Raw genomic sequence first — 225154 nt, 5'->3', positions numbered from 1 at the left:
CGCGAATATGTCGAGCGGATCCGTCTCGACGAGGCCCGGCGTCAAATCGAGGACACTGACCTTCCCGCCCAGACTGTCGCAAAACGGTGCGGCTTCGGCTCCGTGCACAGCCTGCGGCGCGCCTTCGTCCGTCAGCTCGGTGTGACACCGCAATGGTATCGGGCGCAGTTTCAGAAGAGCGAAGCGGCGCGCGACGTCATTTAAACTTCCGGTTGCAATCTTTGGCCGGATTTAGTCCATCTTTGGCCGGGACTGCACACGCGGTACGGTGGCCGTCGCGCACCTTTAGTTGTTTAATCGCGACATTGCCCCGCCGCACGTCGCGGCGCCGAAAGGAGCGCATGCGAAATGCGCACCCGTGAAATTGTAAATCTATTTCCAGATATCGATTTTCACGCCGTACCGGCGGTTCTGGACCATCTCTCGGCCGGCGTGGCCCTGCTCGATCGCAGGCTCCACGTTCAATTTGCCAACAAGGCCTTCCGTGCCATGACGAATGACGGCGCGCTGGCGCTACGCGGCCGGACGCTGTCGAGCGCATGGCCGGCCTCGGCACGGCAATTCGACCGCATGACCCGCTCGGCGCTATCAGGCGCGCCCGGCGGCACCATGGCCATCCCCCATCCGGGCGACGGGCGCCTCATCACCATCCTGGTGACGCCGGCGCAGGGCCGCACCCTCGACAGCTTCGCGAAGCTCGGGGATCACGACAGCGCGGCGATCATCTTCATGCTCGATCCGGCCCGGCCGCCGGCGCTGCCGCCGCAATGGATCATGGACGCCTACAAGCTGACCAGGGCGGAGGCGCAGGTCGCGCTGCAGGCCTCGCTCGGCCATTCCGTGTCCACCATCGGGATCCGGCTCGAGATTTCGCGGAATACGGTCAAGACCCATCTGCGCCGCGTCTTCGCCAAGACCGGCGTCCGCGGCCAGGCGGAGCTGGTGGGCCTGCTCTCGGCGCTGCGGTCCGTGCGCGGGGACGATTGCGGGGCTTGAGGGTGGCATCGAGCTGATCGTCGCGGACGATTCGGCCGGGATCCCAGGAACCAACGCGCAGCCCCGCCATTTTCCATGGAGAGCATGGAGCAAAATCATGACCAGGCATCTGACGCGAGCCCATCTCGCGCGCGGTGTGGCCGGCGCGGTTTCCACGCTGGTCCTGTGCGCGACGGCAGCCTTCGCCATCGCGCACCATTTCGCGCTGTGAGGAAATTCGCATGACGTCCGACCCCGAGGAATCGGTGAGGCTGCAGGGCTTTGGCGAGATGACGTTGCGCACGGCGATCGCGACGGTGATGCTTGCACCGCGCGAACGCGCAGACGCCGCGATCTTCCGCGTCCGCGACGGCGTGCGCTTGGCCTCGAGCGAGATCGCCGAGCTCGCGTCAGAGTGGGGCATCACGCCGGCGGCCGAAATCAGGTCGCCGAAACTGGTCCCCGAGCCGCGCTGGCCGGACATCGTCCGAGGCATGGTGCGAGAGGCCCCGCTGCCGTCGCTGATGGTTGCGTTTTTGCTGGGCGTGCTGGTGACGCGCAGATGATGGCGCGCGCTCGCGAGGACACACTCGCGTGAATGGATCACGGTATGCCGCGAACTTGAAACAAACCCTTGTTTTGCTCGCGAAATCGGGATCCGCCCGCAAGGAACGCCTGAAGGCAGCAGGGAATTGGCCTGCTGTCGAAACCAGACACAGAGACAACCATGACACGTATGAAACTTGTGACCGCGGCCGCACTGATGGCCGCGATTTTGCCGCTCGCGGCAGCCAGCCCCAGCCTCGCCGCGGGACGCGGTCCGGGTGGGTGCACCCCACCGGGCGGAGACGCTGTCGGCGCCGCCGGTCCGGCCATGAACGGCGGCCAGTTGATGGCCGGCGTCGGTCAATGCCGTCCCATCGGTGGTTGGCATCAAGCCAACACCTACGGCAATTGGGGGCCCGGCTACGGATATGACGAGCCCCGCTGGGGCGCACCGGCACCGGCTTACGCACCCAATGCGTACTGAGGCCCAGTCCTGAAGATCACAACGGCGCGGTCGATCTCGGCCGCGCCGTTTGCGTTGGATGAACACCGATCAGAGTTAGGGATCCGGGCCCGGCGCGATCCGCGAGACGTCATTGACCGCGAGCGTTAGAAATCCGCGAGCCATGCCGCGGGCTCAGGCCGCCCTGCCCGACCAAATCGGCCGTGGACCCGCCCCGAAAATCGTTGCAAAAAGGCGCTCCCGAGGCGCTGGCGGCCGGTCCGCCAAGCCTCTGGAACAAGCCTCTGGAAAACGTCAACTTTTGGAATAATGGTCGGAGTGGCAGGATTCGAACCTGCGACCCCTCGTCCCGAACTTTGCGACGCTGTCCTAAATCATTTATCTATTTGAAGTCGACCTAACGAAAACACGCGAACAGACGCAGAAACTGCGGGGGTAGGAGTAGCTACCCGCTCGCTCGTATTGTGCGCGCTCTTGAACTTCCCCTCGATGAGGGGGCGGTCTGCGTCGGTCGGATGGGCTTTGATTGTGAAAAGGTCCGAATAGGCCTCGCGGACTGCTTGGCCCATTATCTTTCGCGACTGACTCTGATCTCGGTAAGCATGATAGCGTGCAGTAGGGGCTCCATCAGCTGACAAGAAGTCGAGCGACTTCAGCAACGGAATGACCGCGCGATGATTCGTGGATTGAAAGCCCAAGTCCTTGAGGTACTGAACCGTAAATTTATCGGGCGCTTGCCCGTCCGATAATCTCTTAAATAGGTCAGGCAATTGACCGTAGACTTGGACGTAGACATCAGGCAACGCCATGAAGCCCCCTTTCATGGACAACGAATGGTGGAGCACAACTTGCTCTACAACGGCATGGAGTCAATTTGGAAATCGGACGTGTCGCTGCTAAATGCGACACCAAAGAGGATGGCGCAGTATCGCTTAGCGTGCAGTGCGGTAGGCGTACCGTAGGAATACCGCGAAGCGCGAGCACAGCGCTCGGTCAAATTTCTAAGTCATTGAATGATAAGGAAATCTTGGTCGGAGTGGCAGGATTCGAACCTGCGACCCCTGCGTCCCGAACGCAGTGCTCTACCGGGCTGAGCCACACTCCGACAAGAGGCCGGCTTATAGCGTCGGGTTTGGCGCACCGCAAGCGGCCGAGATGAGGAATTTTATCCCTGTGAAAACAGGTCTTGAAACACAGGTTTTGCCGGCCGGCCAGGCCGGCGCGGAAGCTGCCGCCCGGATTTTGGCCGCCGGCGGGCTGGTCGCGTTCCCGACCGAGACGGTCTACGGGCTCGGCGCGGACGCGGCGAACGCCACCGCGATCGCCCATCTCTATGCCGCCAAGGGCCGGCCGGCCTTCAATCCGCTGATCGCCCATGTCGCCGACCTCGCGGCCGCGCGGCGGATCGGACGGTTCGATGTGCGCGCGCTGAGGCTTGCCGAGGCGTTCTGGCCGGGGCCGCTGACGCTGGTGGTGCCGAAGACGGAAAATTGCCCGGTGGCCGATCTTGCCACTGCGGGCCTCGACACCGTCGCGATCCGCATTCCCGCCCACCCGGTGGCCGAAGCCATTTTGCGCGCCTTTGGCGGGGCGGTGGTGGCGCCGTCGGCAAATATCTCCGGCCACGTCTCGCCAACCTTGGCGGCTCATGTCGAGAGCGATCTTGCGGGACGTATCGACCTGATCGTCGACGGCGGACCGGTCGCGGTCGGCGTCGAATCGACCATCGTTGGCTGCTTCGAGGCGCCGATGCTGCTGAGGCCGGGCGGACTGTCGCGCGAACGGATTGAGGCCGTGCTCGGCATGCCCTTAGGCCGGCCGCCGGTGGAGGCCGAGAGCGGCGACAGCCAGCCGCTGGCGCCAGGCATGATGGCCTCGCATTACGCGCCCCGCGCAACCGTCAGGCTGGGCGCGCAAGACGTGGCACCCGGCGAAGCGCTGCTGGCGTTCGGGCCTGATCGCGTGCCCGGCCAGGAGGCTGCCGCCGCTGTCATGAATTTGTCGCCCGCGGCTGATCTCGATGAAGCCGCCGCCAATCTGTTCGGCTATCTTCGCACTCTCGACGCGAAGAGCCCACGCGCGATCGCGGTGATGACGATCCCTGAGGATGGTTTGGGCGAAGCGATCAACGACCGGCTGCGCCGGGCCGCGGTTGCGCGATAAGAGTGGAAGTAGAGACGAGACAATGAACATCAATCAATCCGCCACCCCGCCGCTTGCGCCCGAGCTGATCGACCAATTCCGCAAGATCGTCGGCGAGAAGCACGCGATCACGGATGCAGCCGATATCCAGGCTTACGTCACCGAGGAGCGCAATCTGTTCCACGGCCGCTCGCCGCTGGTGCTGCGTCCGGGCTCGACGGCTGAGGTGTCCGCGATTTGCAAACTCGCTTCCGAACACAAGATCGCGCTGGTGCCGCAGGGCGGCAACACCGGCCTCGTCGGCGGACAGACGCCGCATAATGGCGAGGTGGTGGTGTCGCTGCGCCGGCTCGACAAGATCCGCGAGGTCGACACCGCCTCCAACACCATGACCTGCGAGGCCGGCGTGGTGCTTCAGATCGCGCAGCAGAAGGCATCCGACGTCGACCGGCTGTTTCCGCTGTCGCTCGGCGCGGAAGGAAGCTGCACCATCGGCGGCAATCTCTCGACCAACGCCGGCGGCACCGCCGCGCTTGCCTATGGCGTGGCGCGCGAGATGGCGCTGGGGCTGGAGGTCGTGCTCGCCGACGGGCGCGTGCTCAACGTGCTCTCGAAGCTGAAGAAGGACAACACCGGCTACAATCTGCACAACCTCTTCATCGGCGCGGAAGGCACGCTCGGCATCATCACCGCGGCGACATTAAAACTGTTTCCGAAGCCGCGGGCGGTCGAGACGGCCTATGTCGGGCTGAAATCGCCGGCGGCAGCGCTAAACCTGCTGACGATCGCACAGAGCGAAGCTGCGAACGCGCTGACGAGCTTTGAGCTGCTCTCTGAGATGGCGGTCGACTTTTCCGTCCGCCACGGCATCGACGTCCGCGATCCGCTTGCCGAGAAGCATCCCTGGTACGTGCTGATGGAATTGTCCTCTCCGAGCGACGACGCCCGCACGCCGCTGGAGACGATCCTGGCCCGCGCCATGGAGGAAGAAATCGTCGACGACGCCGTGATCGCGGCCAACCTTACCCAGCGCGGCAACTTCTGGAAGCTGCGCGAAGAAATGTCGTCGGCACAGAAGCCCGAGGGCGGCTCGATCAAGCACGACATCTCGGTGCCTGTTGCCACCGTGCCCGCCTTCATCGAGGAAGCCAACGCCGCCGTGGTGAAGCTGATCCCCGGCGCGCGGCCGGTGCCGTTCGGCCATCTCGGCGACGGCAATCTGCACTACAATGTCAGCCAACCGATCGGCGCCGACACCGCGGATTATCTGGCGCGCTGGCACGAGATGAACGCTGTTGTCTTCGAGATCGTGCTGCGCATGGGCGGCTCGATCTCGGCCGAGCACGGCATCGGCGTGCTCAAGCGCGACGAGCTGCCCGAGGTCAAGGACAAGACCGCGATCGAGCTGATGCGCGCGATCAAGGCGATACTCGATCCGCATGCCATCATGAATCCGGGGAAAGTACTGTGAGCGCTATTGCAATCGACGCGATCAGGGATGCCGATCTCGAGAACGTCGTTGCGCTGTGGCAGCGCTGCGGCCTGACGCGGCCGTGGAACGATCCGCATGCCGACATCGCATTGGCGCGGCGGCGCGACAATTCCACCATCCTGATCGGACGCGAGGCTGGCGCGATCGTCGCGACCGCCATGGTCGGCCATGACGGTCATCGTGGCTGGATCTACTACGTTGCGGTCGATCCCGATGGCCGCGAGCGCGGCTATGGCCGGGCGATCATGGCCGCCGCCGAAGACTGGTTGCGCGCCGCCGGCATAGCAAAGCTTCAGCTGCTGGTCCGGCGCGAGAATGCGCAGGCCAATGCGTTCTACCAGTCGCTCGGCTTCGAGGAATCGACCTCGGTGATGTTCCAGAAGTGGCTCGACGGCCGCGAACAGCCCCGTTAGCTCTCACCCGGAAGACAGCAATGACCATTTCCGACCGCGTCCGCATCAAGGATGTCCGCGTGCTCTCGGACGGCTGGACCACGCTGAAGACCACGGCGTTCGACTATCGCCGCGGCAATGGCGAATGGCAGACGCAAAAGCGCGAGACCTATGAGCGCGACAATGCCGCCGCCGTGCTGCCCTACAATCGCGCCCAGCGCAGCGTGATCCTGGTGCGCCAGTTCCGCCTGCCGGCCTTCATCCGCGGCTATGACGACCTGCTGATCGAGGCCGCCGCCGGCGTGCTGGACGACGCCGCGCCCGAGGTGCGCATCCGCGCCGAGGCCGAGGAGGAAACCGGCTATCGCCTGCACGACGTCCACAAGGTGTTCGAGGCCTTCATGAGCCCGGGCGCGGTGACTGAAAAAATACATTTCTTCGTCGCCGAATACGAGCCGGAGATGCGCGTCAGCGCCGGCGGCGGCCTGGAGCACGAAGGCGAGGACATCGAGGTGCTGGAGCTCGGCATCGACGAGGCTTTGGCGATGATCGCCGACGGCCGCATCATCGACGCAAAGGCGATCATGCTGCTGCAATACGCGGCGCTGCATATTTTCAAGTAGCCCCGCCGCGGCGGCAATTCTGACCTGCGCGGCCGTGGCGCCTGTTGAGCAAACCGCCGACTATCTCTAGTCTGCCTCTCAACAAGAACCAGGAGACGCGCCCATGTCCGCTCCGCGCGACGACGAATTCGGCTTTGCACCCGACTACGATGCCCCCGTCCCCTATATGCAGCGCACGCGGGATTATTACGCCGCGATCGGCTACACCACCGCGTATCGCTGGGCGCACTACACCGAGGCCCCGTTCCAGAAGCTGAAGAAGCCGCTGGCGCAATCTCGGGTGACGATCATTACCACGGCTGCGCCCTACGATCCGACCAAGGGCGATCAAGGGCCGGGCGCGGCGTATAATGGCAGCGCAAAGTTCTATCAGGTCTATGACGGCGACACGGCGAAGCAACACGATTTGCGCATCTCGCACATCGGCTACGACCGCAAGCACACCATCGCCACCGACAACGGCACCTGGTTTCCGCTGCCGCAGCTCTTGAAGGCGCGCGCGGCGGGCCGGATCGGCGAGGTGAGCCAGCGCTTCTTCGGCGCGCCGACCAACCGCAGCCATCGTGTCACGCTGGACACGGACGCGCCGGAGATTTTGGCGCGCTGCATTGCCGACAAGGTCGACGTCGCCGTGCTGGTGCCGAACTGCCCGGTCTGCCACCAGACCACCGCTTTGGTGGCGCGGCATCTCGAGGCCAACGGCATTCCGACCGTGATCATGGGGTGCGCCAAGGATATCATCGAGCACGCCGCCGTGCCGCGCTTTTTGTTCTCGGACTTCCCGCTCGGCAATTCCGCCGGCAAGCCACACGACGTTGGTTCGCAAGCACAGACGCTGGAGCTGGCGCTGAAACTGCTGGAGACCGCAAGCGGCCCGCAGACCACGATGCAGTCGCCGCTGCGCTGGAGCGAGGACGCCTGCTGGAAGCTCGACTACAACAACGTCGCACAAATGAGCCCCGAAGAGCTGGCACGCCGCCGCGCCGAATTCGACAAGCAAAAGGAGATCGCGCGCGGCAATCGGGCCGCCTGACGTCCTCCGATCAAATAAAACAAGGGAGAGAGACGTGACGCGACCGTTCGAGGGCGTGAAGATCCTGGACTTCACGCAAGTGCTGGCCGGTCCCTATGCGAGCTACCAGCTCGCGTTGCTGGGTGCCGACGTCATCAAGGTCGAGCGGCGCGAGGGCGAGGACATGCGCCGCACGCCGCTGTCCCGCGAATGGGCCGAACGCGGGCTGGCGCCCGCCTTCCAGGCCATCAACGGCAACAAGCGCAGCCTGACGCTGGATCTGCAAAAGCCGGATGCGATCGCGATCGTGAAGAAGCTCGCCGCGACCGTCGACGTCGTCATGGAAAACTTTCGCCCCGGCGTGATGGACAAGCTCGGCATCGGCTATGAGGCGCTCTCGGCGATCAATCCGAAGCTGATCTATTGCGCAGTGTCCGGTTTCGGCCAGACCGGCCCGGATCGGTTGCGGCCCGGGTATGACGGCAAGATGCAGGCGCTGTCGGGCATCATGGCGATCACGGGGCATCCGGAAACAGGGCCGACGCGCGCGGGCTTTGCGGTCTGCGACGTGCTCTCGGGCGCGACGGCTGCGTTCGGCGTGTCGAGCGCGCTCTACCAGCGCGACCGCACCGGCAAGGGCCAGCTCATCGACGTCTCCATGCTGGAGGCGACGATGGCGTTTCTGTCGGGACAAATCGCGGACTGGTCGGTCGCCGGCCATCGCCAGCAGCTCTCCGGCAATCAGGCGGTGAGCCGCCGGACCACCGCGAATTTGTTCAAATGCGGTGACGGCCACATCCTGCTCGCCGTCAACAACGAAAAACAATACCGCGCGCTGATGGCCGCGCTCGGCCGCGAGGACACGCTGTCCGATCCGCGCTTCGCCGACTGGTTTTCGCGTAACGAGAACGAGCCCGCGCTGCGTGCCATCATCGAGGAGGCGCTCGCCGCAAAGCCTGCGCGCGAATGGGAGACCTTACTGGAAGACGCCGGCGCGCCCTGCGCCAGCATCTGGAAGATCGAGGAGGTCATCGACCATCCGCAGATTGCCGCGCGAGGCGCCATTCAAGAACTGGACACGCCCTACGGCCGCCTGCGCTTTGCCGGCAGCGGATTCAAGCTCGCCCATGGCGGCGGCAAGCTCGATCGCATGGCGCCGGAATTGGGTGCGGATACAGATTCGGTGCTGGGCGAGCTGGGGTTCGATGCGGCGGAGATCGCGGCGTTAAGGGCAAGGGAGATTGTGTAAGCCGCCTCACACTCCGCTGCCGTAGGGTGGGCAAAGGCGCAACGCGCCGTGCCCACCACCTCTCTCGATCGCGAAAAATGCGTGGGCACGCTTCGCTTTGCCCACCCTACGGCACCGTCTTCAAAACAACGACCCCTGCCCGTCATCTGATGACGCAGCAGCAACCTTCCGCACCACCTTCTTTGGCTTCGCAGCCTCAGCCTCCATCTCCTCCGCGCTGATCGGCAAGAGCAGCTGATCGTCGTCATTGGCGACGCGGTTGACGCGGGTGGAGACCGGGTGCCAGACGAACTCACCGAGGCGCGGGGCCGTCATCAGCGGCAGGATCGAATCGACCTCGTCGCTGCGGCAATCGAGCCAGCGCTCGAAATCGCGCGGGCTGATGGTGACGGGCACACGGTCATGCAAGCTCGCGAGATCCTCGCCAGCCGCCGCGGTGACGATCGCTACCGTGTCGAGCTCCTCGCCGTTCGGCCCGATCCAGGTCTCGAACACTGCGGCGAAGCTGAGCGGCGCACCGTCGGCGTGATGGATGAAGAACGGCTGCTTGCGGCCGTCGATCGCCTTCCATTCGTAATAGCCGTCGGCGGGGATCAGCGCGCGCCGCCGGCGAATCGCTCGCTTGAACGCGGGCTTCTCCAGCACTGTCTCGGAGCGGGCGTTGATCAGGAGCGTAAAGCCTTTGGGGTCCTTGACCCAGCCAGGCAGCAGACCCCAGCGCATCAGACGAAAATGGCGCGCGCCATTCTCGACCAGCACCACCGGAATCGGTTGCGTCGGCGCGACATTGTACAGGGGCGGGAAATTCGGCTGCTCGATATAGCCGAACAGTTGCCGCAAAGCCTCGGGGGCCGAAGTTATGACGAAGCGTCCACACATCTCAGGGGTTCTATATAGGGTCCGTTCAGGTCCTTTTAACCCAGAACGCTAACACTGCGGCGGATGAGCTCAACGGCCTCCCAACCCGCGACGCGCGCACAGACGGGCCCCGAGGCCGCGGCCTGGGCCGAGCGGCTGCGCGTGGCCAATATCAATCCGCGGACCGGGCTTGCCACAGACTATCTCAACCATTTCAATGAAGCCGTGATGCTTCTGGAAATGGTCCCGGACATGCCGGAATGCGCCGAGGACTTTTTGACCTGGTCACCGCTGTCCTATGCCGAGCATTTTACCGCCTCGAATTTCAAGGCACGGGATCTGGCAATCGAAGCCTATGAAAAGGCCGAGCCGAACGTGCGAACCCAGTTCGACCACATCACCGACACCATGACCTCGATCCTGACCGCGGTCGGCTCGGCCATGCGGGAGGTCGAGAAGGACACGACCCGCGTCCGGCTCGCCGAGCAGGCCACCCTCTGGGTCAAGCCGCTGATCGCGGCCTGCGGCGGCATCATCAATGGCGGCGCGGAAGCCGACGTCGACACCATCATGGCGAATTGAGCGTGTCCGCCGTTGTCCAGCCCACCCGTCCCCAGATCGCGGTCAGCGCGGCCATCTTCCGCGACGGCAAGGTGCTGCTGACCCGCCGCGCCCGCTCGCCCGCCAAGGGGTTCTATTCGCTGCCCGGTGGCCGGGTCGAATTCGGCGAATCACTTCACCAGGCGCTGAGCCGCGAGGTTGACGAGGAGACCGGGCTGGAGATCGAGATCGTCAGCCTTGCCGGCTGGCGCGAGGTGCTGCCGGCCGCACCCGGTGCCGGCCATTATTTGATCATGTCCTTTGCCGCCCGCTGGGTGGCCAGGGAACCCGCCCTGAACGACGAGCTCGACGATTACCGCTGGATCGACCCGGACGCTCTGGGCAGCCTCGGCGACCTCAAGCTGACCGGGGGGCTGGAGGAGATCATCCAGTCCGCCCACCGGCTGATCGGCCCCTGAGCGCCCGCCTTGCGTCATCAGCCCTGAGGGGGCATACAGCCCGCCGATGTCGACGCGATTTCTGGCCATTTTTGTCCTGATTCTCGCCTGCGTTTCCGCGCCCGCCCGGGCCCAGGACGTGGCGGCGCCGTTCGACGCCGATTTGCAGCGGCTGGCCGAGGTCCTTGGCGGCCTGCACTATCTGCGCGGCATCTGCGGCACCAACGAGGGCGACAAATGGCGCAGCGAGATGCAGGCGCTGATCGATGCCGAAACCCCCGCCGGCGAGCGCCGCACCCGCATGATCGCGGCCTTCAACCGCGGCTATAACGGTTTTCAGCAGACCTACCGGAGCTGCACGCCGGCCGCGACGGTGGCAATCCGCCGTTACATCGAGGAAGGCTCGAAAATCTCGCGCGATCTCACGGCGCGCTACGCGAACTAGACATTCTCCGTCATTCCGGGGCGCGCGTAGCGCGAACCCGGAATCCATTGCGCGGCAGTCTCTGCGGCCCGATGGATTCCGGGCTCACGACTTCGTCGCGCCCCGGGATGACGGGCAACGGAACTCTCTCATCGACTTTGTTCACAGCCGTTAACCGTTCCTAAAGATGTGGCCTAGCGGTCGTTAATGCGCGTGCTACACCTCTTGGCACAGCGCATCGCCGGTGGATCGCGCCCCAGCCCTGATTGAGATTCATGAGCCAGCCGATTTCCTACGCCCCCGCCCGCGCGCCGCTGCCCGATCACGAGCAGAAACAAGCCGCACTGAGCTATCTCAACGAAGCCTGGGCCGAAGCGCGCCATGACGGCGTCGACGGCGATTGCCTGGCACAGGCGAGCCTGTTTGCGGCGCTCGCCGAGCTCGTCGGCACCTATGGCGAGGACGCGGTGGCGAAATTCGTCGAGGGTTTTCCTGCCCGCATCCGCAACGGCGAATTCTCGGTCTGCCTCGCAAGGCAGTAAGCCCTGTTCGAAAATGACTCCGCCTCACGGGCGGGGCCAGTCTACCGATGAATGACTTTGCGAACAGGCTTTGGCGAACAGGCTTTGGCGAACATTGTTCGCGAAGTCTGCTGCGTTTATCGCACGGAAGCCGCTGGCCGTAGACGAGCATTAATCTCGGAACAACCGGGAGGTGTTCCCGACACAGTCGGGAATGCGAGCTAATCCGTCTCGATCGGCAGCGCCGAGTCCCTCGCCCACTCGCCCATGGAAGCGTCGTAGAGCGTCAGCTTGTCGTAGCCGAGCTGCGTCAACAGAAACAGGTCGATCGTCGCCGAGATGCCGCCGCCGCAATACAGGATCACGTTCTTGTCGCGCGTGACGCCTTCGGCTGCGAATTTCGCTTCGGCATCCGCAAGCGAGGTCAGCGTCTTGTCGGCATTCACGAGCGTTGCAGCAGACACGTTGACGCTGCCGGGCACGCGACCGGGTCGGCCGTAGCGGCTTGGCTCAAGGCCTTTATGAAATTGCGGCCCGAGTGCGTTGACGGTGATGGTCGAGGGATCGCCGATACGTGCCTTGACGGTAGTCTTGTCGACGAAGAAGCCCGCGCGCGGTGTCGCCTTGAACGTCGTCGCCGGATAGCCCTTCGGCGCGCCGGTCTCGACGGGCCGCCCCTCTTGCTTCCATTTGTCGAGGCCGCCGTCGAGCACCTGCGCGTCGACGCCGAGCGAGCGCAGCATCCACCAGAACCGCGTCGACCACATCATGGTGCCGATGCTGTAGAGCACGATGGTCTTGCTCGCATCCGCACCGTGGCGGCCGAAGGCGGCCTCCAGCTGGGCCACGCCAGGCATCATGAAGAATTGCTGCGCGGACGTGTCGGAGAACGCGCCTTGCAGGTCGAGGAAATCGGCACCCGGGATGTGGCCGGCCGCGAACGTCCTGTCGCCGGGAACGGCGCGATACGGCACGTCGCTGCCGGGCGGCACCGGCTCGTTGTAGGTCGTGCAGTCGTAGAGGCGGAGGTTGGAGTCGCCGAGAATGCTAGCGAGTTGTGTGGTGGTGATGAGGGCGGCTGGCTGGGACATCGGACTGCACTCCCGTGCTTCCCCATTGTCGTCCTGGCGAAAGCCAGGACCCATTACCCCAGGGAGAAGTTTGGTGAAGATTAGCAGTTAATCCGTTCGCTGGTACTGCGACCGTCGATCACAGAGAGATTCCGCGGTATGGGTCCTGGCTTTCGCCAGGACGACACTGACTGTGCCGCACCGAAGTGCCGCACAACTCTACTGCTTCAACGTCTCCAGAAACCGCACCGGCTCGCCCTGCGACGGTGTCACCAGTTCACCCTGCCACATCACGCGGCGGCCGCGGATGAAGGTGCCGACGGGCCAGCCCGTGACGCGGACGCCATCGTACGGCGTCCAGCCGGCCTTTGATGCCACCCATTTGTTGGTGATGGTCTCGCTGCGCTTGAGATCAACCATCGTGAAGTCGGCATCGTAGCCGGCCGCGATACGGCCCTTGCAGGCCATGTTGTAGAGGCGCGCCGGGCCCGCGCTGGTGAGATCGACGAACCGTGCGAGCGACAGCCGGCCGGCGTTGACATGGTCGAGCATCAGCGGCACCAGCGTCTGCACGCCGGTCATGCCAGAGGGCGACGCCGGATAGGTCTTCTGCTTCTCTTCCAGCGTATGCGGTGCGTGGTCGGAGCCGAGCACGTCGATGATGCCCTGCTCGATGCCGCGCCAGATGCCGGCGCGGTGATCGGCGCCGCGCACAGGCGGGTTCATCTGCGCAAGCGTGCCGAGCCGCTCGTAGCATTCGGGTGCGACCAGCGTGAGATGATGCGGCGTAGCCTCGCAGGAGGCGACATCCTTGTGGTCGCGCAGGAATTCGATCTCTTCCTTGGTCGAGATATGCAGCACGTGAATGCGTTTTCCCGTCTCATGCGCGAGCTTGACCAGGCGCTGCGTCGCCATCAGCGCCGCGGTCTCGTCGCGCCAGACCGGATGCGAGCGCGGATCGCCCTCGATGCGGAGCGACTTGCGGTCGTTGAGACGATACTCGTCCTCGGCATGGAACGCCGCGCGGCGGCGGATCACCTGAAAGATGCGGCGCAGGCTCTCGTCGTCCTCCACCAGCAGCGCGCCGGTCGAGGAGCCGATGAACACTTTCACGCCGGCACAGCCGGGCGCGCGTTCGAGCACCGGCAGATCCTGCACGTTCTCGCGGGTGCCGCCGATGAAGAAGGCGAAATCGCAATGCATGCGGTGGTGCGCGCGCTTCACCTTGTCGGTGAAGGTGGCCTCCGTCACCGTGAGCGGCGAGGTGTTGGGCATCTCGAACACGGCAGTGACGCCGCCCATCACGGCGCTGCGCGAGCCGGTCTCGAGATCTTCCTTCTGCTCCAGCCCGGGCTCGCGGAAATGCACCTGCGTGTCCATCACGCCGGGCAGGATGTGCAGGCCCTTGCAGTCGATCACTTCGGCGGCGGAGCCTTGCGACAGCGGGCCGAGCTCAGCGATGCGACCGCCTGCGATGCCGATATCGCGAACAGCCTCGCCGTCCTGGTTGACGACGGTGCCACCCTTGAGGATCACATCGAAACGCTGGGTCATGGCTGGAGGCCCCTCTCATCCCCAAGCGCAGGGCTCGAGGTCTTGTCGTTTATGCCTTGCGGGCTTACGTTCCGGAGCACCATGTCGCAAGAGATTTTCGCATGAAATCAGCGTTTCTTCCGGACCGGGGCGTGATCAAGGTCGCGGGCGAGGATGCGCGCAACTTCCTCAATGGCCTCATCACCACCGATGTCGACAAGCTCAGGCCGGGCTTGGGGCGATTCGGCGCGCTGCTGACGCCGCAAGGCAAGATCATCGTGGATTTCCTGATCACGGAAGCCCCCGCCGGCCATGGCGGCGGGTTCCTGATCGACTGCCCGAAACCGCTGGCCGAGGGGCTCGCCACCAAGCTGAAGTTCTACAAGCTGCGCGCCAAGGTGACGGTGGACAACCTCGATCTCGGCGTGCTCGCGGCCTGGGACGGCGAGTTGGCGGCTCAGCCGGATCTCGCCTTTGCCGATCCACGCCATGAGCATCTCGGCACTCGCATCCTGATCCCCGAGAATCTCAAGCAAAAACTCTCCGACCTGATTGGCGCCGAGCTGGTCGATGCCGCCGACTACGAGGCGCATCGCATCGCGCTCGGCGTGCCGCGCGGCGGGCTCGATTTCATGTACAGCGATGCGTTCCCGCACGAGACCAATATGGACCGCCTCGCCGGTGTCGATTTCGACAAGGGCTGCTATGTCGGCCAGGAGGTCGTCTCGCGCATGCAGCATCGCGGCACGGCGCGCACCCGCAGCGTGAAGGTGCTGCTCGAGGACTCCTCGCCTGAGGCTGGTGTCAGTGTCATGGCCGGCGACAAGTCCGTCGGCACCATGGGCTCGTCGGCGCAAGGCAAGGGCATCGCGCTGGTGCGCATCGACCGCGTTGCGGACGCGCTCGATGCCGGCCAACCGCTCACCGCTGGCGGTCTCGCGCTGAAGCTGGCAGAACCCGACGTCGTCCGTATTCCCACCAAGCAGCCCATCGCATGAGCCGTGCTCCCCGCCTGCATCCCGACGGAAAGACCCGCTGCCCCTGGCCCGGCGAAGACCCGCTCTATGTGGCCTATCACGACACCGAATGGGGCGTGCCCGAGTATGACGATCGCGCACTTTATGAAAAGCTGATCCTCGACGGTTTTCAGGCCGGCCTGTCCTGGATCACGATTTTGCGCAAGCGCGACAATTTCCGCAAAGCCTTCGACGATTTCCAGCCGGAGAAGATCGCGCGCTACAACGACAAGAAGGTGCATGCGTTGATGAACGACGTCGGCATCGTGCGCAACCGCGCCAAGATCGACGGCACGATTCTGAGCGCGAAATCGTATCTCGATATCATGGAGAAGGGCCCGGGCTTCTCGAAGCTGTTGTGGGACTTCATGGGTGGACGGCCCAAGGTCAACAATTTCAAGACCACGGCGAGCGTGCCGGCCTCGACGCCGCTGTCGGTGCAGGTCTCCAAGGAGCTGTCCTCGCGCGGCTTCAAATTCGTCGGCCCGACCATCGTCTATGCCTTCATGCAGGCGACCGGCATGGTCAACGACCATCTCGTCGATTGCCATTGCCACACGAGCTGCAGCAAGATGCAGCGCAAGCCACGCCTCAAGGCCAAATGACGGCCGGGAAGACAGCGCGCGCAGCGGAGTCCCGCGCCTGGCAGCGCATGCTGTCGGGCCGGCGGCTCGATCTGCTCGATCCCTCCCCGCTCGATATCGAGATCGCCGACATCGCGCATGGGCTCGCGCGCGTCGCGCGCTGGAACGGGCAGACCGTTGGCGCGCATATCTTCTCGGTCGCCCAGCACACGCTGCTGGTGGAAACCGTGCTGCGGCACGAGATGCCGCGCGTCGATGAGCGCATGCGGCTTGCAGCCCTGCTGCACGATGCGCCCGAATACGTGATCGGCGACATGATCTCGCCGTTCAAGGCGGTGCTCGACGGCCATTACAAGGCCGTGGAGAAGCGCCTGCTCGGCGCCATCCATATCCGCTTCGGCCTGCCACCGGTGCTGCCCGACGAGACCACGCAGGCCATCAAGGCCGCCGATCGCGGCGCGGCCTATCTGGAGGCGACCGAGCTCGCCGGCTTCAGCGAGAGCGAGGCGAAGCGCCTGTTCGGGCGGGATCCCGGCCTCTCCGACAGCGTCCGGCGCGACTATCTGACGCCCTGGACGGCGGCGCGGGCGGAGAAGCAGTTTCTGGAGCGGTTTGGCGCCGTGTTTGCTTAGCACCTACGCAGGAGGTCTCGTAGGGTGGGCAAAGGCGCCCTTGCGCCGTGCCCACCATCTCTTCGCGTTTGCGACAAAAGTGGTGGGCACGCTCCGCTTTGCCCACCCTACGGCACCGTCTATAGTCGCCGCCAAAAAGGTCCGCCATGATCCACGTCTGTTCGCTCGCCGCCCTTCCCGAAACCGTCCGCCGCACCGGGGCCAGCCATGTGCTGACCGTGATGGCCAATGTCGAGCAGGTGGCGCGGCCGGTGTCGGTGCTCCCGGCCAATCATCTCAAGGTGTCGATGGACGACATCACCGAGGAGATGGATGGCTTTGTCGCGCCCTCCGAGGCACATATCGACCAGGTGCTGAATTTCGTGCGCGGCTGGGACCGCAACGCGCCGCTGGTGGTGCATTGCTATGCCGGCATCAGCCGCTCCACCGCGAGTGCGTTCGCCGCCGTCTGCGCGCTCAATCCGGATCGCGACGAGGTCGAGATCGCTAAGAAGATCCGTGCGGCCTCTCCGATCGCCTCGCCGAACCGGCGCATTGTCGGTCTCGCCGACCGTGCGCTCGGGCGCAACGGCCGCATGCTGCGCGCGCTCGACGAGATGGGTCCGGGCGAGTTGCTGATCGAGGGCCGCCCCTTCGTGATCGAGCTCGAATGAGGCGGGAGTCGAATAGCAGCCGCGACGGGACTGCACCCCCTCTCCCGCTTGCGGGAGAGGGTTGGGGAGAGGGTGTCTCCGCAACGGGACAGTCCCCTAGAGGAGAAAGCCCTCACCCGGCGCTACGCGCCGACCTCTCCCGCAGGCGGGAGAGGTTACAGCGAGCCCGCGGCGAGGCCGCCCCAATCAATCAGCATATTTTTCTCACAAGACCTGCGACTTCAGCCGCATGAGCGACAAGCTGCTGACGCCGATCGAGATCGGCCTGACCGCCGCGATCGTCGCGATCGAAGATCACGAACCGCTGGTTCTGACTGCGCGCGGCAGCGACGGCTTGACCGGACTGCCGTTCGGTCCGTTCGATGCGCCGAGCCATCGCACCTTCGAGATCGGCCTGCGCGCCTGGGTCGAGGAACAGGCGGGATTGCGGCTCGGCTATGTCGAGCAGCTCTACACGTTTGGCGACCGCGGCCGCCATGCGGAAGCCGGCGACACCGGCGCGCACATGGTGTCGATCGGCTATCTTGCGCTGACGCGCGCCGCCGAAGGCGCCGCGAACGCGGCGAGCTTCGAGCCCTGGTATCGCTTCTTCCCCTGGGAAGACCGGCGCGAGGCGCCGCCCGCGATCATCGCCCGTGACATCATCCCGGAGCTCAACAAGTGGGCCGAGGAAGAGCCGCCCGAGACGACGCGCGCATTGCCGCGAAAAGATCGCGTGCGGTTCTATTTCGGCCTCGAGGGTGCGGCCTGGGACGAGGAGCGCGTGCTCGACCGCTACGAGCTCCTGTACGAGGCCGGCCTCGTCGAGGAGGCGCGGCGCGACGGCCGGCCTGCGGCTTTGGCGCGCAGGACGCTTCCCGCGCTCGGCACCTCGATGCGGTTCGACCACCGCCGAATCCTCGCCACGGGAATCGCGCGGCTGCGCGCAAAGTTGAAGTATCGCCCTGTGGTATTTGAACTTTTGCCCGCCGAGTTCACACTCACTGAGTTGCAGTACACGGTGGAGGCAATCTCCGGCCGCCATCTGCACAAGCAGAATTTCCGCCGTCTGGTCGAAACCGAAGCCCTGGTCGAACCGACCGGCGTGATGTCGACACAGACCGGCGGGAGACCGGCGGCGCTTTATCGCTTCCGCCGCGACGTACTCCAGGAGCGGCCGGCGCCCGGCTTGCGCGTGCGCTCCCGGCGCTAGACCAAGATTTGTGATCGGCCCCTGCCCGCCGATTGCCTGGAGGCCTTCATGTTCGACGCCCCGTTCGACGACCTTGCGATTCTCATTGCGATCGTCGCCTTCCTGATCGCGATCAAGGCCACCAGCCAGGCGACCGAGCTGCGCCGGCGGCTGAACTCGCTCGAGGCGATGCTGTACGCGCAACGGCAGGTGCAACCGCCGCCGCTGATGCCCACGCCGGCGCCTGAAGCGCCCGCGACAATTGCCGCGGAGCCACCGCCGCTTGCGCCCGAAACCGAGCCGGCGCCGCCGCTGGTCGCCGAACAAGTTGCGCCACCTCCGCTCGAGCCGAGCACCGACAATGTCGCGCCGCCGCCCGTGCCCGCCGCAGAACCCGGCTTTGAAGAACGGCTCGGCACGCGCTGGGTGGTGTGGATCGGCGGGCTTGCGCTCGCGCTCGGCGGCTTCTTCATGGTGCGCTATTCGATCGAGGCCGGCCTGGTCGGCCCCGGCGTGCGCGTGTTCCTCGGCGGCCTGTTCGCGCTCGCATTGCTCGGCGCGGGCGAATGGACGCGACGCAAGGAGAGCATCTCGACGATCGCGGCGCTGCCGATCGCCAACATCCCCGCGATCCTCACCGCGGCCGGAACCGCGGTCGCCTTCGCAACCGTCTATGCGGCCTACGCGCTCTATGACTTCCTCGTACCCGCCACGGCCTTCGTGCTGCTCGGCATCGTTGCGATGGGCACGCTCGCAGCCGCGCTGCTGCACGGCCCGGCGCTCGCGGGCCTCGGCGTGGTCGGCGCCTTCGCAACACCGGTGCTCGTCTCCAGCGGCAAGCCGGACTATTGGGCGCTGTACATCTATCTCGCCATCGTCACCGCCGCGAGCTTTGGCCTCGCCCGTATCAGGCTGTGGCGCTGGCTGGCCGTGACGACGATCGTCTTCGCCGTGCTCTGGGTCTTCCCGGGACTCGATACCGGCGAATTGCAGGTCGCGGCGCACGCCTTCCATGTAATCGCCGGATTCGTGCTGGCTGCGCTACTCGTCGTGTGCGGCTTCATGTTCGGCCCGACCACCGAGGACGGACAGATCGAGCCGGTGTCGTCGAGCGCGCTGGGCGCCTATCTGTTCGGCGCGATGCTGATCGTGCTGTCGAGCGCGCATGCCGATCTCGCTCTGATCGCCTTCACGCTGCTCGTTGCCGCCACGCTGTTCGTCGCCTGGCGCGCGGAGGCTGCCGTCGGCGCGCTGGGCGCTGCGGCTGCGACCGTGTTCATCGTGTTCGCCGAATGGGCCGTGCGCGCCAATCCCGACATGCTGGTGCTGCCGGGCGGCCCCATGCCCGGCATCACGCCGACCGCCACCGACAGCGCGGTGACGCTGCATCTGGTGATGGCTGCGATCTTCGCCGCCGGCTTCGGCATTGCGGGCTTCCTCGCGCAAGGGCGCTCGAATTCGGCGATCATTCCCGTGGTGTGGTCGGCGGCAGGCGTCGCCACGCCGATCGCGATCCTGGTTGCGCTCTACGCCCGCATCGCCCATCTCGACCGCTCGATCCCGTTCGCGATCCTCGCGGTGCTGCTCGCCGCCGCCTTTGGGTTTGCGACGGAAACGCTGACCCGCCGCGAGACTCGGCCCGGCCTTGCTATCTCGACGGCGCTGTTTGCGACCGGCACGCTCGGCGCGCTGGCGCTGGCGCTGACCTTCGCGCTGGAGAAGGGCTGGCTCACCATCGCGCTGGCGCTGATGTCGCTCGGCACCGCCTGGATTGCGATGCAGCGGTCGATCCCGTTCCTGCGCTGGCTCGCCGCCATCTTCGCTGGCATCGTCACCGCGCGCGTCGGCTATGACCCGCGCATCGTCGGCGATGCCGTCGGCACCACGCCGATCTTCAACTGGCTGCTGTGGGGCTATGGCCTTCCGGCGGCCTCGTTCTGGGCGGCGACCACGTTCCTGCGCCGCAGGGGTGACGACGCGCCGCAGCGCATGGTGGAGGCGGCTGCGATCCTGTTCACCGCGCTGCTCGCCTTCATGCAGGTTCGCCATCTCGCAACCGGCGGCGACATGATCGCAGCGCCGTCACTGCTCGAAGCAGGCCTGCAGGTCTGCGTGTCGTTGGCCATGGCGATCGGGCTGGAGCGATTGCGGCTGCGCAGCCACAGCATCGTGCACAATGTCGGCGCGGTCGTGCTCACGGCGATCGCCGGCTTCATCAGCGTGTTCGGTTTGCTGTTCCTGGAGAACCCGCTGATCTGGCACATCGATGTTGGCGGCGCCGTGTTCAACCTGCTGCTGCTCTGCTACGCACTGCCCGCGGTGCTGATGCTGCTGCTCGCCTATGCGGTGGTCGGTGCGCGCGGCAAGGTCTATGCGAACACGATTGCGGGCGCGGCGCTCGTATTTGCGCTCGTATACCTGACGCTGGAGATCCGCCGCTTCTATCACGGCCCGTTCCTCACCAGCGGTGAGACCACGGGGGCCGAGCAATACACCTATTCGATCGGCTGGCTCGCTTTCGGCGTCGTGCTGCTTGGCATCGGCATAACAGTCAACTCCGAGCGGGCGCGGCTGGCGTCGGCCGCCGTCATCGCGCTGACGATCCTGAAGGCCTTCGTGATCGACATGTCGACACTGACGGGCGTCTACCGCGCGCTGTCGTTCATATGCCTCGGCATCGTGCTGGTCGCGATCGGTTGGCTCTACCAGCGCATCCTGTTCCGGCGGCAGGTCCCGCCGCCGGCTCCGCAGGCAGGGAGTTGAGGATCAGGCCGCGCGAACCGATTCCAGGAACTGCGCGACTTCGACCTTGAGGCGGGTGCTGTCGGTCGCCAGCGATTTCGCCGCCGACAGAACCTGCGTCGAGGCCGAGCCGGTCTCGATTGCACCGCGCTGCACGTCGGTGATGTTCATCGAGACTTCCTGCGTGCCGAGCGAGGCCTGCTGCACGTTGCGCGAGATTTCCTGCGTGGCCGCGCCTTGCTCCTCGACGGCGGCGGCGATCGCGGAGGACACTTCCGACAGCCGTTCGATGGTGCCGCCGATCTCCTGGATCGCACTGACCGATTCCTGCGTCGCCGCCTGGATGCCTGCGACCTGCGCGCCGATCTCGCCGGTCGCCTTCGCGGTCTGCTCCGCCAGCGCCTTGACCTCGGAGGCGACAACCGCAAAACCGCGGCCGGCTTCGCCGGCACGTGCCGCTTCGATGGTGGCGTTCAGCGCCAGCAGATTGGTCTGGCCCGCGATGGTGTTGATGAGCTCGACGACGTCGCCGATGCGGGAGGCGGCCTGCGACAGCTCGTTGACGCGCGCATTGGTGCGCGCGGCCTGATCGACGGCTTCCGCGGCCATGCGCGCCGAATCCTGCACGCGGCGGCTGATCTCGGTGACGGAGGACGACAGCTCTTCCGAGGCGGAGGCGACCGACTGGACGTTGGTCGACGCTTCCTCGGACGCCGCGGCGACGGCCGTTGCAAGCTCCTGGCCGCGCTGCGCGGTGTTGGTCAAGGTCGTTGCAGACGCCTCGAGCTCGGTCGAGGCCGAGGAGACGGTGCCGACGACTTCGCCGATCATGGCCTCGAACTTGCGGGTGATGGCATCGACGCGGCGGCCGCGTTCGATCTTGGCCTCGGCATCGCGCGCGGCCGCCTCGTCGGCGGCCTTCTTGGCGATCAGCGCTTCCTTGAAGATCTGGAGCGCATCCGCCATCGAGCCGATCTCAGTCTTCTCGCCACGGTGCGGTACATCGGCCGCGAGATCGCCCTCGCCGAGCGACTGCATCGGCTTGATGATCGAGGCAATGCCGCGCGACACGTCGCGCACGAGATAATAGGCCGCACCGATCGCGAGCGCGACCGAGGCGACGATGATACCGACCAGCACGCGGAAGATCATCGCGTAGCTGTCGGCCGCCTGCTTGGTCTCGGATTCGGCGCCGCGGTTGTTGAGCTCGATATCCTTCGTCAGCAGCGGATCGGAGGCTTGCGCCATCTTCGCGACCTTGGTCTGCAACAGCTCGTTGGCATCGGCCGGGAACTTGCCGAGGCTCTTGCGCGAGAGCGCCATGACGTCCTGCACACCGTTCAGATACTCGCCCCAAGCTGTCGTCCATTGCCCGTAGATGGAACGCTCCTCGGCGGACGTGATCAATGCCTCGTAGGTCTTGCGGGTTTGCTCGATGCGTTCGCGCAGCGAGGCGAGGCGCTTTTCGGCGGCTTCCTTGCCCTCGGCGGTGTCCTGCATCAGGTGCAGACGGAGCGCGACGCGCAGCTCGTTGACGTCGGCACGGATCGAGCCGAGCGCGCGGACGCTCGGCAGCCAGCTCTGCGCGATCTCGACGGTGTGGGAGTTGATGTTCTGCATGGTACCGATCGCCACGACGCCGACGCCGGCGAGCGAGAGCACGAGGACCGACAACACCGTCAGAAGCTTGAAGACGATCGACAATTTCGACATCACGACAAATCCCAATGATACCTAAAACGCACGCGTCTCCCGCGCCGCGCCCATCGCGACGGGCGGTGGGGCGGAAGTCATTCCAACAATGCTGGCTGGTTCTTATCCGGTAAGATTGCGCCCATAGTTGCAAACAGGCGTTAACAAGAACCTAGGGGAACTACCGATTTGCCGATTCCCGACACTTAACCTGTCTGCAACCATTTGTTGCGTCCGCACCGATATCCCGTCACGCCACACCAGCACACCGGTGCAATGCAGCATTGGTAGGCGGCAATCAGCGCCGTCAGGCCGCCCGCACCGAATCCAGGAAGCGCGCGACTTCGCTCTTGAGGCGGTTGCTCTCCTGCGAGAGCGACTGCGCCGCCGAATGCACCTGCGCCGACGCGGCCCCGGTCTCGCCCGCGCCGCGCTGGACCTCGCCGATATTGGCCGACACGTCCGAGGTGCCCTGCGCGGCATGCTGAATGTTGCGGGAGATCTCCTGCGTGGCGGCGCCTTGCTCTTCGACAGCCGCAGCAATGGTCGAGGAGATTTCCGACATCCGCGCGATGGTGTCGCCGATCTCCTTGATCGCGCTGACGGAGTCCTGCGTCGCGGTCTGGATCGCGCCGATGTGCTGGCCGATCTCGCCGGTGGCTTTGGCGGTCTGCTCGGCCAGCGCCTTCACCTCGCTCGCCACCACGGCAAACCCCCGACCCGCCTCACCTGCGCGCGCCGCCTCGATCGTGGCATTGAGCGCCAGCAGATTGGTCTGGCCGGCAATGGTGTTGATGAGATCGACCACGTCGCCAATGCGCCCCGCGGCCTTGGTCAATTCGCCGACGCGCGCATTGGTGCGCTGCGCCTGCTCGACAGCGACGTCGGCGACGCGCGCCGATTCTTGCACCTGACGGCTGATCTCGGAGATCGACGACGTCATCTCCTCACTCGCTGACGACACCGACTGCACATTGGCGGACGCTTCCTCCGCGGCCGATGCCACTCTCCTGGGCCTGCTTCGTCTTGTCGGACAGGGCGCCCATACCCCCTTGCCGACATCAGCCGTTCGACCTCGTCGAAATCGCGGTTGATCGGGCCGATCAGCTCGGAATGCGCCTTGGCATAGCTCTCGTTGCGGCGCTGCTGAAAATTCTTCTCGTTGCGGCGGGGGATCATGCCTGCGTCGCTTTTCCGCGAAAGTTAACCCAGCGCGGCATTCGACGCGGCACCGAAATATGCTCGCGCGCAAGCGCCGTGCATTCACGCGCGGCGGTTGCAGGCTTGAGTCTGTTGAGGGGATCGCGCCGTCAGGCCGCGCGAACCGTGCCGAGGAACTTGCCGACCTCGAGCTTGAGGCGGTTGCTGTCGCCGGATAGCGACTGTGCCGCCGACAGCACCTGCGAGGAGGCCGAGCCGGTCTCGCTCGCCCCGCGCTCCACCTCGGTGATGTTGGACGACACCTGCTGGGTGCCCTGCGAGGCCTGCGCGACGTTGCGGGAAATTTCCTGCGTCGCTGCGCCCTGCTCTTCCACCGCGGCCGCAATCGCCGAGGAGATCTCCGACAGCCGCTCGATGGTGTCGCTGATGTCCCTGATGGCGCCGACCGATTCCTGGGTGGCGGCCTGGATGCCGGAAATCTGCTGACCGATTTCGCCGGTCGCCTTCGCGGTCTGCTCGGCCAGGGCCTTCACCTCGGACGCGACCACGGCAAAACCGCGGCCAGCCTCGCCGGCGCGAGCTGCCTCGATCGTGGCATTGAGCGCCAGTAGATTGGTCTGGCCGGCGATGGTGTTGATCAGCTCGACGACATCGCCGATGCGCGTCGCTGCCTTCGACAGCTCGCCGACGCGATCGGTCGTGGTGCGGGCCTGGCCGACCGCCTCGCTTGCCACGCGCGCCGACTCCTGAACCTGGCGGCTGATCTCGGTGATTGAGGACGATAGTTCCTCGGTCGCGGACGCGACCGACTGCACGTTGGTGGACGCTTCCTCGGAGGCCGAGGCCACCACGGTCGCAAGCTGCTGCGCATGCTCGGCGGTGGAGGTCAGCGTCGTCGCGGAGGCCTCGAGCTCGGTCGACGCCGAGCTCACGGTCTCGATCACCTCGCCCACCGCGCTCTCGAACTGGTCGGCGAGCTGCAGCATGTCCTGACGACGCTGCGCTGCTGCGCGGCTCTCCGCCTCTTTCTGCTCGGCTTCCATGCGGATCTTGGCGAGGCCGTTCTCGCGGAACACTTCCGCGGTCCTGGCGACCTCTCCGACCTCGTCCTTGCGATCGAGGCCGGTGATCTTGACCTGGTAGCGGCCGCCCGCAAGTTCCTGCAGCACGCCGACGATCATGCGGATCGGCCTGGCGATGCCGTACTGACCGATGATGAAGCCCAACACGCCGCCGATGACAACGCCGAGGCCGGCGAGGATGACCAGGAAACGCGACGTCGATTCATACTGCTCGTGCGCCTCCTTGCTCTTCTCCTCGACGCGGGCGTTGAGGCGGTCAGCCAGTTCGCGCATCTTGCCCTGAAGGTTCTCTGCTGCCGTCCTGCTCTTCAAGGCGGCGTCGCGCAGCTTGTCGGCGCTCTCGCTCAGCTTCGATGCCTTCTCGGCTTCGACCGTCGCGAGCGTTGCATCCATCTGGCTCTTGTAGGCCGAGAAGGCGTCGCGGACGCCCGGGAGCAGCGCCTTGGCTCTTTCGTCCGGGGTCTGGCTGACCTCGTCGAAACGCTCCTGATATTGTTTGAGCTGGGCGTTGATCACCTCGCGCGCGGCGAGACGATTGTCGTCGCGGGGATCGAGCGCGCTACGGAATTCCGCGCGGTTCAGCGCGATGACGTTCTGATTGGCGCGGGCCGCGAGCAGAGACCGCCGTGCGGAGGTCGACATCACGTCGGCCTTTTCGCTGAGGTCGCTCAACGCAGAGATACCGATCCAGGCGATCGAAGCACCGATCCCACACAGCAGGACGACGATCCCGAGGATCTTGCTCAGGATACGGAAGCGACCGAGAAAATGCATGACTGAAACCCTTCTACGAAGCTGCAGTTCAAGCGGCTGAATTTCCATGAAGTTCGGCCAAAACCATTCCGGTTCCCTTAACCACGATCGCCGTAGAAACACGGAGCTTCGACCGGAATTTGCGCAGCAAGCATCCCGGAAGGTTGCGCCAAGCGCAAAGCTCTCGCCACGGTTTTGATCAGGCGGCAAGAACGCATCAGGCCGCGTGCAGCCAGCAATCAGCTCGCGAATTTGCAGGTGTCAGATTCGTTAGCACCTGCCCGCCTTCGTTAACGTCCGCCCTGCGGTTCGCAACACATGGCCTCGCCCACAAGGCTGATGCGGAACACCGGCTCCTTGTTCTCGTCGAGCAGCTCCATGCTCCACTTCGCGTTTGGCTTCAGATTGCGCACGATGCTGCCGAGCAGATTGGCGCAGACCTCGGTCATCTCTTTCCAGGCGGCGTCGCGATCCTCGAACTCGTACGGTTGATCGGCGGCGCCGGAATAGCGGCCGGTGCTGATGCGGAAGAAATACAGCGACATCTTTTTGAACCCTTGTTGAGGGCCGCCCCCCGGCCGTTACGCAAAGGCTGGGGCGCCAGTCGCTACCAAGGCATAAAAGCCGCGGGCCGTATGACTACGGCGCCGCGGTTTCGCGTGCGATGCATTCGTCAAAGGCGGGTAAATTGCGCGCGCAGTTTGCGCCAGATGTCACTCGGTCGAGCGGCGCAACTCGAGCGGACCTTCGTTCTTCGGCCCGGATCTGGGTTCGGACTTCACTTCCGACTTCACCGGCTCGATCCGGCCGCTCTCGACCCGCGGGGTCTCGACGCGCGCGGCGACCTCGGTGCTCGATGTGTTGACCGAACCGGTCTGCTCGGTGCTGCGCAGCGAGCGCGGCCGCGCAACGGCGCGCGCCATCAGCATCTGATTGCCGCCCTGGTGGTGGAAGTCGCAATAGGCAAAGCCCATGCCCGAGACCGAGCCGCGGAAGCTGCGCTCATCGGTCTTTTCGAGGTTGAAACAAGGCTCGAACGGAATGCCCTTGATCGAGGCGCAGACGTTCTGGCCGCGGATCTGGAGCGTGTTGCCGGGCAGGCGGAGATGTTTCACCGGGCCTGATCCCGAGAACTGCACCGCGCCGGCGGCGCCGAGATCGTCGAGGATGCGGCCTGCACCGCGGGTGCCGTCGAAACAGGTGAAGGCGAAGACCTTGCCGGCCACGAAGCGGCGCGCCTCGTCGGCATTCATACTCCCGGCAATGGCCGGCGCAAACGTCACGGCTGCCGTGACAGCCCCCAACACAATACGCGCAAGCATGCTCAACTCCGAACTAACCCCCGCAGCGGGCGATGCCTTATCTCTTTACCCGCTGCTTACCATACTAACCATGGCGACATTGAAGCAGCTTGGTTGGTAAAGTCTGAACGTCGTTAGACAATTTTTACCACGATGCGACCGCGGACCTGGCCGGCCAGGATTTTCGCGCCCCATTCCGGAACTTCGTCGAGCGGAATTTCCGTAGTAATTTCAGATAGTTTTGTCCGATCCAGATCGGACGCCAGCCGTTGCCAGGCGGCTTTTCGCGGCTCGATCGGACACATCACGGAATCGATGCCGAGAAGGCACACCCCGCGCAAAATGAAGGGTGCGACAGAAGACGGCAGGTCCATGCCGGCGGCCAGACCGCAGGCGGCGATGGCGCCGCCATACCTAGTCATCGACAGCAGATTCGCGAGCGTGGTCGAGCCGACGCTATCGACGCCGCCCGCCCAACGCTCCCTGGCCAGCGGCTTTGGCGGCGTGGACAACTCGCTGCGGTCGATCACCTCGGCAGCGCCGAGGCTCTTCAGGTAATCGGCCTCCGAGGCGCGGCCGGTCGAGGCGATGACTTGGTAGCCGAGCCAGGACAGCACCGCGGTCGCGACCGAGCCGACGCCGCCGGCAGCGCCCGTGACCACAACAGGGCCACTCTTCGGCGAGACGCCGTGCTTCTCCAGCGCCAGCACGGAGAGCATCGCGGTGAAGCCTGCGGTGCCGATCGCCATGGCATCGCGCGCCGACAGGCCCTGCGGCAGGGCGACCAGCCAGTCACCCTTCACCCGCGCCTTCTCGGCATAGGCGCCGAGATGGGTCTCGCCCATGCCCCAGCCGGTGCAGACGACCTTGTCGCCCGCTTTCCAGGCGGGATGCGATGAGGCTTCGACCGTGCCGGCGAAATCGATACCGGCGATCATCGGGAAACGGCGCACCACCGGCGCCTTGCCTGTCAGCGCGAGGCCGTCCTTATAGTTCAGCGTCGACCATTCCACGCGCACGGTGACGTCGCCGTCCATCAGCTCGGCTTCGTCGAACTGGGTGAGCGCGGCAGTGGTGCCCTTGTCGGCCTTGTCGATCCGGATCGCCTTGAAATTGGCCACAGCAAACTCCCTGACTTGTTTGACCGGGATGTTTAGCCGATCAGGCAGGCTGTGCAACCGCTCGTGCGACCGGCTTCTCCACGATCGGAAGATTGATCAGCGCCGAGAGCACGCCGAACAGGATCGAGAGCCACCAGATCGGCGTATAGGAACCGAACTTCTCGAACACGATGCCCCCTAGCCAGACGCCGAGGAAGCCACCGACCTGATGGCTGACGAAAGCGAAGCCATACAGCGTCGCCAGCCAGCGCGTGCCGAACATCAGCGCCACCAGCGCCGAAGTCGGCGGCACCGTCGACAGCCAGGTCAGGCCGGAGACCGCACCGAACGCGATCGCCGAGAACGGCGTGATCGGGAACGAGATGAAGGCGAGCGTTGCGAGCGCACGGGTGAAATAGATCGTCGAGAGGATGTAGCGCTTCGGCAGCGAATTCTGGAGATAGCCGACGCTCAACGAGCCCATGATGTTGAACAGGCCAATCGCCGCGATCACCCAGCCGCCGGTTTGCGTCGAGATGCCGCGGTCGACCAGGAACGCCGGCAGATGCACGGTGATGAAGGCGAGCTGGAAGCCGCAGGTGAAGAAGCCGAGCACCAGCAGCACGTAGGAGCGATGGCCGAAGGCCTCCGCAAGCGCCTTGGTGATGGTCTGCTCATCCGCAGGCGTCGCATTGGCCGTGCTTGCGACCGGCGGCGTCGAGATCGCCAGCGCCAGCGGGATGATCAGCAACATCAGGAAGCCGAACACGGTGAGCGCCTGCTGCCAGCCGAAATTGTCGATCAGCGCGACGCCGATCGGCGCGAACAGGAACTGGCCAAGCGAGCCCGCTGCAGTGCCGGCGCCGAGCGCAAGGCCGCGCTTCTCGGCCGGCAGGAGTTTCGTGAACGCCGACAGCACCAGGTTGAACGAGCAGCCCGCGAGACCGAAGCCGACCATGACGCCCGCGCCGATGTTGAGCGACATCGGCGTCGACGAATAGCGCATCAGCAGCAGGCCGCCGGCGTAGAGCAGCGCGCCGACGCACATCACGCGGAACAGGCCGAAGCGATCGGCAATCGCGCCGGCGAACGGCTGCCCCAATCCCCACAGCAAATTCTGAAAGGCGATGGCGAGACCGAACACGTCGCGGCCCCAGGCGAATTCGTGGCTCATCGGCTGCACGAAGAAGCCCAGCGCCGAGCGCGGACCGAAGCCCAGCATGCCGATCGCACAACCGCAGAGGATGATGACGGCCGGCGTGCGCCAGTTGGCGGAGCGTGAGGTCGAACCGAGCTCGCTTGCTTGTGTCGACATGGGTCCTCCTCCTCGGCCATTGGCGGATCTGCAAATCAGCAGCCGCTGTCCCGCCGTTTAATGCAAATGCATGAAAATCCCAAGCCAAAAGTGGTTGCGTTCCATGAGGGGCTGGTTCGGGAGCATTGCGTTTCATCGCAGCCTTGCCTGGCGCGACGCGACTGGACTTGACGAGAATGTGTGTGGCGAGACCTAGCGGCCCCAGGTTCAGCGTGTTATCTTTGATTTACTCAGATTGAGTATATGTAAGCCTCGGCGAAACCCACCGGCCTCTCGGCCGGATTTCTCAGGCTCCTTATATACTCATATTGAGCATATATAACCCGAATGGGAGGCTTCGATGCCGATCACTGGAATTTACGGCCCCGACGATTTTGCCAATCGGCCACAGGGCCAGACCGTCACCCCCGTCGCGCCGGCGCGAACCGGCCCCGCGTTGCCGATGCCCTCGCTGGAATGGACGCCGGAGGTCGAGCGGGCCACCGCGCCCCTCTATGAGCGTCTCAAGCATGTGATCCCGCCGATCGAATGGCCGCTGATGGCGCCGACGATTCACGCGATCAATGAACTGAAGCGCGCACGCAACGCGGTGATCCTCGCCCACAACTACCAGGCGCCGGAGATCTTTCATGGCGTCGCCGACATCGGCGGCGATTCGCTTCAGCTCGCCGTCGAGGCCACCAAGGTGAAGGCCGATGTCATCGTTCAGTGCGGCGTGCACTTCATGGCGGAGACGTCAAAGCTGCTCAATCCGGACAAGACGGTGCTGATCCCGGACTCGCGCGCCGGCTGTTCGCTGGCCGCCAGCATCGCCGGCGCCGACGTGCGGCTGCTCCGTGAAAAATTTCCCGGCGTGCCTGTCGTTGCTTACGTCAACACGTCGGCCGAGGTGAAAGCCGAGGTCGACATCTGCTGCACCTCGTCGAACGCGGTTCAGGTGGTCGAGAGCCTCAATGCGCCCACTGTGATCTTCCTGCCCGACCGTTATCTCGCGACCTATGTCGCCTCGAAGACCGACGTCAAAATCATCGCCTGGAAAGGCGCCTGCGAAGTGCACGAGCGCTTCACGGGCGACGAGCTGCGCGCCTTCCGCGACGCCGATCCCTCCGTGCAGATCATCGCACATCCCGAATGCCCGCCGGACGTGCTGGCGGAGGCAGATTTCACCGGTTCGACCGCGCACATGATCAATTGGGTGCGCGAGCGACGGCCGAAGCGGCTGGTGATGATCACGGAGTGCTCGATGGCCGACAATGTCCGCGCCGAGCTACCGGATGTGGAGATGCTGCGCCCCTGCAATCTCTGCCCGCACATGAAGCGCATCACACTGTCCAACATCCTGGAGAGCCTGCTGACGCTCGGCGAGGAAGTCACGATCGATCCGACGCTCGCGGCGCGCGCACGGCGCTCGGTCGAGCGGATGATCAATCTGAAGAACTAGCAGCGTAGGTCGCAACAAACACAACTGTCGTCCCGGCGAAGGCCGGGACCCATAACCACAGGAAGATGTTTGACGAAGAACGACGTTGAACAGCTTCGCGTAACTATAACTGCTGCGGAGTATGGGTCCCGGCCTTCGCCGGGACGACGGCGGTGTGAGAGGAAATAGCTATGACAACAAACAACATCCACAATCTCACCCGCTCCACTGACGATGTCGTCATCGTCGGCGGCGGTCTCGCCGGTCTGTTCTGCGCGCTCAAGCTCGCGCCGCGGCCGGTGACGCTGATCTCGGCGGCGCCGCTCGGACAGGGGGCGTCATCGGCGTGGGCGCAAGGCGGCATCGCAGCCGCCGTCGCCGAAGGTGACAGCCCCGAAGCGCATGCGGCGGATACCATTGCGGTCGGTGGCGGCATCGTCGATGAAGCGGTCGCGCTCGGCATCGCGCGCGAGGCTGGCCCGCGGATTCACGATCTGCTCGCCTACGGCGTGCCGTTCGATCGCGATCTCGAAGGCCGGCTTGCCGTGGGACGCGAAGCTGCGCATTCGGCGCGGCGAATCGTCCACGTCCGCGGCGACGGCGCGGGTGCTGCGATCATTGCGGCGCTGAGCGAAGCTGTGCGCCGCACGCCGTCGATCCGCCTGATCGAAGGCTTTGTCGCCGAAGCGCTGCTCACCGAGAACGGCGCCGTCACCGGCCTTCAGTTGCGCGAGGCTGGCAATTTCGCAGCAAGGCCCGTGATGATCGCCTCGCGCGCGATCGTGCTGGCGACCGGCGGTATCGGCCATCTCTATGCCGTCACCACCAATCCGGCCGAGGCCAACGGATCGGGCCTTGCGATTGCCGCGCGCGCCGGCGCGCTGATCGCCGATCCAGAGTTCGTGCAGTTCCACCCGACCGCGATCATGGTCGGCAGCGATCCCGCGCCGCTTGCGACGGAAGCACTGCGCGGCGAGGGCGCGACGCTGATCAACGGCCAGGGCGAACGCTTCATGCTTACACGCCATCCGCTCGCCGAGCTCGCGCCGCGCGACATCGTGGCCCGCGGCGTGTTCGGCGAGATCGCAGGCGGTCGCGGCGCCTTCCTCGATGCGCGCGAAGCACTGGGCGCGCGCTTCGCCGACAAATTTCCGACCGTGCATGCAAGCTGCATCGCCGCCGGCATCGATCCGGCGGTGCAAGCCATCCCGATCGCACCGGCCGTGCACTATCACATGGGCGGCATCGCAGTGGACGCACGCGGCCGCAGCTCGATCGACGGGCTGTGGGCCGGGGGTGAAGTGTCGTCCACCGGTGCGCATGGCGCCAACCGACTTGCCTCCAACTCGCTGCTCGAGGCCGTGGTCTATGCCGCACGCATCGCCGACGACATCGCCGGCCACGCGATCCCCTCACCTGCCCGCCTTCCCGAGGCGCTGGTGACGCCGCGCGGCGGTGCGCCGGATGCAGCCAGCGTGAAGCAGTTGCGCACGATGATGAGCACGCATGTCGGCGTGATCCGCGAGCGCGACGGACTTGCGGACGCCGTGCGCGACTTTGCTGGGCTCGAGCACGCGGCCACGAGCATCACTGTTCGTAACATGGCAACAGCGGCCCTGCTCGTTGCCGCCGCAGCCTGGAGCCGGCGCGAGAGCCGCGGCGCACATTTCCGCTCCGACCATGCCGCGGAGGTGCCCGCGCTGGCGCAGAGAACGATGACCACGCTCGCTGCGGCGCGCGAGGTCGCGGACGGCCTCGCCGCGCATTCATCGCCGCGCATCGCGCAATCCATGATCGCCTGACGGAGTTTTTTTTCATGATCACCCCGACCTCCCTGCTCTATCCCGACGCCTTTCTCTCTCCGCTCGCCATCGACGAGGCCGTGCATCGTGCGCTCGACGAGGACCTTGGCCGCGCCGGCGACGTCACCTCGCTCGCGACGATCCCGGAAGCGACCAAGGCGCAAGCCATCCTCGTCGCGCGGCAATCCGGCATCATCGCCGGTCTGCCGCTCGCGCTGGCGACGTTGCAAAAGCTGTCGCCCGATCTCGAGGTGCGCGCGCATGTCCGCGACGCCGCGCGCGTTGCCCGCGGGCAGCAGGTCCTGACAATTTCAGGGCCGGCGCGTGCCATTCTCACGGCGGAGCGGACCGCGCTGAACTTCGTCGGCCGGCTGTCCGGCGTCGCCACGCTCACAGCCGACTACGTCGCGCGCACCGAGGGCACCAAAATGCGCATCTGCTGCACGCGAAAGACCACGCCGGGATTGCGGGCGCTGGAGAAATACGCGGTACGTTGCGGCGGCGGCTTCAACCACCGTTTTGGCCTCGACGACGCCATCCTGATCAAGGACAATCACATCGCGGTCGCCGGCGGCATCCGTCCGGTGCTGGAGCGCGCCCGCGCTCATGCCGGCCATCTCGTCAAGATCGAGATCGAGGTGGATACGCTGGCGCAACTCCGCGACGTCCTCAACACCGGTCTTGCCGAAGCGGTGCTGCTCGACAACATGGACATCGCGACGCTGCGCGAGGCGGTGCGGATGAGCGAGGGCCGGGTCACGCTGGAGGCGTCGGGTGGCGTCACGCTGGACTCGATCGCGACAATCGCAGCAACCGGCGTCGACTACGCCTCATCCGGCGCGCTGACGCATTCGGCGCCGAACTTTGATTGCGCGCTGGATATTGAGATGTGAGCGGTTACCTTCGCTCGACAACGCCCATCTCGGCGGAGCTCTTGGCTTCCTGGGCGAGCTCCGCCGAGAGCGCCGCGGTCTGCGCCGGCGTGCCCCAGCTCGGTTCCTCGCTGCCGTCACCCCAGTTGCGCGGCCGGTAGAAGGTGTGCACGCCGAATTTGTACATCTTCTTCATCTCGGCGACCCAGGACGGACGCACCCAATAGGCGTGGTAGTGCGTCGACTTGCCGACTTCAGGCAGCCAGATCTGACCGTCGAGCATTGCCTTCGAAATCCTCTTGGCGCGCTCCCACATCTCCGGCTCGCGGATCACGTCGGGATTGTTGTCGCAGGCAAAGGTGAACTGGCAGGCGAAGTGGCGGTACTTGTTCTGATAGACCACGCCGCACACGGTGTCCGGATATTTGCCGGAGAACACGCGGTTCATCACGACTTGCGCGACCGCGATCTGGCCGCGTACGGCCTCGCCGCGGGATTCGAAATAGACGGCTTCAGCGAGGCACTTCTCGGACTTCGCGCGTGACTTGTCGTCGAGCGCCAGTCGCTCGGCCGGCGATTTGGCGCGCTGGTTGTCTGCGTTGACCTCGCCTTTCGGCGCGACGCTCTCGCCGCTCTCGCTGTCCTTCACGACGTCGTCCGACGGTGGCGACAGCGAGGCCAGCTTCATGTCGGGGTCGGGCACCACGATCAGCGGTTCGGCGCCGGGTTGCCAGCTCTCGATGCTCTCGACATTGCCGCCGAGCGAGGAACTGCCGAAGAACAGGTTCGAGGTCTTGACGCTGAAGGGATCGCGCGGCGGCGCGGCGATCGTCGCCTGCTTCAGCGCGGCAAGCGGCTGGGCCGCAAAGGACAGCGCGTTATCGCCGGCCTTCGGCGGATTGGCATATTGCGGCAGTGGCGGCGCGCGCATCGCCTCCTGAAGCTCGGGATCGAGTGCTGCCGCGGACTCCGGCGACATCGCTTGCGGCTGCGCGACAGGCAGCTCGACCGTCTTGGCGCCGAACACCGAGCTGTTGGATGTCGCCGGATCCTGCTGGGCGGGAGCGGCGGCAGGTGCAGCCGTCTCAGGTGCCGGCGTCACGGTGGCGAGACGGTCGCCCTTCAGCGCGCGATCAACCTTGGGGAAATCGGAGGCCTGGTAGCGCGTCGGCGCCTGGAACACCGGATTGCGCGTGACGGCGCCGGTGACGTCACGGCCATCGAGGCTCGCGAGGCGAACCATTGCACTCTGTGGAATCGACGTTCCGATCGGACGCGAAAAGCTGTAGGTGGCGAGCTGAATGGACGAGGCTGCGGAGAATACCTGCTTCTGCCAACGTTCGGCGACGCCGGGCTGACGCGCCAGCAACGAGCCTATGTCCTGATAGCCGGTCTCTCTCGGCATCAATGCGAAGATGCAGAGACCGATTCCGAAGGATGCGAACCGCGCACCCTTCGGATGGTTACGCAACACTGACATCGATACGCTCACGCTACGCATACACTAGAGAGATCGAGCCGCAGTACTTCCGTGCAATTCGATCTTTATCGTGAGTATCTAATTTAGGTTGCCGGGGCGTTAATCGGCGTTGCGCAGCCAACACACTCAAGCGATGTCAGGTGTTTTCACAGGGCGATTGCGCGCGTGGTAAATGCGGGCTGATGTGAAGCGGTAAACATCTGGTCAACGCGAATGGTGAAGGAACTCTTGCGCGTGCGTATCATTACGGGACGCGCGCGGTTCCATCCTCCGTCATTGCGAGCGCAGCGAAGCAATCCAGACTGCAGCCGCGGAAAGACTCTGGATTGCTTCGCTGCGCTCGCAATGACGGCGTGGAGAGAGCTGTTCGCAAAATGAAAGAGGCGGGGTTTGGCCCCGCCTCTCTCATGTCAATCCTGCACTTCGTCTTACGCCTGGCTCGCAACCACCTTGCCGAGCGCAGCCTGCGCTGCAGCAAGCCGCGCGATCGGCACGCGATACGGTGAGCAGGAAACGTAGTCGAGACCGATCGTGTGGCAGAACGCGACGGACGCCGGATCGCCGCCGTGCTCGCCGCAGATGCCCATCTTGAGCGAGGGGCGCGTCTTGCGGCCGCGCGCGACGCCGATCTTGACGAGTTCGCCGACGCCTTCCTGGTCGAGCGAGATGAAGGGATCGATCGAGAGGATGCCCTTCGCCACATAGGGACCGAGGAAGCTCGCGGCGTCGTCGCGGCTGATGCCGTAGGTGGTCTGCGTCAGGTCGTTGGTGCCGAAGGAGAAGAAATCGGCGCTCTCCGCGATCTCACCCGCAAGCAGGCAGGCGCGCGGCAGCTCGATCATAGTGCCAACCTGATAGGTGAGTTTTGTATTCGTGTCGCGCATCACCGCTTTCGCGGTCGCGTCGATGCGTGCCTTGACCAGATCGAGCTCCATCTTGGTCGCGATCAGCGGCACCATCACCTCGAGGCCGACGGCCTTGCCGGTACGCTTCTCGGCTTCGACTGCAGCTTCGAAGATCGCGCGTGCCTGCATCTCGGCGATTTCAGGATAGGCGATTGCGATGCGGCAGCCGCGGAAGCCGAGCATCGGATTGAACTCTGACAGCTCGCGTGCACGGTCGGCCAAACGCCGCGGGTCGGTGTTCATGGCGCGCGCCACTTCCTCGACCTCGGCATGGGTGTGCGGCAGGAACTCGTGCAGCGGCGGGTCGAGCAGACGGATCGTGACGGGCAGCCCCTTCATGATCTCGAACAGCTCGACGAAGTCGGCGCGCTGCATCGGCAACAGTTTTGCAAGCGCGGCACGGCGCGACTGCTCGTCCTCGGAGAGGATCATCTCGCGCACCGTACGGATGCGCGTCTCCTCGAAGAACATGTGCTCGGTGCGGCAGAGGCCGATGCCTTCAGCGCCGAACTTGATCGCGGTACGGGCGTCCTCCGGCGTATCGCCATTGACGCGGACGCCGATCTTGCGGACCTGGTCGGCCCATTTCATCAGCGTGCCGAACTCGCCGGAGAGCTCCGGCTCGATCATCGGCATGCGGCCGGCCAGCACCTGGCCGAGCGAGCCATCGATGGTGATGACGTCGCCGGCCTTGTAGGTGCGCGAACCGATGCTCATGGTGCCGCGGCCGTAATCGACGCGGATGGTACCGCAGCCGGAGACGCAGGGCTTGCCCATGCCGCGCGCGACCACGGCGGCGTGCGAGGTCATGCCCCCGCGGGTGGTCAGGATGCCTTCGGCGGCGTGCATGCCGTGGATGTCTTCGGGGCTGGTCTCGATGCGGACCAGAATGACCTTGCGTCCGTCGCCCTGGAGCTTGGCCGCTTCGTCCGAGGAGAACACGATCTCGCCGGAAGCCGCACCCGGCGACGCTGGCAAGCCGGTCGCGATCACGTCTCGCTTGGCGTTGGGATCGATGGTTGGATGCAGGAGCTGGTCGAGCGAGGCGGGATCGATCCGCATCACCGCTTCCTTCTTGGTGATCAGGCCCTCATTGGCGAGTTCGACCGCAATGCGCAGCGCCGCCTTGGCGGTGCGCTTGCCGCCACGGGTCTGCAGCATCCACAGCTTGCCCTGCTCGACCGTGAACTCCATGTCCTGCATGTCGCGGTAGTGCTTCTCGAGCTGCGTGTAGATTCGCGTCAGCTCCTTGAAGGCTTCCGGCATCGCCGCTTCCATCGACGCCTTGTCGGAGCCCGATTCCTTGCGCGCCTCTTCGGTGATGTCCTGCGGCGTGCGGATGCCCGCCACCACGTCCTCGCCCTGCGCGTTGATCAGGAACTCGCCGTAGAGCTTGCTCTCGCCGGTCGAGGGGTTGCGGGTGAACGCAACGCCGGTCGCCGAGGTCTCGCCCATGTTGCCGAACACCATGGCCTGCACGTTGACCGCGGTGCCCCAGGACTCAGGGATATCGTGCAGCCTGCGGTAGGTCACCGCGCGCGCGTTCATCCAGGATGAAAACACAGCACCAACCGCGCCCCAGAGCTGGTCATGCGGATCCTGCGGGAAATCCTTGCCGGTCTCGCGCGCGACCGCGTCCTTGTACTTGCCGACCAGATCGACCCAGTCCTCGGCGGTGAGGTCGGTGTCGAGCGTGTAGCCCTGGCTGTCCTTGAAGGTGTCGAGGATTTCCTCGAAGTGATGATGTTCGAAGCCGAGCACCACGTCGGAATACATGGTGATGAAGCGGCGATAGCTGTCATAGGCGAAACGACGATCGCCCGAGAGCTCCGACAGCGCTTCCACGGTCTCGTCGTTGAGGCCGAGATTGAGCACGGTGTCCATCATGCCCGGCATCGAGGCGCGCGCGCCGGAGCGCACGGAGACGAGCAGCGGGTTTTTGGCTTCGCCGAACACCTTGCCGGTCAACTTGCCGACATAGTCCAGCGCCTTCTCAACCTGCGACTGCAATTCCTTCGGATAGGATTTGTCGTGGGCGTAGAAATAGGTGCAGACCGAGGCCGGAATGGTGAAGCCCGGAGGCACCGGCAGACCGAGATTGGCCATCTCGGCGAGGTTGGCGCCCTTGCCGCCGAGCAGGTCGCGCATCTCCGAGCGGCCCTCGGCCTTGCCGTCGCCGAACGTGTAGACCCATTTGCCGGCCTTGATCGCGGCCGGGGCCGCCTTGGCAGGCGCAGCCTTCACAGCGACCTTGGCGGCAACCTTCGGCGCAACCGGCTTGGCCACAGCCTTTGCAGGTTTCGCCGCAGGCTTGGCCGCCGCCTTTGCGACCGGCTTCGGGGCGCTCTTCACGGCGCTCTTGGGAAGCGCCTTACGGGCCGCCGGCGCGGCTTTCGCCTTGGCGGAGGGCTTTGATTTCGCTGCAGTTTTATTAGGCTTCGAGGCGGCTTTGGCCATAACTTGCACACAACCTGCGAGAGGAATGGGAAATCGCGCGCCTTACACCACTTTGGGCAGGCCCGCGCAAGTCGAAGAGTTCCGGAAAATGAAGGCCTAGAGATGGAGCCACTTCAACAATCCGAGCCCAATCGCACCATTGATGATGAGAAAGATCGCAACGATCAGGTTGAGGAGGCGCGGCATGATCAGGATGAGCACTCCCGCGATCAGCGACAGGATCGGCGAGATGTGGGCGATGGTGAGATGCATGAAAAGTCTTCCTGTGGCCTGAGGCGAATCGCGGGCGGATCATAGCGGACCGGGTTCCGCGGGTAGAGACGCGCTGGGGCCGCATCGGGTTCCCCGCTTCGCGAAAACTGCCCGAAATTGCCCCGTATGCGGCAGGCCTTTTCCGGAACATCACGCGCGCCGCAGCATTGGCAACCGGTCGCGCCACTGGCGCCGGCTGAAATCAATTCGAAGGAGTTGCCCATGCGGAACAGGATTCTCGCCCTCGCAGCGCTTGGCGTCGCGCTCGGCTCGCCGATCGCGGTGCAGGCGCAAACCGGGATCACGGTGGGACGCGCGCCCGTCGTGGTCGACAGCGGCCCCACCATCGCGGTGGAACAGCGGCCGGCTTTCCGTGACTATGTCGTCGAACAACGTGTGCCCGCTTTCAGCATTCCCGATCGCGTGGTGGTCGGCGCCACCTTACCCGAGACCGGCGTCACCTATTATGACGTGCCGCAACGTTTCGGCGCGACGACTTATCGCTACACCGTCGTGAACGGCGAGACGGTGCTGGTCGAGCCGCGCTCGCGCCGCATCGTCGAGGTGATGGACTAGCGCTCAACTCGATGTCCGGCGCGTCACTTCAATCAGGCTGGCGCGCATTGCGTAGTCGGACATCAGGCCCCGCCCGGTCTTCCCCCCGCCGGGCGGGGCATTTTTATCCCGCCTCAATCCTGAATCTTCGAGAAATCCGCCACCGCACGCGTGGCGCTGCGGATTTCGTTGAGCAGCTTCAAGCGGTTCTCGCGCACCTTCGCATCGTCGTCGTTGACACGAACCTTGTCGAAGAACGCATCAACCGGCGGACGAAGCTTTGCCATCGCGGTCATCGCGGCGGCAAAATCTTCCTTGGCGACGGCAGCACTTGCTTCCGCCGTCACCTCGCCGATCGCCTTGGCCAACGCCTTCTCTTCGCCAAGGCTGTAGAGCGCAGCATCAGGCGCGCCGTCGAAACTGCGCTTGTCCTTCTTCTCCTCGATGCCAAGAATGTTGCTGGCGCGCTTGATGCCGGCGAGCAGGTTCTTACCGTCGTCGCTCTCGAGGAATTTGCCGAGCGCCTCGACGCGGCGGACAATCATCAGAAGATCGTCCTGACCGCCGAGCGCGAATACGGCATCCACGAGATCGTGACGCGCGCCCTGCTCGCGAAGCTGGACCTTCAGGCGGTCGGCGAAGAAGGCGAGCAGATCGCCAGCAAACCGATCTGATTGTCCAATAACGCCTGCTTCGTTCGCTGCGTAGCCTTGCCACGCGACGTCGATAGATTTCAAAAGTGGGAGCCTAATGCCATTAGACGCAAGGATACGAATAATACCGAGCGATGCACGCCTGAGCGCAAATGGATCCTTGCTTCCGGTAGGCTTCTCATCATGCCCCCAGAACCCGACAATCGTATCAATCTTGTCGGCCAGCGCGACAGCTACACTTACTGGATCGGTCGGCACGCGATCCGTTGGTCCTTGCGGCTTGTAATGCTCCTCACAAGCAGCCGCGACAGACGGACGTTCACCCTGCTCCAACGCGTAGTACCTACCCATGAGGCCTTGGAGTTCTGGAAATTCGCCGACCATTTCTGTGAGCAAATCTGCTTTGGCAATACGGGCCGCTTGCTCGACATCGTTGGCGTATTGCGCAGAGTTTCCTCCATATAATCCTTTTCCAACTTGCAACTGAGGCTCGATCAACCACTCCGCGAGCCAGGCGGCGAGACGCTGAAGGCGCTTGATGCGCGCAGCCTGGGTGCCGAGCTTCTCGTGGAACACGATCTGCTCGAACTTCGGCAGACGATCCTCAAGCTTGGTCTTGAGGTCCGCCTCGTAGAAGAACTTCGCATCCGACAGACGCGGACGAATCACGCGCTCGTTGCCGGCGACGATGACCTTGCCACCGTCGGTCGCCTCGATATTAGCGGTGAGGACGAATTTGTTGGTCAGCTTCCCGGTCTTGGGATCCTTGACCACAAAGCACTTCTGGTTGTTGCGGATAGTGGCGCGGATCACCTCGTCCGGGATCGCGAGATATTCTTCCTCGAACGATCCCATCATGACGACCGGCCATTCGACGAGGCCAGAGACCTCGTCGAGCAGCACCTGATCCTCGACCAGCTCAAAGCCTTGCGCAAACGTCAATTCCTTGGCGTCGGCAAAGATGATATCCTTGCGCGCCTGCGGATCGAGGATGACTTTTGCGGCCTTCAGCTTCGCTTCGTAGTCCTCGAAACGGCGCACATTGATCGCCGCCGGCGCCATGAAGCGATGGCCGTAGGTGGTCTGACCGGTCTCGATGCCGTCGACCGAGAATTTCACGACATCGGGCTCTTCCGTTTCGGGCCCGAAGGTCGCGGTGATCGCGTGCAGCGGACGCACCCAGCTCAGCGAGCCGGGCTTGCCGGAGCGCGCGCCCCAGCGCATCGATTTCGGCCAGGGGAAAGTGCGGATGATGACGGGCAGGATTTCCGCAAGCACGTCGATCGCGTCGCGCCCGGCCTTCTCGATCAATGCGATGTAGAAGTCGCCCTTGGGGTCGCGCTGGATCTTGGCCTCATCCAGCGACTTCAAGCCTGTCGCTTTCAAAAAGCCCTGCACGGCAGCGTCGGGCCCGCCAACTTTCGGTCCACGGCGTTCGGTCTTGAGATCAGGCTGACGCGCGGGGATGCCGTGCACGGTGAGCGCAAGGCGGCGCGGCGTCGCGAAGGCCTTTGCGCCCTCATAGACGAGACCCTCGGCGACGAGCTTCTCGGTGACAAGACGGCGCAGATCGTCGGCCGCCTTGGCCTGCATGCGCGCGGGGATTTCTTCCGAGAACAGTTCAAGCAAAAGATCGGGCATCAGGCCGCTCCGCCCGCTTCAGTATGGATCCAGGCCTCGCCGCAGGCTTTTGCCAATTCGCGCACGCGCAAAATGTAGCTCTGCCGCTCCGTTACCGAGATCACGCCGCGCGCGTCCAAGAGGTTGAAGACGTGACTGGCCTTGATGCACTGGTCATAGGCCGGCAGCGACATCAGATGCGCCTCGCGCTTGCCGGACTCCGAGTTTTTTTGCCAACCTGCGTCGAGATATTTCCGGCAGGCCGCTTCCGCCATCTTGAACTGCTCGAACAGCATCGCGGTGTCGGCGACTTCGAAATTGTGCTTTGAATATTCCCGCTCGGCCTGCAGGAAGACGTCGCCATAGGTGACCTTGGCATCGCCGTCGCGGCCGTTGAAGTTGAGATCGTAGACGCGGTCGACGCCCTGCACATACATCGCGAGACGCTCGAGCCCGTAGGTGAGCTCGCCCGCGACCGGTGCGCATTCGACGCCGGCGACCTGCTGGAAATAGGTGAACTGGCTCACTTCCATACCGTCGCACCAGCACTCCCACCCCAGGCCCCAGGCGCCCAGCGTCGGGCTCTCCCAATCGTCCTCGACGAAGCGGATGTCGTGCACGGCGGAATCGATGCCGATCGCGGCCAGCGACTTCAGGTACAGCTCCTGAAGGTTCGGCGGCGACGGCTTCATGATCACCTGGAACTGGTAGTAGTGCTGCATCCGGTTCGGATTCTCGCCGTAGCGGCCGTCCTTGGGCCGGCGCGAGGGCTGCACATAGGCCGCGTTCCACGGCTTTGGCCCGAGTGCGCGCAGCGTGGTCGCCGGATGGAAGGTCCCCGCACCCATCTCCATGTCGTAGGGCTGCAGGATCACGCAGCCCTGCTCGGCCCAGAACCGCTGGAGCGCGAGGATAAAGCCCTGGAACGAGCGTTCCGGGCGCATATGGGCGGGCAATGAGGCGTCCATCGTCAGATCAGGCTCTCGCGGGGGGTTTTGAATCGCGCGGGACCGTATCGACGGCGGGGGTGGGAATCAAGGTAAAGGGGCGGATTCGGGCTTAACGACTGCCCTAGGACGGTGCCGTAGGGTGGGCAAAGGCGCACTTGCGCCGTGCCCACCATCTTTCCCGGATTACGGCACGGTGGTGGGCACGCTTCGCTTTGCCCACCCTACGGCACCTCTCGTGTTGAGAGCGGTGAACCCGGCCTATACGCTCCGGTCACGGGGTCACGCTTCAACGTCTGGATATTCCCCATATGGGCGGCCTCGGCGACGCGCGAGAGGCGCATCTCCTCCAGCTCCTGGTTGATCCGGAGTGCGGTCTTGTAGGCCCAGCGGACCACGGCAAGCCCACCCAGCACGCCCGCAAATGCAACGAACGGCGGCATCGGTCGATCCTTGTTCAATGCTCAGCCCCCACGCGCATATTCGCGCACTCCGGGCCGCGCCGCAATTGGCTCGGCTCGGACCAAATGGCGCGGGAGGGGCTCCTCCTAGAACCCGAATTTCGCCCAAATCGCGCGCGTCTCGACCGCCGAGATCAGCTCGTCCGGCAACCCGACCATTGATTCCATGGCCGAAAGCTGCCCCGCGCCGGGCGATTTCCGCCCAAACAGACCGGACAGCAGCCCCGTCGGCTGCGCAATCACAGGGGTGAGAACCTTCTCGCCGTAGCGGGCACGAAGAGTTGAGCGGATATCGCCGATGCCGTCGGCCAGGCCCAGCGCGATCGAACTCTCGCCGGCCCAGTACTCGCCGGTGAACAGGGTGTCGTCCGCGCCCTTCAACCGCGCGCCGCGGCTCTCCTTCACCAGCGCGATGAAGATCTGGTGGATCTCGCGCTGAAGTGCCTTCAGCTTGGCGACGTCGTCGGGGTTTTCGGGCAGGAACGGATCGAGCATCGCCTTGTGGGCGCCGGCCGTGTAGAGCCGCCGCTCGATGCCGAGCCGCTTGATCGCCTCCTGGAAACCAAAGCTGCCGCCGACCACGCCGATCGAGCCGAGGATCGAGGACGGATCGCAGAAGATCTCGTCGCCGGCGCAGGCGATCATGTAGCCGCCGGAGGCCGCGACGTCCTCGACGAACACCAGCACCGGCAGCTTCTTCTCCGCCGCGAGCTGCTTGATGCGCAGATAGATCTGGCGCGACTGCACCGGCGAGCCGCCGGGCGAGTTGATCACCAGCGCCACCGCCTTGGCATTGCGGACCGAGAAGGCCCGCTCCAGCACCCGGGCGACGCCCGCCAGCGACATGCCAGGGCGCAGCGGCGTCACCGCGCCGATGACGCCGGACAGCCGCACCACCGGCACTACCGCCGTGCCGGGGCGGAAGCGCGCCGGCAGGTATTGCAGGAGCTTGTCGGCCAGGCCGGAGTTTTCGCGATCGTTCAATTGTTCGGCCATGCCGTTACCTCTGATTAACCAATTCTTATCACGCGACTGTCATTGAAGTTCGCTGGAACGTGTTTTGCAGATTCCTCGTTGGGAAGCTGCAATGAAGCAGCGGAGGAAATGCCATGAAGATCTATCTGCTGTTGCTGCTGATCGGTGCACTTTTCACGGCGCTTCGCTATACCTCCCCGCAGGAACAGCAATCGGAATCGCTTCCCCAGTAAGCCGTCACGGCTCCGCCAGCGGCAAGACCGCTCGCCCCTCCAGAATATTCCTCACCTCTTTTTTAGGCACGCGTGACTCGTCATTGAGCATGAGGCCCGGCAGCAATCGCAGCGGCGCGCGGCCACCCTTGACGGCGCGCACCAGCACGCGGATTGCAGGCCTTCCCGCTTCGCCATGAACCGGCAGGATCGAGACGCTGCCGAAGCCGCGTGACAGCGCTGCCAAAACGTCCGCGATACCATCCGCGCGCCAGATCAGGGTCAGCACGCCGTTCGATCGAAGGATGCGCCGTGCTGCATGCACCCACGCATTGAGCGTCTCCTCGGTCGCGACATGCGCGGTGTGACGGGCCTGGTCCGGCGAGCCACGGTGCCGCGTGGAATCGTTGAAGGGCGGGTTCATCAGCACGCAATCCGCACTGTCGGGCATGAGCCCATGTGCCGCAAAAGCCTGCGCATCCGCCGTGACGTCGAGCACAATCACCTCCGCGGCAATCGCATTCGCAGCCGCATTGGTGCGGGCGAGCCCGGCCAGTTCCGGATCGATCTCGACGAGGCAAAGATCGACCCCGGCCACGCGCCGCCCCAGTGCAAGCCCGGCCGTGCCGATTCCGGCGCCGAGATCGACCACACGGTCACCGGCGCGGGCCTCAGTCGCCGCCGCAAGCAAAATGGCATCGTGCCCGGCGCGGTGGCCGGATCGCTTCTGCCGCAGGAGCAGCTGTCCGCCGAGAAAGGCGTCCTCGGTGATATCTGTGACGACGTCAATCATCGCCGCGCAGTTCGTGGCTGAGCCCGGCATCGGTCAGGAGCTGCCGGGCTTCGATGGCGTCGTCCTCATGGACCAGGATCCGCCGCGGCAGGACGCCGAGCGAGCCCTCGATGATGCTCATGTTCTGGTCCAGCACCAGATGATGGATGTTGGCCCCGTCGAGCAGCGCGCCGATCGCCGACACCAGCACGATATCGTTGGTCCGAACCAGTTCACGCAAACGAGCCTCCTGCCCGAAAGGGGTGAGCGGCAAATGTCAATGGTTCCACAGGCCTTGCCGCATCCCCGTCCAGTTTCTATTGTCTTTCCATCAGAATAGCCCCTCCGGGGCAAATATTGGAGACCGGCGTGGCCGTCATCGTACCTTTCGAAACTCCCGGCGCGTCGATCGAAGAGCTGGTTGCCCTTGTCGCCCCCGACATGGAGCGCGTCAACACTACGATCCTGTCGCGGACCGGATCGGACGTAACCATGATCCCGGAAGTGGCCAACCATCTGATCTCCTCCGGCGGCAAGCGCCTGCGGCCGATGCTGACGCTCGCCATGGCCAATCTGGCCGGCTACACCGGCGACGGCCACATCAAGCTGGCTGCCTCCGTCGAGTTCATGCACACCGCGACGCTCCTGCATGACGACGTCGTCGACGAGAGCGAGATGCGCCGCGGCAAGCTGTCGGCGCGTATGCTCTGGGGCAATGAGGCCAGCGTGCTGGTCGGCGACTTCCTGCTCGGCCAGGCCTTCCGCATGATGGTCGAGGTCGGCTCGCTGCGCGCGCTGGATATCCTTTCCGCAGCAGCCGCCACCATCGCCGAGGGCGAGGTGATGCAGCTCGCCGCCGCCAAGAACACCGCGACCACCGAGGACGAATATCTTGCCGTGATCCGCGGCAAGACCGCCGAGCTGTTCGCCGCCGCCTGCGAGGTCGGCCCGGTGATCGCCAACCGCCCGAAGGCCGAGCAGACCGCCTGCCGCTCCGTCGGCATGAATCTCGGCATCGCCTTCCAGCTCGTCGACGACGTGCTCGACTATGGCGGCAAGAGTGCAAAACTCGGCAAGAACACCGGAGATGACTTTCGCGAGGGCAAGATCACACTGCCCGTCGTGCTCGCCTTCCGCCGCGGCAACGACACCGAGCGCGCCTTCTGGATCAAGGCGCTCGAGCGCGGCGAGATCGGCGACAGCGACCTCGATCACGCCCTCGGCCTGATGAACAAGCACCGCGCGCTCGAGGACACAATCAGCCGCGCCCACCACTACGGCGCCATGGCCGTCGACGCGCTGGCGCTGTTCCCGTCCTCGCCGATGAAGAGCGCACTGGAGCAGGTGGTGGCGTTCTGCCTGGCACGGTCGCATTAGGCTTTCGCGTTTAGGCGCGTTGCCTGCCACGCAATCGCTGTCGTCCCGGCGAACGCCGGGACCCATACCGCGTGACCTATCGGTCAGCGCGAGGTGCGCGTACCGCGCGAAGGCATCTTCACCACTAGTCTTCGCCAAACTACTCCCTGTGGTTATGGGTCCCGGCCTTCGCCGGGACGACGCCTGTGAGATAGCGTCACCACTGAATCAACACCGTCATTGCGAGCGCAGCGAAGCAATCCAGAATCCCTCCGCGGAAACAGTCTGGATTGCTTCGCTCCGCTCGCAATGACGGAGTGTGGCGCACGGCCTTCGTTCACCAACTCACATCTCAAATCGCCCCTGCCCACCCAGTTACTTGCATTTTGCAAGCCACTCCCCTACCTTCCCGCCATGCAGCCCAAATCCCCGTCCATCCTGGAATGCCCGGTCGGCCGCGCCGTGGAGACGGTCGGTGAGTGGTGGAGCATCCTGATCCTGCGGGATGCGTTTCAGGGCTCGACGCGGTTTGACGAGTTCGAGCGCAATCTCGGCATCGCGCCGAACATCCTGTCGCGGCGTCTCGCCCATCTCACCAAGACCGGCATGTTCGTCCGCCGCCGCTATCACGAGCGGCCGCCGCGTTACGAATACGTGCTGACGGACAAGGCGCGGGATTTCTTCCCCGTGATCGCGACGCTGCTCGCCTGGGGCAACAAGCATCTCGCGCCGAAGGGGGAATCCATCCTGCTGGCGAACCGCGACGATCGCCGGTCGCTCGATCCCGTCGTGGTCGATGCCGCCGACTTGCAGCCGATCACGCTCGCCAACGCGGTGGTGATCGCAGGCCCCGGCGCGAGCCGCCTGATGCGGCGGCGGCTCACTTCGCTCAAAGCCATGAACCCGGCGGTCGCGCCGGCTGGAGACTGACATGCGTCGTATCGTCGTGACGGGAATGGGCGCGGTGTCGCCGCTCGGCTGTGGTGTCGAATTGTCCTGGCGCCGGCTGCTCGCCGGACAGAGCGGATTGCGCCCGCTGCCTCAATGGTCGCAGGCACTCCCCGCACGCATTGCCGGTCTGGTGCCCGACAAGGCCGACGATGCCGACGGCGGTTTCGATCCGGCGGAGGCCGCCGCGCCAAAAGATCAACGCAAGATGGACCGCTTCATCCTGTTTGCGCTGCTCGCCACTGCAGAGGCCGTCGCGCAGGCCAAATGGACGCCGCAAGATCCTGCATCACTGGAGCGGACCGCGACCATCATCGGCTCCGGCGTCGGCGGTTTCCCGGCCATGGCAGAGGCCGTGCGCATCACCGAGCAGCGCGGCCCGCGCAGGCTGTCACCGTTCACGATCCCCTCGTTTCTCGCCAATCTCGCCGCCGGCCACGTCTCGATCAAATACGGCTACAAGGGCGCGCTGGGCACGCCAGTCACGGCATGTGCCGCCGGCGTACAGGCGATCGGCGATGCCACACGCATGATCCGCGCGGGCGAGGTCGATGTCGCGATCTGCGGCGGCGCCGAGGCCTGCATCGATATCGTCAGCCTCGGCGGCTTTGCAGCAGCGCGCGCGCTGTCGAGCGGATTCAACGACGAGCCCGCCCGCGCCTCGCGCCCGTTCGATCGCGACCGCGACGGTTTTGTCATGGGCGAAGGCGCCGGCATTCTGGTGATCGAGGAATTGGAGCATGCGCTCGCGCGCGGCGCCACGCCGATCGCCGAGATCGTTGGATATGGCACCACCGCGGATGCCTATCACATGACGTCGGGTCCGCCCGATGGCGACGGCGCCCGCCGCGCGATGGAGATCGCGCTGCGGCAGGCGAAGCTTGCGCCGGCGGATCTGCAGCACCTCAACGCACATGCGACATCGACGCCGGCCGGCGACGAGGGCGAGCTCGGCGCGATCGCTGCGCTGTTCGGCCGCAACAGCGCCATCGCGGTCAGCGCGACCAAATCGGCCACCGGCCATCTGCTCGGTGCCGCCGGCGGCCTGGAGGCGATTTTCACCGTGCTCGCCTTGCGCGACCAGATCGCGCCACCGACGCTCAATTTTGAGAACCCGGACGCAAACGCCGAGGGTATCGACATTGTCGCAGGCGGCGCGCGTCCGATGCCGATGCTCAACGCCATCTCCAACGGCTTTGGCTTCGGCGGGGTGAATGCCAGCGCGATCTTCCGCCGCATGGGCTAAACGACAGGCCTTGCAATCGCGGCGCGCTGCGCTACGAAAACAGGATGATTGATACGAATTTCTGGCTGTTCCTCGCCGCCGCCCTCCTCATTGCCGCCATTCCCGGCCCCGGCATCTTCTATGTCGCGGCGCGAACCTTGTCGGAAGGGCGCGGCAGCGGCTTTGCCTCGACCGCGGGCACGGCGCTGGGCGGATTGGTCCATGTCGTCGCAGGCAGTCTCGGCATTTCCGCGATCATCCTGGCGAGCGCCGAGCTGTTCGCCGTCGTGAAGTTCGTCGGCGCGCTGTATCTGGTCTGGCTCGGCATCAAGACCTTTCGCAGCGCCGGCCGGACGCTGTCGCTCGCGAGCGAGCCCATCGGGGACAAGCGCGCGTTCCGCGACGGGGTGCTGGTCGAGGCGTTGAACCCGAAGACCGCGGCGTTCTTCCTCGCCTTCATTCCGCAATTCCTCGATCCCGCGGGAGCGAGCCCCACGCTGCAATTCATTGTGCTCGGCGCCATCTCGGTGACGCTGAACACGCTCGCCGATGTCGTCGTGGTGCTGATGGCGTCCGCGACGCGCACGCAGTTGATCGGACGGCCGCGTCTGATGAAGCGGCTCACCCAAGGCTCCGGCGTCTTCATCGCTGGCCTCGGCCTCTCGCTCGCGCTGGCGCGACCGCCGGTGCAGGGCTAGCGGCAGCATCGAAGATTAGCGGATATGCTCGCTTCGTCTCCCATTGTACATTGAAAGACAATCCATGGAGCGAGTCCGATGATGACATCACGGGTAGAAACGCTAACTCCGCCGAACACGCCAAAACCAATCGGGCCCTATAACCACATTGCCAAGGTTGGCGAACACATCTGGATCGGCGGGACCGCCGGCGTCGATCCGGCGACAGGACAGCTGGCCGGTTCCGATGTCGCCTCCCAGACGCGGCAAATCTTCAAATCGTTTGAGGTGATGCTGGATGCGGTGGACTCCGATCTCAATCACGTTACCCACATCAACGTATTCCTCCAGCAGATGTCCGACTTCGAGGCGATGAACGCGGCCTATGTGGAAGCCATGGGAAATCATCGGCCCGCCCGCACGGTGTTTGCCGTGCAAGAGCTTCCAAAGCCAGGCGTCATGCTGACTATGAATCTGACGGCTGTGACACGAGCGGCTTTGTCGGCGAACCGATAGCTGCAAAAAGAAAGGGGCCGAAGCCCCTTTCCCGGATTTCACCACTGATGCCAGTGGTGCCAATGATGCCAGCCGTAGCCGCCGCCCCAATGACGGTGCCAGCCGTAACCACCCCAATAATGCGGGTGATAGTAGCCGCCGCCGTAATAATGGCGGTGCCAGCAATGGCCCCATTCGTTGCAGATATAGCCTGACGGAACGACGCCCGACGCACCGGGGACGTCGATCGGTTGGGCCGATGCCGCTCCGGTGGACAGAGCGACACCACCGAGAGCAGCGAGACCGACAAGCGCAGAAACGAGTTTCATGATTTTCACCTCCTAACGTTCATTGGAGGTGGCGAGCGACGAACGCGTTCGGTGTCTTACGAAGGTTTAACGCCGATGAACAAGCTGTCCAATCTGTCATGACTTGCCGATATGTAACGCGCGGAATTCGAACGTGGCATCGCCGAGAGCTCACCTATTGATGTTGCGATGGAGGGTTCGATGAAGATGATGTCCTGGTCGCGTTACCACCTCCTGCCAAATTCGTTGTCGCGCGCCGCTCGTCGCTGTGGCGCTGCGAAGCTGCTCAAGATCCGGCAACGCGAACGCCTGGCGCATCAGCCGACGCCCAAACCTGGCCCGGCGCCGAAGCCAGCATGACCGCCCGATTGCTTGTCGAATGACCGTCAGCAGGCTACTCCAGTCCTGCTGTCGTCTTGTCCGGCATTCCAGGGATCACTGTCCGATGCTCGCCCCGCAAAGTCGCTACTACGAATCCCACGGCCTGCGGCTGCATTATGCCGACTGGGGCAATGAGGACGCGCCGCCGCTCATCCTGGTTCATGGCGGCCGCGATCATTGCCGGAGCTGGGACGCCATCGCCCGCTCGCTGCAACCGCATTTTCACGTGATCGCGCCCGACCTGCGTGGCCACGGTGATTCCGACTGGACCAAGGGCGGCAGCTACGCGCTGACGGAATATGTCTACGATCTCGCCCGGCTCGTGCGCAGCATCGCAGCGCCTCAAGTGACGCTCATCGGCCATTCGATGGGCGGCATGGTGAGCCTGATCTTTTCAGGCTCATTCCCCGAGCAGGTCACGAAGCTCGTCGTGCTCGACGGCGTAACGATGTTGCCTGACACGCCGAAGCCTCCGACGCATGAGCGCATCGGCAGATGGGTCAGCCAGCTCGACAGGCTGCACGATCGAACGCCGCGCCGCTATGCGACCCTCGAGGATGCGGCCGCGCAGATGGCGCTTCACAACAAGCGCCTCGCCCGCGACCTCGCACTACACCTCGCCACGCACGGCGCGCGGCAGAACGCGGATGGCACCTATAGCTGGAAGTTCGATCCCTATCAGCGCGCCTCCGCACCGCACCGGCTCTGGCCGGACGACCACGTCGCGCTGTGGTCGCGCATCGCCTGCCCCACGTTGCTGCTCAATGCCGGCGAAAGCTTTCTCGCCGGCGCTCGGTCGGCGGGACTGGAGCGCTATTTCCAGCAGGCGCGGATCGCAACCATCGCCGGTGCCGGGCACTGGCTGCAGCATGACAAGCCGGCGGAGGTGCTGGGTGAGATCCGACGGTTTTTGGGGCTAGCCGAGCTATCGTAGGGTGGGCAAAGGCGCGACAGTGCCGTGCCCACCATGCATCCAGCTTGTACGATAGAAGTGGTGGGCACGCTGCGCTTTGCCCACCCTACGGCGTCGATTGCGCGGCTGAGCTTTATCCACGTCATTGCGAGTTGGGACCGTAGCGAAGCAATCCAGACTGCCAACGCGGAGGGATTCTGGATTGCTTCGCTGCGCTCGCAATGACGGATGGGGCTAGCTCAACGTTCCCGCATGCACCCACCAGCCGGGATGATCGCGCCGAATCGTCTCGGCAGCGGCATGCGCCTCCGCGGACGCGCCGTAGATCGCAAAGCAGGTCGCGCCCGAGCCGGACATGCGTGCCAACTTGACGCCGGCGGAGTCACGCAAGGCTTCCAGCACGTCACCGATGACAGGTTCGATGCGCAGCGCAGGGGCTTCGAGATCATTGGCGACGGTGTCGAGAACATCGACCCAATCGGCAATCGACCCGCCCTGCTCCGGCCAGGCCGGAGATTCGAGCACGTCAGTGGCGCCGACCAGAAGCTCGCCGTTGCGCAGGCCCAACTCCCTAAACACGTCCTTGGTCGCAACCGGCACGCGCGGATTGACCATCACGCAGGGCATGCTCGGCAGTGCCAGCGGCAGCAATTGCTCGCCGACGCCGGTCATGTCGCAGGCGCGCGAGAACAGGCACACCGGCACGTCGGCGCCGGTCGCGAGCGCGACCTCCTGGAGCCGGAGATCATCGAGTGACAGATTGTTGAGACGCGCAAGCAGGCGCAGCGCCGCCGCGGCATCGGCCGAACCGCCGCCGATACCGGCAGCGACCGGCAAGACCTTGTCGAGCGCGAAGGCGCCGAGCTTCAAATTCGGCACCGCGTCAGCCAACAATTTTGCGGCCTTGAACACGAGATTGTCTGAGGTCTCGCCGCAGGCCGCGGCAAGCGGCCCCGTGGTCGCAAGCCTGAGCTCGCCACCCGGTTCCAGCGTGAGCCGGTCGGCACAATCGGCAAACGCAACCACGCTTTCGAGATCATGATAGCCGTCGGCACGACGGCCGACCACGCGAAGGCTCAGATTGACCTTCGCGCGCCCTTCTTCAACCAACGCCGGCATCGGCGATACGCCCCCAGTTACTTGGATCAACCGCCCTTGCCGTCGTCCTTCTTCTTGTCCGCCTGCGCGGCCGAAGAGTTCGAATTGTCATCCGTCATGCCGTTGGCGATCTTGGCCTCGATCTTGGGCAGATCGTCCGGCTCGGGCTTGAGATCGCGGGCATGCGCCCACTGGAATTTTGCTTCCAGCGTGCGGCCGACGCGCCAATAGGCGTCACCGAGATGGTCGTTGATGGTGGGATCCTCGGGCTTCAGGTCGATCGCGCGCTCGAGGTTCTTCACCGCCTCTTCGTAATTGCCGATGCGGTAATAGGCCCAGCCGAGGGAATCGACGATGTAGCCGTCGTCGGGCCGCTGCTCGACGGCACGCTTGATCATCTTCATGCCTTCGTCGAGGTTCACGCCCTGGTCGATCCAGGAATAGCCGAGATAGTTGAGGACATGCGGCTGGTCGGGCTGCAGCTCGAGCGCCTTCTTCATGTCGGCCTCGGCCTTGCCCCACTCCTTGGTGCGCTCCTCGCAGATGCCGCGGTAGTAATACCAGACGCTGTTGGCCTTGTCGTTGCCGGCCGGCAGCACGTCGATGCCCCGCGAATAGGTCGCGCCGCAGTCGCCGAACTTCTTGCGGCCGCGCTCGAGATTGCCGAGCGCCATGATGGCTTCGAGATCCTTGGAGTCCTCGGCGGTCACGCCCTTGAGGATCTTGATCGCCTCGTCGGTGCGGTCGGCGGAATCCAGATCGATGGCGAGCTGGATCTGTGCGTTGCGCTTCAGCGGCGAGCTCGACGGGACGCGCTCATAGATCTTGATGGCCATCTGCGGCCGCTTCACCGATTCATAGAGGTCGGCCAGCGAGAGCAGGGCCAGCGGATGAGTGGGCTGGAGATAGAGCGCGAGCTGGAGATAGACCAGCGCCAGATCCTCGCCGCCGCGGCGGGTCAGCGTGGCGCCGATGCCGTAGAGCGCCTCGGCCGCACCGGCTTGCGCGGAATCGACCAGCGACGGCAGCTTCTTGCCGGCCTTGATCTCGCGCAGGCCTTCCACGATCAGCGGATGACGGGCGAGCTTCTTGTCGAAGGCTTCATAGACAGCGGTCGCCGAGGCGGCGTCCTTGTTGCGCGACAGCCAGCGCGCATAGGCCTCGCTGACGCGCAGCATGGAATCGTCGAGCTTGTAGGCGCGCTCGAAGCGGACGCCCGCGTCCTTCTCCTTGCCGGCGTTCTCGAGGATCATGCCGGCGTGCAGGTCCTTGAACAGCGGATACCATTCCGGGCCCGCCAGCTTGTCGATGGTCGCGACCGCGCCCTTGGCATCGCCCGCGCCATAGGCGGCCCAGCCGGACAGCAGCGTTGCGACCAGATCGGTGATCGGTCCGCGAATCGACTGGTTGATGTTGCTCTGCGCGCTCGGATATTTCTTCATCTTCAAGTCATGCACGCCGACCACGAGGCGCGCGACGCGATTGGTCTTGTCGATGGTGAGGATACGGTCGGCGAGCTTGACCGCTTCCTCGATGTCGCCATCGCCGACCGAGGCGATGAAGGCGCGGTCGAGCAGCTCGTTGTTCTTGGGGTCGCTCCGCAGCGCTGAGCGGTAGAAGGCGGCGGCCGAGGTCGCGTCGCGCTCGACGGCGGCGTGGCGGGCGGCGAGATAGCTGCCGGCGGTGGTGAGCGACTTCAGATCATTTCGGGTCGGAAACTGCGCCGCCGTGTCGGCCGGATGATCCGGCGTCTGCGCCAGCACGCCGCCGGGGACCGCCACGATCGCGGAGCCGGCAAGGGCGATGGCAGCAGCAGTCCAGCGGTTGAAACGATTTGAAAACATCAGGGCTCGCCTTGAGTTGGTAGTGCCTGGGTTTGAAGCAAAAGGCCGTCTCGCACGCGAACGCGGCCGGCGACATGGGACCCGGAACCGTCGGGTCGGACAATGCCGCTTTTGGCGCTTCACCGCAAGGATTCGGACCGCGCGATCCCCTCCGCGCGCCCCAAATCGACCAAGAGGGCCCCAAGACGCCGCTACTGTGGCCTTATCGTGGCCGCGGCCGGTGGCCGCAGCCCGATCCTCACGCGAACGTGCGCTACATCACCCTTCGGACCTATTTGGTCGCCTGGCGCACCCTTACATCGCCTCGTAGTTCGGACCGCCGCCGCCCTCCGGAGGAACCCAGGTGATGTTGCCGTTGGGGTCCTTCACGTCGCAGGTTTTGCAGTGGACGCAGTTCTGGGCATTGATCTGGTAGCGCGGGCTCGCGCCCTCCTCGACCCACTCATAGACGCCGGCCGGGCAATAGCGGTTCGAGGGGCCGGCGAAGACGTCATGCTCGGACATCTTCTGGAGGTTCATGTCGGCCACCCGGAGATGGATCGGCTGATCTTCCTCGTGATTGGTGTTGGACAGGAACACCGAGGACAGCTTGTCGAACGAGATCTTGCCGTCAGGCTTCGGATAGTTCTTCGGCGCGTGTTGCTTGGCCGGATCGAGCGTCGAGCGATCAGGCTTGGCATGCGACTGCGTGCCGAACAGCGAGGTGCCGAACAGCGTGTTGAACCACATGTCGAAGCCGCCGAGCGCCACGCCGAGCACGGTGCCGAACTTCGACCACAGCGGCTTGACGTTGCGGACCAGGAACAGATCCTTGCCGACCGGCGAGGACCGCCACGCGTTCTCGTAATCGACGATCTCGTCATTGGCGCGATCGGCCGCAAGCGCGGCCGCGACATTTTCAGCGGCGAGCATGCCGGTGCCCATCGCATTGTGCACGCCCTTGATGCGGGGCACGTTGACGAAGCCGGCCGCACAGCCCACCAGCGCGCCGCCGGGGAACGTCAGCTTCGGCACCGACTGGTAGCCGCCTTCGGTGATGGCACGCGCGCCATAGGCAAGGCGCTTGGCACCTTCGAAGGTGCCACGGATCGACGGGTGGGTCTTGAAACGCTGGAATTCGTCGAACGGCGACAGATACGGATCGTCGTAGTTCAGATGCACGACGAAACCGACGGCGACAAGATTGTCGTCGTAATGATAGAGGAACGAGCCACCGCCGGTCTTCAGGTCGAGCGGCCAGCCGAACGAATGCTGGATCATGCCCTTCTGGTGCTTGGCGGGATCGATCTGCCAGACTTCCTTGAGGCCGATGCCGAACTTCGCCGGCTCGCTCTTGGAATCGAGCGCGAACTTCGCGATCAGCTGCTTTGTCAGGCTGCCGCGCGCGCCTTCGGCGAACAGCGTGTACTTGCCGAGCAGCTCCATGCCGCGGGTGAAGGAGTCCTTCGGCTTGCCGTCTCGGCCGATGCCCATGTCGCCGGTGGCGATGCCCTTCACCGCGCCCTTTTCGTCATAGAGCACTTCGGCGGCGGCAAAGCCCGGATAGATCTCGACGCCGAGCGCCTCGGCCTTGCGCGCCAGCCAGCGGCAGACATTGCCGAGCGAGCCGATATAGCAGTGATGGTTGTCCATCAGCGGCGGCATCATGAAGCCCGGCAGCTTGATCGCGCCGCCGGCCGTCATCCAGTAGAAGCGGTCGTCCTTGACTTGCGTCTTCAGCGGGCAATCGGAGTCCTCGCGCCAGTCCGGGATCAGCTTGTCGAGCCCGGCCGGATCGATCACGGCGCCGGAGAGAATATGCGCACCGACCTCGGAGCCCTTCTCCACCACGACGACGTTGAGATCGGCATTGATCTGCTTCAGCCGGATCGCCGCGGCCAGGCCCGAGGGGCCGGCGCCGACGATGACGACGTCGAATTCCATCGATTCGCGCGGGGGAAGTTCTTCGGTGCTCATCTGATCTCAGCCCTTGAGACGGTTCCTTGTCATTTGCGCTCCCTTGTTTCCGATTTTTCCGGGTAGGACAACCACGGAAATGCGTTCCGCTGGGATGCAAGGCGCCTTAAGATGAACTAATAGTCTGACTTTCCAAATGATCCCCGAGCGCGCACCCACCGTCCGAGAGCTTCTCGCCTTCTATCTGGAGGCCGGAGTCGACTGCGCGCTCGCCGAGGAACCGGTCGACCGCCTGGCGGAATTAGACGCCCCGCCGCCGGCCCCGCGCGCGGCGCCGGTCGAAGCACCGCGGCCAGTCGCCGCGCCTGCGGCGATGCGCGGCGAGGTGGCACCGGCGCCCGACGTCGCCATCGCCTCGGCTCGCGAGGCCGCGCGCACCGCGCCGACGCTCGAGGCCTTGCGCGAGCTCATGCAAAACTTCGAGGGCTGCGCGCTAAAACACACTGCGACGCGGCTGGTGTTCGCCGACGGCAATCCGCAGGCGCGCATCATGTTCGTCGGCGAGGCGCCGGGCCGCGACGAGGATATCGAGGGACTGCCGTTTGTGGGACGCAGCGGCAAGCTGCTCGATTTGATGATAGGAGCAATAGGCCTCAACCGCACCACGGCCTATATCACCAACGTCATTCCCTGGCGGCCGCCCGGTAACCGCACGCCGACGCCGCAGGAGACGCAAATCTGCCTGCCCTTCATCCAGCGCCACATCGAGCTCGTGAACCCCGACGTGCTGGTGACGCTCGGCAATCCCTCGACGCAGACGCTGCTCTCGACGCGCGAAGGCATCATGCGGACGCGCGGACGCTGGTTCGACTACGACACCGGTCAACGCACCATCCGCGCGCTGGCGACCTTCCACCCGGCCTATCTCTTGCGCTCGCCGTCCTACAAGCGGCTGGCTTGGCAGGATTTGCGTGCGATCGCGAAGGTACTGGCGGGCTAGCGAGCTCTCGTAGGGTGGGCAAAGCGAAGCGTGCCCACCATCTTTATCTCGACAACGGATAGCTTTGACGGTGGGCACGGCGCTCCGCGCCTTTGCCCACCCTACGATTGCTGCGTTTGTCGCTACGTCCCCTTCGGCCGCACGATGGCCCAGCCGATGCGCAGGAGTTGCTGGCGTCCGGTCACCAGCCATTCGAAGGCGCGCGGCACTTCCGGCACGATGCCGGGAAAGCGCGCAAGGATTTCGGGCGGCGGGGTGCCGGCGGTATCTGAGGCGCGCCAGACCACGACACCGCCGGTCTCGCTGAATTTTGCCTGTGTCAGCCACGGCGTACGCGCCGGCGCAGCGTCGATAAACAGATGCGGCCGGTCGGAGTGCAGCGCAATCAGGCTCGCAAGCTCGGTTTCACCTGCGACCGCGCGCAGACGATGGTTGGTGCGGCGGGCAAAGCTGTCGTCAAAAAAGTCCGAGATCGCGCGCGCCGGCATCGATGTCGCGATCTCGCCGGTGCCGCTCCAGGGCAGGAACAACACAGCCAGCGCGACACCGGCGGCGGGCGCCACGACGGCCGCCAGCCACACCGTGCGCAGCATCCGGGCGCGGCGCATTGCGATGAGATCGCCGGCCACGACGACCATGGCGAGGCCCGACATGACCAGCACCACGCCGGCACCGCCGACGACGGCATCGAAACCGAACAGGCCGGAGATCAGGACCGCACCGAGCGCGGGCGCGAGCGCAAAGAAATAGACGAAGTTGCGCGCGAGCGGTTCGACTGGCGGCCGGTAGATGATCGGCGCCTCTTCGCTCTTGCCGGCGAACAGGGGCGTGTTGAGGAAGGTCAGCACCGGGACCGCCACCGCACCGAGGACGAGCCCGCCGAGCAGCCAGGCGGCGTGGAGCGCGCGGGCGCTGAGGTCGGCCATTTGCGGCGGGGCCGGCAGCACAAGGGTTTCGGCGCGCATCAGCCAGACGGCATAGGGCAGCGCCAGCACGGCGACGACGACGAGCGCGAAAAGCGGATCGAGCGCGCGCAGCGTCCGGCGGCCTCCGGCGGTCGAGAGCGCGAAGATGACAAGCAATGCGAGCAGGAAGATCGCGGCCGGCGTGGTCAGCAGCAGCAGGCCAGCCTCGATCGACCAGGCGAACCAGGCATTGCCGCGGCGCTGGCCGATGATCTGCCAGGAATGCAGCAGCAACAGTGTCCACAAAGGCCGCGCCAGCACCAGGGGGCCGAAGTCGAGCGCGGACGAGGAGAAGGCCAGCACTGTCATGGTCAGAAGCACGGCGAGCACCGCCTGCTGGGTGCCGACCACGGCACGGGCCAGGTGATAGAGCGTGATGAAGGTCGCGATCTCGCATATCTCGGCCAGGACATAGACGCCGAACATGTGGCCGACGGCGGCGCGATAGGCGATATCGGCGAGCCAGACCGACAGCGGCGGGCCAAGATCAGTGCCGACCTGGTACTCCCTGCCGAAGGCCAGCACGGTCGCAAGGCTGCCGGGCGGGCTGCGGTAGAACAGAAGCGCCACCAGCAGCCACATCGCGGCTTGCGCGAGCACGGCAATCCAGACGATCAGCCGCGGCCGGGCGCGAATGAGCTCGATGACCAGGGAGGTAAACCGCATGCAACGCCCGCAAGATGCAGCCAACCCGTCCAGCCGGCCCTATTCGATCACGTCCGTTTTGATAAAGGGCGCCACGCGTCGTGGCAACGACAGTCTACTCTAGAGACCCGCCGAAGCATCGATTTCAACTGTGGTCTCCACCTGCGCCTCGACCTCGGTGACCTCGAACAGGTCCCGCACCGGTTCGACGGTCCAGGGCATGTGCTTGACGCGGGCGGCGACGACGGGGGCAAAGAAGCTGCGGTGATGGACGGTGGGGCCGAGGCGATCGAGCGCGTCGAGATGCTCGGGCACGCCGTAGCCCTTGTGCTGCTCGAAACCGTAGCCGGGGCAATCCTGCGCCAGCGCGCACATCAGCCGGTCGCGCGTCACCTTTGCGACGATGGAAGCGGCCGCAATCGACAGCACGATGCCGTCGCCGCCGATCACGGCCTCGCAGTCGCAAGGCGTATCGAGCCGGTCGCGGCCGTCGACGAAAACGTGCTTCGGCAGCTCGGGCAACGCGACCACCGCGCGCTTCAGCGCCCACAGCGAGGCGCGCAGGATGTTGTCGCGGTCGATGCGGGAGCGTGAGGCAACGACGACCGAGACTTGCGCGGTGGCGCAGATCTTGTCGAACAGTTTTTCGCGCTCTTCCGCCGTCAGCCGCTTCGAATCGTCAATGCCGCGCGGAATGCGGTCGGGGTCGAGAATCACCGCGGCCGCCACAACCGGGCCGGCGAGCGGCCCGCGGCCGGCCTCGTCACAGCCTGCGATCGGCCAGACGCCGCGCTTGATCAGTGCTCGCTCGCGACGGAAGCTTGCCTTCGCGGGCGTCTCCTTAATTGGTGTCTTGGCGGACTTGTCCCGAATCATGGCCGGGATCGTGCGCAAGCCGACCCGCTCGCGCAACCGGGAACCCCACGCAATTCCCGTTATTCAGGTCGGCCGCCCTACTCCGCCAGATGCACCCGCTGGTCGTCGCCGACATTGATGCCGGGGGCGACGACGACCTCCCAGGGATGACCGTCGGGATCGGCAAAATAGCCGGAGTAGCCGCCGTAATCGGTTTCGTGCGCGGCCTTCAGCAGCGTTGCTCCCTTCCCGACGACAAACGCCAGCACCGCATCGACCTCCTCGCGCGTCGCGCAGTTCCAGGCGAGCGTGACGCCGCGGAAGGTCGCTGGCCTCGGCTGGTCCGCCAGCCTGGCGTCGGCTGCGAGCTGGTCCCAGGGAAACAGGCCGAGCACCGGGCCGCCGGTGTCGAAGAACGCAACGACCTCGCCCGTCGCCTTCAACCGGCGCGAAAAGCCGAGCGCGTCGTAGAAGGCGATGCTGGCGCGGATGTCGCTCACGCCAAGCGTGATCACCGTGAGCCGCGGCACCGGCGGCGTAAGTTCCTTACTCATCACACACCTCGTTCGCCCCGCGCCCTAGAACAGGCTGAGCTGCTCGCCGTTCTGTTTCGGCCGGGCAAAATGATCCGTGGTCAGCTTCGCGCGGCGCTTGTTGAGCCCGAGCCGGTCGCACGCGATCTCGAAGCGGCGGCCGATGGTCCAGGCCATCGGTCCCGTACCCTTCATGCGCTCGCCCCATTTCGCGTCGTAATCGCGGCCGCCGCGCATGTCGCGGATCAGCGTGAAGACGTGGCGATAGCGGTCCGGATAGTTCGCCATCAGCCATTCGCGGAAGAGATCGCGTACCTCGAGCGGCAGCCGCAGCAGCACGTAGGAGGCTTCCTTGACGCCGGCGTGGGCAGCCGCGTCCAGAATGCGCTCGATCTCGGAATCGTTCAGCGCAGGGATCACGGGCGCGACCATCACGGTGGTGGGAATGCCGGCATCCGAGAGCTGCTTCAGCGCCTCCAGCCGCTTCGGCGGCGTCGAGGCGCGCGGCTCCATGGTGCGCGCGAGTTTTGGGTCGAGCGACGTCACCGAGATCGCGACCTTAGCGAGGTTGCGCTTGGCCATGCGCGAAAGAATGTCGATATCGCGTGTGACCAGCGCGGACTTGGTGACGATGCCGACGGGATGGCCGGCGCGCTCCAGCACCTCCAGAATGCCGCGCATGATTTTGCGCTCGCGCTCGATCGGCTGATAGGGATCGGTATTGGTGCCGATCGCGATCATCCGCGGCTCGTAGCCTGCGGCCGCGAGCTCCTTCTCGAGCAGCGCCGGCGCCTCGGGCTTCACGAACAGCTTTGACTCGAAGTCGAGCCCTGGCGACAGGCCGAGATAGGCGTGCGTCGGCCGCGCGAAGCAGTAGACGCAGCCGTGCTCGCAACCACGATAGGGATTGATCGAGCGGTCGAAGCCGATGTCGGGGGAGTCGTTGCGGGTGATCACCTTGCGCGAGGTGTCCACGCCGACCGTCGTCTTGAACGGCGGCAGCTCCTCCAGGCTCTGCCAGCCATCATCGAAGGCGACGCGCGCCTCGGCCTCAAAGCGGCCGCCGGCGTTGGACTGTGCGCCACGCCCTCGCCGGCGCGCGCGGTCGATGACAACGCCAAGCTCTGGGAAATCAGAAGGCGCACCCGCCGGCTCGGAGGGCGCCGTGACCGGCGGGTGCTTGAGAGCAGAAGAAGAAGCTGGACTCATGAAGCCAAGATAGCACGTCATAAGAACAAATCAAGAACGCAAATGAAAAACGCGAAAACAACCCCATGCACAGTAGAGCTGCCCAAACTTCGCGCGCTGACCTTTGACCTCTCGCAACACCGCGTGACCTCGATTCCGTTTGATGCGGCTGAAGGATCGATCTCGCCGGAACTCGGTTGATGACGATCCCGGGGTGAAGGTCGGCATGAACATGACAAATCAACAACAATGGCGTGCGGCGAGCAGCGACCTCGATCTCCTCGATCGCTACTGGCGCGCCGCGAACTACCTCTCGGTCGGGCAGATTTATCTCCTCGACAATCCGTTGCTGCGCGAGCCGTTGCGGCCCGAACACATCAAGCCGCGTCTGCTCGGCCATTGGGGCACGACGCCGGGGCTGAACTTCATCTACGCCCACCTCAACCGCGTCATTCGCGCGCAGAACCTCGACATGATCTATGTCTGCGGTCCCGGCCATGGCGGCCCGGGCATGGTCGCCAACACCTATCTCGAGGGCAGCTACAGCGAGATCTATCCAGACATTCCGCGCGATGCGGACGGATTGCGAAAACTTTTCAGGCAGTTCTCCTTCCCCGGCGGCATCCCGAGCCATGCGGCGCCGGAAACGCCGGGCTCGATCCACGAAGGCGGCGAGCTCGGCTACGCGCTGGTGCACGCCTATGGCGCGGCATTCGACAATCCCGACCTGATCGTCGCCTGCGTCGTCGGCGATGGCGAGGCCGAGACCGGCCCGCTCGCGGCGTCCTGGCACTCCAACAAGTTCCTCAACCCCGCCCATGACGGCGCGGTGCTGCCGATCCTGCATCTCAACGGCTACAAGATCGCCAATCCGACCGTGCTCGGCCGGATGCCAGACAGCGAGATCCGCGATCTCTTCCGCGGATTCGGCCACGAGCCGCTGTTCGTCGAGGGCGACGATCCCAAATTGATGCACCGGGCGATGGCCGATGCGCTCGACGTCGCGCTCGCCAGCATTCGCTCGATTCAGCAGCACGCCCGCGACGGACGCAAGAGCGTCGAGCGGCCGCGCTGGCCGATGATCGTGCTGCGCAGCCCGAAGGGCTGGACCGGCCCGAAGGAGGTCGATGGCAAGAAGGTCGAAGGATTTTGGCGCGCGCATCAGGTTCCCGTCGCGAACTGCCGCGAGAACCCCGCGCATCTGAAGATTCTCGAAGACTGGATGCGCAGCTACGAGCCGGACAAACTGTTCGATAACAGCGGCGCGCTCATTGCAGAGCTTCAAGCACTGGCGCCCGACGGCCAGCGCCGTATGGGCGCCAATCCGCACGCCAATGGCGGCCTGCTGAAGAAGGAACTGAAGCTGCCGGACTTCCGCAGCTTCGCCGTCGACGTGCCACAGCCCGGCGGCGTGACGGGAGAAGCAACGCGCGAACTTGGTAAATTCCTGCGCGACGTCATCCGTCTCAACGCACAGGAGCGCAACTTCCGCCTCATGGGCCCGGACGAGACCGCGTCAAACCGGCTCGATGCCGTATTCGAGGCCACCGAACGGGTGTGGATGGAGCCGATCGAATCCTACGACGTGCATCTCGCGCAGGACGGCCGGGTGATGGAGGTGCTCAGCGAGCATCTCTGCCAGGGCTGGCTCGAGGGCTACCTGCTCACCGGACGGCACGGCTTCTTCTCTTGCTACGAGGCCTTCATCCACATCGTGGATTCCATGTTCAACCAGCACGCCAAATGGCTGAAGGTGACGCGGCATCTGCCGTGGCGACGACCGATCGCCTCGCTCAACTATCTCCTGACCTCGCATGTCTGGCGGCAGGACCATAACGGCTTCAGCCATCAGGACCCCGGCTTCGTCGACCTGGTCGCCAACAAGAAGGCCGACATCGTCCGCATCTATTTCCCGCCTGACGCCAACACGCTGCTGTGGATCGCCGATCACTGCCTACGCACCTACAATCGCATCAACGTCATCGTCGCGGGCAAACAGCCGGCGCCGCAATGGCTCTCGATGCAGGAGGCGGCGACGCATTGCGACGCCGGCATCGGCATCTGGACCTGGGCCGGCAACGACGAGGCCGACGGCGAGCCCGACGTCGTGATGGCCTGCGCCGGCGACGTGCCGACGCTGGAGACGCTCGCCGCGGTCGATCTGCTGCGCAAGGCGCTGCCGGATCTCAAAATCCGCGTCGTCAACGTCGTCGACCTCATGACGCTGCAGCCGAAGGAGCAGCATCCGCACGGCCTGAGCGATCGCGACTTCGACAGCCTGTTCACATCGGACAAGCCTGTCATCTTCGCCTATCACGGCTATCCTTATCTGATCCACCGGCTGACCTATAACCGCACCAACCATGCCGGCATGCATGTCCGCGGCTTTGCCGAGGAAGGCACCACGACCACGCCGTTCGACATGGTCGTGCTCAACGGGCTCGACCGCTATCACCTGGCGATCGAGGCCATCGAGCGTGTGCCGGGGCTCGCGACCAAGGCCGCACAGGTGAAGCAGCAATTCCGCGACGCGCTGATCGAGCATTCGCGTTACGTGCGCGAGCACGGCGAGGACATGCCTGTCATCCGCGACTGGGTCTGGCCGGGCAAGATGGGCTGACCGCATGACGGCCTCCGACGCAGTCCTCGTCCTCAACGCCGGCTCGTCGAGCATCAAGTTCGGCCTGTTCGAGATCTCGGCGGCCGAACCTGTCCTGCTCTGCAAAGGCCTGCTCGACGAGCACGAGGCGAAGCCGCGGCTGGTAGCAAAGAGTCCATCAGGCGAAACGTTATTTGAGAAGCAGAGAGAGGAGCCGGATGCGGCCGGCGGTCATCTGTTCGCCGACGTGCTCGCCTTCATCGAGGACCGCTTTGGCCATGGGCGCCTGCGCGCCGTGGGGCACCGGATCGTCCATGGCGGTCCGGATTATTCAGGCCCGGTTGAACTAAATGAAGAGGTCTACACGAAGCTCGAGGCGCTGACGCCGCTGGCGCCCTTGCATCAGCCGCGGTGCCTCGCACCGGTCCATACTGTAAGGACGATCAAGCCTGACCTGACCCAGATCGCTTGCTTCGACACCGCCTTCCACCACGGTATTGCCCCGCCCGCGAGCCGCTTCGCGATCCCGCGGCACTACGAAGCACGCGGCCTGCGACGCTACGGCTTTCACGGACTCTCGTTCGAATATGTCTCGGGTCGTCTCGCCCACATCGCACCGGAGCTTGCCGCCAAAAGAACCGTGATCGCCCATCTCGGCAATGGCGCCAGCCTGTGCGCGTTGCGTGACGGCCGCAGCGTCGACACCACGATGGGGCTGACGCCGCTCGACGGCCTGGTGATGGGCACGCGTTGCGGCGCCATCGATCCTGGCGTGCTGCTCTATCTGCTCCAGCACGAAAAGATATCGATCGAGGATTTGCAGCATCTGCTCTATCACGAGTCCGGGCTGCTCGGCGTCTCCGGCATTTCCGCGGACATGCGCACGCTGCTGGCGAGCAGCGAGGATTCGGCGCGGGAGGCGGTCGATCTCTTCACCTTTCGTGCCGCGCAGGAGATCGCGATGATGGCGAACACGCTGGGGGGACTGGATGCTCTCGTGTTCACCGGCGGCATTGGCGAGCATGCCAAGGAAATCCGCAGGAGCATCGGCGAGCGGCTTGCATGGCTCGGCGTGCGTATCGATGCCGCGGCAAATGACGCGGCGCGCGAGCGCATCAATGCAGACAACAGCGCTATCGATGTGCTTGTCATCCCGACTAACGAAGAACTGACGATCGCACGGCATTGCGTTGCGGTGCTGCAAGCCACGAGGACAGTATCGTAGGGTGGGCAAAGCGGAGCGTGCCCACCACCTTTTGTAATGCTGGACCAGTGGTGGGCACGGCGCAAGTGCGCCTTTGCCCACCCTACGATACCGGACTCGCGGAGGTACAGGGCGCGACAACGCGCAGCTCAGCGCTCAGTGAATCCCGGCAAAAATCTGGATGCAGCCGATCACGACCTCGATCACGATCAGCACCACCACCGCGATTTCGAGTCGCAGCGAGCGTTGCGTATCGATGATGTCGGTCAGCGCATCGGCCGTCTCCGCGACGACCGTGAGCTTGCGCTCGAGCGTGTCGAGACGTTCCTTCAGCTCGTACTCGTCTTCGAGACGCGCATAGAGCCGGTCGAGCTGCGGCTTTTCCCAGAGCGCGTCGGGCTTTTCGGCAACCGCGACGCGGCCGGCGACGCGCTGCTGGACCAGCAGCGCGTTGCCGATGAGCTGCAGGATGCCCTTGCGCCGCCGCGACGTCCGGCCCTTCTCGGCGAGCTCGCGCGCAAAGGGCTCGATGACGTCGAACACCGCAGCGACGCGCCGCTCGTCGCGCGCCAGCGACGTGCTCTTGGCGAGTGCGTCCGCGATCAGCAGCAGCCGCTCGTCGGAAAACTTGGAGAGGTTGATCGGCCCGCCCGGCTGGATCGCCTCGGCGTTTTCGTCGTGGCAAAGCTGCGCCTGCGCGGTCTCCTCCTCATGAGGGCTGAGCTCGCCAGTCACGCGAGACTTCAGACCGTCGAGCAACACCTTCTCCTCCGACGGCAGAAGGCCGATCAACACCACGACGCCGTAGCGGAAGATCACGGCAAGGCCGCCATGGACCCGGAAGGCAGCGGGTGTCGAGGAGACCGTCGGCCCGATCTCGAGCCCCGACGGATTGATGCGTTCGCCGAGCATCACCGCGCGGATCCGCAAGGTCGGCGCGGCCGCCGGCTTCGGCGCTGCAGGCGTCGCAGCAATGGGAAGTTGATCGGCGTTCATTGGACTTAATCTCGCTCCTGCGCCACGGCGGCTGCACGTTTTTCCCGTCCGCCCGGGGACGGCGCCGTCACCCCGACGATATCGGCAGAGAAACGGCCCGTTTGAAGCTCGCGAAACCGAAAATCGCCGAAACATTCGGCAATTTGACCACCCTGCGCGCGACATATTCGGCGGCGATGGGCTCACGGAGTTTACCATCGCACGCCAAGCGGCCTGCGAAAAGTTGCACTCGGCAGCGCAGCGTGTTTATGACAACATCATAACGAGTTACGCTTCTCCCGAATTGCGGACATCGAAGTCTCAATCATGCTGAGCGTCATCATTCCGACCGAAGGCGTCGAGCAGACCGCGGTCGCAACCCTGGCCGCGCTGGTCCCCGGTGCCGCGGCAGGCATCATCAAGGAAGTTCTGCTGGTCGACGGCACAAGCAACGGCGTCATCGAGCGCGTTGCCGACGTCGCCGGCTGCCGTTTCGTCGGCTGCGAGGGATCTTCGCAAGGTGCTGCGCTCGCCGCCGGCGCGCTCCAGGCGCGTTCGCCCTGGCTGATGTTCCTGCCTGCCGGCGCCGTGCTGGATACCGGCTGGATCGAGGAGACCACCCAGTTCATCCAGGCCGTCGCGGCCAGCGGCCGGGACCGTGCGGCGGTGTTCCGCTATGCCCGCTCGCCTTACGCCGATACCGGCTTCCGCGACGTCCTGTGGTCCGTGGCACGCAAGCTGGTCGGCCCCCTTGGTGATCAGGGGCTTTTGATCGCGCGGGATCATTACGACCGGATCGGCGGCTATCCGCCCCAGGCCCGCCGGTCCGAGGCGAGGCTGCTCAGGCGGCTCGGGCGCTCCTCCCGGACAATGTTGCGCAGCCGGATCGTCATGGTCGCGTGAGGGCACCAGATACTTGCCAAAGTCAAATAATTACTTGACAATGGCAATCATCGAGGTGTCCCATGCCATTCGACGGTACCGACGACCAGATCGCAGCGGTTCGCGCCTTCAACCGCTTCTATACCCGCAAGCTCGGCGTGCTCGACCAGCACCTGGGGAACAGCCCATTTTCGCTCAGCGAGGCTCGCGTGCTCTATGAGCTCGCGCATCGCGACGACCTTGCAGCAAAAGAGATCGGAAACGAGCTCGGTCTCGATCCAGGCTATCTCAGCCGCATCGTGCAAAGCTTTGACGAGAAGGGACTGATCACACGAAAGCCGCTGCCCGCGGATCGCAGGCAATACCAGCTCAGCCTCACCGCCAAGGGCCGGCAGACTTTCGCCAAGCTGAGCCTGAGCTCGCAAAACGAGGTCGCCGCCATGCTGGCTCAGCTTTCGGCCGGCGATGCAACGCGGCTGACGCAGGCCATGGCGACCATCGAGAACGTGCTGGAGCAACGCCAGAGCCAGCCCGCTTCCGTCGTGCTGCGCAGCCATCGCATCGGCGACATGGGCTGGGTCATCTCCCGGCAGGGCGCCGCCTATGCTGCGGACTACAACTGGGACATCAGCTACGAGGCGCTGGTCGCCGAGATCTGCGCACAGTTCATCAAGAATTACGACGCCGCGCGCGAGCACTGCTGGATCGCGGAAGTCGGTGGCGAGCCGGTCGGCTCGATCTTTCTGGTCAAGGCCACGGACGAGATCGCAAAACTCCGCCTGTTGCAGGTGGAGAAGAAAGCGCGCGGGCTCGGTGTCGGCCGCGCGCTGGTCGAGCAATGCATGCAAGGCGCGCGCGAGAGAGGCTATCGCCGCATGACGCTATGGACGCAGAGCATCCTGGTTGCCGCACGCGGCATCTACCAGAGCGCAGGATTCAAGTTGGTCGCCACCGAGCCGCATCGGAGCTTTGGGCAGGATCTGATTGGCGAGACCTGGGAGCGGGATCTTTAGCGATCTCACAGCGAGCGATATGCGCATGAATGTGCCCTCGCCCCTTGCGGGAGAGGGCATCTCCGCTGGACGACACGAACTCATTCGGGTGAGGGGTATCTCTCCACGAGCCAGGAATCGTAGGGTGGGCAAAGGCGCATGAGCGCCGTGCCCACGGACCCAGCATTGCGGATCGAGATCGTGGGCACGCTTCGCTTTGCCCACCCTACGATACCTTGTGCTTGGCTTGCGACTGATGCTCGCGCACCCGCGCGCTCACACCGTCGCGCCCTGCGCCTTCGGCCTGCGCAGATGCTCGTCCAGCCGCGGCATGATCTCGACGAAATTGCAGGGCCGCGTGCGGTAGTCGAGTTGCGCAGCAAGAATGCCGTCCCAGCCGTCGCGGCAGGCGCCGGGCGAACCGGGCAGGCAGAAGATATAGGTGGCACCCGTTACGCCCGCGGTGGCGCGGCTCTGGATCGTCGACGTTCCGATCTTGGCGTGGCTCAGCATGTGGAAGGCGATCGAGAAGCCGTCCATGCGCTTCTCGAACAACGGCTCGATCGCCTCCGGCGTGACGTCGCGCCCAGTAAAACCCGTGCCGCCGGTGGTGATGACGACGTCGACGCCGGCATCGGCCACCCAGCGGCGGATCACGGCGCGGATCGCCTCGACATCATCGGTGACGATCTCGCGCGCGGCGAGTTGATGGCCGGCTGCAGCGAGACGATCGACAAGCGTCTGGCCGGACTTGTCATCCGCGAGCGCACGCGTGTCGGAGACGGTGAGCACCGCGATGTTGAGCGGGATGAATTGTTTGGTTTCGTCGATGGAGGCCATTGCTCATTCCTCTCGTGTCCCGGACGCGGCGCAGCGCGCTAGCAGTGCACTGCAGAGCCGGGACCCATTGTGAGAAACGCAAGGACCGGCAAGATTGGCCCCGGACGCAGCGCACCGCTAAAGAAGCGCTGCGCTGCGTCCGGGGCACGAGACCTTCGCTACGGCCCGCCGCTGCCGAACGTGTTGCAGGCCTGCAGATTGCCCTGCTGATAGCCGGTCATGAACCACTGCTTGCGTTGCGCGGCCGAGCCGTGGGTGAAGGAATCGGGCACGACGCGCCCCGTAGCCTGGCGCTGCAGCGTATCGTCGCCGATCGCGCTCGCCGTGGTCAGAGCGGCATCGATGTCGCCGGCTTCGAGGAAGTTCGGACGCTTCTTCGCCTCGCGATTGACCCAGACGCCGGACAGACAATCGGCCTGGAGCTCGACCTTCACCTGCAGCGCATTGGCTTCGGCCTTGCTGCCGGCCTGCTGCTGCAATCGCGTCACCTTCGGAATGATGCCGAGCAGGTTCTGGATGTGATGGCCGGCCTCATGCGCGATGATATAGGCGGTGGTGAAATTGCACGCCGACTTTCCGGAGCAGCCGCGGAAGCGCGTCTCGACCTCGCGGAAGAAGCCGGTGTCGAGGAAGATGGTGCGGTCCGGCGGGCAGTAGAACGGACCCATCGCCGACTCGGCCCGGCCGCAGCGGCCGCCATTGGTGGCGTTGCGGAACAGCACGACCTTCGGGCCGGTGTAGGACTGGCCGCTGGCCTGGAAGATCTCGCTCCAGCGATCGTCGATCTCGCCGAGGATTCCGGAGATCATGCTGCCCATCTCGTCGGTCGGCGCGCCGCGCTTGGCCTGGGAAGACGGACGGTCGCTCTGGTAGCTCGGCGCCTGGCTGCCACCGGTGAGGATCTCGGCGCCGCCGATCAGGATGCGCGGATCGATGCCGAAGGCATAGCCGACCAGGCCGAGCACGATGATGGTTCCGATGCCGAGGCCGCCACCGCCCATCGGCAGACCGAACCCGCCACCGCCTCCACCGCCGCCGAACCCACCGCCACTGTCGTCGCGACGATCCTCGACGTCGTCGCTGCGGCGGAAATCATCGTAGCGCATGGCGGGCTTCCCTCAGGTCGGCGATTGCATGGCGTGGGCACGCGGAAACGCGAAACCCTCAACGCGCCACATACCTAAAATTTCCATTGCGTTAATCAATATCCCGCTCGGCAATTATTGCCTAGTGCGACGGCGTGCGACGCCAGCAATTTTTTCCGAGGGCCAAGCATTTTTTTCCGAGGGAAATTTGGAGTCTTTTGCAGCTCCAGCCACTCCCGCAACGCGAAGAAGCGCGAAACACACTGCAAAACACGGCAAATGCGCACGGCGACTCGCGCGCCACGCGCGATGGCCGGTCTGCTCACGAAAGCGGCGGGTTAAGTCGATTTTTACTTTGCCGCTTCATTGTAACGGTCAGTCGGTTGTTTGGTCCCGCGTCGCCGACAGCGTCGCCTGAGTCAGAGTTCTTGAGTCATGGTAGTGTCGCGTCGCGGGGCGTCTGCAAGGGCGCCCCGCACAAATTTTGAGTCCGCTTCGCACAGCATCATTCTCGGTGATTGCGTCGCCGAGATGTCGAAGCTTCAGGCAGGTAGCGTAGATCTGGTGTTCGCCGATCCGCCCTACAATCTGCAGCTCAAGGGCGATCTCAAGCGCCCCGACGAATCCCATGTCGATGCCGTCAACGACGACTGGGACAAGTTCGATTCATTCTCCGCCTATGACGATTTCACCCGCGCCTGGCTGCTGGCCGCGCGCCGCGCGATGAAGCCGTCGGCGACGATCTGGGTGATCGGCTCCTATCACAACATCTTCCGCGTCGGCGCGATCATGCAGGACCTCGGCTTCTGGCTCCTGAACGACATCGTCTGGCGCAAGACCAACCCGATGCCGAATTTCCGCGGCCGCCGCTTCACCAACGCGCACGAGACCATGATCTGGGCTGCGCGCGACGAGAAGGCCAAGGGCTACACCTTCAATTACGAAACACTGAAGGCGGCCAACGAGGACGTGCAGGCACGTTCCGACTGGCTGATCCCGCTCTGCACCGGCGAGGAACGCCTGAAGGGCGCCGACGGCAAGAAGGTGCATCCGACGCAGAAGCCGGAAGGGCTGCTCGCGCGCGTGCTGCTGTCGTCGTCGAAGCCCGGCGACCTCGTGATCGATCCCTTCAACGGCACCGGCACCACCGGCGCCGTCGCCAAGCGCCTCGGCCGCTCCTATATCGGCTTCGAGCGCGACAAGACCTACGCGAAGGCCGCTGCCGCGCGCATCGCCGCGGTCGAGCCGCTGCCGGAAGAGAGCCTCGCCCCGTTCATGACCGCGCGCGAAGCACCTCGCGTGGCGTTCTCCGAGCTGATCGAGCGCGGCATGATCATGCCCGGCGCAAAACTGTTCGACGCCAAGAAGAAGCTTGGCGCGCTGGTCCGTGCCGACGGCGCCATCATGTTCGGCGACAAGGTCGGCTCGATCCACCGCATGGGCGCGGTGGCGCAAGGCGCGGCAGCCTGCAACGGCTGGACCTTCTGGCACGTCGAGACCAAGAAGGGTCTCAAGCTGATCGACGAGCTCCGCGCCGAGATCCGCGCGGGCATGGCGGAATAGCCGAGCCCTGTGCTCTCGTAGGGTGGGCAAAGGCGCTCTTGCGCCGTGCCCACCATCTCCCTAATGGTTGACGGAATTCGTGGGCACGCTTCGCTTTGCCCACCCTACGGCACCTGTGCCGTGGCCACTACGGCAACCAGCGGGCCTTTGTTACGCCCGCCGATCTGCGTCATGCGCAGATACCGCACGGCAATCTCGCCGGTTGCTTCCCCCGACAAGGTTCAGGCAAGAGAAGGCCGCCGCGCGGCAATGATGCTGCGTCCGCTCTCGGCCACAAACGCTTGCACCAACATTTGGGAGACGCCCGATGCTCAAATTCTATTTCAACGGATCGCCGAACCCGACCAAGGTCGCACTGTTCCTCGAAGAGGCCGGCCTGCCTTTCGAGCCCGTGAAGATCGACACCCGCAAGGGCGAGCAATTCACGCCGGACTATCTGAAGATCAATCCGAACGCCAAGGTGCCCGCGATCGACGACAACGGCACGATCGTGTTCGACTCGAACGCGATCCTGCTCTATCTCGCCGAGAAGACCGGACAATTCCTGCCGGCGAACCGCGCCGAATTGCTGTCCTGGCTGATGTTCGTGGCAACCGGCGTCGGGCCGTATTCAGGTCAGGCCGTGCACTTCAAGCATTTTGCGCCAAAGGACCAGAACCACGACTACGCCCACAACCGCTACCAGTACGAGACCGACCGCCACTACAAGATTCTCGACGGTCACCTCAAGGGCCGCAGCTACATGATCGGAGACAGCTATTCGATCGTCGACATGGCGCTGTGGGGCTGGGCGCGGATGGTGCCGTTCAAGCTCGGCGACGACGCCTTCACGCGCTACCCGAACGTGAAGCGGCTGATCGACGAGATCTCGGCCAGGCCGGCGGCGGCGCGCGCGATCGCGCTGAAGGACAAGTTCACCTTCAAGGCCGAGATGGACGACGAGGCCCGCCGCAACATGTTCGGCCACATGACGACGAAAGTGGCCTGATCACCCCGCGACGCGATTGAAGGCCACGCGCACGCGCGTGGCCTTTTGCTTTTTAGGCAGCGTGGACCGAGCTCAGGAATTTTGCGACTTCCTGCTTCAGCCGGTTGCTGTCGGCCGACAGCGAGCGCGCTGCCGACAGCACCTGTGAGGAGGCCGAGCCGGTGTCCGAAGCGCCGCGCTGGACGTCGCCGATATTGGTCGAGACGCGCTGGGTGCCGTGCGCGGCCTGCTGGACGTTGCGGGAGATTTCCTGCGTGGCCGCGCCCTGCTCTTCCACGGCGGCGGCAACCGTCGAGGAGATTTCCGACAGCCGCTCGATAGTGCCGCTGATCTCCCGGATCGAACCGACCGACTCTTCCGTCGCGGCCTGGATGCCGGAGACCTGCTGGGCGATCTCACCCGTGGCTTTTGCGGTCTGCTCGGCCAGCGCCTTGACCTCGGACGCCACCACGGCAAAGCCGCGGCCGGCTTCGCCTGCGCGCGCTGCCTCGATGGTGGCGTTGAGCGCCAGCAGATTGGTCTGGCCGGCGATGGTGCTGATCAGCTCGACCACGTCGCCGATCCGGGCGGCCGCCTTGGAGAGCTCGCTGACGCGGGCGTTGGTCTTCGTCACCTGCCCCACGGCCTCGCCGGCAATGCGGGCGGATTCCTGCACCTGACGAGCGATCTCGGAGACCGAGGAAGATAGCTCTTCGGTGGCGGACGCCACAGCCTGCACGTTGGACGAAGCCTCCTGCGACGCGGAGGCGACTTCCGTCGACAGATCCTGCGCGCGCGTCGCCGTCGTGGTCAGCGTGCCGGCGGAGGCCTCGAGCTCGTTCGATGCCGACGAGACGGTGTCGACGATCTCGCCAACCGCCTGCTCGAACTGGTCGGCGAGCCGGACCATGTCCTTCTTGCGGTCCTCGGCCTGCCGCGCCTCGATCTCGGTCTGCTCGTGGCGCATCCGCTCGGTGTCGATCATGTTGTCCTTGAACACCTGGATCGCCTTGGCCATGTCGCCGATCTCGTCGGCCTTGCCGCGCGAGGGGATCTCGACCGCGAGATCGCCGCCGGCGAGCAGCCCCATCGCCCGCGTCATCGAGGTCAGCGGCCCGACGATGCTGCGGGCGATCAGGACAGCGACGATCAATCCGAACAGGGTGGCCACCCCACCCACGATCTCCTGCATCGACGTCGTGCCGTCGATCGTGGCTTCGGCCTGGCTGCGGGAATCCTTGTAGTCCTTCTTGAGTGCGGTCTCGGCGACCTTGAGCTTGGCGATGCTGTCGACGATGAGCGGCGCGAGGCTCTTGTGGTAGATCTCGTCGGCCTGGAGCATCGCGGCCGACGTGGTCTCGAATGCGGATTTGTAGATTCCGAGCGAGGACTTCACCGGCGCGAGCGTGGCGCGCAATTCCGTCGCCTGCGGGCTCTTTTCGAGCGCGGCAAGCCGCTGCGACGCCCTGTCCACATTGGTCCTGAAGTTGGCGGGACCCTTGGTGTCGCGCAACGCCAGGAAACGCCAGTTTGCGATCTGAACCAGCAGCAAGCGGGATTCGAGGTCTGCGACGAGCGACGCGGTGTCCTCGTCGACGGCTGCGCGCGCCACATCGCTCAGCTTGTTCATCTTGACGGTCAGCTCGTCGCCGCTCGGCAGCAGCGTCGCCTTGCCGGTCCGCGCCTCGTTGACGGCGTCGCCGAGATTGTCGCGCAGGCTCTTCATCTTCGCGATGTCGGCGATCAGATCGTTGTAGAGCTTGCGCCGCTCCTCGGAGAGCGTCCCCTTGGCACCGACCTGCAGCAGCTCGGTCGCCGTGGTCTCCCGTTCTGACGCCTCCCGCATCGCGGACTCGTTGGCGTCGTAGATGTAGCGCAGATTGGCCCGCTGGATCGCCTGGAGATGGGTCGAGATCTCCAGCACCCGCGCCGTGCTGTCCGAAAACGCCGAGGCCTTGGCGACCTGGTCCTGCACGGACCGCAAATTCCAGATGGCCACCACCGCCATCACGAGACCAACCACGACCAGCGCCATGAAGCCGGCATAGAGACGGCCCCGGATCCGCAAACGAAAGCTCGGCATTCCCACTGTCCACCCGGATGCATGTGAATTCAGGCGGACGCACAACTCCGGCAATCGTCACGGCCACCCCAGCAGCCGCGCGTCACCTCTTCGGCGACTCACGCTGCACCGCGATACAATGCGGGACACTTCTTAATTGAACCTTCCAAATTTTCGCGTGGGTCTAACGAGGCTCACACAAAATCTGCTGATTTTGTCGGCAGTTGCGCAAGGTTTTGGCGTAAGGCCCGCAGCTGCATGCAGATCGTTGCATGCAGCGCGTCGATGGACCTATCCGCGAGCTGCGCCACTGACCGTCTGCGGAAACGGACCCAGCGCCTTCTCGGTCAGGACCGAGTCGCAGTACTCCCGGATCTCCTTGATCTTGCCGTCCTCGAGCCGAAACACGAGGCAATAGTCATTGTCGTAGCGCACGCCCTCGGGCGTGATGTTGTCGCCCTTGGCCTCCACCACGACGATGTCGCCATCGGCAATGAAGCGCTCGGCGACCGTGCGCGTCCGCTCGCGCAGGCGGGTGCGCACATAGCCGTGCAGATCGTTGAGGATCGCCTCTTTCCCTGTGAAGGTGCGCGACCAGGAGTACTGGCCGGTGACGATCCATTTGGCGTCGTCGGCAAGGCTTGCGGCGAACAGCGCGCGGTCGCGCACCGCCGGATCGGGGTTGGCGGCGGCGGCGAAAATATCCTGCATCAGTTTCTTGTTGGCGCTCGCGCTCATGGCGGCATCTCCGTTTGGTGGCAACCAGGAGAACATCGCCGCCCGGCGGTAATTCTTCAAATCGATAGCGGATATGATATCTATTCACCTCATGAATTTGAATTCGCTCGATCTCAATCTATTGACCGCGCTCGATGCGCTGCTGCGCGAGGCCAATGTCAGCCGCGCGGCCATGCGGATCGGCCTGTCGCAGCCGGCCACCAGCCACGCGCTGCAACGCCTGCGCGACATCTTCGGCGACCCGCTGCTGGTGCGCACCGGCGCGCGGATGGAGCTGACGCCGCGGGCGCAGGCGTTGCGCGCGCCGCTGGCGCAGGCGCTCGACCAGGTGCGCGGGCTGTTCGTGCGGGACGAATTCGATGCCGCGCGCAGCGAGCGGCCGTTCCGCCTGATGATGCCGGATCTCGCGGTCGAGCTTCTGATGCCGCCGTTGATGGAGAAGGTGACGCGCCTTGCGCCCAACGTCCGCATCGACGTCGTGCCATGGCGGGGCCCGGCGATCTTCCACGCCGAGTTCGCCCGCACCATCGATCTCGTGATCTCGATCGGCAACGCCTTCAAGGGCTTTCACCGGCAATTGCTCTACACCGACAGCGATGCGCTGGCAGTGCGGCGCGGCCATCCCGCGGGCGTCAAGCTGAAGCGTCGCGAGGCGTTCCTCGCCGCACGCCATGTCGGCGTGATCATCCGCGGCAACAGCGAGGATCTGATCGACACCTGGCTGCGGACCAAGGGCATCGAACGGCACATCTCGCTGGTGGTGTCAGGCTATCTCGAAGCGCTGCACGTTGCCGCCCGCACCGACCTCGTCGCCTTCGTGCCGCGCCGGCTGATCGCGGCGTTGTCAAAACAGCTCGGGCTCGTCACGGTAACGCCGCCGCTCGATCCCGGGATCGACGAGCAGTTCATGTTCTATCCGACGCGGGCGCAGATGGACCCGGGCTCGATCTGGCTGCGGCGGCTGATGCTGGAGACGGGACGGGAGCTGGAAAAACACAAACGATGAGCATCCCAGCGGCGTCGCAAGGCGCTCGACTTGAAACAAGCCCTCAGGGCCTTTAATGAGCCAGCCACAGGAACCGAAGGGATCGACAGCATGCTGGACCCGCACCAACCACTTGGATGGTTGATCCGCCTTCCGTTCAAGCTGGTTTCGCCATCGTCCGTCATGCGGGTGCTCACCGGACCGAACCGAGGCCTGAAATGGGTCGTCGGGGCCGGCAACCAGAGTTGCTGGCTCGGAACATATGAAAGCGATCATGCCAAGGCGATCGCCGCCCGCGTGAAACCAGGCATGACGGCCTTCGATGTCGGCGCGCATGCCGGATACTACACCCTGATGCTTTCCAGGCTTGTCGGACCCCAAGGCCGTGTCCTTGCGTTCGAAGCAAACCCTGCCAACGCGGCAAGGCTTCGCAAGCATCTCGATCTCAACGACATCGGGAACGTCGAGGTGATCGAGGCGGCCGTCACTGACCGAGACGGCGAGACGTTTTTCCGTACCAACGATGATGTCGGCAAATACGGCTACATGGGGAAGATTTCAGAAACCGGAACGCCGGTCAGGACGGTCCGCCTCGACGACTTTCCGACCCCGGACCTGATCAAGATGGATATCGAGGGCGCCGAGACGCTGGCTCTCACGGGCGCGGCGCGGCTCTTGTCCGAGCACAAGAGCACAATCTTCCTCGCCCTGCACGACGGCGCCTTCGAACAGGCGCCGTCCATCTTGAAGCAGCATGGCTATCGGATCGAGCCGGTCGGAGAGCGTGAATTATGGGCCACTCCGACCTAGTTTCGTAAGGCCGGTCAGCCGGCCTGCGATACCCGAGATCTCACGCCTTCTGGGCGTCCATCACCTTGCGCACGGCCGGCCTATCCGACATGCGCTTGAAATGATCGGCGATCTTCGGCGTGGCGTTGATGTCGACGCTGTCACCTTCGAGCCAGTGCGAGAGCGTGTGGAGGTAGGGATCGCAGACCGTGAACTGATCGCCCATCACCCAGGGTCCCCTGAACATCTTCTGCTCGATCAAGGCGAAGCAGGCGCCCATGGTCTTCGGCACCATCGCCTTCATGTCGGCGAACGAGCTCTCCTGCGTCGCCCAGCGCGCGCCGCGCATCTTGTGGGCATGGTTGATGTGCGCGGTCGAGCAGAGATAGGAGTTGAACGACTGCACCTGGGCGAAGTCGAAGGGATCGTCGAGCGGCGCGAGCTTCGCCTTGGGAAAGGTCTGCGCGATATAGGCCAGCATCGCAGGCGTCTCGGTGAGGACGCCGCGATCGGTCACCAGCGCCGGCACGCGGCCCTTCGGATTGATCGCGAGGTAGTCCGGGCTGTTCTGCTGATTATCCTTGAAGCTCAGCCGTTCAGCCGTGTAGTCGGCGCCGGCCTCCTCCAGGGTCATATAGGTGGCGAGCGCGCAGGTGCCGGTGGCGTAGTAGAGCTTGAGCATGTCGGACCTCATGGGAAAATTGGAAATTAGCGGCTGCGGGCCGCCAGGTCCATAGCACAGCGTTCTCAGTGCTTTGCTCTTCGCAGTTGCCCACCGCCGCCCGCCTATGCCAAGACGCCCGCAACCGGAGGGGTTTGGTCATGACGGTACTCATCGCCGGCGGCGGCATCGGCGGGCTGACGCTTGCGCTCAGCCTGCACGGGATCGGCGTTCCCGTGAAAGTGTTCGAGAGCGTCGCGGAGCTGAAGCCGCTCGGCGTCGGCATCAACGTGCTGCCGCATGCGGTGCGCGAGCTGATCGAGCTCGGGCTGATGGACAAGCTCGACGCCAGCGGCGTGCGCACCCGCGAGCTCGCCTATTTCTCCAAGCACGGCAAGCCGATCTGGAGCGAGCCGCGCGGGCTGGAAGCCGGCTACAAATGGCCGCAGTTCTCGATCCATCGCGGCACGCTGCAGCAACTCCTGCTCGACACCGCAATCGAGCGGCTCGGCCGCGACAATATTTCGACCAGCCATCATCTGACCGGCTGGACCGAGACGCCGAACGGCATCCGCGCCGAGTTCATCGACAGGGCGACCGGCAAACCGGCCGGGACTTACGACGGCGCCATCATGGTCGCCGCCGACGGAATCCATTCCGCCGCGCGAGAAAGGCTCTATCCGCAAGAGGGCCCGCCGATCTGGAACGGCCGCATCCTCTGGCGCGGCGTGACGCCGTCAAAGGCCTTCCTCACCGGCCGCACCATGATCATGGCCGGCCACGAGATCTTGAAATTCGTCTGCTACCCGATCTCGAAAGAACCGGATGCCGCTGGCAACCATCTGATCAACTGGGTCGCCGAGCGCCACATGCCGCCGACCTATCAGTGGCGCCGCGAGGACTATAACCGCACCGCGCGGCGCGAGGAGTTTTTGCCCTGGTTCGAGAGCTGGCAGTTCGACTGGCTCGACGTGCCCGGCCTGATCAGGAACTGCCCGCACGCCTACGAATATCCGCTGGTCGATCGCGATCCGGTGTCGCAATGGACCTTCGGCAAGGTCACGCTGATGGGCGATGCCGCGCATCCGATGTACCCAATCGGCTCGAACGGCGCCTCGCAGGCGATCCTCGATGCCCGCACCATCACCCGCGAGATCTTGGCGCATGGTCCGACGACCGCCGCGCTGCTCGCCTATGAAGCCGAACGGCGGCCTGCGACCACCGACCTCGCGCTGCTCAACCGCAAGAACGGTCCGGAGCAGGTGATGCAGCTCGTCGAGGAACGCGCGCCGGATGGCTTCGAGGTCGTCACCGACGTGCTGTCGCAAGGGGAGCTGGAAGACATCGCCGCGAACTACAAACGCGTTGCGGGATTCCAGGTGGAGGCGCTGAACGCGAAGCCGCCGATTGTGAGTGGGGATGCGAAGCGGGTGGGCGTGAGCGCTCACAAGAAACGAGATGCGCGTTAATGCGCCCTCGCCCCTTGTGGGAGAGGGCAGCTCCGCTGGTAGACACGAACTCGCTTGGGTGAGGGGTATGTCTCCGCGAGTCAACTGGCTCTGAATTCGCGGAGAGATACCCCTCATCCGGCGCTACGCGCCACCTTCTCCCGCAAGGGAGAAGGGAAGTGGAGTGCGCGGCTCGGCTATTTGCCCACCACTCTGGCCGCCTCCAGCAGCCGCTCGCTCGCGCTTGCCGTCGCCAGCACCGTGCCATCTTCCGCCATCAGCTTGGCCTCGACGAACGCAATGGTCTTGCCGAGCTGCGTCACCTTTGCCTCGCCAATGATCGGGCCGGGCTTTGCAGGCGCCAGAAAATTCACGGTCATGCTGATGGTCGTGGTGTAGAGCCGGCCCTCGCTCATCACCAGCACGGCAGGGCCCATCGTGTCGTCCAGCATGGCGGAGAGCAGGCCGCCCTGGATGAAGCCGGCGGGATTGCAGAACTCAGGCTTGCCCTCGAAGCCGAGCTTTATCCAGCCGTCCTCGGGACGGGCATCGAGCAGCCGCCATCCCAACAGCTCGGCGCAGGGCGGTCTCTTGAAGTCGTCGAGCGCGGTCTTGACCATTGGCAGCCTCCGTATCGCGCGCTGATAGCGTAGCGCTGCTGCCAGCATATTGTCAGGACGATCGGCCCGATGAAAGGTCCAGCGCGTGCGCGATCACCTTGCGCATGACGTTGGGCAGCGCCTCTTCGGCCAGGGTCGCGATCGGAACCCAGCGCATGCCCTCGGGCGCGCGCGTGCGAGCCTCGGCCTTCGCGGTGTAGACCACGAGTTCCAGCGGGAAATGCGTGAAGACGTGGGTGACCACGCCGAGCTGGCGCTGCCATCGCGACAGCCCTTTTAGCTCCGGCGCCTGCTGCTTTGCCGTCGCGTCCTCTTGCCCGGCGCGCCAGTCGGAGCCCGGCACCTCGGTCATGCCGCCGAGCAGACCCTTCTCAGGCCTTGAGCGGACCAGCAGCTCATCACCGCGCGTGACGACGAAGGCGGCACCCCGCCGCAGCGTTCCGCTCTTCTTCGGCGCCTTGCGCGGAAACGCCTCCTGCGTTCCCTGCGCGCGCGCCGTGCAATCCTCATTCAGCGGGCACAGCGAGCAGGCCGGCTTTTTCGGCGTGCAGATCGAGGCGCCCAAATCCATCAGCGCCTGGGCACTATCGCCGGCGCGGGAGTTGGCGAGCAGCGTCGCTGCCAGTTGCTGGATCAGCAGTTTTGCCTGCGGCAATTCCTCTTCGACCGCATACAGGCGCGATACCACGCGCTCGATATTGCCGTCGACCGGCATGGTGTGGCGATCGAACGCGATCGCCGCAATCGCCGCTGCCGTGTAGGGCCCGATGCCCGGAAGCGCCCGCAGCCCCTCCTCCGTATCGGGGAAGACACCGCCATGCTCGCGCGTCACCGCGACCGCGCAGGCGTAGAGATTGCGTGCGCGCGAATAATAGCCGAGCCCGGCCCACATCCGCAGCACGTCGTCCTGCGAGGCGTTCCCCAACGCCGTGACATCCGGCCAGCGCGCGACGAACTTTTCGAAATAGGGCCCGACCGCCTTCACCGTGGTCTGCTGCAGCATGATCTCCGACAGCCAGACGCGATATGGATCCGACGTCTCACCAGGCGCGGCGCGCCAGGGCAGCCTGCGGCGGTGGCGATCGTACCAGGCGAGCAGCAATGTGGGGCGAGCCGACGACGACGTTTTCGCCGTCGTGCTCCGTTCCTTCTCGCGCGCGGTCGTGGACGACATTCGCCTTTCCTAAAGGAGGATTCCGCCTGTGGCCAGCGCCACCGGACCGTTGCGCACTATAACGCCTTGCGTTATACACAAACATGATCCAGAGCTTCGCCAATTCCGAGACAGAGTTGATCTGGTCCGGGCGGCGAAGCAGGAAACTACCGCCCGACATTCAGAATGCAGCCTTGCGAAAACTGCGTTTGCTCAATCAAGCGCGGGTGTTGACCGATCTCAGGGTTCCACCGGGCAACCGGCTCGAAGCCTTGAAGGCCGACCGCCACGGCCAGCATTCGATCCGGATCAATGATCAGTGGCGCATCTGTTTTGTTTGGGACGACGGAGGACCGAGACATGTCGAAATCGTCGACTACCACGGCTAGGAACGGGCTCCTCCGCAATCCTCATCCCGGCGAGATCCTGCTCGAGGAGTTCTTGAAGCCGATGGAACTCAGCCAGAATGCGCTGGCGCGCGCGGTGCGCGTGCCGCCGCGGCGGATCAACGAGATCGTGCTGGGAAAGCGCGACATCACGGCCGACACGGACCTGCGGCTTGCCCGCTATTTTGGTCTGTCGGAGGGCTTTTTTCTGGGGCTCCAGATGGACTACGATCTGATGCAGCGACGGCGCGAGATCGACCGCGACCTCAAGGCCATCCGGCCTCGCGCGGCAGCGTAGCGGACACGGCCCATGGCCAAATTCCCTCCCAAACCCGGCCCCATCAGCGCCAAGCCGCTCGGGATCCTGCTCAACGACGTCTTTGCCGAGGCCTATGCCAAGCAGGGCTTTGCGGCGCGCGAGCTGGTGACTCGGTGGGAGCAGATTGCCGGGCCCGAGATCGCCGCCCATGCGGAGCCGCTCAAGATGCAATGGCCGCGGCCGGTCGAGGGCCAGCCGCAGGAGCCGGCGACGCTGGTGCTGCGGGTCGAAGGCCCGATGGCGCTGGAGATCCAGCACTCGGCCGACGTGATCCTGGAGCGGGTCAACCGGTTCTTTGGCTGGAGCGCGGTCGGCAAGCTCGCCTTCCGCCAGGCCCCGCTGTCGCGCCCCCGGCGCCCGGTGCGGCCCGCCCCGCCGGACCCCAAGGCCGTCGCCAAGGAGGCGGAGAGCCTGGGGGATATCGAAGATGAAGAATTGAAGACAGCACTGGCGCGGCTCGGGGCCGCCATCAAGCGAAATTGAGCCTCATTTCGCGGCCAATCTGGACCCGCCCCTGCCGCTCGCCATTGCCTCACACCACGTTTCAAGCTAGCGACAGGCCGCCCGGGAACCTTCATAGGAGCCTCGGGCGCGAGACCACGCCAATTCGGGAGCCGACCTTGATCATCACCCGCCGCGCCTTCAATACGATGCTGTCGCTGACCGGGCTTGCCGCGGTCGCCGGGTTCTCGCCGCTGCGGTTCATCTCAGAAGCAATGGCGCAGGCCGCTGGCGATGTCGCCAAGCCGGTGTCACTGCCCGACATGGTGCTCGGGTCCAAGGACGCCGCCGTCACCATCACCGAATTCGCCTCGATGACCTGCCCGCATTGCGCGGCCTTCAACGAGCAGGTGTTCCCCAAGATCAAGTCGGAATATATCGACACCGGCAAGATCCGTTACATCTTCCGCGAGTTCCCGCTCGACATCAAAGCCGCCGCCGGCTCGATGCTGTCGCGCTGCATCGCCAATGGCGACGCGCCGAAATACTTTGCCGTCACCGACATGCTGTTCCGCCAGCAGAACGACTGGGTTGTGAAGAACACCACCGAGACGCTGACGCGGATCGGCAAGCAGGCCGGCCTCACCCAGCAGCAGGTGGAAGCCTGCCTGAAGGACCAGGCGCTGCTCGACAAGATCGCCGCCGACCAGAAATATGCCAGCGACGTTCTGAAGGTCGATTCGACGCCGACGTTCTTCATCAACGGCGAGAAGATCAAGGGCGAGACCTCGTTCGAGGAGTTCGCCAAGAAGATCAATCCGCTCCTGAAGAGCTGATTCGCGCGTCAAGACTCTGATTCGCATCTCAAAAGCCGTATCTTTCCCGGCATAAATCCCTTGGGAAAAGCGGCTTTCGCAGGTTGCCCTCGCGGCACACCGCGGCCATTGTCCGCCGCATGAGGCGCCCTGCGCGACTCGCCCCAGATAGCGACACTGCCTTCCATGGTATTGTCCCGGCAGGGGGGATTCGCGCCTGCCAACAGAGATGCGTGCTTATGAAAATCACCCGCCTGCGCCTACACGGCTTCAAGTCCTTCGTTGAGCCCACGGACTTCGTCATCGAGCCCGGCTTGACCGGTGTGGTCGGCCCCAACGGTTGCGGCAAGTCGAATCTCGTCGAGGCGCTGCGCTGGGCGATGGGTGAGACCTCGTACAAATCGCTGCGCGCCGCCGACATGGACGCGGTGATCTTCGCCGGCTCCGGCAACCGTCCCGCGCGCAACCACGCCGAAGTGACGATGACGATCGACAATGCCGATCGCACCGCGCCGGCGGCGATGAACGACAGCCAGCTGCTCGAAATCTCCCGCCGCATCGAGCGCGAAGCGGGCTCGGTCTATCGCATCAACGGCCGCGACGTCCGCGCCCGTGACGTGCAGATCCTGTTTGCGGACGCCGCCACCGGCGCGCGTTCGCCGGCCCTCGTCCACCAGGGCAAGATCGGCGAAATCATCCAGGCCAAGCCCGAGCAGCGCCGCCGCGTGCTGGAAGACGCAGCCGGCGTCGCCGGTCTGCACGCCCGCCGCCACGAAGCCGAGTTGCGGCTGAAGGCAGCCGAAACCAACCTCACCCGCGTCGAGGACGTGATCGGCCAGCTCGCAGGCCAGATGGAAGGCCTGAAGAAGCAGGCCCGCCAGGCGGTGCGCTATCGCGAAGTCGCGGCCAAGGTCCGCAAGGCCGAAGCCACGCTGTTCCATCTGCGCTGGATCGGCGCTCACGCCGACGTCAACGAATCCGGCCAGACCCACGATCTCGCTGTGCGCGAGATGGCCGAGCGCACCCAGCATCAGGCCGAAGCCGCCCGCATCCAGGCGATCCGCGCCGCCGAAATGCCGGCGCGGCGAGACGCCGAAGCGCGCGCCGCGGCGGGTCTTCAGCGCCTGACCAATGCCCGCGAACTGCTCGACCGCGAGGAAGAGCGCGCCAAGGAGCGCGTCGCCGAGCTCGAGCGCCGCCTCGCCCAGTTCGAAGGCGACATCGCGCGCGCCCAGCAGCAGACCATGGACGCCGACGTCGCGCTGCAACGGCTCGACAGCGAAGATGCCGAGCTGAAGGAAGAGATCAAGTCGCGCGTCGAGAAGCGCTCCGGCGTCGACGAGCGCGTCGGCGAAGCCGAGGCGGTGCTGACCGAAACCGAGCAGCAGTTCGCCGAGCTCACCACCGCGCTCGCCGACCTCACTGCCAAGCGCAATCAACTCGAAGCCAACGTCCGCACCCACCGCGACAAGCTTGCGCGTCTCGACCAGGAGATCACGAACGTCGCCACGGAAGAGCAGAAGCTCGCCGCCGAGACCGGTGGCTTCGGCGATCTCGACGAGCTGACCGCAACGGTCGAAACCGCCGAGCAGACGCTGGCCGCTTCGGAAGCCGCAGCCCAAGCGAGCGAAGCCGCGCATGTCGCCGCGCGCCAGACGCTGGAATCCTCGCGCTCGCCGCTCAATGAGGCCGACAAGCGCGTGCAGCGGCTCGATACCGAAGCACGCACGATCTCAAAGATCGTCAACGGCGAGACCAAAAATTTGTGGCCGCCGATCATCGACGGCATCACCGTCGACAAGGGCTTTGAAAAGGCGATTGGCGCCGCACTCGGCGACGATCTCGATGCGCCGGTCGATCCCTCGGCGCCGATGCGCTGGACCAATGCAGGCGTCACCGAGGGTGATCCGGAATTGCCCGAAGGCGTCACCCCGCTCGCCAACCACGTGCAGGCCCCGGCCGAGCTGACGCGCCGCCTGGCGCAGATCGGCGTGGTGCCGCGCGAGCGCGGTGCCGAGCTGGTGCCGCAGCTCAAGACCGGCCAGCGGCTGGTCTCGCCTGAAGGCGACGTCTGGCGCTGGGACGGCTTTGTTGCCGCCGCCCACGCCCCGACCGGCGCCGCGCGGCGCCTGGCCGAGCGCGCCCGCCTTGTCGACATCGAGAACGAGCTGGAGCAGGCCCGCATCGACGCGCAGATCAAGCGTCAGGCGCTGGAGAACGCCGAGTCCGAGCTGCAAATGGCGGCTAGCACCGAAGGCGCCAGCCGCGAAGCCTGGCGTGCCGCGCAGCGCGAGCTGAACGTCGCGCGCGAGCGCCACGCCGCCGCCGAGCGCGAGATCAGCCGCCACGCCGCGCGCAAGGCGACGCTGTCGGAAGCGCACAGCCGTCTCGCCGCCGACCGCGCCGAGGCCGAAGCCGCGTACGAATACGCCGAGGCGGGCATCAGCGAGCTGCCGTCGAGCGAGGACACCGAGACCCGTCTCGCCGCCGTCCGCAGCGACATCGAGGGCCATCGCCGCATAGCCGCCCAGGTCCGCGCCGAGGCGCAGGCGTTGGCGCGCGAGGCCGAGCTTGCCGATCGCCGCGTCCAGGCGATCCTCGCCGAGCGCACCGAGTGGCAGAACCGCAAGGAGAGCGCGGCCTCCCATATCGACACCATCCAGACCCGCATCACCGAGGTCTCGATCGAGCGGAGCGATCTCGAAAACGCGCCGGCCGTGTTCGCCGAGAAGCGCAGCGCGCTGATCACCGAGATCGAGTACGCAGAGAACGACCGCCGCATGGCCGCCGACGCGCTCGCCACCGCCGAAACCCTGATGGCGGAAACCGACCGCGCCGCGAAGCTGACGCTCGAAGCGCTGTCGAGCTCCCGCGAAGCCACTGCCCGCGCCGAAGAGCGCATGGAAGGTTCGCGGCGCCGGCTCGATGACATCGAACGCGAGATCCGCGACATGCTCGAAGTCGAGCCGCAGGCCGTCGCCGGCCTCGCCGAGATTGAGCCGGGCGCGGAGCTGCCGCCGCTGCACGACATCGAGGAAGACCTCGAAAAGATGCGCCGCGATCGCGAGCGTCTGGGCGCAGTGAACCTGCGCGCCGAGGAAGAGCTGCGCGAGGTCGAGGCCCAGCACACGGGCCTGGTCACCGAGCGCGACGACCTGGTTGAGGCCATCAAGCGGCTGCGCCAGGGCATCCAGAGCCTCAACAAGGAAGCGCGCGAGCGCCTCCTGACCTCGTTCGAAGTCGTCAACAACCACTTCAAGCGCCTGTTCGTCGAGCTGTTCGGCGGCGGCGAGGCCGCGCTGCACCTGATCGAGAGCGACGACCCGCTGGAAGCCGGTCTCGAAATCATCGCAAAACCCCCGGGCAAGAAGCCGCAGACGCTGTCGCTGCTCTCGGGCGGCGAGCAGGCGCTGACCGCGATGGCACTGATCTTCGCGGTGTTCTTGACGAACCCCTCGCCGATCTGCGTGCTGGACGAAGTCGACGCACCGCTCGACGACCACAATGTCGAGCGCTATTGCAACCTGCTGAACGAGATGACCGCCTCGACCGACACGCGCTTCGTTATCATCACGCACAATCCGATCACCATGGCGCGGATGAACCGGCTGTTCGGCGTCACCATGGCCGAGCGCGGCGTCTCGCAGCTCGTCTCGGTGAACCTGCAAGAGGCAGTGGACATTCTCGACCAGAACGTGGCGTGATATCTCTGCCGTCATTCCGGGCTCGCGGAGCGAGAACACGGAATGACGGTAGGCAACCATGATCTCACCCACCCTCCCCGCCGAACTCAAGGCCGCCCTCGACGCCAGGTTGCAGGGCCTCTCGCGCACTGACGCTGCGCAGCGGTCGCAGAAGATCTCGACCACCTACCGCGCCGGCGGCGGCTCCGGCACGATCAAGTCGGAAGCCGATGCGCTCGCCTACGCGCTGGCGCGCATGCCGGCGACTTACGCGGCCGTCGCCGCAAGCCTGAGCGCGCTCACCGAGATCGCGCCGGACCTCGCTCCCAGAACATTGCTCGACGTGGGTGCGGGCCCGGGCACCGCGAGCTGGGCCGCCGCGGAGGCGTTCTCCTCGCTGCAGGATTTTACACTGCTCGACGCCAACGCCACGCTGAGCCGGCTCGCGCTCGAGCTCGTGCAGGATAGCTCGCGCCTCTCGGATTGCCGTTATCTGCCGGGCGATGCCGCCACAAATCTCGCCGAGGTCGCGCAAGCCGATCTCGTCGTCGCGAGCTACGTCATCGGCGAGCTTGGCGAGAATGACCAGCGCAAGCTCGCCGAGACAATGTGGGCAAAAGCGCGCCACGCGCTGGTCGTAATCGAGCCCGGCACACCTGCCGGCACCGCCCGCATCCTCGCGCTGCGCCAGCAGCTGATTGCGGCCGGCGCTTATGTCGCCGCCCCCTGCCCGCACGAAAAGCCCTGCCCGCTCGTCGCGCCCGACTGGTGCCATTTCAACCAGCGCCTGCCGCGCTCGCAAGCGCACCGCCAGATCAAGGGCGCCGAGGTGCCGTTCGAGGACGAACGCTTCATCTATGTCGCCCTGACCCGCGCGCCGCCGGCAGCGCGCGCCGCGCGCGTGCTGGCGCCGCCGGATGTCGGCAAGGCCGAGATCACGGCCAAGCTCTGCACCGAGGACGGTGTCGAACTCGCCAAGGTCGCGCGGCGCGACAAGGCCGCGTATGCGAACGCAAGGCGTTGGCGCTGGGGTGAGGCCGTTCTGTCCGAAAGTTAACCCCGTTCGGCGCTTTTGCCTTGAACTCGGATGGCTCCCGATCCGACCAAGTCTTACCTTCCCTCCGCGCGGGGCTCTCCCCCGGCCCCATTTTGGGTTACGCTGTCCGCCCCAATTCCCTTCAGGAGTTCTCCATGTCGACCGGCTGGATCGTTCTCGGCGTCATCGTCGTCCTCGTGTTCTTGGCCTTCAGTGCCTACAACCGGCTGGTGGCGCTGGGCCAGCGCGTTGGCCAGGCCTTTGCCGATGTCGACGTGCAGCTCAAGCAGCGCCACGATCTAGTCCCGAACCTGGTCGAGACCGTGAAGGGTTATGCGTCGCATGAGCGCGGCACGCTCGACGACGTCATCAAGGCGCGCAACTCGGCGATGTCGGCGCAGGGGCCGACGCAGGTGTCCGCGGCCGAGAACCAGCTCTCCGGCGCGCTCGGCCGCCTGATCGCGCTGTCGGAGGCCTATCCCGACCTCAAGGCCAACGCCAATTTCCAGCAGCTCGCATCCGAGCTCTCCGACATCGAGAACAAGATCGCGGCGAGCCGCCGTTTCTTCAACAACGCGGTCCAGGAATACAACACCGGCATCCAGCAGATGCCCGCCGCTCTGTTCGCCGGCATGTTCGGCTTCACCAAGAAGGACTTCTTCGATCTGGGCGCGAGCCGTACCGAGGTCGAGGCCGCGCCTCAGGTGAAGTTCTGATTTTGAGCCGATAGGCCGGCAGGGCAACGCGTCATGGCCGCGTATGGTCTCTACACGCACATCGCCTCGAACAAATTTCGTTCGATGCTATTGCTCGCCGGCCTGTTCGCGCTGGTCTATGTGCTGGTCTATGCCGGCGCGCTGGTCGCCGAGGTCGTCATCAACGGCAATCAGACCGTCGCCTATTATCTGAGCCGCGCCTTCACCGACCTGCTCAAGGCTGCGCCCATCGCGACGATCGCTGTGGTCGCCTGGATCATCATCGCCTATTTCTTCCACCAGTCGATGATCGACGCCGTCACCGGCGGCCATGACGTCACCCGGCAGGAGCAGCCGCGGCTCTATAATCTGCTGGAAAATCTCTGCATCTCGCGCGGCATCACCATGCCGAAGCTGAAGATCATGGACAGCCCGGCGCTGAACGCATTCGCGACCGGCCTCAATCCGCGCCAATATGCGGTCACCGTCACCACGGGTCTCCTCAAGGCGCTGAACGACCAGGAGATCGAGGCTGTGCTCGGCCACGAGCTCACCCACATCAAGAACGGCGACGTCCAGCTCATGGTGGTCGCCGTGATCATCGCCGGTGTAGTCGGCTTCTTCGGCGAATTGTTCTTCCGCCTGTTCACGAATTTGAGCTGGAGCTCCGGCGGCGGATCGTGGTCGTCGGGCTCCTCCTCGTCGTCGCGGTCGTCCTCGTCGTCGAGCGACAGCAAGAGCTCCGGCGGCGGCGCAATCGTGGTCATCATCATCGCCGTCGTGCTGATCGTGGTGGCCTGGCTGGTGTCGCAGGTCGTCAAGCTCGCATTGTCGCGTTCGCGCGAATATCTGGCGGATGCAGGCTCGGTCGAGCTGACGAAAAACCCGGATGCCATGATCTCGGCGCTGCGCAAGATTGAGAACCGCGGCGAGTTGCCGGGTGCGACCTCGGCGGTGATGGAGCTGTGCCTGGACAATCCGCGCGAAGGCTTTTCAGATCTGTTCGCGACCCACCCCTCGGTGCAGTCCCGCGTCGACGCGCTGGTCAAATTCGCCGGCGGCCATGATCCCGGTCCGCTGCCGCCACCGGCCGATGAGACGGACCAGCCCGCCGCAGACGAGCCCGAGGCACAGGCTGATCAGCAGGACGCCCCACCGGCACTACCGCAGGGTCCGTGGAACGATGCAGGCGGCCGGGCCACGCCACCGCCCGTCCCTGCACCAAGCCCTTCCGGAACCGCAGGCGGCAATCCGTTGGGCAGTCCGATCGGCAATCCCATCGGTCCGTGGGGCCGCCACTGAGCGTGCGATCTGCCGCGCCTCAAGCCGGTTTCACTGCGTATGGGAAAAACTGCGGGAATTGCAGCTGGCCTGTGCCAGAGATTTGAATTCTCCCTTGTTTCTGCCATGTTCGCGCCCAACAGCAGACTTGGGACATCCTTGGGACATCGATTTGGGGCCCGGCCGATTGCGACCTCGCGATCGGGGGCGCGCGTTAGGGGACAGCAATGGCAAAGCCGGCAGTGGTTGTGGTGGGCGCGGACAAGGGCGGGGTCGGCAAGACCACCGTATCGCGCACCTTGCTCGATTATTTTTCCGCCAACAACGTGCCGACCCGCGCCTTCGACACGGAGTCCCCGCGCGGCACGCTGAAGCGCTTTCACCCTGACATCACCGAGATCGTCGACATGACGACGACGTCGGACCAGATGAAGATTTTCGATACGCTCAATGCGACGAGCCCGTCGGTGACCGTGATCGACGTCCGCGCCGGCCTGCTCTCGCCGGCTTTGGCCTCGCTGCGCGACATCGGTTTCCTCGACGCCGCCAAGGCTGGCCAGATCACCTTCGCGGTGTTCCACATCCTGGGACCCTCGATCGCCTCGCTGGACGAGATCGCCGAGACCGCGGGCTTCATGACCGGCGCAAAATATTTCCTGGTCAAGAATTTCATCAACGATACCCAGTTCTTCCAGTGGGACCAGGCGACCTACAATTCCTACTTCCACCGCATCAAGGATGCGACCGAGCTGACCATCCCCAAGCTCAACGAAATGGCCTATGAGCAGGTCGAGGTCTCCTCCGTCCCGTTCCTGAAATTCGTTGCCAACAAGGGCATCAACGACGAGGCCGCGAACTATTCGTTCGTGCTGCGCGGTTATGTCCGGCATTGGCTCGCCAACGTCTGGAGCGAGTTCGACCGCATTCGCCTGACCGACATCGTCGGCTCCAAGCCTGGCGGCCGCAGCAGCGAAAAATAGTTGCGCAGTCCGGGCAGATACGGCTGGATTGGGCGGTGAGTTCGCTCAGATAATAGCCCGTGATGCCAGCGACACCCCTCTACATCATCTGCTCGCCCCGCCCGCAGGTCGGCAAGACGCTGCTGGCGCGGCTATTGAGCGAATTCCTGCTGCTCAAGAACGGCAACGTCACGGCCTTCGACGTCAATCTGAAGGAACCGTCGCTGCTCGACTATCTGCCAAAGGTCACCGAAACGGCTGATGTGATCGACACCTACGGCAAGATGCAGCTGATGGACCGCGTCATCGTCGACGACGGGCTCGCCAAGGTCATCGACCTCGGCTTCCACGCCTTCGACGAGTTCTTCAAGATGACCGACGAGATCGGCCTGCTCAAGGAAGCAGCACGCCGGCATGTCGCGCCGATGATCCTGTTCGTGGCCGACACCGATCGCGTCTCGGCCCGCGCCCACGAGATGCTGCGCGGGCAGATCCCGCGGATGAACCTGATCACCGTCGACAACGAGTTCATCATCCGCGGCGAGTTGCCGCCCGCGATGGCCGGCGGCCGGCTGTTCCGCCTGCCGGCGCTGCCCGGCTTCCTCAAGACCTATATCGACCGGCTGAACTTCTCCTTCACGGGCTATTTGCGCCAGGAGAAGGACTCTTCGACCGAGCTGCACCAGTGGGTCCGGCGGAATTACCTCGCCTTCCGCGAGCTCGAGCTCAGCCTGATCCTGCAACGGTCCTGAATATTTTATCCGGGTAATATTGACGCGCGACGGCTATGCCGCTACTGAGGCTACGCTACAGCGTCCCTCAACAAGGCCCCTCCCGTGAGCATCGACCGGAAAGCAGCCATCGCCGCCTACAAGGAGCGGAAGACCATTGCGGGCATCTACGTGGTCCGCTGCGCGGCCTCGGGCGAAGCCTGGGTCGGCCAAGCCCCGAACCTCGAGACCATCCAGAACCGCATTTGGTTCACCCTGCGCCAGGGCAGCCACCCCTGCCGCAGCCTCCAGGCGGCCTGGAACGCGCATGGCGAGGTCGGTCTGACGTTCGGAGAATGCGAGCGGCTGGAGGACGAGGAGAGCGGCTATGTCAGGAATGCCCTGCTGAAGGAGCGCGGGGAGCACTGGCGAGCCGAGCTGAAAGCGGAGGCGATCTGACGATCGCAGCGATCGCTCAGTGCCCGTCGAACGTCATCAGCGTGCGCACCGGAATATCCATGGCGCGCAGCTTGGCGGCACCTCCAAGCTCGGGCAGGTCGACGATGAAACAGGCCGCGACGACGTTCGCGCCGATCTGACGCAGCAGTTTCACCGCACCCTCGGCAGTGCCGCCGGTGGCGATGAGATCGTCGACCAGGATGACGCGCTCGCCGGGCTGGATCGCATCGACATGCATCTCCATCTCGTCGATGCCGTATTCCAGCGAATAGGCGATGCGCACGGTGGTGTGCGGCAGCTTGCCCTTCTTGCGGATCGGCACGAAGCCGGCCGAGAGCTGATGCGCCACCGCGCCGCCGATGATGAAGCCGCGCGCCTCCATGCCGGCGACCTTGTCGATCTTGTTGCCGGCCCAGGGATTGACGAGCTCGTCGACCGCGCGGCGAAAGGCGCGCGCATCCGCGAGCAAGGTCGTGATGTCGCGGAACATGATCCCCGGCTTGGGATAGTCGGGGATGGTGCGGACGCTTGCCTTCAGGTCGTGGTCAAAGGTCATTGGTGCCTCTCAATCGACGCCCGCATTCAGCCGGAATGCGTTCTCGACAATTCGTAAACCCACCTCGTTGCCGAGCGACATCAGCGACTCCGGGTGGAATTGCACGCCGGCGACCGGCAGGGTCTTGTGCTCGAGCGCCATGGCGACACCGTCCTCGGTGCTGGCAGTGACATCAAGAACTTCCGGCATGCTGTCGCGCTCGACAAAGAGCGAATGATAGCGGCCGATCACGATCTCGTTCGGCAGATTGCGCATCAGGCGCCCGCCGCGCACCTGCACCCGCGAGGGCCGGCCGTGCGCGGGATGGGTGAGCTGGCCGAGCTCGCCGCCGAAATATTCGCCGATCGCCTGCACGCCGAGACACACGCCGAACACCGGCAGCTTGTTCTCCAGCGCCGCGTCGATGGTTGTCTTGATCCCGAAATCTTCCGGCCGGCCCGGGCCTGGCGACAGCACCAGCAAATCCCACCTCTTCTGCTTGAGCATGTCGAGCGCATGCACATAGCGGACCACGGTGACGCTGGCGCCGACTTGACGGAAATAATCGGCGAGCATGTGCACGAAACTGTCGTCGTGGTCGATCAGCAGCACGCGCTTGCCCGAACCGGTGGCATCGGGCGCAAACGCCGACAGCGGCTTCGGCGGATCGCCGCGCAGCGCCTGGAACAGCGCTGCGGCTTTCACCTGGCATTCGCGATCTTCCGCGGCGGGATCGGAGTCGAACAGACAGGTGGCGCCGACGCGGACCTCAGCGAGACCATCCTTCATGCGGATGGTGCGGATGGTGAGGCCGGTGTTGATGCTGCCATCGAAGTTCACTGCGCCGATCGCGCCGGCATACCAACGCCGCGGCGAACGCTCGTGATCCTCGACGAACTGCATCGCCCAGAGCTTTGGCGCGCCGGTGACGGTGACGGCCCAGGCATGGGTGAGGAAAGCGTCGAGCGCATCGAAACCGGGGCGCAGCATGCCTTCGACATGATCGACGGTGTGGAACAGCTTTGAGTAGGTCTCGATCTGCCGGCGCGCCAAGACCTTGATCGTGCCGGGGACACAGACGCGCGCCTTGTCGTTGCGATCGACGTCGGTGCACATGTTGAGTTCGAACTCGTCCTTCTCCGAGTTCAGGAGCTGACGGATCTGCTCGGCATCGCCGATCGCATCGGTGCCGCGCGCGATCGTGCCTGAGATCGGACAGGTCTCGACGCGCCGCCCGTCGGAGCGCACGAACATTTCCGGCGAAGCGGAGACAAGAAACTCGCCGTCGCCAAGATTCATCAGCGCACCGTAGGGCGACGGGTTGATGACGCAGAGGCGCTGGAACACTTCGGCCGGAGAGCGATCGCAGGGCTCGGCGAAGAGCTGGCCCGGCACGGCTTCAAAGAGATCACCTCGGGCAAAGGCCGCGCGCGCGGTCTCGACGGTGGCCTGATATTCGCCGGGGGCGTGATCGGCAAAACCCTGGCGCCCCGTCTTCAGATACGGGCTCTCGGCTGTCTCGCGCGGCAAGCCTTCGGTCGACTTGCCCTTCCATGCGAAATCATAGCTGAGCACGACGCCCCGCCCTGTGGCGCGGTCATAGGCGAGCAGGCGATCGGGGACGTAGAGCACGATGTCGCGCTGATCATTCTCGCGCGGACGCTTCTGCACGAGGTCCTCGATCTGGAACACCAGGTCGTAGGCGAAGGCGCCGAACAGCCCGAGCAGCCCGTCATCATTGGCGGAGAATGCGGCGACGAGATCGCGCACCAATGACATCACGCTGGCGCGCCGCGTGCGCTGGTCTTCCTCGATCGGCGCAGCGCCACGGATGATATGGCCGGCAAGGCGCGTGGCGGTCTTCTCGGAGATCACGACGCAGGGCTCGCGCAGAACGTCAGCGAGGAAAGCGATCAGCACCTCGCCACGCGCGTTGAGCGCTTCGAGCTTGAAATTGACGCCAGTGGTTTCGAGCTTGAGCGGTGGATCGGAGAAGCCGAGGTCAAAGCTCTCGTAGCGGCCCGGCACAGTTGTGCCCGAGGACAGCACCACGCCGCGGCGGCGGTCGAGCAGGCTGACGAGATCGTCGAGCCTGTTGGCGCCGCCGGTAAACTGTTCGGCCACGCGCGTGATCGCGAGACCGCCGCGGGTGACGTAGTCACTTCTGGCCGGGAGGGCAAAGACTGTCCTGTTCATGGGGTCCTCTTACGAAACTTGCCGAGGGAACGCCACACAGGACAAACGATCAGGCCGCCGCACTGTGCTGGCGACCTTCGACGATTTTGGGGAAATAAATCGCACCGGCCACCTCTTAGGAGGTGCGCCACCAACGACGGGATGGGCGGGCTGCGGTGCTCATGGGGCGGATACTCACCATGGCGCGGGGACGGCGTCAAGGGCGGCTGGGCGGCCGTAGCCCGGATGGAGCGGAGCGCAATCCGGGTTGGTGCCACGACGAGAGAGTCCCGGATTACGCTACGCTCCATCCGGGCTACGGGTGATCAGCCCAAATGCTTGCGGAAAAACTCCGTCGCCCTGCCCCAGGCGAGCTCGGCGGCTTCGCGGTCGTGCACGGCCTGGCGCTGCTCGTTGACGAAGGCGTGTTCGGCGTCATAGCGGAACAGCTCCAGCGACTTGCCGGCGGCCTTCATGGCCTTTTCAAAACCGTTGACCAGCTCCGGCGTGCACCAATCGTCCTTGTTGGCGAAATGGGCCTGCAGCGGGATCTTGACGTCGGCGGGCTTGGCCGCCTGCTCCGGCGGGATGCCGTAGAACACGACGCCGGCGGCGAGCTCCGGCACATGCACCGAGCCGATGATGGTGACGGCGCCGCCGAGGCAGAAGCCGGTCAGGCCGACCTTGGCGCCGTTGCGCGACAGGTACTGCGTGGCGCCGCGCACGGTCTGCGTGGTGGCGTCCATGAAGTCGAGCGAGTTCATCTCTTTGCCGGCCGCGTCCGTGTCGTGATACGGCACCACCTTGCCCTTGTAGAGATCGGGCGCCAGCGCATCGAAGCCGGCGAGCGCAAAGCGGTCGCACAGGCCCTTGATCTGGTCCGACAGACCCCACCATTCCTGAATCACGACCACGCCCGGCGCGTTGCCGCGTGCGGCGTTGGCGAGATAGCCCGATGCATCCTTGCCGTCCGGGCGCTTGAAGGTGATTGTAGTTCCCATGGTGTCCTCCGACGATGTTCTGGGGGAGAGGCCTGGAGGTATCTTGGCGGCTGCGCGCGCGATAGGCAATCGCGCCGGACAACACACGCGCGTGTCCAACAAAAAAAGCCCCTTCGCGGGGGCTTCTTCATTTTCGTCCCGCGGAGGCCGCTCAGTGCGAGTCGGCCCAGACCTTCTTCTTGGTGAAGTACATCAGGAACGCGAAGATGATCAGGAACACGAACACCTGGAGGCCGATGCGCTTGCGCGCTTCCATGTGCGGTTCGGCGGTCCACATCAGGAACGTGGTGACGTCCTTGGCGTACTGCGCAACCGTCGCCGGCGAGCCGTCGTCATAGGTCACCTGGCCGTCGCTGAGCGGCTTCGGCATCTTGATGGCGTGGCCCGGGAAGTACTTGTTGTAGTATGAGCCTTCCGGGATGGTCACGCCTGCCGGCGCCTTGTCCTCAAAGCCCTGGAGCACAGCCGAGACATAGTCCGGGCCCTGCTCTTGGTACTGGCTGAAGAAGTCGACCAGGAACATCGGGAAGCCGCGGCCGTAGGACCGCGCCTTGGTGATCAGCGACAAATCGGGCGGCGCTGCGCCACCGTTCGCCGCGCGCGCGGCCTGCTCGTTCGGGAACGGCGAGGGGAAGTAGTCCGCTGCCCGGCCCGGGCGCTCGAACATGTCCCCTGCATCGTTCGGACCGTCCTTGATCTTGTAATCGGAGGCAAACGCTGCGACCTGCGCCACCGAATAGCCGGGGCCGCCGGGATCGCCGAGATTGCGGAAGGCAATGAAGGACAGGCTGTGGCAGTTGGAGCAGACCTCCTTGTACACCTTCAGACCGCGCTGGAGCGCACCGCGATCATACTTGCCGAAAGGGCCCGCGAACGACCAGTTGTTGCCTGGCGGCTTGGGGCCGCCTTCCTCGGCGCGGGCATCCTGCAAGGTGCCGACGAACAGCGCGCCGACGGCGACGAGCGCGACCGCAATCGAGGCGACGGCCTTGCCGCTCTTGGCGAGGATCGCCTCCGAGATCGAGTTCGGCACCGGTCGTGGCGTCTCGATGCGCGAGAGCAGCGGCAGCACGATCAGGAAGTAGGCGAAGTAGCAGACCGTCAGGACCCGGCCGGCGATCACGTAGATGCCTTCCGGCGGCTGCGCGCCGAGATAGCCGAGCAGGATGCAGACCGCGACGAAAATCCAGAAGAACTGCTTGGCCAGCGGACGGTACTTCGACGACCGGGTCTTGGCGGCATCGAGCCAGGGCAGGAAGCACAGGATGATGATCGCCGAGAACATCCCGATCACGCCCGCGAGCTTGTTCGGGATCGAGCGCAGGATCGCGTAGAACGGCAGGTAATACCATTCCGGCACGATGTGCGGCGGCGTCACGCCCGGGTTCGCCGGGATGTAGTTGTCGGCGTCGCCGAGATAGTTCGGCATGTAGAAGATGAACCAGGCGTAGAGCAGCAGGAAGCAGGCGACGCCGAAACCGTCCTTGATGGTCGCATGCGGCGTGAACGGGACCGTGTCCTTTTCCGTCTTCGGCTCGACGCCGTCAGGATTGTTCTGGCCGGCGACGTGCAGCGCCCAGACGTGGAGCACGACGACGCCCGCGATCAGGAACGGCAGCAGGTAGTGCAGCGAGAAGAAGCGATTCAGCGTCGGGTTGCCGACCGAATAGCCGCCCCACAACAGCGTCACGATGCTCTCGCCGACATAGGGAATGGCGGAGAACAAATTGGTGATGACGGTGGCGCCCCAGAAGCTCATCTGGCCCCACGGCAGCACGTAGCCCATGAAGCCCGTCGCCATCATCAGGAGATAGATGATGACGCCGAGGATCCACAGCACCTCGCGCGGTTCCTTGTAGGAGCCGTAATAGAGGCCGCGCAGCATGTGGACGTAGACCGCGAAGAAGAACATCGACGCGCCGCAGGCATGCATGTTGCGCAGCAGCCAGCCATAATTGACGTCACGGACCAGAAGCTCGACCGACTTGAACGCGAGATCGGCATGCGGCGTGTAGTGCATCGCCAGGATCACGCCGGTCAGGATCTGCATCCCCAGCATGAAGGAGAGGATGGCGCCGAAGGTCCACCAGTAGTTCAGGTTACGCGGGGTCGGATAAACGACGAAGGAAGAGTGCACGAGACCCAGGATCGGCAGACGCCGCTCGATCCATTGCAGGGCCGGATTGCTCGGCTGGTAGTCGGATGGTCCGCTCATGATGCGATCCTGAGGAAATAATACGACGAGACGGTTCGAGGCTTCGGACGCGGATCCGAAGCTCAGCCGATCTGGATTTTGGTGTCGGAAACGAACTGGTACGGCGGCACCGGCAGGTTCGCGGGCGCGGGCCCCTGGCGGATGCGGCCGGACGAATCGTACTGCGAACCATGGCAGGGGCAGAAGAACCCGTCGTAATTGCCTTCATGAGCGATCGGGATGCAGCCGAGATGGGTGCAGATGCCGATCACGACCAGCCACTGGTCATGGCCGGCTTTAACCCGGGCCTCGTCGGCCTGCGGATCGGGCAGGCTCGCCACCGGAACGGCGCGCGCCTCGTCGATCTGCTTCTTGGTGCGGTGGCTGATGTAGATCGGCTTGCCGCGCCAGAACACCTTGATGTCCTGCCCCTCGGCGACCGGGCTCAGATCGACCTCGATCGGCGCACCGGCGGCGATGGTCGAGGCGTCCGGATTCATTTGGGAGATAAAGGGCCAGAGCGCAGCTGCGCCCCCTACTGCTGCAGCTGCCCCCGTTGCAACGAATAAGAAATCACGGCGTGTCGGATGGTCCGCCGAAGACGCTGTCGTCACGATTCCAACCCTTTCTTCTTATGCTGCCGACGGAACCGTTCCAGGAGCCCCCAAGGTCCCCGGAACAGTCTGCCGGCGCCCGCGGCCCCCCGCGGCGGCAGAACTTGGCGTGTCCCCACCAAAACAAGGCGAAAAACAGCAGTCCAGAATCGTTCTATTGGCACCCTTGCAGGACGAGCGCAAGCCCGCTAACGGCGCGGGAGCGTGCAATGCACGAATTCCGCGGCCAGCGATGTTTTATTGAGACATTTCCGGCCCACAACCGACCGACCACCGCGCATGCAGATCGCACTTTTCCAACCCGACATCCCGCAGAACACCGGCACGATTCTCCGCCTGTGCGCCTGTCTGGGCATCGCCGCCCATATCATCGAACCGGCCGGCTTCCCGGTCTCCGACCGGCATTTCCGCCGGGCGGGAATGGATTATCTCGACCACGTCAGCATCGTCAGACATGATTCCTGGTCGAAATTCGAGGAGTGGCGCGCGGCACACAGCTACCGGCTGCTGCTGTTCACCACCAAGGCCGCCACGGATTACCGCGATTTTCATTACCAGACGTCGGACATCCTGCTATTCGGGCGCGAGAGCGCCGGCGTCACCGACGCGGTGGTCGAGGCCGCGGATGCGCGGCTGGTGATCCCGATCAGCCCGGGGCTGCGGTCGCTCAATGTCGCCATGACCGCGGCGATGGCCGCAGGCGAAGCGCTCCGGCAGGTCCGGAACCTGCAAGTTTGATTAGTTCGAGGAGAGACCAGTGAGTTACGCGGTCAAGGAAATCTTCCTGACCTTGCAAGGCGAAGGCGCCCATGCCGGGCGCGCATCGGTGTTCTGCCGTTTTGCCGGCTGCAACCTCTGGAGCGGCCGCGAAGCCGACCGCGCTGATGCGACATGTCAGTTCTGCGACACGGATTTCGTCGGCACCGACGGCACGCTTGGCGGCCGCTACGCCACAGCCGTGGAACTCGCCGACACCATCGCCGCGCAATGGACGGCGTCCACCGACAACCGCTACGTGGTGCTGACCGGCGGCGAGCCGCTGCTGCAGGTCGATGACGCCCTGGTCGACGCGCTCCACGCCCGCGGCTTCGAGATCGGCGTCGAGACCAACGGAACGGTCGCGCCTCCAAAAGGACTCGACTGGATCTGCGTCAGCCCCAAGGGCGGCAGCGAGCTGGTGCTGCGCCAGGGGCACGAGCTGAAGCTGGTCTATCCGCAGGCCCTCGCCGCACCCGAGACGTTCGCGAGCCTCGCCTTCGAGCGCTTCTCGCTGCAGCCGATGGACGGGCCAGCGGTCGCAGAGAACACCGCGCGCGCGATCGACTATTGCCTGCGCCATCCGCAATGGCGGCTGAGCGTGCAGACGCATAAATCGCTCGGCATCAGATAGGACGGGTTGACGGACAGATGTGGGAATTGACGAAATCGTTCCGCTTCGAGGCGGCGCATTCGCTGTCGGGAACGACCTTTGGTGCGGCGAGCGAAGAGATCCACGGCCACTCCTTCCGCGCCGAGGTGACGGTGCGCGGCACGCCGGACCCTGCGACCGGCATGGTGGTCGACCTCGGCCTGCTCCAGCGCGCCATCGAGGAGGTGCGCGTGACGCTCGACCACAAGTTCCTCAACAAGATCGAGGCGCTGGGCGCACCGACGCTGGAGAACCTGTCGCGCTTCGTCTGGGAGCGGCTCGCACACATCGGCAAGCTCACCCGCGTCAGCATCCACCGCGACAGTTGCAACGAGAGCTGCACTTACTACGGTCCGCAGCCGTGAGATTTCGTAGGGTGGGCAAAGCGCAGCGTGCCCACCATTCAAGACGACGGTGAGAGATGGTGGGCACGGCGCGAGGGCGCCTTGCCCACCCTACAAGATCCGGTTTGGGAATTGGACATGGACGCTTCGACAATAGAAGACCGCAAGGCCCGCGCCCGCAGCTGGTTCGAGCGCTTGCGCGACGATATCTGCGAAAACTTCGAGCGGCTCGAGGATGACGCGCCGCAGAGCCTCTATTCCGGCGAGGCCGGCCGCTTCCAACGCACGCCCTGGCAGCGCACCGATCACTCTGGTGCTGCCGGTGGCGGCGGGGTGATGTCGATGATGTCGGGCCGCCTGTTCGAGAAGGTCGGCGTGCATTGCTCGACCGTGCATGGCGAATTCGCGCCAGAGTTTCGCGCGCAGATTCCGGGCGCTGCGGAGGATCCGCGCTTCTGGGCCTCTGGCATCTCGCTGATCGCGCACCTGCGCAATCCGCACGTGCCGGCCGTGCACATGAACACGCGCTTCGTCGTCACCACCAAGGCGTGGTTCGGCGGCGGCGCTGATCTGACGCCGGTGCTCGACCGAAGGCGCACGCAGGAGGACGCGGACACAATCGCCTTCCACGCCGCGATGAGAGAGGCCTGCGACCAGCCCAACGGCGTTGCCGATTACGACAAGTACAAGAAATGGTGCGACGAGTATTTTTATCTGCCGCACCGGAAGGAGGCGCGCGGCGTCGGCGGCATCTTCTACGACTGGCACGACAGCGGCGACTGGGACGCCGACCTCGCCTTCACCAAGGACGTCGGTCGCGCTTTCCTCAAGATCTACCCTGATATCGTCAGGCGCAATTTCGCAAGCGCCTGGACTGCTGACGATCGCGAGGAGCAGTTGATCCGCCGCGGACGCTATGTCGAGTTCAACCTGCTCTACGACCGCGGCACCATCTTCGGGCTCAAGACCGGCGGCAATGTGGATTCGATCCTGTCGTCGCTGCCGCCGGAGGTGAAATGGCCATGAGCGTAGTGAAACCTCTCCCTCGCGCCATGCTGATCGACATGGACGATACCATCCTGTCGGCCTATGGCCGGCCCGAGATCGCCTGGAACACGATCGCGGAAGAATTCGCCGAGGAGCTCGCACCGCTGCCGCCGCAACAGGTCGCAACCGCCGTGCTCGCCTATGCGCGAAACTTCTGGTCGACTGCGGAAGCCGCGTGGCGGATGAAGCTTGGCGAGGCGCGACGGCTCACGGTGCGCGGCGGCTTCGCCGAGCTCGCCGCAAACGGCCACCGCGCCCTCTCCGACGATCTCGCCGCGCGCCTCGCCGACCGCTTCACCACCTATCGCGAGGAAGCGATCTTCGTCTTTCCGGGTGCGCATGATGCGATCGACGCGTTCAAGGCGCGCGGCGTCAAGCTCGCGCTGGTCACCAACGGCGCCGCCGACATGCAGCGCGCCAAGGTCGAGCGCTTCGAGCTCGCCCATCGCTTCGATCACATCCAGATCGAGGGCGAGCACGGTTTCGGCAAGCCCGAGGAGCGCGCCTATCTGCACGCGATGGAGGCGCTCGGCGTCACCGCCGAGGACACCTGGATGATCGGCGACAATCTGGAATGGGAAGTCGTCACCCCGCAGCGCCTCGGCATCTATGCGATCTGGATCGACGTGCATGGCGACGGCCTGCCCGAAGGTTCGACCGTCAAGCCCGACCGCATCATCCGCTCGCTGACCGAGCTCGTGCCGGGCTAAATCCCGAAAACAACCCCATGCACAGTAGGCGGCTGCTGCAAATTCAACGGCTTGCCGCCAAACGCGACGCGATTGCTGATTTTACGAAAAATCATTTGACGCGTCGGGCAAAACAGGCGCATGATGCCACCATCGCCGCGCCTGGGACGGAATAATCCGGAAGCGACCATCGCGCGATTTCCCACTCGAACCTCTGCCATCGACGTTTCGCGCAGTCCACGCAAGCCGGCGCAATTCACGGGCCACGCAGCCCGTGATCGGCGTGTCATGACGGCTTGCTAGCCTTCGCTCTCATCGATCAACCCGAAAGGACCACCCATGGAATTGAAAACCGGCGACGTCGTCATGCTGAAATCCGGCGGCCAGCCGCTGACCGTCGCAGAGGTCAAAGGCGACGACATCGTCTGCCTCTGGATGGGCTCGGAAGGCGATCTGTTCCGCGAGACGCTGCCACTGGCCACGCTCGAGCGCCTCGAAATCGAAGACGATGAGGACGACGAAGACGAGGAAGAAGACGACGAGTAGTCGCGCCTGAGATCGTATCCTGATTAGATCGGAGCGCTTCGCTCCGGCACATCTGATGTCCGCTTCTCCGCCGACAACGGCGCACTAGCGGACATCGCTGGAGTTCGCAGATGGGCCAAGACCGGAAGTCCCCGACTGGTGCGAATTTTCCCATCTACCTGCGAACCGAAAGCAAGCGTCAGCCGGTCGCGGTGATGCGCAGCTAGGTGCTACACCTCGTCAGTGGACGTCGCTTCAAGCAACCCCCAGCAACTCAGAAAATTGGCGCGGAATGGACCTGTCCCGATGCGGAAACATGATATTGATAAGCGCGCTGTCTAGATCTGGCCGACATCGATAGGCGTCGGCAATCGCAACTTTTGCGGCGTCGTGACGGCCAAGCGAGGCCGAGATCTTGGCGCAAGTGATGTGGCAGAAAAACACCTCCGGCTTTAGCTTCACGGCTTCGCTTGCGAGCGGCGCGCCACGCTCCGGCGCCCCCAGACAAAGCCAATTGAGCGCCATTTGCGATAAGAAGCCTGCGCGGAAAAAATGGGCGGGAGCAAGGCGAAGCATCCGCTCGAACATTTCATTCGCCTCTCGAGCCTCGCCGTAAAACGACAAAACGTTCCCGCAGGGCCCTAGCACATTGGTGGAATTGCTATTGAGGGCCAAGGCGCGCCGTGCGTATGCCAACGCCTCGTCGTGATTTCCGACGAACGCAAGCCCGACGGCGTAAAGACCTTGGCTGAGATAGTCGCCTGGGCTCAAGGATGTCGCTCGGCGAGCCGCCTCCAGCAAATTTCCGGCGTCCGCCTCATCCTCGGTCCAGCCAGTTATCAAATCGACAATGTAGGCATTTGCGAGGTATTGATAAGCTGCGACGCTCTTTGGATTGGTCTCCAAAGCGCGGGTGGCGCAGGCGATGGCGGTGCGGTTGCCATTGTGCGTACATTCTGCGATATGCCATCCCGCTGCACGCAGCGGCGAGCTTGCAGGGTTTGGCGCACCAACATCTCCGCGAACCAGCGTGATCCAAAGCGCGTATTCAAGCGATGCAACGATATCGCGAACGATCTCATCTTGCAGATCGAAGACAGCAGAGTAATCGCGGTCGTAGCGATCCGCCCAAATATGATTGCCGGAAATTCCGTCAATGAGCTGCGCGGTGACGCGGATGCGGGCGCCTGACTTCCGGACGCTTCCCTCTAGTACGAAACGTACGCTGAGCTCGCGCGCGATCTTTCGGATATCGATTGACCGTCCTTTTTGGGAAAAGCTTGAATTGCGTGAGACGACATTGAGCCATCGAAACCTAGATAGTGCCGTGATGGCATCTTCAACCAAGCCATCGCAGAAGGCTTCAATTTCGGCGTCATGACTGAGGTTATCAAACGGGAGCACCGCGAGACTTGGCCGCGTTCCGCGTTCTCCGGCCGAACGAGTTCGAGCGCCAGAGCGATCATCGCCCGCGTCGCCAGAGGCCCCAACGGCCTCCTCCTCCCGTGTCATGTCTTTCGCCGCAATGCCGTACACACCGACCGCCCGCGCGATGTTCTTGAGTGCGTGATCGCCGAGATCGACGAACGGGAATGCCAATTTATCGCGGACCTGATCGTACGCGGCGCTCGAAATGCAGATGCCGCCCGGCTCGGCAATTCCCTCAAGGCGCGCAGCGACATTGACGCCGTCGCCAAAGATGTCATCACCGTCGATGATGATGTCGCCAACGTTTATTCCGATCCGGAATTGGATGCGCGGCTCGGCGGTTCGTTCCGCCATCTTCTCCTGAACCGCGACCGCGCAAGTCACGGCGTCGACGGCGCTCGCGAACTCGACGAGCATGCCGTCGCCCGTGGTCTTGACGATGCGGCCCTTATGAGCAGAGATTGCGGGATCAACGATCTCGCGCCGACGCGTTTTCAAAGCTGCGAGCGTGCCGACTTCATCAGCGCCCATCAGGCGCGAGTAGCCCGCGACATCGGCTGCGAGAATTGCTGCAAGCCGGCGTTCGACCCGAGCCTCGGCCATTTAGTGCGCTCCAGTCCAGCCTAGTGGCAGGGCAAGTCTATGGGTCAAGACCGGGCTCTGTCCATCACGTTCGCAATGACCGCTCCGGGTCCAGGCCGTGTAAAAACGCGGCTCCGCATCACCTCCATGCAGCGGAGGGCGGCCATCGGTGTCGCCCTTTAGTCTGCTGCCGCGCCTCACGCCCGCATGGCTGCCAGCAAAGGCCCGACGCCGAGGATATTCAGTGCACGCGTGAGATTGTAGCTGAGTACGTTCAGCGCCATTTCGGTTGCGACATTGGGCAACCGCTTCATTAGAAAGTGTGTTGCACCCATTCGCATCTTCAGTGTGGCGAATGGATGCTCGACGGTTCCGATCGAGCCGGGTCTGCGCGGCCTCGACGACGTGTTCGTGTTCCCAGCGTTTGATGCGGCGCTCGTTGGACGTCGTGCACTGATCCTTGAGCGGGCATGTGCGGCACGCCTTCGTCAAGTAAATCCGCATTTTCTGGCCATCTTCATCAGCGGTGAAGTGGTGCGCCAGCTTCTCGCCGGCCGGGCAGCGATAGACGTCGTCCTTGGCCAAATAGACAAAATCAGGTTTCCCAAAGCGGCCTGCCGACTTGGCTCCCGAAGTTTGCGGCTTGGGTAGCGTCACCGCGACCCCGGCCTGTTCGCATGCCAGGATTTCTTCACCTTTGAAGTAGCCTCGATCGGCAACGACGTCCAAATTATCGCTGCGCAGCGCGGCTTTCGCCGCCTGCGCCATCGTCGCCAGTTGCGATCTATCGGCGCCGACGTTGGTGACCTCGTGCGCGACGATCAGATGGTTCGTGGTGTCCACGGCACTTTGTACGTTGTAGGCGACCATGCCTGAGCCGCGCCCGCTCGTTGCCATCGAGCGGCAATCGGGATCGGTCAGCGATATCTGCTTGTCGGGCGAGGCGAGCAATGCCTTTTCAATCGCGGCCAGTCGCTTCACTTCTTCTTCGAGCTTCGCCAGCTTTTCCTTAAGCCGCGTCTTGGTCAGTTGCACCGTTTCCGACGGCTCTTCTCCTGCGGCAGTCTGGCGGTCGGCGGTGTCCAGTTGGCTCATGTAGCGCGCCACGCTCTCTTCGATCTGCTTCTGGCGACGCTGGATCTTGCCTTGCGTGAAATTGTTGTCGCGACTGTTCACGGCCTTGAACTTGCTGCCGTCGATGGCAACGCTGGCCTTCGTCAACAGGCCCATCTTGCGGCACAACTCGACGAATTGCGCGCAAACCTTCCTGATCGCTGGGCCATTGTCTTTGCGGAAGTCGGCGATGGTTTTGTGATCCGGCGCGAGCCGTCCGGTCAGCCACATCACCTCGAGATTGCGGCCTGCCTCGCGCTCCAGCCGCCGGCTCGATTGGACCCGGTTGAGATAGCCGTAAATGTAGAGCTTGAGCATCGGCGAAGGATGGTACGCCGGCCGGCCGGTCGCCGCAGGATCAACGCCATCGAACCCGAGGTCGCGCAGATCCAACGCATCCACGAACACATCGACCGCGCGAATAGAATTGCTCTCGTCGACCCAATCATCGAGGCATTCCGGCAACAGCGTCGTCTGCTGGCGATCCGCCCCTTGAACGAAACCCCGCATCACTTCCCCCGCCGATTCAGCAAGAGAATCATAGCATCGACGGCGTTTTTACACAGCCTGGGTCACCAGCCGACATCGCTTTCGGCAGCTTGAATGCACATTGATGTGCGCAATGGGTCAATAGCTGCCATCAGGACGTGGAAACCCTCGTCCTTTCGGGGGTGCCTGTTCGATACAGGTCTTTGCTCGCGTGACGATTTCGTCTGGTGATAGCTCTCTGAGAAGTCGGTCACGTTCGCGACCGAAAATATGCGCAAGCTCCATGAGACGTTTGGTCTCACCTTCAGGTTCGCGTGTATCCAGTCTTCTGAAAGTTACCGATGCGTTCTGATAATTGATCTCAGCCTCGTTCGCTTTATTTCGTAACGCGTCGTCAACTGGGACCTTGCCGGCCTCCATGAGTTTGTCGGCGACAAAAATAGTCGTCGCACAGGTGAGTTGTGCGTCCTCTTGGCCTGAACAAGCCGCTACAGCCAAACTCGCTACAGCAAGCAGAGCCAGGATTGCGGTTTTGCGGAAAGGATTCACTCTTCGTCTCAGTTTGACCGTCGGGGAAGATGGTCGATGCCGACAACCTCTTTTGAGTTGCATGACAGCAGGCAGTCAACCGCGAACGCGGCGAATGCTCAATTTTCCATGAACGGAGGAAGCTTGCTTCGGGTCGAGAGCTGCCATTGCGGAGAATGCCGATAGCTTCGAAGGGCCACAAGCTGACACAGCCGCAATCACGGCTTTGCGAAAGTCAGTTTGCGCCGGCTTTAGGTGGCGTGTTCACGTCAGGTCGAAATTTCGGAAACAGCTTTGTTGGCGCTTAATCGGGCCGTAGTAGAGCGCTCCGCATGAGAAATCGAGACAACTGTCATGGACGCGAAATCCGCCGCACAACTTAAGAGGCACACGGATATAGTGGTTAAGGAGCTAACCCTGGCACTGACCCTGGCCAAGGGAGCCTGTGCAGCGGATGAGTTTCTGAGGTTAAGGACATCAGTCGGCGACATTATCGCTCGCGTAGACGGTATGCTTGTAGACGGTATGCTTTACGAGACCATCTACAAAGATCATCCCGATCTGGATGAAACAAAATAGTGTTGCAGTGCAATTTCAGGCGACGACATCGTCTGCCTCTGGATGGGCTCGGAAGGCGATCTGTTCCGCGAGACGCTGCCGCTGGCCACGCTCGAGCGCCTCGAAATCGAAGACGATGAGGACGACGAAGACGAGGAAGAAGACGACGAGGACGACGAGTAGTCGCGCCTGAGATCGTATCCTGGTTAGATCGGAGTTGCTTCGCTCCGGCACATCTGATGTCCGCTTCTCCGCCAACAACGGCGCACTAGCGGACATCGCTGGAGTTCGCAGATGGGCCAGTTGCAGACGTCGAACTGGGTGATGATCAAGCCGCGTGATGATCAGGAGCGAATTCGCTGCCGCGCTGCCCCTCTTTCTTGCCGCCCCCTTCGACACCGAGCTTGAGCAAAGGGATAGCCCCACAGTTGCGTTGGCTCAGGCATAGGTGCTCGCGATATAAGACGATGGTGCTGGAGATAGCCCCGGGTCCTACGAGCATTACGAGCCGGCCCGCACGATGAAATTGCGCACCACGGGCGACGTCTCTCCTCGCCGGTAGGCGAGAGCAAGCCGCGTCGTCGGCGACCGGCCGGCAATCTGCCGATAAACGATGCCCGTCACGCGCACTTGCATCATCGACGCCGGGACGATCGATACGCCAAGCTCTGCGGCCACGAGATTCACGATCGATGTAAAGTGCGGGGCGACCTGGCCGATAATCGGCTCGAACCCGGCCTTTCGACAGGCGTCGACAATCGTGTCGTAAACCGTCGGAGCGACTTCCCGCGGGAACAGCAGAAACGGATCGTCCTTCAACATTCCGAGATCAATCTCTTGCAGGCCGGCAGCAGAGTGACGCTTGGGAAGGGCGACTACCATCGGCTCCTCCGAGAGCCGGCGCAGCTGCAGCTCTCCGGTATCGAGCGTGCCTGGCCGCAAGAAGACGGCGTCGAGCGTTCCCTCGCGCAAGCCGGTAACGAGACGCGCCGTATTGGCTTCCTCCAGCGTGAGGTAGATTTCGGGATAGGCGCGTCGAAAGCTGCGGATCGCGGACGTTACGACGACGCTGAACGTCGCGGTTGAGGTGAAGCCGACACGCAGCGACCCCAGTTCGCCACGCGCCGCGCGGCGCGCCGCCATCGTCGCCCTCTGGGCGATCGAGGGCATCTCCTTCACGCCTGCCAAGAACGCTGTCCCGGCCTCGGTAAGCTCTGCGCCGTGGGCGGAACGATGGAACAGCGCAGCACCGACCTCCCGCTCGAGGTCCTTGATTTGCTGGCTGAGCGGCGGTTGGCCGATGCCGACCTTGGCCGCCGCCCTCGTGAAATGCCGCTCCTGGGCAACCGCCAGGAAATATCGGATGTGGCGCAGCTCCAAGGTCATCTCCAAAACAGATGAGATTAGTTAGTATCATATATTGGACCAATGAGACGCGCGGGTCTAGGTCTTGGGACAGGACAATCTGTCCAAGCCAATGTCGAGCGAATAGGTCGCTCGCGTCTACAAAGGAGGAACTCATGATCACCGAAGACTACGTCCAGAAGATCTTCAAGGGTCTCGAGCAAGGCGATGGCGCGAAGTTCTTCGCGCATGTCGACGATAAGGTCGACTGGATCGTCGAAGGCACACACACCCTCGCCGGTCACTATAAGTCGAAATCCGATTTCGTGGCCGGGACCTTCGCGAAGCTCGCCAAGGTTCTGCCCCGCGGAGCTCAACTCGTCGTCGAGCATCTGCTCGTAAAGGATGATCAGGCTGTCGTGGAACTTCACTCCTTGGCCACGGCGAAGAACGGACTAAGGTTCGACAACAGGTACTGCTGGGTCGTCCACTTCGATGGCGGCACCATCGACCGAGTAAGGGCCTATCTCGATTCGGCGATGGTCGCGCGTCTCTTCGCGGAAAACCCGGTCTAGCGATCGGCGCAAGGCGTCTCACCACTCCGTCGCTGATGAGCCGGCAGGCCCGCGTCTGCTTCCGATACGGGATGGTTTACGTCGCAGCAAGAACTTCGCCGACCAGAGCCTCGGTAGAGACCCCGATTGGCGAACAGCTGGCCTGATTTGGACTGGACCTGGGTCGTTCTAGAGAGCAGGAGGGAAATGATGTCGACTTCTCACATCCAGACGCTTCGAGCGATGCTGCGCGAGGAGAAAGGCGTTATTTTGCCTGGCGCGCCAAATGCGCTCGCGGCGCGGATCATTGCTGATCTGGGCTTTAAGGCGGTCTATCTGACCGGGGCTGGACTCACCAATATGCACCTTGGCTTGCCGGACCTTGGGTTCATGGACCTGAACCAGGTAGCCGATCATGTGATGGCCATCCGGTGTGTGATCGATCTGCCGCTGATCGTCGACATCGACGGGTTTTGGCAACGCGGTCAACGTCACCCACACGGTTCGCATCCTGGAGCAAGCCGGTGCCAGCGCCATTCAAATCGAGGACCAGCATGCGCCAAAACGGTGCGGTCATTTCGACGGCAAGGAGTTGATCTCCCTGGAGGAGATGGTGGGCAAGGTGCGGGCCGCGGTCGACACCCGGCGGCAGGATCTGGTTGTCATCGCACGCACCGATGCATGTGCCGTGGAAGGCTTCGAGGCGGCCATTGAGAGGGCCGGTCGCTACATCGAGGCGGGCGCGGACGTCACATTCGTCGAGGCTCCAGAAAGCCTTGAAGACCTCAAGGCGGTCCCCCGTCGCCTGATGGCGCCTCAGCTGGTCAACATGGTGCTCGGCGGCAAGACACCCATTATCGGCGAGAAAGCGGCGGCCGAAATGGGCTTCAGCTTAGTGCTCTACGCCAACGCCGCCTTGCAAGGAGCCGTGCATGGCATGCTGTCGACGCTGTCGACGTTAAAGGAAAAGGGCGTCCTCGACGAGCGCGCTGTCACATCGTTCGCGGAGCGCCAGAGGCTGGTGGACAAGCCGGCCTTCGACCTCATGGAGGCCCGCTACGCGGCACATGCAGCGAGCGACAATGGACAGCGGCGGACATAGTTCGTCGTTCATGCGGCGCAACCGAACGTTCTAACGACAAGGAGAATCGGATCATGACCCAGATTGAAGCTGTTGCGAGGGGCAAACCGGAGCCGGTCATTTCGGGCCCCAGCCAGGCCGATGGCATCGCACGCTTTGCTTTGCGCGCGAAATACGACGACCTGACTGCCGAGCGGCGCGAGCGACTCAAGGTGAGCATCCTCGACGCAGTGGCGTGCGCCATCAATGCGCTCGGCGCGCCACCGATCGAAGCGTGCCGCGCGCAAGCCGATGAACTCGGCGGTCCAGGCGGCCGCTGCACGCTGGTCGGCGGTGGCCGCGCCAACCCTGTCTATGCGGCGTTCTACAATACGGCGCTCATCCGATACGTCGATTTCATGGACAGCTATCTCGCCCGAGGCGGGCTGTGCCACCCCTCGGACAATACGGGGGCGATCCTCGCCGCCGGCGAGCACGCCGATCTTTCGGGCAAGGATTTCCTGACCGCGTTGGCGGTGGCCTATCAAGTCGAAGCGCAGCTCACCGCGTCGGTGCCGTTCATGGCCCACGGGTTCGACCTCACCACACAACTTTCGTATTCGCTCGCAGCCGGACTGTCCAAAGCGCTCGGCCTCGACGACCAAAAGACGGCAGCGGCCCTCGGGATCTGTGGCGACTTCATTCCACTGCTCGTCGCGCGAACGACGCCGATCTCGCAATGGAAGGGTCTCTCGTCTTCCCACTTGGCACTGGGGTGTTTCCATGGGGTCTTGTTGGCGTCGCGCGGCGTGACGGGCCCGAGGTACGTCGTCGAAGGAACGGATGGCTTGGCTCAAGCACTCGGGGAGCAGATCCGAATCGATTGGGACTGCGTGAAGCTCGACGCCTTCGACCGACTCGCCCTGAAGAGCTACAACACCGCGGTTCCTGGCCAGGCGTCGATCCATTGCATGCTCGAGCTGCGTAACGCCCACGCAATCGATCCGGCGCAGGTCGAGAGCATCGAGAATGACGCCTTCCAGGACGCCTACGATTTCATGGGCGGTGGAAGATTTGGTCCGAAGACTGACGTTCACACCAAGGAACAGGCGGACCACAGCCTCCCCTACCTTCTCGCCGTCGCGCTCCTCGACGGGAGCGTCCAGCCGGCGCAGCTCGCACCCGAGCGGATTGCGAAACCGGACGTCCAGAAGCTCCTCCGAAAGGTCCAAGTTAGACCGGACGAAGGCTTCACCACTCGCTACCCGAGCGAGACGCCGAGTCGCATCACCGTCCGGCTCACGAGCGGCAAGTCGTACACCCATGAAGTGAACGACTACCCTGGGTTCGCGACGCGGCCATTCACCTGGGATGAAATCGTGGCGAAGCTCGACGATCTCGCGGCCGATCGCGCGGACGAAGGACTGCGCAAGGAAATCGCGGCTGCAGTGCGCTCGCTGGAGAGCATTCGCGTGAAGGACCTGATGAACCTGCTCGATCGCGTCGACTAATCGAATTTCTCGCTTGCGCGCGCGCATCCGAGACAATCAGGAAGAGCGGGAGGAGCCGCTGGTGACCTTAAAGTCGGATAAGCTGCAACCAGGCACCGCCGACTCGGCGGTGCCGCGCAGCTGGGCTCGATAGTCCGTCTAGGCTCTCGGCCAATACGACGTCATACGGCCGACCGCCGGCGAAGACCCGGGGCAATTGCAGGCCACGCCAACCTTTATTTTTTCAGAGCAGGACACGGCCAGTTCTAAGAAAGGGCCTTAGGCCCCCACTTCCGCAATGGGCCCATAAGCAGTCAATTCGAATCCCAGTCTTTACGAACTGCACCTTGCTGCCGTCGCGCTCGCACCGGGGACTCAACGCCGAAGTTTCTTGCGCATCATCACGTGCGATATGCCTGCATCGTCGAAGATCGCTCCTTCTTGTACGTACCCAAGTTGTCCATAAAACTCGCGTGCCGTGAATTGCGCTGCCAGAATAATTTCCTGGGCGCCGTCGCTGGAGGCGGCGGCCGCGGCGAACTCCATCAACTCCCTTCCGATCCCTTTTTTCCGTGAATTCGCCGATACCGCCATCCTGCCGATCTTCGCCGTGTGCTCATGGCGCACAATGCGCAGCGTCCCAATGACGTGGCCGTCAGAAAGTGCGGCAAGATGAGCGGCGACTTTGTCGTTCTCATCGACTTCAAGTTCTTCCGGGACGCCTTGTTCGATGACGAACACTTCGCGTCGCAAGGCATATACCGCCGACATGAGCGGATCTGTCACCCGAATCTCGACTATGGTCGTCAATTTCCATCTCCTCGTACCCATCTTGCCAACCCGGCACCGCCCCCTGTCTCCTTTGCTGGCCTAGCCGGTTGAAGCGAAGCGAATGCAAGTGGTGCTGGCGGACAACTTTGACCGCTTCGGGTCAAAAATGCGATGCAATCAACCTGCGCAAATCTAGGACGCCACGCCTCACTCAGCGGACCTCAACGAGGCGCGCCGCTCCTTCGCTGATGGGCCAGAAGCGGAAGTTATCGCGGCTTTCTCAGGTGCCAGTCGCCATTACGGTGCTCGATCGAAGTCGATACACTTCGTTGGGGGGCTCTGAGAGACGATGCAAGAAGTTTGACGCGCGTGTTTCCGTCCCAGCCGGTGAACTCGTAGAGCCAATCCTCGTCGTCCGGTGTCCGATAGTGCCATTCCTTGAGAGATGGATCGGGCGTGCTTGGAACGACATCCATCCCATCGGGAGGTCCGGCGGGACCGATCGACGAGGCGACCGAGGCAAGCCAGCGCCTATCCGGCGAGTAGTGCGGGGGCGCAACGATTTCCATGGCGTCACCAGTGTTGGCCCTCACGAGGAGCCAGCTTGCACCTTCCCAATAATCGACCTCAATCAGGACAAGGTCGTGCTCGGGAAAATATCCCGTTAGCTGATATTTTACACAGCCCTCGGCTTCATGGCTCTGACACTTTGCTCCCTCGTTGAGATAAATTCTCGTCTTCCCGTTCCTGAAGTTCAATTGCAAACCAGAGCCGACGCGCCGGGCCAGATCGCCAACCTGTTCCAGACAAGCTTTCTCGGATCGATCAATGTCGCCGATGCCGTGGTCACCGATACAACGACCGTCCTGCGACGGGTGATCAGAAAAGGAATAAGGAGCGGCTGCAAAAGCGTCGTTTGCGTCCGACACCAGAGATGCAGTCGCCGCGGCAATTGCGAGCGAGATCAGAGGAAATTTCATTGTGGAGCCTTCGACAGTCAAACAACCGACTTGATGGCAGAAAAATCTCTCTTTTGGAGTTAATTCCTTCGCTCAAAGTTATTGAACCCGCGACTTCGGCAATGGGTCAAAATGCGAAGAACTCAGGGTGAGCAAAGTCAGTCCGCGCTACGCCACCAAGCGAACCTCAATGAAAGGTGTCGCCACTTCGCTGATGGGCCAAAAGGGGACAAGCGATGCGGTTCGGAGTGTTGCCTGTCACGCTTGGCTTTCCAGTTTGTCATTGAGAGATTCGAACCAGTGCGGCGCTGAACGTGACCAACTATTGCGGTCATTCAAAAAGGCAAAGGTTGCGAGCCCATGCAACGGGTGATGATTATTCTAGTCCTATTGCTTGCAAGCTGCGTTGCCGTGCGCGCCGACCAAGTCGTAAATGAGGTTTACCGGGATCTCATCAGGCCGCACGGGCACCCGCGCAGCGCCGCTGTCTCACAAGCCGCGCTCGATTTTTGCTATAGCCAGACTGGTGACATTCGAGGCCTTGCGGATACCGCTGCATTCAAACAGTGCATGCTCAGTCGCGGCTATCGATGGCAAACAACGAAGATACAGGGGAGACCCGCACCCGAGAATGGCCCAGACTGGTGCATAGCACATGACGTGACGTGCTAGTCAGGAAGCTACTTCCGATTTGCTACTAACTCCGGACGTCACGCCATACCGCGCCAACTGTTGCGATGGGCCAAAGCCGGACCTTCGTTGAGTTCTCACCCAAAGATCGTGCTCGCCTCACCTCTCGCGCGAGAGATCAGTTTTCTCCGCCATCCGGAAGGTCAGGGCATTTCGAATTTCAGGACAAGAACCGGAGTTTGATGCGCGAGGGCAACGCCTAGACATTGCAGCGATCGAGAGTCGATCGATGATTCCTGCAAATGAGAGGTGTTTTTCGATGAGCAAGCAAGATGAGAACAAGGCCGTCGTCGGTCGTTGGTTCACCGAATTCTGGGGCAAGACCGTCAACCTTGGCGTCATCGACGAGATCGCCGCGCCGGACATGCTGCTCAAATATTCGCTGCATGAACCGCGTCGCGGCCGCGAGGACATCAAGGCGTTCATGACCGACTTCCGCGCCGCGTTCCCCGATCTCAATTTCTGGGGCACCGCGGACCTGATCGCCGAGGGCGACTATGTCGTCGGTCAATGGGAGGGCGGCGGCACCCACACCGGCCCGGCCTTCGGCGATTTCCTGATCGGCGGCCTGCCGGCTGCGACAGGCCGCAAGATGCGCTTCACGGGCACCACGGTGCTCAAGGTGATCGACGGCAGAATCGTCGAGGAGATCGGTCTCGATGACGGCGTCACCGCACTGACCCAGCTCGGGTTGCTCAAGGCGGCAGCCTGATCGGAACGCTTCCGCACCATCGGCACCGCCGATCTCGTCGAACGGGGCCCGCACATTGTGCGGGCCCCGTCTGTTTTTGGAGCACCGTCGGAAATCGGGTGGCAACATCTGCGGTATCGTGGAGACTACAGCCTATGACCGCAGCAACCCTTCAGTTCCGGAAGCAGATTCCCCTGCCGGTCGCGGATGATCCGCGATGGGCCCGTATCCTGGCGCGGGACAAGGCGGCGGACGGCCAGTTCTGGTATTCGGTTTCGACGACGGGGGTCTATTGCCGGCCATCCTGTCCTTCACGCACGGCAAACCCGAAGAACGTCCAGCTTCACGACAGCCTGACGGGTGCGAGGGCGACCGGCTTTCGACCGTGCAGGCGTTGCAATCCGGACGGGCCCTCGGTCGAGGCCGAAAACACCACGCTGGTCGCCAAGGTTTGCCGCATCATCGAGGCGAGCGAGGAGCAGCCGTCGCTGGAGCAGCTGGCCGGTGCAGCCGGCTTGAGCCCCGGCTATTTTCATCGAATCTTCAAGGCCGCCACCGGACTGACGCCGAAGAGCTATGCCGCCGAATTCCGTGCCAGGAAGGTTCGCGAAGGTTTGGCGTCCTGCAATTCCGTGACCGAGGCGATGTATGACGCCGGCTTCAATTCGAGCGGGCGGTTCTACGAGAAGTCGACCGGAATGCTCGGCATGACGCCATCGCAATATCGCGCCGGAGGCGCGAACGAGGAGATCAGGTTCGCGGTCGGTCAAAGTTCTCTCGGCCCCATTCTGGTCGCGTCGAGCCGGAAGGGCGTGGTTGCGATTCTTCTTGGAGATGACGCGGAGGAGCTGGTCCACGATCTCCAGGATCGCTTCCCCAAGGCGCGTCTGATCGGCGCTGACCGGGACTATGAGGCGATGGTCGCCCGCGTGGTCGGCTGCGTGGAAGCACCCGAGATCGGTCTCGATCTGCCGCTCGACATTCGCGGCACCGCGTTCCAGCAACGGGTCTGGCAGGCGCTTCAGGAGATTCCTGCAGGCAGGACCGTCTGCTATGCCGAGCTCGCGCAGCGGATCGGGGCGCCCAGCGCAGTGCGCGCCGTTGCCGGCGCCTGTGCGGCGAACAAGCTCGCAGTCGCCATTCCGTGCCACCGCGTGATCCGCAACGACGGGTCGACCTCCGGATATGCCTGGGGCGTGGACCGCAAGCGCGCCCTGCTGGACAGGGAAGCCTCGTGAACCGCCTGAGCCGCGGAAGGTCGTCGGAATTCTTCTCGATTTGAAAGCAAGCATCGGAGTTTGAGCAGGAGCGCGTGCGCTTAGCTTCGGTCGTGAGGACAAATCAGGAGCGACACCATGTCGATGACCAATTTCAATGCGATTGCGGCCGCGCGCGGGGATGGTCTGGATCCCAGGCTGCGCGAGCTCCTCGAACGGGCTGCCGTCTCACCGTATTCCGAGGTGGTGGTGCGGGCCGATGGAATGCTCCAGGCGGGCCCAAATCCGGGATCCCCGGGCATGGAGACAGTGTCGGCGGTTGTGGTCTGTTGGCCACACGGACGAGTACGATGAGCAGGCGCGCGTCCTGGTCAGACCGGCGCGCTCAGCTCCGGCACATGTGGACATCGGTGGAGTTCGCGCAAGGGCCAAGAGCGGAACGTAGCGCTCTAGCTATTTCGAAAGCTTCTTGATCGAGATGTAGATATGCTGCCATTTGCAAGGCAGGCCCTGTTCCCGCGAGATGGTTCTATGGACGCGAAATCAGCCGCACGATTTAAGCGGCACGTAGAGCGGGTCATTGAGGAGTTATCCCTGGCGCTCACGCTCGCCAAAGAAGCCTCTCCAGCAGACGAATTTCTGAGATTGAGGACATCGGTCGGCGATATCATCGCTCGGATAGACACCGTGCTTCAGGACAACATTTACAAAGATCATCCCGATCTGGATGGCAGGAAAGACTGACCATTAACGTCCGTCACTTGCTGACGTTGCGGTGAGCGCTACCAACGTCCGCTGGGGTCCAACAGCAGACGTTGCCAGTCCGCCTCTTCAATCGCCTGGTCGACACAGGTCGGCATGTTGATTCAAATCAATGGTTCTCCCGACGCTCCGGGATCAATTGCCGCGAATGCCACTTCATCCTTGCGGGAGACGAGCATGCGGATGTTGGCTGTCGCTGCTGTCCTGAGCCTGACGCCGGTTGCGGCCTTCGCCGTCTCAGATTGCCGGGTTACCGGTCATCCATCCGTGTTTGGCGTCGACATGACGGCCTACTTCGCGGTCAGGTCGGGCGGAACGTGCAATTTCCCGATGCGACTTCCGGGAGCGATGCATAACTCGGGAGTCTCCCAGAAGCCCGCGCACGGGACGCTGAGACAGATCAACGTAACGACGTTCAGGTACACCGCGGCATCCGGTTACAAGGGCAACGATACGTTCGCCATCTATGGTGAAGGAAAGGGTCCACACGGCTCAGGCAGGTCGGTCATGACGGTGAATGCAACGATCGAGTAGGAGCGGCAGAAGAACCATCGGAGGCCATGGACGTGCATGTGTTATTGCTGTTGCCGCTGCGGAGGCGCGCGGCCTAGTATTGCCGCCGTGCACGGAAAGCCGAAAATCTCTGTGGTTCGCAGTGCCCTGAGATCCGCAAATCCTCGGAGTCACACGATGCGCGCGCTTCCCTTTCTCCTGATCATCTGGATCGCAATGTCTGCGCCGGCTCCCGCCGTAGCTCAACGGTTCGGCGGCAATTATCCGGTTTGCCTTCAGAAGTGGGAGTGGGGCGGTTCCAGCTCTATTTCGTGCCGGTACAGTTCGTGGGACGAGTGTAGAGCGACCGCTGCAGGCCTTTCCGCCATGTGCGTGGCGAACCCTTATGCGCAGCAACCTCCGTCCGCGCAGCCACCGTCGCCTCCAGACCGCGGTCTGCGTCTCCGATAGGTGCGATTGCGGCGGCAGCAATTGCGCGGAGCTTTCGCAACTCGTCAGGAACGATGTCGTGTAACGCCGGGTTGATGCTTGCTGTTGAGGCCACAATTCACTAGCGATATCCGGCGTCCGGCACCTGCCGTTCGGCTGACATGATGGAGGATCTCATGCGGATCGCCTTGCTGGTTGTCTTCATGGTGGCGGGGCTCGCTCCCGCAGCGCACGCTGAGCGCGACTATCCCTGGTGCGTCTTTGGCGGCGGGCTCGGCAGACCCGGCGAATGCATGTATTCGACGCGAGAACAGTGCCTGGCCTCGTCATCCGGCCGGTGGAACACCTACTGCGACATAAACCCGCGCGTGAGGTTCAACCAGCAGCAGGCTCCGCAGCCCCGAACGCGCCGAACGGCGCAATAGATGCCGGGGATGTGACCAGTCGTGAAGCCGACACCCGTTGGGACTCTGCAGCCTGGCCCTAGTTAAGGACACAAGGGACAGCTGGAGAAAAAAGCGATGCGTTCCATTTTGGCTTTGAGCCTTTTGATCGCCCTGTGCGGCGTTGCGAACGCGGCGCCGGCGCGTCACACCCACCGGCACGTTGTGGTTCGCTCGAATCCGGGCACGTTCGCGCCAAGCTCCGCTTCGAGCTTTGCTTACGCACCCACTCGCCTGCCGCTCCAGGACCGATCCGGCACCCCGGACTGTAACAAGCCTGAACCGTATTACGGCGCTTGTCAGGGTTATGCGCCTGGCGAAAAGGAGCGATTTCTCCAGAGCGTGTTCAGCCCGTAGATGCTTGAGCCTGCAAGTCCTTGGGCCAGACCATCAATCCAGCGGAACGTTCAGACGGGTCCCTTTGGTGATAATGCCGCCACGGTTGCCGATCTCGATCGAGCCATAGCGCTGCCTGAAGCAATCAGGCAGCGACCGGTCACCTTCCATGCTGAGCCAAAGGCGCAGCAAGTGACGCTTTTGGTTTGCATTGGGCCAATCGCGGAATCCGGTCCGATCATGCAGCAAGGCATGATTGTAGACGAACTGCATGTCACCCGGCTGAAGCCGCATGCCAAAATGCAAGCTGGAGTCGTTTGCGAGCGCGTCGAAGAGATCGAGCGCCTCGACATGAGCCGGCGTCAGCCTTGGCGCATCGGGAAAGCGCTGCGCGCTGTCGATATACTGGCGCTGATAGAACCCGGTCAGGAATCCCGCGTGCCAATTCAGCACCGGGATTTCGAGATACGGCTTTTCGTTCTCCGGCACCTCGCCGCGCCGGTCTGTCGCGATTGCGTCGAACAGGAGAGCGGCCAGGTCGGGACGCCTGTCGAACATCGCGTTGTAGATCGACGTCGTGCTGACCAGGAGAGAGTCCCCTCCCTCCATCGCCTCGCGAATGCATAACAGCCCAACCACGTCGGACGAATCCGTGTGGAAGGTCTGCCGTTCCGACGTCTGATAAATCCGGGTGTTCGGATCTCTCGCATCGGCGCCGACGTCACGGACATGACCGAGAATGTGACCCGCCGCATTCTGCGACCGCGCCGATCCCAGATGCGCGCCGACCCCGCAAAATATCGTGGCCGCAAACTCCTGGCTGTAATTTGCCACCGGCAGGCCGCGGATGACTTCGAAGCCCAGGCCAGTCAGCAGCTTTGTCCTGAGCCCTTCCAGATGCGCGCCGAAATGAGGAAGCGGAAAGCTGTCCCTGGTGATGTCGGCGATTTTCTTGCTTCGACCAAGATAGGATTTTGCCGCGTTCTCAAGCTGGGATGTCGATCTTCCCCGGAGGGCGATTGATCCCGCGGGTCGCAGAGACCACATTCATGGTGTTGGCTCCTGAGAACATCGGGCGTCGTGCGATCGACGATATTGTGACGACCGCCAGTTGGCAACTTGGCCAGGTCAGTGCACGGACCGGCTATCAGCGCCGCCCCGTCATCGCGCTCAATTCCGCCTTGACGCGCGCCATCGACTTCGGGCCATCCGGGTCGGACGGAACGAGTTGCGCGTACGCTTCGAAGTCGGACAAGGCCTCTTGCAGACTGCAGTTCTTCTCCCGCGCCACGCCGCGGTTGTAATAGGATTTGGCAAATTTCGGATTGAGCCGGATCGCTTCGTCGTAATCCGCGATGGCACTGTCGAGATCGCCCTTGGCCAGGAAACCGTCGCCGCGGTTGTCGTAGGCCTCGACATATTTCGGATCGAGGCGGAGCGCAGAATCGTAATCGCCGATGGCGCGTTCGCGGTCGCCCTTGGCGATCCAGGCGTTGCCGCGATTGCTGTAGGCTTCGACGTAGTTCGGATCCAGGCGAATGGCCTCATTGTAGTCGGCGATGGCGCGATCGGCCGCCCCCTTCTCCGACCAGGTGACGCCGCGGTTGTTGTAGGCCCTGGCGTGGCCAGGATCGAGCCGGATGGTCTCGCTGTAATCGGCGGCGGCGCGATCGAATTCGCCCTTGGCCTGCCGGGCGTTGCCGCGGTTGAAGTAGGCAGCGACGCGCCTGGGGTCGACCCGGATCGCCTCGCTGTAGTCGGCGAGGGCGTTGTCGAGCTCGCGCCTGTTTTTATGTTCAACGCCGCGGTTCAGGTAGATCTTCGCAAGCTCCTCGTCTGTGAATTCGCCCGACGCGATGGCGCGGGAGCATGCCGCGATGGCAGCGTCGCCGGATTGCCTGGCGCAGCTGTCCACGTCGTCTGCGGCAGCCACCGTGGGGCCTCCCGCGAGGGCCAGCACGGTCAGCCAAGGAAACAACCGGCATAGTGTGGAGCGCATCGGCATCACATGTGGCTTCCGCAATCGACGGGAGGAGCCGGGATAGCCGTTTGCCATTCCCCTGGGCGCTGATCCCGCCTCCTTGGTCGGCGGCGCAGCTCGACTGGTTCGTTAACCATGGCCGAGTGGAACTTCGATTTTCCATCAGTATTTCACAGGGTGTTGCCTGAAGTGCACAGGTATCGTCGCCTGCTTGTGATTAGATAAGCGCACGGGCTGACGGGAGATGGTCTGTGCGAGCGTGGATTTCTGCTGCTATCGCCACGATTGTGGTCACTGGATCGGTCAACGCGGCCGATCTTGCACCCGTCTACAAGGCGGCGCCTGCGGTAGCGGTACCGGTCGCCTACAGCTGGACAGGGTTCTACCTGGGCGGCAATTTTGGCGTCATCTGGAACGACAGACGGGCGGACCCGGTGTCATTTACGACCACCGGCGTTGACTTTTCCGGGCGCCAGGCCGTCGGCCAATTCCCGAGCTTCGATGTCCGTGATACCGCTTTTACCGGCGGAGCTCAGGCTGGATACAATTTCCAGTTCGGGTCAAATTGGGTCGCGGGTATTGAAGCCGACATCAACTACAGTGGTCTGAAGAAGACCGACACGCGCGTGTTCCCGGTGACCCCTTTCATCGGCGGCGGCTTCATCGATGCCAATACCGAATCCGCGACCCAGAAGCTGGGCTGGCTTGGGACCGTACGCGGTCGCCTCGGGTTTACGACCCTGAACAACAGGTTGCTTGCGTTTGCGACCGCTGGCCTCGCCTATGGCCAGGTCGATGACAGCATCTATACCATTGGCGTGCCGAACGGCGCGGGCCCATTTCTGATCAGCGCCAGCTCGTCGGCGGTTCGCGTCGGGTGGACGGCGGGCGGCGGCCTGGAGTACGCGTTTGCCAGCAATTGGAGAGCCAAGGTCGAATACCTCTATTACGATCTTGGCAGGCAAAACCTCACCCTGGATTACGCGCCGCTTCCGGGCGATGCGAACAACACGATCACGTACAGATTTCACAACAACGGCAATCTGGTGCGCGTCGGCCTGAACTACAACTTCTAGAGATGAACGGGACATCGTCGCCGCTGCTCGCCGAACGTGACGCCGGCGTCTGACAGGCGTCCTTGATGCACCCTAAGCCGAATCCTTGTTTGCACGTTCTGGATGGCAAAGGCTGCAATTGACGCGACAGCCTTGAGCAATCATGCCCGCTCGGCGAAGCTGCTCGGTTTTCCGAAGGGCCTCTGGATAGCTGGGAAACTCCTCCCAGAAATAAGTGCTGCCGCGGCCAACGCGGATACTTCCCTGCTGCATTCCCTGGCCGTTCCGGCACGCTCCGCAGTCCTGGTGGTGGATACGGACACGCTTAAGCATCGTGTCCCAAAATACCCAGAACATTGGTTGTCCTCCCAGGCCTCACGCTGGAATCTTGTTCGGGCAGATCCTTTGACACCATGACCGGTCGCCCATTCCCACTGCCAATTGCCAGCAAAAATCGGCCCCAACTCGGGCTGGCCGAGCTGAGGCCAATTTGCTGGGCTGACGGGCTTACACCAGACCAGGTACCTCAGAATGCGCTACAGGCGGCACTCCCTGCCATTGGCCATCCGGTCTACCTCGGAATCTTCCGAAAGTTCCGAATCGCGCACCGGCTTTTGCTTGCGCTGCGATATTGACCATCGGTGCCTCAACCCCGCCTGACGCCAGGGCCATCTACCCGATCAGCTGCCTCGCCGCAGCCGAGATCATCACCAGCCCGCCGGTGATCACCGCAACATCGAGAATCGCCGTGTGGATCTGCACCGGCATCCGCTCGACGAAGGCTTTTGCGAGGAACGCGCCGGGGATGGCGATGCCGCCGATCAGCAGCGCGAAGGCGAGCACCTGTGCGGTGACGGCGCCGGCGAGGCCGAACACCGAGATCTTGATCAGACCAGTGCCGAGCGAGACCATCGCATCGGTCGCGATCACGGCGGCGCCTTCGAGGCCCGCGGCCATCAAGAGCGAGAGCAGGATCACGCCCGAGCCCGACGTGCCGCCGACCAGGACGCCGTAGCCGACGGATCCCGCGGCGAGGCCGGTGTCGCCGATCTTGACCTCGCGGCTCCGCAGCACGCGGCGCAGCGGTACGCTCAGGATCAGCATGGTGCCGATCACCAGCGCCGCGCCGGCATTGGTGAGGCGGGTGTAGCCGTAGGCACCGAGCGCGGTGGTCAACGCCGCGCAGGCGAGCACGATCAGCGCACGGCGGCGATCGGCATAGCGGAGATAGGCAATCGCACGGCTGGAATTGGTGAAGAGCGCGGAGATCGCGATGATCGGCACCACCGGCTCGGCACCGACCAGCGGCACCAGCACCAGCGGCATCAACGCGCCGGTGCCATAGCCGGCGAGACCACCGATGATCGAAGCAAACAACGCCATCAACGCGACCAGCAGCAGCTGAAAAATCGAGATGTCGGCGAAGCCTGAGACGATGGTCACGTTCTCTCATCGCGGCTGATGCGTGCCGCAGCTTGATCGGCGATGGCAGCGAGTGCGGCTTCCTCTAGTGGAAAATCCGCCGCAAGCCAAGCGTCCTCGGCGAGTGTCAACACATGTCCGAGCGCGGGTCCTTCCGCCATTCCGCGCGCAATGAAGTCGGCGGCCTTCAGCGGGAATTTCGGCGCGGTCCAGCGTTGCGGCAGCTCTGCGAGCTCGCGCCAGCGCGACGAGGTCACGTCGCCGCCGTTGCGCGCCCAGGCCAGCAACACACGATCGTGATAGCGCTCGGGACCAAGACGATACAGCAGACGCCGCGCTTTGGCTTCGTCCTTGGTGGCGAAGCGCCACCAGCGATGCCCCATGGAATCCAGCGCCTTGGCCTCGGCATTGGAGAGCCTCAAACGGGTCGCGACGCGCTTGGCGTCTTCGGTCACGGCCACTGTCATCGTGGCGAGGCGGCGCGTGCTGCTTGCCGGCAGATCGAGCGCACGCTCGATCGCGATCATCGCCGTCAGCGGACCGGTATAGGCGACGCCGCCGATCAGCGTTTGCAGCAAGCCGGCATCGGCCATCGCAAGCACGGCAGCGGATGCGCCGCCCGCCACCAGCAATTTCAGCATCTCCATGCGCACGCGCTCGGCGGACAGGGTCGCAAGACCGGCACGGCCGCGGATGCAGGCGAGATAGCCGTCGCGGTCGGGCTCGCCGGCACCGAAGGCGGCATGGATGCGGAAGAAGCGCAGGATGCGCAAGTAATCTTCGGCGATGCGTTGGTCAGGCTCGCCGATGAAGCGCACGCGGCGCGCCCTGGCATCCGCGATGCCGCCGACATAATCGTAGACGACACCCGCCGCGTCGACCGACAAGCCGTTCATCGTAAAATCGCGCCGCTCGGCGTCCTTCACCCAGTCGCGGCCGAAGGCGACCTTGGCCTTGCGGCCAAAGGTTTCGGTGTCCTCGCGCAGCGTCGTGACTTCGTAAGCCACGCTGTCGATGACGAGCGTGACGGTGCCGTGGTCGATGCCGGTCGGCACGCTCTTGATGCCGGCAGCTTTCGCGCGCCGCACCACCTCCTCCGGTTTCGCCGTGGTCGCGATATCCGTGTCGCCCGGCGGCAGGCCGAGCAGCGCGTTGCGGACGGTGCCGCCGACCACGCGCGCTTCCTCGCCATTGGCGTTAAGCAGTTGCAGGACGCGCGCCGTCCCGCCTGAGGTCAGCCAGGGCGCACCAGCAAGTATCGGCTCCGCGCTCATCGTCCGGCCCTTATCTTTCCATTCAGCTTTTTTCCCTGCCCGGCACGAGCTTGCCGTCCTCGATATGGGCGGGAACGTAGGTCGAGTTCGGCGCGGCGCCGGAGAAATGCGCCAGCCCAATCAGTCCGGCGATGACGAGCACGAGCGCTGCCAGCACCAGGCGCGCGACGACGGTGATCGGCCAGGACGATTGCACGAACAGGCCCGACCGCGTGGCGGCCAGGAACAACGCATAGACGGCAAAGGGGATGAGAAAAATTCCGATCTCGGTCAGGACCGGCCGGATCATGACGAATAGATCCGCTCATACAGCACACGCAGCATTCCGGCCGTCGCACCCCAGATGTAGCGCTCCGCAAACGGCATCGCATAGTAAAACCGCTCCATGCCGCGGAATTCCTTGCTGTGCACCTGGTGGTTCGCCGGATTCATCAGGAAGGATAGCGGCACTTCGAATGCGTCATCAACCTCGGAATGGTTGATGGTGAGCTGAAAGCCCGGCCGCACCCGGGCCACCGTCGGCAGGATGCGGAAGCCGAACGCGGTGCCATAGAGATCGAGATAGCCGATCGGCTCGACGAAATCGCGCGACAGCCCGACCTCCTCCTCCGCTTCGCGCAGCGCGGCGTCGAGCGGCGAGGAATCGGTCGCGTCGATCTTGCCGCCGGGAAAGGCGATCTGTCCGGCGTGATCGTTGAGGTTCGCCGAACGCTGCGTCAGCAGGATGGTCGGCTCGGGATGGTCGACCACCGCGATCAGCACCGCTGCGGGGCGCACCGGCTGCTCGCGCGCGACGATCTCGAGCATCTTGTCGGTGCCGGGATCGCCGGAGGCGGGTACGATATTCGGATCAAACAGCCCGGGCGGAACGTCGAAGCCGAGCCTCGCTCTGGAGCGGGCGAAGAAATCCGCCGAACGGAAAGCGACCGGCTCGCTCTTCTCGCTTTTGGAGATAGGCTTGTTCAAAGCGCGGCCCTCACCTGCTCCGCGTCGGCCATGGCGAAGAACTCGCCGGCCGACTCGACGCCGAACATCGGCTGGCCATCGACCATCCGCTCCTCGCCCATGTCAACAAGATCGTAATAGAGCGCGCGGGTGACCTTGGCCCAGAGATCGGCGCGGACATGCAGATAGGGCGTCAATCCGCCGTCCCTGGCCTGCTCGAAACGGAGCCGATGCGCGGCGTCGCAGGTGACCCAGTCGTCGACATTGGTGCGGAAGCTCAGCACGCGATGGTTGTCCTCGCCGTCCTTGAGCATCTCGACCGCCATGAACGGAGCGTCGTCGACGCGGATGCCAACCTTCTCCACCGGCGTCACGAGGAAATGCTTGTCGCCCTCGCGCTTGAGGATGGTCGAGAACAGGCGGACCAGCGCGTGACGCCCGATTGGCGTGCCCATGTAGAACCAAGTACCATCGGAAGCGATTCGGATGTCGAGATCGCCGCAAAACGGCGGATTCCACAGATGCACCGGAGGCAGTCCCTTTTTGGCGCCTTCGGTATTGGCAGCACTTTTGGCGGCGGCAGTTAGCCCCTCAAGACCACGATCGGCGCTCTGCCCTTGGTTCGCCATGGTTTGCCCTGACTTTGTCATTTCGCACGGATGTCGTTTGGCACGATTGGTGCAGGTCTGGTTTGTAAGTCTACGTTGTAAATCGGTGCGCGGTTCCACCCCGGATTAATCCGGTGTGGAGGTCGCCACTTCGTGATGCCCTACATAACCCTAAGCCGATAAGGTGGGGATAGGTTAATTCAACGAATACATGGCCTTCCTGCAAGTCTAGCATAGGGCCCATGATGCAGCGTGATGAGATCATTTGACGACGCAAGATAGCCGCGTGGCAGGCTTAAGGAGCTAACGGATGGCGGAAAGTGTCGAGAAACTCGAAGACGGCATCGTCCGTTCGGCCGAGCAGGTGTCGAGCCAGGTGCGCGCGGCGAAGGACGCGATCGCATCGGTGATCTTCGGCCAGGATCGTGTGATCGAGAACACGCTGGTCACCATCCTCTCCGGCGGCCACGCGCTGCTGATCGGTGTGCCCGGCCTCGCCAAGACCAAGCTGGTCGAGACGCTCGGCGTCACGCTCGGTCTCGACGCCAAGCGCATCCAGTTCACGCCCGATCTGATGCCGTCGGACATTCTCGGCGCCGAAGTGCTCGACGAGAGCACCGCGGGTAAACGCTCGTTCCGCTTCATCTCCGGTCCCGTCTTTGCGCAGCTCTTGATGGCCGACGAGATCAACCGCGCCAGCCCGCGCACGCAATCGGCGCTGCTGCAGGCGATGCAGGAGCAGCACATCACCGTCGCCGGTGCGCGCCACGATTTGCCAAAGCCGTTCCACGTGCTCGCAACGCAAAACCCGCTGGAGCAGGAAGGCACCTATCCGCTCCCCGAAGCGCAGCTCGACCGCTTCCTGATGGAGATTGACGTCGACTATCCCGATCGCGACGCCGAGCGGCGCATCCTGTTCGAGACCACCGGCGCCGAGGAGACGCTGGCAAAGGCATCATTGACGGCGGATGCGGTGATCACGGCGCAGCGGCTGGTGCGCCGCCTGCCGGTCGGCGATTCCGTGGTTGAAGCCATCCTCTCGCTGGTGCGCTCGGCCCGTCCGGGCCCGGACAGCGGCGAGGCCGGCAAGTTCATTGCCTGGGGTCCCGGCCCGCGCGCCAGCCAGTCGCTGATGCTCGCGGTGCGCGCCCGCGCGCTGATCGACGGGCGTCTCGCGCCTTCGGTCGACGACGTGCTCGACCTCGCCGAGCCGATCCTAAAGCACCGCATGGCGCTGACGTTCCAGGCGCGCGCCGAGGGGCGTACGATTCCGGACGTGATCCGGCAATTGAAGACACGGATCGGTTGATGGCCGCAGAGACCGGGCACACAGCGAAGGAGACAGTAGCGATCCGACGTGCCGATGGCGAAAGCCGTACGCTCGCCGCTTCGCTACCGCGCCTGGTGCTCGAGGCCCGCCGCATCGCCGCCAACGTCATCCACGGCCTGCATGGCCGGCGCCGCGCCGGTTCCGGCGAAAATTTCTGGCAATACCGCCGCTTCGTATCGGGCGAGCCCTCGCAGAATGTCGACTGGCGCCGCTCGGCGCGTGACGACCATCTCTATGTCCGCGAGCTCGAATGGGAAGCCTCGCACACGGTGTGGATCTGGCCCGATCGTTCGCCGTCGATGGCCTTCGCCTCCAAGACCGCGCGTGAATCCAAATTGGAGCGCACGCTGATCGTTGCCTTCGCGCTGGCCGAGCTGCTGGTCGCGGGCGGCGAGCGCGTCGGCATTCCCGGATTGATGGCACCGACCGCAAGCAGCAGCGTCATCGACAAGATGGCCCAGGCGATGCTGCATGACGATGCCGACCGGCTGAGCCTGCCGCCATCCTTCGTCCCTGCCGCGCTCGCCGAGACGATCGTGCTGTCGGATTTTTGGTCGCCGATATCAGAGATCAGGACCACGCTCGCAGGGCTCTCCGGCTCCGGCGCGCATGGCACGCTGGTGCAGATCGTCGATCCCGCCGAGGAATCGTTTCCCTATTCCGGCCGCGTCGAGTTCGTCGAGCCGGAAGGCTTCGGCGTGATCACCGCCGGCCGCGCCGAGAGCTGGGCGGAGGATTACACCGCGCGGCTCGCGCTGCACCGCGACCAGATCCGCGCCGAGACCAACAAGCTCGACTGGCTGTTCACGACGCATTCGACCGACCGCTCGGCGGCTGAACTCCTGCTGTTCCTCCATGCCGGCATGCAGGTGAGCAAGTCGGGCGCCCGCACCACCTCGATCAAGGCGGGGCCGGCCGCATGATGGGATTGCCGCTCGCCTTCACCGAACCGTTGCTCCTGATCGGCCTCATCAGCCTGCCGGTGCTGTGGTGGCTGTTGCGCGTGATGCCGCCGCGGCCGCGCCGCATCGAATTTCCGCCGACCCGCCTGCTGTTCGACATTGCGCCACGGGAAGAGACGCCGTCGCGGACGCCGTGGTGGCTGACCGCGCTGCGACTCCTGGCAGCGGCGCTCGTCATTTTCGCCGCCGCCGGCCCGATCTGGAATCCGCAAACGGGATTGGCCGCCAGCAAGGCGCCGCTGATGATCATGCTCGACGACGGCTGGAGCGCCGCCTCGAACTGGGACATCAGGATCAGGGCCGCCGACGAGCTGATCGCCAATGCCGACAACGACCGCCGCGCGATCGCGCTGGTGCCGCTGTCCGAGCCGAACCGCGACATCACGCTGATGCCGGCGGGCGCAGCGCGCGTTGCGCTGCGGCAGATCGTGCCAAAGCCCTATTCGATCGAGCGCGTTGAAACCCTCACCGCCATCGATCGCTTCCTGAAAGCGACCGGCGACTGCGAGATCGCCTGGCTGTCCGACGGCGTCGACACCGGCCGCGGCGAAGAATTCGTGCAAGGGCTCGGCAAGACCTTAGGGGATCGCAGCTTGACGCTGTTCGAGGGCGGCACCTCGTCGCCGCTGGCGCTGGTTGCGGCGGAAAACGCGGCAGCGAAGATGACGGTGAAGGTGCTGCGCACCGACGGCGGCATTGCCGCCGGCACCGTGCGGGCGCTGGATCAGAAGGCCTCGCCGATCGGCGAGGCGCGCTTCACGTTCGGGCTGCAGGACAAGGAGACCGAGGCGGCGTTCGACCTGCCGGTCGAGCTGCGCAACGACATCTCGCGGCTCGAGATTTCCGGCGAGCGTTCGGCCGGCGCGGTGCAGCTGCTCGACAAGCGCTGGCGACGGCGCGCCATCGGCATCGTCTCGGGTGCAAGCAGCGAGACCGCTCAGCCATTGCTGGCGCCGACCTTTTATCTGACGCGCGCGCTGGCGCCGTTTGCCGACGTGCGGCTGGCCGACAAGGGCTCGCCGCAGCAGGGCATCACGCAGTTTTTGGACCAGAAGCTGCCGATGATCATCCTCGCCGATGTCGGCACGGTTGCGCCCGAACTGCGCGAGCGTCTCAACGCCTGGATCGACCAGGGCGGCGTGCTGGTGCGGTTCGCCGGCCCCCGGCTGGCGCAAGCCGAAGACGACCTCGTTCCGGTCAAGCTGCGCAAGGGCGGCCGCACGCTCGGCGGCAGCCTGACCTGGGAGAAGCCGCAGCATCTCGCCACCTTCGCCGCCGACGGTCCGTTTGCGGGCGTCGTCGTGCCCAAGGACGTCACCGTGAGCCGGCAGGTGCTGGCCGAGCCCGATGCGGTGCTCGCCACCAAGAGCTGGGCTTCGCTCGAAGACGGCACGCCACTGGTGACCGGCGAGCATCGCGGCAAGGGGCTGGTCAGCCTGTTCCATGTCAGCGCCGACATGCGCTGGTCGGATCTGCCGATGTCGGGCACCTTCGTCGAAATGCTGAGGCGTGTCGTCGACATGTCCGGCTACACCGCCAAGCCCGGCCCCGGCGTTGCCACAGAGGCGACCGCCGAGACGCTGGCGCCGCTGCATCTGCTCGACGGCTTCGGCGCGTTCGGGCCGCCGCCCGCCACCGCCAAGCCGCTGACGGCTGATTATCGCGACCGCGCCACGCCGGACCATCCGCCCGGCTTCTACGGTCCGGCAGAAGGACCGCTCGCCGTGAACACGCTCGCCAACGCCGACCGCATCGCAGCCCTCAACACCGCAGGCCTCCGCGCCCGGCACGCCACCTACACCAATGCCGAGCCGCGCGACTTGCGCGGCTGGCTGCTGTCGACTGCGCTCGCGCTGTTTCTGGTCGACGCGATCATCGTGGCGCTGCTCGGCGGTGGTCTCGCCGCGCTGGTGCGCCGTCGCGCTGCGCCCGCCATGATCCTGCTTGGCTTCGTGCTCGCAGGCGTCGCGGTGCTGTCGCCGACGCCGTCGCGCGCCGACAGCGTGTCGGACGAGTTCGCGATGAAGTCGACCTCGCAGACCCGCCTCGCCTATGTCGTCACCGGCAATGCCGACGTCGATTCCATCGTCAAGGCCGGCCTGTCCGGCCTGACGCTGTTCCTGGCGCAGCGCACCGCGCTCGAGGCCGGCGATCCCGTCGGCGTCGATCCCGCGCGCGACGAGCTCGCCTTCTTCCCGCTGATCTACTGGCCGATCGTGCCGGGCGCGCCAAAACCGCCGCAGGACGCCATCAACAAGATCGACGCCTATATGAAGCAGGGCGGCACCGTGATCTTCGACACCCGCGATGCGGTCGAAGCGCTGCCCGGCGAGAACGGCGCATCGCAGACGCCGGGCATGCAGGCCTTGCGCGAGATCCTGTCCTCGCTCGACGTGCCCGAGCTCGAGCCGGTGCCGCGCGAGCACGTGCTGACCAAGACCTTCTATCTCTTGCGCGACTTCCCCGGCCGCTTCAATTCGGGCCAGACCTGGGTCGAGGCGCTGCCGCGCGAGGACGACGACGAGACCGCGCAGAAGCCCGCGCGCGGCGGCGACGGCGTCTCGCCGATCATCATCACCTCCAACGACCTCGCAGGCGCCTGGGCACTCCGTCCCGATGGCCAGCCGATGCTGCCGCTGACGCCGGGCGAGCCGCGCCAGCGCGAATTCGCCTACCGCGCCGGCGTCAATATCGTGATGTACACGCTGACCGGCAATTACAAGGCCGACCAGGTGCACGCACCGGCCCTGATCGAACGTCTCGGGCAATAGGATCAATATGAACTACGGCATCGCTTTTACGCCGCTTGTCCCTGCGATCGTGCTCTGGATCGCGCTCGCTGCGATCGTGGTCATCGCGATCGTGCTGATGCTTGCGCGGGCGCGCGGCGCGGCGGTGCGCGTGGCTGCGTTGGCGCTGTTTCTGCTGGCGCTCGCCAATCCCTCCTTCACGCGCGAAGACCGCGATCCCCTCACCTCGGTCGCCGCGGTCGTCGTCGACAAGAGCCCGAGCCAGAATTTCGGCAAGCGCAACCAGGAAGCCGCGAAGGCACAGGAGGCGCTGGTCGACAGCCTGAAGAAGATCAAGGGACTTGAAGTGCGCGTCGTCGAGGCCGGACAGGCCGACGGCGAGACCGACGGCACAAAATTGTTCGGCGCACTGGCCTCCGCGCTGTCGGACGTTCCGGTCGACCGCGTCGCCGGCGCGTTCCTGATCACGGACGGCCGCGTTCACGATATCCCGGCCAACGCGGCCGCGCTCGGCTTCCAGGCGCCGGTGCAGGCCCTGGTCACCGGGCAGAAGGACGAGCGCGATCGCCGCATCGCGATCACCGCGGCGCCGCGCTTCGGCATCGTCGGCCAGAACCAGACCATCACCTACAAGCTCGACGACCAGGGCGTCACCGGCGAGCGCGCCAAGGTCACGGTCCGCCGCGACGGCGAGGTCATCAACGAGCGCACGCTTGCGAGCGGCCAGAGCGCCAGCGTCGACGTCGAGATCAAGCATGCCGGCCCGAACATCGTCGAGATCGAGGCCTCGCCGCTCGAGAGAGAATTGACTCCGGTGAACAATCGCGCCGTCGTTGCCATCGACGGCGTGCGCGACAAGCTGCGCGTGCTTTTGGTCTCCGGCGAGCCGCATTCCGGCGAACGCACCTGGCGCAATTTGTTGAAGTCCGACGCCAGCGTCGACCTCGTGCATTTCACCATTCTGCGTCCGCCGGAGAAGCAGGACGGCACGCCGATCAACGAATTGTCGCTGATCGCGTTTCCGACCCGCGAGCTGTTCCAGCAGCACATCAATGAATTCCAGCTGATCATCTTCGATCGCTACGCCCGCCAGGGCGTGCTGCCGATCGCCTATTTCGACAACATCGCGCGCTACGTGCGCGCCGGCGGTGCGGTGCTGGTGTCGGCCGGCCCCGACTATGCCTCGAACACCAGCATCTGGCGCACTCCGCTCGACACCGTGCTGCCGGCAGAACCCGTCGGCGTCACCGAGAAGCCGTTCTATGCGCATCTCTCCGACATCGGCAAACGCCATCCCGTGACGCGCGGGCTGGAGGGCTCGGCGTTCGAGCCGCCACATTGGAGCCGCTTCTTCCGCACCGTCGAGACCCGCAATTCGGTCAACCCGCCGGTGATGACAGGCGCGGACGGCAAGCCGCTGCTGTTCCTGTCGCGCTTCGGCGAAGGCCGCGTCGCGCTGCTGCTGTCCGACCACATCTGGCTGTGGGCGCGCGGTTATGAGGGCGGCGGTCCGCATCTCGATCTGCTCAGGCGGATGTCGCACTGGCTGATGAAGCAGCCCGACCTCGATGAAGAAGCGCTGCGCCTCCAGGTGCAGGGCAAGGATCTCATCGTGGTGCGCCAGACCATGGCTGACAGCGTGCAGCCGGTGAGCGTGACCTCGCCCTCCGGCGTCTCGCGTGATCTGACGCTCAGCCCCGGCGACCCCGGCGAATGGCGCGCCAGCCTTCCCGCCAGCGAGCTCGGCCTGTGGGCTGCCACCGACGGCACGCTGAAGGCGCTGATCAATGTCGGCCCGACCAATCCGAAGGAGTTTTCGGAAGTCACCTCCACCACCGAGACATTGAGGCCGCTGACGCAGGCGACCGGCGGCAGCGCGGTGCGGATCGCGGATGGCGGGAGCGTCGAGCTGCCGCGCATCGTCCCGGTGCGCTCGACCAGCACCTTTGCCGGCGACGGCTGGATGGGCGTGCGGATGCGCGACGCCAGCGTCGTCAAGGGCGTCGGCGTGCTGCCGATCTTCGCCGGCCTGATCGGCCTGTTGCTGCTGCTCGGCGCGTTTGCTGCGACCTGGGTCCGCGAGGGGCGTTAGTTGCCCGAACGACACATTGAGCAACGGTCCGCTTGGGCCGTTGCGGCGGCGGTTGACATCCATTCATCCTTCGGGCGATGTTACAATATAACATCGCGACGCCCGGTCGGCGCCTCGCGATGCGGGGTGGCGTTTTCAGATGAAGTGGTTCCGGTCGAATATCAGGCACGGCGCCCGGCTCGCGTTGTTCGCGATGCTGGTGCAGTTCGCGCTGACCTTCGGTCACAGCCACTGGTTCGCGCAGGCTGCGCCGCTCGCGCAAGGCCAACTGGCCGATAGCGCCAGGAGCATTGCTTCGCGCGACCGCGCAGCGGTCCAGAAGCAGTCCCCGACAAAACCGGATCGCGAGCAGCCGGGCGACGACAATTGCGCGATCTGCGCACTGGTCGCGATGGCCGGCACGGTCACGTTCGCGACGCCGCCTTTGCTGTTGCTGCCGCAGGCGGTCGAGCTGCTCTACCGCACCACCGACACCGAATTCAGCCATCTGGAATCGGCAAGACACGCGTTCCAGCCGCGCGCGCCTCCTGCCTCCTGATCCCCATCGATTGAGCTGCCTCTGGAATCGGCCGCGCGCCGATCCCGCAAGGCTATCGAAATTGATCCGTCGCGTGTCGACGGCGCGTCCCGCATGCAAGAGTTCTGAAGAGAGCTGCGGTGCGCGATCGGAAATCAGGACAATGGTGTCTTCAAAAGCAATATTGGCGGGCTCGAGCCTCGCCGCACTCACGCTGTTTTATCCCGGCGGCAGCGCCATGGCGCAGACGACGGCGCCCGTCACGACGCTTCCCAGCGTCGAAGTCGATGCGCCCAAGCGCACGCAGGCGCCGCGCCGCCCCAAGGTACGCGCCGCCGTCGACAGGCGACGTTCAACGTCGCAGGCGCGGCCGCAGACCGAGGCGCCGGCCGCCGTCGAGGGCCAGAGCGATCGGCTCGACGCCGCGCGCCAAAGCGTTCTGCCGCCTGGTGGCGCCACGGCCCACACGCTCACGCACCAGGCGATCGAGGCGCTGCCGCAGGGCACCAATGCCTCGCTCGACAAGGTGCTGCTGCAATTCCCCGGCGTTACGCAGGATTCGGCGGCGAGCGGCGAGCTGCATGTCCGCAACGAGCACGCCAATCTGCAATATCGCATCAACGGCGTCATGCTTCCCGACGGTGTCGGCGCGTTCGGGCAGATCCTCGACACCGGGATCGTCGGCAGCCTGAGCCTGCTCACCGGCGCCCTGCCGGCGCAGTACGGCCAGCGCACCGCCGGCGTGCTCGACATCCAGACCAAGGCCGACGCCTTCAACAATTCCGGAATCGTCGGCGTCTATGGCGGCAGCAACGGCACCATCTCGACCAATGTGGAATATGGCGGGACCGTCGGACAGACGCAGTATTTCCTGTCGGGCCGCTTCCTTCAGAACAATCTCGGCATCGAGAACCCGACCCCGTCGGTCAACGCGATCCATGACCGCACCAACCAGGAAAAGGGATTTCTCTATCTCTCGACGATGATCGATCCGAACAGCCGTCTCACCTTCATGAGCGGCGTGTCGAATGCGACGTTCCAGATTCCGAACAATCCCGGGCAGACGCCTGCCAACACCGCGTTCGGCGTCTCGGATTTCGACTCGTCTAGGCTGAACGAGCACCAGAACGAGTTCAACCAGTTCAACGTCGTCTCCTACCAGACCTCGAATGGCGAGTTCGACACGCAGACCTCCTACTTCAACCGCTACAGCCAGCTGCATTTCTATCCCGACCCGGTCGGCGATCTCGTCTTCAACGGCGTCTCCTCGGACGTCTATCGCCAGAGCGTGGTCAACGGCATCCAGCAGGATACCGCCTGGCGCATCGGCTATGCGCACACGCTGCGCTTCGGCCTGTCGGTGAGCGCGGAGCGGACGCTGGTCAATAACGGGACGACGGTGCTGCCGCTGGCCGATCCCACCGACCCGACCGCGGGCACGATCGACGCGCCGTTCTCGGTATTCGATTCCAGCGCCAAGACCGGCTGGCTGATCGGGACCTATGTCCAGGACGAGTGGAAGATCACCAACAATCTGACCCTGAACGCCGGCCTGCGCTTCGACCAGATGTACCAATATGTCGATGCGAACCAGCTCAGCCCGCGCGCCAGCCTGACCTGGAAGCCGTTCGAGGGCACCACGTTCCACGCCGGCTATGCGCGCACCTTCACCCCGCCCTCACAGGTGATCGCAGCACCCGTCAATCTCGCGCTGGTGACCCCACCCGGTGCACCGGCCAACACGCAGACGCCCGAGGTCGGGCTGAACAGCCCGGTGTTGCCGGAGCGCGCGCACGTGTTCGACGTCGGCGTGACCCAGAAGATCTACCCGATCCCAGGTCTCGAGGTCGGCGCCGACGCCTATTACAAGAAGGCGCGCGACCTGCTCGACGACGGCCAGTTCGGCGCGGCCTATGTGCTGAGCGGCTTCAATTACGATCGCGCCGAGAATGTCGGCGTCGAGCTGAAGTCGACCTACAAGAACGGAAATTTCAGTGCTTACGCCAATCTCGCCTGGGCCAAGCAGATCGCTACCAATGTCGTCTCGAACCAGTATCTGTTCGGCGCGGACGAGCTCGCCTACATCTCGGGCCATTACATCTACACCGACCACGCCCAGATGCTGTCAGGGTCGGCCGGCGCCTCCTATCTCTGGGAGGGAACGCGCTTCAGCGTGTCGATGATCTACGGCAGCGGCCTGCGCTCGGGCTTTGCCAACACCGATCACCTGCCCGGTTACACGCAGGTCAATTTCGGCCTGTCGCACGACTTCAACATCGTCGCGCCCAACAAGCCGACGACGGTGCGCTTCGACGTGGTCAATGCGTTCGACACGATCTACCAGATCCGCGACGGCTCCGGCATCGGCGTGTTCGCCCCGCAATACGGACCGCGGCGCGGCTTCTATGTCGGCATGTCGCAGCGGTTCTAGACGAGATTAGGCTAGTTCGACTTGCTCGGGAGCGACCTCTCCCCAGCGGGGAGAGGTCGGATTGCTTTGGCGCGCAATTGCGCGCCTGAGCAATCCGGGTGAGGGGGCGCAGCGATCGGTGAGACTGTAACCCCTCACCCGGATCGCATTTTCAATGCGATCCGACCTCTCCCTTCGGGAGAGGTGAACGCCTGGCCCGCATCGATTCAACCAAAACTCATGCCGCTCTAACCCTGCGAAGCAGCAGGAGATCGCTCACTTGCGATAGGCGACGCAGTCGATTTCCACCTTGCAGTCCACCACCATGCTTGAGACCACGCAGGCCCGCGCCGGCGGATTGGCGCCGAAATATTCGGCGAAGACCTTGTTGAAGCTTTGAAAGTCTCTGGGATCGTCGAGCCAGACGCCGCAACGCACGACGTCCTTGGGCTCGTAGCCGGCTTCGGCAAGAATGGCGAGCAGGTTGCGGATCGCCTTGTGCGATTGGGGGATGATGCCACCCTCGATCACCTCGCCGTTCTCCATCGGCGTCTGCCCCGACACGTAGAGCCAGCCATCGGCCGCGACCGCGCGGGCAAAAGGAAGGTGCTGGCCGCCGGTACCGGTGCCGCCGGCAACGCCGTATCGTTTCAGTGTCATGGGTCTCGTCCTGTATGTGGGGATTATGTCAGGGCCCGGCCGGGCCGCGCGAAGGTGCTGCGACCGTCTGTGACCACGGCCTCGCCTGCGACGAAGACCGAACGGATGCCTGCGGGCATTTCCGTCGGCGTCTCGAATGTCGCCTTGTCCATGATGGTCTCGTCGAACAGCGTGAGATCCGCAATCATGCCGGGCCTCAGGATGCCGCGGTCCGACAGGCCGAAGCGCTGGGCGGGCATCGCCGTCATGCGCCGCACGGCATCTTCCAGCGCCAGCCAGCCTTGCTCGCGCGTCAGGCGGCCGGCGACGCGCGGGAAACTGCCATAGGCGCGCGGATGCGGCTTGGTGCCCGGGCGCGGAATGCCGTCGGAGCCCACCATGTGCAGACGATGGGTGAAGGCCGCGCGCAAATCGGCCTCATCGAGCTGGAACATGATGATGCCGGTCTGACCCTGGTCCTCCTCGATGCAGCGAACCATGAGATCGAACGGCGAGATGCCGAGCTCGCGCGCGGCATCGACCATCGACTTGCCCTCGAGCGGCTTCAGCGCGGGATTGCCGGTGCCGGAGATGCGCACATTGTGCCAGCCGATCAGCACGATCTTGGACTGCGCGGCATGCGGATCGGGATCGCCCTCCTCCACCAGCACGCGCAGCGCCTCGCGCTGGACCGGATCGCGCAGCCGCGCGCGTAGCGCATCGATGCCGCCTTCGAGCGCCGCCGGAGGCAACAATTGCAGCATGTAGGAAGCCGGCCGGATACGGATACATGTCGAACGAGATATCGATCCCCTCCGCGCGCGCGGCCTCGAGCCGGTCGAGCGCCTTGGGGATCGCGCCCCAGTTCGGCTTTCCCGCCGACTGCAGATGCGACAGCAGCCCTGCCGCGCCGGAGGCGCGCAGGATTGCGATGAACTCGTCGATGGAATTGAGGAGGCCCGCTTCGTAGCTGCGGATATGTGCGGTGAGCAGCTTGCCGTGAGCCCGCACCGTCTCCGCCAGCGCGCACAGCTCGTTGGTGTCGGCAAAGGCGCTCGGCGGATAGACGAGGCCGAGCGACAGGCCGGCAGCGCCCTGGGCAAGTTGCTGCGCGAGCAGCGCCTGCATCGCCGCGATCTCTTCGCTACTCGCCGCGCGGCGGTCGTAACCGAGCACGGCGAGCCGGATCGCGGCATGTCCGACCAGCGAGACCAGGTTGAGCGCCACGCCCGGCCCTTCCAGGGCGAGCCGGTAGCCGTCGAAACTGTCGAAGACTTCGTCGGTTCGGGTTTCGCCGGCGAGACCCGAAAAGTGCAGGCGCAGCATCTCGGCGGAGCCTGCGGTCGCCGGATAGAGCGAGAAGCAGCAATTGCCGACCACGAGCGTGGTCACGCCCTGCAATACCTTTTCGGGCCTGTCAGGTTCGCGCAGGCAGATCAAATCGTCATGGCAATGGGCGTCGATGAAGCCCGGCGCGAGATAGCATCCGCGCGCGTCGATGATGTCGGCCTCCTCCGCCGGCAGCGAGACACCGATCGCTGCGATGCGGCTGCCGCTGATGCGCAGGTCGGCCTCGAACCACGGCGCGCCGGTGCCGTCGATCAGCCGGGCATTGCGGATGAGCGTGTCCTTGCTGTTGGAACTCTGGGGCATGCCCCTCTCCTCAGTGAACAGGCACGGCGCCTGGTGGGGACGCCTCTTCGAAATCGGAAATCGATTCGATCCGTCCCAGCACCACGACATAGAAGAAGATGCCGATCAGCAGCACGATTCCGGCGATCATGAAGGCACCGGCGAAGGATTGAGTCCAGTCGACGACTACCCCGGTCACGATCGGTGCGAGCACGCCCATCATGTTGTTAGTGAAATTCAGAATGCCGCCGACGGTTCCCGCCCCGCCCTTCGGCGCGATCAGTGACACGATCGAGGATCCCACGGGCGCCGCGGCTGACAATCCCGAGATCGCGATCGACAGCCACAACAGCGCCCAGCCCGGCTTCACGGTGAAGGCGGCGCCGATCACGGCAAGCCCCATCAGCATGCCGACGATGATCACCGACTGGCGCACCCGGGTGCTGTCGTAACCACGGGCGATCAGATGATCCACCAGGAACCCGCCGATCAGGAGGTCGGACAAGGTCGCGAAGATCCAGGGAATCGTCGAATAGCCCGCGGCCGACATCAGGTTCATATGCATGGTCTGCGCGAGATAGCCCGGCAACCAGGTGAGGAAGAGATAGAAGGTGTAGCCATAGGCCGAGAACCCGATGGTCAGTCCCCAGACCTTGCGGTTGCGCAAGAGGTAGCCGAGCATGCGGCTCTGCCCCGCCGTGGCCGGGCCTTCCGGCGTGCCACCGCCGGCAACGATGTAGTCATGCTCCGCCTTGGAGAGCTTCGGATCCTCGCTCGGATTTCGATAGATGATGTAATAGGCGACGAAATACAGAAAGCTCAGCAGCGCGGTGACGCCAAAACCCCAGCGCCAGCCGTAGAGAAAGATCACATAGGCGACCAACGGTACGCCGATCACGTTGGAGAATTTGGCGGCGGAATCGAAGATCGCAGTCGAACGCGCGCGTTCGTCGAGCGGAAACCAATGGCCGGTCGCCTTCTGGCTTGCCGGAAAGGCTGGTGCTTCCGCGACGCCGAGCAACAGGCGCGCGCCGGCGATGCCCCAAAGTCCGCTGGCAAGCGCCGTGATGGAGGCGGCGACCGCCCAGAGGAAGCTGGAGGCGCGGCCGACCATGGTGACGCCGAAGCGGTCGAGCACCATGCCGCCGGGAACTTGCAGCAGCGAATAGGTCCAGAAGAACGCGCTGCCGAGCAGGCCGATATCGGTGGCGGTGAGGCCGAGCTCCCTGGTGAGCTCGGGCGTCGCGGCGGAGAGTCCGACGCGATCGATGTAGTTGATGAGAATGCCGACGCCGAGGAGACAACCGATCATCCAGCGTCGCCCAGGTACCTGTTGGCCTGCATCCGCCATTTTAAATCCTCGCTTGGAAACGCAGGATCGCGTCTCCCGCCCCGACATGGGGTCCGGAAGAACCTCGCCGCGCCCGCTGTTGCATTGTCTCTTATAATGGACAATATTATCTTATAGCGTCACGTTAGATTTGACGGCGGCGTGATGTCAAGAGTGGACATGCGAGGCCGCCTCGCATCAACGCGCGACGGCGCGATGCGGCTGCATCGGCCGTCATACTGCCGGTCGACTAAATTCAGTGGCGGTCGGAGAGTTCGGTTGCAGTGGCGACGAGGTCGTCGAGCAGCGCGGTCCTGCGCTCCTTCACCGAATCCGCGGGAACGACGAAGCAAAGCGTCGCGACCGCGACACCCTTCTTGTCCCGGATGGGGGCCGCAAGACACGACGTAAACCGATCGGACAGCGCCGTCGTCACGCATTTGCCGTCACGTCTGGCGCGTGCGACGTCCTTGACGAAATCGTCGATATCGAGGACGCGGCCGTCCGGAAGGCGAAAATCCTCTTTCGGAACGAACGCACGAATGTCTGCCGGGCTCATATGATCCAGCAGCAACCGGCCGGACGCAGTCCACGGCAGCGGCACCTCGATGCCAACATCCGTCGTGATCCGGAACAGGCCCGACCCGTCCCGCGTATCGACCACCACGTATTTGCGGCCACGCAGCGCGCAGAGTTGCGCGGTGGCGCTGTGCTGGGTCGCCAGCCGGTCGAGGGCTTCGCGGCAGCGGCGATGCAGGGGATTGGCCTCCGCATAGGCCCGCCCGTAGAGATGCACCGCCTTGCCGAAATAGACCTGACCGCCCTCGCCGACGCTCTCCAGCAGGTCCGCCTCGATCAGGCGGTTGGCGATGGCATAGACGGTCGATCGCGGCGCGCCCATTTGCTTGGCGAGGTCGCTGAGCTTGGAGGGCTCGCGCAAATGCAGCAGCGCCTCCAGGAGATCGATGGTCCGATCAATCCCGTTCTGGCGTTCCGCGGGCGAGGCGCCCTTTTTGGATGCGGCCAAACTTCACAAATCCTTCGTCAGCTGCGCTGCCTGCGGTTTTTGGCATAAACCGCGCCGATGGTACAGCGTGCAGCTGGTCGCGGGCGCTAGCTCGACAGAAAGTGCACCAGGTCAATCATGCCAAGCCCCTCGCCGTCCGGACTGGCGTCGAGCTGTTCGCGCGGCTGCTTCTGCCGATTGACCCAGAAGGTGGGATAGCCGAACAGCTTCGCGCCGGACGCGTCCCAGCCGGCGAAGGCCGCAAAGAGAACCTCTTCGCGCTTCAGTCCAAAAGCATCGAGGCCCATCTGATAGGCCCGCGGGTCGGGCTTGTAGGCCCGAACCGCATCCGTGCACAGCCGAAATTCGAAGATGCCTTCGAGCCCTGCCGCGCGAATATTGGCGTCGAGCATCGCGGGCGAGAAATTGCTCAGGAGTGCGAGCCGCAAGCCGTTGTCCTTCAGCATGGACAAGGCGGGCACTGCGTCGGGCCAGACCATCATTTTGAGATAGCTCTCGACCAGCATACTTCTCTTGACGCCGGTCAGCTCGATATCGAGCGACTTGCAGGCGAACATCAGGGCGTCATCGATGACACCGAGAAAGTCGCGATAATGTCCGCTCATGGTGCGGAGCCATGTGTACTCGAACTGCTTCGTTCGCCAGACGTTTGACAGCTCGGCACCACTTCCGGGAAACAGGTTCTCGGCGAGCGAGAAGATGGGACGCGGATCGAAAATCGGAAAGCCGTCGAACGCGATCGCCTTGATTGGCGCGCGAACGCCCTGGGAGGCCGTTGCAATCCCGGACGCGACCGTCAACGACGTGATGGCGAGAAGTTGGCGACGACTGAAGGGCATCTGTGCGTTCTCATGCAGTGGACGATCTGAATTCGAGCGCGACGTGTCCGGCGTCGGCCAGACACGTCGCGTCGATCATGATTGTCCATCCGCCCGAAATATTCCCGACTGCATCGGATGAGAACCGCGCCGCGCGCGCACAAGGGCTCACACTTTGGTGCAGCACCGGCAGATCAGGAGCCCTGCATATAGCGAACGGGGTTTTCAGGATCCGCGCTGAAGATGCCGGCAACCTCCGCGAAGAGGGTCGATACGGCCTCGTGCTTGAGGTCGTCGAACCGCTCGAAACTGAAATTGTTGCCGCACATGCGCAATTCGCCGAGTTTTCCAGCATACCGGGATACGACCGGCGCGCCTTGCCTGGTCACCGCGACGTACACGCTGATGTAGTTCTTCTGGAGCGCAACACCGATCACCGGCCACTCCGTACTTTTCCCTGATTTGACGGCGTAGCGAAACTTTCCATAGCCGATCAGCTTCATGCGCATTCCCGCCTCTCCCGCGGGCGTTCCTCGATGGAAATAGCGCTTGAGGGCTGGCGCGGCCGAGACGACCAGCTTGTGCAATTCCGTCAGATCGCGCTTTCGCGCCGGATCGAAATCGAGGTAGGCCTGCAATGTGTCGGCTGTCACCCGGAACATGTGAGCCTCGACTGGTGCCTGCTGTGCCGGCGGCACCGACCAGAACCGATCCTACGCTACCCGTTCGCCTTGCTCCAGTCGGGAGCGACCGTGCCCGAGACGCCTTCGAAGGCGCCGTCGACGAGCTCGAACACCAGGACGCGAGCGGCATCGACCGGGCCCGGCATGGTGACGCGTCCCTTGGGGACGAGCTTGAAACCGACGCGGCTGTAATAGGGCTCGTCGCCGACCAGCAGCACGATCGCGTGGCCTTTGTCCCTGGCATCCTGCAGCGCTCGCTCCATCAGCATGCGGCCGATGCCGCGGCTGCGAAACGGCGGCTCGACGGTCAGCGGCCCCAGCAGCAGCGCCGGCGTCTCGCCGATCATGACCGGCAATTGCCTGACGGAGCCGACCAGCAGCGTGCCGATGCGGGCGGTGAAGGAGACGTCGAGCAGATGGTCGACATGCTCGCGGATGCGGTAGGCGCTGAGCACGAAGCGGCCGGGGCCGAAGGTGCGCTCGTGCAGCCGCTCGATCGCCTGGGCGTCGCCGGGGGCTTCGGGGCTGATGGTGATTGAGAGATCGTTCATGTTGCGATAGCGTTTTCGAGCGAAGTGGATTCCGGTTCGCGTTCAGAAAACGCGTCAATACAGGAGTCGGAATAGCATCTGCATATCGGGAGGTCTATGGGCGCTGCGCCCGACGTCAGGTCCTTTTCGGCGCCGGCTGGGACAGATAGGCCAGCATCTTTATCTCCCGCCGTCCCCGCGTCACGGTGTCGAGCACGAGGCCCGACGAGACCGACAGCAGCGCCACGATCGTCAATCCCATCGACAGCACTGCGGTCGGCAGGCGGGGCACGAGGCCGGTTTCGATGAACGTGACGACGATCGGAATCGCCAGGATGATCGCAGCCAGCGCCAGCAGGATCCCGATGACCGTGAAGAAGCGCAGCGGCCGCTCCGACCGGTAGAGCTTCAGGATGGTGCCGAGAATGCGAAAGCCATCGCGCCAGGTGTTGAGCTTCGAGAACGAGCCTTCCGGGCGCGCGTAATAGGGCGTCTCGACCTCGGCGACCGGCAGCGACAGCTCCAGCGCGTAGACCGCGAGCTCGGTCTCGATCTCGAAGCCATCGGACAGCACGGGGAACGATTTGACGAAGCGCCGCGAGAATACGCGGTAGCCGGACAGGATATCCTTGAACTCCTGCCCAAAGGTCGAGGACAGGAAGCCGGTCAGCATGCGGTTGCCGGTGCGATGGCCGAGACGGTAGGCGGCCTGCGACTGGTCGATGCGAAAGCCCACCACCATGTCGAGATGTTCGTCGAGCAGCTTGTCGATCATGCGCGGGGCGCTCGGCGCATCGTAGGTGGCGTCGCCGTCGACCAGCACGTAGATGTCGGCCTCGACATCGGCGAACATGCGACGCACGACGTGGCCCTTGCCCTGCCGCCGCTCGCTGCGCACGATCGCGCCGGCCTCATGCGCGACGGCAGCGGTGCGGTCGCGCGAATTGTTGTCGTAGACATAGATCTCCGCCGCGGGCAGCGCCTTGCGGAAGTCGGCGACGACGGTCGCGACCGCCGCCTCCTCATTGTAGCAGGGCACCAGCACGGCGATGCGGGGTTGAGCGGATGTCATCGCGGCAGCGCTCCCAGACTGGCCGGCTCGGACCGGACCGATGCAGCCTCGCGCATCTCGGCCGGCTGAAGCAACCGGGCAAACGACAGCGTCCACAACGACAGCATTGCAATCGGCACGACGTAGTACGGCGTGAAGATCGGATGGCTCAGGAAGAAGCCGAGATTGACGACGAGGTTGCCGGCAACGACGAAGGCCGCCTGCCGCACATGCCCCCCGCGCGACCACAGCAGCGAGAGCGTCGCGCCGATCGCAAGCAGGATCAGCACGATTTGCATGTCGCGCAGATACTGACCAAGTATGGCGAAGTCCAAACCTGGCGCAACCACGTCGGCGCTGCCATAGGTCGTCGCCAGCGCACTGCCGGCGTTGATGGCCTGGGCGGCCAGCGTCGGCGCCATGCCGACGAGCACACCGGCACCGAAGGCGAGGCCCTGCACGAATGTCGCAAGCGAGCGCGTCCACAGGAAGGGAATGCCGAGGAACAGGAAATAGCCGGTCGCGAGCAGGCCATTCGGCAGTCTGAAGTTGACGGATGCGCCGAGCAGGAGACCGATCAGTGCGATGAGCAGGACGCTACGCTTGGCCCTGACCAGCCACAGCGCCGTCAGGAAACCCGCAACCGCGCACAGCGCCATGGTCGGCGCAACCGAATAGCTCGCTTTCGCCGGATTGATCATGAGATAGACGGCAAGCGCGCCGAACACGCCGGCACCAGCGATCGACGGCAGCGTCCGCGCCATGGCAATGCCTGTGAGAGCGAGGCCGCACACGATCAGGCTCGCGGCAATGTAGAGCGGGACGACCTGATGTCCCTGCGGAAACAGCGCCAGCAGAAAGCCGGTGCCTGGTGGATATTGCAACACGACCTTGCCGTCCGGCATCGGATTGTGGCAGGGCCAGCGGATCGGATACTTCCAATTGGCGAAGGCGATTTCCTTCAACTTGCCTTCGAAATAGCGGTCGTCGTCCCTGATAGCGTTGGTGTCGAGTCCGTTGGCGCCGAAGCGCTGGAACAGATGCGCCTGCCGGAGATAGCAGATGTCGTCATAGACCCCGCGCGCCTCGCTCCAGCGCGACATTGTCACGATGTTGCTGACGAGGATTGCGAGGCAGATCACGCCAAAGGCGAGTTTTGCGGCTTTCATCAGATTTCCGTGGCGCCCATCCGGACCGGTACTAGCATAGCGCGCCCTCAGCGCCACGTCGCAATCACAGGCCTGCCGTGAAGCACTTCCGCGATCCGCAGCCGCGTGCCGGGGGTCGCCTCCTCCGGCAGCGCGGCGGTGTCGAAGAAGCCGCATTCGATGATCTCGCGGTTGGGCGCCGGCAGCCGGTCCTGCCGGAAATGCCTGACCACATAGACCGCGACATGGTCGCGGCGGGAGATGTGGCTGTTGAGGAAGATGCCGTGCAGCACGGCCTCCCCGGTGAGGTCGATATCGCCCTCCTCCTTGAGCTCGCGGCGCATCGCCTGTTCCATGGTCTCGCCATAGTCGACGCCGCCGCCGGGCAGATACCAGCCCGAGACGTAGCTGTGCCTGACCAGGAACACCTTGTTGTCGGCATCGAGCACCACGGCGCGGACGCCGAGCGTCATGCCGCGGACCAGCAGGAAATAGGCGTGGAAGACACGCCGCAGCAGCGGCTCGAATCTCCGTCGGATCTCGTCGAGGCGCTTGCCCATTAGTCTCTCGTGATGCGCCCTTCCAGGCTTCCCTTGCGTGATGAGCGCGACCTTGCCATTACAGCGTAGGAATAGCGAGGCACTCGCGCGCCATGAAATCTTTCTCGGCACCTTTCACGCTCGCCCATCTGTCCGACCCGCATCTGCCGCCGCTGCCGAAGCCGCGGCTGATCGAGCTCGCCGGCAAGCGCGCACTCGGCTACGTCAACTGGACGCGCAACCGTCACAAATACCAGCGCCGTGACGTGCTCGACGCGCTGGTCGCCGATATGCGGGCGCAGGCGCCCGACCACATCGCAGTCACAGGCGATCTCGTCAATCTGGCGATGGAGGCGGAGTTCGCGCCGGCGCGCGCCTGGCTCGACGGGGTCGGCCCGCCCGACCGCGTCACCACGATTCCCGGCAATCACGACGCCTATGTCCACGCCACCACGCATCGCTTCGGCGAAACCTTTGCGCTCTATCTTGCCGGCGACGACGGCAGCATCGGCTTTCCCGGCGTGCGCCGGCGCGGCCCGGTCGCATTGATCAGCCTCTCCAGCGCGGTGCCGACGCCGCCTCTGATGGCGACGGGCACGCTCGGACGCGATCAGCTCGCCGCGCTCGAGCAGGTGCTTGCGCAACTCGCCGCCGAGGACGTCTTCCGCGTGCTGCTGGTGCATCATCCGCTGAAATCCGACGCATGGCAGAAGCGGCTGACGGATTCCGCAGGCCTGCTGGCGCTGCTCAAGCGGCACGGTGTCGAGCTGGTCCTGCACGGACACGACCACATCCACTCGACGATGTGGTTCGACGGCCCCAATGGCAACATTCCCGCGATCGGCGTGCCGTCGGCCTCGGCGCTCGCGCACGGGCGCTATCCGGCTGCCGCCTACAATCTGTTCGCGATCGAGAAGGACAATGCCGGCTGGCGCTGCGAGCAGATCGTGCGAAGCATCGATCATGGCCTGCAGATGCGAGAGATCAAGCGGGTACGGCTGGTTTAGTTTTTTCGTCATTGCGAGCGAAGCGAAGCAATCCAGAATCCTTCCGCAGTGACAGCCTGGATTGCTTCGTCGCTTCGCTCCTCGCAATGACGAAATCTCACCAGCTCCGCAACGCCGCGAGCACGGCGATGCCGAACAGCGCGGCGGCACCGAGGATGAAGCCGAACACGAATGGCCAGACGCGCGAGCGGCGGGGCGGCTCCGCGACCTCGGGCTTCGGTTCGGGCGGCACGACCATCGCGTGCTCGCGCTCGATCATGCGGCGGGCGACGTAGTCGGTCACGGCTTCGACGATCACCGCGGTGTCGTGCGATTCGGCGAGCACGATGCGGCCGAAGCGGGTGTCCTGGACGAAGCGGTACATCCGCTTGTCGCGCCCCATCATGATGTGGGCGACGACGTCGATCCAGAGCCTCGGCGTATCGCCCTGGCTGATGCCGCGGTCGAACAGATCGATCTGCTCGGGCACCTGGGCGAACAGCGGGTCGAGCGCGTCGTTGAGGATCTCGAGCCGCGCCACCTCGGCGTCCCTGAGATCGACGACGACGCCGGTCCGGTCGGCGGCCTCGATCCGCGCGCGCAGCAGCGCATCGCGCAGCCGCACCGGGCGCGGCTGGCTGGGATGGGTCCCGCTGGTCTCGGGCTCTGACATGGTCGGCCTCGTCCTCGACTTTCCTCCATTAACCTATCAGCAACCATAGCGCCCGCAAAGGGCCCATCATTCCAGATACTTACGGCACCCACAGGCCGTTGATGTGTGCCAAAAACAGACGATCCCACCCGGCTTGCGCCGGATGGGACCCTCCGTCCTTGGACGTCTTCTTGGATTTGTCAGGCAGCCGTCAGGCCGAAACCCGCGACGGCTCCTCCACGATCGAGAAACGGACGCCGGCCTTGTGGCGGTTCTCCTCCGAAACCGAGCGCCAGGCATCTTCGGCTTCCTTGCGGGTCTTGAACGGACCCTGCACCTGGGCCGAGCCTTCGACGAGCTTGTGGAAGTTCATCGAGCCGAACTCGCCACCGATCACCCAGAAATTGCTGCTGGTCATTGTCAGTCTCCTGTTACCGGTTTAACCGAACTGGTTCATCGTGTTGTGCGCGCCGCCCGCCTTCAGGGCAGCCTCGCCGGCGAAGTATTCCTTGTGGTCGTCGCCGATATCGGAGCCGGCCATGTTCTGGTGCTTGGCGCAGGCGATGCCCTGACGGATCTCCTGGCGCTGGACGTTCTTGACGTAGCCGAGCATGCCCTGCTCGCCGAAATACTCGCGGGCGAGGTTGTCGGTGGACAGCGCGGCCGTGTGATAGGTCGGCAACGTGATCAGGTGGTGGAAGATGCCGGCACGCTTGGCCGAATCCGCCTGGAAGGTACGGATACGCTCATCGGCCTCGATCGCCAGCGGCGTCTCGTCGTATTCCGGCTTCATCAGCTCGGCGCGATTGTACTTGCTGACATCCTTGCCGGCTTCCTTCATCGCGTCGTAGACCTGCCAGCGGAAGTTGAGCGTCCAGTTGAACGAGGGCGAGTTGTTGTAGGCGAGCTTGGCGTTCGGGACGACCTCGCGAATGCGGTCGACCATCTTGGCGATCTGCTCGATATGCGGCTTCTCGGTCTCGATCCAGAGCAGGTCGGCGCCATTCTGCAGCGAGGTGATGCTGTCGAGCACGCAGCGGTCCTCGCCCGTGCCGGGACGGAACTGGTAGAGGTTCGAGGGCAGCCGCTTCGGACGCAGCATCTTGCCGTTGCGGTTGATGATGACGTCGCCATTGCGGGCGTTCTCAGCGGTGATTTCCTCGCAATCGAGGAAGCTGTTGTACTTGTCGCCGAGGTCGCCCGGCTTGTGGCTGACGGCGATTTGCTGTGTGAGACCAGCGCCGAGCGAGTCGGTGCGGGTGACGATGACGCCGTCTTCGACGCCGAGCTCGAGGAAGGCATGGCGGCAGGCGCGGATCTTCGCGATGAACACCTCGTGCGGCACGGTGACCTTACCGTCCTGGTGACCGCACTGCTTCTCGTCGGAGACCTGGTTCTCGATCTGCAGCGCGCAGGCACCCGCCTCGATCATCTTCTTGGCGAGAAGATAGGTCGCCTCGGCGTTGCCGAAGCCGGCGTCGATGTCGGCGATGACGGGAACGACGTGGGTCTGGAAGTTGTCGATCTTCGCGATCAGCTCCTGCTCACGGGTCTTGTCGCCTTCCTTGCGCGCCTTGTCGAGGCTGCGGAAGATGTCGTTGAGCTCGCGGGAATCCGCCTGACGGAGGAAGGTGTAGAGCTCCTCGATCAGGGCCGGCACCGAGGTCTTCTCGTGCATCGACTGGTCGGGCAGCGGTCCGAACTCGGAGCGCAGCGCCGCGATCATCCAGCCCGAGAGGTACAGATAGGTGCGATCGGTCTTGCCGCCGAAGTGCTTCTTGACCGAGATCAGCTTCTGCTGGGCGATGAAGCCGTGCCAGCAGCCGAGCGACTGGGTGTACTTGGTCGGATCGTTGTCATAGGCCGTCATGTCGGCCCGCATCAGCGCCGCGGTATAGCGGGCGACGTCCAGGCCGGTCCTGAAGCGGTTCTGCAGGCGCATGCGCGCGACGGCCTCGGCCGACACCCCGTTCCAGGTCGGCTGGTTCTTGAGGAGCGCCTGGGCCGCCTCAACCTCGCTCTGATACGAGGCCGGGCCCTGAACGGTGCTGATGCCACGGGGCTGGTAGTTCATGTGCGTGCTCTCTCTTCTCGACATTTATGACAGTGCATTGCGAAACGCGTGACATGAGCTAAACGCGAGAAAGAGAAGTTCGTATAGAGGCCTTGTATTTGAATGGTGATGTCATGTAACATAAGAACATGTAATAGATGTAATTTTGTAAAGTTTGTAAAAATATAGGTCAGCAAGACTGCCCTTAGTGGCCGTGGAGATGCGAGAGATGCCCGCCGAATCCGGGAAAAAGCTGTTCGTCGGCCCGCGCTTCCGGCGGATCCGACAGCAATTGGGGTTGTCCCAGACCCAGATCGCCGAGGGGCTCGGGATCTCGCCGAGCTATGTCAATCTGATCGAGCGGAACCAGCGCCCGGTGACCGCGCAGATCCTGCTGCGGCTGGCCGAGACCTACGACCTCGACCTGCGCGACCTCGCCACCGCCGACGAGGACCGCTTCTTCGCCGAGCTCAATGAGATCTTCTCAGATCCGCTGTTCCGACAGATCGACGTCCCCAAGCAGGAGCTGCGCGACCTCGCCGAGCTCTGCCCCGGCGTCACTCATGCGCTGCAACGGCTCTACGCGGCCTATACCGAGGCACGCCAGGGCGAGACGCTGGCGGCAGCGCAAATGGCCGACCGCGACGTCGGCACGCGCTACGAGGCCAATCCGGTCGAGCGCGTGCGCGAGCTGATCGAGGCCAACCGCAATTATTTCCCGGAGCTCGAGCAGGCTGCGGAGACTCTTCGCGACGAACTGAACGTCCCGGCCGAAGGGCTCTATGCCGCGCTCGCCGCGCGCCTGCGCGAAAAGCATTCGATCCAGACCCGCATCATGCCGGTCGACGTGATGCGCGAGACGCTAAGGCGTTTCGACCGCCACCGCCGTCAGCTCCTGATCTCGGAGCTGGTCGATCCGGCCGGCCGCGCCTTCCAACTCGCCTTCCAGCTGGGCCTCGGCGAATGCACGCAAGCGCTGGAGACCATCATCGGCCGCGCCGGCCCGCTCGACGACGCGCCGCGCCGGCTGTTCCGCATCACGCTCGCCAACTATTTTGCCGCCGCCGTGATGATGCCTTATCCGGCGTTCCTGGCTGCCGCCGAAGCGCTCAACTACGACATCCACGTGCTGGCGCAGCGATTCAATTCCGGCTTCGAGCAGGTCTGCCATCGCCTCACCACGCTGCAGCGGCCGAACGCGCGCGGCATTCCATTCTTCCTGCTGCGTGTCGACAATGCCGGCAACGTCTCGAAGCGCTTTTCCTCCGGTACGTTCCCCTTCTCGAAATTCGGCGGCACCTGTCCCTTGTGGAACGTGCACTCGACCTTCGACACGCCGGATCGCCTGCTGAAGCAGGTGATCGAGCTCTCCGACGGCACGCGCTATTTCTCGATCGCGCAGATGGTGCGCCGGCCCGTCGCGCCGCACCCGCTGCCGCAACCGCGTTTCGCCATTGGCCTCGGCTGCGAAATCCGCCACGCCGCGCGCCTGACTTACGCCGCCGGCATGGATCTGGAGAAGACGGAAGGCACGCCGATCGGCGTCAACTGCCGGCTCTGCGAACGCGAAAACTGCGCCCAGCGCGCCGAGCCGCCGATCACACGCACGCTGATCCTGGACGAGACGACAAGGCGGGTGAGCTCGTTCGCGTTCTCGAATGCGAGGGAGTTGTGATCCCTCACCGTCGTCATGCCCCGCGAAGGCGGGGCATCCAGTACGCCGCGGCCCATCGGCTGAATCACAACCGTCACGGCGTACTGGATCGCCCGGTCAAGCCGGGCGATGACAGTTGAGTGTGAGGCGCGAGAAATCCAACCTCACGCCAGCGTATGCACGATCACCGGTCCCGCCGCGGCGCCCGCATGCCCCGCCAGCAGTGACCCCAGATTCTTTTCAATCCAGGCGATGGCGCGCTTGTTCGCTTCCTCGGCCTGCTCGAACTTGTCGAAGATGGAGATCGCGGTCACCGTGTCGTCGCCGGCATAGACCACGTAATAGGCCCTGAAGCCGTCGACGTCGCTGATGATCGGAACGGCGCCGTCCTTGATGCGGCGCGCCAGCTCTTCGGCGCTTCCGCTTTTCGCCTTGGCCTGACGGATGGCGGCATACATGGCATCCTCCCTTCGGCTATTGCTGTGGGGCATGGTGCCCGGCTTCGATCCTACGCCGAAGCGCGGAGCCGGGATACCCTGCTTGGTTAACCCTGCCCTAATCCGCCTGCGCGATCTGCAACCAACGGTTAAGCACGCCTCAACATCGGTGCCTTAGTCTCGCCCCACTCACTTTTCGCAAACAACGGCAGCCTATCCTGCCGCGTGAAGTGACATCAGGGGGTTCATCATGCGCATTGCGTTGCTGCTGACCGCGACCATTGTCGGCGCGCTCTTCGCCAATCCGTCCAACGCCGGCTCGCTCGACGTCGCGTCCGCCGATGCAGCGAAGGCGGTGCCGCCCGGCTTCCAGAGCTACCGCGGCTACATGTTCGATGTGTCGGAGAATGCCGATCGCAAGGACGTCGACAAGCTCACCGAGAACCTGAAGCAGCAGATCGACGTCGTCGAAGGCGCCGGGTTCTCCCCGCGCGTGCTGCGCTTCTTCCGGACCGTTCCAATCATCGCGAGCGAGCTGGCCTGCCTCGACGAAGGTGCTGCGACCGCGTGCTACGGCCGGGTCACGCCGGACATCCAGCGCTCCACCCCGCGGACGCTGACGGTGTGGGACCACGACAAGCAGCGCTGGACCAACCCGAACGCCGTCGACCTCGCGGTCGATTCCGGGCTCGGCGTGATCATGGTTCGGCCGGACATGATGCGTTACGAGAAAGAGGCCGTGCTGCTCCACGAGATGCTGCACGCCTATCACGCGCGGCTCTTGCCCGACGGCTACGCCAACAAGGGTGTGATCGGCTATTACGCCTATGCCAAGTCCAAGGATTTCCTGCCCAAGGAGGCCTATGCGCTGAAGAACCACATGGAGTTCTTCGCGGTGACCGCCAGCATCTTCCTGGCCGGCAAGAGCGAATTCCACGACCCCAAGACCCGCGAGGCGCTCAAGGAGAAGATGCCCGACTATTACAAATATCTGGTCGGCGTATTCGGGTTCGACCCCGATCCGGCGGCAGCTTCGGCCGGACCGGTCGCCTCGCTGAAATAAGGCCGACGCAGGCGCACCTTGCGCCAAGCCAATGCCAGAAGCCGCGCGACATGCGCGGCTTTTCTGTTTTGGGTGCCGGAAGCTGCGGATGACGCCCGGGCGGGAATTGCCAAGGTGGGGCTCGATCTGCATAGTCCCGCCGCATCGATTGGGACTGTTTCGAAGAGGATAGAAGACATGGCGGACGCCGACCTGGATGTCGTGATCCGGCAACTGGCCAGACAGCTGCAGACGGGCCTGATGACCCGCGCCAAGGAGCGGCGGGATCGCTTCAGCGGCCTTGCGGCCAAGGCCAAGGGCAAGGAGACCGGCGCCCGCTTCAAGATGTTGGCCAAGGCCACCATGGAGCAGGCCACCTCCGCCGCAAGGCGCCTCCAGATGTCCGCCGACAACGTCGCCGACAGCTACGCCCGCGCCATGCGGCTGGCAGCCAGCACGCCTGTCGAGGTGAAGGCGGAGAAGCCGCTGAAGGAGAAACCGGCGAAGAAGGCTGCAAAGGCCAAGAAGGCCAAAGCGAAGAAGGCGAAGTAGGCGCGGCTTTTTTCACCTCGCCCCGCTTGCGGGGAGAGGTCGGATTGCATCGCAGACGCAATCCGGGTGAGGGGGTACAGGTCCCTCGACGATATCACGCGCGGATAGAGCCCCTCACCCCGACCCTCTCCCCGTAAGAACGGGGCGAGGGAGAACACCTCTCACCGCCGCGGTGTGGAGACCTGGGTCGGTTCGGCGTGCGTGAGCTCGGCGAGTTTTGCGCGCGCGGCGTCGCGTGTGCGGCCGTCCTTGCCGGGCGGCAACGCAATGGCAGCTTCGAAATCGGCGCGGGCATCGTCGGCCTGGCCGCGGGCGAGGAACGCAAGGCCGCGGTCGAGGCGGGCCTGCGGGTCCGTTGGGGCGAGGCGGACAGCGGTGCTGTAGCTCAAAATCGCGCGGTCGAGATCGCCCTTGGCGGCAAGCGCGAGGCCACGCTCGTGATAGGGCAGCGCCGGCTTGGGATCGAGCGCGATCGCCTCGTCAAAATCGGCAATCGCAAGGCTCAGCTCGCCGTTCTGACGGTAGGCCTGCGCGCGATCGCGATAGAGCGAGGCGCGGTTGGGATTGAGGTGGATGGCCTCGTTGAAATCGGCGATCGCCCGGCCGTTGTTGCCGTGGCGTAGCGCGATCCGACCGCGCCCCTCATAGGCGAAGGCGATCAGAGAGCCGCGAAACGGCGAGAAGCCGATCACGGCCGAGCAGATGTCGGGCTCGTCCTCATCACCGCAATTCACGACCGTATGCGTGGACAGGCCGATGGCCACGCCCAGGACGATCAACAATGGCACAGCAACTCTGGTCATCTTCGACGGCGACCGGCGACGGGCCGGCCACGCATCCCCTTTCGAAAGAACACTCTCGATCAGGTGTTAACATCGGTAGGGCCGCCCCTGTGTGCGCCAAGTCACAAAGCCAGCCAAATCCGACCGGTTCCGCATCAGCCCCAAGGACCATTGGAAGGACCACGTGCTGGACCATGCGAGGACGAGCGGCCCCACGGGCCCTGCGGCGGATAGTTTTCGTTGGCGCCGACCGACGGCGCGGCTTGGGTTCCGAACTCGGCCGCGAGTTGCTGGAGCGCAGCGACGCGGTTCTGCGTCGAGGGATGGGTGGCGAAGAGACTGTCGACGCCATGGCCCGACAGCGGGTTGATGATGAACATATGCGCGGTCGCGGGATTTCGCTCGGCATCATAGTTCGGCACCTGATGTGCGGCACCCTCGATCTTCACCAGCGCCGACGCCAGCCACATCGGCTGGCCCGCGATGCGCGCGCCGAGATTGTCGGCGGCATATTCGCGGGTGCGGCTGATCGCCATCTGCACCAGCATGGCACCCAGCGGCGCCAGGATCATCATCAGGATCGAGCCGACGATGCCGGGGCCATTGTTGTCGCGGTTGCCGCCGAAGAACATCCCGAACTGCGCCAGCATGGAGATCGCGCCCGCGATGGTCGCGGTGATCGTCATCAGCAGCGTGTCGTGATTCCTGATGTGCGCGAGCTCGTGCGCGATCACGCCGGCCAACTCCTCGCGGCTGAGCTGATTCATCAGGCCAGTGGTAACGGCGACGGCGGCGTTCTCGGGATTGCGGCCGGTCGCGAACGCGTTGGGCTGTGCCTCGTCCATCACGAACACGCGCGGCATCGGCAGGCCCGCGCGGCCCGCAAGCTCGGCGACAAGGCCGACCAGCTCTGGTGCGCTTTGACGGTCGACCTGATGGGCGCCGTACATCGACAGCACCGCGCGGTCGGAGTTCCAGTAGGTGAAGAGATTGGTCGCCGCCGCAATCACGAGCGCGATCATGGCGCCTGAGGCGCCGCCGATCAGATAGCCAACGCCCATGAACAGGGCGGTGAGGCCTGCGAGAAGCATTGCGGTACGCAGATAGTTCATGGCCGTCTCCTGGAGGCCGGCTATGGCCGCTGGGGCACTGCAGGCCGGCACGGATCAGGTAGGAATGACCCCAGCCAAAGCGCAAGGTTTCAGGGTGCGTCGCGGAGCCGCGGCACTTGACCCAACCCGGAACAGCCGGGCACCATTGAGGCCATGCACTTCGAGATTCTCGGCGACATCACCGAGGTCGAAACCTTCGCCAGCGGTTCGGGCATCCGCGAGATCGTCCGCCTGCGGCGGATTTATGGGCGTGGACGATGGCGCAAGCGCAAGGGCATCGCCCAGGTGCGATTATCCAATGGCTCTACCCACCTCGCTGAGATACTGGTATGAGGCTGCCGGCATCGGCCGCAAGGAATTCAAGATCAAGAGTCTGCTCTGACCAACATGACGAAATCGCGAAGTAAGCAACTAGTGATCTGCGTGGACAATGAGGGCTACGAGGTGTCCCTCGAGAAGCGCAAGATCTACGTGACACTGCGCGATCCGGCGGCCGAGAAACTCGATATGCTGCGGATCGTCGATGAGTCCGGCGAGGACTACCTCTATCCGAAGACATTCTTCCGCGAGATTGCCCTGCCCCTCGCTGTGAAACGCGCCGTATTGGCGGCCTAGCAGCTCCCCGACAGCCCAGAGATATCGATGCCGATGAACTGCCTTGGTTCTCGCCTCGCGGTCGCGACGATCGCGGTCTCGTTCGCCCTCTCCATTCCCGCCTTCGCCCAAGTCACGCCCCCGCCGGCAAGGCCTCCCGCGTCCAAAGCCACGGCGCCCTCGCCGCGCGCGGCGTCGTGCCACAATGGGCAAAACTTCGATCGCTTCCTCGCCGACGTGAAGAGCCAGGCGGTTGCGGCCGGCGTGTCGCAGCGGACGATATCGGAGGCTTCGCCCTATCTCGTCTACGACCAGGGCATCGTCAACCGCGACCGCGGCCAGCGCGTATTCGGCCAGCTCTTCACCGAATTCGCCGGCCGCATGGCCGCGCCCTATCGCATGCAGAACGGCCAGCAGCGCATCAAGCAACACGCGGCGGCGTTCGCGCGCGCCGAGAAGGAATATGGCGTGCCGCCGGCGGTGATCGCCGCGTTCTGGGGCCTCGAGAGCGACTTCGGCGTCAACATGGGCAATCTGCCGACGCTGAAATCGCTGGTGTCGCTGGCCTATGACTGCCGGCGCTCGGAGATGTTCGTGAACGAGACCATCGCCGCGCTGAAGATCATCGACCGCGGCGACCTCACGCCCGACGAGATGATCGGCTCCTGGGCCGGCGAGCTCGGCCAGACGCAGTTCCTGCCCGTGCACTACGTCAACTACGCCGTCGACTATGACGGCGACGGGCGGCGCGACCTCCTGCGCAGCGAGGACGACGTGATCGGTTCGACCGCGAACTACATCGCCAACGGCTTGAAGTGGCGGCGCGGCGAGCCGTGGCTGGAAGAGATCAAGGTGCCGCAGAACCTGCCATGGGATCAGACCGATCTCAGCGTGCAGCTGCCGCGCTCGAAATGGGCGCAGTTCGGCGTCACCTATCCCGACGGAAGGCCGCTGCCGAATGACAATCTCGCGGCGTCCGTGCTGCTGCCGATGGGACGCAACGGGCCTGCCTTCATGGCGTACGCGAATTTCGCGGCCTATACCGAGTGGAATAACTCGCTGATCTATTCGACCACCGCGGGCTATCTCGCCTCGCGCATTGCGGGCGCGGCGCCAATGCGCAGGCCGGCGGGGCAAGTCGCGCAACTGCCGTTCAACGAGCTCAAGCAATTGCAGCAATTACTGGTCCAGGCCGGCTTCAACGTCGGCAAGGTCGACGGCGTGCTGGGCCAGCAGAGCCGCGCCGCCGTGAAGGCGATGCAGATCAAATACGGCCTGCCGGCCGATTCCTGGCCGACCGCGGAGCTTCTGGCCCGCATGCGCGGCGGCACGGCACAGGCACAGCCGACAGCGACCATCCGGTAGAATTTTCGCACCGCACAAGCCACTTCCGCGATTGTATTATTCCATGAGGCTCCCATGTGAGTGGCTCAGGTTTTCTCCTGGGATCTCCCACCATTGAAGCGAGCATCACATGTCCTTCCACGACGCCGTCGTCCCCGCCTATCTGCAGATGCTGAACAGCCTGACCGGCCTGCTCACCAAGGCCGAGGCGCATTGTGCGGCCAAAAAGATCGACCCGAGCGTCCTGCTCGGCTCGCGCCTCTTCCCGGACATGCTGCCGCTGTCAAAGCAGATCCAGCTCGCCAGCGATTTCGCCGCCAAGGGCTGCGCCAGGCTGACCCATAGCGAGGTGCCTTCGATGCCCGACACGGAAAAGACGTTCGAGGAGCTGAAGCAGCGGCTCGCCAGGACGATCGACTACGTGAAATCGTACAAGCCGGAGCAGTTCGAAGGCGCCGACAGCAAGGACGTGACCTTCCCGGCGGGCCCCGACCGGACCATGACGCTCAAGGGCCAGCAGTTCTTCAGCGGGGTCTCGCTGCCGAACTTCTATTTCCACGCCACCACCGCTCACGGCATCATGCGTCACAACGGCGTCGAGATCGGCAAGCGCGATTTCCTCGGCGTGAACTAATTTGCGCGATCGCACGGTCCCGGGAGCGAAATCACGCTGCCGGGGCCGAAATTGCGTATGAATTATGCTGCGCGGGCCTTGCCGCGCAGCTCGCCTGCACTTTCCGTATGGCTCATCCCTTGCGCTGATTGCCGCAATGCACAAGTGTTCCGGACCTCTTAACCGCTGGAAGCACACCAATGAGCCGTTCGACCAAATTGTTTGAGACCTACAAGCTCGGCCCGATCACGCTGGCCAATCGGCTGGTGATGGCGCCGCTGACGCGCAACCGCGCTGCGCCCGGCACCTTCGTCCCCTCTCCGCTCGCCGCCGATTATTACGGCCAGCGCGCCTCTGCGGGCCTGCTGATCACCGAAGCGAGCCAGGTCTCGCAGCAGGGCCAGGGTTACCAGGACACTCCCGGCATCTACTCGAAGGACCAGGTCGCCGGCTGGCGCAAGGTCACCGACAAGGTGCATGAGCGCGGCGGCAAGATCTTCATCCAGCTTTGGCATGTCGGCCGTATCTCGCATATCGACCTCCAGGCGGGTGGCGTAGCCCCGGTGGCGCCGAGCGCGATCCGCGCCAAGGGCAAGACTTTCGTCAACGGCACCTTCGCCGACGTCTCCGAGCCCCGGGCGCTCGAGCTCTCCGAAATTCCAGGGATCATCGACGATTTCAAGCGCGCCACGAAGAACGCGCTGGAGGCCGGCTTCGACGGCGTCGAGATACACGGCGCCAACGGCTATCTGCTCGACCAGTTCGCCAAGGACGGTGCCAACAAGCGCACTGACGCTTATGGCGGCTCCATCGAGAACCGCGCCAAGCTGATGCTGGAAGTCTCCAAGGCGGTCGTGGCGGAAGCCGGTGCCGACCGCACCGGCATCCGCATCTCGCCGGTAACGCCCGCCAACGACATCGTCGATTCCAATCCGCAAGCCTTGTTCGATCACATCACCGACGGCCTCAACGCGCTGAAGCTCGTCTATCTCCACGTCGTCGAAGGCGCCACCGGCGGCCCGCGCGATTTCGCACCGTTCGACTATGCGAGCCTGCGCAAGCGGTTCTCGGGCGCCTACATCGCCAACAACGGCTACGATTTCGATCTCGCGACCAAGGTGCTCGACGCGAACGCGGCTGACCTGATCGCCTTCGGCAAGCCTTTCATCTCCAACCCGGACCTGGTCGAGCGGCTGAAGCAGGGCGCGGCGCTGAACGATTGGGACAAGAACACGTTCTACGGCGGCGGCGCCAAGGGCTACACGGATTACCCGGCGCTGGCGGCCGAGCCGGCGGAGTAGGTTTCTCCCTCGCCCCGTTCTTACGGGGAGAGGGTTGGGGTGAGGGGCCGCCTCCACGAAGGCGGTGACAGTGAGACTCGCGGAGAGTCCCCCTCACCCGATCGCTTCGCGATCGACCTCTCCCCGCAGGCGGGGCGAGGTAAGAAGAAAAAAGGCCGGGATTGCTCCCGGCCTTTCGTCGTTATGAGGCGTCGCTTACTGCAGCGAGGCGCGCTTGGGCGGGGTGGCCGGCCACGACTTGATCAGGGTGTCGTAGTCGATCGTTTCGCCCTTCGGCTTCTCGTTGGCGAGCTTGCGCTGCGGAGCAATCGTGCCGTCCTTCTGGGCCTTGGCGAACCAGAACTCGGCCGACTCCTTCTTGTGCAGCTTCGGACCGCAGGCACCCTGCACGCCCGACTTCTCGATGCGCTCCATGACGGAGTCCTGCGCGGCGGCAAGAGCATCCATCGCGGCTTGCGGCGTCTTCGCACCGGACGACGCATCGCCGATGTTCTGCCACCAAAGCTGCGCGAGCTTCGGATAGTCAGGCACGTTGTTGCCGGTCGGGGTCCACTGCACGCGCGCGGGCGAGCGGTAGAACTCGATCAGGCCGCCGAGCTTCGGCGCACGCTCGGTGAACGACTTGTCCCAGATGTCGGATTCACGGATGAAGGTGAGACCGACATGGCTCTTCTTCAGCGACACCGTCTTGGAGACGATGAACTGGAGATACAGCCAGGCTGCCTTGCGGCGATCCGCCGGGGTCGACTTCAGAAGCGTCAGCGAACCGGCGTCCTGGTAGCCGAGCTTCATGCCTTCCTTCCAGTACGAACCGTGCGGCGACGGAGCCATACGCCACTTCGGCGTACCGTCCGCGTTCATCACGGCGATGCCCGGCTTCACCATGTCGGCGGTGAAGGCGGTGTACCAGAACATCTGCTGGGCGATGTTGCCCTGCGCCGGGACCGGACCCGATTCAGAGAACGTCATGCCCTGCGCCTGCGGCGGAGCGTACTTCTTCATCCACTCCAGGTACTTGGTGATCGAGTAGACCGCAGCCGGACCGTTGGTGTCGCCGCCGCGCTCGATCGACGAGCCGACCGGACGACAACCTTCCATGCGGATGCCCCACTCGTCGACCGGCAGACCGTTCGGAATGCCCTTGTCGCCGTTGCCCGCCATCGAGAGCCACGCGTCGGTGAAACGCCAGCCGAGCGACGGGTCCTTCTTGCCATAGTCCATATGGCCGTAGACCTTGACGCCGTTGATCTCCTTGATGTCGTTCGTGAAGAACTCGGCGATGTCCTCATACGCCGACCAGTTCACGGGCACGCCGAGATCGTAGCCATACTTGGCCTTGAACTTGGCCTTGTAGTCAGGGTTGGTGAACCAGTCGTAGCGGAACCAATAAAGGTTCGCGAACTGCTGGTCGGGCAGCTGATAGAGCTTGCCGTCCGGCGCGGTGCCGAACGACTTGCCGATGAAGTCGTTGACGTCGAGCTGGGGATCGGTGACGTCCTTGCCCTCGCCGGTCATGTAGTCCGACAGCGCGATGGTCTGGCCGTAGCGGAAGTGGGTGCCGATCAGGTCGGAGTCGTTGATCCAGCCATCATAGACGTTCTTGCCTGACTGCATCTGGGTCTGAAGCTTTTCGACGACGTCACCTTCCTGGATGATGTCGTGCTTGAGCTTGATGCCGGTCAGCTCGGTGAACGCCTTGGCGAGCGTCTGCGACTCGTATTCGTGGGTCGCGATGGTCTCGGAGACAACGTTGATCTCCATGCCCTTGAAGGGCTCGGCGGCCTTCGCGAACCACTCCAGCTCCTTCTTCTGGTCGTCCTTCGAAATGGTCGAAGGCTGGAATTCCGCAATCCACTTCTGGATGGCGGCATCGTCGGCGGCGCGAACCGGCGCCGAGGCAGCGAACGCGGTGGCGAGAATGGCCGCGGCGCTCGATACGGTCAGAAAGCTGATCTTGGTCAATGGACCTTTCCTTCTCCTAAACTGTCGCATGTTGTTCCTCCGTTGCAGCGACAAACTTTTATACAGGCCCGGGTTGCCCCCGGATCTGGCCGTCCCTTCGCGAGCGTCAGACCGTGCGAAAAATGAGCACGGCCGTGGCCAGCGAAATTCCTGATGCGAGCCACAGGCTCGAAATTTCAACACCCTCCTCGCCGATCGGCAGCGAGGCGATCGGGTCGGTACCGACCAGGCCGATCCACACCAGGTGGATGACGGCAGCCAAAATCAGCGAGATGAACAGGCGATCACCGCGCGTGGTCGGAATACTGAGCACGCCGACGCGCTCGGCCTCGGGATAGACAGACGCGAGCCACGTCATCACGAGAAGCGTGCAGGCGAGTGCGACGAAGAAGATCGCCGTCGGCAGCGTCCAGGCCATCCATGCGATGGATTCCATAAGCTCTTACTCCTTTCGCATGATCTGGTCCGAAAACCGGTTTCCACTTTTCGGGATCATGCGAGCCTCAGACCCGGCCAAGCGCGAAACCGCGCGCGATATAGTTGCGGACGAACCAGATCACCAGCGCGCCCGGAATGATGGTGAGCACGCCGGCGGCTGCCAGCAAACCCCAATCCATGCCGGCCGCCGACACCGTGCGCGTCATGATCGCCGCGATCGGCTTGGTCTGCACCGAGGTCAGCGTCCGCGCGAGCAGCAGCTCGACCCAGGAGAACATGAAGCAGAAAAAGGCGGCGACGCCGATGCCGCTCGCGATCAGCGGCACCAGGATCCTGATGAAGAATCGCGGGAAGGAATAGCCGTCGAGGAAGGCGGTCTCGTCGATCTCGCGCGGTACGCCGGAGACGAAGCCTTCGAGGATCCACACCGCCAGGGGCACGTTGAAGATGCAATGCGCCAGCGCAACCGCCCACGGCGTATCGAACAGGCCGATCGCCGAATACAGGTTGAAGAACGGCAGCGCGTAGACCGCCGCCGGCGCCATGCGGTTCGACAGCAGCCAGAAGAACAGGTGCTTGTCGCCGAGGAAACGGTAGCGCGAGAACGCGTAGGCCGCCGGCAACGCCACCGAGATCGAGATGATGGTGTTGAGGATGACGTATTCCAGCGAATTGATATAGCCGGAATACCAGCTCTCGTCGGTGAAGATGCGCTTGTAGTGCTGCAGCGTCGGCGCATGCGGCCACAAGGTCATCGTCGAGACGATCTCGGCGTTGGTCTTGAAGCTCATGTTGACGAGCCAGTAGATCGGCAACAGCAGGAAGATCAGGAACAGCCCCATGATGAGGCGGCGGCCGGGGATCGAATGCATCAGGCCACTCCTTCCTTCGGCTTGAGCGCGGGCGCAGGCTGGAGCACGCCTGCGGGCTTGGGCTCCGCCGCCGGCTCCTTCTCCGCCTGTGCCTTACGTTCGACGCCGGCATTGGTCATGACGGTGTAGAAGACCCAGCAGACGATCAGGATGATCAGATTGTAGACCAGCGAGAGCGCGGCAGCCTTGCCGAGGTCGAACTGTCCCAGCGCGATCTTGACCAGCTCGATCGACACGAAGGTGGTCGAGTTGCCGGGTCCGCCGCCGGTGACGACGAACGGCTCGGTATAGATCATGAAGCTGTCCATGAAGCGCAGCAGCACGGCGATCAGCAGCACGCGGTTCATCTTCGGCAGCTGGATCGCCTTGAACACGGCCCACCGCGAGGCGCCGTCGATCTGGGCGGCCTGGTAATAGGCCTCCGGGATCGACTTCAGACCGGCATAGCAGAGCAGCGCGACGAGGCTGGTCCAGTGCCAGACGTCCATCACGATGACCGTGACCCAGGCATCGACGGCATTGGAGACGTAATTGTAGTCGATGCCCATCGCGTTGAGCACGTAGCCGAGCAGGCCGATGTCGGGACGGCCAAAGATCTGCCAGATCGTGCCGACCACGTTCCACGGGATCAGCAGCGGCAGCGCGAGGATGACGAGACAAGCCGCAACCGTCCAGCCCTGGCGCGGCATCGACAATGCGACGACGATGCCGAGCGGGACTTCGATAGCGAGGATCACCAGCGAGAAGAACAGATTGCGCCCGAGGGAAGCGAGGAAGCGGCCGCCGAGATCGGTTGAGGGATCGAGCAATTCCTTGAACCAGCCGACGCCGTTCCAGAAGAACTGGTTGTTGCCGAAGGTGTCCTGCATCGAATAGTTCACCACCGTCATCAGCGGCAGCACCGCCGAGAAGGCGACGACCAGGAACACCGGCAGCACCAGGAACCAGGCTTTTTGGTTGATGGTCTTGTCCATCAGGCGGCTCCTTCCACCAGAAGGCTGTCGGCATAGACGTGCACATGCGCCGGATCGAATTTCAGCCCGGCCGTGCCGTCCGAGCTGGTGAATCCGGCCGGCGCTCGCGCCGCGAGCTTGGCGTCGCCGAGACGCGCGCGCGCGAAGCGGATGCGGCCGAGATCGTCGATGCGCTCGATCTTGGCGGTGAGCAGGCCGGGTGTGGGCGCGACCACCTCGACGAATTCCGGACGTACGCCGATCTCGATCTTGGCGCCGGCCGGAAGACTGTCGTAGCTGCGGTTCAGCGCAATGACATGGCCGTCGATCCGCGCCTCGCGTCCCTTCACTTCGGCCGGCAGGATGTTCATGCCGGGCGAGCCGATGAAATAACCGACGAAGGTGTGGGCGGGCTTGTCGAACAGCTCGGCCGGTGTGCCGCTCTGCACCACGCGGCCGTCATGCATGACGACGACGGTGTCGGCGAAGGTCAGCGCCTCGGTCTGGTCGTGGGTGACGTAGATCATGGTGAGGTCGAGCTCGCGATGCAGCGCTTTCAGCTTGGAGCGGAGCTGCCATTTCAGCTCGGGATCGATCACCGTCAGCGGCTCGTCGAACAGCACGGCGGCAACATCGGAGCGAACGAGGCCGCGACCAAGCGAGATCTTCTGCTTGGCGTCAGCCGTCAGCCGGGTTGCCTTGCGGTTCAGATGGGGCTCAAGGTCGAGCAGGCGGCCGATCTCGGCGACGCGCTTGTCGATCTCGGCCTTCGGCACACCGCGGTTCTTCAGCGGAAACGCCAGGTTCTGCCCCACCGTCATGGTGTCGTAGATCACCGGAAACTGGAACACCTGGGCGATGTTGCGCTTCTGGGTTGACAGCGGTGTGATGTCCTGGTTGTCGAACAGGATTTTCCCCCGCGACGGCGTGATGATGCCGGAGATGACGTTGAGCAGTGTGGTCTTGCCGCAGCCGGACGGGCCGAGCAGCGCATAGGCGCCGCCCTGCCGCCATGTCATGGTCACCGGCTTCAGCGCAAAGCTTTCCTGCGGCGCATCATTGCCGCCGTAGGAATGGGCGAGATCGACGAGGTCAATGCGAGCCATGGCGCACCTCCCTCACATGTTTTTCTTTGACGCGTTTTCTTCACGCGAACCGCCAGGCACTTCGCTTGAAAACGCTATGGGACCGGGCGCGGCGACCAAACGGTCAGCCGCGTCGAAGACAAAGACATCATTGGGATCGAGCACGGCATCGATGGTCTGGCCGGGCTCGAACTCGTGCACGCCGTGCAGCACCGCAACCCAGTTCGATCCGTCGCGGGTCAAATGCACGAAACTCTCCGAACCGGTGATCTCGGTCACCGTCACCGTGGCGTGGAAGGCGTGGCGGTCGGCCTGGCCGTTGGCGAGCGCAAGCTGATGGGCGCGAAAGCCGACGCGATAGGCGCCGTCAGCGAGCGACGAATAAAGACCGGACGCTGGCGCGGCGATGCCGCCGGCATATTGCACGGAGCCGTTCTTCTTCTCGATGCCAACGAGATTGAGCGGCGGATCGGAGAACACCTGGGCGACGCGGAGCGTCTGCGGTCGGCGGTAGACGCTGGGCGTCTCGCCGATCTGGAGCGCCTTGCCCTCCCACATGCAGACCGTGTTGCCGCCGAGCAGCAGCGCCTCGGTCGGCTCGGTGGTGGCATAGACGAAGATCGCGCCGGAGGCCTCGAAGATGCGCGGCAGTTCGGTGCGCAGCTCTTCGCGCAGCTTGTAGTCGAGATTGGCGAGCGGTTCGTCGAGCAGCACGAGGTCGGCACCCTTGACCAGCGCGCGCGCCATTGCGGTGCGCTGCTGCTGGCCGCCGGAAAGCTGGAGCGGCGTGCGCTTCAGGAACGGCTCGAGCCGGAGGAGCCGGGCGGCTTCCGCCACCCGCGTCTCGATTTCCTCGCGCGGCTTGCCCTGCACGCGCAAGGGCGAAGCGATGTTCTCATAGACCGTGAGCGAGGGGTAATTGATGAACTGCTGATAGACCATCGCGACCGAACGCTGGCGCACGTCGACGCCGGTGACGTCCTTGCCGTTGACCAGCAGCCTGCCCGTGGTCGGCTTGTCGAGGCCTGCGAGCAGCCGCATGATCGAAGTCTTGCCCGACAGCGTCGGCCCGAGCAGCACGTTGAGCGTGCCGCTCTCAAGCGTCAGCGAGACGTCGCGGATGTGCTCGATACCGTCGACGGTCCGGGTCACGTGATCGAGTGTCACGCTCATGAGCGTCCTCCTGCTTCCAGCAGAGGACTTTGCGACACAAAATGGCTCCTGATCCAGTCGTCCAGCGCGGCAATTTCGTCGGCAGATAGCCGCAGGCCAAGCTTGGAGCGGCGCCAGACGATATCCTCGGCTGTCACCGCCCATTCGTTAGTCATCAGGTAGCGAACCTCGCGTTCGGTCAGAGTTGCGCCAAAGGCCTGGCCGAGATCGGCGGCCGATTTGGCGTCGCCGAGCAATTTGATGGCGCGGGTGCCATAGGCGCGCGCGAGACGTCGCGCATGCTCATGGCTCAGGAAGGGATAGCCACGCTGCAGCTCGCCGATCAGGCCGTCGACGGCCGACACATCCATGTCGCCGCCGGGCAGCGGCCATTTGCCGGTCCAGCCTTCGCGCGCTTTCGCACTGCGCAGATAGGGCGCGAGCCGCTCCAGCGCTTCTTCAGCAAGGCGGCGATAGGTCGTGATCTTGCCGCCATAGATCGACAGCAGCGGCGAACCGCCGGGCGTGTCGAGCTCAAACACGTAGTCGCGGGTGGCGGCCTTGGCCTCGCTGGCGCCGTCGTCATAGAGCGGCCGCACGCCGGAATAGGTCCAGACCACATCCTCCGATGTCACGGGCTTCGCGAGATATTCGCTTGCGGCCGCGCAGAGATATTGGATCTCTTCCGCCGTCGCCTTCACCTTGGCGGGATCGCCGTCATAGTCGCGATCGGTGGTGCCGATCAGCGTAAAATCGTCCTGATAGGGGATGACGAAGATGATGCGGCCGTCGGCGTTCTGGAACATGTAGGCGCGATCGTGGTCGTAGAGCTTCTTGACCACGATGTGCGAGCCCTGCACCAGGCGCACTTTCGCCTTGGCATTGACGCCGGCACCGCGGCCGAGCACGTCTTCGACCCAGGGGCCGCCGGCATTGACCAGCGCGCGGGCCTGGATCTGCGAGCGCGCGCCGGTCAGCGTGTCGACCATGCTGACTGTCCAGACGCCGTCGGACTGCTTGATATCGGTCGCGCGGGTACGGGTGCGAATCTCGGCGCCCTTGTCGGCAGCGTCGCGCGCATTGAGCACGACCAGACGGGCGTCATCGACGAAGCAGTCGGAATATTCGAACGCGCGGCCATAGCGATTCGGGATCAGCGGACGGCCGACCTCGTCACGCCTGAGGTCGAGCGAGCGGGTCGCCGGCAGCAAATGACGACCGCCGATGTGATCGTAGAGGAACAGGCCGAGCCGCAGCAGCCAGGCCGGGCGCAAGCCCGCATGATGCGGCAAGACGAAACGCAGCGGACGGATGATGTGGGGCGCGATGCCCCAGAGAATCTCGCGCTCGATCAGCGCTTCGCGGACCAGCCGAAACTCGTAATATTCGAGATAGCGCAGGCCGCCATGGACCAGCTTGGTCGACCAGGACGACGTACCGCTGGCCAGATCGTTCATTTCGCACAGGAAAACAGTGTTGCCGCGGCCCACGGCATCGCGCGCGATGCCGCAACCGTTAACACCGCCTCCAATGATGGCGAGGTCGAAAATACGCTCCAACAGACACTTCCCCCGGCGACCACTCGTTCCGTCGAGTGGCTACTTTCGTTTTTGATTAGATCACACCGAAAAACGAAAGCAAGACGAAAGAGAGACGAAGGGAAGCGAAAGTGGAACTTTTTCACCACCAGAGTGGCGCAGAAACCGGCAGGCAAACGGGCGGTTTCGAAGGCAATTGGCGTGATTGGACGGCATGTCGGCCTTCCGGAACCAACCGGCGCGCTCGCGACCTTGAATGTAGCAACATGGCTACATATACTCTGCGATCGTATGACACCGCCGCACCTGGGAGCGCTGAACGATGGTAACCACCCTCACCAGCCGAGAATTCAATCAGGACACCAGCGGCGCAAAAAAAGCTGCATCGCAAGGACCCGTCTTCATTACGGATCGCGGCCGCCCGGCCCATGTGCTGCTGACGATCGAAGAATATCTGCGTCTGAGCGGCGGACACATGAGCCTTGCCGAAGCTCTGGCACAAACCAACGCGGACTTTGATTTCGATCCGCCTCGCGTGTCCGGTGGGGTCTTCAAGCCCGCCGATCTCGACTGATGTTTCTGCTGGACACCAATGTCATTTCCGAACTCAGGCGACCGGATAAAGCTGATCGCAATGTCGTCGCCTGGGCCAACGCAGTCCCCGCGGCGAATTTCTTCATGTCTGTCATCTCGATTCTCGAGATTGAACTTGGCGCGCGCCTGATCGAACGGAAGGACGCTGCACAGGGTGCAGTCCTGCGCGCCTGGATCGACGATCAAGTTCTGGCTCGCTTCGAGGGGCGGATCCTGGTCATCGATACCGCCGTAGCGCAGCGCTGTGCGGAACTTCACGTTCCCAATCCGCGGGCTGAACGCGACGCTCTCATCGCAGCGACCGCGCTCGTTCACGGCTTGACAGTTGTCACTCGCAATGTCGGAGATTTCGAGCCTACCGGCGTTCCGCTGCTCAACCCATGGGATGGCGCATAACCCCTACCGCAGCCGCACCACCGGTGCGGCTTCAGGCGCCGCGTCCTGCACTTCGGCCTGAGCATCGTCGATATCCCCGGCGCCCTTCGGCATAGCTTCCACCACCTCGATGCCTTTGCTGTGGCAGATGGTGGAGAGGCGCTCGGGCAGCTCCTGATCGGTGACGAAGGTCTGAATCTGGCTGATATGGGCGATGCGGACCGGCGCACTGCGGCGAAGTTTTGTGGAATCAGCCACCAGCATGACGCTGCGGGCATTGGCGATGATGGCCTGCGCCACCTGCACCTCGCGATAGTCGAAGTCGAGCAGCGCGCCCTCTTCGTCGATCGCGGATGCGCCGATGATGGCGTAGTCGACCTTGAACTGGCCGATCAGCTGCGTCGCGGTCGAGCCGACCACGGCGCCGTCGGCGCGCCGCACCGTGCCGCCGGCAACCACCACCTCGATGCGGGGATGGCGGTAGAGCAGCATGGCGACATTGAGGTTGTTGGTGATGACGAGGAGATCCTCATGCGAGGTCAGCGCGCTCGCAACCTCCTCCGTCGTGGTGCCGATGTTGATGAAGAGCGAGCAGCCGTTCGGGATCAGCGAGGCGGCCGCAGCGCCAATCGCCTTCTTCTCGTCGGCAGCGACGAAGCGGCGCGCCTCATAAGCGAGATTTTCGACGCCCGAGGCGATGATCGCGCCGCCATGGACGCGGGTCAGCGAACGGCGCTCGCAGAGATCGTTGAGGTCCTTGCGGATGGTCTGCGCCGAGACTTCGAACCGGCGCGCCAGCTCCTCGACCATGACGCGGCCGGAGGCGCGGGCGATGTTGAGGATTTCGGCTTGGCGATGGGTCAATCCGGTCACGGCAATGGCCTCAAATCAGAACGATGCATGGTGCGGCGGTTCGCGCGCGTGGTCAATGCGCGCGCCGATCACGGTTAATGGATGAAACCCTCACCACGCCATCGCGCTCGCGAGCCGCGCGAGCAGCGTCGGATCGTCGAAGGCGCTCGCCGAGGCAACCGCGCCGGCACCGACAAGGTCAGCATCGCTGAGGCTGGTCCGGATCCCGATGGTCGGAATGCCGGCGGCGGTGGCCGACTGCACGCCGGAGCGGGAATCCTCGAAGGCGATCGAGGCAGCTGCGCTGGCACCGACGAAGCGCAGCCCCTCCTGATAGGGCAGCGGATGTGGCTTGCCATGCGGCAGCTCGTCGCCGATCACCAGCGTCTTGAAGCGATCCGTGATGCCGAGGCCGGACAACAGCAGCTCGGCATTGAGACGGGGCGCATTTGTCACGGCAACCAAGGGAATGCCGGCGTCATCCGCGCGGTCGAGCAGCGCCATCAGGCCCGGCAGCGGCTCGATCTGTCCCGCAACCAGCGTGCGGAACACCTCCTCCTTCTCGCCGAGGATCGCGGCGCGCCGCTCCAATGTTTCATTGGGCAGAAAGCGCTCGCCGATCGACAAATTCGCAAAGCCTTGCAGCTCCCTGGAGAAGCGCGCGTGGTCGAAAACATGGCCGTGAGGACCGAGCACCTGGTTGAACGCCTTCAGGTGCAGCGGGTCGGTGTTGGCAAGCGTGCCGTCGATATCGAACAGCAATGCCCTGCCCATTGTCTCGATCATGTCCGTACTTTCCCGAATGCGCGACGCATCAATGCCGAAAATGCCGAAGACGTATCAATAGACCCTCGCGCGCGCAATGACGCACGTGCATGACGACCACGCGCCACTCGACAAAGCCGCGCGCGGCTGCAACACTCCATACAAGATCAAAAAGGAGGAAACGATGACGATCAACCGACGCGATCTGGCTCTCTCGACTCTCGCCGTCTCCGCGCTTGCGCTTTCAACACCCGCGCTCGCTGCTTCGGCGGACGAAGAAGCCGTGGCGAAGCAGGTCGAGGCCTTCCGCCTCGCCCAGATCGCGGCCGACCCGAAGGCGCTCGGCGCGCTGTGCTGGGACGATCTCAGCTACAGCCATTCCAACGGCAAGGTCGAGGACAAGGCGACCTTCATCACCAACGCGACCGACGGCAAATCGAAGTTTCTCTCGATCGCCTATCAGGACCCGACCATCAAGGTCGTCGGCCCCGCCGCGATCGTGCGCTTCCACTGGGTCGCGGAACAGGAGATGGCGGCCGATGGGAAAAAAGTGCCGACCAACCTCCACATCCTGATGAACTGGCAGAAGCAGGGCGACGCGTGGAAGCTGTTGTCGCGCGCCGCGACGAAGTTGTGAGCAACGACGTCATTCCGGGACGCGCCGAAAGGCGCGGACCCGGAATCCATTGGTCGGCAATTTCTGCAGCGTGATAGATTCCGGGCTCGCGCGTTGCGCGCCCCGGAATGACGAGAGCGGCGCTTACGCCGCCTCCTTCACATCGCCGTTAACCAGCTTGCGCGCAGCGCGCTCGGCTTCGCGTGCGTTACGGAAGAGCTGGCCTTCGAGGCGATTGAATTGATGGGACGAGGCGAAGAAGCAGTAGCCGCCCTGACCGCGAACGACGATGCCCGCGGTTTCTGAATTCACTTCGATGATGTAGCTGTCCGGCATGGCCCGTAGATTCCTCAGTGCGGGCAAATAACGACGACTCTGCCCAAAGGTTCCTGAGGGCAAATCGGCCGTTTCCACCCCGAATCGACGGGCTATTGAGTACGCCGGGACCTCATCCGTTTTATGACTGTTTGTTGGCAAAGCCGCGGCGCGTTGACTCACGCTCGCCTCGTTTCACGGTGCTGCACGTCTTCGTGAGATGAGGCGCAAAGCCGCGCGCGGTTACGTCGCGATCGGCGGATCGATGCGGCTGATCGGCTGCGGGCGACCGTGATCATCGATCGAGACATAGGTGAAATTGCCGTCGGTGACGAGAAACGGATGCTCCTCCCTGCGGCGAAGCGCCCAGGCTTCCAGATGCACAGTCATGGACGTGCGCCCGACGCGCACGAGATTGGCGTGGACGGAGACGAGATCGCCGACATAGACCGGTTTGCGAAAATTCATCGCCTCGATCGCAACTGTCACCGTGCGCGACTTAGCGACCTTCGATGCAAACACGCCGCCGCCGACGTCCATCTGGCTGAGCAGCCAGCCGCCAAAGATGTCGCCATTGGCATTGGTGTCGGCAGGCATCGCCAGTGTGCGGATGCAGAGATCGCCGTTCGGCTCGGCGTCGGACTTTTCAGTCATGTGACTTGAAATTGTCCCAGCCCGGATCGGGCGCGAAGCGTTCGCCGAATCGCTCGGCCAGCGCGCGCATGGTCGATGCGACATTCTCCACGCCACGTGCACGCGCATAGTTCAGCGGACCGCCACGGAACGGCGCGTAGCCGGTGCCGAAGATCATGGCGCCGTCGACCGCATCGGGGTCATCGACGATGCCTTCGCGCAGGCACGCGACGCAGACATTGGACATCGGCAGCACGAGGCGGTCGATCATCTGGTCGGTGACGCGCGGACCGGTCTCGGGCAATGGCTCCTTCTCGGCCTTGCCGTCCTTCCAGGTGTAAAACCCCCTGCCGGTCTTGCGGCCAAGCTCGCCCTTGGCAACCTTCTCGCGCAGCCAGGCCGGCGTCGGCGGCAGCAAATCGTCGAACTTCGTGCGCAGCATGTCGCCGACAGCAAGGCAGATATCGAGCCCGACCTGGTCGGCCAGCTCGATCGGCCCCATCGGCATGCCGAACTGTTCGGCGGCGGCATCGATCAGGCGCTGGTCGGTCTTCTCGTCCAGCATCACCATCGCTTCCAGCATGTAGGGCGTCAGCGCGCGGTTGACGAGGAAGCCGGGCGAGCTCTTCACCGCCAGCGGCAGGCGGTCGATCGCGCCGACGAAGGCGAGCGCTTTCTTCAGCACTTGCGCATCGTTGCCGTCGTGGCTGACGACCTCGACCAGTTGCAGCCGCGACACCGGATTGAAGAAGTGCAGGCCGACGAGCCGCTCCGGCCGCGCCAGCGTCGTGCGCAGATCCTGAAGCGGAATGCTCGACGTGTTGGTGGCGAGAATTGCGCCCTGCTTCATCCTGGGCTCGAGGCCGGCATAGACCCTTTGCTTGAGCTCGAGCTTTTCCGGCACCGCCTCGATGATGAGATCGGCGTCGCGGACCCCTTCCCCATCCATGTCGGGGATCAGGCGATCGAGCGCGTCGCGGACCTCGGTAGGCTTTCGGATGATCTTGCCGTAGAGCTCGGCGGCACGCTTGACCGCGCCTGCGATCGGCTCCGCCTTCATGTCCGCGAGCGAGACGCGCAGCCCCTGCCCTGCGCACCAGGCCGCGATATCCCCGCCCATGGCGCCGGCGCCGATGACATGGACGTGCTTGACCGTGTTGCCGGAGCCGGCCGCCTTCTTCATCTGCTCGCGCAGGAAGAACACGCGGATCAGATTCTGCGCGGTTGGCGTCACCATCAATTTGGCAAACGAGACCTGCTCCGCCTTCAGCATCGCGGATTTGCTGCCGCCATGCGTCTCCCAGAGATCAATCAGCGCGTAAGGCGCGGGATAATGCTCGCGTGGCGCAGCCTTCGCCGCCTCACTGCGCATACGCTTGGCCAACAGCCCACGCACCGGTCCGAAATTCGCTGCGCGCGCAAGGAGGCCCGGACTTGCCTTCTTCAGCCGACCAAACAGCGCGTCCTTCACGGCGTTACGAACGTGGCGCTCCTGCGTCACGGTATCGACGAGACCAAGCGATTTGGCGCGGCGCGCATCGATCGTGCGGCCGGTCAGCATCAGCGCCATCGACTGGGTCGGATTGATCAGCGCGGTGAAACGCGCGGTGCCGCCGAGGCCGGGATGCAGGCCCAGCATCACCTCAGGGAAGCCGAAGCGCGCGCCGTCGATGGCAATGCGCGACTGGCAGGCGAGCGCGACTTCGAGCCCGCCGCCCAGACAGAACCCATGGATGACCGCGACCGTCGGCAGCTTGAGCGCTTCCAGATGATCGACCACCGCGTGCGCGGCGCGGATACGTGTCTCCACCACCCCCGGATCGCTGGCGCCACGGAATTCGTTGACGTCGGCGCCGGCGATGAATCCGGACGGTTTTGCAGAGCGAATGACAAGACCTGCGGGCCGTTCAGTCTCGATCGCCGCGAGCGCGGCGTCGAACTCCTCCATCACGTCGGCGGACAGCGTGTTGGCGCTGGCGTCAGTGCGATCGAACAGCAGCCAGGCGACGCCATCCGCATCGCGCGTCAGCTTGAAATGCTTGTACGGACCGTCCGCCGCGGGCTGCGGCCCGAGCGAAAGCACACGGTCGCCAAGCGCGGTCATGATCTTTGAATCCATGGTCACACCGCCTCGATCAGCATGGCACCGCCGAGCCCGCCGCCGATACATTCGGTGGCAATCCCGCGCCGCGTGCCGAGCCGTTTCATCGCGTTGACGAGATGCAGCACGATGCGGTTGCCGGAGGTGCCGACCGGATGGCCGAGCGAGATCGCGCCGCCGTCGACATTGAGTTTGTCGCGGTCGATCTCGCCGGCCGCGCCGTCAAGTCGCAAAATCTCGCGACAGAATTTGTCGTCGTTCCAGGCAGCGAGGCAGCCGAGCACCTGCGTCGCAAACGCTTCGTTCAGCTCCCACGTCTCGACGTCCTGGAGTGTGAGGTTGTTGCGCTTGAGCAGCGGCGTCGCCGACATCACGGGGCCGAGCCCCATGATAGCAGGATCGAGCGCGGCCCAGTTGCTGTCGACGATCGCTGCCTTCGGCGTCAGTCTGTGCTTTGCCACAGCGGCGTCGGAGGCGAGGATCACCCAGGAGGCGCCATCGGTGATCTGCGAGGAATTGCCCGCGGTGACCTGGCCCCAGGGACGCTCGAACACCGGCCGGAGTTTCGCCAGCGTCTCGGCTGTCGAGTCCGGGCGCACGCCGTCATCATGGTCGAAGAATTTTCCGTCGCGGGAGAAGGCGGTCTCAACCTCGCCTTTCAGAAAACCTTCCGCTTGGGCGTGCGCAAGGCGTCGATGGCTCTCGGCCGCATAAGCATCCGACTGGGCGCGCGTAATGCCGAAGAGATGGCCGACCACCTCGGCGGTCTGCCCCATGTTCAGTTCGGTGATGGGATCGGTGAGCCCACGCTCCAGGCCGATGATCGGCTTGAGATAGCGTGGACGCAGCTTGAACCCGGCGGCGAGCTTCGCGGCCACGCCCTTGGCGGTGGCAAGGCCGGCGAACCAGCGCACGCCGGAGTTCGGCCAGACCAGCGGCGCGTGGCTGAGCGCCTCGGTGCCGCCGGCCAGGATCATGTCGGCATGGCCTTCGCGAATGTAACGGTAGGCGGTGTCGATCGACTGCATGCCGGAGCCGCAATTGATCTGCACGGTGAAGGCGACCATGTCCTCGCCCATGCCGAGCCGGAGCGCCGCGACGCGGGCCGGGTTCATCTCGTCCGCGATCACGTTGACGCAGCCGAGGATGACCTGATCGAAGTCGGTTGGCGAGAACGGCTGGCGCGCCAGCAGCGGCCGGCCGCATTGCACGGCAAGATCGACCGGCGTGAATGGCCCCGGCCCGGAGCGCGCCTTCAGAAACGGCGTCCGGCTGCCGTCGACGATGAAAACCGGTCGTGCCATCAGCTCGCCGCCCTCTGTTCACCGAGTTCCTGGAAGAACTGATGCACGTCGCCGGTTTTCTTGTAAATCGGCGACAGCGCCTCCGGCGCGAAATCGTCGACCTCGATGACTTTTGTGACGGCTTCATGAGCGGCTGAAAGCTGCTCGCCCTCGGCCTGCGTGATCACGCCCTTGGTGACGGCGGCCTTGGCGTCGCGGACATGCGCAGCGCGCATGCGCTTGGCGATGGCGTCGGTGCCCGTGACCAGCTTGAACGCGCGCTCGAGGCGGGCAAAGCCGCTGTCGTCGTCGACATGGGCGAGATCCGGCGTGAGACGCTCACGCGCGGCCGAGGGCTCCAGCACGATGCTCGCGCATTGATGCACGACGCGGTCGGAGGGACCGAGCACACGGGCGCCGAAGGGCTGGACCACAAGCTTGAGGACGACAGCGACGAACCGGTTCGGCAGATTGGCGAGGATTTCGGCAAGCCGGTTCTCGATCGTGCGGAAGCCCGACGCCATGCACCATTCCAGCGCGGCAAAATCCTCCTTCTGCCGGCCCTCGTCCTGCCAGCGCTTTAGCGCGGCCGAGAGAAGATACAGCTCGGAGAGGATGTCGCCGAAGCGTGCCGACAGCATCTCCTTGCGCTTGAGCGCGCCGCCGAGCGTCAGCAGCGCCATGTCGGCGCAGAGCGCGAACGCCGCGGAATAACGCGAGAGCTGGCGATAGAATGGCGTAGCGTCGCCCGCGTCAGGCGCCATCGCGAAGGCGCCGAAGGTCCAGCTCTGGCCGAAGGCACGGAACAGCGTCCGGAAGCTATGGCCGACATGCTTCCAGAACGCCTTGTCGAACGCGGCAAGACCACGCTCGCGATCGGTGTCGGCCAGCGCATTCATCTCGTCGAGCAGATAGGGATGGGCGCGGATCGCACCCTGCCCGAACACGATGAGATTGCGGGTGAGGATGTTGGCGCCCTCGACCGTGATGCCCACGGGCACGGCGCGGTGAAGATTGCCGATATAGTTCTGCGGACCGTCGATCACGGCCTTGCCGCCGTGGATGTCCATGGCGTCATCGACCGCGATGCGCATCCGCTCGGTCGCGTGCAGCTTCATGATGCCGGAGATCACGGCGGGATGAACGCCGGCGTTCAGCGCGGCGCAGGTCAGCCGCCGCGCCGCGTCGAGCTGATAGGCGGTGGCGACGATACGCGCGAGCGGCTCCTCGACACCCTCGAACTTGGAAATGGAGATGCCGAACTGCTCGCGGATGCGGGCATAGGCGCCGGTGGTGCGCGCGGCATACGCAGCACCAGCAGCCGACAGCGACGGCAGCGAAATGCCACGGCCGGCGGCGAGCGCCGTCATCAGCATCTTCCAGCCCTGCCCCAGCCGTGCCTCACCGCCGATGACATAGTCGAGCGGGATGAAGACGTCGCGGCCCCAGTTCGGGCCGTTCTGGAACACCTGCATTGACGGTAGATGGCGGTGGCCGATCTCGACGCCGGGCAGATTGGTCGGGATCAGCGCCACGGTGATGCCGAGCTCTTCCTGTTCGCCGACGAGGTGATCGGGATCGTAGGCCTTGAAGGCGAGACCCAGCAGCGTCGCAACGGGACCAAGCGTGATGTAGCGCTTGTGCCAGTTGAGCCTGAGGCCAACAACTTCGCGGCCCTCGAAGTTACCCTTGCAGATGATGCCGGTGTCGACCATCGAGGCGGCATCGGATCCAGCCTCGGGGCTGGTGAGACCGAAGCAGGGAATGTCGCGGCCGTCGGCAAGCCGCGGCAGCCAGCGCTCCTGCTGCTCTTTCGTGCCGAAGCGCATCAGGAGTTCGCCGGGGCCGAGAGAATTCGGCACCATCACGGTGACGGCAGCTGCGATCGAGCGGGTCGAGATTTTCCGCACCACTTCCGAGTGGGCATAGGGCGAGAAGCCGAGGCCGCCAAACTCCTTCGGAATGATCATGCCGAAGAATTTTTCGCGCTTGATGAAGGCCCAGGCCTCCTGGGGAAGATCGCGCCACTCCCAAAAGATCTTCCACTCGTCGAGCATGGCGCAGAGTTCGTCGACGGGGCCGTTGAGGAAAGCCTGCTCCTCATCGGTCAATTTCGCCTGCGGAATCTTCAGCAGCTTCGACCAATCGGGATTGCCGGTGAAGAGATCAGCGTCCCACCAGACGTCGCCAGCCTCCAGCGCCTCCCGCTCGGTGTCGGACATCGCCGGCAGCACGCCGCGCGCCCAGGAGAAGATCGGCTTTGTCAGGGTGTCGCGGCGGAAGCTCATGGCGGACCTCATGCAACGGCGCGGTTACAGGGTATTTTAGCGGAAACTGGCCGAGGTGCGTGAACACTTCGCGCGCAAAAAGATGCGAATTGACGCGGCCGGGCGGCCGTCCCCGGGGACCATAACGGCGGGGCGCTGGGACGGTTCCGGGAGGGGAGATGGGGGCTGAATGCCTCGCCGTCATTCCCGGGCACGCGAAGCGTGAGCCCGGAATCCATCGTGCGGCTGAGTCGGTTGATGAATGGATTCCGGGCTCGCGCCTTGCGGCGCGCCCCGGAATGACTGTGGCGGCTTAATCCGGCCGGACCATCTCGAACATGTTTTCCGGCTTGATCTCAAAGTAGTCGCCGCGGCGCCCCGCACGCACGATCGGGCGGGCAGCGGCGGTCTGGTAGACGCCATCCTTGATCATGGCCTTGTCGATGTGGACAGCGACGACTTCGCCGAGCGTCAACCAGGCGTCGGCTTCCTTGCCGTCGGCGCCCTTGAGGCGGACGATGTCGGACACCTTGCACTCGAAGGCGACGGGGCTCTCGCCCACGCGCGGCACGTTGACCAGCTTGCCCGGCACGGCGGTGAGACCCGCGATCTCGAACTCGTCGACTTCAGGGGCAACATGCGCGGCGGTCGCGTTCATATGCTTGGCGAGATCCATCGTGGCGAGATTCCAGACGAACTCGCCGGTCTGCTGGATGTTCTCGACCGAGTCCTTCCAGTTGGTGGAGGAGAAGCCGATGATCGGCGGCACGTAGCAGAAGGCGTTGAAGAAGCTGTAGGGCGCCAGATTGACGTGACCCTTGCTGTCGCGCGAGGAGATCCAGCCGATCGGCCGTGGCGCGATGATGGCGTTGAAGGGATCGTGCTTGAGGCCGTGGCCCTTGGAGGGCTCATAGAAATACAGGTCTTTGTCGGTCACGCTGGCTTTCCCCTGCTCGTCATTGCGAGCGCAGCGAAGCAATCCAGAATCCCTCCGCGGAGACAGTCTGGATTGCTTCGCTGTGCTCGCAATGACGGAGTTTGTTGATCCGTCTTGGCCCACCACCGACCGGTCAGTCCGGGGCGGTCAGCATGCTTATAAGGGGAATCCCGCCGCCCGTCAGTGGCGCGGGGACAGACCCGCGATGACGAAATCGATCATCTGGTCGATGCTCGGGCCCGGCTTGGTGGCGCACTGGGCGATCATCTGGGGGTGGAAGAAGCGCATCATGGCGGTGCAGGCGCAGAGCGAGGCCAGTTGCAGGTCCGGTGCCTCGAACTCTCCGGTCGCGGCGCCCTGGGCGATCATCTGACCGATGAAGCCGGCAATGCACTCCATATGGGTGACGCAGACGTCCCAGTCCTCCTGCATGGCGATCTCGACCATCTCATGCAGCTTGGAATCACCGACATAGCGTTCGGTGTTCATGCGGTTGATGGTGGTGAGCAGTTCGCGGAAGCGCTCGAGCACCGGACCGGGCCTCGCCACGATCCGCTGCGCCTCGAGCTCGACCTCGCCCATCAGCGAACGGGCCACCGACTGATGGATCGCCTTCTTCGATTCGAAGAAGCGATAGACGTTGGCGGGGCTCATCCGGAGCTCTTTGGCGATGTCCCCGACCGTGGTTTTTTGATAGCCGATCACGCGGAACAGCCGCTCAGCCACCTCGAGAATACGATCCCGGGTGTCGCCTTCGATATGTTCCGCAACCAGTGTCATGTGTCAGGACTCGTCAGTCAGTAGTCTTCTCATTTATTCAGCCGCCTCAGCAAGCGGAATTGCGTGCTCGTCATTGCTCCCATGCTGCGGCGCGGCAGGCTGCTCGGGTGTGCCCGCTTCATCCAGGCTCTTGCGGAACCACAGGGCGTAGAGGCCGGGCAGGTACAGCAGCGTCAGGAAGGTCGCGACGAACAGGCCGCCCATGATGGTGATCGCCATCGGGCCCCAGAAAGCCGAGCGCGACAGCGGGATCATGGCGAGGATGGCGGCGAGCGCCGTCAACACCACCGGACGGGCGCGGCGGACGGTTGCTTCCACGATCGCCTCCCGCCGGGTCAGGCCGTGGGAGACGTCAGTCTCGATCTGGTCGACCAGGATGACCGCGTTGCGCATGATCATGCCGGCGAGCGCGATCAGGCCCAGCAATGCCACGAAGCCGAACGGAGCGTTGGCGACGTTGAGCCCGAGCGAGGCGCCGACGATGCCGAGCGGCGCGGTCAGGAACACCAGGATCAGGCGCGAGAAGCTCTGCAGCTGGAACATCAGCAGCGTCAGCATCACCATGACCATCAGCGGGAAGAGGATGAAGATCGAGGCATTGCCCTTCGCAGACTCTTCGAACGCGCCACCCGGCTCGATGCGGTAGGCCGGCTCGAGGTAGTCCTTGATGGCCTGCAGCTTCGGCGTGATCTGGTTGGTGACGTCGGGCGCCTGCACGCCATCGACGACGTCCGAGCGCACGGTGATCGCCATGTCACGGTTGCGCCGCCACATGATCGGCTCCTCGTGGGCATATTCGATCTTGGCGATCTGCTGCAGCGGCACGGCAACGCCATTCTTCGAGGTGATGGTGAGATCGCCGACGCCGCCGAGGTCGAGACGCTCGGAGCCGACCGCACGGGCCACCACGCCGACCTTCTCGATGCCGTCGCGCACCGTCGTCACCTGCGAGCCCGAAATCAGCAGCGCCAGCGCCTGAGAGACGTCCTGCGGGGTCAGACCCATGGCGCGCGCGCGATCCTGGTCGACGACGAGCTTGAGGTACGGCGACTGCTCGTTCCAGTCGAGCTGGACGTCCTTGACGTTCTTGTTCTGCCGCATGACGTCGCGAACCTGGTAGGCGATCTCGCGTACCTTGTTGGCGTCGGGGCCGATCACGCGGAACTGGACGGGGAAGCCGACCGGCGGACCGAAATTGAAGCGGTCGACGCGGACGCGCGCTTCGGTCAGCATGCCGTCGGCGACAGCGCCCTCGATCTTGGCCTTGACGCGCTCACGCGCCTCGACGCCCTTGGCGACGATGACGATCTCGGCAAAGGCCTCGTTCGGCAGCTGCGGGTTGAGGCCGAGCCAGAAGCGCGGCGAGCCCTGGCCGACATAGGACGTATAGGTCTCGATGTCCTGGTCGTCCTTGAGCAGCGTCTCGGCCTTCTTCACGGCCTTCTCGGTGACGTTGAAGGCGGTGCCTTCGGGCAGGCGCAGCTGGAGGAACAGCTCGGGCCGCTCCGACAGCGGGAAGAACTGCTGCTGGACATGGCCGAAGCCGACGATGGACGCGATGAAGACGCCGACGGTCGCAGCTACCACGGTGATGCGGTGATTGACGCACCACTGCACGATGGCGCGCAGGCCACGGTACATGCGGGTCTCGTAGACGGCGTGCGGATCGTGATTGTGATGCACCTTGATGTTGGGCAGCAGCATGACGCCGATATAGGGCGTGAAGATCACCGCCACGAACCACGAGGCGACCAGCGCGATCGCCACGATCCAGAAGATGCTGCCGGCATATTCGCCGACCGCGGAATTGGCAAAGCCGATGGGGAGGAAGCCAGCGGCCGTGACCAGCGTTCCCGTGAGCATCGGAAACGCAGTGGATTCCCAGGCAAAGGAGGCCGCGCGCATGCGATCCCAGCCCTGCTCCATCTTCACCACCATCATCTCGACAGCGATGATGGCGTCGTCGACGAGCAGGCCGAGCGCGATGATCAGCGCGCCGAGCGTGATGCGATGCAGGTCGAGCGACATCGTGTTCATGACGATGAAGACGATGCCGAGCACCAGCGGCACGGAGAGCGCGACCACGATGCCGGTGCGCCAGCCGAGCGCCAGGAACGAGACGAACAGCACGATGACGAGCGCTTCCATGAAGGAGTGCACGAACTCGCCAACGGCGTGCTCGACCACCTTGGGTTGGTCGGCGATCAGCTTGACGTCGACGCCCTGCGGCACGGCCTTCATGAATTCCGCGGTCGCCTTCTCGACCTCCTTGCCGAGATCGAGGATGTTGGCGCCCTTCGCGGTGACGACGCCAATGCCGATCGCCGCCTTGCCCTCCTGACGGACGACGAAGCTCGGCGGATCGACATAGCCATGGGTGACGGTGGCGATGTCGCCGAGGCGGAACACGCGACCGTTGCTCTCGACCGGGGTCTCGGCCACGGCCTTGGCGCCGTCGAGCGCACCGGTAACGCGCAGCGGCACGCGCTGCGACGAGGTCTCGACCGTACCGGCCGGCGTCACGTTGTTCTGCTTGGCGAGCGAATCGAACAGTGCCTGCGGCGTGATGCCGAGCGTGGCGAGCTTGGCGTGGCTGAACTCGACGAAGATGCGCTCGTCCTGATTGCCGTAGACGTCAACCTTGGTCACGCCCGGCACCTTGAGCAGGCGTTGACGGAAACCTTCCGAGACCTTCTTGAGCTGGGCGTAATCGGCGCCGTCGCCGGTCATCATGTAGAGGATGGAGTCGACGTCAGAGAATTCGTCGTTGACGACGGGGCCCAGAATGCCTGCGGGCAGCTGGCCCTGCACGTCGACCAGCTTCTTGCGCAAGAGATAGAAGAGGTAAGGCACGTCTTTCGGCGGCGTGGAGTCGCGGAAGGTCACCTGGAGTGCGGTGAAGCCAGGTTTGGAATAAGTCTGCACCTTCTCGAAATACGGCAGCTCCTGGATCTTCTTCTCGATGGGATCGGCGACCTGCGCCTGCATCTCCTGCGAGGTCGCGCCCGGCCACAGCACGGAGACGTTGACCACCTTCACCGTGAAGAACGGATCCTCGGCGCGGCCGAGCTTCTGATAGGAGAAGAAGCCTGCGACGCCGAGCACCAGCATCAGGAATAGAACCAGCGTCGGATGGCTGACGGCCCAGGCCGAAAGGTTGAAGCGCTTCATCGCACTCTCCGGAAAAAACGATCCAATTGCCAAAAACGACAGCCGCTCTGTTCAGGGCGTCGTCGCGAGGCAGCGAAGCAATCCAGGGGGCTGGGCAGGTTCTGGATCGCTTCGCCGCTTCAGCCCTTGCATTTGCGCTGGGGCCGAAACTCACCTCACACGACGTAACTCGTAAGAAACACTCAGAAGGACAGTGACGACACGACCCGCACCTTCTGGCCGGGGTCGAGCTTCTGGACACCGAGGGTGACGATCTTGGCGCCCTCGTCGACACCGCTGGTGATGATGACGTCGTTGCTGTCGTAGGCCTTCACCGCGACCGGCTTCAGCGTCACTGCGCCATTGTCGTCGACGACGTAGAAAGACGGCTTGCCGCCTTCGTTGAACAGCGCGGACAGCGGCAGCCGCGCGACACGCTGGGTGGCGGCGTCCGACAGCGTCAGCGTCGCGGTCATGCCGAGTTCGACCTTGTCGCCGGCCTCGGGCAGCGAGAACTTTGCGAGATAGGTGCGCGTCGCGGAATCCGCGGTGGGCGCGATCTCGCGCAGCTTCGCCGTGTACTTCTTGTCCGGCTCCGACCAAAGAGTGACGCTGGCGGCGCCCGACTTGGCACGTCCGACCAGCGTCTCAGGGATCGCGACGACCGCTTCCTTTTCGGCAAAGCGGGCGACACGGATCGAGGTCTGGCCTGCGGCAACCACCTGGCCGGGCTCGATCAGCGTTGCCGTGACGACGCCACGGGCGTCGGCGTTGAGCGTCGCGTAGGAAAGGGAATTCTTGGTCAACTCGACCGAGCGGACGGCGCGGTCGAGGCGCGCGCGGGCTTCATCAGCAGCCGCGCGGCTCGAATCCATCGCGGCATCGGTGGTCCAGCCTTTGGCCTTCAGATCCTTGGCGCGCTGCTCGGCAGCGGCGGCCTGCGCCAGCACGCCGGTCGAAGCCGTCTGCTCGGCGACGGCCTGCTCTGCCTGGAGTTTTAGATCGACCTCATCAAGGGTCGCGAGCGGCTGGCCGATCTCGACGGTCTGGCCGACTTCGACCAGACGCTTGGCAACCTTGCCGGCGACGCGAAAGCCGAGGTCGCTCTCGATCCGGGGCCGGACGGTGCCGACGAAGCTGCGCTCCGGGGTCTCGGCATCATAATGGGCGGTTGCGACCAGAACCGGCCGCGGCGGCTCTGCCTTTTGCGCCACGGTATCATTGCACCCGGCCAACGAGGCTGCCACAAACGCCAATGCCACACCAGCCAAGAGCCTGGAATAGCTGGACAAAACGGACCGAACGAACATCGGAGGACACTCCTGCGTCTGCAATGAGAGGAATGTCGACTATTCACTGATAAAAGTCAACAATCGTCAGTCATCAGGAAAGCGTGATCGTTAAGGGCTGGTAACCCTTCCCCGTCGCCCTGGCGAAGGCCAGGGCCCATCACCCCTGAAGTCGGTTGCTGGAAGAATACGTCTCCCGCGTGCCCCAAGAGGAGCCGCGGGGTATGGGCCCTGGCTTTCGCCAGGGCGACATAGGAGGCTCACCGCCCCTGTCCGGCGAACTCGTGCTTGGTCTCGTGGCCGCCGATGAACACCAAAATGCCGGCGAGCAGCGGCAGGACCGCGAGCACCAGCAGGCCGGTCGAGGTCTGGCCGGTGGCTTCCTTGACCCAGCCGATCAGATACGGCCCGCCGAAGCCGGCGAGATTGCCGATCGAGTTGATCAGCGCGATGGCGCCGGCGGCCGCCGTGCCCGACAGCCAGGAGGTCGGCAAGGTCCAGAACACGCCGAAGACGCAGAACACGCCGATCGCGGCGAAGGTCAGCGCCACCATCGTCATGGTGGGATCGGTGATGTAGCTGGAGATGGCGAGCGCGACCGCGATCAGGATCATGGGCGCACCGACATGCATCACGCGTTCGCGCGTCGCATCCGAATGCCGTGCCCACAGGATCATGGCTATCGTGCCGAACACATAGGGGATCGCGGTGACGAAGCCGGTCTGGGCGTTGCTCAGCCCGAACGCCTTGACGATCTGCGGCAGCCAGAACTGCATGCCATAGAGCGCGGCGACGAAGCCGAAATAGATCAGGCTCAGCGTGATCACCTTCGGCGACGACAGCGCTTCACCGAGCGTCATATGCTTCGCCGCCCGCTTGACCGCGATCTCGGAATCGAGCCGACCCTTCAGCCAGGCCTTCTGCTCGGCCGAGAGCCAATCCGCCTTCTCGGGCTTGTCGGTGAGATAGAACCAGGTGACGATGCCGAGCAGCACCGAGGGGATGCCCTCGAGAATGAACAGCCACTGCCAGCCCTTCAGACCCATGGCGCCGTCGAGGCCGAGCAGCAGGCCCGAGATCGGCGCGCCGATCACGGTCGAGACCGGCACGGCGATCGCGAAGGCAGCAATGAAGCGGCCGCGATATTCGGCCGGATACCAATAGGTGAGATAAAGGATGATGCCGGGGAAGAAGCCGGCCTCGGCGACGCCAAGCAGGAAACGCAGAACGTAGAAGCTGGTCACGCCGTTCACCAGTGCCATCAGCGCCGAGATGATGCCCCAGGTCACCATGATGCGGGCGATCCAGCGGCTGGCGCCGAATTTCTCCAGCGCCAGATTGCTCGGCACCTCGAAGATGAAATAGCCGATGAAGAAGATGCCGGCGCCCCAGGAGAAGATCAGCGGCGTGAACTTCAACTCCGCGTTCATGGTCAGCGCGGCGAAGCCGAGATTGACGCGGTCGAGATAGGAGAAGAAATAGGCCAGCACCAGGAACGGGATCAGGCGCCAGGAAATGGCGCGGATGGTCGAAGTCTCGATTGCGCTCTTGGCGCTGCCGGCAGAACTGGCAAAGGTTGTGGTCTGGCTCATGGTTTCCCCCGGGGTTGTTGCTTTTATGGGCTGAAGGGCGGTTTTCAGCATCGCGGGCAAAGAGTCAATGGAGCGAGCAATGCACGGGGCGCAGCCCGATGAACCTGTCGTGCCGCGACAGAGGTCGCTGATCCGCGCCGCCCTCGCGCTGGTCGTGATCGTCTGCGGGCTGTCCTTGCGTTGGTATGGCTTTCCGCTCGGCCTTCCTGCCTTCGTCGTCAAGTATGGCGGCTCACTGTTGTGGGCGACGATGGTGTTCCTGCTGGTCGGGGTTTTGCTACCACCGCTGACACGGAGCCAGCTTGCGGCCATCGCAATGGTGATCGCGATCGTGGTCGAGTTCTCCCGGCTGGTGCATGCGCCTTGGCTCGATACGTATCGGCTCACCACCGCCGGCGCGCTGTTGTTGGGGCGCATCTTCTCGCTGTGGAATTTGGTCGCCTACCTCATCGGTATCGTGGCCGGCGTCTGGCTCGACAGCCGTGTCTCGAGCTTCGGCCAAGACCGCATCCTGCCCCGACGTAGCAAGCTCAATTCACAAGAGGCCGGCTCGACCCGCGAATGATCAGCTCCGTCGGCACGGTGAGACCACGGCCGCGCTCGATCTCGTCGCCGCGCATCCGCTCCAGCAGCATGGTCGCGGCGTGGCGGCCCATGGCCGCAAGATCCCACTCGATCGCCGTGATAGGGGGCGTGTGCAATTCGGCCAGGTCGGAGTCGCTGCCAGCCACCACCGAAATCCCGTCCCCGACGGCAATGCTCATCGTCCGCAGCGCTCTCAGGCAGCCGCCGAGCATGTCCATCGCCGCGACGAAGAGCGCCGTCGGGGGATTCGCGAGACTCATGAGCGACGCCGTCGCCCTATAGGCGTCTTCGCTCGAGAGCACATTATCGCGCAACAGCTTCGGATCCGGCGCGATCCCCGCGGTCGAATACGCCTCGCGAAATCCGTCGAGGCGGCTTCGCGACGGGAAGGCCTTGGTGTCGCCGACAAGCATGGCGATCCGCCGGTGCCCAAGGCCAAGCAGATGGTTCGTCGCAAGGCGCGCCCCCTCGCGATGATCGGCCGTGACGCGATCGAGTGCCGCGATGCTGTCCCGGTCGATGAGCAGGACCGGCATCGGCGCCTCCGACAGCGCTTCGCGCACGTCCCGGTGCTGCTCGTCGCTCAGCGTCATCATCACGCCATCCACCCGGCGCCTGCGAAAGGCGCCCAGCAAGGCGATCTCGACGTCGGGGCGGTTGGTCGTGCTGGCCAGAAGCAAGGTGTATCCAGCCTCGCGCAGCACCGCCTCGGCCTCCTTGATGAACAGCGCGAAGCGCGGGATGTCGAAATCGCGAATCGCGCAGGCCACGAGGCGCGAACGTCCCGCGCGCATGCTCTGCGCCGTAACATCAATCTCATAGCCGAGATGAGCCATGGCCCCTTTGACGCGCTCCCGCAGCTCCCTGGTCACCGTGGGATGATCATTGAGCACACGGGAGACAGTGCCGACCGCAACACCGGCCTCTCGGGCCACGTCCCTGACTTTTACAGTTTGAGATCGGCGTGGCTGTGACGGCATGCCCACTTTATGAACCGGTTCACCATCTCGGGCAAGCTTTTGCGCCCGCTATTGCCTAAATATTTGTCATACATGGGAAGCGTTTTCTTCCGTAGTGGACTTTGGATGAACCGGTTCATTGACTCCAGCGCCGGACTCGGCACAAATGGCGGCAGCGGTGAGAGCCGCACGAGGAGACCTCATCCTCTCGATCGGACGCATCCGGAGAAGAGCCATGCCGCAGCCGAAGGTCGCCTTTGTTGGATTTGGCGAGGCCGCGCAATGTTTTGCAAAGCATCTCGCGGCGCAGACCGGTGCACCGATGGTCGCGTTCTGTCAGGGCAAGACGAACACACCGCCCTACTCGCAGGCCTTTCACGCGATGGCTGCCGGTTGTGGTGTCACGCTTGTCGAGCGGCTTGACGATCTGTCGGAGGCGGACGTGATCTTTTCCGCGGTCGTCGTTGCGGTCGCAGCCACCACCGGCGAAGCGATATCCAGGATCGTACGTCCCGGCTGCCTCGTGGTGGACATCAACGCCGCGAGCCCGCGAACCAAAAAGCATGTCGCCGAAGCCGTGGAGGCCCGCGGCGGCGTGTTCGCGGATACGAATCTGATGGGTTCGGTCGACCTCTATGGCGCCGCGGTCCCGCTTTATACGTCCGGCAGCGGCGCCGAGCGCTTCGCAGACATTTTCGGGCCACTCGGATTTCGCATCGAGGTGGCGGGCTCAGAAGCCGGAACAGCAGCGGCCGTGAAGATGCTGCGGAGCGTGGTGACGAAGGGCATGGAAGCGCTGCTGGTCGAGGCCCTGACCGCCGCAACGCTTGCCGGCGTGCGAGAGGAGACCATGCGCGGGCTTTGCGCGTCGATGGATGCCACCACGTTCAGCAAATTCCTGGACATGTGCGTCCGCTCCGACGTGCTGCATGCCGAGCGCCGCGCCGTGGAAATGGACGGCGTGGCTGCGGGTCTGCGGGAATTGGGTTTCGATCCCCTGATGACGGCCGCCACGGCGGAACGATTGAAAGTCTCCGCCCGGCTGGGCTTGCGGGAGGAATTTGCACGACGCTCGGGCTATTCGGCCGACGACGTGCTGGATAGATATGCGCATATGGTGTCTTCCCGCTGAGAGCGGACCACGAGGCTCGCGCAGCGGGACCGTAAAGTGTTGGCCTGCCTTCACTCCGCCAATTGAAACCGCTCAAAACGACCAAGCTCATCCTCGATCTTCTGCTTGAGCTCCTTCCGCCCCGTCGTCTTCTTGCCCTGCCCGAGCCAGGTCCATTTCTGCATCAAGACCTTCTTGGCCTGCCGATCGGTCTTGAGATCGAGCGCGGCAACGATCTCGTCGCCGACCAGCACGGGCAGTGCGAAATAGCCGAGCTTGCGCTTGGCCTTCGGCACATAGGCCTCGAACAGATGGTTGTAGCCGAAGATGAGATTGGTGCGCTTGCGCTGGATGATCAGCGGATCGAACGGCGACAGGATGTGGACGAGATCTGGCGACACCTCATGCTGCTCAAGCGCCGGAGGCGCGGCCCAATGCTCCTGCTTGCCGGCGCCCTCGATCGCGACAGGCAAGAGCTCGCCGCGGCGGACGCGCGCGGCGATCAGGCTTGCTACCGCCTTCTTGCTCGGCGCATCGAGATGGCAGATCGAATCGAGGCTGACGACACCTTGCGAGCGCAGCGCGCGGTCGAGCAGATAGGCCGTGATCTCCCTGGCCGACGCCGGCTTCGGCAGCTTGTCCCAGCCGAAATGCCGCGTCATCAGATCATAGGTTTTGAGCATGCCCTGGCGCGCGCTGACGGTCGCGACGCCGGTGTAGAAGGCAAGCTGAAGCGCCCGCTTCGATGGCTTGCGGCTCTGCCACAGATGCTCCTTCTCGGTGAGCACGTCGTCCTCGATGTCGCGGATCGTCAGCGGGCCGGCCCGCAACAGCCGCATCACCTTGCGCGTGTCGGCCGGCGTCACCGAGGCATACCATCTATGCCCCTCGCGCTTGTGCTCGCGCATCGCCGGCAGGAAGAAGCGAAAATCGTTCGACGGCACGTAGGACAGCGCATGGGTCCAGTACTCGAACACGCTTCTGTCGACACTCTGGGCATGACGCAGATCGGCGCGGAGATAGGAAGGGATACGGCTGAACAGGATGTGGTGATGGCAGCGCTCGATCACGTTGATGGTGTCGATCTGAACATAGCCGAGATGGGCGATCGCATCAGCCACGGCCTGGGCGCCCTCCCCGAACGGCGCGCGCGTGTCGAGTCGCTGGGCGCGCAGCCAGATCTGCCGGGCCTGTGTCGTCGGGAGCGGAAGGGGTTTTGGTGCGCGGGACATTGCGAGAGGCAATGTAGCGGGATTCGCGCCAGGAAAAAGAACTGGTGAAGGGACGCGGCAAGGAAAAGCCGCGCTGCCATCTGCTGACAGCGCGGCTGGAGACTGAGGCCGAGGACTACTTCATCATCATGGCCTTCTGCGCCTTCATGTAGTGCATGCAGGCGCCCTTCATCTTGCCCGTACTCATGTCGGTGTTGGCCATGGCCATCTCCTTGTTCGCGGCCGTCTTGGCGGGCGTGTCGGCGGTGCCGCCCATCGTGGCGGCCGACTTCATCATGTTATCGCTGGTGCACGCCATCATCGCGGCGGATGCGGGCGAAACTGAAAGGGCGAAAGCGACAAAGGCTGCGGCGGTGAGCACGGTCTTCATCGAAAAATCTCCTTGAGCAAAACGAAACCGGCGTCATGCCGGCATTCGCAATACGTATCCTCTGGTGAGAACGTTTCGCGGAGAAGACAATTTTCTTGCTGCAATGCGAAGCGACACGGCCTCAGCGGCCGTCCTTCGGCGCCCCGGGCCGGTCACTGACGCTGCCGGTGGCAATGTCTGGCTCGCATGCGGCCCTGCCCCGGCCCTCCGCCTGGCAGCGATAGACGCTGCCGGTGAGGCGGTCGACCAGCCACATGTTCTCGTCGGTCGGAGCTCCGAGGCCGACATAGCGGGAGGTCAAGCCCGTGATCAGCGTCGAGAGCAGGATCGCCACCGCAATCATCGCCGCGCCGATATAGATGGGCATGGCGTTCAGAGACACGGTCCGATCCGGCGGGCCATTGCGATAGAACTGGTAATCACTCGGCCTCGGCACTGGATGGAACTCGGCTCCCTCGTCCGCGATGTCTGATGAAGGGGTGTCTGCTAGGCGTGCATCTGGCCGATTTCTTGTTCGCGAGCAGGCCATGCGGCGACGGCTTTGCGACCATCGATGTGCGCGGGTTTCCAAAGCAGAAGCGGCCCGGATCGGGCCGCCTTTTCGTTCTGCCACTCAGCGGCGGCCGAACAACCCGCCCATCATACCACCGAACAGACCGCCGGGGCCGCTCATCGGACCGCCACCGCCACCACCGCCGCTATATTGGCGCCGGCCGCCACCACCTGAGGACCGGCGACGCGCCGGCTCATCGTCCGCCTGCTCCTCGGAGGAGGCCGCGCGGGTCGAGACGATCTCCGACAACAGCGCCTTGTGCTGGAGCTTGTTCAGATAGCCGGTCGCAGGATAGCCGCGTGCCGCCTGCCACCGCTTCATCACGGAACGGCTCTCGTCGTCGAATTTGCCCGTCGTCTTGACGTCGAAGCCGAGCCCGGTGAGGCGGCGCTGCACATCACGGCGCTGGCTCTTGTCCAGACCGATCTGGTCCTCGGACACCTGATTGGCTTCGTCGGTAAACGTCGCGGGATCGATCCCGGCCGAGAGGTTGCGGGTGGTGTTGGACGGTCCATCCTGCAACGCCGCGATGCGAGCGAGCGCGATCGATTTGAACGTGCCGTTCGGATAGTTGGTGAGATAGGCGTTGAGCTCTTCCACCTTGTTGGTGTCCTTGATCGAGCGCCAGAACTCGAGCTCGATGTCGGAGCCTTGCCTGGTCGCGGACGACACCGGCGCGTTCGATGTGTCGGTCGTGGCCACAGCGGGCGTGTTAACCGGATTGAGATAGACGTTGCCGGTGAGGTTGGTGTGCCCCCAGGGCAATTGCCCCTTGTTGGTCTCGTCGCTGACCTGGGCGCGAACCTTGGTCATCGCCTGCTGGATCTCGATCCCGGGCTGGGCAATGTTGGCGACCAGCGCGCGGGTGAACGGGCTGTTGGTGCCAGCCTCGCCGTCGAGCGCGGTCTGGCCGGGGCCGGTGGCAAAGGCAATCAGCGTGCCTTCGCCCGACTTCATCTCGGCAAGGCCGGTCTGCACGTTGACGGAACGCGTGGCCTTGGCCGACCGGATCTTTGCCGCGAACGGGTTATCACGACAGGCGTCCAGGAACACGAGCTTCACCTTCGCATCCGACATTGTCTGGTCGAGCGTGAGATCGACATTGATCGCCGCGCCGAGCTTGACATCCATCTCTGACTTCAGGTCGGCGTCGATCGGCAACAGGTAGTTGACGCCATTCACGGCAATGCCATGGCCGGCATAGAAGAATACGGCGACATCCGCACCCTCGCTCTTCTTGCCGAACTCCAGGAGCTTTGCGGTCATGGCGTCGCGGGTGAGGTTGGCGCCCTCGACGACATCGAAACCGACGTTGCGCAGCACCCTGGCGATAGACTTGGAATCGATTGCGGGGTTAGGGAGCTGCGGGACATTCTTGTAGGCGGCGTTGCCGACCACAAAGGCGACGCGCTTGTCCGCGAGAGCCGCGTTGCCGCTGACAATGAATGCGACGATTGAAATTGCTGCGATCAAGAAGCGCATGATCATTCTCCCCTGATCCAAACTTCTTCGATGCTCTCGGATCAGCTTGAGCCGATCCGATGAGAACAACCTGATCCAGTTCACGACGAAGTACTGTGATCTGGATCACCCGGGGATTTCTGCTGCTCGAACCGAGCTGAGAGACGCTGCGACGGTTGCTTTTCAGGCTGCTAACGCAGCGGGCAACAACGGCTGGCGACGAGCAATAACGGCAGATTGTACCCGCATCGGCCGTGAGTCCAGCGGTTCGCGGGAAACGATCTCGAAAAGACGGACAGGATTTGCACGCTGCTTTCGAGAATCGAATGAGACAGCGTTACTTCCTGAGGCGGGCCTTGTGCAGCACCGGCGGTAGGCCGCTGCCGCTAGCTGGATGCCATGGATGCCGACCGGCACTGGCGCTAAGATGCGCGTGGAATTGTGGCCGGTTCTGAATGTGACCCGCATCACATCAGAGCCTTTGAACCTTCCCTATGCTCGCAGCATCAAATCGCCATCAGGCGTCACAGCGAGGATACGACAATGACCCATTTCAATAAGTTTTTTGGACTGAAGGCGATCACGCTCACGGCCGCGCTGTCGTTGACGGCGGGTCTGGCTTTCGCCGGCGACACCAACATCTCCACCAACCAGATCCTGGATGCATTGAAGCCCAAGCCGATCACCCGCGGCCTTTCCGCCGGCCCGCAGGCCGATCCGACGGCGCAAGCCAAGGAAGCGTCCTTCCTCAACACCGTGCGCAACCGGCAGACACGTTCGCTGTCGATGGGCGAGCGCGATCAGATCGCCGAGCTGGCGTCGACCAAGCCGAACATCGATCTGGAGATCCAGTTCGACTACAACTCTGCCGACATCGCCAAGACCTCGGTGCCGTCGGTGCAGGCACTCGGCAAGGCGCTGTCCGATCCGTCGCTGAAGGGCTCGACCTTCGTGGTCGCCGGCCACACCGATGCGATTGGCACCGAAGAGTACAATCAGGGGCTCTCCGAACGGCGCGCCGACACCATCAAGAAGTACCTGGTGCAGAACTACGGCCTCAACGGCACGGATCTCGTCACCGTCGGCTATGGCAAGACCAAGCTGAAGGACACCGCCAACGGCGCCGACCCGATCAACCGCCGCGTCCAGGTCGTGAACATGGACACCAAGACGGCGTCGAAGTGATCGCCACATCGACAGACCGCCTGCCGCGCAAGCGGCGGGCGGTGCTCGCTTAAGCGGAGCGGACGTTGGATATTGATTCGGGACGGATCACATGAAGACGCAAGCTTTTGGAATTGCCGTCGCAACCCTTTTCCTGACCGTGTCGACCCTGCCAAGCCGGGCAGACGACACATCCACGGCGCCGAGCTCTGCGCCCGCCGCCGCCCCCGCGCAAGCCGCGCAGCCTCCGGAGAGCGTACCGCGCCCGGCAATCGTTCCGAAGACCGCCGAGCCAGTCGCGCCACAGGCAACGACGGAGCCCGCGCCGCGGGCGCCGCCACGGCGATACGTCCATCGCCATCACCGCCGCTACGCCTATTGGCAGCCCTTCCCGGTCTACTGGCCGCATGTCTACCGCAGCCACATCGTCTGGAACCGGATTCCGTGGTTCAGATTCTGATCGGTATCAGATCCAGCTCTGAAACAGCATCAGCCGGTTGAACGTCTGCATCGACGTGCCGATGAAGGCCGCTGAGATCGGCAGCATCACCACAAAGCCGAACGCGGCGATGCCGACATAGGCCCACAACAGCCAACGTGGCAGGCCCTCTCTACGCAGCACATAGACCAGCGCGAGCGAGGCCGCGGTGGCGGCCGGCAGATAATAGTAGATGAAGCCTAGCGTGCGCGGCAGCAGCGCCCAGGCGAGCCAGGGGCCGAAATAGAACGCCGCGATCAGGAAAGCATCCCAGCGACGCGCGACGATGAAGTCGCGCAATACCACGACGAGCGCGAGCAGCGCCGGCCACAGCACCAGCGGATTGCCGAGGAAAACGACCGCCGCGACGTTATCATCATTGGTCTTGTCGAACAGGAACCACACGGGCCGCGCCAGCAACGGCCAGGACGGCCACGAGCTCATATACGTATGGCCGGCGATCGCGGTGTTGGTGTTGTCGGCAAAGATGCGGCGCTGCGCCTCGATCAGATCCGGCAGCGACAGCCCGTAGAGCGGAACGAAAGCGGCAAGATAGGTCACGGCCGGTAGCAGCGCAAAGCAGAGCGCGGCATGATGTGCTCTGAACTCTGGCCAGAGATCGGGCCGATACCAGTCGCTTGGCTTGGCGTCGGCAAACAACGTGTGCCAACCCTGCATCAGGCGGATCACCGCCACGATGACGATGCAGACACCGAGTGGAAACAGGCCGCTCCATTTGCAGGCTGCAGCGAGACCGAACAACGCACCCGCAAGTGCGAACAGCGCCTGCGGTCGCTCTCGTCGAAAGCCGTGCATGAAAGCGGCGATGGCGAGCAGACCGAAGCCGAGTGCAAAGATGTCGAGCATCGCGATGCGCGCCTGCACATAGAGCATCTGGTTGAACGCCGCGATCAGCGCTGCTGCGATCGCGGGCCCTTGCGATCCGAACAGCGCGAGACCGCAGAGATAGATCGCGACGATCGCGAGCGCACCGAACAGCGTCGCCGGATAGCGCCAGCCCAGCGCATTGTCGCCGAAGGCTGCGATCGATGCTGCGATCAGCTCTTTCGCCAGCGGCGGATGCATCGGATTAAGCATCGGCTGCGACGGCGAGGAGCCCAGCATCTGCCGCGCCGCCGGCACGTAATGCACCTCGTCGAAGACGAATTTATCCGGCGTCGCCAGCCCGATCAGCAGCGCTATATGCGCAGCTAGGAAGATCGCGACAGCGATCACTGCGCTTCGCGACAATCTCGGAACCGCCTGTGCTTCAAGCGACTGCTGTGGGGCTATTTTGCGTGGCAAATGTGCGTCACCGCGAATAAAAAATAACTCAGCCGATCCATTGAACGCATTCTGCCGCAACTGTCACTAAGCTAACGCTCGTCTCGCGCCGCTTGTGATAATTCTACCACAACACAGGCATGCGCGATCAGGGACTTCGATCGGGTACGATATGAATTTGCGTTTTCTGCTTTTCCCTGCACTGCTGTCGGCCGCACTGTGCGCGGCCACTTGCGCGCAGGCCCAAACGCGCGTCGGCGAAGCCGTCCTGGTTCAGAACGAAGTGGTGCGCGTCGCCGCGACCACGTCGCCGATCAGCGTCGGCGACAGCATGATGCGCGACGAGACCGTACGCACCGGCGCCGACAGCGCAGCGCGCTTCGTCATGGCCGACAGCACCAATCTGTCGCTCGGACCGAGCGCCACGCTGAAGCTCGACCGCACCGTCTTCAACGACGAGCACAGCTATCGCGACGTCGCGATCCGCATGGCCACCGGCGCCTTCCGCTTCGTCACCGGACATTCGGAGAAGACCGCCTACAAGATCACGACACCGCTCGCGACCATCGGCGTTCGCGGCACCACACTCGACATCCTGTCACGGCGCGGCCGCTCGGTCGTCGTGCTTCAGGAGGGCGCGGCCAGCGTCTGCACGCTGAACTTCCAGTGCATCCAGCTCACCCAGCCGGGCGACACCGCGGTCATCACCTCGACCGGCGGCAAGGTCTCGATCACCAAGACCAACACGCCGCCCTGGACTTTCGCCGCCAACTGTGCCGCGAATGCGGGGCTGTGCGCTGTCAACCAATATGCCGACGCCTCGCCGACCATCACGCCCGCCGTCCATGACGACGGCATGCTGTGCGGGCGCTGACGATGGCGCAGCTCGGCTTCACGAGGCTTGTGCTGGCGCGCGCGTTGAGCGCAACCGCCTTGCTTGCACTGTTCGCGTTTGCACTCGACGTCCGGCCGGCCGCTGCGCAGTCCACCTGCGAGTTCGATTGCAGCGAGCCGCGACCCTACCCATCGCCCACATACTCGCCCTCCCCCGCGCCAAGTCCGTCTCCGTCTCCATCGCCGGCACCCAGCCCGTCTCCATCGCCGAACCCGACGCCGACCGGCTCGGATTCGAGCGGAAACTCGATCGGTGGCCTCGCCAACCAGCGCTTCAACCAGATGATCACCAACCGGGTGCTCGGTACGGTGCTGCTCGGCGTCAACGAACAGGTCAATTGCAGCGACTGCGTCAGCGCGTTCGGCTCCGCCGGCTCATTCTCGGCCGGCATCCACGGCCGCAAGGAGCTGACGCCTAATCTGTCGCTGCTCGCCGGCCTGGCCTACACGCAATACAGCGAGGGCGGCTACAACATCACCAGCGCACCGATCGGCGCCTTCGCGCTGCGCTATGATTTCACCGATTGGGGCTCGTCGCGTCCATTCTTCGACGTCGGCACGATCCTGACGCCGTGGGAGAAGGCGCGCTACACCCGCAGCTACAACACCAGCCTCGGCCCGGTGAGCGTGACGAGCTCGACCAACGCCGCGAACTACGCGGTCTATGGTCGCGCCGGCTGGATGAGCCGAGTGTCACCGCGCGACGAGGTCGCGGCCTCCGTCGAGGTCTGGCAGCTCTGGCAGCGCGTATCGGGCTATGCGGACAACACGGTCGCGTTCAATCCGTTCGACGCCAGCATTGCGACCGGCACCGACCGCACCAGCCTCGTCAAGATCGGCGGCCAGTGGACCCATCTCTTCGCCGGCAACATCGAGACCAACGTCAATGGCGGCTGGGTGCAGTCGTTCGCCAGCCACAGCGGCATCGTCGCGACCGTGACCGGCGACGGCATGGTGGTGCCGACGATGGGCAACCAGGGCTGGTTCGAATATGGCGGCCGCCTCGGCTTCCGCGTGCAGAAGGGCTGGATCGTGGACCTCTTCGCCAACGGCACGCTCGGCCCGCAGCCGGTCGGCAACACCATTCATGGCGGCGTGGGACTGAGGATTAATTACTAACGCCGAGCACGGTCTCGTAGGGTGGGCAAAGCGGAAAGCGTGCCCACCACCTCTCTCAACTGCAACAGACGGTGGGCACGGCGCTGTCGCGCCTTTGCCCACCCGGCACCTGTGTAGGCCTCACGCCGCCGACTTGCCCTCGAACGCACGCCGCAAGACCTCCACATCCAGCTTCACCATCTTCATCATGGCCTGCATCGCGCGTGCGGCGGCGGCTTTGTCGGGGCTCGACAGGAAGTCGAACATCACCTTCGGCACCACCTGCCAGGACACGCCCCAGCGATCCCTCAGCCAGCCGCACTGCTCTTCCTTGCCGCCATGGGCGAGGAACGCATTCCAGACGCTGTCGACCTGAGCCTGGTCATCGCAATGGATCATCAACGAGATCGCGTGCGTGTACTCCATCTTCATGCCGCCGTTGAGCGCGACCAGCGGCTGCCCGGCCACCGTGAACTCGACGACCAGAACAGAGCCTGTCTTGCCGGACGGGCCGTCCGAAACGTTCTGCTGAACGTGCGTGATCGCCGAGTTCGGCACCAGCGAGACGTAGAACTTCGCGGCTTCCTCGGCATCGCCGTTGAACCACATGCAGGGCACGAGCTTGGACATTGCGAATGCTCCTCTTCAGCTTTCAATCACGCGTTGGCCATGGCGGGCTTCGGGGGGACCGCTGCCATGTCCAGCCAGTTCACGCCCCACATGTGACCATCCGGATCTTCGAAGCTGCGCCCGTACATGAAATCGTACTCGTCAATTGGGCTGGGATCGGCCACCCCGCCCGCCGCCGCGGCCTTGCCGACGATATCGTCGACCTCGTTGCGGCTGTCGGCGGACAGGCAGAACAGCGCCTGGTTCGAGGTCTTCGCATCGGCGATCGGCTTCGGCGTGAAATGACGAAATTTGTCGTGGGTCGTCAGCATGACGTAGATGGTCTCGGAAATGACCATGCAGCTCGCCGTGTCGTCGCTGAATTGCGGGTTCCTGGTGGCGCCGATCGCCTCGTAAAAGGCGGTCGCACGCTTGAGATCGGTCACCGGCAGATTGAGGAAAATCATCCTGGGCATCGGAAGCTCCTTGGGCGGGTTCTGCCCAAGGACGGATGGCTGGGCCGCCATCCGACATGGCTTCCGAAATATTTTGTGCCCTATGACCTGCGGGGTTCTGTCGCACCGAACCCCGCGCGGTCTTCAGCCTTACTTCTTCTCGTTCGGATCCCGATGGACCGGATCGATCCACAGCACGGTCTCGGGCTTCTCGACCGGCTCGATGTCGAGATTGATCGCGACCGCCTCGCCGTCGCTGCGCACCAGCACGCATTCAAGCACCTCGTCGCGGCTGGCGTTGATCTCCTGATGCGGAACGTAAGGCGGCACGAAAATGAAATCGCCGGGTCCGGCCTCGGCAGTGAATTGCAGGCTCTCGCCCCAGCGCATCCGCGCCTTGCCCTTCACCACATAGATGACGCTTTCGAGATGGCCGTGATGATGCGCGCCGGTCTTCGCATCCGGCTTGATGCTGACCGTACCCGCCCACAATTTCTGTGCGCCGACGCGCGCGAAATTGATCGCGGCCGCGCGATCCATGCCGGCCGTCGACGGCACGTTGGTATCGAGCTGGTTGCCGGGAATGACCCGCACGCCGTCATGTTTCCAGCGGTCATCGTGATGATCGTGGTCATGGTGCGAATGCGAATGGTCATGGCCGGTCATGGGACTTGCTTTCTGTTGGTTCCGTGCGCGGCAAACTAACCAAAGCCGCGACATCAAGCCATACCAAAATAGGAACGCTCGCACGCGTCAGGTGTTGTCCCGGCGAGCAAACCGGAAGGAGAGTTTCATGGGTAGCACGAGCGACAAGATCAAGGGCACCACCAACGAAGCCATCGGCAAGGCCAAGCAGGGCATCGGTGAAGCCACCGGTTCCGAGCGCCTGCAGGGCGAAGGCGCGGTCCAGGAGGTGAAGGGCAAGGGCCAGAAGGCCATGGGCGACGCCAAGGATTCCGCAAAGGAAGCGATCGATCGCGCCGCTGCGGCGGCACGTCGCGCGGCGGAGTAACGCGCGCAAGACAGAAATGAAAAGACCGGCCGAAAGGCCGGTCTTTTTGTTTGCCGCTCACTTCACCGCGAGCAGTTCCACATCGAACATCAGCGTCGCGTTCGGCGGGATCACGCCGCCGGCGCCGCGGGCGCCGTAACCGAGCTGCGGCGGGATGATCAGCGTGCGCTTGCCGCCAACCTTCATCGTGGCAACGCCCTCGTCCCAGCCGGCGATGACGCGGCCCTTGCCGATCGGGAATTCGAACGGCTCGTTGCGATCGACGGACGAGTCGAACTTCTTGCCCTTCTGGCCATTCTCATAGAGCCAGCCGGTGTAATGCATCACGCAAATCTGGCCGGGCTTCGGCGAAGCGCCGGTGCCGACGAGGCTGTCGATAGTCTGCAAGCCTGAAGCTGTGGTCATGGGTTTTCCTGCGGTCTGGGCCGATGCCGTGGTGGAGACGAATGTCGACACGCTCGCGATCACGGTGATCGCGAGTGCCGACATGATGGCGAGGAGTGCGCGCTGAAAACGCTGCATAGAACACCTTCCGTTTGGGGCGGAAGGTGTCTAGCGCAATGCGGCGGTCGTTTCCAGCCCTCGGGGCTTCGATCAATAGCCGAGCGCGCAGCCGTCCTTGCGCGGATCGGAACCGCCGGTAAGCGTGCCCTTGTCCCAGTCGATCCAGATCGCCTGAGCACCGCCGAGCGGGCCGACCACGCTGGTGGTCTTGTGGCCGAGCTTCTTGAGGCCCTCGACGATATCGGCCGGCACGCTGTCCTCGAGCTGGTACTGGCCCTCGTAGTGCAGGCCGCGCGGCATGTCGATGGCTTCCTGCACGTCGCAACCATAGTCGAGGATGTTGGTCACGATGTGGGTCTGGCCGACTGGCTGATACTGGCCGCCCATCACCGCGAACGGCATCACCGAGCGGCCACCCCTGGTGAGCAGGCTCGGCATGATCGTGTGCAGCGGACGCTTGCCGCCGGCGATGCAGTTGGGATGACCCGGCTGGATGCGGAAACCTCCGGCGCGGTTCTGCAACAGCACGCCGGTCTTGTTCGAGACGATCGCCGAGCCGAAGGAATGCGCGATCGAATTGATGAACGAGCAGACGTTGCGATCCTTGTCCACGACCGTGATGTAGATGGTCGAAGGATTCATCGGCGGCGCGACGTTCGGCAGGTCAAGCATGCCGTCCATGCGGATCTTGCTGATGTACTCGTCGGCAAACCCCTTCGCGAGCATCTCGGCGACATCGATCTTCATGTGCTCGGGGTCGGCGACATGCATCTCGCGGTTCATGTAGGCGATGCGCGCGGCTTCGGCTTCGAGATGGAAACGCTCGACGCTGAGCGGCGCGTATTTCGTCAGGTCGAAGCGCGACAGGATGTTGAGCATCAGCAGCGCGGTGACGCCCGGACCGTTCGGGGGGCACTGCCAGACGTCGTAGCCCTTGTACATGGTGCCGATCGGCGTCGTCGTCTCGGTGGTGTGCGCGGCGAAATCGTCGAGCGTGTGCAGGCCGCCGATGCCGCGCAGGGTCTCGACCATGTCCTCCGCGATCGCGCCCTTGTAGAAGGCGTCGCGGCCGTCCTTGGCGATCGCGCGCAGCGTCTTGCCGAGCTCGGCTTGGCGGATGACGTCGCCGGCCACCGGCGGCTTGCCGCCTGGCAGCAGGTAACGCACGGTGTTGGTGCCGCCCTTCAGCTTTTCGAACTGGTTCTTCCAGTCGAAGGCGATGCGGGGGGCGACGACGTAGCCTTCCTCGGCCGCCTTGATCGCGGGCTGGAGCAGCCGGTCGAAGCCGAACTTGCCGTGGTCGCGCAGCACGGTCGCAAACGCATCGATCACGCCGGGGATCGAGACCGCATGGGCCGAGGTCAGCGGCACGGAATTGATCTTGCGCTCGAGATACCAGTCGGCGTTGGCCGCCTTCGGCGCCCGGCCGGAGCCGTTATAGGCGATGATCTTGCCCTCGCCGCGCGGCTGGATCAGCGCAAAGCAATCGCCGCCGATGCCGGTCGATTGCGGCTCGATCACGCCGAGCACGGCAGACCCCGCCACCGCCGCGTCCACCGCCGTGCCGCCCTCGCGCAGCACCTCGATCGCGGCAAGAGATGCCTGCGGATGCGAGGTCGCGACCATCGCGTTGGTGGCGTGGACCGTGGACCTGCCGGGGAAATGGAAGTTTCTCATCGAAGTTTTGCTCTCTCAGGGGCGTCTAGGCGAAGTCTTGGGGCGCGTGTTGCGCCCGTCTCGGAAAAACCGGGCCTTCATGACACATTCAGGGCCGCCCGGGCAATGCTGGCATACCAGGGAAATGGCTGCCATTCGCTGGGAATAGAGCTGTCGGTTGCGGGTTTTCCGGGCGCCGGCCGCCTGCTAAACGGGCGCATGATTTACAAGGTCTGCGCCTTCTACCAATTCGCCGCCCTGCCCCATTACCGCGAGCTGCGCGAGCCGCTACGCGCGTTCTGTGCTGGGCTGGCGCTGAAGGGGAGCGTGCTCTTGGCCCAAGAGGGCATCAACGGCACGATCGCGGGCGCGCCGGATGCGATCGACGCCTACGCCCACGAGCTCGCGCATGGCGTGATGTTCGGCGGCAGGCTCAACAATCTCGAATTGAAGTTCTCGACTGCCGAGGCGATGCCGTTCGGCCGGCTCAAGGTGCGGCTGAAAAAGGAGATCGTTACGCTTGGCGATGCGGCCGCCGATCCGACCCGGCAGGTCGGCACCTATGTCGAGGCCGCCGAATGGAACGCGCTGATCGCCTCGCCCGACACGCTGGTGCTCGACACCCGCAACGCCTTCGAGGTGGCGATGGGGACGTTCGAGGGCGCGGTCGACCCTGACATCAAGAGCTTTGGCCAGTTCAAGGAGTTCGCCGCCGAGAAGCTCGACCCCGCCAAGCACCGGCGTATCGCGATGTTCTGCACCGGCGGCATCCGCTGCGAGAAGGCGAGCGCGCATCTGCTGGCGCGCGGCTTTGCCGAGGTCTACCACCTCAAGGGCGGCATTCTGAAATATCTGGAGCAGGTGCCGGAGGCGCAGAGCCGCTGGCGCGGCGAATGTTTTGTGTTCGACGAGCGCGTCGCCCTTGGCCATGGCCTGCGCGAACGAGGCCTGCGCGAACAGGAATTGGAGCACGCACGTGACGAATGACATCAAGACGCTCGCCGAGCGCATCGACACGCTGGAGACGCGTCTTGCCTATCAGGACGACACCATCGAGACGCTGAACCAGACCATCACCGCACAGTGGAAGCAGATCGATGTGCTGACGCGGCAGCTGGCGCAGCTCAACGAGCGACTGCAGGAGACCGAGGCGAATGCGCCGGGCCCTGGCAATGAGCGCCCACCGCATTATTGAGTGATACTACTGACCAGATGCCTTCAGCAGGCTCATGACCTCGCCCGACATCATCAGACGATCGCGGCCGGCGGCCTTGGCGCCGTAGAGCGCGCGGTCGGCGGACTCCACCAGCGATCCCGCACCCGCGGTGCGCTCGAATGAGGGCCGGCAGGCCGCGCCGCCGACCGAGACGGTGACGCAGGGCGCCACCCCACTGGAGGCATGAACGAGGCCTGCATCGTGGACGGCGCTGCGGATCCGCTCGCCGATCCGGGCGCAGCCGGCGGCATCGGTGTTCGGCAGCAGCATGGCGAATTCCTCGCCGCCGTAGCGGGCCGCGAGATCGCCGACCCGCTGCATCTCGGTCGCGATGATCTTGGCGACCACGCGCAAGCAGGCGTCGCCGGCGGGATGGCCGTATTCGTCGTTGTAGGCCTTGAAGTGATCGACGTCGATCATCAAGAGGCCGAGGCTGGAGCGGTCGCGATAGGCCCGCGCCCATTCTTCCTTCAACCGGTCATCGAAGCGGCGGCGGTTGGCAAGCCCGGTGAGGCTGTCCTCGATCGCGAGCGTCTCGAGCCGGGTCTCCAGCTTCTTCTGTTCGGAGATGTCGCGCGAGATCGCGACCACGCCCTCGACATTGCCGTTGTCCTTCCGCGTCACGCGCATGGTCGATTCCAGCCAGACCTCGGACTTCTGCCGGTGCACGTTGCGATAGGTGACGCGCGCCTCGTCGGTATCGCCGCGCTTCATGGCGTCGACGATGGCCTGTACCTGCGGCCGGTCTTCCGGATGGATGCCAGCGAGCGCGTCGGTGCCGATCAGCTGATTGGGGCGCCAGCCGACGACTTGGTTGGACGACGGCGAAACGTAGCGCAGCCGCTCGTCGAGCCCGATGCGGGTGACCATGTCGCTGGAGCCTTCGGCGAGCAGGCGGAAATGCGCCTCCTTCTCGATCAGGGCGGCCGCCATGCGCTGGCCGCGTTGCAATTGACGCACCAGCACCGCGCCGATCACCGCGATCAGCATCACCAGCGCGACCACGTACAGCATGCGGGAGATCGCAGCAGCCCGCCACGGCGCGAGCAGCTCGTCCCTGTCGACGGTTGCGAGCAGCACGAGCGGGTAGCGGGCGCTGCGCTTGAAGAAGCTGACGCGCTCGGCGCCGTCCAGCGGCGACGTGAAATGATAGGCGCCAAACGGCCGCTGCAGGCTGGCGTCGCGGAACAGGGGGGTGTCGCCGACATTGCGGCCGACGAGTTTTTCGTTGCTCGGGTTGCGCGCGATGATCATCCCGTCGCCGTACATCAGCGTCACGGAGCTGTTGCGGCCGATCTCGAACTGCTCGTAGAAATGCGACAGGTACTTTGAGCCGATGGCCGCGAGCACCACGCCGCCGAAGCTGCCGTCCGGCTTGTTGAAGCGGCGCGACAGGGTGACGACCCATTCGCCGTCCAACAGGCTCTTCACGGGGTGACCGATGAAGGCCTCGCGCTTGGGCGAGAGCTGGTGATGACGGAAGAACGCGTCGTCGCTGAGTGTCGAGGCGATCGTGCCCGGCGAGGTCAGCCAGTTGCCCTGGTCGTCGATGATGGCGAGGCTGTGAACGCGCTCGATCGCCTTCTTGCGCGCCTCCAGGAGATTGCGCAGTTTCGCGATCGTGGTGGGATCGGCGCCATCCATCTCCAGCCGGCTGACGACGCCGACGACGCCGGAGTCGAGCAGATCGAGGCTGTCCTCGGCATGCTGGGTCAGCGAGCGGGCGACGTTCGCCATTTCGGTTTCCGCGCCCTTGAGCACCTGATCGCGCGCAGCCCATTCGCGCCAGCCGCTGACGCCGAGGATCGCCACGCAGGTGAGCACGACGAACGCCGCCGCGCGCAACGGCAGGCGGCTCCATCCGGCTCTCTGTGAGGCGAGGTTCATGCGGCAGAATTCTCCAATAGTGGGAAACTCTGCCGCTTCTCTTATTGAACCCTGAAGCGCCTGCGCGAATTCGCATTCATCTACGGGTTTTCCCGTACTCCTACGGACCGGGGCTTCCGCAGATCACTAACAAGGTCTTAGCAAGCCTATCGGAAACCGGCGGCCCCTAGCTGAAGATCGACTTAACCTTGGCCCAGAGCGAGGGATTGTCGGCGTCCGCATCGGCCTTGGACGGCGTCGGCTGCGTGGCGCTCACGGGATCGGAGGCGGGGAAGCTATCTTCCAACCCGGTATCGAGCTTGGCGTGGCGGTCGGCCGCGAGCGCCTCGCGCAGATTGTCGGCGTGCTTGTCGTGCGGCGCGGGATTGAATGTCTGAGCCATGGAATTCCTCCTCCATTGGCGGGATCAACGCGGCGCAATTGCGCTGGTTCCCCTGTTCCGCTTCCGCTCACGGCGGTGTATCAGGAACCTCAACTCTGCGTCAGGAACGTTCGTGCCCCAGTCAGCGACAAAGCCCTTCATCGACGTGCTCTCCGGCAAGCCGCAAGCCGTCCCGCCCATGTGGATGATGCGGCAGGCCGGCCGCTATCTGCCGGAGTACCGCGAGGTGCGCGCCAAGGCCGGCGGCTTCCTCGATCTCTGCTTCAATCCGGGACTTGCCGCCGAAGTGACGCTGCAGCCGATCCGCCGGTTCGGCTTCGATGCGGCGATCATCTTCTCCGACATTCTGGTGATCCCCTACGCGCTCGGCCGCTCCGTGCGCTTCGAGGTCGGCGAAGGTCCGCGGCTCGAGCCGCTGGATGATCCCGCCAAGGTCGCCACACTCGCCACGCAAGCCGACTTCGGCAAGCTCACACCGGTGTTCGAGGCGCTCAAGCTCGTGCGTGGCGCGCTCGATCCGAAGATTGCGCTGATCGGCTTCTGCGGCGCGCCGTGGACGGTTGCGACCTATATGGTCGCGGGCCACGGCACGCCCGACCAGGCGCCGGCGCGGATGATGGCCTACCGGCATCCGGACGCCTTTGCGAAAATCATCGACGTGCTGGTCGAGAACTCGATTCAATATCTGCTGGCGCAACTCGAAGCCGGCGCGAACGCCTTGCAGATCTTCGACACCTGGGCCGGCGTGCTGCCGCCGGCCGAGTTCGCGCGCTGGTCGGTCGAGCCGACGCGTCGCATCGTCGAAGGCGTGCGTGCAAAAGTGCCGGGTGCCAAGATCATCGGCTTCCCCCGCGGCGCCGGCGCGCAATTGCCTGGCTATGTCGAGGCGACCGGCGTCAACGCCGTCAGCATCGACTGGACTGCCGAGCCGGCGTTCATCCGCGAGCGCGTGCAGAGCCGCGTCGCGGTGCAGGGCAATCTCGATCCGCTGGTGCTGATCACGGGCGGCGCGGCACTCGACCGCGCGGTCGACAATGTGCTGGCGAATTTTGCGCAAGGGCGCTTCATCTTCAATCTCGGCCACGGCATCCAGCCGGAGACGCCGATCGCCCATGTCGAGCAGATGCTGAAGCGCGTGCGCGGCTAAAAAAATTCCGCCCCCTCGGGGGGCGGAAACAAAACCGCGAAAACAACCCCATGCACAGTAGAAATCATTGAAGAATTTCGCTCGTCATGGGCGGAGCCCCTGCCGCACCGACGTTTGACGCGTCGGGCAAAACAGGCGCACGATGGCATCATCCCAACGACCATGACCTTGCAGGCAGATCCCAAGAACGGACTGCCTCAGGTCCTCGATCCGGCTAAGGTGTCGGATCTCCTGGGCAAAAAGATCGCAACCTTCGCCGCGCAGCTTGCTGATATGCAAGCTCAGCTGGAGACCGCCAAGCAGGAATAGCATCGCGCGATTCGCAGATTGCGGGGATACCACCTTCGTTGCCGATTGAGCAATCCGGCGAGAGCTGGGCCCCGGCTCGTTCTTCCGCGCGGCAATTTTGCCATATCCTCAAAAGGAAGAGACCGATGACCTATTCGCTTCTCTGGCTGCCCGGCGTGCTGCGTGACGCCGGCCTCGAAGTGCTCGAGCATGACGGCTGGTAGACGCGCGGCCATGACGATGTGGGCGGTGTGAGGGGCAACTGACCGTATCGAGTGTGACAACGGCAGCAGCTTACACCACCTCCGGGAGCTCGACGGCTGCCGCTGCACTGTTAGGTGAGGGATAGCAGTTGTCCGGCTAGACCTGGCCTGCAGCGCTTTGGGGGCGGCTCCTTGCGGCCTTCAACGTATTGTACAGCTTGTGCTCCAGCAGGCCAAATGACGCGGAAGCGATCATTCCCCAGGAAAACATTGCGGCGAGCGGCAACGTCACGAAGCTCGCCGCAAAGACCATTGCCGGGAAGTGCATCAGATATATGCCGTAGGATATGTCGCCGAGCGCCATGACAATGCGCGGTGCTCTCAGATGTGCGAAGGCTAGCAGGACACAGCAGGACGATAGTCCGACGCAGAAAATACGGGGGCGGGAGAGCTCGGTCAGATGAAAGCTTGCTGCGAAAGCCACGGCGCCAATGATCAGAAGCGGGACCGGGCCGATCCGCCTCAGTTGATGATAATTTATCGCGCAGATTACTCCCATCGGAAAGTTCTGCGCCACGGCCGACAACAAGAGTGAGAGCCCTGGAAAACCGTATTCCGTAACGGACGCTGGATCGTGAGAGAAGAGATGGATTGCTGCGATCCATGCAACGCAGAGGACAGTTAGTGTCAGGTCACTAAGTCGCGCAGCAAATGTAATCGCTGCCACTGCATAGAAGGCGACCTCGAACACCAAGGTCCAATACGGGATAGAGGTGAAGTCACTCGATGCCGTTGCGGGATAGAGCAGCACCGATGCTGGCGTAGCGGCGACGACGCGATGGATTGCGAAGAAGAAGCAAGCTTCGATCAGGAGCGCGAGCCAATAGCCCGGGTAAATCCGCAGCGCCCGTTGAATCGCAAATTCCGGAACAGGTTTCGCGCGCTGAAGAGCGATGACGAAGCCAGAGATGACAAAGAACAGAATCACACCGACCCGTCCAAAGTCAGGGCTGATCGAGATCTGGGGGGCGGAAAGGCTCGCCATGTAAGCTGCGTGCTGGAACACCACAAGTGTTGCTGCAATGGCTCTAAGCGCCTGTATTCCCGGGAAGATACTCATATCGAAACACTAACCTCGCAACCTGCACGAGGCAACGGCACAGGAAGATGTTTCACCAGGTCACGCCGATCATGACGCGCAGCATCTAGCGGACATCTGCCTCACCAAGGTCGGCCTGAAAGGAACTGGCACGCTCCAGACTTTGGCGGCCAGACAATCGCTTTTCTAAGCATAAGAAGGGTGGCTCAATGGTTGATCTCACCGCACTGCGGGCGGCGAACGCAAACCGCTTTGCGCGTGCGAAGCTGACGCGCGCGCCGGAATTTGCACCCGTCGCACATCGATTGGCCGGCGCGCTTGCCAAATCCCGCTACCAGGCGGTGTCGGCGCGCACCGGCGTGCCCTGCCGGTGCATCGCCGTGGTGCACGAACGGGAATGCTCACAGAGCTGGTATAGGCCCCTTGCGCAGCGCGATCGCTGGGATCGGAAATCGGTGAGCGTGCCGGCCGGCCGGGGGCCGTTCAAGTCCTGGGAAGACTGCGCGGTCGACGCGCTGGTCAGTTGCGCGCCCTTTGCCGCGCGCAACAAGGATTGGTCGATCGGCGGCATGGCCTACCGCGGCCGGCTGCGCTCGATGATCTCGGCGGCGCCCTTGTCCAGCAGATCCAGTCCGACGCTACGACCGAGCTCACGCGGGCGATTGGCGGGGCCGGTGCGCGCGGCTTCGATGATGGTGTTGCCGGAGAGATCGAGCACGGACGCGGCGAGCAACATCTGATCGCCTGATATGGTCGAGAAGCCAGCCACCGGCGAATTGCAGTGACCGTTCAGCACCCACAGCACTTCGCGCTCGGCATCGGCGCAGGCATGCGCCGATGGATCGTCGATCGATGACAGGATTTTTCGCGTTTGCCAGTCCTGCGCGGCGCATTCGACCGCGACGATGCCCTGCCCCGCCGCGGGCAGCATTTCGGCGGCGGTGAATTCGTAGGCGATGCGATGAGACAGACCCACGCGGTCGAGACCCGAGCGCGCCATGATCAGTGCGTCCGCCGGCCCCACCGCGCCGCCATCCGGCAGCTTCTGCATCTCGCCATTGTCGAGTTTTCGCACGCGGGTGTCGGCCGCGCCGCGGAAATGGATGACCTCGATTTCCGGAAACAGCCGCCGCGCATAGGCGGCGCGGCGAACGGCGTTGGTGCCAACTTTAAAACCCTTGCCGCGCGACTGGCGCAGCGCCGCCAGCGTCACGCCGTCGCGCAGCACCAGCGCGTCACTCGCGGGATCGCGCGACAGCGTGGCGCCGATGACGAGGCCCGGTGTGTCCTCGTTGCCCGGCATGTCCTTTAGCGAATGCATCGCCGCCTGCAATTCGCCCGCCAGCACCGCGGCGCGGATCTGCGCGACGAAGGCGCCGCCCTTGCCGCCATGCGGCAGCAGCTTGCTGGTCTGGTCGAGATCGCCTGACGTGTCGAACTTGACGATCTCGACATCGAGACCGGGCATGGCGGCGGTCAGGCGGCGCGCAATCTCTTCCGTCTGTGCCAGCGCCATCGCGCTCTTGCGGGTGCCGATCCGAATCCGATGTGCCACGATCCGTGCTCCACGTGAGACCTGGGTCCGCGGCAGAGACCGCGAGCCCCGGACGGCCGACAATCGCAGCCGGGAGGCACAGATTTCACATCGCCCCCTGAACGACAAGAGCAAAAGGTTGCGGACCCGAGGCGACGTTCGAGGCGATCACCTGGACGATGTAATTTCCCGCGGCGGCCTGGGCGATATGGACCAGTTCCACATTGTTCTTCGAATCGAACGCGCCCGCCGGCTGCCCGCTGTTTCCGACGAAAACCGTGCCGTCGGGTGCCCGCACGACCAGGTTGAGATTATTGACGAGCGCCGCCCCCGGAAAATCGGAATAGGCCATCACGACCCGCAACGGAGCGCCCGGCTTCGCCACGGTGACAGTTCGCTGGTCCATCTCGCCGGTCTGGAGGCCTCGTCCCTCCGCAAAGTCCACGCGCAGTGGATCTGGCGGTGCCAGAACCGCGTCGAGATCGACCCGGCCGTATCCCTGATTGTTGTCGAACGAGGACGCCGCGCCGCTCAGAAAGACGGCCGAAGTCACCCGATGGCGAGGCGATGCCCCGGTTGGTGCGCAGATACTGCCTGACCACGCCGACGGCGCCCGCGGTGAGCGGCGTCGCCATGCTGGTGCCGCCGTCATACATGTACAGCTTGCTCTGGTCGAACCTCGCCCAACCGAAATTGTTCTCGGCGATCATCCGCGACCGTGTCGACAGGATGAACGTCCCGGGCGCCACGACGTCCGGCTTGATCCGTCCGTCCGCGGTGGGGCCCCGGCTGCTGAAGGCCACAATGTCGTCCGGATTGTCCGACACCTGCGCGGATTTGAGCGGCTGGGCCGGGTAGTCCTTCGGCCAGCTATCGCCATAGGTCATGTGGAATTCCGGCCGGTTGTTCTCGCACGCGCCAACGGTGATGCAGTTTTTCGCGGTCCCGGGCGCCGTGACGCTGCCCAGATCAACCACGCCATTGCGATCTGCGTCCGTGCCATCGTTGCCTGCAGCAAAGAGGATGCAGAAGTCGGGCTTGCTCCAGACGAACTTGTCCAGCTGCTGGCATTGCTCGTCATATTCTCCAGGATTCCCGCCGCCCCAGGAATTCGAGTGAATGCGCGCCCCCTTTGCATAGGCATCGCCGAACAGGACGGTCAGGTCGTTGGGAATCCCGGACAGCAGGAAGCGACCGTTTTTCGCCAGATCGGCTGGGTTCTTCCATTTCATCTCCTGCTCGATCGCCTGGAAGACGAGCCGAGCGCCGGACGACAGGCCGCGGACCGGCCCCGTCAATCCCTGAAAATTGGAGCTGGCAATGCCGCTGCCAAGAACCGAACCGGTGGTGTGCGTGCCGTGGCCACTGTCGAGATCAGCAGGCCCATCATCGCTGCCGGGATTCTTGATGAACCTGCTGTAGTCGCGCGTGATGGGATAGCTCTTGATGAAGTTGATGCGGCCGACGAAATCCGGATGCATGTTGTTCGGGTCGCCACTGTCCAGTCCGGTATCGGCTACCGCAATGATCTCACCGTCACCATTGAGACCCAGGCCCGGATGCCCGAGCGAAGCCGCGGTCCCCATGACAATGGCGGCCCGGTCATTCGACTTGCGCGGAATGGCGCGCTCGGTGATCTGGCTCACGCCGTGGACGCGCGACAATTGCTCGAGCTGGCGCGCGACGGCCGTGGCCGTCGTACGCTTGGTCCCCACGATGAGAACGTCGGAGCCCTTGCGCTTGTCGAGGATATCGAAGCCGAGCTTAGTGACCTGCTTGATCGCCTTGGCCGCCTGCGTCGCGCGAAAGAACTGCGCCGTATAGACGCCAGCGCGAATGCGCGTGCGTGGCACCTCCGGAAGCCCCTCGCCCAGCGCCTTGCCCGGCCCGGGAATCGTGTCGGCAGCCAGTCGCGCCGAAAACGGGAGATGGCCGACCCAGCGCACGAAGGGCAGCGACGAGACGGCTGCGAGGTCCTTCGCCGCCATGTTCGCGATGTAGGAGAACCCCTCATAGGGTTGCACGAAGTCCGCCCCGGCCTTGCTTGCGGCCTTGAGCCAATCCTGTTTGATCGGCCCGATGAACTGCACGATGTAGTGATGCGGCCCGGAGCTCAACCTCGGCGCCTTCTTGTAGGCGGGATGGGCCACTGTCTTGCCCTTCGCATTGATGCGCGCCATCGATGTGTCGATGCCGCCCGCCGCCGGCAGCGTGTACTGATCCGTGATGTCCTCGGTCAGATAATTGCGCTTGATGTCGTCAGCGGCGCTGTCCGGCACTTCGGCGACGGTGAAGGCCGGATAAGTCTCGATCACTTTCAACGGCGAGCCGGCCTTGGTGGCGGCCTCTGAATCATAAATCTTGAGAATGCGCGTCATGACACCCTCCCTGTCAGTTCGTGATGGAAATAAATTGAATTATTGGACCAACCTTACCTTTGGTTGCAATCATATGCAACGCGTAGGGCCATTGAATTTGGCAAAAACAACCGCGGCACATGCACGCGGCCTCCCACTGGGCTATCGCATATGAAGAAAGACGCGGCGACCAACTCGCCTGCAGCCGTCCTTCGAGACGCCCGCCTGCGGCGGGCCCTCAGGATGAGGGTCGCGTTTTGCGGCGAGATATCACACCCTCATGGTGAGGAGCCCGCCATAGGCGGGCGTCGCGGATACAGCGCGGCCGGCGGAAGGAACCTGGATTCGCTTGAGGTCGACGGGCGCGGCCTACTGCGCATCCTCCAATATCATGTCGGACGCCTTCTCCGCGATCATGATGATCGGCGCGTTGGTGTTCCCCGAAACGAGGTCCGGCATGATCGAACCGTCGACGACGCGCAAGCCCTCGAGGCCCCTCACCTTCAGCCGCTGGTCGACCACCGCGGGCGCGTCATTGCCCATACGACAGGTCGAGGTCGGATGGTAGATGGTGCTGCCGCGCTCGCGGCAATAATCCAAAAGCTCGGCGTCCGTGGATACCTTCGCGCCGGGATCGTACTCGCCGACCACGAACGGCTTCAGCGCCGGCGCGTTCAGGATCCTGCGCAGGATCTTGAGGCCCTCGACGTTGGTGGTGCGGTCGGTCTCGGTCGACATGTAGTTGATGCGGATCTCCGGCGGCACGGTCGGATCCGCACTTCTAATGCGCAAACTACCCCGGCTCTCCGGCCGGAGCTGGCACACCGACGCCGTAAAACCGGAAAAATCATGCAGCCTCTCCCCCATCTTGTCGGTCGAGAACGGCAGGAAGTGCACCTGGATGTCGGGCGAAGCGAGCCGCGGATTGGTCTTGAAGAACGCGCCCGCGGTGCCGGCCGCAATCGTCAGCCAACCTTTGCGGAACAGCGCATAGCGCGCGCCGGCGAGCGTGCGGCGAAGCGGATGATTGACGGTGTCGTTCAACGTGATCTTCTGCGAGCAGCGCATCACGATGCGGACCTGCATGTGGTCCTGGAGATCGTGGCCGACGCCCGGCGCGTCCAGCACGACGTCGATGCCGTGCTGGCGCAGCAGATCGGCGGGGCCGACGCCGGAGAGCTGCAACAGCTGCGGAGAATTGTACGCGCCGCTCGACAGCACGATCTCCTTTCGCGCCCGCGCGCGGCGCACGCTCGCGCCCTGCCGGTATTCGACACCGACCGCACGGCGGCCCTCAAACAGTACGCGCTGGCCGAGCGCTTCGGTTTCGACCTTGAGATTGCCGCGCGTCTTCGCGGGGCCAAGATAGGCCACGGCTGTCGAGGCGCGACGGCCGTTGCGCGTGGTGGTCTGGAACAGGCCGACCCCTTCCTGGGTGGCGCCGTTGAAATCGGGATTGTAGGGCAGACCGGTTTCGACGGCGGCGTCGATGAAGCCTTTCGACAGCGGATCGGTCACGACCATGTTGGAGACCGGCAGCGGGCCGCCGGTGCCGTGATATTGGTCGGCGCCGCGCGTCTGGTTCTCGGCCTTCTTGAAATAGGGCAGCACGTCGTCATAGCCCCAGCCGGCATTGCCGTGCTGGCGCCAGCGATCGTAATCCTCGTGCTGACCGCGAACGTAAAGCAGGCCGTTGATCGAGCTCGATCCGCCCAGCGTTTTTCCACGCGGCTGGAACACCTGCCGTCCCTTCAACTCGGGCTCCGGCTCGGTCTGGTACATCCAGTTGACGGTCTTTTCCTTGAACAGCTTTCCGTAGCCGAGCGGCACGTGGATCCAGATGTTGGAATCCTTAGGTCCCGCCTCGAGCAGCAACACGCTGTGCTTGCCGTTCGCCGACAGGCGGTTGGCGAGCACGCAGCCGGCAGAGCCGGCGCCGACGATGATGTAGTCGAATTCGGGATCTGACGGCGCGAGGGCGGAATTTGCGTTCATGCGCTACTGTTCTTCTTGTTGGCGTGGCGTTTCCGTCTTCACCTCTCCCCGTCGGGGAGAGGTCGGATTGCTTTAGCGCGCAATTGCGCGCGTGAGCAATCCGGGTGAGGGGCCGCAACGGGCTGCTGAGACCATAACCCCTCACCCGGACTGCGCCGGACGATGCTTCGCATCGCCGGGGGCAGTCCGACCTCTCCCTACGGGAGAGGTGACCCGAGTTCGGCGTCAGCACCGCCCACATAGCTCATTTTGCACTAGCATAATCATTCGCGCAGGCGCAGCGCCTCGACCAGCGACTTGAACGCACGGGCATATTCCGCGCCCGCCCTTGCGATATCGGCGCGTCCGGCGCAGGCGACCGCGGCCTCCGTCACCGCGCCGAGCAGCAGCCGTGCCAGCGGCTCGACCGGTTGCTTTGCGATCAGCCCGGTTTCCATCGCCACAGAGAGCGCGCGCGGCATCTTTCCGCCAAAATGTTTTGCATCGATCTCGCGCCAGCGCTCCCAGCCGAGCACGGCCGGCCCGTCGCGCAAAATGATCTGGCCGGTCGGGCCTTTTGCAGTGGCAGCAAAATAATGCTGGGTGCCCGCGACCATCGCGGCCAGCACGTCCTTCTCGGTGCGCGCGGCGCCGTCGATCTCGACCACGAGATCGCGCGAGACGAGGTCGAACACCGCGGCGAATACCGCCTCCTTGGTCTTGAAGTGATGATAGACCGCGCCCTTGGCGATGCGGGCCCCTTCCGCGATCTCGTCCATCGTCGTCGCGGCAAAGCCCTGCGTCCCGAACAACCGGCGCGCCGCCGTCAGGATCGCCTCGGATGTTGCCGCCCGCCGCTCTGCCTGTTTCGCCATGGGTCCTTCGACAGCAAAATGGATATTAACTTGAACCGATTGGGCCGCGGGCTCGCTGCACCTCTCCCGCTTGCGGGAGAGGTCGGCGCGAAGCGCCGGGTGAGGGTTCTCTCCTCTTGGGGGTTCTTCATTGCGGAGATACCCCCACCCCAACCCTCCCCCGCAAGCGGGAGAGGGAGCCGACCTCCTTCGCGGACGCGACTCGATCTGATCTCGTGATGCTGTAATCGAATTCAGAGCGGGCGGCCAGTTGACTTTTCGACTACCGGTCGGTATTTACCGACTAGCAGTCGGTTTTAATCGTAAGGTGATCCATGCCGAGCCGTGACATCGTCGAAGCCTTTGCGAAGCGCCTGGAGGACGGGGATTTCATCGAAGCGATCGAGCAGTTTTGCGCGCCCGATGCCGCGACCTACGAGAACAACGCCGCGCCGATGGTCGGCCGCGACAAGCTCGTTGCCAAGGAGCGCGGCGTGCTGGCGGCCTTCAAAGAGGTCAAGGCGGTCCGTGTCGGACCGAGCCTGATCGAGGGTGACCATGTCGCGACGCGCTGGACGTTCAGCTTCACCAATGCCGAAGGTGTGACGCGGACACTCGACGAGATCGCGTGGCAGACCTGGCGGGGCGATCAGCTGATCGAGGAGCGCTTCTATTACGATCCGAAGCAGATGGGGCGGTGAACACCGCGCCTTCTTGATCGATTTCAAACCGCCTCGCCCGGCGCGGTCATCGCGTCGGCGAGCTTGCGCGTCAAGCGCACGAGATCCTCGATCTCCTGATCGTCCCAGCTCGCAAGCATCCCTCCGACGATCCGTTCGCGTGCCCGGTCGATCGCATCCGTCATCGCTTTTCCACTCGGTGTAATGGTGGCTTCGCTGACGCGGCGATCCGCTTCGCTGGCGTGGCGCTTGATGAGGCCCAGAGCTTCCAGTTTCGCGACCTGCCGGCTGACCGTGGTGTAGTCCCGTCCCATGCGATCGGCGAGGTCGACGACGCCGATCGGACCACGCCGCTCGATGCCGACGAGCAGCGGAAACAGCGCACGATCGAGCGATATCCCGGCCTCGCGGATCATCATCTCGTCACCCTGCCGGCGGTTGAAGACGCCGATGATGTCGATCAACGCTCCGTGAAGCGATCGCACCTGTTTTTTAATATGTGTATTTTGCACCCTTCTTGACACCTCGCCGGCCCTCCGCTTAATGTGTGCATATTACACATATTGAGGGTCCCATGACAAAGCAATTCACGGCGGATGTGCTGATCTGCGGCGCGGGTGCGGCCGGCCTCACGCTCGCCATCGATCTCGCCCGGCGGGGCGTCTCTTTCCGGCTGATCGAGAAGAGCGAGGGTCCGTTTCACGGGTCTCGCGGCAAGGGAATCCAGCCGCGAACCCAGGAGGTTTTCGAGGATCTCGGCATCCTCGACCGCATCGTTGCGGCCGGCGGCCTGTACCCGCCGGAGCGCGCCTACCGCGACGACGGCAGCTTCACCGAGTCCGAGGTCGTCGAGCGCATCGCCCCGACCCCCGCCGAGCCCTACCACACGGCGCTGATGATCCCGCAATTCCTGACCGAGGGCGTGATGCGCGAGCGTCTGCTCGAGCTCGGCCACCGCGTGGAATTCGGCTGCGAGCTGGTTGGCCTGGCGCAGGATCAGGACGGCGTGACTGCGCATCTTTCCGGTGCGGCCGGCGAGGAGACAATGCGGGTGCGTTACCTCGTCGGTGCCGATGGTGGCCGCAGCTTCGTGCGTCACGCGCTCGATATCGGCTTTCCAGGCAAGACGCTCGGCGTGCGCGCCGTGGTGGCCGATATCGTCCTGACAGGGCTCGACCGTACGGCGTGGCACCGCTTCAACAATGGCGCGATGGATCGCCAGATGGCGCTGTGTCCATTGGCCGGCACGGAGCTCTTCCAGTTGCAGGCGCCTGTCCCGCTCGAAGGCGAGGTCGATCTGTCGGCCGAGGGGCTTTCGACGATGATCGCCGAACGCAGCGGGCGCGACGACATCCGCGTTCACAATGTGCATTGGGCCTCGGCCTATCAGATGAACGCGCGCCTTGCCGATCGTTACCGCGACGGCCGCGCATTTCTGATTGGAGATGCGGCTCACATTCATCCGCCGACCGGTGGACAAGGCCTCAATACCAGCGTGCAGGATGCCTACAATCTCGGCTGGAAACTCGCAGCCGTGATCGGCGGTGCTTCCGCAACTCTGCTCGACAGCTATGAGGCAGAACGCCGACCGGTTGCTGCCGGCATGCTCGGATTGTCCACAAAACTTCTGGACGCCGCCAAGCGCGGCGACCTGAGACGCGGCCGCGAGGTGCAGCAACTCGACATCGGCTATCCCGGATCGCCGCTGGCTCTGGAACAGCCAGGGCGCACGGAAGGTCTTGTCGCGGGAGATCGTGCGCCGGATGCGCCGTTCCGCGGTGCCGCCGGACAGCCCCTACGCCTGTTCGAGTTGCTCAGGGGGACGCACTGGACGCTGCTCGGCTATCAGGTGAAGCGTGACGCCGTGCCCGCACGCACCGGACTGCACATCCACTGCATCGGCCCGGACCAAGAGCTCATCGACGACAGCGGGCACTTCCGCAGCGCCTACACCGTGTCATCAGGGGATTGGGTGCTGGTGCGTCCCGACGGCTACATTGGCGCCTTCGTGGGTGCACAGCAGACCGGTGCGCTCGCGCGGTTTCTGGCTGAGCAGGGGCTCGTCTGACACTGCTGTCATCGCCCGGCCTGACCGGGCGATCCAGTACTCCGAGACGATTCTGATTGAACCGATAGGCCGCGGCGTACTGGATGCCCCGGTCAAGCCGGGGCATGACAGAAGCCACCGTTACAGCCGTAACGCGAGGCGCCGCATTTGTATCGATTTGTTATCGATACTCTCGATGGAACACGCAGAAGTGGTCGCGGCAACTGCGGCGATCGGGGATAATTCATAGTTCGTCAAAGCTTTACGGCGAATTCTCCCGATCGAGCCGGACAAACGGCCTATGCTGCTGCAGGCCCTGGAATGCGGACTCAACTGACCAACTATGTCGTGCGGCTGTTTGCCGGCGATCTGTCGGCCTTTGGCGGTCCTGCAACCGACGAAGCCGTCGCCGGACATATCCGCGCCGAACAGATGTCACTGGTGCTCGGTTATTCCGTCGGCATCATGCTGGCCAATGCCTGCAACGCCGCCGTGCTCGCGGTCGCGCTGTGGCGTTCGCCGGACTGGAAGTTTGCGCTGGCCTGGGCCGTGATCGTGGCCGGCGCGGCGATCGTGTTCGGCCTGCAATCGCATGCCTCGCGGCGCATCACCAAACCGCAATTCGTCTCGCGCCGCGCCATGCACCGGCTGGTGCGCAATGCCTTCGTGCTCGGTGCCGCCTGGGGCATCGTCCCGGTCGCGTTCTTCGCCAACGCCGCGACGGGCGGCCAGCTCGTCATCACCTGCCTCTGCTCCGGCATGCTGGCCGGCGGCGCGCTGGCCTTCGCCACCATCCCGATCGCGGCGATTGCGTTCACGACTCCGATCTTCGTCGGCATCGCGATCTGCCTCGGCCAGGACGGCGATCCCGCCTATGTGCTGATGGCCGTGCTGGTGTTGGTCTACGGCACCGTGCTGCTGCGCGCCGTGTTCGTCAATTCCTTCGCCTTCGCCCGGCGCGTGATCCGGCAGATCGAAGCCGAGCGCATCGTCCGGCAGGATCCCCTCACCCATTTGCCCAACCGCGTCGCCTTCAACGAGACGCTCGATGGCGCGCTCAAGCGCCTCGCTTTGTCCGGCGAAGAGTTCGCCGTGCTGCTGCTCGACCTCGATCGCTTCAAGGAGGTCAACGACCGCTTCGGCCATCCCGCCGGCGACGAATTTCTGGTCCAGGTCGCAAGCCGGCTGCAGCGCTGCACCCGCGCGGCCGAGCATGTCGCGCGCATCGGCGGTGACGAATTCGCGTTGGTGATGGCCAATCTGGTCCGCCCCGAAGATGCGCTCGAGATCGCCGAACGCTTCGTCGCCGCCTTCTCCGAGCCGTTCCTGATCGAGGGCTGCGAGATCGTCGGCGCCACCAGCGTCGGCATCGTGCTGGCGCCGCGCGACGGCAACACGCCGCTCGACATCATGAAGAATGCGGATGCCGCGCTCTATCGCGCCAAGAAGGCCGGGCCCGGCACGATCTGCTTCTTCGAGGAAGCCGACGACAAGGCCTCGCGCGACCGCAAGGCGCTGCAGTGCGATCTCGCTGGCGCCGTCGCGCGCGACGAACTGTTTCTGGTGTTCCAGCCGTTCCTCGATCTCGGCAACAACCGCATCACCGGTTTCGAGGCGCTGCTGCGCTGGCAGCATCCCTCGCGCGGGCTGGTGCCGCCGAGCGAGTTCATCCCGATCGCCGAAGAGACCGGGCTGATCCACGAGATCGGCGAATGGGTGATCCGCCGCGCCTGCGCGACGCTCGCCGACTGGCCGGACGACATCAGGGTCGCCGTGAATTTCTCGGCGGCGCAGTTTCACAACGCGAGCATTCTCCAGACCATCGTGCAGGCGCTGGCCGACGCCAGGGTTGCCCCGCACCGGCTCGAGATCGAGATCACGGAATCGATGCTGCTGTCGAAATACGACTCGGCGGCATCGATCCTGAATGCGCTGCTGGAGTTAGGTGCCACGGTGGCGCTAGATGATTTCGGCACCGGCTTCTCGTCGCTGACCTACCTGCGCAAGCTGCCGTTCAGCCGCATCAAGATCGACCAGTCCTTCATCCGCGACATGCTGGTGCAGCCGGACTGCGCCGCGATCGTGAAATCGGTGATCTCGCTGGCGCGCGACCTCAACATCGACGTCGTCGCCGAAGGCGTCGAGACCGCCGACCAGCTCGAATATCTCAGGCAGATCGCTTGCGACGAGGTGCAGGGCTATCTGATTGGCCGGCCGGTGTCGGCCGACGGCGTGCAGGCGCTGCTCCACTCGAAGAAGCTGCGAGCGATTTTTGCGGCGTAGGCTGCCTCAAACCGCATCCGCTCGCAGCAGCGTGTCCACCGTGATCGTGCCTCGCGCGCGCGAAACGCAGACGCAGATCTTTTCGTTACTTTGCTTCTGGTGATCGCTGAAGAAGACGTCGCGGTGGTCGATCTCGCCCTGGACATCGACGACGTCGATGGCGCAGAGGCCGCATTCGCCGCGCTTGCAGTCGTACATCACCTCGTGTCCGCTGGCGTTGAGGACATCCAGCATCGAGCGCTCGCGCGGGATTTCGAGCTCGACATCGGAGCCCTTCAGGCGCACGCGGAACGTCTCGGTCGGCAGCGTGCCGCTGGAGCCGAAGGTCTCGTAACGGAGATCGGGAAGCGGATGGCCGGCGCCGATCCAGGCATGGCGGGCGGCATCGAGCATCCGCATCGGGCCACAGAACAACGTCAAGGTGCCCTTCGGCAATGATGCGAACAGCGCGTCGAGGTCAAGGCGCTTGCCTTCGTGGCTGGCATGGACGACCAGGCGGTCACCGAGCAGGCTTGAGAGATCATCGAGATAGGCCGCATCAGCGCGCCCGCGCACGGCGTAGTGAAGGACGACGTTTGCGCCGCGGCGCGCCAGCGCCTGCGCGGCACCGAGGATCGGGGTGATGCCGATGCCGCCGGCGATCAGGCAATAATTTTCGCGCGCCCAGTCGACGGCGACGAGCGAAGCGGGCCGCGTGATGTCGAGCCGCGCGCCCGGCGCGAGCTGCCACATGTAGCGCGAGCCGCCGCGGGAATCCTCGGTGCGGCGCACCGCGATTCTGAAGCCAGCCGACGAAGCCTCGCCGACCAGCGAGTAGGACCGCGTCTCGGGCTGGCCGCCGATGGTGACGCTGACATTGATGTGGCTGCCGACCGGATAGCCGGCGCCATCGAACTGGTCCGGCCGGATCAGGAATTCGCGGATGCCGGGCGAAAGATCGCGGGTCGCAACGAGCGTGGCCGGAATCCAGGTTTCGACGAAGCGCATGGTGCCCTCAATCGGTTGCGGTCTTGAGCAGCGCGAGCGCCGGCAAGAGATCGAGATGGGTGCGGTTGCGCAACGCCAGTCGCAGGTTTCGTACCGCGAGCCGCGCATGCTCGCGCATCACGGCTTCGGCGCGTGCGCCCTCGCGGTTCTCGATGGCGTCGATGACGACGCGGTGGTGCTCCTGCCCGATGATCAAAATCTGCTGCGCCTCGGGCAGTGCCGATTGCGCCATCACAAAGCCGCTGGGCGAGGCGAACGGCAGCGCCGAGGCACGGTCGATCTGGCGGACCAGCGGCGGGCTGCGCGACAATTCGGTGAGCAGAGCGTGGAAGCGCGCGTTGAGCGCAACATAGGACGAGAAGGATTCGATCGAGATCGGCACCTGCCGCAGCAGCTCGTCGATCGCGGCAAGACACTCCTTCAGCGGCTCGAGCTCGCGCGCGGAGACGCCGCGCTCGGCGGCGAAGCGCGCGGCGAGGCCTTCCAGCGTGCCGCGCAGCTCGATGGAATCGGAGATGTCGCGCTCCGAAAACGCCTTCACCATGAAGCCGCCGGAGGGGATCGCCTCCAGCAGGCCCTCCTCCTCCAGCCGCACCAGCGCCATGCGCACCGGCGTGCGCGAGGCGCCGGTGGTCTCCACCGCCTGAAGCTCGGAGATGCGCTCGCCCGGGCGTAACGCGCCCGACAGGATCTGGTCGCGCAGCGCGAGCTGCGCCTTCACGGTCTGCGAGACGGAGCGGTCGACCTCACGCTCGGGCGCTGCTTTCACCTGCCCTACTCCGCGGCCTGGAGATGCGTCGGCGGGTTTTCCTTTGCCACCATCTTGTCGATCAGCTTGCGCGTCCACATCGCGCCGGCGTCGATGTTGAGGTTGTAGAAGATGCGATCCGGGTTTTCGTCCATCGCGCGCTGCTGCGCTTCCAGGATCAGCTCGTCCTCGTGAAAAATGCCGGAGACGCCGTCGCGGATCTCGGTGGTGATGCGCTGCTCGCCGATCTGATAGTTGCGCACGAACGCCCAGAAATAGTGGCAGGTCTTGTCGGTTTCCGGCGTGATGGTGTTGAGCACGAAGCCGTTGACGCCCTGCGAGCGGTCGCCTTCGGGCGCGCCGGTGCCGGTCGGCGCCACGCCGACGTCGATGGCGATGGTGCAGGGCGCCTCGAAGCGGATGATCTGCCAGCGGTCGACCAGGCCGGTTTGGCCCAGTTGCTTGGCCCAGAACGGCGGCGCCTCGATGCCGCGCATCCAGCGCGTCACCGTCACCGTCTTCTCGCCATGGGTGACGTCGAACGGCGCTTCCGCAACCGCATCGTTGCCGATGGAGGAGCCGTGCACAAAGGTCTCGTGGGTGAGGTCCATGAGATTGTCGAGCACCAGGCGGTAGTCGCAATTGACGCGGATGGTCTTGCCGTCGCCGGCCCAGGCCGGATCGTGATTCCAGTGCATGTCGGGCACCAGCGCGGGATCGGCGAGCGCAGGGTCGCCCATCCAGAGCCAGATGTAGCGATGGCGCTCGACCACGGGATAGGCGCGCACGCAGGCCGATGGATTGATGGTCTCCTGCGAGGGCATGAAGGTGCAGCGGCCCTGCGCATTGTATTTCAGGCCGTGATAGCCGCAGACGACGGTATCGCCTTCGAGCCGGCCCTTGGACAGCGGCACCAGACGATGCCAGCAGGCGTCCTCAAGAGCTGTCACCGAACCATCGGCCTTGCGGTACATCACGATGTGCTTGCCGCAGATCGTCCGCGGCAACAGCGCCGGCTTGACGTCGGCGTCCCAGGCGGCGGCGTACCAGGCGTTCATGGGGAAAGGTTTTGTCACCGGCGATCTCCCAGGGCTTATGTATGCGTTATGTATACAATAGCGGGGGGATAGAATCGTTCAAGGCCTAAACTAACCTTCCTATAGTACCTTTATTGTATATTATGTATACAGAATGAAGCGCCTGCTGCACCCTCCCCTGGAGGGGGAGGGTCGGCGCGAAGCGCCGGGGTGGGGTGATCTCTCCACACGGGCACTGTTCATCGCGGAGGGACCGTCACCCCCACCCCGCTCGCGCTACGCGCGATCGACCCTCCCCCTCAAGGGACCCTCAAGGGGAGGGTAAGAGAGCCTACGGCCCAAACACCTTCTTCAGCCCGGCCTGGGCCTCTTCCTGAATCCGCTTCAGGTGCTCGGTGCTGCGGAAGCTTTCCGCGTAGATCTTGTAGACGTCCTCCGTCCCCGACGGCCTTGCCGCGAACCAGCCGAAATCGGTCTCGACCTTGATGCCGCCGAAAGGCTGGCCGTTGCCGGGCGCCTTGCTGAGAGTAGAGCGTACCGGATCGCCGGCGAGATCCTTCAAGCCGAGCTGCTCCGGCGTGACAGACTTCAAAATGTTCTTCTGCGGCGTGGTCGCGGCGACGTCGATGCGCGCATAATGGGGCACGCCGAGCTCGGCGGTGAGATCGCCAAACAGCTGGCTCGGATCGCGGCCGGTCTTGGCCATGATCTCGGCGGCGAGCAGGCCGAGGATGATGCCGTCCTTGTCGGTGGTCCACACCTTGCCGTCGCGGCGCAGGAACGAGGCCCCTGCACTCTCCTCGCCGCCGAAGCCGAAGCCGCCGCTGACGAGACCGTCGACAAACCATTTGAAGCCGACCGGCGTCTCCACCAGCTTGCGGCCGAGTTTCTTGGCGACGCGGTCGATGATCGAGCTCGACACCACCGTCTTGCCGATCGCAGCGTCCTTGCCCCAGTTCGGGCGGTGCGCGAACAGATAGGAGATCGCGGTCGCGAGATAATGGTTCGGGTTCATCAACCCGCCGGTGCGCGTGACGATGCCGTGGCGATCGGCGTCGGTGTCGTTGGCAAAAGCGACGTCGAAGCGGTCGCGCATCGCGATCAGGCTCGCCATGGCGTAAGGCGAGGAGCAGTCCATGCGGATCTTGCCGTCCCAGTCCACGGTCATGAAACGGAAGGTCGGGTCGATCGCCTCGTTCACGACGGTGGCCTTGAGGCCGTAGCGCTCGATGATCGGATGCCAGTAATGCACGGCGGCGCCACCGAGCGGGTCGATGCCGATATTGATGCCGGCGGATTTGACCAGCTCGAGATCGACGACATTGCCGAGGTCGGCGACGTAAGGCGTGATGTAATCGTAGGCGTGAACGTTCGACGACTTCAGCGCCCTGGCATAGTCGATGCGCTTCACGCCCTTCAGCCCGTCGGCGAGATAGGCGTTGGCGCGCTTCTCGACGACGCCCGTGACGTCGGTGTCGGCCGGGCCGCCATGCGGCGGATTGTATTTGTAGCCGCCGTCTTCGGGAGGATTGTGCGAGGGCGTGACGACGACGCCGTCGGCGAGACCCGACGTGCGGCCCTTGTTGTAGGTGAGGATCGCGTGCGAGATGACAGGTGTCGGCGTGTAGCCGCCGTCCTTGTCGATCATCACCTCGACGCCGTTGGCCGCGAACACCTCCACCGCACTCGCAAGCGCCGGCTCGGCCAGCGCATGGGTGTCGATGCCGATGAAAAGCGGACCGGTCAGCCCCTTTTCCTGTCTGTAGTCGCAGATGGCCTGCGTGGTCGCGAGGATGTGGCCCTCGTTGAACGAGTTCTTGAACGAGGTGCCGCGATGGCCGGATGTGCCGAACGCCACCCGCTGCGCCGGGTCCGCTGCATCTGGTTTGTTGGCGAAATAGGCCGTCACGAGCCGCGGAATGTTGGCGAGCGTGTTCGGCGAAGCCAGCTTGCCCGCCGCGGGATGAACATCAGCCACTGAAATATCCTCGTCCTGTCGTAGAGATTGCGCCACACCATAGCATCGGCCGGGCTAGCGCCAAACCACAACACGCGCGATGGGCGAGCTGTTCCTGAGATCGTGCTATGGTCTTCTTTTGACCAATCTTTTCGAGTCGGCTCATGGCGCTGTTTCACAGGCTCTTGGTTTTGCTGATCGGCTCACTTGCCATGGCCTTTACGCCGGCGCGCGCCGGCCAGTTCTACACCGAGGACCTGCGCATCCCGATGGCGGAGGCCGGGCCGCAGGGGCTGGAGGCGTTCCTGGTCCGTCCCGCCGGGACCAAGCGCTATCCGCTCGCGCTGCTCAGCCACGGCACGCCGCGCAGCTTTGCCGATCGCGCGACGATGAATGCGCACGGATATTACGGCATCGCACTGGAATATGCGCGCCGCGGTTTCGCCGCCCTGATCGTGATGCGGCGCGGCTACGGCACCTCGCCCGGTGGGCGCATCGACAGCGTCGGCGGCTGCGCCAACGCCGCTTACTTGCCGGCGGCCGCAATTGCGGTCGCGGATTTGCGCGCGGCGATCGACGCGATGGCGCGCCGGGCCGACGTCACCACGACGGGCATGATCGCGGCCGGCCATTCCGCCGGCGGGCTCGCCACCGTCGCGCTGACCGCACAGCCTCCGGCCGGTCTCATCGCCGCGATCAGCTTCGCCGGCGGCCGCGGCTCGCGCGACGAGGACGAGGACGTCTGCAACGAGGAGGGGCTGGTGCAGGCCTTCGCCAGCTTCGGCAAGACCTCGCGGATACCGATGCTGTGGGTCTACGCGACCAACGATCTGTACTTCGGCGCTGATCTGGCGCACCGCCTCTATGCAGGTTTTCGCGCCGGCGGCGGCAACGCGAAATTCGTCTCGGCACCGCCTTACGGCGACGACGGTCACTATCTCTATTCCGTGGCGGGCCGCCCGCAATGGACGCCTTATCTCGACGCGTTCCTGCGCGAGCGCGGGCTCGCCCACGACATTCTGAGCCCGCCCGATCCGATACCGCCACCGGGCCATTTCAGTGACGCGGCGAAGGCCGAGTTCGCGCGCTATCTCGCCAGCACCACGCCACACAAGGCTTTTGCGGTGTCGCCCAATGGCGGTTACGGCTGGCGCTCGGGACGCACCACCGTGGACGATGCGCAACGCGATTCGCTCGCGGCCTGCATGAAATGGTCGCTGACCTGCACACTCTACGCGGTCGACGACCAGCTGAGCGGAACTCGATAGGCCCGCGCGCGGTCACCTCACCAGCGCACCCAGTCTCGAGAGATACTCGGCGGCCTGGCTGCACAGCGTGGTGTTCGCCATGCCGTGGGTGACGGCCGTTTGCAGCAGATGCATCATCCGTGCGGCGTCGCCGCTCCGGCTCGAGCGCATCAGTGCGACGTCGAGCAGAAACGGCGCGAGCGCCGTCTGCTCGCACGGGTCCAGCAACTGGAAGACATCCTCCCAATGCGCGCCCGTCCTGGGTATCAGGGCATGCAGCGTCTCGACGAGATCCATCGGGTATGCGGCGCCGGCGATCTCGAAGGGCGACGCCATGCCGTCCTTGAGCGACACCGCGCACAACATGCCCATGACGTAAGCCGTGTGATAGGATGTCGCGAGCGCACATCTGGTCTTGTCGTGCCCGTTCAGCCGCTGGATCTGGCTCGACGTCGAACGGCCGGCGGGAAGAAATCCAACCTTGTCCTCCAGCGAGGCGACGACGCGAAAGCCGAAGGCAGCGCCCGGACTCCAGCTCGACGACAATAGCGGCCACGCCATCAGCGCCTCAGCCGCGAGGTCATAGTCCTCGATGACGAGCGCGCGGGCGAGCACGGACCCCGCCTCGTCGAGAACTTCGTCGCACGAGCGCGGCAACCTCACCTGCCAGTCCCCGAAATCGGTGGCATACATCGCGGCATGGGTGTGCGCGTAGGCGTCATCGCGTGTGCCGTTCAACAGATCGATCGGGTTTCCGAGCGCGGTCTTGCGCGCGATCTGCTCGCATGCAAGGCCCGGCTCCTCGTTGCGCCACAGCGAATGCAGCCAGAGCAGCTCGAGCTCGCGGTACGGCACCACTTCGTGCCCCGCCCGCGCGGACGCCGACCAGCTTAGCGCCAGCAGGTCGTCGAAGTCCGGGTCGGCATGGCCGAGCGCACTCAGCAGGATGTGTGGCGTCGCAAGCTGGAGGCAGACCGACGGATAGCGTACGACGTCCCAGCGCATCTGTTGCGAACGCGCATAGGGCACGAGATCTCGCAGCAGCGCCTCCGTGCCCGCATCGGGCGCGTGGCGCGCGGCCACATAGAGCAGCATCGCTGTCTCGGCGAGCGGCTTTTCCGCGGCAAAATTTCCATCCGGGACCTCTGCACCGTCGAACCCGTCCTTGCCGAGAAACTGGAGCGTCCGCTCGGCGATGCGCAAGGCGAGGTGCAGCCGTCGTCGGAGATCTTGACCGGCCTCCGCGGCGAACGCGGCGGTAGCCGCAATGCGGTCGCAATCCGGCGCGGCGGTCCGATCCTGTGGATTTGGCATAGGCGCCTCACGAGATGGAGAGGGAGGGAGCTGATGGACCAAAGCGAGATCGTGGCCGCGCCGGAGCGCTAGGGCCGTGTCAGCGACCGGTGACCTCGGTGCGGATAGCGGCGGGGTTGCCCGCCTGCTCCACTTCCAGCACCGGCGGGATGCAGTAGCGGATGAAGCGGTTGCCGACGACGAAGCCGAACTCGCTTTCGCTGGCACTCGCAATGCTGGCGCCGTTCTCGGCGACGAATTTCCCGAAGGCATTGAAGTCGAACACCTTCGACCCCAGGAACTTGCGGACGATCTCTTCCCTGCTTGTATCGTCGCTCATGTTGCCTCCTGCACATCGGTGGATCGATCTGGACGCGGGATGCGACCAGTAGCGACGGCGCGAACGATGATCCGATCGCGGAGCGAGGCGTGTGAGCCACCTTACATTTCAAGAATAGTTGAGCACAACCCGTACGCCGATGCGTATGGCTGCGTGCGGAACTTCGCCTTGCGCGGAGCTGATGAGACTAGAGCCGCTCGCTGAGCGCGAGCTTGTAGCCGACACCGGTGACGGTGGCGATGACAGGCGTGCCGCTGCCGACGAGCTTGCGGCGCAGCCGCGCCACCAGCGCATCGACCGTGCGGATGTCGACCTCGGCCTGGCGGTTGCTGACGACCTCGATCAGATAGTCGCGGCTGAGCGGCCGTCCGTCCGCACCGACAAGCGCGGCAAGCAGATCGAACTCGGCGCGCGTCAGCGCCACCGGCTTGCCGTCGCTGCCGAGCAGCTCGCGCCGCGTCAGGTCGATGATCCAGTCGCCGAAGGCGATCGAATTGTGGTTACGCGCCGCCTTGCGGTCGATCGAGCGGCGCCGCAGCACGCTGCGCGCACGCGCCAGCAGCTCGCGCAGATTGATCGGCTTGGTGACGTAATGATCGCCGGCGATCTCGAGACCGAGAATGCGATCGACGTCGGTGTCACGGCGGGTCACGAAGATGATGCCCGCATTGCTGGTCGCCTGGATCTCCTTGGCGAGCTCGAAGCCGTC

219 protein-coding genes, 1 tRNA gene and 5 pseudogenes (2 of these 225 running past the window's edge) are annotated in these 225154 nt (G+C 64.3%); 105 read left to right on the top strand and 120 right to left on the bottom strand.

Annotation, left to right across the window (positions count from 1 at the left end):
- The 4 genes from V1280_RS39415 to V1280_RS39400 all read left to right on the top strand — a co-directional run.
- Positions 1-204, top strand: partial view of a GlxA family transcriptional regulator gene (locus V1280_RS39415; RefSeq protein ID WP_334535981.1) — the end only. 804 nt of this gene lie to the left of the window's left edge; only the last 204 of its 1008 coding nucleotides appear in the window; the start codon falls outside the window, past its left edge; it ends in the stop codon at positions 202-204.
- 144 nt (positions 205-348) lie between these two features.
- Complete coding sequence (locus V1280_RS39410; protein ID WP_334535980.1) at positions 349-996, top strand: helix-turn-helix transcriptional regulator; 648 nt, start codon at positions 349-351, stop codon at positions 994-996.
- Positions 997-1217: 221 nt separating this feature from the next.
- Positions 1218-1541 carry a hypothetical protein gene (locus V1280_RS39405; RefSeq protein ID WP_334535978.1) on the top strand — a complete coding sequence of 108 codons (324 nt, stop codon included), beginning with the start codon at positions 1218-1220 and terminating at the stop codon, positions 1539-1541.
- A 161-nt stretch (positions 1542-1702) separates the two neighbouring features.
- The gene (locus V1280_RS39400) at positions 1703-2005 is read left to right on the top strand and encodes a hypothetical protein (RefSeq protein ID WP_334535976.1); all 303 of its coding nucleotides are present in this window, start codon (positions 1703-1705) and stop codon (positions 2003-2005) included.
- 353 nt (positions 2006-2358) lie between these two features.
- On the opposite strand, the gene V1280_RS46950 is transcribed toward V1280_RS39400, so the two are convergent.
- Positions 2359-2793 carry a DUF5343 domain-containing protein gene (locus V1280_RS46950; RefSeq protein ID WP_442895189.1) on the bottom strand — a complete coding sequence of 145 codons (435 nt, stop codon included), beginning with the start codon at positions 2791-2793 and terminating at the stop codon, positions 2359-2361.
- A 219-nt stretch (positions 2794-3012) separates the two neighbouring features.
- Positions 3013-3089: transfer RNA gene (locus V1280_RS39395), tRNA-Pro, on the bottom strand.
- A gap of 68 nt (positions 3090-3157) precedes the next feature.
- On the opposite strand from V1280_RS39395, the gene V1280_RS39390 reads away from it, so the two are divergent.
- From V1280_RS39390 to V1280_RS39365, 6 genes are all read left to right on the top strand, one after another.
- Positions 3158-4147: an L-threonylcarbamoyladenylate synthase gene (locus V1280_RS39390; RefSeq protein WP_334535974.1), complete on the top strand. Its 990-nt coding sequence runs from the start codon at positions 3158-3160 to the stop codon at positions 4145-4147.
- Between the two features lie 22 nt (positions 4148-4169).
- Positions 4170-5597 (top strand): FAD-binding oxidoreductase, encoded by a 1428-nt coding sequence (locus V1280_RS39385; protein WP_334535973.1) that lies wholly within the window; start codon positions 4170-4172, stop codon positions 5595-5597.
- Positions 5594-6031 (top strand): GNAT family acetyltransferase, encoded by a 438-nt coding sequence (locus V1280_RS39380; protein ID WP_334535972.1) that lies wholly within the window; start codon positions 5594-5596, stop codon positions 6029-6031. The genes V1280_RS39385 and V1280_RS39380 overlap by 4 nt, the downstream gene beginning before the upstream one ends.
- A 20-nt stretch (positions 6032-6051) precedes the next feature.
- Complete coding sequence (locus V1280_RS39375) at positions 6052-6633, top strand: NUDIX domain-containing protein (RefSeq protein ID WP_334535970.1); 582 nt, start codon at positions 6052-6054, stop codon at positions 6631-6633.
- A 103-nt stretch (positions 6634-6736) separates the two neighbouring features.
- The gene (locus V1280_RS39370; protein ID WP_334535968.1) at positions 6737-7666 is read left to right on the top strand and encodes a glycine/sarcosine/betaine reductase selenoprotein B family protein; all 930 of its coding nucleotides are present in this window, start codon (positions 6737-6739) and stop codon (positions 7664-7666) included.
- Positions 7667-7700: 34 nt separating this feature from the next.
- Positions 7701-8894 (top strand): CaiB/BaiF CoA transferase family protein, encoded by a 1194-nt coding sequence (locus tag V1280_RS39365; protein WP_334535967.1) that lies wholly within the window; start codon positions 7701-7703, stop codon positions 8892-8894.
- Positions 8895-9014: 120 nt separating this feature from the next.
- Here V1280_RS39365 and V1280_RS39360 read toward each other — a convergent pair whose 3' ends face one another.
- The gene (locus tag V1280_RS39360) at positions 9015-9773 is read right to left on the bottom strand and encodes an SOS response-associated peptidase (RefSeq protein WP_334535966.1); all 759 of its coding nucleotides are present in this window, start codon (positions 9771-9773) and stop codon (positions 9015-9017) included.
- Positions 9774-9836: 63 nt separating this feature from the next.
- Here V1280_RS39360 and V1280_RS39355 point away from each other — a divergent pair, with 63 nt between their 5' ends.
- The 4 genes from V1280_RS39355 (at position 9837) to V1280_RS39340 (ending at position 11716) form a co-directional block, all read left to right on the top strand.
- Positions 9837-10334: a hypothetical protein gene (locus tag V1280_RS39355; RefSeq protein ID WP_334535965.1), complete on the top strand. Its 498-nt coding sequence runs from the start codon at positions 9837-9839 to the stop codon at positions 10332-10334.
- A 2-nt stretch (positions 10335-10336) separates the two neighbouring features.
- Entirely contained in the window at positions 10337-10771 is a 435-nt protein-coding gene (locus V1280_RS39350) for an NUDIX hydrolase (RefSeq protein WP_334535964.1), read from the top strand.
- A 46-nt stretch (positions 10772-10817) separates the two neighbouring features.
- Complete coding sequence (locus tag V1280_RS39345) at positions 10818-11195, top strand: TIGR02301 family protein (protein ID WP_334535963.1); 378 nt, start codon at positions 10818-10820, stop codon at positions 11193-11195.
- 254 nt (positions 11196-11449) lie between these two features.
- On the top strand, positions 11450-11716 hold the full coding sequence (locus tag V1280_RS39340) for a hypothetical protein (RefSeq protein ID WP_092227477.1): 267 nt from the start codon (positions 11450-11452) through the stop codon (positions 11714-11716).
- A 200-nt stretch (positions 11717-11916) separates the two neighbouring features.
- Here V1280_RS39340 and V1280_RS39335 read toward each other — a convergent pair whose 3' ends face one another.
- Together V1280_RS39335 and V1280_RS39330 are read right to left on the bottom strand one after the other, a co-directional pair.
- Positions 11917-12786 (bottom strand): sulfurtransferase, encoded by an 870-nt coding sequence (locus V1280_RS39335; RefSeq protein ID WP_334535962.1) that lies wholly within the window; start codon positions 12784-12786, stop codon positions 11917-11919.
- A 198-nt stretch (positions 12787-12984) separates the two neighbouring features.
- Entirely contained in the window at positions 12985-14319 is a 1335-nt protein-coding gene (locus tag V1280_RS39330) for a dihydroorotase (protein ID WP_334535961.1), read from the bottom strand.
- A gap of 101 nt (positions 14320-14420) precedes the next feature.
- Between V1280_RS39330 and ygfZ the strand changes: the two genes are divergently transcribed.
- The 6 genes from ygfZ (at position 14421) to V1280_RS39300 (ending at position 21117) form a co-directional block, all read left to right on the top strand.
- Positions 14421-15296, top strand: coding sequence for a CAF17-like 4Fe-4S cluster assembly/insertion protein YgfZ (gene ygfZ / locus V1280_RS39325; RefSeq protein ID WP_334535960.1), 876 nt, complete (start codon positions 14421-14423; stop codon positions 15294-15296).
- Complete coding sequence (locus V1280_RS39320; RefSeq protein ID WP_334535959.1) at positions 15293-15919, top strand: DNA-3-methyladenine glycosylase I; 627 nt, start codon at positions 15293-15295, stop codon at positions 15917-15919. The genes ygfZ and V1280_RS39320 overlap by 4 nt, the downstream gene beginning before the upstream one ends.
- Positions 15916-16530: an HD family hydrolase gene (locus V1280_RS39315; protein WP_334535958.1), complete on the top strand. Its 615-nt coding sequence runs from the start codon at positions 15916-15918 to the stop codon at positions 16528-16530. Before V1280_RS39320 ends, V1280_RS39315 begins: the two co-directional genes overlap by 4 nt.
- 146 nt (positions 16531-16676) lie before the next feature.
- The gene (locus V1280_RS39310) at positions 16677-17183 is read left to right on the top strand and encodes a tyrosine phosphatase family protein (RefSeq protein WP_334535957.1); all 507 of its coding nucleotides are present in this window, start codon (positions 16677-16679) and stop codon (positions 17181-17183) included.
- 229 nt (positions 17184-17412) lie between these two features.
- The gene (locus tag V1280_RS39305; protein ID WP_334535956.1) at positions 17413-18375 is read left to right on the top strand and encodes an NUDIX hydrolase; all 963 of its coding nucleotides are present in this window, start codon (positions 17413-17415) and stop codon (positions 18373-18375) included.
- A gap of 48 nt (positions 18376-18423) precedes the next feature.
- Positions 18424-21117: a DUF2339 domain-containing protein gene (locus V1280_RS39300; protein WP_334535955.1), complete on the top strand. Its 2694-nt coding sequence runs from the start codon at positions 18424-18426 to the stop codon at positions 21115-21117.
- A gap of 3 nt (positions 21118-21120) precedes the next feature.
- Here V1280_RS39300 and V1280_RS39295 read toward each other — a convergent pair whose 3' ends face one another.
- The 7 genes and pseudogenes from V1280_RS39295 to V1280_RS39265 all read right to left on the bottom strand — a co-directional run bounded on the left by V1280_RS39295 (position 21121) and on the right by V1280_RS39265 (position 29500).
- Positions 21121-22809: a methyl-accepting chemotaxis protein gene (locus tag V1280_RS39295; RefSeq protein WP_334535954.1), complete on the bottom strand. Its 1689-nt coding sequence runs from the start codon at positions 22807-22809 to the stop codon at positions 21121-21123.
- A 286-nt stretch (positions 22810-23095) separates the two neighbouring features.
- Positions 23096-23794, bottom strand: a pseudogene (locus V1280_RS39290) (methyl-accepting chemotaxis protein); the annotation flags it as partial.
- 304 nt (positions 23795-24098) lie between these two features.
- Positions 24099-25805: a methyl-accepting chemotaxis protein gene (locus V1280_RS39285; RefSeq protein WP_334535953.1), complete on the bottom strand. Its 1707-nt coding sequence runs from the start codon at positions 25803-25805 to the stop codon at positions 24099-24101.
- 269 nt (positions 25806-26074) lie between these two features.
- Positions 26075-26329: a DUF6894 family protein gene (locus V1280_RS39280; protein WP_334535952.1), complete on the bottom strand. Its 255-nt coding sequence runs from the start codon at positions 26327-26329 to the stop codon at positions 26075-26077.
- Between the two features lie 168 nt (positions 26330-26497).
- Positions 26498-27106: a hypothetical protein gene (locus tag V1280_RS39275; protein WP_334535951.1), complete on the bottom strand. Its 609-nt coding sequence runs from the start codon at positions 27104-27106 to the stop codon at positions 26498-26500.
- A gap of 113 nt (positions 27107-27219) precedes the next feature.
- A complete protein-coding gene (acuI, locus tag V1280_RS39270) occupies positions 27220-28206 on the bottom strand; it encodes an acrylyl-CoA reductase (NADPH) (RefSeq protein WP_334535950.1) in 987 nt (328 codons plus the stop codon).
- 40 nt (positions 28207-28246) lie between these two features.
- The gene (locus V1280_RS39265) at positions 28247-29500 is read right to left on the bottom strand and encodes an MFS transporter (RefSeq protein WP_334535949.1); all 1254 of its coding nucleotides are present in this window, start codon (positions 29498-29500) and stop codon (positions 28247-28249) included.
- A 340-nt stretch (positions 29501-29840) separates the two neighbouring features.
- On the opposite strand from V1280_RS39265, the gene nadA reads away from it, so the two are divergent.
- The 3 genes from nadA to nadC all read left to right on the top strand — a co-directional run bounded on the left by nadA (position 29841) and on the right by nadC (position 33615).
- On the top strand, positions 29841-30941 hold the full coding sequence (gene nadA, locus V1280_RS39260) for a quinolinate synthase NadA (RefSeq protein ID WP_334535948.1): 1101 nt from the start codon (positions 29841-29843) through the stop codon (positions 30939-30941).
- Positions 30942-31111: 170 nt separating this feature from the next.
- Entirely contained in the window at positions 31112-32722 is a 1611-nt protein-coding gene (locus tag V1280_RS39255; RefSeq protein ID WP_334535947.1) for an L-aspartate oxidase, read from the top strand.
- Positions 32723-32736: 14 nt separating this feature from the next.
- Positions 32737-33615 (top strand): carboxylating nicotinate-nucleotide diphosphorylase, encoded by an 879-nt coding sequence (gene nadC, locus V1280_RS39250; protein WP_334535946.1) that lies wholly within the window; start codon positions 32737-32739, stop codon positions 33613-33615.
- Positions 33616-33619: 4 nt separating this feature from the next.
- On the opposite strand, the gene V1280_RS39245 is transcribed toward nadC, so the two are convergent.
- The 3 genes from V1280_RS39245 to V1280_RS39235 all read right to left on the bottom strand — a co-directional run bounded on the left by V1280_RS39245 (position 33620) and on the right by V1280_RS39235 (position 38688).
- Positions 33620-35074 (bottom strand): cell wall hydrolase, encoded by a 1455-nt coding sequence (locus V1280_RS39245; protein ID WP_334535945.1) that lies wholly within the window; start codon positions 35072-35074, stop codon positions 33620-33622.
- A 428-nt stretch (positions 35075-35502) separates the two neighbouring features.
- Positions 35503-38436 carry a pyruvate, phosphate dikinase gene (gene ppdK, locus V1280_RS39240; RefSeq protein WP_334535944.1) on the bottom strand — a complete coding sequence of 978 codons (2934 nt, stop codon included), beginning with the start codon at positions 38434-38436 and terminating at the stop codon, positions 35503-35505.
- Between the two features lie 96 nt (positions 38437-38532).
- A complete protein-coding gene (locus V1280_RS39235; protein ID WP_084291949.1) occupies positions 38533-38688 on the bottom strand; it encodes a DUF3096 domain-containing protein in 156 nt (51 codons plus the stop codon).
- A 73-nt stretch (positions 38689-38761) separates the two neighbouring features.
- Here V1280_RS39235 and V1280_RS46945 point away from each other — a divergent pair.
- Both V1280_RS46945 and V1280_RS39230 read left to right on the top strand, forming a co-directional pair.
- A pseudogene (locus V1280_RS46945) lies at positions 38762-38857 on the top strand (hypothetical protein); the annotation flags it as partial.
- A gap of 53 nt (positions 38858-38910) precedes the next feature.
- Complete coding sequence (locus V1280_RS39230; RefSeq protein WP_334535943.1) at positions 38911-39264, top strand: DUF1236 domain-containing protein; 354 nt, start codon at positions 38911-38913, stop codon at positions 39262-39264.
- Between the two features lie 113 nt (positions 39265-39377).
- Here V1280_RS39230 and glyS read toward each other — a convergent pair whose 3' ends face one another.
- The 6 genes from glyS to V1280_RS39200 all read right to left on the bottom strand — a co-directional run bounded on the left by glyS (position 39378) and on the right by V1280_RS39200 (position 45124).
- Positions 39378-41537: a glycine--tRNA ligase subunit beta gene (gene glyS, locus V1280_RS39225; RefSeq protein ID WP_334535942.1), complete on the bottom strand. Its 2160-nt coding sequence runs from the start codon at positions 41535-41537 to the stop codon at positions 39378-39380.
- Positions 41537-42484, bottom strand: coding sequence for a glycine--tRNA ligase subunit alpha (locus V1280_RS39220; protein ID WP_334535941.1), 948 nt, complete (start codon positions 42482-42484; stop codon positions 41537-41539). The genes glyS and V1280_RS39220 overlap by 1 nt, the downstream gene beginning before the upstream one ends.
- A 203-nt stretch (positions 42485-42687) precedes the next feature.
- Complete coding sequence (locus V1280_RS39215) at positions 42688-42906, bottom strand: hypothetical protein (protein ID WP_334535940.1); 219 nt, start codon at positions 42904-42906, stop codon at positions 42688-42690.
- 105 nt (positions 42907-43011) lie between these two features.
- The gene (locus tag V1280_RS39210) at positions 43012-43920 is read right to left on the bottom strand and encodes a S49 family peptidase (protein ID WP_334535939.1); all 909 of its coding nucleotides are present in this window, start codon (positions 43918-43920) and stop codon (positions 43012-43014) included.
- Positions 43921-44136: 216 nt separating this feature from the next.
- Entirely contained in the window at positions 44137-44904 is a 768-nt protein-coding gene (locus V1280_RS39205; protein WP_334535938.1) for a tRNA1(Val) (adenine(37)-N6)-methyltransferase, read from the bottom strand.
- Entirely contained in the window at positions 44897-45124 is a 228-nt protein-coding gene (locus V1280_RS39200; protein WP_334535937.1) for a putative signal transducing protein, read from the bottom strand. The genes V1280_RS39205 and V1280_RS39200 overlap by 8 nt, the downstream gene beginning before the upstream one ends.
- A 128-nt stretch (positions 45125-45252) precedes the next feature.
- Here V1280_RS39200 and V1280_RS39195 point away from each other — a divergent pair, with 128 nt between their 5' ends.
- From V1280_RS39195 to V1280_RS39175, 5 genes are all read left to right on the top strand, one after another.
- Positions 45253-46260: a polyprenyl synthetase family protein gene (locus V1280_RS39195; protein ID WP_148771884.1), complete on the top strand. Its 1008-nt coding sequence runs from the start codon at positions 45253-45255 to the stop codon at positions 46258-46260.
- A gap of 393 nt (positions 46261-46653) precedes the next feature.
- Entirely contained in the window at positions 46654-47169 is a 516-nt protein-coding gene (locus tag V1280_RS39190) for a winged helix-turn-helix transcriptional regulator (RefSeq protein WP_334535936.1), read from the top strand.
- Position 47170: 1 nt separating this feature from the next.
- Positions 47171-48433 (top strand): beta-ketoacyl-ACP synthase II, encoded by a 1263-nt coding sequence (gene fabF, locus V1280_RS39185; protein WP_334535935.1) that lies wholly within the window; start codon positions 47171-47173, stop codon positions 48431-48433.
- Between the two features lie 44 nt (positions 48434-48477).
- A complete protein-coding gene (locus V1280_RS39180) occupies positions 48478-49110 on the top strand; it encodes a LysE family translocator (protein ID WP_334535934.1) in 633 nt (210 codons plus the stop codon).
- Between the two features lie 78 nt (positions 49111-49188).
- Positions 49189-49605 carry a RidA family protein gene (locus V1280_RS39175; RefSeq protein WP_334535933.1) on the top strand — a complete coding sequence of 139 codons (417 nt, stop codon included), beginning with the start codon at positions 49189-49191 and terminating at the stop codon, positions 49603-49605.
- Between the two features lie 38 nt (positions 49606-49643).
- Here the strand turns inward: V1280_RS39175 and V1280_RS39170 are convergent, their stop codons facing one another.
- A complete protein-coding gene (locus V1280_RS39170; RefSeq protein WP_148771880.1) occupies positions 49644-49913 on the bottom strand; it encodes a hypothetical protein in 270 nt (89 codons plus the stop codon).
- A gap of 180 nt (positions 49914-50093) precedes the next feature.
- On the opposite strand from V1280_RS39170, the gene V1280_RS39165 reads away from it, so the two are divergent.
- Complete coding sequence (locus V1280_RS39165; protein WP_334535932.1) at positions 50094-50252, top strand: hypothetical protein; 159 nt, start codon at positions 50094-50096, stop codon at positions 50250-50252.
- An 85-nt stretch (positions 50253-50337) separates the two neighbouring features.
- Positions 50338-51207 carry an alpha/beta fold hydrolase gene (locus tag V1280_RS39160; RefSeq protein ID WP_334535931.1) on the top strand — a complete coding sequence of 290 codons (870 nt, stop codon included), beginning with the start codon at positions 50338-50340 and terminating at the stop codon, positions 51205-51207.
- 213 nt (positions 51208-51420) lie between these two features.
- Here V1280_RS39160 and V1280_RS39155 read toward each other — a convergent pair whose 3' ends face one another.
- The 3 genes from V1280_RS39155 to V1280_RS39145 all read right to left on the bottom strand — a co-directional run bounded on the left by V1280_RS39155 (position 51421) and on the right by V1280_RS39145 (position 56084).
- Positions 51421-52305, bottom strand: a complete 885-nt coding sequence (locus V1280_RS39155) for a 4-(cytidine 5'-diphospho)-2-C-methyl-D-erythritol kinase (protein WP_334535930.1) — start codon at positions 52303-52305, stop codon at positions 51421-51423.
- Positions 52306-52331: 26 nt separating this feature from the next.
- Complete coding sequence (locus V1280_RS39150) at positions 52332-54128, bottom strand: tetratricopeptide repeat protein (protein WP_334535929.1); 1797 nt, start codon at positions 54126-54128, stop codon at positions 52332-52334.
- Between the two features lie 294 nt (positions 54129-54422).
- Positions 54423-56084, bottom strand: a complete 1662-nt coding sequence (locus V1280_RS39145) for an electron transfer flavoprotein-ubiquinone oxidoreductase (protein ID WP_334535928.1) — start codon at positions 56082-56084, stop codon at positions 54423-54425.
- Between the two features lie 136 nt (positions 56085-56220).
- On the opposite strand from V1280_RS39145, the gene V1280_RS39140 reads away from it, so the two are divergent.
- Positions 56221-57024: a uracil-DNA glycosylase gene (locus tag V1280_RS39140; RefSeq protein WP_334535927.1), complete on the top strand. Its 804-nt coding sequence runs from the start codon at positions 56221-56223 to the stop codon at positions 57022-57024.
- A gap of 122 nt (positions 57025-57146) precedes the next feature.
- On the opposite strand, the gene V1280_RS39135 is transcribed toward V1280_RS39140, so the two are convergent.
- The 4 genes from V1280_RS39135 to V1280_RS39120 all read right to left on the bottom strand — a co-directional run bounded on the left by V1280_RS39135 (position 57147) and on the right by V1280_RS39120 (position 61231).
- The gene (locus V1280_RS39135) at positions 57147-58655 is read right to left on the bottom strand and encodes a glycosyltransferase family 39 protein (protein ID WP_334535926.1); all 1509 of its coding nucleotides are present in this window, start codon (positions 58653-58655) and stop codon (positions 57147-57149) included.
- A 99-nt stretch (positions 58656-58754) separates the two neighbouring features.
- Positions 58755-59510 (bottom strand): ribonuclease HII, encoded by a 756-nt coding sequence (locus V1280_RS39130; RefSeq protein WP_334535925.1) that lies wholly within the window; start codon positions 59508-59510, stop codon positions 58755-58757.
- 77 nt (positions 59511-59587) lie between these two features.
- Positions 59588-60043, bottom strand: a complete 456-nt coding sequence (locus tag V1280_RS39125; protein WP_334535924.1) for a VOC family protein — start codon at positions 60041-60043, stop codon at positions 59588-59590.
- A 24-nt stretch (positions 60044-60067) separates the two neighbouring features.
- Positions 60068-61231, bottom strand: a complete 1164-nt coding sequence (locus V1280_RS39120) for a PA0069 family radical SAM protein (protein ID WP_334538520.1) — start codon at positions 61229-61231, stop codon at positions 60068-60070.
- 42 nt (positions 61232-61273) lie between these two features.
- On the opposite strand from V1280_RS39120, the gene V1280_RS39115 reads away from it, so the two are divergent.
- The 3 genes from V1280_RS39115 to V1280_RS39105 are packed head-to-tail and all read left to right on the top strand — an operon-like array spanning position 61274 to position 65034.
- Positions 61274-61411, top strand: a complete 138-nt coding sequence (locus V1280_RS39115) for a hypothetical protein (protein ID WP_334535923.1) — start codon at positions 61274-61276, stop codon at positions 61409-61411.
- A 31-nt stretch (positions 61412-61442) separates the two neighbouring features.
- Complete coding sequence (locus V1280_RS39110; RefSeq protein WP_334538519.1) at positions 61443-63830, top strand: phosphoketolase family protein; 2388 nt, start codon at positions 61443-61445, stop codon at positions 63828-63830.
- Between the two features lie 4 nt (positions 63831-63834).
- Entirely contained in the window at positions 63835-65034 is a 1200-nt protein-coding gene (locus V1280_RS39105) for an acetate/propionate family kinase (RefSeq protein ID WP_334535922.1), read from the top strand.
- A gap of 135 nt (positions 65035-65169) precedes the next feature.
- On the opposite strand, the gene V1280_RS39100 is transcribed toward V1280_RS39105, so the two are convergent.
- Complete coding sequence (locus V1280_RS39100; protein ID WP_334535921.1) at positions 65170-66009, bottom strand: RMD1 family protein; 840 nt, start codon at positions 66007-66009, stop codon at positions 65170-65172.
- A gap of 306 nt (positions 66010-66315) precedes the next feature.
- Here V1280_RS39100 and V1280_RS39095 point away from each other — a divergent pair, with 306 nt between their 5' ends.
- Positions 66316-66891, top strand: coding sequence for a glycosyl transferase (locus V1280_RS39095; RefSeq protein WP_334535920.1), 576 nt, complete (start codon positions 66316-66318; stop codon positions 66889-66891).
- Between the two features lie 62 nt (positions 66892-66953).
- Positions 66954-67883, top strand: coding sequence for a bifunctional helix-turn-helix transcriptional regulator/GNAT family N-acetyltransferase (locus tag V1280_RS39090; RefSeq protein WP_334535919.1), 930 nt, complete (start codon positions 66954-66956; stop codon positions 67881-67883).
- 255 nt (positions 67884-68138) lie between these two features.
- Here V1280_RS39090 and moaB read toward each other — a convergent pair whose 3' ends face one another.
- Together moaB and ypfJ are read right to left on the bottom strand one after the other, a co-directional pair.
- Positions 68139-68702, bottom strand: coding sequence for a molybdenum cofactor biosynthesis protein B (gene moaB / locus V1280_RS39085; RefSeq protein ID WP_334535918.1), 564 nt, complete (start codon positions 68700-68702; stop codon positions 68139-68141).
- 158 nt (positions 68703-68860) lie between these two features.
- The gene (gene ypfJ / locus V1280_RS39080; RefSeq protein ID WP_334535917.1) at positions 68861-69808 is read right to left on the bottom strand and encodes a KPN_02809 family neutral zinc metallopeptidase; all 948 of its coding nucleotides are present in this window, start codon (positions 69806-69808) and stop codon (positions 68861-68863) included.
- Between the two features lie 414 nt (positions 69809-70222).
- On the opposite strand from ypfJ, the gene V1280_RS39075 reads away from it, so the two are divergent.
- Together V1280_RS39075 and V1280_RS39070 are read left to right on the top strand one after the other, a co-directional pair.
- Positions 70223-71350 carry a site-specific DNA-methyltransferase gene (locus V1280_RS39075; RefSeq protein ID WP_334535916.1) on the top strand — a complete coding sequence of 376 codons (1128 nt, stop codon included), beginning with the start codon at positions 70223-70225 and terminating at the stop codon, positions 71348-71350.
- Positions 71351-71657: 307 nt separating this feature from the next.
- Positions 71658-72338: a glutathione S-transferase family protein gene (locus tag V1280_RS39070; RefSeq protein ID WP_334535915.1), complete on the top strand. Its 681-nt coding sequence runs from the start codon at positions 71658-71660 to the stop codon at positions 72336-72338.
- A gap of 52 nt (positions 72339-72390) precedes the next feature.
- Here V1280_RS39070 and V1280_RS39065 read toward each other — a convergent pair whose 3' ends face one another.
- Together V1280_RS39065 and V1280_RS39060 are read right to left on the bottom strand one after the other, a co-directional pair.
- Positions 72391-74400: a methyl-accepting chemotaxis protein gene (locus V1280_RS39065; RefSeq protein ID WP_334535914.1), complete on the bottom strand. Its 2010-nt coding sequence runs from the start codon at positions 74398-74400 to the stop codon at positions 72391-72393.
- 270 nt (positions 74401-74670) lie between these two features.
- Entirely contained in the window at positions 74671-75117 is a 447-nt protein-coding gene (locus V1280_RS39060) for a nuclear transport factor 2 family protein (RefSeq protein ID WP_334535913.1), read from the bottom strand.
- A gap of 91 nt (positions 75118-75208) precedes the next feature.
- On the opposite strand from V1280_RS39060, the gene V1280_RS39055 reads away from it, so the two are divergent.
- Complete coding sequence (locus V1280_RS39055; RefSeq protein WP_334535912.1) at positions 75209-76123, top strand: LysR family transcriptional regulator; 915 nt, start codon at positions 75209-75211, stop codon at positions 76121-76123.
- A 90-nt stretch (positions 76124-76213) separates the two neighbouring features.
- Entirely contained in the window at positions 76214-76912 is a 699-nt protein-coding gene (locus V1280_RS39050; RefSeq protein WP_334535911.1) for an FkbM family methyltransferase, read from the top strand.
- 40 nt (positions 76913-76952) lie between these two features.
- Here V1280_RS39050 and V1280_RS39045 read toward each other — a convergent pair whose 3' ends face one another.
- Positions 76953-77573 (bottom strand): glutathione S-transferase family protein, encoded by a 621-nt coding sequence (locus V1280_RS39045; protein ID WP_334535910.1) that lies wholly within the window; start codon positions 77571-77573, stop codon positions 76953-76955.
- A gap of 140 nt (positions 77574-77713) precedes the next feature.
- Here V1280_RS39045 and V1280_RS39040 point away from each other — a divergent pair, with 140 nt between their 5' ends.
- Complete coding sequence (locus tag V1280_RS39040) at positions 77714-79021, top strand: flavin-dependent oxidoreductase (protein ID WP_334535909.1); 1308 nt, start codon at positions 77714-77716, stop codon at positions 79019-79021.
- Positions 79022-79197: 176 nt separating this feature from the next.
- Here the strand turns inward: V1280_RS39040 and V1280_RS39035 are convergent, their stop codons facing one another.
- Entirely contained in the window at positions 79198-79620 is a 423-nt protein-coding gene (locus V1280_RS39035; RefSeq protein WP_334535908.1) for a PaaI family thioesterase, read from the bottom strand.
- A 52-nt stretch (positions 79621-79672) separates the two neighbouring features.
- On the bottom strand, positions 79673-80794 hold the full coding sequence (gene mutY / locus V1280_RS39030) for an A/G-specific adenine glycosylase (RefSeq protein WP_334535907.1): 1122 nt from the start codon (positions 80792-80794) through the stop codon (positions 79673-79675).
- Between the two features lie 83 nt (positions 80795-80877).
- Between mutY and V1280_RS39025 the strand changes: the two genes are divergently transcribed.
- The 11 genes from V1280_RS39025 (at position 80878) to V1280_RS38975 (ending at position 91557) form a co-directional block, all read left to right on the top strand.
- Positions 80878-81162 (top strand): type II toxin-antitoxin system RelE/ParE family toxin, encoded by a 285-nt coding sequence (locus tag V1280_RS39025; protein ID WP_334535906.1) that lies wholly within the window; start codon positions 80878-80880, stop codon positions 81160-81162.
- Entirely contained in the window at positions 81134-81457 is a 324-nt protein-coding gene (locus tag V1280_RS39020) for a HigA family addiction module antitoxin (RefSeq protein WP_334535905.1), read from the top strand. Before V1280_RS39025 ends, V1280_RS39020 begins: the two co-directional genes overlap by 29 nt.
- Before the next feature lie 12 nt (positions 81458-81469).
- Positions 81470-81961: a DUF721 domain-containing protein gene (locus V1280_RS39015; protein WP_148771853.1), complete on the top strand. Its 492-nt coding sequence runs from the start codon at positions 81470-81472 to the stop codon at positions 81959-81961.
- Between the two features lie 137 nt (positions 81962-82098).
- A complete protein-coding gene (locus tag V1280_RS39010) occupies positions 82099-82755 on the top strand; it encodes a DsbA family protein (RefSeq protein ID WP_334535904.1) in 657 nt (218 codons plus the stop codon).
- Between the two features lie 218 nt (positions 82756-82973).
- Complete coding sequence (gene smc, locus V1280_RS39005) at positions 82974-86438, top strand: chromosome segregation protein SMC (RefSeq protein ID WP_334535903.1); 3465 nt, start codon at positions 82974-82976, stop codon at positions 86436-86438.
- Positions 86439-86496: 58 nt separating this feature from the next.
- The gene (locus V1280_RS39000; RefSeq protein ID WP_334535902.1) at positions 86497-87474 is read left to right on the top strand and encodes a small ribosomal subunit Rsm22 family protein; all 978 of its coding nucleotides are present in this window, start codon (positions 86497-86499) and stop codon (positions 87472-87474) included.
- A gap of 134 nt (positions 87475-87608) precedes the next feature.
- Positions 87609-88169, top strand: a complete 561-nt coding sequence (locus V1280_RS38995) for a LemA family protein (protein WP_334535901.1) — start codon at positions 87609-87611, stop codon at positions 88167-88169.
- A 33-nt stretch (positions 88170-88202) separates the two neighbouring features.
- Entirely contained in the window at positions 88203-89450 is a 1248-nt protein-coding gene (locus V1280_RS38990; RefSeq protein ID WP_334535900.1) for a M48 family metallopeptidase, read from the top strand.
- A 206-nt stretch (positions 89451-89656) separates the two neighbouring features.
- The gene (locus V1280_RS38985; protein ID WP_334535899.1) at positions 89657-90409 is read left to right on the top strand and encodes a hypothetical protein; all 753 of its coding nucleotides are present in this window, start codon (positions 89657-89659) and stop codon (positions 90407-90409) included.
- Positions 90410-90471: 62 nt separating this feature from the next.
- Positions 90472-91140 carry a hypothetical protein gene (locus V1280_RS38980; RefSeq protein ID WP_334535898.1) on the top strand — a complete coding sequence of 223 codons (669 nt, stop codon included), beginning with the start codon at positions 90472-90474 and terminating at the stop codon, positions 91138-91140.
- 84 nt (positions 91141-91224) lie between these two features.
- Positions 91225-91557: a GIY-YIG nuclease family protein gene (locus tag V1280_RS38975; RefSeq protein ID WP_334535897.1), complete on the top strand. Its 333-nt coding sequence runs from the start codon at positions 91225-91227 to the stop codon at positions 91555-91557.
- Positions 91558-91573: 16 nt separating this feature from the next.
- On the opposite strand, the gene V1280_RS38970 is transcribed toward V1280_RS38975, so the two are convergent.
- The 5 genes from V1280_RS38970 to petA all read right to left on the bottom strand — a co-directional run bounded on the left by V1280_RS38970 (position 91574) and on the right by petA (position 98076).
- Entirely contained in the window at positions 91574-92113 is a 540-nt protein-coding gene (locus V1280_RS38970) for an adenine phosphoribosyltransferase (protein ID WP_148771844.1), read from the bottom strand.
- Positions 92114-92122: 9 nt separating this feature from the next.
- A complete protein-coding gene (locus tag V1280_RS38965) occupies positions 92123-94288 on the bottom strand; it encodes an anthranilate synthase component I (RefSeq protein ID WP_334535896.1) in 2166 nt (721 codons plus the stop codon).
- Positions 94289-94593: 305 nt separating this feature from the next.
- Positions 94594-95268: a dienelactone hydrolase family protein gene (locus V1280_RS38960; protein WP_334535895.1), complete on the bottom strand. Its 675-nt coding sequence runs from the start codon at positions 95266-95268 to the stop codon at positions 94594-94596.
- A 151-nt stretch (positions 95269-95419) separates the two neighbouring features.
- The gene (gene fbcH, locus V1280_RS38955) at positions 95420-97483 is read right to left on the bottom strand and encodes a cytochrome b/c1 (RefSeq protein ID WP_334535894.1); all 2064 of its coding nucleotides are present in this window, start codon (positions 97481-97483) and stop codon (positions 95420-95422) included.
- Between the two features lie 62 nt (positions 97484-97545).
- Complete coding sequence (gene petA / locus V1280_RS38950; protein WP_212322761.1) at positions 97546-98076, bottom strand: ubiquinol-cytochrome c reductase iron-sulfur subunit; 531 nt, start codon at positions 98074-98076, stop codon at positions 97546-97548.
- Between the two features lie 279 nt (positions 98077-98355).
- Between petA and V1280_RS38945 the strand changes: the two genes are divergently transcribed.
- The 5 genes from V1280_RS38945 (at position 98356) to V1280_RS38925 (ending at position 101585) form a co-directional block, all read left to right on the top strand.
- A complete protein-coding gene (locus tag V1280_RS38945; protein ID WP_334535893.1) occupies positions 98356-98814 on the top strand; it encodes a tRNA (cytidine(34)-2'-O)-methyltransferase in 459 nt (152 codons plus the stop codon).
- A 19-nt stretch (positions 98815-98833) separates the two neighbouring features.
- Positions 98834-99466: a 7-carboxy-7-deazaguanine synthase gene (queE, locus tag V1280_RS38940; protein WP_334535892.1), complete on the top strand. Its 633-nt coding sequence runs from the start codon at positions 98834-98836 to the stop codon at positions 99464-99466.
- 17 nt (positions 99467-99483) lie between these two features.
- Entirely contained in the window at positions 99484-99849 is a 366-nt protein-coding gene (locus V1280_RS38935) for a 6-pyruvoyl trahydropterin synthase family protein (RefSeq protein ID WP_334535891.1), read from the top strand.
- Positions 99850-99966: 117 nt separating this feature from the next.
- Positions 99967-100854, top strand: a complete 888-nt coding sequence (gene hemF, locus V1280_RS38930; protein WP_334535890.1) for an oxygen-dependent coproporphyrinogen oxidase — start codon at positions 99967-99969, stop codon at positions 100852-100854.
- The gene (locus tag V1280_RS38925) at positions 100845-101585 is read left to right on the top strand and encodes an HAD family hydrolase (RefSeq protein ID WP_334535889.1); all 741 of its coding nucleotides are present in this window, start codon (positions 100845-100847) and stop codon (positions 101583-101585) included. Before hemF ends, V1280_RS38925 begins: the two co-directional genes overlap by 10 nt.
- Here the strand turns inward: V1280_RS38925 and V1280_RS38920 are convergent.
- The gene (locus V1280_RS38920) at positions 101582-101785 is read right to left on the bottom strand and encodes a hypothetical protein (protein WP_334535888.1); all 204 of its coding nucleotides are present in this window, start codon (positions 101783-101785) and stop codon (positions 101582-101584) included. The genes V1280_RS38925 and V1280_RS38920 overlap by 4 nt on opposite strands.
- Positions 101786-101903: 118 nt before the next feature.
- On the opposite strand from V1280_RS38920, the gene V1280_RS38915 reads away from it, so the two are divergent.
- On the top strand, positions 101904-102110 hold the full coding sequence (locus tag V1280_RS38915) for a YodC family protein (protein WP_334535887.1): 207 nt from the start codon (positions 101904-101906) through the stop codon (positions 102108-102110).
- A 234-nt stretch (positions 102111-102344) separates the two neighbouring features.
- Here V1280_RS38915 and V1280_RS38910 read toward each other — a convergent pair whose 3' ends face one another.
- The 3 genes and pseudogenes from V1280_RS38910 to V1280_RS38900 all read right to left on the bottom strand — a co-directional run bounded on the left by V1280_RS38910 (position 102345) and on the right by V1280_RS38900 (position 106250).
- Positions 102345-104120, bottom strand: a complete 1776-nt coding sequence (locus V1280_RS38910; RefSeq protein ID WP_334535886.1) for an adenylate/guanylate cyclase domain-containing protein — start codon at positions 104118-104120, stop codon at positions 102345-102347.
- Positions 104121-104296: 176 nt separating this feature from the next.
- A pseudogene (locus V1280_RS38905) lies at positions 104297-105722 on the bottom strand (IS1182 family transposase).
- Between the two features lie 117 nt (positions 105723-105839).
- Positions 105840-106250, bottom strand: a complete 411-nt coding sequence (locus V1280_RS38900) for a hypothetical protein (protein ID WP_334535885.1) — start codon at positions 106248-106250, stop codon at positions 105840-105842.
- Positions 106251-106583: 333 nt separating this feature from the next.
- Here V1280_RS38900 and V1280_RS38895 point away from each other — a divergent pair, with 333 nt between their 5' ends.
- A complete protein-coding gene (locus tag V1280_RS38895; protein WP_334535884.1) occupies positions 106584-106808 on the top strand; it encodes a hypothetical protein in 225 nt (74 codons plus the stop codon).
- Between the two features lie 12 nt (positions 106809-106820).
- Positions 106821-106970 (top strand): annotated as a pseudogene (locus tag V1280_RS46940) (DUF2158 domain-containing protein); the annotation flags it as partial.
- A 318-nt stretch (positions 106971-107288) separates the two neighbouring features.
- Here V1280_RS46940 and V1280_RS38890 read toward each other — a convergent pair.
- Positions 107289-108167, bottom strand: a complete 879-nt coding sequence (locus tag V1280_RS38890) for a LysR family transcriptional regulator (RefSeq protein WP_334535883.1) — start codon at positions 108165-108167, stop codon at positions 107289-107291.
- Positions 108168-108307: 140 nt separating this feature from the next.
- On the opposite strand from V1280_RS38890, the gene V1280_RS38885 reads away from it, so the two are divergent.
- The 3 genes and pseudogenes from V1280_RS38885 (at position 108308) to V1280_RS38870 (ending at position 111256) form a co-directional block, all read left to right on the top strand.
- A complete protein-coding gene (locus V1280_RS38885; RefSeq protein WP_334535882.1) occupies positions 108308-108706 on the top strand; it encodes a nuclear transport factor 2 family protein in 399 nt (132 codons plus the stop codon).
- Between the two features lie 186 nt (positions 108707-108892).
- Positions 108893-109787: pseudogene (locus V1280_RS38875) on the top strand (isocitrate lyase/PEP mutase family protein).
- 53 nt (positions 109788-109840) lie between these two features.
- Complete coding sequence (locus tag V1280_RS38870; RefSeq protein WP_148771833.1) at positions 109841-111256, top strand: MmgE/PrpD family protein; 1416 nt, start codon at positions 109841-109843, stop codon at positions 111254-111256.
- Between the two features lie 354 nt (positions 111257-111610).
- On the opposite strand, the gene V1280_RS38865 is transcribed toward V1280_RS38870, so the two are convergent.
- Positions 111611-112045, bottom strand: a complete 435-nt coding sequence (locus V1280_RS38865; protein ID WP_334535881.1) for a GNAT family N-acetyltransferase — start codon at positions 112043-112045, stop codon at positions 111611-111613.
- Between the two features lie 227 nt (positions 112046-112272).
- The gene (locus tag V1280_RS38860; RefSeq protein ID WP_334535880.1) at positions 112273-112986 is read right to left on the bottom strand and encodes a hypothetical protein; all 714 of its coding nucleotides are present in this window, start codon (positions 112984-112986) and stop codon (positions 112273-112275) included.
- A 928-nt stretch (positions 112987-113914) separates the two neighbouring features.
- Between V1280_RS38860 and V1280_RS38855 the strand changes: the two genes are divergently transcribed.
- From V1280_RS38855 to V1280_RS38830, 6 genes are all read left to right on the top strand, one after another.
- On the top strand, positions 113915-114367 hold the full coding sequence (locus V1280_RS38855; RefSeq protein ID WP_148771828.1) for an ester cyclase: 453 nt from the start codon (positions 113915-113917) through the stop codon (positions 114365-114367).
- Between the two features lie 134 nt (positions 114368-114501).
- On the top strand, positions 114502-115584 hold the full coding sequence (ada, locus tag V1280_RS38850) for a bifunctional DNA-binding transcriptional regulator/O6-methylguanine-DNA methyltransferase Ada (RefSeq protein WP_334535879.1): 1083 nt from the start codon (positions 114502-114504) through the stop codon (positions 115582-115584).
- A gap of 465 nt (positions 115585-116049) precedes the next feature.
- A complete protein-coding gene (locus tag V1280_RS38845; protein WP_334535878.1) occupies positions 116050-116307 on the top strand; it encodes a hypothetical protein in 258 nt (85 codons plus the stop codon).
- A 114-nt stretch (positions 116308-116421) separates the two neighbouring features.
- On the top strand, positions 116422-116859 hold the full coding sequence (locus V1280_RS38840; RefSeq protein ID WP_334535877.1) for a hypothetical protein: 438 nt from the start codon (positions 116422-116424) through the stop codon (positions 116857-116859).
- 36 nt (positions 116860-116895) lie between these two features.
- Positions 116896-117288: a DUF3551 domain-containing protein gene (locus V1280_RS38835; protein WP_334535876.1), complete on the top strand. Its 393-nt coding sequence runs from the start codon at positions 116896-116898 to the stop codon at positions 117286-117288.
- A gap of 155 nt (positions 117289-117443) precedes the next feature.
- The gene (locus V1280_RS38830) at positions 117444-117692 is read left to right on the top strand and encodes a DUF3551 domain-containing protein (RefSeq protein ID WP_246207468.1); all 249 of its coding nucleotides are present in this window, start codon (positions 117444-117446) and stop codon (positions 117690-117692) included.
- 408 nt (positions 117693-118100) lie between these two features.
- On the opposite strand, the gene V1280_RS38825 is transcribed toward V1280_RS38830, so the two are convergent.
- Both V1280_RS38825 and V1280_RS38820 read right to left on the bottom strand, forming a co-directional pair.
- Complete coding sequence (locus V1280_RS38825; RefSeq protein WP_334535875.1) at positions 118101-119093, bottom strand: TauD/TfdA family dioxygenase; 993 nt, start codon at positions 119091-119093, stop codon at positions 118101-118103.
- 100 nt (positions 119094-119193) lie between these two features.
- Positions 119194-119979, bottom strand: coding sequence for a tetratricopeptide repeat protein (locus V1280_RS38820; RefSeq protein ID WP_334535874.1), 786 nt, complete (start codon positions 119977-119979; stop codon positions 119194-119196).
- Positions 119980-120278: 299 nt separating this feature from the next.
- Between V1280_RS38820 and V1280_RS38815 the strand changes: the two genes are divergently transcribed.
- A complete protein-coding gene (locus tag V1280_RS38815) occupies positions 120279-121103 on the top strand; it encodes an outer membrane protein (protein ID WP_334535873.1) in 825 nt (274 codons plus the stop codon).
- A 651-nt stretch (positions 121104-121754) separates the two neighbouring features.
- Here V1280_RS38815 and V1280_RS38810 read toward each other — a convergent pair.
- From V1280_RS38810 to V1280_RS38790, 5 genes are read right to left on the bottom strand one after another with little or no spacing between them, the layout of a single operon-like run.
- On the bottom strand, positions 121755-122525 hold the full coding sequence (locus V1280_RS38810; RefSeq protein ID WP_334535872.1) for a sulfite exporter TauE/SafE family protein: 771 nt from the start codon (positions 122523-122525) through the stop codon (positions 121755-121757).
- The gene (locus tag V1280_RS38805; protein WP_334535871.1) at positions 122522-123778 is read right to left on the bottom strand and encodes a CCA tRNA nucleotidyltransferase; all 1257 of its coding nucleotides are present in this window, start codon (positions 123776-123778) and stop codon (positions 122522-122524) included. The genes V1280_RS38810 and V1280_RS38805 overlap by 4 nt, the downstream gene beginning before the upstream one ends.
- Before the next feature lie 22 nt (positions 123779-123800).
- Positions 123801-124067 (bottom strand): DUF6111 family protein, encoded by a 267-nt coding sequence (locus V1280_RS38800; protein WP_334535870.1) that lies wholly within the window; start codon positions 124065-124067, stop codon positions 123801-123803.
- Positions 124064-124744, bottom strand: coding sequence for a CoA pyrophosphatase (locus V1280_RS38795; RefSeq protein WP_334535869.1), 681 nt, complete (start codon positions 124742-124744; stop codon positions 124064-124066). The genes V1280_RS38800 and V1280_RS38795 overlap by 4 nt, the downstream gene beginning before the upstream one ends.
- The gene (locus V1280_RS38790) at positions 124741-125352 is read right to left on the bottom strand and encodes a DUF1285 domain-containing protein (RefSeq protein ID WP_148771812.1); all 612 of its coding nucleotides are present in this window, start codon (positions 125350-125352) and stop codon (positions 124741-124743) included. Before V1280_RS38790 ends, V1280_RS38795 begins: the two co-directional genes overlap by 4 nt.
- Before the next feature lie 289 nt (positions 125353-125641).
- Between V1280_RS38790 and V1280_RS38785 the strand changes: the two genes are divergently transcribed.
- The 6 genes from V1280_RS38785 to V1280_RS38760 all read left to right on the top strand — a co-directional run bounded on the left by V1280_RS38785 (position 125642) and on the right by V1280_RS38760 (position 135413).
- The gene (locus V1280_RS38785; RefSeq protein ID WP_334535868.1) at positions 125642-126640 is read left to right on the top strand and encodes an AAA family ATPase; all 999 of its coding nucleotides are present in this window, start codon (positions 125642-125644) and stop codon (positions 126638-126640) included.
- Complete coding sequence (locus V1280_RS38780) at positions 126640-127584, top strand: DUF58 domain-containing protein (RefSeq protein WP_334535867.1); 945 nt, start codon at positions 126640-126642, stop codon at positions 127582-127584. The genes V1280_RS38785 and V1280_RS38780 overlap by 1 nt, the downstream gene beginning before the upstream one ends.
- Complete coding sequence (locus V1280_RS38775) at positions 127581-130394, top strand: DUF4159 domain-containing protein (RefSeq protein ID WP_334535866.1); 2814 nt, start codon at positions 127581-127583, stop codon at positions 130392-130394. The genes V1280_RS38780 and V1280_RS38775 overlap by 4 nt, the downstream gene beginning before the upstream one ends.
- A 7-nt stretch (positions 130395-130401) precedes the next feature.
- Positions 130402-132465 (top strand): hypothetical protein, encoded by a 2064-nt coding sequence (locus V1280_RS38770; RefSeq protein ID WP_334535865.1) that lies wholly within the window; start codon positions 130402-130404, stop codon positions 132463-132465.
- A 139-nt stretch (positions 132466-132604) separates the two neighbouring features.
- On the top strand, positions 132605-133003 hold the full coding sequence (locus tag V1280_RS38765) for a DUF2946 domain-containing protein (RefSeq protein WP_334535864.1): 399 nt from the start codon (positions 132605-132607) through the stop codon (positions 133001-133003).
- 142 nt (positions 133004-133145) lie between these two features.
- Entirely contained in the window at positions 133146-135413 is a 2268-nt protein-coding gene (locus tag V1280_RS38760; protein WP_334535863.1) for a TonB-dependent receptor, read from the top strand.
- 255 nt (positions 135414-135668) lie between these two features.
- Here V1280_RS38760 and V1280_RS38755 read toward each other — a convergent pair whose 3' ends face one another.
- The 11 genes from V1280_RS38755 to V1280_RS38705 all read right to left on the bottom strand — a co-directional run bounded on the left by V1280_RS38755 (position 135669) and on the right by V1280_RS38705 (position 144810).
- Positions 135669-136052, bottom strand: coding sequence for a RidA family protein (locus tag V1280_RS38755; protein ID WP_334535862.1), 384 nt, complete (start codon positions 136050-136052; stop codon positions 135669-135671).
- Between the two features lie 23 nt (positions 136053-136075).
- A complete protein-coding gene (locus tag V1280_RS38750; RefSeq protein ID WP_334535861.1) occupies positions 136076-136576 on the bottom strand; it encodes an amidohydrolase family protein in 501 nt (166 codons plus the stop codon).
- Positions 136470-137684, bottom strand: coding sequence for an amidohydrolase family protein (locus tag V1280_RS38745; protein WP_334535860.1), 1215 nt, complete (start codon positions 137682-137684; stop codon positions 136470-136472). The genes V1280_RS38750 and V1280_RS38745 overlap by 107 nt, the downstream gene beginning before the upstream one ends.
- A 10-nt stretch (positions 137685-137694) precedes the next feature.
- On the bottom strand, positions 137695-138975 hold the full coding sequence (locus tag V1280_RS38740) for an MFS transporter (protein ID WP_334535859.1): 1281 nt from the start codon (positions 138973-138975) through the stop codon (positions 137695-137697).
- A 274-nt stretch (positions 138976-139249) separates the two neighbouring features.
- The gene (locus V1280_RS38735; protein WP_334535858.1) at positions 139250-140020 is read right to left on the bottom strand and encodes an IclR family transcriptional regulator; all 771 of its coding nucleotides are present in this window, start codon (positions 140018-140020) and stop codon (positions 139250-139252) included.
- A gap of 86 nt (positions 140021-140106) precedes the next feature.
- Positions 140107-140859, bottom strand: coding sequence for a haloacid dehalogenase type II (locus V1280_RS38730; RefSeq protein WP_334535857.1), 753 nt, complete (start codon positions 140857-140859; stop codon positions 140107-140109).
- Between the two features lie 173 nt (positions 140860-141032).
- Positions 141033-141500 (bottom strand): hypothetical protein, encoded by a 468-nt coding sequence (locus V1280_RS38725; RefSeq protein WP_334535856.1) that lies wholly within the window; start codon positions 141498-141500, stop codon positions 141033-141035.
- Between the two features lie 56 nt (positions 141501-141556).
- On the bottom strand, positions 141557-142072 hold the full coding sequence (locus V1280_RS38720) for a GNAT family N-acetyltransferase (protein ID WP_334535855.1): 516 nt from the start codon (positions 142070-142072) through the stop codon (positions 141557-141559).
- A 115-nt stretch (positions 142073-142187) separates the two neighbouring features.
- Positions 142188-143123: a glycosyltransferase family 2 protein gene (locus V1280_RS38715; protein ID WP_334535854.1), complete on the bottom strand. Its 936-nt coding sequence runs from the start codon at positions 143121-143123 to the stop codon at positions 142188-142190.
- A complete protein-coding gene (locus V1280_RS38710) occupies positions 143120-144271 on the bottom strand; it encodes a hypothetical protein (protein WP_334535853.1) in 1152 nt (383 codons plus the stop codon). Before V1280_RS38710 ends, V1280_RS38715 begins: the two co-directional genes overlap by 4 nt.
- A 47-nt stretch (positions 144272-144318) precedes the next feature.
- Complete coding sequence (locus V1280_RS38705; protein WP_334535852.1) at positions 144319-144810, bottom strand: NUDIX domain-containing protein; 492 nt, start codon at positions 144808-144810, stop codon at positions 144319-144321.
- Between the two features lie 92 nt (positions 144811-144902).
- Between V1280_RS38705 and V1280_RS38700 the strand changes: the two genes are divergently transcribed.
- Positions 144903-145796 carry a metallophosphoesterase family protein gene (locus V1280_RS38700; protein WP_334535851.1) on the top strand — a complete coding sequence of 298 codons (894 nt, stop codon included), beginning with the start codon at positions 144903-144905 and terminating at the stop codon, positions 145794-145796.
- Positions 145797-145893: 97 nt separating this feature from the next.
- Here the strand turns inward: V1280_RS38700 and V1280_RS38695 are convergent, their stop codons facing one another.
- The 3 genes from V1280_RS38695 to V1280_RS38685 form a co-directional block, all read right to left on the bottom strand.
- Positions 145894-146448 (bottom strand): hypothetical protein, encoded by a 555-nt coding sequence (locus tag V1280_RS38695; RefSeq protein WP_334535850.1) that lies wholly within the window; start codon positions 146446-146448, stop codon positions 145894-145896.
- A 190-nt stretch (positions 146449-146638) separates the two neighbouring features.
- Positions 146639-146845, bottom strand: a complete 207-nt coding sequence (locus tag V1280_RS38690) for a DUF4170 domain-containing protein (RefSeq protein WP_045005285.1) — start codon at positions 146843-146845, stop codon at positions 146639-146641.
- A 21-nt stretch (positions 146846-146866) separates the two neighbouring features.
- On the bottom strand, positions 146867-148501 hold the full coding sequence (locus V1280_RS38685) for an isocitrate lyase (protein WP_334535849.1): 1635 nt from the start codon (positions 148499-148501) through the stop codon (positions 146867-146869).
- A 208-nt stretch (positions 148502-148709) separates the two neighbouring features.
- Between V1280_RS38685 and V1280_RS38680 the strand changes: the two genes are divergently transcribed.
- Positions 148710-150155, top strand: coding sequence for a helix-turn-helix domain-containing protein (locus tag V1280_RS38680; RefSeq protein ID WP_334535848.1), 1446 nt, complete (start codon positions 148710-148712; stop codon positions 150153-150155).
- Positions 150156-150298: 143 nt separating this feature from the next.
- Here V1280_RS38680 and V1280_RS38675 read toward each other — a convergent pair whose 3' ends face one another.
- Entirely contained in the window at positions 150299-150592 is a 294-nt protein-coding gene (locus V1280_RS38675; protein ID WP_334535847.1) for an antibiotic biosynthesis monooxygenase, read from the bottom strand.
- Positions 150593-150821: 229 nt separating this feature from the next.
- Here V1280_RS38675 and V1280_RS38670 point away from each other — a divergent pair, with 229 nt between their 5' ends.
- Positions 150822-151634, top strand: a complete 813-nt coding sequence (locus V1280_RS38670; protein WP_334535846.1) for a hypothetical protein — start codon at positions 150822-150824, stop codon at positions 151632-151634.
- Between the two features lie 177 nt (positions 151635-151811).
- A complete protein-coding gene (locus V1280_RS38665) occupies positions 151812-152165 on the top strand; it encodes a hypothetical protein (protein ID WP_334535845.1) in 354 nt (117 codons plus the stop codon).
- Positions 152166-152326: 161 nt separating this feature from the next.
- On the opposite strand, the gene V1280_RS38660 is transcribed toward V1280_RS38665, so the two are convergent.
- Positions 152327-152968, bottom strand: a complete 642-nt coding sequence (locus tag V1280_RS38660) for a tetratricopeptide repeat protein (protein WP_334535844.1) — start codon at positions 152966-152968, stop codon at positions 152327-152329.
- Positions 152969-153102: 134 nt separating this feature from the next.
- Positions 153103-154059, bottom strand: a complete 957-nt coding sequence (htpX, locus tag V1280_RS38655; RefSeq protein ID WP_334535843.1) for a zinc metalloprotease HtpX — start codon at positions 154057-154059, stop codon at positions 153103-153105.
- Positions 154060-154212: 153 nt separating this feature from the next.
- On the opposite strand from htpX, the gene V1280_RS38650 reads away from it, so the two are divergent.
- From V1280_RS38650 to V1280_RS38630, 5 genes are all read left to right on the top strand, one after another.
- Positions 154213-154392, top strand: coding sequence for a hypothetical protein (locus V1280_RS38650; RefSeq protein ID WP_334535842.1), 180 nt, complete (start codon positions 154213-154215; stop codon positions 154390-154392).
- Positions 154393-154482: 90 nt separating this feature from the next.
- Entirely contained in the window at positions 154483-154674 is a 192-nt protein-coding gene (locus V1280_RS38645; RefSeq protein WP_246774172.1) for a hypothetical protein, read from the top strand.
- Positions 154675-154701: 27 nt separating this feature from the next.
- Positions 154702-156018 carry a lytic murein transglycosylase gene (locus V1280_RS38640; RefSeq protein ID WP_334535841.1) on the top strand — a complete coding sequence of 439 codons (1317 nt, stop codon included), beginning with the start codon at positions 154702-154704 and terminating at the stop codon, positions 156016-156018.
- A gap of 109 nt (positions 156019-156127) precedes the next feature.
- On the top strand, positions 156128-156631 hold the full coding sequence (locus V1280_RS38635) for a DUF1993 domain-containing protein (protein ID WP_334535840.1): 504 nt from the start codon (positions 156128-156130) through the stop codon (positions 156629-156631).
- A 179-nt stretch (positions 156632-156810) separates the two neighbouring features.
- On the top strand, positions 156811-157911 hold the full coding sequence (locus V1280_RS38630) for an alkene reductase (RefSeq protein WP_334535839.1): 1101 nt from the start codon (positions 156811-156813) through the stop codon (positions 157909-157911).
- A gap of 195 nt (positions 157912-158106) precedes the next feature.
- On the opposite strand, the gene V1280_RS38625 is transcribed toward V1280_RS38630, so the two are convergent.
- The 7 genes from V1280_RS38625 to glpD form a co-directional block, all read right to left on the bottom strand.
- Positions 158107-159903, bottom strand: coding sequence for an ABC transporter substrate-binding protein (locus V1280_RS38625; RefSeq protein WP_334535838.1), 1797 nt, complete (start codon positions 159901-159903; stop codon positions 158107-158109).
- Positions 159904-159979: 76 nt separating this feature from the next.
- Entirely contained in the window at positions 159980-160309 is a 330-nt protein-coding gene (locus tag V1280_RS38620) for a DUF2160 domain-containing protein (RefSeq protein ID WP_334535837.1), read from the bottom strand.
- Positions 160310-160376: 67 nt separating this feature from the next.
- The gene (locus tag V1280_RS38615) at positions 160377-161183 is read right to left on the bottom strand and encodes a carbohydrate ABC transporter permease (protein WP_148771773.1); all 807 of its coding nucleotides are present in this window, start codon (positions 161181-161183) and stop codon (positions 160377-160379) included.
- Entirely contained in the window at positions 161183-162157 is a 975-nt protein-coding gene (locus V1280_RS38610) for a carbohydrate ABC transporter permease (RefSeq protein ID WP_334535836.1), read from the bottom strand. The genes V1280_RS38615 and V1280_RS38610 overlap by 1 nt, the downstream gene beginning before the upstream one ends.
- Positions 162157-163242: an ABC transporter ATP-binding protein gene (locus tag V1280_RS38605; RefSeq protein WP_334535835.1), complete on the bottom strand. Its 1086-nt coding sequence runs from the start codon at positions 163240-163242 to the stop codon at positions 162157-162159. The genes V1280_RS38610 and V1280_RS38605 overlap by 1 nt, the downstream gene beginning before the upstream one ends.
- A 12-nt stretch (positions 163243-163254) precedes the next feature.
- On the bottom strand, positions 163255-164394 hold the full coding sequence (locus tag V1280_RS38600) for an ABC transporter ATP-binding protein (protein WP_334535834.1): 1140 nt from the start codon (positions 164392-164394) through the stop codon (positions 163255-163257).
- Complete coding sequence (gene glpD, locus V1280_RS38595) at positions 164391-165932, bottom strand: glycerol-3-phosphate dehydrogenase (protein ID WP_334535833.1); 1542 nt, start codon at positions 165930-165932, stop codon at positions 164391-164393. Before glpD ends, V1280_RS38600 begins: the two co-directional genes overlap by 4 nt.
- Before the next feature lie 301 nt (positions 165933-166233).
- Between glpD and V1280_RS38590 the strand changes: the two genes are divergently transcribed.
- Together V1280_RS38590 and V1280_RS38585 are read left to right on the top strand one after the other, a co-directional pair.
- Positions 166234-166485, top strand: coding sequence for a type II toxin-antitoxin system prevent-host-death family antitoxin (locus tag V1280_RS38590; protein ID WP_334535832.1), 252 nt, complete (start codon positions 166234-166236; stop codon positions 166483-166485).
- Positions 166485-166901 (top strand): type II toxin-antitoxin system VapC family toxin, encoded by a 417-nt coding sequence (locus V1280_RS38585; RefSeq protein WP_334535831.1) that lies wholly within the window; start codon positions 166485-166487, stop codon positions 166899-166901. The genes V1280_RS38590 and V1280_RS38585 overlap by 1 nt, the downstream gene beginning before the upstream one ends.
- 3 nt (positions 166902-166904) lie before the next feature.
- On the opposite strand, the gene V1280_RS38580 is transcribed toward V1280_RS38585, so the two are convergent.
- Positions 166905-167753, bottom strand: coding sequence for a DeoR/GlpR family DNA-binding transcription regulator (locus V1280_RS38580; protein ID WP_148771764.1), 849 nt, complete (start codon positions 167751-167753; stop codon positions 166905-166907).
- A gap of 90 nt (positions 167754-167843) precedes the next feature.
- Positions 167844-168518 carry an HAD family hydrolase gene (locus tag V1280_RS38575; RefSeq protein ID WP_334535830.1) on the bottom strand — a complete coding sequence of 225 codons (675 nt, stop codon included), beginning with the start codon at positions 168516-168518 and terminating at the stop codon, positions 167844-167846.
- Positions 168519-168681: 163 nt separating this feature from the next.
- On the opposite strand from V1280_RS38575, the gene V1280_RS38570 reads away from it, so the two are divergent.
- Positions 168682-169134: a nuclear transport factor 2 family protein gene (locus V1280_RS38570; RefSeq protein WP_334535829.1), complete on the top strand. Its 453-nt coding sequence runs from the start codon at positions 168682-168684 to the stop codon at positions 169132-169134.
- A gap of 123 nt (positions 169135-169257) precedes the next feature.
- Here V1280_RS38570 and V1280_RS38565 read toward each other — a convergent pair whose 3' ends face one another.
- The 10 genes from V1280_RS38565 to V1280_RS38520 all read right to left on the bottom strand — a co-directional run bounded on the left by V1280_RS38565 (position 169258) and on the right by V1280_RS38520 (position 183460).
- Positions 169258-169449 (bottom strand): hypothetical protein, encoded by a 192-nt coding sequence (locus V1280_RS38565; protein ID WP_008137732.1) that lies wholly within the window; start codon positions 169447-169449, stop codon positions 169258-169260.
- A gap of 222 nt (positions 169450-169671) precedes the next feature.
- On the bottom strand, positions 169672-170082 hold the full coding sequence (locus V1280_RS38560) for an acyl-CoA thioesterase (RefSeq protein WP_148771761.1): 411 nt from the start codon (positions 170080-170082) through the stop codon (positions 169672-169674).
- Positions 170075-172180, bottom strand: coding sequence for a 3-hydroxyacyl-CoA dehydrogenase NAD-binding domain-containing protein (locus V1280_RS38555; RefSeq protein WP_334535828.1), 2106 nt, complete (start codon positions 172178-172180; stop codon positions 170075-170077). The genes V1280_RS38560 and V1280_RS38555 overlap by 8 nt, the downstream gene beginning before the upstream one ends.
- 2 nt (positions 172181-172182) lie before the next feature.
- Positions 172183-173466 carry an acetyl-CoA C-acetyltransferase gene (locus tag V1280_RS38550; RefSeq protein ID WP_334535827.1) on the bottom strand — a complete coding sequence of 428 codons (1284 nt, stop codon included), beginning with the start codon at positions 173464-173466 and terminating at the stop codon, positions 172183-172185.
- Entirely contained in the window at positions 173466-175733 is a 2268-nt protein-coding gene (locus V1280_RS38545; RefSeq protein ID WP_334535826.1) for an acyl-CoA dehydrogenase, read from the bottom strand. The genes V1280_RS38550 and V1280_RS38545 overlap by 1 nt, the downstream gene beginning before the upstream one ends.
- 292 nt (positions 175734-176025) lie before the next feature.
- Positions 176026-176649 (bottom strand): flavin reductase family protein, encoded by a 624-nt coding sequence (locus V1280_RS38540; protein WP_334535825.1) that lies wholly within the window; start codon positions 176647-176649, stop codon positions 176026-176028.
- Between the two features lie 180 nt (positions 176650-176829).
- Entirely contained in the window at positions 176830-177429 is a 600-nt protein-coding gene (locus V1280_RS38535; RefSeq protein ID WP_334535824.1) for a TetR/AcrR family transcriptional regulator, read from the bottom strand.
- 33 nt (positions 177430-177462) lie between these two features.
- On the bottom strand, positions 177463-180600 hold the full coding sequence (locus tag V1280_RS38530) for an efflux RND transporter permease subunit (protein WP_334535823.1): 3138 nt from the start codon (positions 180598-180600) through the stop codon (positions 177463-177465).
- Positions 180601-180782: 182 nt separating this feature from the next.
- Complete coding sequence (locus tag V1280_RS38525; protein WP_334535822.1) at positions 180783-181889, bottom strand: efflux RND transporter periplasmic adaptor subunit; 1107 nt, start codon at positions 181887-181889, stop codon at positions 180783-180785.
- 239 nt (positions 181890-182128) lie between these two features.
- Positions 182129-183460 carry an MFS transporter gene (locus tag V1280_RS38520; RefSeq protein WP_334535821.1) on the bottom strand — a complete coding sequence of 444 codons (1332 nt, stop codon included), beginning with the start codon at positions 183458-183460 and terminating at the stop codon, positions 182129-182131.
- A 79-nt stretch (positions 183461-183539) separates the two neighbouring features.
- On the opposite strand from V1280_RS38520, the gene V1280_RS38515 reads away from it, so the two are divergent.
- A complete protein-coding gene (locus V1280_RS38515) occupies positions 183540-184025 on the top strand; it encodes a ribosomal maturation YjgA family protein (RefSeq protein ID WP_334535820.1) in 486 nt (161 codons plus the stop codon).
- Here the strand turns inward: V1280_RS38515 and V1280_RS38510 are convergent.
- Positions 183991-185025 carry a LacI family DNA-binding transcriptional regulator gene (locus V1280_RS38510; RefSeq protein ID WP_334538515.1) on the bottom strand — a complete coding sequence of 345 codons (1035 nt, stop codon included), beginning with the start codon at positions 185023-185025 and terminating at the stop codon, positions 183991-183993. The two genes, V1280_RS38515 and V1280_RS38510, sit on opposite strands and share 35 nt — an antisense overlap.
- A 214-nt stretch (positions 185026-185239) precedes the next feature.
- On the opposite strand from V1280_RS38510, the gene V1280_RS38505 reads away from it, so the two are divergent.
- A complete protein-coding gene (locus V1280_RS38505; RefSeq protein WP_334535819.1) occupies positions 185240-186136 on the top strand; it encodes an NAD(P)-dependent oxidoreductase in 897 nt (298 codons plus the stop codon).
- A 50-nt stretch (positions 186137-186186) separates the two neighbouring features.
- Here the strand turns inward: V1280_RS38505 and V1280_RS38500 are convergent, their stop codons facing one another.
- From V1280_RS38500 to V1280_RS38485, 4 genes are all read right to left on the bottom strand, one after another.
- Positions 186187-187347, bottom strand: coding sequence for a winged helix-turn-helix domain-containing protein (locus V1280_RS38500; protein ID WP_334535818.1), 1161 nt, complete (start codon positions 187345-187347; stop codon positions 186187-186189).
- Positions 187348-187462: 115 nt separating this feature from the next.
- Entirely contained in the window at positions 187463-187717 is a 255-nt protein-coding gene (locus V1280_RS38495) for a hypothetical protein (protein WP_334535817.1), read from the bottom strand.
- Between the two features lie 121 nt (positions 187718-187838).
- A complete protein-coding gene (locus tag V1280_RS38490; protein WP_334538514.1) occupies positions 187839-188084 on the bottom strand; it encodes a hypothetical protein in 246 nt (81 codons plus the stop codon).
- Positions 188085-188330: 246 nt separating this feature from the next.
- Positions 188331-189752: a caspase family protein gene (locus tag V1280_RS38485; protein WP_334535816.1), complete on the bottom strand. Its 1422-nt coding sequence runs from the start codon at positions 189750-189752 to the stop codon at positions 188331-188333.
- A gap of 522 nt (positions 189753-190274) precedes the next feature.
- Here V1280_RS38485 and V1280_RS38480 point away from each other — a divergent pair.
- Positions 190275-190916: an OmpA family protein gene (locus V1280_RS38480; RefSeq protein WP_334535815.1), complete on the top strand. Its 642-nt coding sequence runs from the start codon at positions 190275-190277 to the stop codon at positions 190914-190916.
- A 91-nt stretch (positions 190917-191007) separates the two neighbouring features.
- Positions 191008-191355 carry a hypothetical protein gene (locus V1280_RS38475; protein ID WP_334535814.1) on the top strand — a complete coding sequence of 116 codons (348 nt, stop codon included), beginning with the start codon at positions 191008-191010 and terminating at the stop codon, positions 191353-191355.
- 6 nt (positions 191356-191361) lie between these two features.
- Here the strand turns inward: V1280_RS38475 and V1280_RS38470 are convergent, their stop codons facing one another.
- Positions 191362-192624: a phospholipid carrier-dependent glycosyltransferase gene (locus tag V1280_RS38470; RefSeq protein ID WP_334535813.1), complete on the bottom strand. Its 1263-nt coding sequence runs from the start codon at positions 192622-192624 to the stop codon at positions 191362-191364.
- 205 nt (positions 192625-192829) lie between these two features.
- On the opposite strand from V1280_RS38470, the gene V1280_RS38465 reads away from it, so the two are divergent.
- A complete protein-coding gene (locus V1280_RS38465; protein ID WP_334535812.1) occupies positions 192830-193531 on the top strand; it encodes a FecR family protein in 702 nt (233 codons plus the stop codon).
- 2 nt (positions 193532-193533) lie between these two features.
- Entirely contained in the window at positions 193534-194670 is a 1137-nt protein-coding gene (locus V1280_RS38460; protein ID WP_334535811.1) for a hypothetical protein, read from the top strand.
- Between the two features lie 120 nt (positions 194671-194790).
- Here V1280_RS38460 and V1280_RS38455 read toward each other — a convergent pair whose 3' ends face one another.
- From V1280_RS38455 to V1280_RS38445, 3 genes are all read right to left on the bottom strand, one after another.
- Positions 194791-195279, bottom strand: coding sequence for a VOC family protein (locus V1280_RS38455; protein ID WP_334535810.1), 489 nt, complete (start codon positions 195277-195279; stop codon positions 194791-194793).
- 26 nt (positions 195280-195305) lie between these two features.
- Complete coding sequence (locus V1280_RS38450; protein WP_334535809.1) at positions 195306-195734, bottom strand: VOC family protein; 429 nt, start codon at positions 195732-195734, stop codon at positions 195306-195308.
- Between the two features lie 129 nt (positions 195735-195863).
- Positions 195864-196379 carry a cupin domain-containing protein gene (locus V1280_RS38445; protein ID WP_234681915.1) on the bottom strand — a complete coding sequence of 172 codons (516 nt, stop codon included), beginning with the start codon at positions 196377-196379 and terminating at the stop codon, positions 195864-195866.
- A 127-nt stretch (positions 196380-196506) separates the two neighbouring features.
- On the opposite strand from V1280_RS38445, the gene V1280_RS38440 reads away from it, so the two are divergent.
- The gene (locus V1280_RS38440; protein ID WP_334535808.1) at positions 196507-196725 is read left to right on the top strand and encodes a CsbD family protein; all 219 of its coding nucleotides are present in this window, start codon (positions 196507-196509) and stop codon (positions 196723-196725) included.
- A 57-nt stretch (positions 196726-196782) separates the two neighbouring features.
- Here V1280_RS38440 and V1280_RS38435 read toward each other — a convergent pair whose 3' ends face one another.
- On the bottom strand, positions 196783-197247 hold the full coding sequence (locus V1280_RS38435) for an FKBP-type peptidyl-prolyl cis-trans isomerase (RefSeq protein WP_334535807.1): 465 nt from the start codon (positions 197245-197247) through the stop codon (positions 196783-196785).
- A 72-nt stretch (positions 197248-197319) separates the two neighbouring features.
- Entirely contained in the window at positions 197320-198906 is a 1587-nt protein-coding gene (gene ggt, locus V1280_RS38430) for a gamma-glutamyltransferase (RefSeq protein WP_334535806.1), read from the bottom strand.
- A 198-nt stretch (positions 198907-199104) separates the two neighbouring features.
- On the opposite strand from ggt, the gene trhO reads away from it, so the two are divergent.
- Together trhO and V1280_RS38420 are read left to right on the top strand one after the other, a co-directional pair.
- Positions 199105-199872: an oxygen-dependent tRNA uridine(34) hydroxylase TrhO gene (gene trhO / locus V1280_RS38425; RefSeq protein ID WP_334538513.1), complete on the top strand. Its 768-nt coding sequence runs from the start codon at positions 199105-199107 to the stop codon at positions 199870-199872.
- The gene (locus V1280_RS38420) at positions 199862-200080 is read left to right on the top strand and encodes a SlyX family protein (RefSeq protein WP_334535805.1); all 219 of its coding nucleotides are present in this window, start codon (positions 199862-199864) and stop codon (positions 200078-200080) included. The genes trhO and V1280_RS38420 overlap by 11 nt, the downstream gene beginning before the upstream one ends.
- 6 nt (positions 200081-200086) lie before the next feature.
- On the opposite strand, the gene V1280_RS38415 is transcribed toward V1280_RS38420, so the two are convergent.
- Entirely contained in the window at positions 200087-201988 is a 1902-nt protein-coding gene (locus V1280_RS38415; protein ID WP_334535804.1) for a diguanylate cyclase, read from the bottom strand.
- Between the two features lie 166 nt (positions 201989-202154).
- Positions 202155-202370, bottom strand: coding sequence for a hypothetical protein (locus V1280_RS38410; protein ID WP_334535803.1), 216 nt, complete (start codon positions 202368-202370; stop codon positions 202155-202157).
- A gap of 112 nt (positions 202371-202482) precedes the next feature.
- Here V1280_RS38410 and hemE point away from each other — a divergent pair, with 112 nt between their 5' ends.
- Positions 202483-203517, top strand: a complete 1035-nt coding sequence (hemE, locus tag V1280_RS38405; RefSeq protein WP_334535802.1) for a uroporphyrinogen decarboxylase — start codon at positions 202483-202485, stop codon at positions 203515-203517.
- A 114-nt stretch (positions 203518-203631) separates the two neighbouring features.
- On the top strand, positions 203632-203826 hold the full coding sequence (locus V1280_RS38400) for a hypothetical protein (RefSeq protein ID WP_334535801.1): 195 nt from the start codon (positions 203632-203634) through the stop codon (positions 203824-203826).
- A 339-nt stretch (positions 203827-204165) separates the two neighbouring features.
- On the opposite strand, the gene V1280_RS38395 is transcribed toward V1280_RS38400, so the two are convergent.
- The 7 genes from V1280_RS38395 to V1280_RS38365 all read right to left on the bottom strand — a co-directional run bounded on the left by V1280_RS38395 (position 204166) and on the right by V1280_RS38365 (position 211847).
- On the bottom strand, positions 204166-205128 hold the full coding sequence (locus tag V1280_RS38395) for an acyltransferase family protein (RefSeq protein WP_334535800.1): 963 nt from the start codon (positions 205126-205128) through the stop codon (positions 204166-204168).
- A 310-nt stretch (positions 205129-205438) separates the two neighbouring features.
- Positions 205439-205678 (bottom strand): hypothetical protein, encoded by a 240-nt coding sequence (locus V1280_RS38390; RefSeq protein WP_334535799.1) that lies wholly within the window; start codon positions 205676-205678, stop codon positions 205439-205441.
- A 3-nt stretch (positions 205679-205681) separates the two neighbouring features.
- A complete protein-coding gene (gene hemC / locus V1280_RS38385) occupies positions 205682-206662 on the bottom strand; it encodes a hydroxymethylbilane synthase (RefSeq protein ID WP_334535798.1) in 981 nt (326 codons plus the stop codon).
- A gap of 85 nt (positions 206663-206747) precedes the next feature.
- Positions 206748-206993 (bottom strand): hypothetical protein, encoded by a 246-nt coding sequence (locus V1280_RS38380; RefSeq protein WP_334535797.1) that lies wholly within the window; start codon positions 206991-206993, stop codon positions 206748-206750.
- On the bottom strand, positions 206953-209019 hold the full coding sequence (locus V1280_RS38375; protein WP_334535796.1) for a S8 family serine peptidase: 2067 nt from the start codon (positions 209017-209019) through the stop codon (positions 206953-206955). Before V1280_RS38375 ends, V1280_RS38380 begins: the two co-directional genes overlap by 41 nt.
- Positions 209020-209367: 348 nt before the next feature.
- Positions 209368-210993, bottom strand: coding sequence for a GMC family oxidoreductase (locus tag V1280_RS38370; RefSeq protein ID WP_334535795.1), 1626 nt, complete (start codon positions 210991-210993; stop codon positions 209368-209370).
- Between the two features lie 263 nt (positions 210994-211256).
- Entirely contained in the window at positions 211257-211847 is a 591-nt protein-coding gene (locus V1280_RS38365; protein WP_334535794.1) for a TetR/AcrR family transcriptional regulator, read from the bottom strand.
- Between the two features lie 314 nt (positions 211848-212161).
- Between V1280_RS38365 and V1280_RS38360 the strand changes: the two genes are divergently transcribed.
- Positions 212162-212527: a nuclear transport factor 2 family protein gene (locus V1280_RS38360; protein ID WP_334535793.1), complete on the top strand. Its 366-nt coding sequence runs from the start codon at positions 212162-212164 to the stop codon at positions 212525-212527.
- 23 nt (positions 212528-212550) lie between these two features.
- On the opposite strand, the gene V1280_RS38355 is transcribed toward V1280_RS38360, so the two are convergent.
- Positions 212551-213030, bottom strand: coding sequence for a MarR family winged helix-turn-helix transcriptional regulator (locus V1280_RS38355; RefSeq protein ID WP_442895188.1), 480 nt, complete (start codon positions 213028-213030; stop codon positions 212551-212553).
- A 50-nt stretch (positions 213031-213080) separates the two neighbouring features.
- Here V1280_RS38355 and V1280_RS38350 point away from each other — a divergent pair, with 50 nt between their 5' ends.
- Together V1280_RS38350 and V1280_RS38345 are read left to right on the top strand one after the other, a co-directional pair.
- Positions 213081-214574, top strand: a complete 1494-nt coding sequence (locus tag V1280_RS38350) for an FAD-dependent oxidoreductase (protein ID WP_334535792.1) — start codon at positions 213081-213083, stop codon at positions 214572-214574.
- 300 nt (positions 214575-214874) lie between these two features.
- Positions 214875-216836 carry a putative bifunctional diguanylate cyclase/phosphodiesterase gene (locus V1280_RS38345; RefSeq protein WP_334535791.1) on the top strand — a complete coding sequence of 654 codons (1962 nt, stop codon included), beginning with the start codon at positions 214875-214877 and terminating at the stop codon, positions 216834-216836.
- 6 nt (positions 216837-216842) lie between these two features.
- Here V1280_RS38345 and V1280_RS38340 read toward each other — a convergent pair whose 3' ends face one another.
- From V1280_RS38340 to pgm, 4 genes are all read right to left on the bottom strand, one after another.
- Complete coding sequence (locus tag V1280_RS38340) at positions 216843-217823, bottom strand: PDR/VanB family oxidoreductase (RefSeq protein ID WP_334535790.1); 981 nt, start codon at positions 217821-217823, stop codon at positions 216843-216845.
- A gap of 7 nt (positions 217824-217830) precedes the next feature.
- Entirely contained in the window at positions 217831-218592 is a 762-nt protein-coding gene (locus tag V1280_RS38335; protein ID WP_334535789.1) for a GntR family transcriptional regulator, read from the bottom strand.
- Between the two features lie 5 nt (positions 218593-218597).
- Positions 218598-219647 carry an aromatic ring-hydroxylating dioxygenase subunit alpha gene (locus V1280_RS38330; protein ID WP_334535788.1) on the bottom strand — a complete coding sequence of 350 codons (1050 nt, stop codon included), beginning with the start codon at positions 219645-219647 and terminating at the stop codon, positions 218598-218600.
- A 292-nt stretch (positions 219648-219939) separates the two neighbouring features.
- Positions 219940-221586: a phosphoglucomutase (alpha-D-glucose-1,6-bisphosphate-dependent) gene (gene pgm, locus V1280_RS38325; RefSeq protein ID WP_334535787.1), complete on the bottom strand. Its 1647-nt coding sequence runs from the start codon at positions 221584-221586 to the stop codon at positions 219940-219942.
- A 143-nt stretch (positions 221587-221729) separates the two neighbouring features.
- Between pgm and V1280_RS38320 the strand changes: the two genes are divergently transcribed.
- Positions 221730-222833 (top strand): alpha/beta hydrolase family protein, encoded by a 1104-nt coding sequence (locus tag V1280_RS38320; protein ID WP_334535786.1) that lies wholly within the window; start codon positions 221730-221732, stop codon positions 222831-222833.
- Positions 222834-222845: 12 nt separating this feature from the next.
- Here the strand turns inward: V1280_RS38320 and V1280_RS38315 are convergent, their stop codons facing one another.
- The 3 genes from V1280_RS38315 to V1280_RS38305 form a co-directional block, all read right to left on the bottom strand.
- Positions 222846-224126 (bottom strand): DUF6895 family protein, encoded by a 1281-nt coding sequence (locus V1280_RS38315; RefSeq protein WP_334535785.1) that lies wholly within the window; start codon positions 224124-224126, stop codon positions 222846-222848.
- A gap of 79 nt (positions 224127-224205) precedes the next feature.
- Positions 224206-224445, bottom strand: coding sequence for a hypothetical protein (locus tag V1280_RS38310; protein WP_334535784.1), 240 nt, complete (start codon positions 224443-224445; stop codon positions 224206-224208).
- A 187-nt stretch (positions 224446-224632) separates the two neighbouring features.
- A protein-coding gene (locus V1280_RS38305; RefSeq protein ID WP_334535783.1) for a response regulator transcription factor crosses the window boundary here: on the bottom strand, positions 224633-225154 show its 3' portion. 294 nt of this gene lie beyond the right edge of the window; only the last 522 of its 816 coding nucleotides appear in the window; the start codon falls outside the window, past its right edge; it ends in the stop codon at positions 224633-224635.

This window comes from Bradyrhizobium sp. AZCC 2230 (genome assembly GCF_036924495.1).
In the GTDB taxonomy this organism is placed as follows: domain Bacteria; phylum Pseudomonadota; class Alphaproteobacteria; order Rhizobiales; family Xanthobacteraceae; genus Bradyrhizobium; species Bradyrhizobium rifense.
The sequence above is the reverse complement of the archived record's forward strand: the minus strand, read 5'-3'. Positions and strand labels throughout refer to the sequence as shown.

What these genes read in the sequence shown, in the direction of transcription:
- V1280_RS39410 (WP_334535980.1), top strand. Translation starts at nt 349, where the DNA reads ATGCGCACCCGTGAAATTGTAAATCTATTTCCAGATATCGATTTTCAC.
- V1280_RS39405 (WP_334535978.1), top strand. Translation starts at nt 1,218, where the DNA reads ATGACGTCCGACCCCGAGGAATCGGTGAGGCTGCAGGGCTTTGGCGAG.
- V1280_RS39400 (WP_334535976.1), top strand. Translation starts at nt 1,703, where the DNA reads ATGACACGTATGAAACTTGTGACCGCGGCCGCACTGATGGCCGCGATT.
- V1280_RS46950 (WP_442895189.1), bottom strand. Translation starts at nt 2,793, where the DNA reads ATGGCGTTGCCTGATGTCTACGTCCAAGTCTACGGTCAATTGCCTGAC.
- V1280_RS39385 (WP_334535973.1), top strand. Translation starts at nt 4,170, where the DNA reads ATGAACATCAATCAATCCGCCACCCCGCCGCTTGCGCCCGAGCTGATC.
- V1280_RS39375 (WP_334535970.1), top strand. Translation starts at nt 6,052, where the DNA reads ATGACCATTTCCGACCGCGTCCGCATCAAGGATGTCCGCGTGCTCTCG.
- V1280_RS39370 (WP_334535968.1), top strand. Translation starts at nt 6,737, where the DNA reads ATGTCCGCTCCGCGCGACGACGAATTCGGCTTTGCACCCGACTACGAT.
- V1280_RS39360 (WP_334535966.1), bottom strand. Translation starts at nt 9,773, where the DNA reads ATGTGTGGACGCTTCGTCATAACTTCGGCCCCCGAGGCTTTGCGGCAA.
- V1280_RS39355 (WP_334535965.1), top strand. Translation starts at nt 9,837, where the DNA reads ATGAGCTCAACGGCCTCCCAACCCGCGACGCGCGCACAGACGGGCCCC.
- V1280_RS39345 (WP_334535963.1), top strand. Translation starts at nt 10,818, where the DNA reads ATGTCGACGCGATTTCTGGCCATTTTTGTCCTGATTCTCGCCTGCGTT.
- V1280_RS39340 (WP_092227477.1), top strand. Translation starts at nt 11,450, where the DNA reads ATGAGCCAGCCGATTTCCTACGCCCCCGCCCGCGCGCCGCTGCCCGAT.
- V1280_RS39335 (WP_334535962.1), bottom strand. Translation starts at nt 12,786, where the DNA reads ATGTCCCAGCCAGCCGCCCTCATCACCACCACACAACTCGCTAGCATT.
- V1280_RS39330 (WP_334535961.1), bottom strand. Translation starts at nt 14,319, where the DNA reads ATGACCCAGCGTTTCGATGTGATCCTCAAGGGTGGCACCGTCGTCAAC.
- ygfZ (WP_334535960.1), top strand. Translation starts at nt 14,421, where the DNA reads ATGAAATCAGCGTTTCTTCCGGACCGGGGCGTGATCAAGGTCGCGGGC.
- V1280_RS39320 (WP_334535959.1), top strand. Translation starts at nt 15,293, where the DNA reads ATGAGCCGTGCTCCCCGCCTGCATCCCGACGGAAAGACCCGCTGCCCC.
- V1280_RS39315 (WP_334535958.1), top strand. Translation starts at nt 15,916, where the DNA reads ATGACGGCCGGGAAGACAGCGCGCGCAGCGGAGTCCCGCGCCTGGCAG.
- V1280_RS39310 (WP_334535957.1), top strand. Translation starts at nt 16,677, where the DNA reads ATGATCCACGTCTGTTCGCTCGCCGCCCTTCCCGAAACCGTCCGCCGC.
- V1280_RS39305 (WP_334535956.1), top strand. Translation starts at nt 17,413, where the DNA reads ATGAGCGACAAGCTGCTGACGCCGATCGAGATCGGCCTGACCGCCGCG.
- V1280_RS39300 (WP_334535955.1), top strand. Translation starts at nt 18,424, where the DNA reads ATGTTCGACGCCCCGTTCGACGACCTTGCGATTCTCATTGCGATCGTC.
- V1280_RS39295 (WP_334535954.1), bottom strand. Translation starts at nt 22,809, where the DNA reads ATGTCGAAATTGTCGATCGTCTTCAAGCTTCTGACGGTGTTGTCGGTC.
- V1280_RS39285 (WP_334535953.1), bottom strand. Translation starts at nt 25,805, where the DNA reads ATGCATTTTCTCGGTCGCTTCCGTATCCTGAGCAAGATCCTCGGGATC.
- V1280_RS39280 (WP_334535952.1), bottom strand. Translation starts at nt 26,329, where the DNA reads ATGTCGCTGTATTTCTTCCGCATCAGCACCGGCCGCTATTCCGGCGCC.
- V1280_RS39275 (WP_334535951.1), bottom strand. Translation starts at nt 27,106, where the DNA reads ATGCTTGCGCGTATTGTGTTGGGGGCTGTCACGGCAGCCGTGACGTTT.
- V1280_RS39265 (WP_334535949.1), bottom strand. Translation starts at nt 29,500, where the DNA reads ATGTCGACACAAGCAAGCGAGCTCGGTTCGACCTCACGCTCCGCCAAC.
- nadA (WP_334535948.1), top strand. Translation starts at nt 29,841, where the DNA reads ATGCCGATCACTGGAATTTACGGCCCCGACGATTTTGCCAATCGGCCA.
- V1280_RS39255 (WP_334535947.1), top strand. Translation starts at nt 31,112, where the DNA reads ATGACAACAAACAACATCCACAATCTCACCCGCTCCACTGACGATGTC.
- nadC (WP_334535946.1), top strand. Translation starts at nt 32,737, where the DNA reads ATGATCACCCCGACCTCCCTGCTCTATCCCGACGCCTTTCTCTCTCCG.
- V1280_RS39245 (WP_334535945.1), bottom strand. Translation starts at nt 35,074, where the DNA reads ATGTCAGTGTTGCGTAACCATCCGAAGGGTGCGCGGTTCGCATCCTTC.
- ppdK (WP_334535944.1), bottom strand. Translation starts at nt 38,436, where the DNA reads ATGGCCAAAGCCGCCTCGAAGCCTAATAAAACTGCAGCGAAATCAAAG.
- V1280_RS39235 (WP_084291949.1), bottom strand. Translation starts at nt 38,688, where the DNA reads ATGCATCTCACCATCGCCCACATCTCGCCGATCCTGTCGCTGATCGCG.
- V1280_RS39230 (WP_334535943.1), top strand. Translation starts at nt 38,911, where the DNA reads ATGCGGAACAGGATTCTCGCCCTCGCAGCGCTTGGCGTCGCGCTCGGC.
- glyS (WP_334535942.1), bottom strand. Translation starts at nt 41,537, where the DNA reads ATGCCCGATCTTTTGCTTGAACTGTTCTCGGAAGAAATCCCCGCGCGC.
- V1280_RS39220 (WP_334535941.1), bottom strand. Translation starts at nt 42,484, where the DNA reads ATGGACGCCTCATTGCCCGCCCATATGCGCCCGGAACGCTCGTTCCAG.
- V1280_RS39215 (WP_334535940.1), bottom strand. Translation starts at nt 42,906, where the DNA reads ATGCCGCCGTTCGTTGCATTTGCGGGCGTGCTGGGTGGGCTTGCCGTG.
- V1280_RS39210 (WP_334535939.1), bottom strand. Translation starts at nt 43,920, where the DNA reads ATGGCCGAACAATTGAACGATCGCGAAAACTCCGGCCTGGCCGACAAG.
- V1280_RS39205 (WP_334535938.1), bottom strand. Translation starts at nt 44,904, where the DNA reads ATGATTGACGTCGTCACAGATATCACCGAGGACGCCTTTCTCGGCGGA.
- V1280_RS39190 (WP_334535936.1), top strand. Translation starts at nt 46,654, where the DNA reads ATGCAGCCCAAATCCCCGTCCATCCTGGAATGCCCGGTCGGCCGCGCC.
- fabF (WP_334535935.1), top strand. Translation starts at nt 47,171, where the DNA reads ATGCGTCGTATCGTCGTGACGGGAATGGGCGCGGTGTCGCCGCTCGGC.
- V1280_RS39180 (WP_334535934.1), top strand. Translation starts at nt 48,478, where the DNA reads ATGATTGATACGAATTTCTGGCTGTTCCTCGCCGCCGCCCTCCTCATT.
- V1280_RS39175 (WP_334535933.1), top strand. Translation starts at nt 49,189, where the DNA reads ATGATGACATCACGGGTAGAAACGCTAACTCCGCCGAACACGCCAAAA.
- V1280_RS39170 (WP_148771880.1), bottom strand. Translation starts at nt 49,913, where the DNA reads ATGAAACTCGTTTCTGCGCTTGTCGGTCTCGCTGCTCTCGGTGGTGTC.
- V1280_RS39165 (WP_334535932.1), top strand. Translation starts at nt 50,094, where the DNA reads ATGAAGATGATGTCCTGGTCGCGTTACCACCTCCTGCCAAATTCGTTG.
- V1280_RS39160 (WP_334535931.1), top strand. Translation starts at nt 50,338, where the DNA reads ATGCTCGCCCCGCAAAGTCGCTACTACGAATCCCACGGCCTGCGGCTG.
- V1280_RS39155 (WP_334535930.1), bottom strand. Translation starts at nt 52,305, where the DNA reads ATGCCGGCGTTGGTTGAAGAAGGGCGCGCGAAGGTCAATCTGAGCCTT.
- V1280_RS39150 (WP_334535929.1), bottom strand. Translation starts at nt 54,128, where the DNA reads ATGTTTTCAAATCGTTTCAACCGCTGGACTGCTGCTGCCATCGCCCTT.
- V1280_RS39145 (WP_334535928.1), bottom strand. Translation starts at nt 56,084, where the DNA reads ATGAGCACCGAAGAACTTCCCCCGCGCGAATCGATGGAATTCGACGTC.
- V1280_RS39140 (WP_334535927.1), top strand. Translation starts at nt 56,221, where the DNA reads ATGATCCCCGAGCGCGCACCCACCGTCCGAGAGCTTCTCGCCTTCTAT.
- V1280_RS39135 (WP_334535926.1), bottom strand. Translation starts at nt 58,655, where the DNA reads ATGCGGTTTACCTCCCTGGTCATCGAGCTCATTCGCGCCCGGCCGCGG.
- V1280_RS39130 (WP_334535925.1), bottom strand. Translation starts at nt 59,510, where the DNA reads ATGATTCGGGACAAGTCCGCCAAGACACCAATTAAGGAGACGCCCGCG.
- V1280_RS39125 (WP_334535924.1), bottom strand. Translation starts at nt 60,043, where the DNA reads ATGAGTAAGGAACTTACGCCGCCGGTGCCGCGGCTCACGGTGATCACG.
- V1280_RS39120 (WP_334538520.1), bottom strand. Translation starts at nt 61,231, where the DNA reads ATGAGTCCAGCTTCTTCTTCTGCTCTCAAGCACCCGCCGGTCACGGCG.
- V1280_RS39115 (WP_334535923.1), top strand. Translation starts at nt 61,274, where the DNA reads ATGAAAAACGCGAAAACAACCCCATGCACAGTAGAGCTGCCCAAACTT.
- V1280_RS39110 (WP_334538519.1), top strand. Translation starts at nt 61,443, where the DNA reads ATGACAAATCAACAACAATGGCGTGCGGCGAGCAGCGACCTCGATCTC.
- V1280_RS39105 (WP_334535922.1), top strand. Translation starts at nt 63,835, where the DNA reads ATGACGGCCTCCGACGCAGTCCTCGTCCTCAACGCCGGCTCGTCGAGC.
- V1280_RS39100 (WP_334535921.1), bottom strand. Translation starts at nt 66,009, where the DNA reads ATGAACGCCGATCAACTTCCCATTGCTGCGACGCCTGCAGCGCCGAAG.
- V1280_RS39095 (WP_334535920.1), top strand. Translation starts at nt 66,316, where the DNA reads ATGCTGAGCGTCATCATTCCGACCGAAGGCGTCGAGCAGACCGCGGTC.
- V1280_RS39090 (WP_334535919.1), top strand. Translation starts at nt 66,954, where the DNA reads ATGCCATTCGACGGTACCGACGACCAGATCGCAGCGGTTCGCGCCTTC.
- moaB (WP_334535918.1), bottom strand. Translation starts at nt 68,702, where the DNA reads ATGGCCTCCATCGACGAAACCAAACAATTCATCCCGCTCAACATCGCG.
- ypfJ (WP_334535917.1), bottom strand. Translation starts at nt 69,808, where the DNA reads ATGCGCTACGATGATTTCCGCCGCAGCGACGACGTCGAGGATCGTCGC.
- V1280_RS39075 (WP_334535916.1), top strand. Translation starts at nt 70,223, where the DNA reads ATGGTAGTGTCGCGTCGCGGGGCGTCTGCAAGGGCGCCCCGCACAAAT.
- V1280_RS39070 (WP_334535915.1), top strand. Translation starts at nt 71,658, where the DNA reads ATGCTCAAATTCTATTTCAACGGATCGCCGAACCCGACCAAGGTCGCA.
- V1280_RS39065 (WP_334535914.1), bottom strand. Translation starts at nt 74,400, where the DNA reads ATGCCGAGCTTTCGTTTGCGGATCCGGGGCCGTCTCTATGCCGGCTTC.
- V1280_RS39060 (WP_334535913.1), bottom strand. Translation starts at nt 75,117, where the DNA reads ATGAGCGCGAGCGCCAACAAGAAACTGATGCAGGATATTTTCGCCGCC.
- V1280_RS39055 (WP_334535912.1), top strand. Translation starts at nt 75,209, where the DNA reads ATGAATTTGAATTCGCTCGATCTCAATCTATTGACCGCGCTCGATGCG.
- V1280_RS39050 (WP_334535911.1), top strand. Translation starts at nt 76,214, where the DNA reads ATGCTGGACCCGCACCAACCACTTGGATGGTTGATCCGCCTTCCGTTC.
- V1280_RS39045 (WP_334535910.1), bottom strand. Translation starts at nt 77,573, where the DNA reads ATGCTCAAGCTCTACTACGCCACCGGCACCTGCGCGCTCGCCACCTAT.
- V1280_RS39040 (WP_334535909.1), top strand. Translation starts at nt 77,714, where the DNA reads ATGACGGTACTCATCGCCGGCGGCGGCATCGGCGGGCTGACGCTTGCG.
- V1280_RS39035 (WP_334535908.1), bottom strand. Translation starts at nt 79,620, where the DNA reads ATGGTCAAGACCGCGCTCGACGACTTCAAGAGACCGCCCTGCGCCGAG.
- mutY (WP_334535907.1), bottom strand. Translation starts at nt 80,794, where the DNA reads ATGTCGTCCACGACCGCGCGCGAGAAGGAACGGAGCACGACGGCGAAA.
- V1280_RS39025 (WP_334535906.1), top strand. Translation starts at nt 80,878, where the DNA reads ATGATCCAGAGCTTCGCCAATTCCGAGACAGAGTTGATCTGGTCCGGG.
- V1280_RS39020 (WP_334535905.1), top strand. Translation starts at nt 81,134, where the DNA reads ATGTCGAAATCGTCGACTACCACGGCTAGGAACGGGCTCCTCCGCAAT.
- V1280_RS39015 (WP_148771853.1), top strand. Translation starts at nt 81,470, where the DNA reads ATGGCCAAATTCCCTCCCAAACCCGGCCCCATCAGCGCCAAGCCGCTC.
- smc (WP_334535903.1), top strand. Translation starts at nt 82,974, where the DNA reads ATGAAAATCACCCGCCTGCGCCTACACGGCTTCAAGTCCTTCGTTGAG.
- V1280_RS39000 (WP_334535902.1), top strand. Translation starts at nt 86,497, where the DNA reads ATGATCTCACCCACCCTCCCCGCCGAACTCAAGGCCGCCCTCGACGCC.
- V1280_RS38995 (WP_334535901.1), top strand. Translation starts at nt 87,609, where the DNA reads ATGTCGACCGGCTGGATCGTTCTCGGCGTCATCGTCGTCCTCGTGTTC.
- V1280_RS38990 (WP_334535900.1), top strand. Translation starts at nt 88,203, where the DNA reads ATGGCCGCGTATGGTCTCTACACGCACATCGCCTCGAACAAATTTCGT.
- V1280_RS38985 (WP_334535899.1), top strand. Translation starts at nt 89,657, where the DNA reads ATGGCAAAGCCGGCAGTGGTTGTGGTGGGCGCGGACAAGGGCGGGGTC.
- V1280_RS38980 (WP_334535898.1), top strand. Translation starts at nt 90,472, where the DNA reads ATGCCAGCGACACCCCTCTACATCATCTGCTCGCCCCGCCCGCAGGTC.
- V1280_RS38970 (WP_148771844.1), bottom strand. Translation starts at nt 92,113, where the DNA reads ATGACCTTTGACCACGACCTGAAGGCAAGCGTCCGCACCATCCCCGAC.
- V1280_RS38965 (WP_334535896.1), bottom strand. Translation starts at nt 94,288, where the DNA reads ATGAACAGGACAGTCTTTGCCCTCCCGGCCAGAAGTGACTACGTCACC.
- V1280_RS38960 (WP_334535895.1), bottom strand. Translation starts at nt 95,268, where the DNA reads ATGGGAACTACAATCACCTTCAAGCGCCCGGACGGCAAGGATGCATCG.
- fbcH (WP_334535894.1), bottom strand. Translation starts at nt 97,483, where the DNA reads ATGAGCGGACCATCCGACTACCAGCCGAGCAATCCGGCCCTGCAATGG.
- V1280_RS38945 (WP_334535893.1), top strand. Translation starts at nt 98,356, where the DNA reads ATGCAGATCGCACTTTTCCAACCCGACATCCCGCAGAACACCGGCACG.
- V1280_RS38935 (WP_334535891.1), top strand. Translation starts at nt 99,484, where the DNA reads ATGTGGGAATTGACGAAATCGTTCCGCTTCGAGGCGGCGCATTCGCTG.
- hemF (WP_334535890.1), top strand. Translation starts at nt 99,967, where the DNA reads ATGGACGCTTCGACAATAGAAGACCGCAAGGCCCGCGCCCGCAGCTGG.
- V1280_RS38925 (WP_334535889.1), top strand. Translation starts at nt 100,845, where the DNA reads ATGGCCATGAGCGTAGTGAAACCTCTCCCTCGCGCCATGCTGATCGAC.
- V1280_RS38920 (WP_334535888.1), bottom strand. Translation starts at nt 101,785, where the DNA reads ATGGCAGAGGTTCGAGTGGGAAATCGCGCGATGGTCGCTTCCGGATTA.
- V1280_RS38915 (WP_334535887.1), top strand. Translation starts at nt 101,904, where the DNA reads ATGGAATTGAAAACCGGCGACGTCGTCATGCTGAAATCCGGCGGCCAG.
- V1280_RS38910 (WP_334535886.1), bottom strand. Translation starts at nt 104,120, where the DNA reads ATGGCCGAGGCTCGGGTCGAACGCCGGCTTGCAGCAATTCTCGCAGCC.
- V1280_RS38895 (WP_334535884.1), top strand. Translation starts at nt 106,584, where the DNA reads ATGGACGCGAAATCCGCCGCACAACTTAAGAGGCACACGGATATAGTG.
- V1280_RS38885 (WP_334535882.1), top strand. Translation starts at nt 108,308, where the DNA reads ATGATCACCGAAGACTACGTCCAGAAGATCTTCAAGGGTCTCGAGCAA.
- V1280_RS38870 (WP_148771833.1), top strand. Translation starts at nt 109,841, where the DNA reads ATGACCCAGATTGAAGCTGTTGCGAGGGGCAAACCGGAGCCGGTCATT.
- V1280_RS38860 (WP_334535880.1), bottom strand. Translation starts at nt 112,986, where the DNA reads ATGAAATTTCCTCTGATCTCGCTCGCAATTGCCGCGGCGACTGCATCT.
- V1280_RS38855 (WP_148771828.1), top strand. Translation starts at nt 113,915, where the DNA reads ATGAGCAAGCAAGATGAGAACAAGGCCGTCGTCGGTCGTTGGTTCACC.
- ada (WP_334535879.1), top strand. Translation starts at nt 114,502, where the DNA reads ATGACCGCAGCAACCCTTCAGTTCCGGAAGCAGATTCCCCTGCCGGTC.
- V1280_RS38845 (WP_334535878.1), top strand. Translation starts at nt 116,050, where the DNA reads ATGCTGCCATTTGCAAGGCAGGCCCTGTTCCCGCGAGATGGTTCTATG.
- V1280_RS38840 (WP_334535877.1), top strand. Translation starts at nt 116,422, where the DNA reads ATGTTGATTCAAATCAATGGTTCTCCCGACGCTCCGGGATCAATTGCC.
- V1280_RS38835 (WP_334535876.1), top strand. Translation starts at nt 116,896, where the DNA reads ATGTGTTATTGCTGTTGCCGCTGCGGAGGCGCGCGGCCTAGTATTGCC.
- V1280_RS38830 (WP_246207468.1), top strand. Translation starts at nt 117,444, where the DNA reads ATGCGGATCGCCTTGCTGGTTGTCTTCATGGTGGCGGGGCTCGCTCCC.
- V1280_RS38825 (WP_334535875.1), bottom strand. Translation starts at nt 119,093, where the DNA reads ATGTGGTCTCTGCGACCCGCGGGATCAATCGCCCTCCGGGGAAGATCG.
- V1280_RS38805 (WP_334535871.1), bottom strand. Translation starts at nt 123,778, where the DNA reads ATGAGCGCGGAGCCGATACTTGCTGGTGCGCCCTGGCTGACCTCAGGC.
- V1280_RS38800 (WP_334535870.1), bottom strand. Translation starts at nt 124,067, where the DNA reads ATGATCCGGCCGGTCCTGACCGAGATCGGAATTTTTCTCATCCCCTTT.
- V1280_RS38790 (WP_148771812.1), bottom strand. Translation starts at nt 125,352, where the DNA reads ATGGCGAACCAAGGGCAGAGCGCCGATCGTGGTCTTGAGGGGCTAACT.
- V1280_RS38785 (WP_334535868.1), top strand. Translation starts at nt 125,642, where the DNA reads ATGGCGGAAAGTGTCGAGAAACTCGAAGACGGCATCGTCCGTTCGGCC.
- V1280_RS38780 (WP_334535867.1), top strand. Translation starts at nt 126,640, where the DNA reads ATGGCCGCAGAGACCGGGCACACAGCGAAGGAGACAGTAGCGATCCGA.
- V1280_RS38775 (WP_334535866.1), top strand. Translation starts at nt 127,581, where the DNA reads ATGATGGGATTGCCGCTCGCCTTCACCGAACCGTTGCTCCTGATCGGC.
- V1280_RS38770 (WP_334535865.1), top strand. Translation starts at nt 130,402, where the DNA reads ATGAACTACGGCATCGCTTTTACGCCGCTTGTCCCTGCGATCGTGCTC.
- V1280_RS38765 (WP_334535864.1), top strand. Translation starts at nt 132,605, where the DNA reads ATGAAGTGGTTCCGGTCGAATATCAGGCACGGCGCCCGGCTCGCGTTG.
- V1280_RS38760 (WP_334535863.1), top strand. Translation starts at nt 133,146, where the DNA reads ATGGTGTCTTCAAAAGCAATATTGGCGGGCTCGAGCCTCGCCGCACTC.
- V1280_RS38755 (WP_334535862.1), bottom strand. Translation starts at nt 136,052, where the DNA reads ATGACACTGAAACGATACGGCGTTGCCGGCGGCACCGGTACCGGCGGC.
- V1280_RS38750 (WP_334535861.1), bottom strand. Translation starts at nt 136,576, where the DNA reads ATGGTCGATGCCGCGCGCGAGCTCGGCATCTCGCCGTTCGATCTCATG.
- V1280_RS38745 (WP_334535860.1), bottom strand. Translation starts at nt 137,684, where the DNA reads ATGCCCCAGAGTTCCAACAGCAAGGACACGCTCATCCGCAATGCCCGG.
- V1280_RS38740 (WP_334535859.1), bottom strand. Translation starts at nt 138,975, where the DNA reads ATGATCGGTTGTCTCCTCGGCGTCGGCATTCTCATCAACTACATCGAT.
- V1280_RS38730 (WP_334535857.1), bottom strand. Translation starts at nt 140,859, where the DNA reads ATGCCCTTCAGTCGTCGCCAACTTCTCGCCATCACGTCGTTGACGGTC.
- V1280_RS38725 (WP_334535856.1), bottom strand. Translation starts at nt 141,500, where the DNA reads ATGTTCCGGGTGACAGCCGACACATTGCAGGCCTACCTCGATTTCGAT.
- V1280_RS38720 (WP_334535855.1), bottom strand. Translation starts at nt 142,072, where the DNA reads ATGAACGATCTCTCAATCACCATCAGCCCCGAAGCCCCCGGCGACGCC.
- V1280_RS38715 (WP_334535854.1), bottom strand. Translation starts at nt 143,123, where the DNA reads ATGACATCCGCTCAACCCCGCATCGCCGTGCTGGTGCCCTGCTACAAT.
- V1280_RS38710 (WP_334535853.1), bottom strand. Translation starts at nt 144,271, where the DNA reads ATGAAAGCCGCAAAACTCGCCTTTGGCGTGATCTGCCTCGCAATCCTC.
- V1280_RS38705 (WP_334535852.1), bottom strand. Translation starts at nt 144,810, where the DNA reads ATGGGCAAGCGCCTCGACGAGATCCGACGGAGATTCGAGCCGCTGCTG.
- V1280_RS38700 (WP_334535851.1), top strand. Translation starts at nt 144,903, where the DNA reads ATGAAATCTTTCTCGGCACCTTTCACGCTCGCCCATCTGTCCGACCCG.
- V1280_RS38695 (WP_334535850.1), bottom strand. Translation starts at nt 146,448, where the DNA reads ATGTCAGAGCCCGAGACCAGCGGGACCCATCCCAGCCAGCCGCGCCCG.
- V1280_RS38690 (WP_045005285.1), bottom strand. Translation starts at nt 146,845, where the DNA reads ATGACCAGCAGCAATTTCTGGGTGATCGGTGGCGAGTTCGGCTCGATG.
- V1280_RS38685 (WP_334535849.1), bottom strand. Translation starts at nt 148,501, where the DNA reads ATGAACTACCAGCCCCGTGGCATCAGCACCGTTCAGGGCCCGGCCTCG.
- V1280_RS38680 (WP_334535848.1), top strand. Translation starts at nt 148,710, where the DNA reads ATGCCCGCCGAATCCGGGAAAAAGCTGTTCGTCGGCCCGCGCTTCCGG.
- V1280_RS38675 (WP_334535847.1), bottom strand. Translation starts at nt 150,592, where the DNA reads ATGTATGCCGCCATCCGTCAGGCCAAGGCGAAAAGCGGAAGCGCCGAA.
- V1280_RS38670 (WP_334535846.1), top strand. Translation starts at nt 150,822, where the DNA reads ATGCGCATTGCGTTGCTGCTGACCGCGACCATTGTCGGCGCGCTCTTC.
- V1280_RS38665 (WP_334535845.1), top strand. Translation starts at nt 151,812, where the DNA reads ATGGCGGACGCCGACCTGGATGTCGTGATCCGGCAACTGGCCAGACAG.
- V1280_RS38660 (WP_334535844.1), bottom strand. Translation starts at nt 152,968, where the DNA reads ATGACCAGAGTTGCTGTGCCATTGTTGATCGTCCTGGGCGTGGCCATC.
- htpX (WP_334535843.1), bottom strand. Translation starts at nt 154,059, where the DNA reads ATGAACTATCTGCGTACCGCAATGCTTCTCGCAGGCCTCACCGCCCTG.
- V1280_RS38650 (WP_334535842.1), top strand. Translation starts at nt 154,213, where the DNA reads ATGCACTTCGAGATTCTCGGCGACATCACCGAGGTCGAAACCTTCGCC.
- V1280_RS38640 (WP_334535841.1), top strand. Translation starts at nt 154,702, where the DNA reads ATGCCGATGAACTGCCTTGGTTCTCGCCTCGCGGTCGCGACGATCGCG.
- V1280_RS38635 (WP_334535840.1), top strand. Translation starts at nt 156,128, where the DNA reads ATGTCCTTCCACGACGCCGTCGTCCCCGCCTATCTGCAGATGCTGAAC.
- V1280_RS38630 (WP_334535839.1), top strand. Translation starts at nt 156,811, where the DNA reads ATGAGCCGTTCGACCAAATTGTTTGAGACCTACAAGCTCGGCCCGATC.
- V1280_RS38625 (WP_334535838.1), bottom strand. Translation starts at nt 159,903, where the DNA reads ATGCGACAGTTTAGGAGAAGGAAAGGTCCATTGACCAAGATCAGCTTT.
- V1280_RS38620 (WP_334535837.1), bottom strand. Translation starts at nt 160,309, where the DNA reads ATGGAATCCATCGCATGGATGGCCTGGACGCTGCCGACGGCGATCTTC.
- V1280_RS38615 (WP_148771773.1), bottom strand. Translation starts at nt 161,183, where the DNA reads ATGCATTCGATCCCCGGCCGCCGCCTCATCATGGGGCTGTTCCTGATC.
- V1280_RS38610 (WP_334535836.1), bottom strand. Translation starts at nt 162,157, where the DNA reads ATGGACAAGACCATCAACCAAAAAGCCTGGTTCCTGGTGCTGCCGGTG.
- V1280_RS38605 (WP_334535835.1), bottom strand. Translation starts at nt 163,242, where the DNA reads ATGGCTCGCATTGACCTCGTCGATCTCGCCCATTCCTACGGCGGCAAT.
- V1280_RS38600 (WP_334535834.1), bottom strand. Translation starts at nt 164,394, where the DNA reads ATGAGCGTGACACTCGATCACGTGACCCGGACCGTCGACGGTATCGAG.
- V1280_RS38590 (WP_334535832.1), top strand. Translation starts at nt 166,234, where the DNA reads ATGGTAACCACCCTCACCAGCCGAGAATTCAATCAGGACACCAGCGGC.
- V1280_RS38585 (WP_334535831.1), top strand. Translation starts at nt 166,485, where the DNA reads ATGTTTCTGCTGGACACCAATGTCATTTCCGAACTCAGGCGACCGGAT.
- V1280_RS38575 (WP_334535830.1), bottom strand. Translation starts at nt 168,518, where the DNA reads ATGATCGAGACAATGGGCAGGGCATTGCTGTTCGATATCGACGGCACG.
- V1280_RS38570 (WP_334535829.1), top strand. Translation starts at nt 168,682, where the DNA reads ATGACGATCAACCGACGCGATCTGGCTCTCTCGACTCTCGCCGTCTCC.
- V1280_RS38565 (WP_008137732.1), bottom strand. Translation starts at nt 169,449, where the DNA reads ATGCCGGACAGCTACATCATCGAAGTGAATTCAGAAACCGCGGGCATC.
- V1280_RS38560 (WP_148771761.1), bottom strand. Translation starts at nt 170,082, where the DNA reads ATGACTGAAAAGTCCGACGCCGAGCCGAACGGCGATCTCTGCATCCGC.
- V1280_RS38555 (WP_334535828.1), bottom strand. Translation starts at nt 172,180, where the DNA reads ATGGATTCAAAGATCATGACCGCGCTTGGCGACCGTGTGCTTTCGCTC.
- V1280_RS38550 (WP_334535827.1), bottom strand. Translation starts at nt 173,466, where the DNA reads ATGGCACGACCGGTTTTCATCGTCGACGGCAGCCGGACGCCGTTTCTG.
- V1280_RS38545 (WP_334535826.1), bottom strand. Translation starts at nt 175,733, where the DNA reads ATGAGCTTCCGCCGCGACACCCTGACAAAGCCGATCTTCTCCTGGGCG.
- V1280_RS38535 (WP_334535824.1), bottom strand. Translation starts at nt 177,429, where the DNA reads ATGACACTGGTTGCGGAACATATCGAAGGCGACACCCGGGATCGTATT.
- V1280_RS38530 (WP_334535823.1), bottom strand. Translation starts at nt 180,600, where the DNA reads ATGAAGCGCTTCAACCTTTCGGCCTGGGCCGTCAGCCATCCGACGCTG.
- V1280_RS38525 (WP_334535822.1), bottom strand. Translation starts at nt 181,889, where the DNA reads ATGTTCGTTCGGTCCGTTTTGTCCAGCTATTCCAGGCTCTTGGCTGGT.
- V1280_RS38520 (WP_334535821.1), bottom strand. Translation starts at nt 183,460, where the DNA reads ATGAGCCAGACCACAACCTTTGCCAGTTCTGCCGGCAGCGCCAAGAGC.
- V1280_RS38515 (WP_334535820.1), top strand. Translation starts at nt 183,540, where the DNA reads ATGCACGGGGCGCAGCCCGATGAACCTGTCGTGCCGCGACAGAGGTCG.
- V1280_RS38510 (WP_334538515.1), bottom strand. Translation starts at nt 185,025, where the DNA reads ATGCCGTCACAGCCACGCCGATCTCAAACTGTAAAAGTCAGGGACGTG.
- V1280_RS38505 (WP_334535819.1), top strand. Translation starts at nt 185,240, where the DNA reads ATGCCGCAGCCGAAGGTCGCCTTTGTTGGATTTGGCGAGGCCGCGCAA.
- V1280_RS38500 (WP_334535818.1), bottom strand. Translation starts at nt 187,347, where the DNA reads ATGTCCCGCGCACCAAAACCCCTTCCGCTCCCGACGACACAGGCCCGG.
- V1280_RS38495 (WP_334535817.1), bottom strand. Translation starts at nt 187,717, where the DNA reads ATGAAGACCGTGCTCACCGCCGCAGCCTTTGTCGCTTTCGCCCTTTCA.
- V1280_RS38490 (WP_334538514.1), bottom strand. Translation starts at nt 188,084, where the DNA reads ATGCCCATCTATATCGGCGCGGCGATGATTGCGGTGGCGATCCTGCTC.
- V1280_RS38485 (WP_334535816.1), bottom strand. Translation starts at nt 189,752, where the DNA reads ATGCGCTTCTTGATCGCAGCAATTTCAATCGTCGCATTCATTGTCAGC.
- V1280_RS38480 (WP_334535815.1), top strand. Translation starts at nt 190,275, where the DNA reads ATGACCCATTTCAATAAGTTTTTTGGACTGAAGGCGATCACGCTCACG.
- V1280_RS38475 (WP_334535814.1), top strand. Translation starts at nt 191,008, where the DNA reads ATGAAGACGCAAGCTTTTGGAATTGCCGTCGCAACCCTTTTCCTGACC.
- V1280_RS38465 (WP_334535812.1), top strand. Translation starts at nt 192,830, where the DNA reads ATGAATTTGCGTTTTCTGCTTTTCCCTGCACTGCTGTCGGCCGCACTG.
- V1280_RS38460 (WP_334535811.1), top strand. Translation starts at nt 193,534, where the DNA reads ATGGCGCAGCTCGGCTTCACGAGGCTTGTGCTGGCGCGCGCGTTGAGC.
- V1280_RS38455 (WP_334535810.1), bottom strand. Translation starts at nt 195,279, where the DNA reads ATGTCCAAGCTCGTGCCCTGCATGTGGTTCAACGGCGATGCCGAGGAA.
- V1280_RS38450 (WP_334535809.1), bottom strand. Translation starts at nt 195,734, where the DNA reads ATGCCCAGGATGATTTTCCTCAATCTGCCGGTGACCGATCTCAAGCGT.
- V1280_RS38445 (WP_234681915.1), bottom strand. Translation starts at nt 196,379, where the DNA reads ATGACCGGCCATGACCATTCGCATTCGCACCATGACCACGATCATCAC.
- V1280_RS38440 (WP_334535808.1), top strand. Translation starts at nt 196,507, where the DNA reads ATGGGTAGCACGAGCGACAAGATCAAGGGCACCACCAACGAAGCCATC.
- V1280_RS38435 (WP_334535807.1), bottom strand. Translation starts at nt 197,247, where the DNA reads ATGCAGCGTTTTCAGCGCGCACTCCTCGCCATCATGTCGGCACTCGCG.
- ggt (WP_334535806.1), bottom strand. Translation starts at nt 198,906, where the DNA reads ATGAGAAACTTCCATTTCCCCGGCAGGTCCACGGTCCACGCCACCAAC.
- trhO (WP_334538513.1), top strand. Translation starts at nt 199,105, where the DNA reads ATGATTTACAAGGTCTGCGCCTTCTACCAATTCGCCGCCCTGCCCCAT.
- V1280_RS38415 (WP_334535804.1), bottom strand. Translation starts at nt 201,988, where the DNA reads ATGAACCTCGCCTCACAGAGAGCCGGATGGAGCCGCCTGCCGTTGCGC.
- V1280_RS38410 (WP_334535803.1), bottom strand. Translation starts at nt 202,370, where the DNA reads ATGGCTCAGACATTCAATCCCGCGCCGCACGACAAGCACGCCGACAAT.
- V1280_RS38395 (WP_334535800.1), bottom strand. Translation starts at nt 205,128, where the DNA reads ATGAGTATCTTCCCGGGAATACAGGCGCTTAGAGCCATTGCAGCAACA.
- V1280_RS38390 (WP_334535799.1), bottom strand. Translation starts at nt 205,678, where the DNA reads ATGCCGCCGATCGACCAATCCTTGTTGCGCGCGGCAAAGGGCGCGCAA.
- V1280_RS38380 (WP_334535797.1), bottom strand. Translation starts at nt 206,993, where the DNA reads ATGGCCTATTCCGATTTTCCGGGGGCGGCGCTCGTCAATAATCTCAAC.
- V1280_RS38375 (WP_334535796.1), bottom strand. Translation starts at nt 209,019, where the DNA reads ATGACGCGCATTCTCAAGATTTATGATTCAGAGGCCGCCACCAAGGCC.
- V1280_RS38370 (WP_334535795.1), bottom strand. Translation starts at nt 210,993, where the DNA reads ATGAACGCAAATTCCGCCCTCGCGCCGTCAGATCCCGAATTCGACTAC.
- V1280_RS38365 (WP_334535794.1), bottom strand. Translation starts at nt 211,847, where the DNA reads ATGGCGAAACAGGCAGAGCGGCGGGCGGCAACATCCGAGGCGATCCTG.
- V1280_RS38360 (WP_334535793.1), top strand. Translation starts at nt 212,162, where the DNA reads ATGCCGAGCCGTGACATCGTCGAAGCCTTTGCGAAGCGCCTGGAGGAC.
- V1280_RS38350 (WP_334535792.1), top strand. Translation starts at nt 213,081, where the DNA reads ATGACAAAGCAATTCACGGCGGATGTGCTGATCTGCGGCGCGGGTGCG.
- V1280_RS38345 (WP_334535791.1), top strand. Translation starts at nt 214,875, where the DNA reads ATGCGGACTCAACTGACCAACTATGTCGTGCGGCTGTTTGCCGGCGAT.
- V1280_RS38340 (WP_334535790.1), bottom strand. Translation starts at nt 217,823, where the DNA reads ATGCGCTTCGTCGAAACCTGGATTCCGGCCACGCTCGTTGCGACCCGC.
- V1280_RS38320 (WP_334535786.1), top strand. Translation starts at nt 221,730, where the DNA reads ATGGCGCTGTTTCACAGGCTCTTGGTTTTGCTGATCGGCTCACTTGCC.
- V1280_RS38315 (WP_334535785.1), bottom strand. Translation starts at nt 224,126, where the DNA reads ATGCCAAATCCACAGGATCGGACCGCCGCGCCGGATTGCGACCGCATT.
- V1280_RS38310 (WP_334535784.1), bottom strand. Translation starts at nt 224,445, where the DNA reads ATGAGCGACGATACAAGCAGGGAAGAGATCGTCCGCAAGTTCCTGGGG.